A 228,238-nucleotide genomic window follows, 5' to 3' on the forward strand; every position below is an offset into this window, starting at 1 on the left:
TCCGCGATGTCCAGGAGGTCTCATGCCCCGTTCGAACGGCGACGTACAAGCATTCGAAACCCACGCGACCGACGCCGAACTCGACGATCTGCGTGCGCGATTGGCCGTGGCGCGGCTGCCGGAGGCGGAGACGGTCGCCGGCGCCGCCAGCGATCGATGGGCGCAGGGCGTTCCGCGCGCCGACCTCGTCGAGGTGGTGAATTACTGGCGCACCGATTACGACTGGCGGTCGTTCGAACAGCGCCTCCACCGAATCGGCCAGTTCCGCACGACCATCGATGATCTGGGAATCCACTTTCTGCACCGCCGATCCGCGCGTGCCGAAGCCACTCCGCTGATCTTGACGCACGGCTGGCCGGGCAGCATCGCCGAGTTCATCGACGTCATCGACGAGTTGGCCGATCCGGAAGACGCGGGCGCGCCGGCGTTCCACGTCGTGGTCCCCTCGCTGCCCGGTTTCGGTTACAGCGACAAGCCGTCCAGCACCGGGTGGGGAACCGAAAAGATCGCGGCCGCATGGGTGGAACTGATGGGCCGGCTCGGCTACCGCCAGTTCTTGGCGCACGGCGGCGACTGGGGCGGCAATATCACCACCGTTCTCGCCGGCCGGTTCCCACAGCACGTGCTCGGCATCCACACCCTGTTCGCCGAGGCGCCGCCCGGCTCGACAACGGACGGGCTGACGGCGGCCGAGCGGCAATGGACCGAGGAAACCCGCGATTTCTGGCGCCACCGCGCGGCATACGCGAAGCAGCAGGCGACCCGGCCGCAGACCATCGGCTACTCGCTCGTCGATTCCCCGGTCGGGCTGCTGGCCTGGATCCTCGACAAGTTCGCCGAGTGGAGCGATACCGAAGACAGCCCGTTCGAACGGATTTCCAGAGATCGAATCCTCGACGACGTCACCCTGTATTGGCTGACCCGGACCGGCGCGTCCGCGGCCCGCATCTACTACGAAAGCCACAACTCGCTCGACCCGGAACTTCGCGTCGACGTCCCGTCGGCGATCACCATGTATCCCCGCGACATCGAGAAATCGCCGCGCCCCTGGGCCGAGCAGCGCTATCGGCAGATCGTCCGGTGGAACGCGCCCGAAATCGGCGGACATTTCCCGTCGTTGGAGGTTCCCGAGTACTTCGTCGAGGACTTGCGAGCGGGCCTCGCCGCGGTGCTGGCCGCGACTCGGTGACGCTGGTCGCGGGCGTCTACCCGAGGGCCGGCACGGTGATGTCGGCGGGATCGCGGTCGGTGCGCAGCCCGCGCCAGCTCGGCTGTTGCAGGCCTTCGCCGGTGAATTCGCGATACTCGACGTCGGCGACCAGGAGCGGGTGCACCCAGTTCACGACACCCACCGGCGGGAGCTCGAACAGCATTGCCGACGTAGCGATTTCGTTGAGATGGGCGCGGATGCCCCGCCGTGCGGCGAGGGTGAAACCGGTGCCGACGTTGCCGATGTAGACCAGCTGCCCGTCGGGGGCGTAGGCGCCGAGCACGAGGGAGCCGAATGTCTTCGCCATCATGCCCGCGCCGGGGGTCCAACCGGCCACGATGGCTTCGGTGGTCTTGGGGGCCGGGGTGTTGACCCACGAGGGCGACCGGCGGCCCGAGTGATAGGTGGACTCGAGCTCTTTGGACACGATGCCCTCGAGGTGGCGCTCGGCGGCGGTGGCCAGCATCTTCTCGGCCTCCACGCCGCGCCAGTAGGGCGGGACGCTGACCATTCCGCCGCCCAGGTCCAGTGCTTCGAGCCGAGCGCGGCGCGCCAGGTAGGTGAGTGCGGTGGTGTTGTCGCTGCCGATGGCCAGCACGTCGAAGGCGTAGAGCTGCACCGGGACCTCGGCGATCAGCTGGGCGGTGGGCTGCGGGACCTGCGCGCGTCGTTGTAGCAAACCGAAGGAAGGTGTGCCCGAGGACGTCTGGACGACGATCTCGCCGTCGAGGATCAGCTTCCGCCCGCTGGCTGCCACGGCGATCGCGGCGGCGAGCTCGGGATAGAAATCGGTGATCTCGCTGCGATTCCTGCTGTATAACCGGCATTCCTGACCGTCGCACATGACAAGTGCCCGGGCGCCGTCCCATTTCATCTCGATCGCCCAGGCGGCGGTGTCCGGTGGCCGTCCAGAGATGGCCAGCATCGGCGCCGGTACCAGAACCATGCGAGCAGCATACTTCTAGCTAACTCAATTGGCGGTTGCTGGTGACCGCCTGTTGCCGCAGGTGATCGGTTTGCCGCGGAGCATGCGGACGAGGAGGGCGGCGAAGCGCAAGTGACCCAGCGCTTCTCGTTTGGTGCAGGCGATCGACCAGATGGTTTTCGTGACGCTGGGCGGCAGGGGTTTGCGGTCGAAGCGGTCCGCGAGCCAGTTCATGGTGGCCGGAGTGCCGAGGTAGAGCAGGGCGAGATGGAGGCTGAGACGGTCGCGGAGGTAGTGGACGTGGGCGCCGGCCTGGCGGTAGCGATCGACGTGGCGGTCGACGTCGGCTACCGCGATCAGTTCGTCGTTGACGCCTTGCAGGACCAGCAGCGGCATCGCGGGGGCCTGCACGCCGGGACGGATGTCGTCGAGGACGTGGCGCATCTCGGTGCCGTCGAGCAGTTCGGCGAAGCTGGATTCGCTGTAGCGATCGAGGTTCTTGCCCGCGAAGCGGGGAACCAGGGACAGCGTCGTGCGGGTCGACGCATCGGCGAGCAGGGCGTGGAATTCGGGCTTCCCGTGGGCGTGGATAACCCGGTTCAGCTCGGGATAGGCGCGTTGCAGCGCCGCGACGCACACCGTGGAGAAGCCGGACAGCAGAGACCCGTTGAGCCGGAGGAACGCGGCGCGCGGATCGCCTACCGGCGAGCCCGCGACCGCGCCGACGATGTTCAGTTCGGGCGCGTAGCCGGCGGCGAGTTCGGCGGCCCAGGCGGTGGCCAGACCGCCGCCGGAGTAACCCCACAGGCCGATGTCGGCGCCGCGGTGCAGACCGAGCGGCGCGAAGGCGAGGGCGGCGCGCAGCGCGTCCAGGGCGCGGTAGCCGGGTTCCCGGGCGACGCCGAAATGGCCGCGCATGCCGCCGTGGTCGGGGATGGAGACGGCCCAGCCGCGGGACAGGGCTTCGGCGATGACCGGGAGTTCCAGCTGCGGGATCGCGCCGAGGGCGCGGGCGCCGCGGCGCAGTGCGTAGGAGGGAAAGCAGTTGGAGCTGACGCCGTCGATCGCGCATTGGAACGAGATCAACGGCCGGGCGACGGGATCGGCTCCGGCGGGCAACAGGACCGTCGTCACGGCGACATCGGGGACGCCGTGCAGATCGTTGGTGCGGTAGAGCAGCTGCCAGGCGGGAATTCGCTGGGAGATTACCCCGAAAAACGCGATTTCCGCGGTGCGGGTGCGTAATACGGTGCCCGGCGCATACTGTGCGAAATCTTCCGGCGGGTGGTAGAAGTCGTCGTCTTCCGGCCGGAGCGGGCCGTGAGCAGGGGGATACTGAACTACATCTGGCATGGAAACCGAATCTTGGTGCAGGCTCATCCTGGTATTCCTTCGGAAATTCGGCCGGATGTGTTGCGCTGGTTCAATTTATCAAGATCCAGCGGCGAAAATAATTGTCTCGGAAGACAATTCACCGCGCTACAAACTGCCTCCGCCGCCTATCAGCCACGGATTGAACGTGCAGACCGGGGCCGGCGCGGTGGCCGGATCGAGCGCGGCCAGCGTGATACTCGCCGAGCGCGGTGAGTACATCAGGGTGAGATGGTCGGACAGATCCTGCTCACAGCCGTCCTGCAAGGTGATGTTGTGGACCGTGGCGCCGGGCCCCGCGCGCAGGAACGTCCAGTCGTAGGGGTTGGTGACCTCGTCGTAGCGGGACCCGACCGCCGTGTACTCCACACCAGGCACGGTGTCCCCGTTCGCGTTGAGCACCGCGTAGAACGGCGAGCCGACGGCCTGCTGGATATTCGACAGTCCGACAAGCGGTTCGGAGAACCCCATGATGTTCACGCCGAGATTGTTGACCGCCCGCGCCAGCGACGCGATGCCCATCAGCGAGGTGCCGTGGTGGGTGGCCCCGAAGGTCACGAGTTTGTCGACCTGCTCCGCGCCGCCGCCGAACTTCAAATAGTGGTTGGCCACGGTGCCGCCCTGCGAGTGGCCGACGATGTCGACCTGGTCCGCACCGGTCGCCGCGCGCACCCGCGTCACGAATTCCGCTACCTGGAGCGAGGATTCCTCCATCGGGCCGACACCGAAGCGGCCCGGCAGCACGGCCCCGAGCCCGCCGCCCTCCAGGAGCCCGGACCGGCCGTAGTTGAGCGCGAAGACACAGTATCCGGCGCGAGCCAGCCGCGGCGAAAGGTAGGAGAAGGTGTCGTAGGCATTGAGCCAGGTGCCGTGCAGCAGCACCACCGGACGCGGATGTTCGGGGCTGGGCCGGCAGTCCCACCGGTTGGCTCCGGGCGGCGCGCTGTTCGGATTGAACAGTCCGTAGGCGAACGCCGCCAGCGACGCGCTCAGCTCCGGTCCCTCGCCGACCGCGGCCGCCGCGGTGCTGCGTCCCCAGGAGCTGCTGCCGGTATCGACGATCGCCTGCGGCTGCCTGCCGTCCGCGGCGGGCGCGAGGCCCGCGGACACGGTGGCGGCGAAAGCGTGCAGGTCGTCTTCCGGTGTGGCGCTCGCGGACCCGACCCCGACGCTCTGCGCGAAACCCAGACCGGCGACCAGGGCGGCGCAGGCGATGATCCGGCGTAGCTGTTGCTTCTTCGCAAACATTTCCGTAGTTCCCATCCACTCATCGCCGCAGTCGCTCCGGACTGCCTATGGCGCAGAGCACAATTCGATGGAAATGTGATGCAGGACGCTGCGCCGTTGCGATACAGCGAGTCTGTACGCGGTGAACGACGCCGTCACTGCACTGACGAACGAACTACTACGGGCCGATGTTGTCGCGCGGGACAAACTATTCGCGGACCGGTTCGCGGTGTTGTCCTTGTTCTCTGTGCTCGGCCACAATTCGTCTATGCCCGCTGCTCTGCCTTCGTTCACCGCGGATGCCCCCTTGCTCAACCGGCTGCTGACGCGGTGGCCGCAGATAGCCGAACGAATGCTGGCGGACGGTCTCGGCGCCACACCCGCCGCCGCGGACCTGCCCGACGGCCACTTCCGTCCCGAGGTGCTGCCCGCCATCTACGCCTGCGGCCGCGCCGTCCTGCACGCCATCGGCGAGGATCGCACGCTGACCCGGGCCGAGGTCGCCGCCTTCGTGGCGCCGGTCGCCGAACGTCATGCCGAAGACCGGTTTCCGCTGCCGATCCTGATGGAGGCCATTCACGGCTCCGCGCAGTCGGTGCTCGCCGAGGCGGCCGCGCTCGCCGAGCCCGCGGAAACCGAACAGCTGGTGCTGGTCGGGTCCCGCCTGCTCGACCTGCTCATGAACATCAACATCACCGTGATGGAGACCTACACCGAGGTCGGCCAATCCATTCACAACGCCGAACGCGAGGCCCGCCGCGAATTGTGTTCGGCGCTGCTTCGGGGCCGCCCGGTCGAAGCGCTCTCCGCGCGGGCGGACACCCCGCTGGCCGACTGCTACACCGTGGTCGCGATCCAGATCAGACCCGAGGAGTCTCCGAACGGTGCGGCAGATCTCCTGGCCCGCAGGAGAATTCGAATTCTGCACCGAACCCTGGACGCGTTCACGAACGGCACGGCGCTGGTCTCCTTCGATGGGTCGACCGGAATCGCGCTGATACCCGTGCATGCCGACCCCGGCCCACGCACCGCCAACCTGGCCGGCGAACTCGCCGAGAAACTGGGCGCGGCAACCTATCTCGCGGAGTCCGTAGCGGCCCCCCGTGCTGATCTACCCCGAGCCGCCGGCGAGGTCGCCGAACTCGCCACGCTCGCACGGGTATTGGGTCACCCACCGGGTCTGTATCGGCTCGACGATCTCCTGCTCGAGTACCAGCTCACCCGCCCCGGCGCCGCCCGTGATCGTCTGGCCGCACGCATCGGCCCGCTGCTCGGCGCCCCGCACCTGCTGGAAGCGCTGGAAGCGCATCTGCGGTTCGGCCCTGATCGGAAGACCGCGTCGGCGCACCTGCACGTGCACCCCAACACCCTCAGCTATCGACTCCGCCGGGTCGGTGAACTCACCGGCATCGATCCCATGGAACCGAACAACTCCCGGATCCTGGCGGCCGCCGTGACGATCCACCGGCTCTATCCGCCTGCGGCCGTGCCGGATTGACCAGGGTCGAGCGGCGGACGGCCGCCCGCTAGGACCCGCGCCATCGTCGCCTCCAGCCCGGCGACGGTGTATGTGATCTGCCAGTCCACCAGTTCGGGTGTGCTGATATCCAGGGTGGCGGCGGCGCGTGTCGCTTCGACGGCCGCTCCCCAGATCATCGACGCGAGCAACTGCCCTAGCGGACCAGGATCGCGGCCCTCCCGGCGCAGCGTCTCCTCCACGACGCCGGCGATCGCGTCGATCAGTGTCCGCAGCAGTTCGCGGCCCAGGCTGGGATCCGGTCCGCCGCCGTTGACCGCCCGGCCGACCACCCGCGCGCCGTGCGGGTGCTCCACGCCGTACCGCACCGCCGCGCCGAGCGCGACCTGCACCATCTCCAGGACGGGCCGGCCGGGCAGGGTGGCGTACACCGGCAGCAGCGCCGCTCGCATGATGTCGGCTTCGCGGTGGAACAGCCTGCGGAACAGTTCCTCCTTCGATCCGAAGTGCGCGTACAGCGTCGGCTTGGTCGAGTTCGCTTGCCGGGCAACAGCATCCATGCTGGTCCCGCGGTAGCCGAGTTCCGCGAAGGCCACGCAGGCGGCGTCGAGTAGCTCGTCGTCGGTCGGTCTGCGTCGTGTGGGTGGCATCGGCACCAGAATCTCACGATGGCCCGGCCGGTCGGTCTGCCGGGTGGGGCCGAGCTGCCGATTCATCAAGCTTTACTTTGAAGTAAAGCTGTGTCACCGTTGGGCGGCGCACACCGCGAGATCGCTGTGACGCAGTGAGACAGAGCAGTCTTGAACGCACTACGGAGGGCCTGTGCCTAATCCTCTGAACGCCGCAACGCGGTTTCTCGGAATTCTCGTCGCGACAGCGGCCGTGGCCGCGGGTGCGGTGACCGGCGCACCGCTCGCGCACGCCGACCGATCCGAGGCCGACATCTACCGACTACCCGCTGGTTACGAGCAGACTCGGCCGGGAACGATTCTGGCCGGCAAGTCCGTCGAGGTGCCGGCACTGCGGACGCTGCCGGTAGCGGCGCGAGCATGGCAGCTGCTGTATCGGACCACCGCCGCCGACGGATCGCCCTACGCCGCGGTGACCACGGTGCTCGTTCCGGACGGGCCGAGTCAGTCGCGGCCGCTGCTGTCGTTCCAGATGGCCTACGACTCCGTCGATCCGGCGTGCGCGCCGTCGCGGACCCTGACCAGCGATGTCGCGTCCGGCGTTGCCGCGGGCACGTTGTCGCTCGATATCGCCTCGGCCGCCGCCGCACTGGCACGGGGCTGGGCGGTGAGCCTGCCGGATCCAGGTGGCGTCGACGCCCATTTCTTCACGCCCCGCGAAATGGGTTACGCGACGCTGGACGGCATCCGGGCGGCGGCGAATTTCGCGCCGGCCGGGCTGGCGGGCGCGAAAACCAAAGTGGCGATGTGGGGTTACTCCGGCGGCGGCATCGCTAGTAGCTGGGCGGCCGAACTCCAGCCGCAGTATGCGCCGGAGCTGCATGTGGCAGGTGCGGCTATCGGCGCGCCGGTCGCGGACATGTTCGGGGCGCTGCATGCGGCGAGCGGCCGGGCGACAGCGGGATTGGTGCCGATCGGAATGGCTTCGATCGCCAAGGACGACCCCGAATTCGCCGCAAGGCTGCAGGACTACCTCACGCCGCTCGGGCGCCAGGTGATCGCGGAAACCGCCGAGCAGTGCGCGCGTCCGGTCGTCAGCAAGAACGCCTTCCGGCCGGTCGGCGAATACCTGAGCAAGCCGGTAGCGGAGGTCCTGTCCGATCCCGTGATCGCCGCCGCCATGACCGCTCGCGGCCGCGGCTGGCACGCACCGGTCATTCCGGTCTATGTCTACAACGGCGTCCACGACGAAGTCAGCGTGATCGGCGGAACCGACCGGATGGTGAATTCCTACTGCGCCGAAGGCGCTTCGGTGACCTACGTCCGCGACGACCTGCCCGACCTGGTCAGTAACCACGGCATCGTCGCGATCACGGGGATCGGCGGGGCGTTCGAATGGATCACCCGCGCGCTGTCGAGCGATCAGCCGGTGCAGCCCTCCGGCTGCGACATCCGCACGGTCGCCACCACGGCTACCGACCTCGCGAATGTTCGCGTGCTGCCTGGGTTTTTGCAGTCCATGGCACAGACACTGCTGGCCGCCAGGCTGAGCGCCGGTCGCTGAAGCCCGGCGATGGCCCCCGGCAGCACGGCCGGGGGCCATCGGCGTCAGCAGCCGATCAGAGGATGATGAAGCCGAGGATGCCGCCCATCGCGGCGCCGAGGATGCCGCCGATCAGGGCGCCGGGGATCGCGCCCACGACGAAGTACATGGTGCCGATCGCCCCGAAGATGGCCGCGCCGATCGCCGCGCCGATGGCGCCACCGGCCAGCGCGCCCAGCATGCCGATCTCCTTGGCCCGCGGGTATTCCTGTGCCTGCGGCACCGTGATGTCGCGGAACGCGGTGTTGAACGCGACCGGGTCGGCCACCGAGCGCGCCGGCGAGCGCAGTGTCAGCGCGGAGCCGTCCGCGGTGATCTCCGGAATCAGGTTGATTTGGTGATCGGCGATCTGGAATGCCATCGGGAACTGCGCGACGAGCGTGCCGTCGGGCGCGGTAACGGTGACTGCCGTTGCCTCCGGGGTCAATTCGAATTTGCCGGAGGTCAGCTTGGTGTAAATACCGGTACCGTCCGCGGACAGGCTGGTGGCGTAGTTGACGCCGTGATCGGTGCCATTGATCAGAACGGGATCGCTGTCCACCGGCTTGGCGTTGGTGGCGCCCGCGGTAATGCTGGTGGCCGCGATAGCCAGGAGAGCAGTCACCATCCATTTGCCAAACTTCATGTACTTGCCTTTCGTTGCGGGAGTAGGAAGTTAAAGCCTTGATGGATACCTGATTACGCGTCCATATCTTGAGCTATTCGGCTGTAGCTATAGATTAACCAAAGGGTGTGTCGCGAAAATGTTCTCGCCCAAGGACCTTAGGGTTAGCGGCATGCGGGCGATCGCGAACTATGAATTCGGGGGACCGGAGGTACTGCGGGTCGTCGACGTTCCGGTGCCTGAGCCGGTGGAAGACGAGATCCGGGTCGCGGTGCGCGCGGCCGCGGTCAACCCGTCGGATTGGAAGATTCGGTCCGGCGCATTGGTTTTCGGGGGCGATCGATTCCCGCAGTTTCCCGGCTGGGAAATCGCCGGGGTCGTCGACGCGCTCGGTCCCGACGCGCACGGGCACGCGATCGGTGATCCGGTCTTCGGGTGGACGCGCAGCGGCGGCTACGCGCAATACGCCGTGAGCCGGGCGCTGGCGCGTAAACCGGTAGGGCTGGACTGGGCCGACGCGGTAGCGCTGCCGATCGCGGTGAGCACCGCCGCCAAGGTGCTGGATATGTTGCGGTTGCGCGCGGGCGAGACGTTGCTGATCAACGGCGCCTCGGGGGCGGTGGGGTCGATGGCGGCGCAGTTCGCGATTGCCCAGGGCGTCACCGTGATCGGGACCGCCTCGGAGCGGAATCAGGATGTCGTGGGTGCACTCGGCGCGCTGCCGACGACCTACGGACCAGGTCTGGCCGACCGGGTCTGGGCGATCGCTCCGTGCGGGGTCGACGCGGTGCTGGATACCGCGCAACACGGCGGGTTACCCGCCGCGATCGAACTGCGCGGCGGCGCCGACCGGATCATCGCCATCGCCGACTTCTCCGCGGCGCAGCTCGGCGTGACCTCCGCCGCGCCGCACGGCGTCGACGCGGTCTTCGACGCGGGTCCGCCCGACACGATCGAAGAGCGGGGCACGACCCACCGGATCATCGACTATTCCGCGGCGTGGCTCAGCGTTCCCTCGACCGGCGGAACACCCGGCCCGCGCTCGGTCGAGCGGGCCGCCGAGGTCGCAAAACGGGTGGTAGCAGGTGATATTCGGCTGCCCGGCCCGGCCCGCACCTTCGCGCTGGAGCACGCGGCGCTCGCGCAGCACGAGATGGAGCACGGCCGCGGGCCGGGCAAAGTCGTCCTCATCGTCGACTGATGTGGGTCAGCTACCCGGGAAACCCGGCGGCAGCGGGGCGAAAGCCGCCATGAACTTCGGGCCCGGCGGGAGGCCGCGCAGCAGCGCGCTGGTCCACGCCACCGCGGGCGGCCAGCCGGTCACCGCGTTGACCACGTGCTCGGGGACCGGCACGGTGTAGAAACGAAGGTCCGCGCCACGGTCCCAATAACTTTGGACGGTGGGGAGCACGACCTTGGCGGGCGGGATCAGTTCGTCCCAGATACCGTGCCACCACAGGACCGGAGTGTCCGGAATGTATTTGCCCAGGCTGTTGTCCTCCAGCGCCCGCATCACCGACGGCGTGCCCTCCAAGGACTTGCCGGGCTGGAAGTAGTCACTGATCGGGCGGTACATGCCGGTGGCGGCGATCGTCGCGTAGCAGCGGCTCTGGAAATCGGCGAGGATCTGCTGGCCCTCCGGCGTCAGCAATTCCCGCGCGTTGAACGCCTCCGGATATTCGCGCGACAGCGAGGCGAAACCGAGCCACATGGTGAAGTTGCTGATTCCGGTGAGTCCCGGCTGCTGTTCGGTGGCGAATTGCGCCTGTGCCACCAGGTTGCCGGGTGTCCCGCCGATAGTGGTGCCGAGCAGCCGCACATCCGGCGCGTAGGACTGCCGCAATTCGGCGGCGCGAATGGAACCGGAACCGCCGCCGGAATAGCCGTAGAGGGCGATACCGGAATCGGTGAGACCCAGGCCCGGCTCGCTCTTCATGGCGCGCAGGCTGTCCAGCACCATCTTGCCCTCGGCATAGGTATTGAAAGTGTTGAACTTGCCGTCGAAGTCGGGGACGTTGATGGCGAAGCCCTGCATCAGCCAATACACCGCCAGCGCGGCTTCTTTCATGGTGCCGGTCTGCAAGGTGTAGGACGGGTTGCAGGTCGAACTGGTGGAGTCGATGGCCTCCTGGAATGACACCACCGGTCGCGCGCTGCCCTGCCACGGAATACCGGGCACGATCACCGTCGTCGCGGTCACGATCGGATTGTCGTGCACATCGTTGGAGCGGAACAGCAATTGCTTGGTGTACACCGGGAACGGAATTCCCAGCAGCCGCGTCTGGACCTCGCGCGAACGCACGATCTGGCCCGGCGCGTAGGCAGCCAGATCCGCGGGATCGGCGTACCACGGATCCTCGGCGGGCGTCGGAATCGGCAGCAGGTCGTAGAGCTGCGGCTCCGCCGGCAATTGCGGCAACTGATTCTGATCCGGCGGAAAAGCCGGAAGCCCCGGTTGCGCGGACGCGACGCCCGCGCCACTCGCCACCACACACACCGACGCCAGCGCCAGCGCGAGTCGTCGGAGATTTTTCCTGGCCATTTCGCAGTAACCTCTTTGTTCCTGTGTGGCCGGACACAGATGTCCAGCTCGTATGGTCCAGCACACAGGATGTCAGAGCAGAGTGCTATCGGCATACGGCCGACGCTGGGCGACGGCGCTTGTGCATGTGCACGGTTCAGGGTCGGGCCTTGGTTTCCAGCCGCCGGGCCACTCGGGCGGCCATCAGGGTGGCGATGCCTTCGGGCTGCTGAGGATCGTGGCCGGTCAGATCGGCGATCCGGGTCAGCCGGTAGTTCACCGTATTGCGGTGGATGAACATGGTCCGCGCCACCGCGTTGTGGTTGAACTGCTGCTCGATGAACGCGTCCAGGGTGAGCGCCAGCGCGGGCTGGCCGTCCAGCGGATCGAGCACCGCGGCCAGGCCGGGCCGGGCCGGGCCCGAGGTGGCGATGGCGTACTCGAAGACCATGAAGGCCCGTTCGCACACGATCTCGGACCGGCGCAGCGAGCGGGCCACCTCGGCCACGATCTGCGCTTCGGCGTACGCGGCCGGAATGTCGGCACGGGCCGGGGCGGCGGCGACGCCGATCCACAGTTCCGGATGTGGTTGCGTCGCCGGGAAACCCAGCCGCGCGAGCAGGCTCGCCGCCGGTGCGGCGGCATCGCCGGGCCGCATCGGCAGCAGCGCCGTCCAGCCGCCGCTGTCGCGATGCAGCAGGGTGCCGGGCACGGTGTTGATGCGCCCGCGCAACCCGGTCAGCGTCCCGGGGGTGGGCTCGCCCAGCCGCACCACCGCCACCAGGAACTCCAGGCCCACCGGCGTCTCTGGATCCTGCGCCCAGACTGCCGGTTCGCGCCCGGTCAACAGCGCGTCGACCACCTCGCGCTGCCGCTCCAGCAGATCCCAGCGCGGCTGGCGCGCCTCGTCCACCAGTGCGACGGTGATGCGGGACATGATCAGCCCCAGGTAGTCGGTCACCCGGAGCGCGATATCCGACACCGCCGTGGCGTCGCCGATGACCGGAACCAGTTGCGAGAACAGGAATTCGATCCCGACGCGGTAGTTGTTCAGCACCACGGTCAGCGGCATGCCGTCGTGCACCAGGTTCACCGCGCGCAGCACCAGCGGTGCGGTGTCCTCCTCGGTCGGCGGCGTTTCCTCGATCAGATAGCGGAAGAACAGCGAGACGTTCAGTGTCGCGCTGGGCACGAAATCCGCGTCCATGAGCGAGGACGGAAGTTCGTTGTAGGGCGGGGCGTCCGCGCTGAACGCACCCACCAGCGCCACGGCCTGATCCCGCAGCCGCTCCAGGTCGGCCCGCCGTGCGGCGGCTTCGGCACTGCCAGTCCGATCGGACTCGGTCATGACACATCCTTGTGGCTATCGCCCGGCGAATTGTGCCAACGATAACCGCGATGATCAGGACCGCGCGAGAGCCTCCGGCCTGGGGAACACCGCCGATTGACATCGCGCGCCATCCGAAATACCGTGGGTATTCGAATACTGGCGGTATCCAACGAGGAGGTTGGGCATGATGAGGTGTCGGTCGGCGTGTGCGCGGGAGGGCCTGCGATGACCGCACCTCGGGAGCCGCGCATTGTGATCATCGGGGCGGGTGTGTCCGGAATCGCCAGTGCTATCACCTTGCAGCGCAATGGTTTGCACGACTTCGTGATCCTGGAGAAGGGGTCCGACGTGGGCGGGGTCTGGCATTGGAACCATTACCCCGGCCTGACCTGCGATGTGCCCTCGCAGCTGTACCAGTTCGGTTTCGCCCCGAATCCGAAGTGGTCGCAGGTCTTCGCGCCCGGGCCGGAGATTCAGCGCTACCTGGCCGACGTCGTCGATCAGTTCGGGCTGCGCGAGCACGTGCGAGTGAACTCGGAGGTGGTGGCCGCGCGGTTCACCGGATCCGGGTGGCGGGTGCAGACCGGCGACGGGACCGTGCACGAGGCCGACTTCGTCATTGCGGCCACGGGTGTGCTGCATCATCCGGCCATGCCGGATCTACCCGGCCTGGACGACTTCACCGGCGAGGTGCTGCACACCGCCCGCTGGGATGACGCGACGCCGACCGCGGGCCGCCGGATCGCGGTCATCGGCACCGGATCCACCGGCGTGCAGGTGGTTTCGGCGTTGCAGCCGCACGCGGCGCAGCTCACGCATTTCGTGCGCAGCCCGCAGTGGGTGATCTGGGCGCCGATGTGGCTGCCGCAACCGGGCATCGTCGGCGCGGTGCTGGATCGGCTGCCCGAGGTCAACAAGAAGCTGTACCAGGCCGGGATGGCCGGGGCGAAGCTGTTCACCGATGTGGTCACCCGGCCCAGCTGGCGGCGGCGCGCGGTCCAGGAGTACGCCCGGCTGAGCCTGCGCGCCCAGGTGCGCGACCCGGAGCTGCGCACCCGGCTCACTCCCGACTATGAGCCGCTCTGCAAGCGACAGGTGTTGTCCGGCAGCTACTACCGCGCGCTGCGCGCTCGCAACGCGGAACTGGTCTCGGCGGCCATCGACCGGGTGACCCCGACCGGGATCCGCACCGCCGACGGCCGCGAGCACACCTTCGACCTGATCGTGTTCGCCACCGGCTTCCAGGCCCATAACTACATGCGGCCGATGAATCTGGTGGGCCGCGACGGGATCTCGATCGACGACGCCTGGGCAAAGGGCCCGCGGGCCTACCGGATGACCGCCCTGCCCGGTTTCCCGAACTTGTTCACAGTGCTCGGCCCCAACTCGCCGACCGGTTCGATCCCGCTGCACCACGCCGCGGAAGTCACCGCCCGCTATATCACCGCCTGGATACAGCGCTGGCGCGCGGGCGAATTCGATACCGTCGAGGTCACCGAAGCCGCCACCGATCGCTTCGACGCCGATGTCACCGACGCGCTGGGCCCGACTGTCTGGAATACCGGCTGCAATTCCTGGTACTTCACCGAGGGCGGCAGCATCGACCTGCTGCCCTTCGACCGCGCCACCATGGAAAGAATGCTCGCCGCTCCCGACGACGCGGATTTCCACCTGCGGAAACTGTGAACCGATAAACGCGACCGAGCGGCGGGTATTACCGCGCGGCCAGGCGGACGACCGGGTATTCGCGGTCGGACTTGCTCTGGTATTTCCCGATGCGGGGCTGGGCGCTGGTGATGATCTTGAAGGCTTGCTCGCGCTCGGCGCCCTGGAGCCGCTGCGGGAACACCGCGACCGGGCCGCCGCTGTCGGGCAGTTCGATGGTGGCCTGGTCGGGATGGGCCATCAGGTTGGTGTACCAGGCCGGATTCTGGCTGCCACCGCCCGAGGCGATCAGCAGCCGGCCTCCGGCGCCGTCGTCGAACCAGGCCACCGGCGTCTCGCGCGGCTCGCCGCTGCGCGAACCGATGGTGTTCAGCACCAGGACCTCCATGCCCGCGAAGCCGCCCTTGCCCTTGCGGACCTTGCGATTCATCCGGGCGTTCATCTTCTTCTGCATCCAGGTCGAGAATGCTCCGGGAGTGCCGGCCTTGCGCTGCTTATCGGACATTGTCTTCCTCCGTCACAAAGAGAGCCGAATTCCAGCTCTTTCAGCGTTTGTGCTGTTGCAATCAACGTTAGGTGCGAGGCACCTTCTAGAGCTTCTCGATTCCTGACCGGTCCCGCTGGTGATGAACAGCACTGTTGCGTAACAGTTCGGCCGCGGCGAGAGACTTAGATGCAGTGAAGCTTTCTGCCCTACGCAACACCGCCGCGGTCGCGCTAGCCGCCGCCCTCACGACGACGCTGCTCGGTGGCACCGCTTCGGCGGCCCCGGAAAAGTCCTCGGCCGTCACCTCGATCGTCAAAGAGGGACGCAACTGGCATTTGAAGGTCTACTCGGCCGCGATGAACACCGAAATCCCGGTCGACGTGCAGCGCCCGGCCGACGAGTCGACGCCGGCGCCGAACATCTGGCTGCTGAGCGGCCTCGACGGCGGTGAAGGCAGCGCGAGCTGGCAGGCCCGCACCGACGCGCTGCAGTTCCTGTCCAGCAAGCCGGTGAACGTGATCCTCCCGATCGGCGGGCGCGGCAGCTACTACACCGACTGGCAGCGGGCCGACCCCGAGCTCGGCCTCAACAAGTGGAAGACCTTCTTCACCGAAGAGCTGCCCCCGCTGCTGGACAAGACCCTGAACTCCACCGGCCTGAACTCGCTGGCCGGCCTGTCCACCTCGGGCACCTCGGTGCTGCAACTGGCCGAAGCCAAGCCCGGCCTGTGGAAGTCGGTCGCCGCGTACAGCGGTTGCGCGCAGATCGCCGACCCGATCGGCAAGCAGGCCGTGAAGTTCTCCGTCGAGACCTGGGCCGGCGGCGACACCAAGAACATGTACGGGCCGGACGACAGCCCGCTGTGGGTGGAGAACGACCCGGTCATCAACGCCGAGAAGCTGCGCGGCACCAAGCTCTACCTGGCCAGCGGCAGCGGCATCCCGGTCGCCGCGGACGTCTTGTACTACCTGAACCAGGCGCCCGGCCCGATGGGCGCGGTGAACCTCAGCCTCGGCATGATCATCGAGGGCGCCACCAACGCCTGCACCATGAACCTGAAGAACCGGCTGGATTCGCTGTCGATCCCCGCGACCTACCAGTTCAACCCGGTCGGTACGCACTACTGGCCGTACTGGGAAGAGGCCCTGCACAAGTCCTGGCCGCTGCTGGCCGAGGGCATGGGTATCGCGCCCTAACCCGTTTCCACAGTGACTGCCCGTCGGCGTACCCATCCGCCCGGCGGGCATTCCTGTATGACCACTCCGAATGTCATGTGGGTTGCGCCACAGTCGAGCTGACCAGGCGCGACGCGGGCCGTCTTACCCGGGCACGTTTCGCTCCCGTGGGACGGGTATGCCGAGAGTGTCAGCCGTTGCCTGATATTTGGAGGTAGTTGTGCCCGAACATACGAGTGGTCCCCGTGAAGGAATCGAAGGCGTCGTCGAGGACGTGAAGGGTAAGGCCAAGGAGGCCGCCGGCATCGTCACCGGTAACGAGGGCCTCAAGGACGAGGGCCGCGCCCAGCAGGACAAGGCCGAATCCCAGCGTGAGGCCGCGAAGAAGGAAGCCGCCGCCGAAAAGGCGCGGGCGGAAGCCGACATCGACGAGGCCCGCCAGGCCGGTCACCAGAACCGCTGACGGGAACTGATGCGGGTGGTGGTCGCGATCGCGACCACCACCCGCATCGTCGTTTCCGGGGTCAGCGTTCGGCGGGGACCACGTGCACGAAGGTGCCGTCGAGGGTGGTCGCGTAGTAGCCGCCGTCGTTGTACTCGTCGGCGAGATAGAACCGGAGCGTGGGCTTGTCGTCGTTGAACGACCAGTTGTCGATGATGATGTAGCGGCTGGTCGGATTCGCCAGGCCGATCTGCTCCTCGGCGGTGCGGAACAGCTCGGGAATGAGGTCCCAGTTGATCGAGCCGAGTGGGATCGTGGGTTCGGTGAGGGTTCCGCCGGGTCCGGTGTTCGTGGCCGCCGATTTGGTGCGGTCGTACCGGTACGAGTCGTACACGGTGGGGCGGTTCGACGGCGGCGCGCCGGTGATGATGTAGTCCGGGTAGATCACCGTCTCGGTGAATTCAGTGCTACCGGAAGCCTTTTCGAGCGCCGCGATGGCTTGGCGGATGGCGTCCGGGGTGTGCAGGCTCGGGCTGGCGGCGGGGGCGGGGGTGTCGGTCTTCGTGGGGACATTCGGGCCCGGCGCCACGCTGGGCTCCGTTCCCGGTTCGGTCGGTTGCGCCGCCGGAGTGTCCGTCGAGGACGTCCACAACGTGATCGGCACGGTCGCCGAGGCGATCAGCAGGGCGGCGATTCCGCCGATGACGAGGGCTCGCCGACGGCGTTCGGTCAGCCGGGGCGTATGCCGAAGTTGTTGTGCGGCAGCAGGTCTCGCCCCTCGATCGGAAGGCGGGAACTCCCGCGGCGTGGGTGCGTAGTCGGCCGCGTGCGGCATCGAAGGCGAGCCGGATAGGTACTGGCCCCCGGGCGCCGAGTATTGATCGGAGTGTTGCGGTCGGCCGGGTGTCGAGTGCGGACCGGAATTGTGTGGCTGGCCCGGTGCCGGTGTGGGGGAACGGTATTCGCCGGGGGGAGTGACCGAGGTGCGGGTCGTCGATTCCTGGCCCGGGAACGGCTGTGGCATCGCGACGAGCGGCATGGACGGTACCGAGGTGGCGGCGATCGCTTGTGCGAGAAGCTGATCCAGCTGGTCGATCGACGGACGATGCTCCGGACCGGGCACCAGTAGGGCATCCAGCGCGGGCGTCAGGGGCCCGGCGCGCCGTGGCGGCGGAACCTCGCCCGCGAGTACCGCGGCCAGCACCGCGACGGTGGTCTCCCGCCGCATCGGGTGAAACCCCTCCACCGCGACGTAGAGCACCAATCCCAGCGACCACAGGTCCGAGGCGGGGTAGCCCTCTTTCCCGCCTAGTCGTTCCGGCGCGACGTACTCCAGCGATCCGACCAGGTGCCCGGTGGAGGTCAGCCCGTTCAATCCGTCGATCGCGGCGATCCCGAAATCGGTGAGCACCGGCGAACCATCCTCGCGCAGCATCACATTCGCGGGCTTGATGTCGCGATGCAGCACGCCCACCGCGTGTGCGGCGCGCAGCCCGGCGAGGATCCCCCGGCCCAGCCGTGCCGCCACGCCCACCGGCAGCGGCCCCGCGGCCAGCCGATCGGCCAGGCTCTGCCCGCGCACCAGCTCCATCACGATCCACGGATGCGCCTCGGCCTCGGAATTCACGATGTGATGCAGCGCCACCACATTCGGATGCCCGATCCGCGCCAGCGCCCGCGCCTCGCGTAACACCCGCTCGCGCTGCACCGCCGGCGAACTGGCCCCGGGCGACACATCCGGGCGCACCTCCTTCAGCGCCACCTCCCGATGCAGCATCACGTCCATCGCGCGCCACACCGTCCCCATGCCGCCACTGCCGAGCGGCTCGATCAACTCGAAACGCCCGTCGACCACTGTCCGCCCGGAAATCACGGCGTCAGCCTATGGCGTCCACCGCGCCCGCGCGATACCCCGCCCGGCGTGGCAGTTGCTATCTTCTTGACAGAGACTGTCATATGTGGAGATACTGCCACCTATGGCGAGTGGAGCGGTCTCCCTGCGGGAGCGGCAGCGGCGGCAAGTCCGCGCGGAGATTCAGCGCGCGGCGTTCGAGCTGTTCGCGCGCAAGGGGTTCGACGCGGTGACGACCGAGCAGATCGCGGCTGCCGCGGAGATCTCGCCGAGCACCTATTTCCGGCATGTGCGCAGTAAGGAAGACCTGCTGCTGGACCCGGTCCGGGAGGGCGGCGCCGGACTCGCCGCCCTGCTCGAGGAGCGGCCGGAACGGGAAGCCGCGGATGTCGCGCTGGCGCAAGCGATCTTGACGCGGTCCACCGCGCTGGCGGCGGCCGAGCTGGAACAGTGGCGCGCCGCGTTCCGGAGCGCGCCGCAGCTGCTGGATCGGGTGGCGCTGGTGCCGCCGGAACACCGGGCCAGGTTGATCGAGCTGGTAGCTCAGCGAATGTCCAGCGATCCAGCGGTGGACAGCAAGCCCGGGCTGCTGGTGCATCTGATGCTGGCGGCCGCCGAGTTCGGCTACCTGCAATGGCTGCGCAGCCCCGACAACGCGGCGGCGTCGCTGCCGGTGTGCATCGAGGGTGCGCTCGACGCCGTGCTCGACAAGCGCTGGACCACAGGCTGAACCGCCGGCACCGGCGGGATCGACAACAGAACAGAGATGAGGACCGAAGATGCAGGACACCGACAAGGTCGACCTGGTCGTGGTCGGCTCAGGAGCCGCCGGAATGGCCGCGGCCCTGACCGCCGCACACCACGGCCTGAGCGTGATCGTCATCGAGAAGGCGCAGCACTGGGGTGGTTCCTCGGCGCGCTCCGGGGGCGGCTTGTGGATTCCCGGCAATTCCGCACTGCGCAGCCAGGCCCCGGCCGACGACGTCGAGGCGGCCCGCACCTATCTGAAAGACATCATCGGCGCACACGGGAACGCGGCGCGAATCGACGCCTATATCGATCGCGGTCCGGAGGTCTTCGACTTCCTGGCACGGCATTCGCCGTTGGAAATGCGCTGGGTACCGGGCTATTCCGACTACTACCCGGAGGCGCCCGGCGGGCGCGCGCACGGCCGATCGGTGGAGCCGAAACCGTTCGACGCCCGGCGACTCGGGGCCGAACTGGCCACGCTGGAACCGGACTACGCGGCCGGACCCAGGAACTTCGTCCTTACCCAAGCCGACTTCCGCCAACTGCATCTAGGTCTGCGCAATCCGCGTTTCCTGTTCCGCGCGATCGCGATCGGCGCGCGCTGGGCGACCGGCCAGCTGTTGCGCCGGCATCTGCTCACCCGCGGCCAAGCGCTGATGGCGATGCTGCGCGCCGGGCTCTTGGACGCGAACGTCCCGCTGTGGCTGGACACCCCGCTCGTCGCGCTGCGCGAGACCGACGGTCGCGTCACCGGAGTGCTGGTCCGCCGCGACGGTGTCGAGCAACTCATCGAAGCCCGCCGCGGTGTCGTGATCGCGGCCGGCGGCTTCGAACACAACGCGGAGATGCGCCAGCGGTATCAGCGCGAGCCGATCGGCACCGACTGGACCGTCGGCGCGAAGGCGAACACCGGCGACGGTATTCGCGCGGGCCAATCGATCGGCGCGGCCGTCGAATTCATGGCCGATGCCTGGTGGGGGCCGTCGATCCCGCTGCCCCGGGTGCCCTGGTTCTGCCTGGCCGAACGCAACCTGCCGGGCAGCATCATCGTCAACGAGCGCGGCGAGCGGTTCATGAACGAGTCGCTGCCCTATGTCGAGGCGACGCACCGGATGTACGGCGGCGAGTACGGCCAGGGCGCGGGCCCCGGCGAAAACCTGCCCGCCTGGCTGATTTTCGATCAGCGCTACCGCAACCGGTATTCGTTCGCGGGCTTGACCCCGCGCCAGGCGATTCCGCGTCGCTGGCTGGAATGCGGCGCGGTGACGCGCGCGGATTCGCTCGCCGAGCTGGCGGACCGGATCGGCGTCCCCGCCGCGAAACTCGAAGCCTCGGTCGCACGGTTCAACGGCTTCGCGCAGCAGGGCAAGGACGAGGATTTCGGCCGTGGCGAAAGCGCGTACGACCGCTACTACGGCGATCCGCGGCAGCGTCCGAACCCGAATCTCGGCGCCCTGGACAGCGGCCCGTTCTACGCCGCGAAGATGGTGCCCGGCGATCTCGGAACCAAAGGCGGCCTGGTCACCGACGCGGTGGGCCGGGTGCTGCGCGCCGACGGCAGCGCCATCGACGGTCTGTACGCCGCGGGCAATGCCAGCGCTCCGGTGATGGGGCACACCTACGCGGGCCCGGGCGCGACCATCGGTCCCGCGCTGGTCTTCGCCTACCTCGCGGTACTCGACGCGGCCGGACATCCGGCTGCGACACCGGCTCTTTAGACACACGCACGCCCGCTGTGCGATCCACAGCGGGCGTGCGATTGGGCCGGTCGGCTTACGACGGGCCGGTGGTGAGCAATTGGTTGAAGAACGCGCGGTAGCCGCGGAGGGCGTGGCGCAGGTCTTCGGTATCGGCTTTATCGGTCCAGCGGTGTTCCAAGGTTTCCTTGCGCTCGGCGAAGGTGGCGGTGAGGTGATCGATGGTTTCCGAGACCAGTTCCTGGGCGCGGCTCACAGCGTCGTGCGGATTGTCGACGAAATTGCCCTGTAGCTCGCGCCATTCGACGCGTAGGCGCTCGACCTCGTCCTCGGCGAACAACGGACTGCTGGCATCGCCATCGGTCTGGGTCGACACCGGCTGCTGTGCTTGGGGTTCGGCGGCTACCACCGGCTCGTGCGTTTCGGCGGCGGCTACTGGCTCGTGCGTCTCGGTTTCGGCTACAGGGTCCTGCGCCTCGGCCTCGGTGGACGTCCCATAACCGGGATCCGGCTCGACAACCGGGGATTCCTCGGTCTCGGCCTCGTGCCGGTACTGCGCCCGATCCGGGTCCGCGCGCAATTCCGATTCGGTGTCCGGCTCGGCGCTGGTCGGCGCTGTCTCGGCCGATCCCGATTCGGTGGCCTGGTCGGCGCGGTGTGTTGCGGACCAGCTGTCGGGGTCGTCGCCCGGCATCGGCTGATCCTCTTCGGCGTCATGGGGCTTGGGGTAGGCCGACTCGTCCGCCGGGTCGGAATCCGCGGGCTGAATGCCATGGACGTGCTTGGTGCTCATTACTTCATGTCCTTACTGTGCTGGGAGTGGCCGTTCATCAGGTCCTGGAAGAGTTCGCGATAGTGCACGATCGCGGTCCGCATTTCCTCGGTGGAGGCGCCGTTCTCCTCGGGCCGGGACGCGATCTCGTGCGCGGTCCGGTAATGGCCCAGGGTGGCGGCGTGCTCCACCGACAGATCCGCCACCTGCTGGTCGTAACCCTCGGTGGGGTAACCGCGTTCGGCCATGATGGTGGTGACCAGCCGGTCGGCGGCGACCACGGCCTCGGCCGGATGATCGACGAACTGTTCCTGTACTCCGGCCCACTCCGTCAGGTACTGCTCTTTGCGTTCCTGCGGGAGTTCCCGCAGGTCGAGTTCGGAGTGCCGACGTTCGCGTTGCGCCAGTTCGCGTTCGGCGGTCTTGCGATCCTCGGCTTCCTGAAGGGTCCGGTCGTACTCGGGCCCGAATTTCTCCCGCAGTCGCCGCCTGCGCAGCATCGGCCAGAGCAAGAGGCCTAACAGCGCGAGGACGACTATCACCGCGATAATCACCACTGCCAACATTCCGGAAGACACCGCATTCTCCTTCGACGAGCGTCTGTTGTTCCGGTAGTGCCTCGCAATCGCCCGCTCAAACGTCGGTTTTCCCGCGGCAGCACACAGCAAAATGGGGCCCCGTCGCCGACGGGGCCCCCAGTTGTCGGTCAGTTACCGGCTGGCGAGCCGCCGGATGCGTTCCCGCACCCGCGCCTCGTCGACGCCCAGCCGCGCGCAGGCGCGCGCCAGGTCGACGGCCGGAAATGCCTGCGGCGCACGGTCGCACGCGTCGATGACGGCGACCGGACGGCCTTCGCTGGTCAGGATGACGCGCTGCTGCTTGCTCGCGTCGACGAGCCAGTCGACCCCTTTCAGGGAAGCGGTGGAGACCGGAATTCGTAATGGGCCCATGGTGTTCAGTGAACCCGACTCGTGCGCAAAGCACACCTCGAACCCCTGAATAGGTACTGGTGGGGCCACAGGTGCGGGAGTCAATCCGGCTGGGGCACTGAGTGACTCAGTGCCAGGTATTGGTCCAGCGCTGCTTGGCCCAGCGCCGGAGCCGCCGGCTGACGAGCAGCCCGGGTAACAGCAGGACACCGGCCAGCAACATGCCGACCAGGATCAGGCCCGCGAGGAGTTCGCCGAGAGCTTGCACGGCGGCGGGGATTACGCAGGCCGCGGCCACTATCGCGAGCACGACGGCGGCGGTGGCGTGGCCGGAGTCGGCGAGGATGGCCGCCGAGGTGCCCAAGCCCGCCCCGATCACCAGCCCTAGGACACCGAGGAGGTAATTGTCCCAGGAAAGCCAGGTAGAGGGTTCTGTGCTGCGGTGCTGTCCCACCGTCCCCAACCTAGTGGGATCGGCTACGGACACAACGGGTTCGTGTCGATTGTCCGCATCGATGTCCTCCCCTAGGGCCGGGGCCAGGGGTTGTTCTCCTTCGCCTCGATCGAGGCGTTGAACCGTGCGACGAGTTTGCTCAGCTGTTCGACATCGGCGTCGTCCCAGTCGGCGACGACCGAGCCGATGCCGTCGCGGCTCTGCGCGCGGTCGTGCGCGAGCAGCTCCAAACCCTGGGCGCTGGCCCGGATCTTGCGCGCGATGCCGCCCTCGGGGTCCGGAACTCGTTCCACCAGACCTTGTTTCAGCATCGAGCCCACTTGACGGTTGATGGTGGAGACATCGAGCTGGAAGGCCTCGGACAGTTCGCGCAGGCTCAGCGGCTCGTCGAGTTCGAGCCGGATCAGCAGCAGGTAGGCGGAGCGGTCGAGCCGGAAGCCGGGCCGGCGTAGCACCGAGGTGGGGAAGTGCCGGGAGAGCAGGGTCATTTCGTAGACCAGGCGCGGCAGCGCCGCAAGCTCGTCGGACATGGCACCACTATGTCGGCCGCATCACGCCGAGAGCAAATTGTGCACAATACATAGGATGTGTACCGTACACATGCATGACCATCGCCGAATCCAGCGCGGAAACCACCGACGCGAGTCCAGCGACTCGACGCCCCGCGCCTGCCGTGCTGATCGCGACCCTGGGCATGGTCGGCGTCGTCGTCTCGCTGATGCAGACCCTGGTCATCCCCATCATTCCCTCGCTGCCCACGCTGCTGAGCACCTCGGCCTCCAACGCGTCCTGGGTGATCACCGCGACCCTGCTCGCGGGCGCGGTATTCACCCCGATCAGCGGCCGGCTCGGCGATATGTTCGGCAAGCGGCGGGTGCTGTTCGTGAACCTGCTGTTCCTGATCGCCGGTTCGGTGGTGTGCGCGAGCTTCTCCTCGCTGCTGCCCGAGATCATCGGTCGCTCGCTGCAAGGCGCGGCGGTCGGCGCCATCCCGCTGGGCATCAGCATCATGCGCGATGAACTGCCCGCCGAGAAGGTGGGTTCGGCGATGGCGATCATGAGCGCCACCCTGGGCGTGGGCGGTGCGATCGGCTTGCCGGTCGCCGCCGCGATCGCACAGAACGCCGACTGGCACATGCTGTTCTGGACCGCGGCCGGCATGGGCGTGCTCTGCGCGGCGCTGGTGTTCTTCTTCGTCCCGGAGTCCCCGGTGCGGACGCCCGCGCGGTTCGATTTCGGTGGCGCCGTCGGCCTTTCGATCGCCTTGCTGGCCTTGCTGATCGCGATCACCAAGGGCGCGGACTGGGGCTGGGCCAGCGGTTCGATCCTGACGCTGTTCGCGATCGCGCTGGTGATGTTCCTCGCCTGGGGCTACTACGAACTGCGCCAGGCCGCCCCGCTGGTCGATATCCGGGTGTCGGCGCGCCCCCGGGTGCTGTTCACCAACATCGCCTCGATCGCGGTCGGCTTCGCGCTCTACGGCATGTCGCTGACCTTCCCGCAGTTGCTGATGGCGCCGGAGCAGACCGGCTACGGCTTCGGGCTCTCGATGGTGAACGCCGGACTCGTGATGGCGCCGACCGGACTGGTGATGATGCTGCTCTCGCCGGTGTCGGCGCGGCTGTCGGCGGCGCGCGGCCCCAAGGTGACGCTGATGCTCGGCTCGGCCGTCATCGCCGTCGGCTACCTGCTGGCCGTGTTGTTGATGGACAGCGTCTGGCAGATCATGCTGGCCTCGATCATCTGCGCCGGCGGCGTCGGCCTGGCCTACGCCGCGATGCCCGCGCTGATCATGGGCGCGGTGCCGATCACCGAAACCGCTGCCGCCAACGGACTCAACTCCTTGATGCGCTCGATCGGCACCTCGACCTCCTCGGCGGTGATGAGCGTGGTGCTGGCGCACATGACTATCCAGCTCGGCGCGCACGTGCTGCCCTCGCGGGAGGGTTTCCACACCACCTTCTTCATCGCGATGGCGGCCGCTGTCGTGGCGATCGCGCTGACCGCGTGCATCCCGATGGGAAAAAGGACGTAATTCGTCTACTTTGACAGGGGGATGACGAAGGACCGGGGGAGCATGAACAAGCAGAAGGCCGGGCGCTGGGCCGGGTTGGGCGTGGTGCTGGTGGCGCTCGTCGTCGCCGCGGTGCTGGGGGTGCGCCTGTGGCAACAGCATTCGGGTGAATCCGCCGTCATCGGCGAGAACCTCACCAAGTTCCCGGCCCTCGACAAATCGGCCCTGAGCGCCGACCAGTCCCGGCTGATCGCGGTGCTGCAACGCGAGTTCAAGGATCCCGGCGCGGGCACCAAATACGCCGAGGGCCAAGTAGAACCGTGGTGCGCCGACTTCGTCAGCTGGACCATGCGCGAAGCCGGGCTGCCGCTGGCCAACCCGAACTCCGGATCCTGGCGCATTCCCGGCGTCTACACGCTGCAGGAGTACTACCAGAGCGCCGGTCGCTTCACCCGGCTCGCCGGCTATCAGCCGCGCACCGGTGACGTGCTGCTCTACAGCGATGCCAGCCCGTTCACCCAGCACACCCATATCGTCCTGGCTTACGACCGAGGCGAGGTCACCACCATCGGTGGCAACGAATTCGACGATGTACGAATCAGTCGATTTGTACTCGCGGACGTACCCGGGGTGGTGGGAATTGGCAAGTTGCGCGGTTGATCAATCGGCGAGTCTTCGCCCGCGCCTTACCATGGAGTAGGCAGCGCCCGGCAGCGCTGTCGACTAGGGGCCCTGTCCTGCTACCCCCTCATCAGCAGGACAGGGATCCCGCCTTGTACAGGGCGGCGCAAGCCGCCCGACACCTAGTTCGCGTAGCGTGTCCGGTGTCCGTCTTCAGGTAAGGGTTCCGGAACATTGCAGCCGATCGAAGCCATGAGCGCCGTGAGCGCTGATCCGATCTGGATCGACTACGCAGAATTCGGAGAGCGCTTCGTCGCGCAGGCGGTGACCCAGGAGCGGATCGTCGCGGCGGTGGCCGGAATGGCCGGTCGTGGCGTGTCCATCGGCCCGTACTCCCTGGGGCCCGCCGGTCTGGCCGGATTCGTCGCCGAGGGCAAAGTCGGCGAACCCGTCGTGCTGCGGCAGGACCCGCACGTCATCTACCAGGTCACCGTGCCGCTCTCGCTGTCGGTAAAGGTGTTGCTCGGCGGGCAGAAGCTGCGGCTGTCGGCGGTCGTCGACATCGATCTGGCCCTGCACGCGCGCACCGCCGACCCGGTGCTCATCGTCATCGATATTCCGCCGATCACCGCGCGCGACGTCAGTTTCGTGCTGCGCGCCCAGGCGATCGCCGCCTCCTGGGAATGGCTGCTCGGGCCGCTGGCCGGGGTGGTGCAGAACGAGGTGGCCAAGCGGGTGAACGCGATCCTGGCCGAACCGCAGGCGCGGCGCGGGCGGGTTTTCGATGTGGCGGCCATCGTCGGCGGGACGAAATCTCCGCATCGCGACCGGACCGAGTTCGACTGGATCGACTACGGCGAGTTCGGGCACCGCTTCTACGAGCGCATCGTCACCCGGGACCGGGTGTTCGACGTGGTGCGCCGGATGGCCGGCCGTCCGATCGAGGTCGGACCGCTGCGCACCGGGCCCGGCAAGAAGGCCACGGTGCATGTGCAGGGCTCGATCCTGGAACCGGAGCTGACCGACCGCAAGGCCGAGGAAGTTTCCTTCGATCTGTTGCTGCCGGTAAGCCTGGACATCACCGTCGACGTCCTGAAGTCCAACCGGTACCGCGCGGATGTCCGTGTCCCGCTGGTTTTGACCGCGCGCGCCGCCGACCCGCTGGCGATCGTCATCGATGTCGACCCGTTCACGAGCGCGGACATTCAGCTCGAATACAAGGCCGAAGGCATGCGCGCGGCTACGCTCGGCGCGCTGGCGGGCATCAAGAAACAAGTTGTCGCCCAGGTCGCGAGCGTTATTCGCAAGGAATTGGCCGATGCCTCGGGCCGCACCATCGACGTCGCGGCGCGAATCGGCGGGGCCACCACTCGCTAGTGACCGGTGGGACTCGTGTGATGAGTGAGTCCGATGGGTCTGGCGGTTCCCCTGTGAATGTGGTGAAATGAGTTTACGTTCGAGGCTCCCGGCGCGCGGCTGCAGGAATGTAGCCACCTTGGGGAAGGTGCGCCGGGCACGCTGCCCATAAAGGTGCGCAATTTCTTCCCGCGCACCCCTGCGGTTTGTGCGAAGGAGTCTGCGTAATGGAGTTGTCCCGCCGTTCTCTTTTCACCTGTGCCGCCGCGGTCGCCGCCGTCGGGTTGACCGCGCCGCGCGTTTCCGCCGAACCGTTCGGCACCCTCCTCGACTACGCGGGCGGCGTGCCGTCCGTCGACGCGATCATGCAGGCCGGGCATCTCGGCGCCATCCGGTATGTCTCCGACCGGCGCCCGGGCGCGGAATGGATGGCGGGCAAACCGCTGCTGGCCGGCGAAGCCGAGGCGCTGCGCGCCGCCGGGCTCCAGGTGGTCTCCTGCTACCAATTCGGCAAGGGGCCCACCGCGGACTGGCGCGGCGGTTTCGAAGCGGGTCAGCGGCACGCGGAGCGCGGCCTGGAATTGCACCTGGCAGCGGGCGGCCCGCCCGATCGCCCGATCTATACCTCGATCGACGACAATCCCAGCGCCGAGGAATTCGACGCCATGATCCGGCCGTATCTCGAAGGCTGGGAATCGGTGGCCGGGCACCAGAACACCGGCGTGTACGGCAACGCACCCACCATCGACTGGTCCATCGCCGCAGGGCTCGGTTCCTATTACTGGCAACACAATTGGGGCACGCCGCAGGGTTATGTGCACCCCGCCGCGCACCTGCATCAGTTCGAAATCGACAAGCGGGTGGTCGACGGCATCGGCGTCGACCTCAATCACATCCTGGCCGAGTCCTACGGACAGTGGTGAACGCCTGACGCGCGAGATGGAATGCTGTGGGCATGGTCGTGCGGCGGGTCGAGGCTTCCGGGGGGCGTTGGGGTGAGCACAACGCCGAGCGGCGCCGCGCCATCATGGACGCCCTGGTCGAGCTGATCGAGGAATCCGAGCCGGGTACCGAAATCCCCTTGCAGGACATCGCGGACCGAGCCGGGTTGAAACGCTCGGTGATCTACCGGCATTTCGCCGATCGCAAGGACCTGGACGCCAAGACGCGCGAATATCTGGTCGAGTCGTATATCGGCACGGTCATGCCGACGCTCGATCCCGGCGATACGCTGCGGGAGACTGTTTTTCGCGCGGTGCACACCTACGTCACCCTGGTGGCCGCGCATCCTCGGCTGCACCGGTGGGTGGAGCACGGGCCCGGTAGTCACGACCCCTCCGGCGTCATCGTGGTCGCGGGCACCAAAGAAGCCGTCGCCCAACGCATCTCGGCACTGTTCATGCCCGCCGCCGCACTGTTCGGGCAGGCCGATCCGGCGATCGACCTGGCGGCCTACGCGGTGGTATCGATGGTCGACGGGACCGTGACGCGCTGGCTGCGGACCGGACCCGCGGAATGGGACGCCGGCTCGGTCAGCCGCGCGCTGACCGATTCGATGCTGATGGTGCTGGCAGGGCAGGCGCAGCTGCGCGGGATCTCGGTCGACGTCGATGTACCGATCGCCGACCTGCTGGCCCAGGCTGCCGCCGACTACTGAAATCTCCCGTCTCCTTATGACCGCGACATCTTGTCGCGGTCAACCCTTGCCTGCGCCCAGTGCACGGTTGTACGCTGACTGCATTGACCGCGACACGGTGTCGCGATCAGCGTGAAGGAGGCGGTCGACCGTGTCCAACGGGACCAGCACCGAATACACCGAAACACTGGCGACCTTGTCCTACGGCTCGGTCCACAAGCGGTTCGATCCGTATGTCGATATCGCCTGGGACGACCCGGATTTCGAGGTCCGGGCCGACGACGAGCGCTGGATCATGCCGGCCGCCGACCCCTTCGGCGCGCATCCCTGGTATCAGGCGCTCCCCAGGGAACGGCAGATCCAGATCGGCATGTGGCGGCAAGCCAATATCGCGAAGGTCGGCCTGCAATTCGAGAACATCCTCATCCGCGGGCTCATGCAATACGTGTTCAGCCTGCCCAACGGTTCGCCCGAGTTCCGTTACTGCACACACGAATCCATCGAAGAGTGCAACCACACGATGATGTTCCAGGAGGTGGTCAACCGGATCGGCATGGACGTGCCGGGAATGCGCCCCTGGGTGAAGGTGGTGGGCCCGCTGGTGCCGTTCCTGGCCAATCTCTTCCCGGAATGGTTCTTCGTCATGGTGCTGGCCGGTGAGGAGCCGATCGACCACGGGCAGAAGACCTTGCTGCGCTCGGGTGCCTCCACCCATCCGATGATCGAGCGGGTGATGGCGATTCACGTCGCCGAGGAGGCCCGGCACATCAGCTTCGCGCACAGCTACCTCGAGCACGCGGTACCGCGCATGGGCCGGTTCAGGAAGTTCGTGCTGTCGCTGGTTTTCGCTCCGACCATGCGCATCATCTGCGATCTCATCGCGGTGCCCACCCGTGAGTTCCGGCGGGACTGCGACGTGCCGCGCTCGGTGGTCAAGGAGGTCTTCTGGCGTAGTCCGGAATCACGAAAGCTGTTGCGCGACTTCTTCGCCGATGTGCGGATGCTCGCCACCGACCTCGGCCTGATCAACCCGATCTCGCGCGTGCTGTGGAAGATCTGCCGCATCGACGGCACGGCTTCGCGCTACCGCAGCGAGCCCGCCCGCGCCGGGCACCCGGGGCGGTAAGCGGTGCTCGAACTGAGTTGGATCTTGCTGCCGGTCGGGATCGTCGTGGCCCTGCGTACCGCCGCCTCGCTGGGTGGCGGCACGGATATGGACTATCGGCGCTACGAGGAACGGGCGGCTTACCTGGAACAGGTCAGGTGTCGCGGGGAAACAGGCCCTGAGTGAGGTGGGTGATCGTCTCTTCGAGGAGTTCCTCGGCGGCCTCGGGGGTCACCAGCCCGGAGCTGACGAAACTCGCCAGGCCCTGTAGTGACACCGCGACCGACATGCCGATGCGCAGCGGGTCGCCCGCGACGATCTCACCGCGTTCCTGCGCCTGCGCGGTCAGCAGCGCCGGCACCGTGAAGGCCTGCTGCACCGCGGCGGCCATTTCGGCGCCGGCGGTCGGGCTGTGCTTGCGCGCGAACATCAGGGTCAGCAGGGCCGGATTGGCCACGGCGAAGCTCAGATACGTCCGGGCGAGCCTGCGGAACCGGTCGGCGAACGGGCCGTCGACGTCGGTGGCGCGAAAGTCCGCGCCCAGCCGCTCGAAACCCGACTGCGCCAGCGCGTCCAGCAGGGCCTGCTTGTCCCGGAAGTGGCGGCTGGGGGCGTTGTGCGTGACGCCGACGTCCCGGGCGAGCTGGCGCAGCGAGAGCCGGTCGACGCCGGACTCGCGCAGCGTGAGCTCGGCGCGCTGCAGCAATTGCTCGCGGAGGTCGCCGTGGTGGTACGAGCGCTTCAAGGTCATGATGGGCGCAGCCTATCAATGTGGTCATTGACCACTTTGTGGACAGTGTCTACATTGAGGGTATGACGAATACACGATGGACCGCACAGGATCTACCGCGCATGGATGGCCGGACAGTGGTCGTGACCGGGGCGAATAGCGGCCTCGGGCTGGTGACGAGCCGGGAGCTGGCCCGGGTCGGCGCGCGAGTCGTGCTGGCCGTACGCGATACCGAGCGCGGCGCGGCGGCCGCGCGCGAGCTCGGCGGCGCGGCCGAGGTGCGCCGGCTCGACCTGGCCGATCTGACCTCGATCCGGGAATTCGCCGACGGCTGGTCGGGACCGATCGACGTGCTGATCAACAACGCCGGGATCATGATGGTGCCCGAGGGACGCACCGCCGACGGCTTCGAACGCCAGCTCGGCACCAACCACCTGGGCCACTTCGCGCTCACCACGCGGCTGCTCCCGCAGATCACCGATCGAGTGGTGACGGTGTCCTCCCAAGCGCACCGCCGGGGCCGCATCGACCTCGCCGACCTGAACTGGAATACCCGGGCGTACAACACAACCGGTGCGTACGGTCAGTCGAAGCTCGCCAATCTGCTGTTCACCCTGGAACTCCAGCGGCGGCTCACCGCCGCCGGATCCCCGGTGCGCGCCCTGGCGGCACACCCGGGCTGGGCGGCGACGAATCTACAGAGCCACACCGAGAATCGAGCCGCCGACCTCGTCATGGCGGTCGGCAACAAGCTGATCGCCCAGGATGCCCGCGCCGGCGCCCTACCCACCCTGTTCGCCGCCACCCAGGACATCCCGCCGGCGTCCTACGTCGGCCCCGACGGCTTCTACGAAACCCGCGGCTACCCCACCCTCGTCGGCCGCTCCCGCGCCGCCGCCAACCCCGAACTCGCCCAGCAACTCTGGGAAGCCTCGGAGAAACTGACCGGCGTCACCCTCCCCGCCGTTGGGTAAGCGGCCCTCGCCGGTAGTGATATTGCTGTCAACACGCCGGTCAGGTCGGCAATATCACTACGGAGGTACGGATCTGGCCATCGCTGGTACGAGGTGCGTGCCGACTGCTTGGCACGCGACATTCGGCGGAAGGCCCCGATCGGTTGTTGACCAGTAGCCTGCGGTCAGTCCGTCAGGAACGCCAGGAGGTCTTGGCGTAGTTCGGGGTTGGGTTCGCGCTCGGCTGCCGCGGTGATCCAGGCGTGAGTCTCCGCCGGGCGATGCTCCGGTGGCCAGGCCTGCAATATTCCGAAAGCTACACGGCGGCAGCGGGTTACGCGGCTGGTCAGTGCGACAGCGAGTAGTGGGCTGCCGACGCCGGGGAATTTGTCGAGGTGCCGCACGACGGTCTCGAGCGCGCGGTCGGCAGCGAAACCTGGGCCGAAACCGAGGGACTCGGCCGGTCCCGATGCTGAATCATCCAGGTGGAGAAGGGTTTCCGCGAGCATGGTGATTTGCTCGATAGTCGTCTCGTCGGCCCGGCGGAGCACCCACTGCCAGATGTAGGCGTTGTGGGGGTCGGTGCGCAAGCGGGAGAGTGCTTGGGGAAAGAGGTCCATTCCGAGCTGTCCGCCGCACGACAGCGCGACGTTGAAGGTATAGGGGCCTTCAGGTGTTTCGGTGACCAGTTCTCGCAGCACCAGGTCGCGCCATCGTTGCTGTTCGAGCAGCGTCTCGTAGCGGGCTTGTAGTCGTTCCGGTTCGCCCTTGGGCCACTCGAAACCCTGACGGTGGCAGAGGCTTTCGATCGACAGCGCGGCGTCGAGCCGCGTGAGGGTCGGGGCGGCATCGGCGATGAGTGCGGCGAAGCGGTGCATTACGGGCAGGGCATCGTCGTAGTCGCTCATGTCCTCGGTGGGGCCGCCGTTCGCGAGAGCTTGCAGGATATCGGCCGCACCGTCCAGCAGCGCGTCGTCGACTTCATCCTCGAGTAGCGCCTCGTAGAGTCCGCCGGTGGTCGCGGCGAGATGGGCGAGGTACTCGTTCATCACCCCGTTGCGGAAGCCTGAACGCAGCAGCCACGCTTTGATATCGGGATCGGAGCAGCCCTTCAGGCGTTCGACGGCGTGAATCCGGCCCCACCCGTCCAGCCGTTGCGCCAACTCGAAGACGGCGCGTTGCCGGTCGGGCTGGGTGTTCATCAGGGCGACGACCGCGAAGAGCGCGAATTCGTCCAGGGTGCCCAGCAATTGGAGCAGCTCGGCGTCGCGCTGGTCGCCGCTGACGCCGAGCATGACGATGCCGAGTTTGGCGGGTTCCCGGTGGGTGGCGTTTTCGGCGACGAATCGCGCCGCGGTGCGCAGCTTTTCGCGGGGCACGGAGCGGGCGCGCAATTCGCCGACCAGATCGTCGGCGACGGCGACTGCCTTCAGTCCGGCGAAGAGGTCGAGCAGTTGGTCCGGAGCATCCAAATGGATGAGGATCTGGTCGGCCAATTCGGCGGCCGACTGGTTTTCGGCCCGGAAGTGGTGTGTGCGCACACCATCGAAAACCACGCTGGGAAGTACTTTTTCACCAGGAGTTTCATCCGGAAGCGGATATCCGTCACGGGGCCAGGGGCCGGGACCGTGCAGGGCCGCGAGAGACAGTGCGTGGGCCACGAACGTGGCCTGGGGGCTCAACAGCCCGGGCGCAGGACGCCCTTTCCATCAGTGCTGATCATGGAAACGAGGATGACACCCCGGTCGCCGGAGCGCAACCGCTAGGTCTGGCTGTGGCTCAGCGGGGCGACCCGCAGATCCGGTTCGTCATCCGGCACCACGCGCAGGGTGGGCCGGGCGTCCGGGGCCTCGTGATCGCCGCGCCAGGAGAACATCGACCACCGGGACAGGCCGGAGAAGGCCGAGCCGAGGCTGCTGAAGGAGAACGAGGAGATCGCCGAGCCGAACGAGCCCACCGAACCGACGGACAGCACCGAGCCGACCGATCCTATGGACAGGATCGAATAGGCGGAACCGATGGAGAGAATGGATCCCTCGGACCGGATGGACAGGATGGAGCGATGTGATCGCCTGCTCCGGATGGAGTGGCCGGGGCGCAGTGGTTCGTCGACAGTCGCCATGAGCTCGGTTTACCACACCGCGGCGGGATCTACGCGCTATCGACGCGGTCCGGAGACGACGAAACCCGGCGGCCGCGAGACCACCGGGTTCCGGGCAAATATCAAGCGACGTTGAAGAAACCGAGCATCGGCAGGAAGGTGCACGTGCGCGGCTCGGCGTCGGCGGCCTGGGTGGTCAGCGAACCGCCCACGACGGCGACGACGCGGCCGGAACCGGTGTCGGCGATGGCCGACAGCGTGGCCGGGCCGTCCGGGTTGATCTTGGCCTCGTCGGTGAGCGGCTGCACGCCGGACTTGCCGGTGTTCAGGTTGATCCACTGCACGGTCATCGGCGGGTTCTGCACGGCGGTCGGCGACTTGGTGCCGAGCGCGGTGAACACGAAACCGGTCTGGCCGGCCTTCGGTCCGGGCGGGGGCAGCTGGGCCGGACCGGGCACCGCCAGGGCGGTACCGATCGAGTCGGCGGTGGCGCTGATGCAGCCCTTGCCGATGCTCGGGTACAGGAACTGCGCGATCACCGGGCCGTCCTGCGGGAGGGTCGGGCCACCGCCGCCGCTGCCGTCCAGGAAAGTGATGATGCGTTCCAGGGTGGCCTTGATCTGCGGGGGCAGATTCAGCGTGGCCAGCAGCGCGCGGGCCTGCGCCAGGATGGCCGCCTGCGGACCGTCGGCAATGTCCTTGGCTGGGCCGGTGATCGAGCCGACGATGGCCGGAGCCAGCGCGGCGAGCGCATCCACCGGGACGCCCTCGGGCACCATGGGGATGTCGTTCGAAACCGCGGTGGACGCGGGCGCCGGGGCCGCAATGGCGGTGGGCGCAGCGAGTGAAGCACTCGCGGCCAGGGCGAGAGCGGTCAATGCGATCCGCGATCCTCGGTTGCGAAGCACTGGTCTAGCCGTCCTTACCTTCGGGTACATCTGGAGCGATGGGGTGAAAACCCATCGTTTCGGGGTCACTCTAGGGACAAGGTCACCGAGTTGTACAGCTGCGGTGTCCTAGTAGTGCGCGTTGGACGAACAGTGTGATCAGAACCTAGCGCTATCTGGTGTTACTCGAGTGAAGTGTGATGCAGATGTTATCAGCAATTACGCGGCGCGGAGGTGTACGCAGACGATCACTATAGGGCCCTGATGAGTGGTCCTACCGGGGCGTCCGCCTTGTGGGCCTCCGCGCTGCGGTTAATGTAGTGCACCTCCCGCCCGCTCCGACTGGAAAGCTTGCGAAGTGACCTCAGAGAGCGTTCGGACGAACGAGCGTCCGGCCGCCGCCACCCGCCTGCGCTGGGCGGTACTGGCCCTCGGCTTATCCGTACTGGCGCGGTTGCTGTGGATGCTGCTGTCGGAAAACGGGATGAATCTGGTCGACTTGCACGTCTACGTCGACGGGTCGGCCTCGCTGCTCACCGACAAGCTCTACGACTACACCTACTCGGAGAAGACGCCGGACTTCCCGCTGCCGTTCACCTATCCGCCGTTCGCGGCGCTGGTGTTCTATCCGCTGCACTTCCTGCCGTTCAAGGTGATCGCGATCGGCTGGCTGCTGGCCACCGTGGCCGCGCTCTACGGCATCGTGCGGATCAGTCTGGAACTGCTGCTGGGTAAGCAGCGGATGCGGGAAACCGGTTGGCAGGCAGCGGCGGTCGCCTGGACCGCGGTCGGCGTCTGGATGGAGCCGGTGCGCACCACCATCGACTACGGACAGGTGAACGTCTTCCTGGTGCTGGGCGCCATGCTCGCCGCGCGCAGCTCGCGCTGGTGGGTCTCGGGCGGGCTGGTCGGCATCATCGCGGGCATCAAGCTGACTCCGGCGATCACCGGTCTGTATCTGGTCGCGCGCCGGCGCTGGGGCGCGGCGGTGTGGTCGGCGGTCGTCTTCGGGCTGACCGTCGGGATCAGCTTCCTGATCAACCGGCACGAGGCGGAGCGCTACTTCGGCACGCTGCTCGGCGACGCCGACCGGATCGGTCCGGTCGGCTCGGTGTGGAACCAGTCGATGCGCGGCGCGCTGAGCCGGATCATCGGCTACGACGTGCAGACCGGTCCCTGGTATCTGGCCGGTGTGCTGGTCATCGCGGCGCTGGGTTTCTGCGCCTGGCGCACGCTGGGGCCCGACGACCGGCTGGGCACGCTGATCATCGTCCAGCTGTTCGGCCTGATGATCTCGCCGATCTCCTGGTCGCATCATTTCGTCTGGCTGCTGCCGACCGTGCTGTGGCTGGTGCACGGCCCGCTGCGGCAGGCCCCGGGCGCGCGGATCCTGGCCGGATTCTGGTTGCTGACCACGCTGATCGGCGTGCCGTGGGTGCTGTCGTTCGCGCAGCCCTCGATCTGGGACGTGTCCCGGCCCGGCTGGCTGGCCTGGCTGGGCGCGGTGGACCTGTTCGGTGTGCTGGTGCTGTTCGTCTGGGTGATTTGGGTCAGTCGGTCGAACCGGCTTTCGCGGCCAGCCGATCGATCTCCTGAGCCAGCGCGGTATCCAGGCCGGTGAGACCGCCCGCGTCGTGGGTGGACAGCACGAAGGTGAGCTTGCGCCAGCGGATGTCGATATCGGGGTGGTGGTTCATCGTCTCGGCGACCTCGGCGACCTGACGAACCAGCTCGATCCCGTCCAGGAACGACGGCGCCTGGAGGGTGCGCGTGAGGGTGTCGCCGGAGCGGGTCCAGCCCGTCAGGCCGGCGAGCGCTTCGGTGAGTTCGGCGTCGGAAAGCAGTGGATTGCTCATGACCCGGTTCTACCCAATCCGCTACGCGGCGCGCGCCAGTTTCAAGGCTTTCTTGAGGTCTTTGCCACAGCAACCGGCCGCTTCGGCCTTCTTCATCCGCATGATGACAACAGGGCATTTGATGCAGCGCGTCTTCTTACGGCAGCATTTCTTCTTCGGTTTCAGCTTGGAAACCTTCTTGGCTTTCACCTTGCCCACATTGGTTAGCGTACCCTAAGTCGGGATGCGGACGCGGAGGGGACACCGGATTGCCGGTAAGCTATCACCTGGCCGCGAGCCCGGGGTGAGTTTCTTCGCCACCTGTTTGCAGGGCCGGCCGACCTACACCAACAGCAGGAGGATTCAGCGTGTCGTCTGCGCGCGATTTTCGCAACGTCGCCATCGTGGCCCACGTCGACCACGGCAAGACGACGCTGGTCGACGCCATGCTGCGGCAGTCCGGCGCGTTCGCCGAACGGGCCGAGCTGGTCGACCGGGTCATGGACTCGGGCGACCTGGAACGCGAGAAGGGCATCACCATTCTCGCCAAGAACACCGCGGTGCACCGGCACCACCCGGATGGTTCCGTCACCGTCATCAATGTGATCGATACCCCAGGCCACGCCGACTTCGGTGGTGAGGTCGAGCGTGGCCTGTCCATGGTCGACGGTGTCGTGCTGCTGGTCGACGCGTCCGAGGGCCCGCTGCCCCAGACCCGCTTCGTGCTGCGCAAGGCATTGTCGGCGAAGCTTCCGGTCATTCTGGTCGTCAACAAGACCGACCGCCCGGACGCGCGTATCGCGGAGGTCGTCGAGGAGAGCCACGACCTGCTCCTGGATCTCGCTTCCGACCTGGACGACGAGGCTGCCGAAGCCGCCGAGCTGGCCCTGGACCTGCCAGTCCTCTACGCCTCCGGCCGCGAGGGCAAGGCCTCCAAGGAGCGCCCGGAGAACGGCGAAGCCCCGAACGCCGAGAACCTGGACGCCCTGTTCCAGGTGCTGATGGAGAACATCCCGGCGCCCAAGGGCGATCCGACCGCACCGCTGCAGGCGCACGTCACCAACCTCGACGCCTCCAACTTCCTGGGCCGCCTCGGCCTGGTCCGCATCCACGCCGGTGAACTGCGCAAGGGTCAGAACGTGGCCTGGATGCACGCCGACGGCGTCAAGACCGTCAAGATCACCGAGTTGCTGCAGACCATCGGCGTCGAGCGTCAGCCCGGCGAGGTCGCCGTGGCCGGTGACATCGTCGCCATCGCGGGCATCCCGGACATCATGATCGGCGACACCCTCGCCGATCCGGAGAACCCGGTGGCGCTGCCCCGCATCGCCGTCGACGAGCCCGCGATCTCGGTCGTCATCGGCACCAACACCTCGCCGATGGTGGGCCGGGTGAAGGGCCACAAGCTGACCGCGCGCATGGTCAAGGACCGCCTCGACAAGGAACTGATCGGCAACGTGTCGCTGCGCGTGCTCGACATCGGCCGCCCGGACGCCTGGGAGGTGCAGGGCCGCGGCGAGCTGGCGCTGGCCATCCTGGTCGAGCAGATGCGCCGCGAGGGCTTCGAGCTGACCGTCGGCAAGCCGCAGGTGGTCACCAAGAACGTCGACGGCAAGGTGCACGAGCCGTTCGAAGAGCTGACCATCGACTGCCCCGAGGAGTACCTGGGCGCGATCACCCAGCTGCTGGCCGCCCGCAAGGGCAAGATGGTGCAGATGAACAACCACGCCGCCGGCTGGGTGCGCATGGAGTTCATCGTCCCCTCCCGTGGCCTGATCGGTTTCCGCACCGACTTCCTCACCGAGACCCGCGGCACCGGCATCGCCAACGCCGTCTCGCACGGGTACGCCCCGTGGGCCGGCGAGATCCGCGCCCGCCACACCGGCGCGCTGGTCTCCGACCGCGCCGGAACCGTCACCCCGTTCGCCATGATCCAGCTCGCCGACCGCGGCCAGTTCTTCGTGGAGCCGGGCGCGGACACCTACGAGGGCCACGTCGTCGGCATCAACCCGCGCGCCGAGGATCTCGATATCAACGTCACCCGCGAGAAGAAGCTGACCAACATGCGCAGCGCCACCGCGGACACGTTCGAGACCATGGCCAAGCCGTTGCAGCTCGAGCTCGAAGGCGCGCTGGAGTTCTGCGCCGACGACGAGTGCGTCGAGGTGACCCCGGAGATCGTGCGTGTGCGCAAGCTGATCCTCGGCGCCACCGAACGCGGCCGGGAACTGTCGCGCCGCAAGGCCCGCGACCGCGCTGCCGTCCAGTAGTTAGGGTTTCTCCCAATCCGTGAGGGTGCCCGTCCGCGCGACCGTGTGGGCGGGCACGCTCGTATCGATGGCTGCGACGGCGAGCGAGGTAGAGTGCGGCGTGTGAGCACGGGGGTCAGGCGCGCCGGGGTGCGCGCGATGGCGGTCTTGGTGGCGGCATCGGTGTCGCTGCTCGCTGGATGCACCGCGAATCCGCCACCGCCCATCGAGAGCACCGACAGCCCCAAGACGACGCCGGCCAAGCCGGGCAAGAACACCGTCGTGGTGGCCATCGACGACATCGGGATCGGGTTCAACCCGCATCTGCGCTCGGATCAGTCGCCGGCCACCGCCGCGGTGAGTTCGATGGTGCTGCCCAGCCCGTTCCGTCCGGTGCCGAGCGGTACGGTGCCCGGCGCCACCGACTGGGTGGCCGACACCGCGCTGGTGACCTCGGCCGAGGTCACCGCGCAGGAGCCCTTCACCATCACCTACACACTGCGCAATCAGGCCAACTGGTCCGACGGCGCGCCGATCGCGGCCGAGGACTTCCGGTTCCTGTGGCAGCAGATGATCACCCAGCCCGGCGTGGTGGATCCGGCCGGCTACCGGTTGATCTCGGATGTCGATTCCTCCGATGGCGGCAAGACCGTCAAAGTCACCATGACCCAGGCGTATCCGGCCTGGCGGGAACTGTTCGCGAATCTGCTGCCCTCGCATCTGCTCAAGGACTCGCCGGGCGGTTTCATCAACGGCCTGGTCGAGCGAATTCAGGTGTCGGGCGGCAACTTCCGCATCAAGTCGGTGGACCGCGGCCGCGACGAGATCCTGCTCGAGCGCAACGACCGCTACTGGGGGACGCCGGCTGCCCCGGACCAGATCCTGTTGCGCCGCGGCGGAACTCCCGCGCAGCTGGCCGATTCGCTGCGCACGGGGGACGCGCAGATGACCCTGGTGCACGGCGGTGTCGCGACCCAGGCGCAGCTGGCGGCGATCCCGTCGGTGCGGACCGCGATCATGGCGCAGTCCCGGCAGTTGCAGCTCGTGCTGAACGGGCGCGGCGCCGGGGATCTGAGCGACAACCGGGTCCGCCGTGGGATTTTCGCGCTGCTCGATCCGGCGCTGCTGGCCACGGTCGGCGCGCAGACCGGCGGCTGGGTGGATCCGGTGCGGGCCCAGATTCTGAGCCCCTCCGATCCCGGGTACGCCCCGACCGCGCCGCCGCGGCTGTCCGCGGACGAGGCCTTCGGCTTGCTCGGCGAGGCCGGGTACACGCGGGCGCCGGAAACGCCCGCCGCGACCTCGCCCACCTCGCCCGCGCCGCAGCCCCGTCAGCTCACCAAAAACGGTAAGGCCCTGGCCATCCGGATCGGCGCGGTGACCGGCGACGCGACCACGCTCGCGGTCGCCAACACCGCCGCCGACCAATTGCGCAGCGCCGGAATCGATGCCACCGTGCGCAGCCTGGCCGCGGACGCGCTCTACGGCAAGGAACTGGTCGAGGGCGGCGTGGACGCGATCGTCGGCTGGGCGGTGGCCGGGTCCGATCCGGCGACGGTGCTCGCCTCCCGCTACGGGTGCCTGCCGGCGGCGGACGCCGCCGTCGACGGCACCGCCGCGACGACGTTGGAGTCGATGCGCCGGGCGCCGAGCAACCTGTCCGGGGTGTGCGATCCCGCGCTACAGCCCGCCATCGATGCCGCGTTGCGCGGAATGGACGTACCGCAGACGCTCGCCGAAGCCGAACCGGCACTGTGGAATCTGTCCACCGTGCTGCCGATCGTGCAGGACAATGTGGTCGCCGCCGCAGGCCCGCGGGTCGACGGCGCGTCGCTGAGCGGAGCCATCCAGGTCGGCATCTTCGGTGACGCGGCGATGTGGCGGAGGATTCCGTGAGCGAGCCCAGCACCGGCGAGGCGACGTCGTGACGGGTGGGCTGTTGCTGGTGCACGCGCACCCGGACGACGAATCCATCACCACCGGCGGCACTATCGCGCACTACCGGCGCCGCGGCGTGCCGGTGACCGTGGTGACCTGCACCCTCGGTGAGGAGGGCGAGGTGATCGGGGACGAGTGGGCGCAACTCACCGTCGACCACGCCGATCAACTCGGTGGCTATCGGGTGCTCGAATTGTCAAGGGCGCTGGCGGCTTTGGATGCCGGTCCGGCGCGCTTCCTCGGCGGCGCCGGGCGCTGGCGGGATTCCGGGATGGCGGGCACGCCGTCCGCCGAGAACCCCAGGGCCTTCGTCAATTCCGGGCCGGCGGCGGTGGACGCGCTCACCGAGATCGTGCTGGAGCTGCGGCCCGATGTGATCGTCGGCTACGACCCCAAGGGCGGCTACGGGCATCCGGATCACATTCGCGCCCACGAGATCACCACGGCGGCGGTGCACGCGGCGGCTGAAAAGGGCTGGGACACACCGAAGTTCTATTGGACCGTGACCGACGCCGACACCCTGCACCTGCACACCGCCGCGCTGGCCCGGCGCACCGTCGAGGGGTTGCCCGGCGCGCTGCCCGCCGGCTGGCGGCTGCCCACCGCGGACGAACTCGCCTGTGTGCCGAGCCGGACCGTCACTACGACCATCGACTGCTCCGACGCGCTGGCCGCGAAGCGGGCCGCCTTGCGCGCGCACGCGACCCAGGTGACCGTCGCGCCCACCGGCCGCGATTTCGCGCTCTCGAACAACGTCGCCCAGCCGGTGCTGCCCGAGGAGCACTACGTCCTGGTGCGCGGCGCGCGCGGCCCGGCCGGCGCCGACGGGCGCGAGCACGACCTGTTTGCCGGGATTGCCCGAATTGTGGCCCACGGCCGCTAGATACCGGTAGCTGGGCGTCTGCTGAGTTACTCTTAGCGCGGGGTAAGGTTCGTTCGTTCATTGACGTTCGACGCGGAGGAATGCACGTTTCATGACGGCAGTCAGCGACAACGAGACGAACCACCTCAGCGTCGAGGATCACGGCTATCACAAGAGCCTCAAGCCGCGACAGCTGCAGATGATCGCCATCGGCGGCGCCATCGGCACGGGCCTGTTCCTGGGTGCGGGCGGGCGACTCGCCAGCGCGGGGCCCGGCCTGTTCCTGGTCTACGCGGTGTGCGGCGTGTTCGCCTTCCTGATCCTGCGGGCCCTGGGCGAACTGGTGCTGCACCGGCCGTCCTCCGGATCGTTCGTCTCCTACGCGCGGGAGTTCTTCGGCGAGAGGGCCGCGTTCGTGGCCGGCTGGATGTACTTCCTGAACTGGTCCATGACCGGCATCGCCGACACCACCGCCATCGCGCAGTACTTCCACTACTGGGCCGGTTTCTCCAGCATCCCGCAGTGGGTGCTGGCGTTGATCGCGCTCGTCATCGTGCTCGGCATCAACCTGATGTCGGTGAAGTGGTTCGGCGAGATGGAGTTCTGGGCCGCGCTGGTGAAGGTGTTCGCGCTGAGCGCGTTCCTCATCATCGGCACGATCTTCCTGCTCGGGCGCTTCACCGTGCAGGGGCATCCGACCGGCATGTCGGTGGTCACCGACAACGGCGGACTGTTCCCGACCGGGCTGCTGCCGCTGGTCGTGGTCACCTCCGGCGTCGTGTTCGCCTATGCGGCCGTCGAACTCGTCGGCACCGCGGCGGGCGAGACGGAGAATCCCGAGAAGATCATGCCGCGCGCCATCAACTCGGTCATCCTGCGGATCGCGATCTTCTATGTGGGCTCCGTGGTGCTGCTCGGGCTGCTGCTGCCCTACACCGCCTACAAGTCCAGCGAGAGCCCGTTCGTCACCTTCTTCGCCGCGCTCGGCGTCCCCGGCATCGGCAGCGTGATGAACCTCGTCGTGCTCACCGCCGCGTTCTCCAGTCTCAACGCCGGCCTGTACTCCACCGGCCGGATCCTGCGGTCGATGTCGATGAACGGCAGCGCGCCGAAGTTCACCGGTGTGATGGGCAAGAACGGCGTGCCCTACGGCGGCATCCTGCTCACCAGCTTGGTCGCGCTGTTCGGCATCGCGTTGAACGGCATCGTGCCGGACCAGGCGTTCAATATCGTGCTGAACCTCGCCTCGCTCGGCATCGTCTCCTCCTGGGCCACCATCGTGCTGTGCCAGCTGCAGTTCTACCGATGGTCCAAGCAGGGCAAGGTGCAGCGGCCGTCGTTCCGGATGATGGGCGCGCCCTACACAGGCGTGATCACCCTGGTCTTCTTGTTCTTCGTGGTCGTCCTGATGGCCTTCGACCACCCGATCGGCAGCTGGACCGTCGGCGCCCTGGTGGTCATCATCCCGGCCCTCGTCATCGGCTGGTTCGCCGCCCGCAAACGCGTCCTCGCCATCGCCGAACAGCGCGAAGGCCACACCGGCCAGTTCCCGGTCGTCGCCAATCTCCCCATGGACGGCGAGCCGCGCTAGTCAGTCTGTTAGCCGTAGACTCGCCATTGTGTACAACTGGGATCTGCAGAACGCCATCGCGGCTTTCGTGGACAGCCTGCGGCCCTACGGCCCGGCGCAACACGAGCTGTACATGCACGCCCTGTACACCTTCGTGGACATGCAGAGTCACCTGCTGACCCTCCTCGGCTTCCCCCCGGTCCCGTGACTGCCACCGTGGACCAGCGCGCCGAGCCCGACGCCGACCCCGCCGAACGGACACCCCGGGGTGTCCTGATGACCTTGCTCGTCCTGAGCGGTCTGTTCACCCTCGCGGTGGAAGTGCTGTACCTGCCCTTCTATCTCGGCCGTTCCGGCATCCCCGCCTCGGAACCCGTCGTGGTCGCGGCGGACGTCGCCGTCGCCGGCACCGGCGGCGCCACCCCCTTCCCAGTCACCGCACTCCTCGCAGCAGTACTGAACGTCCTGCTGGTAGCGGCAATGGGCACCCTGACCTCCCGCCTGCGCATCATGCTGCTGCCCTTACTCGCCTGGGCCTTCGGCTTCTTCCTCTGCACGATCCCAGGCCCCGGCGGCGACATCATGCTCCTGAGCGACTGGCCAACCCTCATCCTGCTGCTCTGCGGCGCGATCCCGCCCCTGCTCTACGCCGTCTTCCAATGGAACCCGGCGCGCTCACCCGCTCGGTGAACTGGGCTACCCAGATCGGGATCTGATCAGTCGATCCGGACGGCCATGGTGGCGACGACGGCGTCGGTGCGGGCGCGCAGGGCGGTGGCCAGGACGGGGCCGCGGGGGTTGTGGAAGATGCGGTGGCGCCAGCGTTTTGGTTCCATCTGGGCCAGCAGGACGGTGACGTGGCGGCGGTCGGCGGTTTGCTTGCGGACGTAGCCGGTGAGGGTGGCTACCAGGTTGCGGTGGGGGCAGGGGAGGACGACGAGGGGGATGCCGGGGTTCCATTCGGTCCAGCGGGCGCTGAGGGCCTTGGTTTTCGCCGGGTCGATTTCGGCTGCGACGGCGATGATTTCGCCGCGCATCCGGAGCGCGGCTTCGAGGGCGTGGACGGTGACGTCGCTCATCGTGACGACGGGGACGATGACCAGTGGGTCGTTGTCGGGGGTGCAGGTCAGCGGCGGCGGGATCTGGCCGAGGTGCATCTTCTCCGCTATCGCGCGGTAATAGTTCTCGGTGCGGGCGAACAGGATTATCAAGGCGGGCACGATGATCAGGAGCAGCCACGCGCCCTCGTGGAACTTCTCGGCCAGCAGCACGATGCCCGCGACGCAGGTGAGGACGGCGCCGAAACCGTTGAGCAGCATGCGGGAGCGCCAGCCGCGGCCCCGCTCCTGGAACCAGTGCCGCACCAAACCTGTTTGGCTGATCGTGAATCCGATGAAAACCCCGATCGCGTAGAGCGGGAGCAGCCGGTGGGTGTCGGCGTCGACGACGAGCAGGATGAGCCCGGCGGTCAGGGCGAGGGCGAGCACGCCGTAGCGGAAAACCGGGCGCTCCGAACGCATCGCGAACAGCGAGGGCAGCCGCCGGTCCTTGGCCAGCAGCGACAGCAGGACCGGCAGGCCGCCGAAGCTGGTGTTGGCGGCCAGCACCAGCACCACGGTGACGGCGAGGTTGGTGAGGTAGAACAGCCAGCCGGTGCCGAACGCGGCCGCCGCCAGCTGGGCCAGGATGGTCACCCCGCCGCGCGGGACCACCTCGTGCTGCCGGATCAGCCAGGACAACCCGAGCAACATGACACCGAGCAGCACGCCGAGCGCGACCTCGGTGTGCTGGGCGCGCCGCGCGGCCGGGCTGCGGAAGGCGGGCACCGCGTTGGCGATCGCCTCGACGCCCGTGAGCGCCGAACAACCGGCCGCGAAGGCTTTGAGCAGCAACAGGATTCCGACCGCTTCGAGCACCGGGAACGGCGCCTCGTCCGTCCCGATGACGGCGACCGGTTCCGATCGCACCAGTCCGGTCACGATCACCGCGACCATCAGCGTTATGAACAGGAACGCCGGCGCCATCAGGACTTTCGCCGATTCCGCGACGCCGATCAGGTTGAGCACCGTCAGCAGCGCGAGCCCGGCCAGCGTGAGCGTCAGCAGGTGATCGCCGAGCGCCGGGAACGCGCTCGCCAGGCTGGCCGCGCCCGCCGCGAGACTGACCGCGACGGTGAGCACGTAGTCCACCACCAGGCTCGCCGCCGCCAGCAGCGCCGCGAACCGGCCCAGGCGCTTCTTCGCGACCGCGTAGGACCCGCCGCCGTCCGGATGCACCGCGATCACTTGCCGATACGACAGCACGAGCACGAGCAACAGTGCGGCGATCGCACCGGCCACGGGCAGCGTCCACGACACCGCCGCCGACCCGGCCACGACGAGCACCAGCACGATCGCCTCGGGACCGTAGGCCACGCTCGACAGCGCATCCAGCGACAAGGCCGCCAGACCGCCGACGGTGGTCAGCCGATATTTGTCGCCTTTCTGCATCCGCCGCACCCGCGGGTCGGCGATCGGCAACTCGTCAGTCCGCGGTTCCGCAATGTCGACCACGGCTTGTATTCAACGCGGCGGGACCTCAGCTATTCGGCAGCGACACCCGCCGCGCCCCGATCGCCGAGGCGGCCGGGTGTCACCGCTTCGATCAGCGGCCACGCCTCGTCGAGGGGGATGTCGATCACGAGGTAGCGCTTCCGGCCGGCCGCGGTCGCCGCGATGACGGTGGCGACTCCGGAGCGCCGCTGCCAGAACGATTGCCGCACCGTCCAGCCGATGACGCCGGGCGCTTCCAGGCAGTCGCGGGCGCGGTCCAGTGAGCCGGACCGGGTGATCAGCCAGGCGGGGGAGGTGCTGGTCGCCGGGATCACGGTGTGCCCGAGTCCGCGATAGCGGTCCTCGGCGAGGGCCGCACCGAGCAGCGCGACGCCGAGCGGCAGCAGCAGCCACCAGAGCGAAAGCTCCGTCCCGCCGAGGTGTATCAGGTACAGCGCCAGCGTGATCAGTACCGCGGGGGTGAGCGCCCGGGTGTGCCTGCGCCGGCGGGCGACCGGCCCGTGCGGGGTCAGCGGCGCGCTCCCCTGGACGGTGCTGCCCGAGTCGGCGGCGCCTTGGCGCGGGCCGAGCAATTCGGCGAGCGTGCGTTCCACGGCGGCGCGCGGGGCTTGGGGGAGCAGCGTCAGCTTGGGTTTCTCGCCGACCATGATCGCTTCGAGTTCGGCCGCGCCGGCGAGCCGCAGCAGCAGCGGCTCCTTCACCGTGGCGCCGCGGAATCGGGCCAGGTCCATGGTGATCTGGCGGGTGGTGAACAGGCCGTGCCGCAGGTGCAGGGTGCGTCCGTCGTCGAGCACCTTCAGGTCGTGATAGGTGGCCAGATACCGGGTGCAGGCGGCGAGGCTGACCACGAGCACGATCGCGGCGACCAGGGCGAGCGCCGCCAGCACGATGACCGCGACGCTGCCGTTCTCGATGTTCTGTGCCGCACGGGATTCGAACAGCACCCCGCCCAGACCGTATTGGAACGCGAAGCCGACCAGCGGCGCGACCACGGCGAACCCCGTCAGCGACAGCGGCGCGTAGCGCGCCCAAATCGGTTGCCAGTGGCCGATCTCCCGCTCGGGGCGAGCCGGCTTCGCCGTGATCTCCTCCGAAATAGACTGCGCCGCAGCACTTTCCGCGGTGTGTGCGAGCAGTTCGGCGCGGAGGCCCGGCACCACCCGGGCATCGAGCGCGTCCAGCTTGAACTTGTCCTCCCGGTCCGCGGTCTTGCCGGTGCCAATAACCACCACCGCCAGCCCGAGCGCCCGCCGCAGCAGGTCGGCTTCGATATCGACCGATCGGATCCGGGAGCGCGGCACCGACAGTTTGTTGCGCTGGATCAACCCGGTGCGCAACTCCACATGCGTCGGCCCGACGCGATAACTCGTGGTGAACCAGCGGGTGAGCGCGAACAGCACGATCAGCGCCAGCGGGATCAGACTCCACAGATGATTGCCGCTACTTGTGCCCAGCAGCACGGTGCCGATCAGCACCGGAATGAACTTCACCAGCTCGGTCACCGGATGCACCAGCAGCATCCGCTTGTCCAGGCGCAGCCACGGCGCGCCGGTTAGGGGTGGATCGGCGGCCTCGGTCACGTGGCGTCCCCGCGATGCTGCGCGGCGATCTCGGTGAGCCGCTGCACGGTCTGTTCGGCGACGGCCAGATCCAGCGCGGAGATGTGCACCGCGCCGGCGGACGAGGCGGTCGTGACGGTCACCGTGGCCAGCCCGAGCATTCGCTCCAGCGGACCGCGCTGGGTGTCGACGGTCTGGATCCGGGAGATCGGCGCGACCCGGCTCTCCTGGGTCAGCCAGCCGACCCGGGTGTAGACCGCCTCCGCGGTGACCTCCCACCGGTGCACCGAATACCGCCACAGCGGAACGACCACGGTGGTGATCGCCGCCAGCACCAGCGCGATGCCCAGCGACAGCAACGCCGACCCGCGGCGGCCGGCATCGACCGCTGCCCAGACCAGCAACGCGAGCACCGGCACCAGCCATCCCGCAGCCGTCTGCGCGGCCCAGAGCAGCCGGGCTTTCGGGCTCGGGCGCCAGGCGGGATCGGCCATGATCGTGCGCGGCAGCGACATCATGTCATCTTGCCCGAACTTCGGAATCTCGAGGGAATAACGACGCGCCCCGGCGCGGTTGTCCCGCTCATGACCGGGGTTCGGGCCCTGGTCCGGGTGACTCATAGCGGTCGAGGGAGACAGTCCGGGATGTGTAGCGCATGATCGAAGACGTGACGGAGCTAGCGACACCGAGTGTTCCACCCGCACCGCCTACGCCTTCGGCGATGCGGCGGGCGTTGCGGCGCGCCCGTGACGGCGTGACGTTGAACGTGGACGAGGCGGCCGTGCTGCTGCACGCGCGCGGGGAGGACCTGGCCGACCTGTGCCGCAGCGCCGCGCGGGTGCGGGACGCGGGGCTGGAGTCGGTCGGCCGGCCCAGGACGATCAGCTATTCGCGCAATGTGTTCATCCCGTTGACCCGGTTGTGCCGGGACAAGTGTCACTACTGCACGTTCGTGACGGTGCCCGGCAAACTGCGCGCCGAGGGCAAGGGCATGTTCCTGGAGCCCGACGAGGTGCTGGAGATCGCGCGCCGCGGCGCCGAACTGGGTTGCAAGGAGGCGCTGTTCACCCTCGGCGACCGGCCCGAGGACCGCTGGCCGGAGGCCGCGCAGTGGCTCGACGAACGCGGCTACGACTCGACCCTGGACTATCTGCGCGCCGTGTCGATCATGGTGCTGGAGGAGACCGGTCTGCTGCCGCACCTGAATCCGGGCGTGATGAGCTGGGAGGAGATCTCGCGGCTCAAGCCGGTCGCCCAGTCCATGGGCATGATGCTGGAGACCACCGCGGCCCGGCTGTTCACCGAGAAGGGCAACTGCCACTACGGCAGTCCCGACAAGGATCCGGCGGTCCGGCTGCGCGCCATCACCGACGCGGGCCGGCTGTCGGTGCCCTACACCACCGGCATCCTGGTCGGCATCGGCGAGACGCTGACCGAGCGCGCCGAGTCGATCATGGCGATCCGCAAGCAGCACAAGGCTTTCGGGCATATTCAGGAAGTCATCATCCAGAACTTCCGGGCCAAGGACGACACCGCGATGCGCGATGTCCCCGACGCGGGGATGGACGAGTTCCGCGCCACCATCGCGGTCACCAGGCTGCTGCTGGGCCCGGATGTCCCGGTGCAGGCGCCGCCGAACCTGGTGTCGCACGAGGAATGCCGCGCGCTGATCGACGCGGGTATCGACGACTGGGGCGGCGTCTCGCCGGTGACCCCGGATCACGTCAACCCGGAACGCCCCTGGCCGAACCTGGACACTCTGCGCGAGATCACCGAGGCGGCGGGCTACCAGCTGGTCGAAAGGACTTCCGCGCACCCGAAATACGTGCGCGCGGGCAACCCGTGGATCGATCCGCGGATCGGCGCGCACGTCGCCGCGCTCACCGATCCGGAGACCGGGCTGGCGAACCCGGACGCCACGCCGCGGGGTCTGCCGTGGCAGGAGCCGGACGAGTCCTGGGAGTCGGCCGGCCGCGTCGATCTCAATACTTCGATCGACACCACCGGCCGGAACACCGAGTCCCGCAGCGATTCCGGGCTCGGCGAGGACATCGTCGGCGCGTTCGGCGACTGGGACACCATCCGCGAGCAGGCGCGCGACCTGGCCGTCACCGCGCCCGAACGCCTGGACTCCGACGTTCTCGCCGCGTTGCGCGCCGCGGAGCGCGATCCCGCCGGGCTCACCGACGACGAGTATCTCGCGCTGGCCACCGCCGACGGCGCGAACCTGGAAGCCGTTGCGGCACTGGCCGATCAGCTGCGCCGCGACGTTGTCGGCGACGATGTCACCTACGTGGTGAACCGGAACATCAACTTCACCAACATCTGCTATACCGGCTGCCGGTTCTGCGCTTTCGCGCAACGCAAGGGCGACGCCGACGCCTTCACTCTGAGCACCGACGAGGTCGCCGACCGCGCCTGGGAGGCGCACGTCGACGGCGCCACCGAGGTCTGCATGCAGGGCGGCATCGACCCCGAACTGCCGGTCACCGGCTACGCCGATCTGGTGCGCGCGGTGAAGAAGCGGGTGCCGTCGATGCACGTGCACGCGTTCAGCCCGATGGAGATCGTGAACGGCGCCTCGCGCGGCGGCCAGAGCATCCGCGACTGGCTGGTCGCGCTGAAAGAGGCCGGGCTGGACACGATTCCGGGCACGGCCGCGGAAATCCTGGACGACGAGGTGCGCTGGGTCCTGACCAAGGGCAAGCTGCCCGCCTCGGCCTGGATCGAGGTGATCAGCACCGCGCACGAGATCGGCCTGCGCTCCAGCTCGACCATGATGTACGGCCACGTCGACAATCCCAAGCACTGGGTCGGGCATCTACGGGTGCTGAGCGGGATCCAGGACAAGACCGGCGGCTTCACCGAGTTCGTGCTGCTGCCCTTCGTGCATCAGAGCTCGCCGCTGTACCTGGCGGGCGCGTCCCGGCCGGGCCCGACGATCCGGGACAACCGCGCCGCGCACGCGCTGGCCCGCATCATGCTGCACGGCCGCATCGACAACATCCAGACCAGCTGGGTGAAGCTCGGCACGGCGGGCACCCGCATGATGCTCAACGGCGGCGCCAACGACCTCGGCGGCACGCTGATGGAGGAGACCATCTCCCGGATGGCCGGCTCTCAGCACGGCTCGGCCAAGACCGTGGCCGAGCTCACCGAGATCGCCACCGGGATCGGCCGGGCGGTGCGCGAACGCACCACCGTCTACGGCAAGGTCGACCGCGCCGGCGTCCCGCTGCCGCTGTCGGTCGGCTAGCCGAATCCCCACATGCGGGACGGGAGGCGGCGGATCGGCTCCGGCGGCACTAGGATCGAAGGCGCTGGACGTCGATGCCGACGGGGCGGTTAGGGCAGACTTACCGGTAGTAACGTGGGGTGTCCCCGATAGGGTTTCGCAGGCGGACCATCCCCGCAGGTGAGGACAGACTAGGAGAACGGCAGTGCCGTACATCATCGCTGAACCGTGCGTTGACGTGAAGGACAAGGCATGCATCGAGGAATGCCCCGTGGACTGCATCTACGAGGGTGGTCGCATGCTGTACATCCAACCCGACGAGTGCGTGGACTGTGGTGCATGTGAACCGGTGTGCCCGGTGGAGGCCATCTTCTACGAAGACGACACCCCGGATCAGTGGAGCGGCTACGTGAACGCGAACGTCGACTTCTTCCACGAGCTGGGTTCGCCGGGCGGAGCGACGAAGGTCGGCGCGGTCGATTACGACCCGCCGTTCATCAAAGAACTACCTCCGATGGCGGAATGAGCCCACGACTACGGGTCAGCAGTCTGCTGCCCGATTTTCCCTGGGACACCATCGCCGCGGTCAAAGCGCGCGCGGCGGCGCACCCCGGCGGCCTGGTCGACCTCTCGGTCGGCACGCCCGTCGATCCGGTGGCGCCGCTGATCCGCGCTGCCTTGAACTCGGTGGCCGAGATCCCCGGTTACCCGACCACGCACGGCACTCCCGAGCTGCGGGCCGCCGCCGTGGAGGCGATGAAGCGCCGCTTCGGCATCACCGGCGTCGAGCAGGCCGCGGTGCTGCCGGTGATCGGCACCAAGGAACTGATCGCGGGGCTGCCCCGGCTGCTCGGTCTGGGCGCGGGTGACCTGGTCGTCATCCCCGAGGTCGCCTACCCCACCTACGAGGTGGGCGCGCTGCTCGCGGGTGCGCAGGTGTTGCGCGCCGACGGGCTGACCAAGTCGGGTCCGCAGACCCCGGCGCTGATCTACGTGAACTCGCCCTCGAACCCGACCGGCCGCGTGCTCCCTGTCGACCACCTGCGCAAGGTGGTCGCCTTCGCGCGCGAGCGCGGCGCGATCGTGGCGTCCGACGAGTGCTACCTGGGTCTGACCTGGGAGGGCCGCGCGGTCTCGATCCTGGACCCCGAGGTATGCGACGGCGACCACACGAATCTGCTCGCCATCCACTCGCTGTCGAAGACCTCGAACCTGGCCAGCTACCGCGCCGGCTTCGTGGCGGGCGATCCGGAATTGGTGGCCGAACTGCTGGAGGTGCGCAAGCACTCCGGGATGATGCTGCCGCTGCCCATCCAGGCCGCGATGACGGCCGCGCTGAGCGACGACGCGCACGAGGCGCAGCAGCGGGAACGCTACCGCGCCCGCCGCGAGATTCTCCGGAATGCGTTGCAGGCGGCCGGTTTCCGCGTCGATCACTCCGAGGCGGGCCTGTATCTGTGGTCCACTCGCGGCGAGAACTGCCGTGCCACCCTGGACTGGCTGGCCGAACGCGGCATCCTGGCGGCCCCGGGCGACTTCTACGGCCCGAACAGCCACGAGCATGTACGCATCGCGCTGACGGCCAGCGACGAGCGCATTACCGCTGCCGCCCAACGTCTTTCGGCGAACTGATCCAGCTGGATTACCCGGAAGCGGCCGGGGTTTCTTCCGGTCCGGTATCGGACCGGCGGGGCGAGACCCGGATCACTCCCGCGTCCATATCCAGTTCGACTCGGGGGCGATCGGTCTCCCCATTGCTGTCTCCGCTGCCCTCGTCGGCCAGCTTCTGGCCGGGGAACAGCTCACCCATAATGCCCATGGCACCACCCTAGCGGCGCTCAGCGAAGTGCCGGGTCGCTGACCTTGTCGCTGCTACCGTCGGACACGCGCCGATCTCGGGCCGCATCCGCCGCCTGTGGCGTCCTCGCAGGGCTAACCTGAGTTATGGACGCTGTCACGGTTGTCCCTACTCCCGCGAACGAACCGGTGCACACCTACGCACCGGGTAGCCGGGAGCGTGCGTTGCTGGTCGCGAAGCTCGCCGAGATCTCTGCCGAAACCGTCGATGTGCCACTGGTGATCGGTGGCAAGCATCGGCCGGGGACCGGGCAGGGGCACGATCTCGTCGCGCCGCACCGGCATCGCCATGTCCTGGGGACCTATACCGATACCACTCATTCCGAAGCGCGGGCGGCCATCGATGCGGCGGTGGCCGCCGCGCCCGCCTGGCGGGCGATGCCGTTCGACGAGCGCGCCGCCGTGCTGTTGCGGGCCGCGGATCTCCTGGCCGGGCCGTGGCGCGAGACCATCGCCGCCGCAACCATGCTCGGGCAGTCGAAGACGGCGCAGCAGGCCGAGATCGACGCACCCTGCGAGCTGGTCGACTTCTGGCGGTTCAACGTGGCCTTCGCGCGCGACATCCTGGCGCAGCAGCCGCAGTCCAGCCCGGGTGTGTGGAACCGGATGGACTATCGGCCGCTGGAAGGGTTCGTCTACGCGATCACGCCGTTCAATTTCACCGCGATCGCGGGCAACCTGCCGACCGCGCCCGCGCTGATGGGCAACACCGTGGTGTGGAAACCCTCACCCACGCAGACGCTTTCGGCGTTCTACACGATGCGGTTGCTGGAGGCGGCGGGGCTGCCGCCCGGCGTGATCAACATGGTGACCGGCGACGGGGTGGAGCTCTCGGAGATCGCGCTGGCCGACCCCCGACTGGCCGGTATCCACTTCACCGGGTCTACCAAGACCTTCCAGTACCTGTGGCAGCAGGTCGGCGCGAACATCGGCCGCTACCACGGCTATCCGCGGCTGGTCGGGGAGACGGGCGGCAAGGATTTCATCGTCGCGCACCCGTCCGCCGAACCGGACTCGTTGCGCACCGCGCTGATTCGCGGCGCCTACGAGTATCAAGGCCAGAAATGCTCGGCCGCTTCGCGCGCGTATATTCCGCGCTCGCTGTGGCGGCGGATGGGCGACGACTTCCTGGCCGAAGCCGCCGAGCTGACCTACGGCGAGGTCACGGATCTGTCGAATTTCGGTGGGGCGGTGATCGATCGGCGGTCCTACGACAAGAACGTCGCCGCCATCGAACGCGCCCGCGCCGCCGGGCTCGCCATTCCGGCGGGTGGTACCTACGACGATGCCGAAGGCTGGTTCATCCGCCCGACGGTGCTGCTCGCCGACGACCCGCGCGACGAGTCCTTCGCCACCGAGTACTTCGGGCCCATCCTGTCGGTGTACGTCTACGACGACGCCGAACCGGGCGCCTACGCGGCGATCCTCGACGAGGTCGAGTCCGCCGCGCCCTACGCGCTCACCGGCGCGGTCTTCGCCCAGGACCGCCAGGCGGTCGAACAGGCCGGAGCCGCACTGCGTTTCGCGGCGGGCAACTTCTACATCAACGACAAGCCGACCGGTGCGGTGGTCGGGCAGCAGCCGTTCGGCGGCGCCCGCGCCTCCGGCACCGACGACAAGGCCGGCTCGCCGCTGAACCTGCTGCGCTGGATCGCGCCGCGCACCCTCAAGGAAACCTTCGACCCGCCCTCCGATTACCGGTATCCGCATATGCAGGCGGAGGGATGACCCCTCCCGTTTCCCGGAGTGCGGCATGGGGATGAACCCGCTGCGCCCGGTGATTCTCGCGGCGGCCGATTCGCCGCGGATGAAGCGCGCCATCACCGGCACCAAGATCACCGCCGATATCGTGCGGCGCTTCGTGGCGGGCGAGGATCGCGGTGCACTGCTGCCCGTGGTCGGCGACCTGCTGGCGAGCCGCCGGCTGATCAGTGTGGACTTCCTCGGGGAGAACACCACCGATCGCGCGCAGGCGGATGCCATGGTGGCGGAATATCTTTCGCTGATCGACGCGCTGGCGGCGGCCCCGCGGCCCGGCCTGGCGGGCATCGGGGCGGCGCCGGTCGAGGTGTCGGTGAAGCTGTCGGCGCTCGGTCAGGCGCTGCCCGGCGACGGGCCCGCCATCGCCACCGAGAACCTGCGCAGCCTGTGCGGCAAGGCCGACGAGGCCGGGGTGTGGGTGACTGTGGATGCCGAAGACCACACCACCACCGACGCCACCCTGTCCACCGTGCGTGAGCTGCGCACCGAATTCCCTTGGCTGGGCGCGGTATTGCAGGCGTATCTGCATCGCACCGAGTCCGACTGTGCGGAGCTGGCGGGGCACGGTTCGCGAATCCGGTTGTGCAAGGGCGCCTATCGGGAGCCGCGCGAGGTGGCGTTCCAGCGCGCGAGCGAGGTCACCGACTCCTATCTGCGCTGCCTGGAGCTCCTGATGCGCGGCGACGGCTACCCGATGGTCGCCACCCACGATCCGGTGCTGATCCTCGCCGCCGAGCAGCTGGTCGCCGAAACCGGCCGCGACATCGGCAATTTCGAGCATCAGATGCTGTACGGCATCCGCGACGCCGAGCAGCTGCGGCTGGCCGGCGCCGGGATCGCGATGCGCGTCTATGTGCCCTACGGCAGCCAGTGGTACGGGTATCTCACCCGCCGGTTGGCCGAACGGCCGGCCAACCTGAGCTTCTTCCTGCGGGCGCTGGTCAGCAAGAGCTGATCAGACCAGCGGCTTGCCGAGGCGGCGGCGGACGCGCATGTCGAGCAGGTAGGCGTTCATCGGAAACATCCGCGCCTGCTTGGGCAGCCGGGTGTGCACCGCCGAGATCGCGCGCAGGATGCGTCCGAAGCGGGCCTCGTCGCGGTCGGTCCACTCCATGTGCATCTCGTCGCGCAGATGCTGGGGCAGCAGTCCGGTGACGATGAAGCGCTGCAGCCGGGCGAAGGTGAACTGGATCGGCCGCGGCATCATCTTCAGGTCGATCATGTTGTTGAAGTAGCGGCGCAGTTCGGGCTCGATGGACTTGGTGGCCAGGTTCTCGTCCCAGTAGCGCAGGAAGGCGGCGCGGTCGGCCGGCCACATCTCCTGGCGCATCTGCAGCGTGGTGCCCAGCCGGGCACAGTACTGGTAGAAGGCTTCGGCCTTGGTTCGGTCCATCGGGCCGTGCATGCGGGTGTGTAGATCATCGATGCCCCAGTACAGGCAGGCCGCGACCCACAACTGCAGCTTCGGATCGAACGCGTTGTACTTGACCGGGCTGGCCGCCGTGGACCGCACCGGCCGGTGCGACTCGTTGACCGCGTCGCGGTAGGCGGCGCGCTCGTCGTCGGTGCCCATCAGCGCGACCGCGAGGTAGGTGAGCGTGGTCCGCAGCCGCTTGATCGGGTGCAGCGTGACCTTGCCGCTGTCGACCGTGCTCTCCAGGACACCGCGCCCCACCGGGCGCAGGCTGAGCTGCATGATGACGTTGGCCGCGCCGCCGAGGAACGCGGCCACACCGTCCAGGTGCTGTTGCACGGTCTCCGGCGTGAACTGGATGTAGGCGATCGGTGCGTCGTCGGCACGGAATGCGGTTGTCATGGGCTCTCCATTGAGCTGTGAGACGATTTATATGAAACCTTCTCATCCTCTCGGTATTGTGTCAATGATCATTGAAGGACGTCATCGCCTCACGGCATCTCGCACCTAGCTAGGGTGGACAACATGGCGAGGCTGACCAAGTTGCTGTCGCTGGTGCGCAGCACCGGCCCCGAGGATCGCAATCAAGCGCGCGTGCTCGACGCGGCGCTGATGGCGTTCCTCGATTTCGGCATCAAACGCACCAGCATGGTCGAGGTCGCCCGGCGCTGCGGGCTGTCGCTCGCGACGCTGTACCGGCGCTTCGCCAGCAAATCCGATCTGATCCAGGCCGTCGCGCTACGGCAGACCCGCGAGTTCATCGACGAAGTGGACGCGGTGCTCCAACGCCAGGTCGACCGGGACGCCAGCGCCGAGGACCAGATCGTCGAACTGTTCGCCGCCTTTCTCAACGGCCTGCGCGAAAACAAGCTGGTGCACCGATTGCTGGCCACCGAACCGGAATTCGTGCTGCCGTTCCTCACCACGCAGGGTGCGCCGATCATCGAACTGGGCCGGGACTATCTCGCCGAGTTCGTGGCCCGGTTGCAGGCGGAAGGCAAACTGCCGGAATACGATCCGGCTCCGCTCGCCGAAATGATCGCCCGCACGGCAGTTTCGCTGGCGCTCACGCCGCAGACGGTGATTCCGCTCGGCGATGACGCCGCGATCCGGCGGTTCGCCCGCGACCACGTGGTGGTGTCGTTCCGGGTGCCGAGCTAGACCAGGGGTAATCCCAGCCGCCGCCGCAGCCGGAAGTCGGCCAGGTAGGCGTTGACCGGAAACATCCGGACCGCCTTGGGCATTCGGCCCGACACCGCGCCGAGGCCGTGCAGCAGCGCGCCGAGCAGCTGATCGTCGAAGGCGCTCCAGCGCATGCCCATCTGCTCGCGCAGGTGTGGCGGCAACATTCCGGCGACCACCCAGCGATGGAATCCGGCGAACGGCAAACGGACGGGCAGCGGCAGCATCTTCAGATCGATCAGGTCGTCGAAGTAGGCGCGGACCGTCGGGTCGATCCGCGTGCGCGCCAGATTCTCGGTCCAGTACGCGTCGAACGCCGCGCGGTCTGCGGGCCACATTTCGGGGCGCATCTGCAAGGTGGTGCCGAGCCGGGCGCCGAAATAGTAGAAGGCGTCGGCGGACTGCTCGTCCATCGGGCCGTGCAGGCGTTCGTACATGTCGCGAGCGCCCCAGTACAGGCAGGCGGCTACCCACAGCTGGAGCTTCGGGTCGAAAGCGTTGTACTTCACCGGACTTGCCGCGGTGGAGCGGACCGCCCGGTGCGAGCGATTCACCGCCTCGCGGTAGGCCGCGCGCTCGTCCTCGTCGCCGAGCATCGCCACCGACAGGTAGGTGACCGTGGTGCGCAGCCGCTTGATCGGATGCAGCATGACTTTGCCGCTGTCGACGGTGCTCTCCACCACGCCGTACCCGACCGGCGGCTCGGCGAGCTGCATGATCACGTTCGCCGCGGCCCCGAAGAACGCGGTGGCGCCGTCGAGATAGTGCGTGATGTCGAATTCCGCACCGGGGGAATCGCTGGGCGGCGCCGAATTGCGCGCCGCGCGAAGCGGACTGGTCATGGTCGACCTCGTTCTCGTCGCTGAGAAGGTTATGCAATAACGTTCTCACTACCTCGGTGGAGTGTCAACGGTCACACTCGATTCCCCGGCCTCGGGAGCTGGGCCGGCACGGGCCGCAGTAGCGTGGGCGGGTGTCTTATGGTCCGCCGCTGCTGCTTCGTTCGCTGAACCCGCTCGCCGTGGCCGCCGGGGCGGATATCCCCGACGCGGTCACCGTCGACGGCGTCACCCTCTCGCGCAGTGACCTACTCGGCGCGGCGACTTCGGTGGCCGAGCGGATCGCGCGCGCGGATCGGGTCGCGGTGCTGGCCGAGCCGACCGCGGCGACGGTGCTCGCGGTGGTCGGCTGCCTGATCGCGGGCGTGACCGTGGTGCCGGTGCCACCGGACTCCGGCAGCGCCGAACTCGCCCACATACTCGCCGATTCCGGCGCGCAGGCCTGGCTGGGCGCGGCGCCGGCCGGCACGGATCTGCCGGTGGTGCCGGTGCGCCTGCACGCCCGCTCCTGGCACACCTATCCCGAACCCGACCCGGCGACAACGGCTTTCGTGCTCTACACCTCCGGGACGACCGGTCCGCCGAAGGGCGTGGTGCTCAACCGCGGCGCGATCGCCGCCGGCTTGGACGCGCTCGCCGACGCGTGGTCCTGGACGCCGAGTGATGTTCTCGTGCACGGACTTCCGCTGTTCCACGTGCACGGACTGATTCTCGGGCTGCTCGGGCCGCTGCGGGTGGGCAGCCCGCTGATCCACACCGGCAAACCCACCCCCCAGGCCTATGCAGCGGCCCGCGGCACCCTGTACTTCGGCGTGCCCACCGTGTGGTCGCGCATCGTCGAAGACCCGGACGCCGCAAAACAATTGGCGTCCGCGCGGCTGCTGGTCTCCGGCAGTGCGCCGCTGCCGGTGCCGGTCTTCGAGAAGCTGCGCGACCTCACCGGCCAGGCCCCGGTCGAGCGCTACGGCATGAGCGAAACCATGATCACCCTGTCCACCCGCGCCGACGGCGAACGCCGCCCCGGCTGGGTCGGCACCCCCGTCGCCGGGGTCCGGACCCGGCTGCGCGACGAAGCGGGCAACGACGTCCCACACGACGGCGAAAGCATCGGCGGCCTCCAAGTTTCGGGTCCCATGCTCTTCGACGGCTACCTGAACCGCCCCGACGCCACCGCCGAGAGCTGGACCTCCGACGGCTGGTTCGCGACCGGCGACGTCGCCGCTATCGACCCCGCCGGCTTCCATCGCATCGTCGGCCGCGAATCCGTCGATCTCATCAAATCCGGCGGTTACCGCGTCGGTGCGGGCGAAATCGAAACCGCCCTCCTCGGCCACCCCGCGGTCGCCGAAGCCGCGGTCGTCGGCCTCCCCGACCCCGATCTCGGCCAGCGCATCGTCGCCTTCGTCGTCCTGCGCGCCGCCGCCACCGACCAGCAGCTGATCACCCATGTGGCCGAACAGCTTTCGGCCCACAAACGCCCGCGCGAGATCCGCTTCGTAGCTGCCCTGCCCCGCAACGCCATGGGGAAAGTACAAAAGAAGCTGCTCGGGGATTGACCTCGAGTTAGAACGCCGATCTCGGGACAACGCCTTCGTCATCGTCGAACCCACGAACTCACCCACGACACCTCGCCGGACCGGATCGCCCTGGACGTCACCATCTGGACGGCGGAAACCGCGCGGTGGCACGAGTACCGGCGAGCGGGCGGAGTGCGGGGGTAGAGCGGCGTCAGTCGTTGGCGTGCAGGGCGGCGTTGAGTTCGATGCCGGTGCCCTTGCGGGGGACTACCTCGACGGCGCCGGTCTGGGAGTTGCGGCGGAACAAGAGGTTGTTCTGGCCGCTCAGGGTGGCTGCCTTGACGACGGTGCCGTCGGGGGTGCTGACCTTGGTGCCGGCGGTGAGGTAGAGGCCGGCCTCGAGGACGCAGTCGTCGCCGAGCACGATGTTGAGGCCGGAGTTGGCGCCGAGCAGGGAACGTTCGCCGATGGAGATGACGGTGGAGTTGCCGCCGGAGAGGGTGCCCATGGTGGAGGCGCCGCCGCCGATGTCGGAGCCTTCGCCGACCACGACGCCGGCCGAGATGCGGCCCTCGACCATGGAGTTGCCGAGGGTGCCGGCGTTGAAGTTCACGAAGCCCTCGTGCATGACGGTGGTGCCGGAGGCGAGGTGCGCGCCGAGGCGGACGCGGTCGGCGTCGCCGATGCGCACGCCGGAGGGGACGACGTAGTCGACCATGCGCGGGAACTTGTCGATGCTGTACACGGTGACCGGGCCGCGGGCGCGCAACTTGGCGCGCACGGTCTCGAAACCGTCGACGGCGGCCGGGCCGTGGTTGGTCCACACCACATTGCTGAGCAGGCCGAACTGGCCGTCCAGGCTGATCTCGTGCGGCTTGACCAGGCGATGCGAGAGCAGGTGCAGGCGCAGGTAGACGTCGTGCGCGTCGACCGGGGCGGCGGACAGATCCGCGATGGTGGTGCGCACCGCGATGACATCGACGCCGCGGGCGTCGTCGACACCGAGCAGCGCCGCGAACTCCGCGGGCGCCTCCTCCAGGCGCTTGGTACCGGTCTCGGCGAACTCGCCGAGTTCCGGGCTCGGGTACCAGGTGTCCAGGACGGTTCCGTCCGCGGTCACGTTGGCGATACCGATTGCTGCTGCTCCCTGAATGCTCACGTCAGAAGAGGTTACCCACTGTTCCTGAGCAATGGTCAGCTACCTCCGGCCCGCGCCTAGCCAAATTTGGCTACTCGAGCTACGCTCGTTCGAGTAACCAAATTTGGCTAGATAGGAGTTCGAATGTCCTCTGTAACCCCCTATTTGATGGTCGACGACGCCACGGTCTTCCGGGCGTTCCTCGAGCAGGTCTTCGAAGCCGAGATCAAGGAGGTCGTCCCGCTGGCCCAGGACCCGATGCGGACCATCCACGCCGAAGCCCGGATCGGTGACAGCGCAGTGTTCTTCGCCGATTCCGGTCCCACCGGCGGTCGCTGCTTGAGCTCGCCCACCGAGCCGGTGCATGTCCAGATGTGGAGTGCGGTGCCGGATCCCGCAGCCGCCTACGAGCGTGCGATCACCGCGGGCGCGCATCCGGCCGCGCCGGTGGCGGTACAGGAAGACGGCAGCCGCATGGGCGCTTTCGTCGACCCGTTCGGCACACTGTGGTGGGTCACCGCACCGGCCTGACCACTCGACCTGGAGGTACTACGTGACGGCGGTTCGACTGCTCGTCCTCGGCGCGGTCCGGCGCCGCGGCCGCGCGCACGGCTACCAGGTGCGCGCCGATCTGGAGTCCTGGGGCGCACACGAATGGGCAAGAGCCACTTCGGGTTCGGTGTATCACGCGCTGAAGTCCCTGACCAAGGACGAGTTGCTGCGAGCGCACGACACCAGCCCGAGCGAAGCGGGCGGGCCGCCGCGCACGGAATACGAGGTGACCAGCGCGGGCGAGCAGGCTTACCAACAGCTGCTGCGCTCCGCGCTGGCCCGCCGCGACCCCCGCCTCGACCTGCTCGCGGCGGCGGTCGGCTTCATCGACGACCTACCGCGCGCCGACGCTGTCGCACTGCTGCGGGAACGGGCCCGAGAGCTGAGCGAGTGGCGCGCGAGCATCACCACAACCCTGCCCCCCGACACCGACCTGGACACCTGGGGTCCGGTCGGCGAGGTCCTCGGCCTGTGGCTGAACACCGCCGACAGCCGCGCCGCCTGGACCAACCGCTTGATCGCCCGGCTGGAGAGCGGCGCGTTCACCATGGCCGACGACTAGCCGATCGGTAGCCATCCTCTGGCGGTGTTGTGATGGTGCATTCCAACTCTGAGCGACAATGTCTGCCGAGCGACGCGGTTGTCGCTCAGAGTTGGAATCGCCTCAGTCATGTCCCTAGGTGTTCCGCTACTTCGGAGCGAAGTAGCGGAAGGCGAGGTCGTAGGCTGGCCGGGTGAACCTCGACCTGTCTGCCGACCCCATCGCGCTCACCGCCGCCCTCGTCGATATCCCCAGTGTGTCGCTGGACGAGCAGGCGATCGCCGACCTCGTCGAGCGGGCGCTGCGGGAGCAGACGACGGGGTTCGAAGTGCTGCGGCACGGGAATGTGGTGCTGGCGCGAACGAATCGGGGGCTGCCGACGCGGGTGATCCTGGCCGGGCACCTGGACACCGTGCCGATCGCCGACAACGTGCCGAGCCGATTCGAACAGGACGCGGCGGGGGAGCAGGTGCTGTACGGCTGCGGCACCGTCGACATGAAGTCGGGGGACGCGGTGTTCCTGCATCTGGCCGCCACCATCGCGGACCCGGTGCACGACCTGACCCTGATCTTTTATGACGGCGAGGAGATCGCCGCGAAGTACAACGGCCTCGGACACATCGAGCGGGACCTGCCGGAATGGCTGGCGGGTGATCTGGCGGTCCTCGGCGAACCCTCCGGCGGCTGGATCGAGGCCGGTTGCCAGGGCACCTTGCGCGCGCGATTGAGCACCACCGGCGTGCGGGCCCATTCGGCGCGAGCGTGGAAGGGCGACAACGCGATCCACCGGCTGGCCCCGATCCTGGCGCGACTCGCCGAATACCAGGCCCGGGAGGTCGACATCGACGGATGCGTCTACCGGGAGGGCCTGTCCGCGGTGGGCGTCTCGGGTGGCGTAGCCGGCAATGTGATTCCGGACGCCGCCGAGGTGGTCGTGAATTTCCGCTTTGCCCCGGACCGTTCGGTCGAGCAGGCCATCGAGCACGTGCGCGAGGTCTTCGACGGCCTGGAGCTGGACTTCGAAGTCACCGACTCCGCCCCGGGCGCGCTGCCCGGCCTCACCGCCCCCGCCGCCAAGGGCCTGATCGACTCGGTCAACAGCCACGGCGGCGGTGGTATCCGCGCCAAATACGGCTGGACCGATGTCTCCCGCTTCGCCGCCCGCGGCATCCCGGCCGTCAATTTCGGCCCGGGCGACCCCAACCTCGCGCACAAGCGCGACGAACATTGCCCGACCGCGCAGATCACCGCCGTCACCGCCATGCTGCGGACCTACCTGACCGGATCCTGACGCACCACCGTCCGGCGGTAGCGTGGAGCGCATGTCCAGCGACGCTGCCGAACCCGAGGTTGTCAGTCCGCCGGTAGTCGGTACCCCGGCCACCGATCCACCCGCTCAGCCAATGCTCGGCACCCCGGTCGAGAGCGCACCAGTCACCAGCGGCCCGGTACCGGGCCTGCCGAAATCCACACCGAAGATGCGAGGACCGATCATGTTCCGGCGGGATCGGAAACCCGGGCTGCGGACCGCGGACCAGAATCTGCTCGACGGCTATGGGCCCAGCGACTGGGTGCACACCGATCCATGGCGGGTGCTGCGGATCCAGTCCGAGTTCGTCGAGGGCTTCGGCGCGCTGGCCGAGGTGCCGCCGGCGGTCGCCGTTTTCGGTTCCGCCCGCACACCCGTCGACACTCCGGAATACCAGGCCGGCATGGCGATCGGCGCCGCGCTGGCCAGAGCCCGGTTCGCGGTCATCACCGGCGGCGGCCCGGGCGCGATGGAGGCGGTCAATCGCGGCGCCTCGGAGGCCGGCGGCTATTCGATCGGTCTCGGCATCGAGCTACCGTTCGAGCAGAGCCTCAACGAGTGGGTCGACCTCGGCATCAACTTCCGGTACTTCTTCGCGCGCAAGACCATGTTCGTCAAGTACTCGCAGGCCTTCGTCTGTCTCCCCGGCGGTTTCGGCACCCTCGACGAATTGTTCGAGGCGCTCACCCTGGTGCAGACGCGCAAGATCACCCGGTTCCCGATCATCCTGTTCGGCACCAAATACTGGGCCGGCCTGGTGGATTGGCTGCGGGATTCGCTCGCCGCCTCCGGCAAGGTCGGGCCCGGCGACCTCGACCTGCTGCACGTCACCGACAGTGTCGAGGACGTGGTGGCGATCATCACCAGCAATGCCGCGGCCGGTGGCGCCGCCGATGCGATCGGTACGGAGGATCTGTGGTGAGTGAGCCTGTGCTGCGGCCCTATTCGGTGTGCGTGTACTGCTCGGCGAGTACCGCCGATACCGACTACCTGACGCTCGCCGCCCAGGTCGGCACCGAAATCGCCAGCCGCGGCTGGCAATTGGTGTCCGGCGGCGGTCACGTGTCGATGATGGGCGCGGTGGCCACCGCGGCCCGCGCCGGCGGCGCGAACACCGTCGGCGTCATCCCGAAACACTTGGTGCACAAGGAAGTCGCCGACACCGACGCCGACGAACTGGTCGTCACCGACACCATGCGCCAGCGTAAGCAGATCATGGAGGACCGCGCCGACGCCTTCCTCACCCTGCCCGGCGGCATCGGCACCCTCGAGGAATTCTTCGAAACCTGGACCGGCGGCTACCTGGGTCAGCACGAGAAGCCGGTGGTGCTGCTGGATCCGAACGGCTTCTACCGCGGCCTGTTCGACTGGATCGACGAGCTGTACCACCGGAAGTTCGTGCCGCAGCCGGCTTTGGATCGGATCACAGTGGCTAACACTCTGGAAGAGGCCTTCGCGGCCTTGGATCCCAGAGGAGAGCTGTAGTGAGCGAGACCCGGACCACGGTAAGTCTGTTCGACTTGGCGAAGTCGTTGCCCCGCATGGCTTTCGACGTACCGTCGATGCTGCGCGGCGCCCGGGGCATGCTGGTCGGCGGCGGCGACAAGGCTTCGGTCGGCCTGTACTTCCAGCGCAACGCGCACCGGCATCCGGACCGGCTGTTCCTGCGGTTCCAAGGGCAGAAGTTCACCTACCGCGCGGCGAACAGCGCGGTGAACCGGTACGCGCACGTGCTCGCCGAGCGCGGGGTGCGCCGGGGTGATGTCGTCGGCGTCCTGATGACCAACCGGCCCGAAACCCTGTTCGTGGCGCTGGCCGTGGTCAAGCTCGGCGCCACCGTCGGCCTGCTCAACCACAACCAGCGCGACGAGGTGCTCGCGCACAGTTTCGGCTTGCTCGAGAGCGTGCTCGACGTGATCGGCGAGGAATGCCAGGAGGCGTTCGACTCGCTCGCGCAGGCGCCGTCGAACGTGTTGTTCAGCAATGATCTTCGCGATGCCGCCCGCTCCGCCGACGATTCCGATCCCGCGCTGTGCGCGCAGGTCACCGCCCGCGAACGCGCTTTCCTGATCTTCACCTCCGGCACCACCGGCCTGCCCAAGGCCAGTGTGATGACGCACCGGCGCTGGACGCAGTCCATGGCCGGCCTCGGCGGCCTCGGCGTACGCCTGCACGGCGACGACGCCCTCTACTGCTGCCTGCCGCTGTACCACAACAACGCGCTCACGGTCGCGCTGTCGGCAGTGCTCGCGGGCCAGGCCACCTACGTGCTCGGCGACAAGTTCTCCGCCTCCGGATTCTGGGACGAGATCATCCGCGAGGACGCGACCGCCTTCATCTATATCGGCGAGCTGTGCCGGTATCTGCTGAACCAGCCGGCCAAACCGGCCGACCGGCAGCACCGGGTCCGGCTCGCCGTCGGCAACGGCCTGCGCCCGGAACTGTGGGACGAGTTCAAGAGCCGGTTCGGGATCAACCGGATCGTCGAGTTCTACGGCGCCAGCGAGGCGCCGGTCGCCTTCGTCAACGCCCTCGGTGTCGACCGCACCGCCGGAATGACGCTGCTGCCATTCAGCATCGTGGAATACGACGAGGAGAGTGGGGCCGCCAAGCGCGACGCGCACGGCCGGCTGCGCCGGGTCGGCGCGGGCGGGATCGGGCTGCTGCTGGCCAAGGTCACCAGCCGTCAGCCCTTCGACGGCTACACCGACGCGGACGCGACCGAGTCCAAGCTGGTGCGCGACGCCTTCAAAGACGGCGACGCCTGGTTCGACACCGGCGACCTGGTCCGCAACCAGGGCTGGTGGCACATCGCCTTCGTGGACCGGCTCGGCGACACCTTCCGCTGGAAGGGCGAGAATGTCGCCACCACCCAGGTGGAGGGCGCGTTGACCAAGCACGACGGCATCGACGCGGCGGTGGTGTACGGCGTCGAGGTCCCCGGCGCGGACGGCAAGGCGGGCATGGCCGCGATCACCCTGCGTGAGGACGCGACCTTCGACGGCAAAGCTCTCGCCGAACTGGCCTATGGCCAGCTGCCCGGCTACGCGGTGCCGCTGTTCGTGCGCGTCGTGTCCGAATTGGAACAGACCTCCACGTTCAAGAGCCGGAAGGTCGACTTACGCCGGCAAGGCTACGAATCGGACTCCGGCACTGAGCTTTACGTGCTGTCGGGACGTTCCGAAGGCTACGTGCCGTTCTATGCCAGCTATCCCGAGGACGTCGCGGCACGCCGTGCTCCCAAGTAGTCCCACCCATTGGGGCACATAGCTTTCCGCTATTGCCCGGTACCGTCTGTCGGCATGACCGAAACGCGCAGCAAACTCACAGTCATCCGATCCTCCGCGATTCTCGCGAGCCTCCTCGCGCTGTTCGCCGCCGCGCTCGTCGCGGTCGGTGGCGGCCTCGCACAGGCCGTTCCGAGCTTCGACATTCCCACTGGCAGTAGTTCTGTCGGCCAGCAGGGTGGCCAGGGCAATAGCCGGGAAGGCGTCGAGAAGGGCGATTCCGCCAAGCGGGGCTCCAGCAAGAGCGACTCCAGCAAGAGTGACTCCGCCAAGGGTGACTCCGCCACGAGTGACTCCGCCAAGAGTGACTCCCTCAGGAGCGACTCCAGCAAGAGCGACTCGAGCAAGAGCGACGCCGGCAAGAGCCAGAGCGCTGACCAGTCGAAGCGGTCCACCGAAGACACCACGAGCGCACGCGAAGGCGACGACGCCGACGACGACGAATAAGACCGTCTGAATCTCTGGTCCATCGACCCCAGCCCCGGGCGCGCACGCGCGCCCGGGGCTCGTTCGTACCGTAGATCTTGGTGCGCCGCCCGCTGGGTACAGTCAAGGTCATGTTCAGCCCCGCCGTGACGCCGCTTCCGACGCTCTGCGGCAGACCGGTACAGACCGATCGGGCACTGGTGATGGCGATCGTGAATCGCACCCCCGATTCCTTCTATGACCGGGGCGCCACCTTCAGCGACGCCGCCGCGATGGACGCCGTCGCCCGCGCGGTGGACGAAGGCGCCGATCTGGTCGACATCGGCGGGGTCAAGGCGGGTCCGGGCAATCTGGTGGACGCCGAAGAGGAAGCCCGCCGGGTCGTGCCGTTCGTCGCGGCCATCCGTGGCAAATACCCCCAGTTACTGATCAGCATCGATACCTGGCGGGCCGAGGTGGCGCGGGCGGCGGTCGCGGCGGGCGCGGACCTGATCAACGACACCTGGGCCGGCGCGGACCCCGATCTGGTGCGGGTAGCGGCGGAAACGGGCACGGGAATCGTGTGCAGCCACACCGGCGGCGCGATCCCGCGGACCCGCCCGCATCGCGTCCGGTACGACGATGTGGTCACCGAAGTGACCCGGACCGTGGTCGATGCCGCCGAGCAGGCGCTCGCGGCGGGGGTGCGGCGGGATTCGATCCTGATCGATCCGACCCACGATTTCGGGAAGAACACTTATCACGGGCTCGAGTTGTTGCGGGCAGTAGACGTTCTCGTAAATACCGGATGGCCAGTCTTGATGGCGCTGAGCAACAAGGATTTCATCGGGGAGACTCTAGGTGTCGGGCTATCCGAACGATTGGAGGGCACATTGGCAGCAACCGCCTGGTCGGCCGCTGCGGGCGCCCGCGTCTTCCGCGTCCACGAAGTCGCCGCGACCCGCCGCGTAGTCGACATGATCGCCGCTATTCAGGGCATCCGGCCGCCCGCGCACACCCTGCGAGGTCTGGTATGACGATCAATACCTGGGACAACCCGGAGTGGCCGGTCGACGAACTGGTCGCCGCCAAGGACGGCCGCACCGTCTCGGTGGTGCTGCCCGCCTTGAACGAGGAAGCCACCGTCGCCGACGTGGTCGCCAGTATCCGCCCGCTGCTGGGCACCCTGGTCGATGAGCTGATCGTGCTCGACTCCGGCTCCACCGACGCCACCGCCGAACGCGCCCGCGCGGCCGGCGCGGAGGTCGTCACCCGCGAACAAGCCGTCCCCGAGCTGGAGCCGGTGCCCGGCAAGGGCGAGGTGCTGTGGCGCTCGCTGGCCGTCGCGAGCGGCGACCTCATCGCCTTCGTCGATTCCGATCTGATCGACCCGGACCCGGCCTTCGTCCCGAAACTGCTGGGCCCCTTGCTGACCGTCGACGACATGCAACTGGTCAAGGCCTACTACCGCCGCCCGCTGCGGCAGGGCGGCGAGGTCGAGGCGCACGGCGGCGGGCGCGTCACCGAACTCGTGGCCCGCCCGCTGCTGGCCGCGCTGCGTCCCGAACTATCCCAGGTGCTGCAACCCCTGGGCGGCGAGTACGCGGGCAGCCGGGAACTTCTCACGTCGGTCCCCTTCGCCCCGGGCTACGGCGTCGAGATCGGCCTGCTCCTGGACACTTACGACCGCCTCGGCCTGGAAGCCATCGGACAGGTCAACCTGGGCGTCCGCACCCACCGCAACCGGCCCTTGGCCGACCTGGGCGTGATGTCGCGCCAGATTCTCGGCACGGTCCTCGGCCGCAGCGGCGTCGAGGACTCCGGCGCCGCCCTCACGCAATTCCCGATGATCGGCGACGCGTTCACCCCGCAGAGCACCGAGGTCTCGCTCACCGACCGCCCCCCGATGAACACGCTCCGCCCGACGCGCGTCGCCGCCTAGCGGCGGGTGCGCGGGGCCATGACGCGTGAGTCGGACGGATCGTGCCGGTAGACCGGCGTGAGCAGATCGGCGTCGACCGGCTCGCCGGTGCCGCGGTCGTAGCGCACCGCGATCAGGACCGAGAACAGATGATTGGCGGCTCGCTCGTGCAGGGTGGCCAGGCGCGTGGCCAGCAGCCGGATGGCGCCCAGGGATCCGGGCGGGTGCAGGCCGTCGATGATCAGGCAGGTGCCGCGGCCGTCCGGGCGGGGCAGGCGGGCCAGATACGCGATGTCGTGCGGCTCGGGACCGCCGGGACGATAGACCCGCCGGGCGGCCCGATCCTCGATGCCGCGGCGGGCGTCACCGGCGCGGGCGACGGCGCGGCGCAGGCGCGGGTCGGCCGCGATGAGCTGGCGCAGGCTGGGGGAGAGCTCGGGACCGCCGACGATGATCAGTCCATCGCGGTTCAGATCGATCGGGCGGCCGGGCAGGAAATGTTCGACGGTCGCGCTGAACCCGAGCTCGTGCAGCAGCTCGGCCAGGCGTCCCGCCGCGGTGGCGTCGGGCGCGCCCAGCACGCGCCCGGCCCGCACTTCGGGTGCGATCACCGTGATCGGGCCGTGCCCGAAGAACAACCCTTCCGGCGCCGGACCCTGCGTGCTCACCTGATGGATGCGGGCGCGGGAAAGACCCGCGGCCGCACCGATTCTGGCGAAGGTCCAGCCCTCGGCATGTAGTTCCCTGATCACAGCTCTGCGGATGCGGGTCAGTTCGTTGATGGTCTGCTGGGCCGCCGCTACCCCGTCGGTCGCCGCTTTGAGCCGCTCGACCTTGTCCTCGATAGCGAAGACCCGTGCCACGTCATCGGCCGACATGTGCGAAGTCTAGACAGCTGGACAGCGTCAGGTGTCTAGATCGCTTGACGCCGGTGACCTTGCTGCGGCTATGTCGCGTCGCTGTCGATCGGCGGATTCTCGTTGCGCTCCAGCGGTTTCTGCGGCTTCGGCATGGGGTAATCCGGCATCTTCGTGCTGTCCCGAAGATCTCCGACGGCGCCGTCGATGTCCTTGAACACCGAATCATCGCCGCCCAGCAGATGTTTGGTGACCACCGCGCGCGGCGTCATGCCGCGCAGCTCGTTCAGCTCGGCCAGCGGCTTGCGCAGATCGTCGAACTCCGGCCCCAGCTCCTGCTTGAGCTGGGTGGTCGCACCGCTGGCGTAATCACGCACCTGACGCAGGCTGCGCGTGGTCCAGCGAACCGCGCCGGGCAGACGCTCCGGGCCGAGGATCACGAGGGCTGCGACAAGCAAGATGACCATCTCGCTCCAGCCGATGTTGCTGAACACGGATCCAACGATACCTGGAGCTCAGGCCGCTTCTCAGTCCGACTCGAGGGTGACCGGCACGTCCACCTGCCTGCCATCGCGGATCAACTGCACGTTCACCCGCTCGCCGATCTTGTGCTGCTGCACCGCGACCGTCAGTTCCTCGGGCCCGGTGACCTCCCGGTCCCCGACCTTGACGATCACGTCGCCCTCGACGATCCCGGCCTTGGCGGCGGGACCGCCCGGCTCGACATCGGCGACCGCGGCGCCGCTCATCACCTCGTTGGCGACCGTCTTGGTGCGCGCGGACAGGCCGATCTTCGCGTGGTGCATCTGCCCGTCGCGGATCAGCGTCTGCGCCACCGTGGTCACCACGTCGGCCGGAATGGCGAAGCCGAGGCCGACCGAACCGCCGGACTCACTGCGGATCGCGGTGTTGATGCCGATCAGCCGGCCCTGCATGTCGACCAGCGCGCCGCCGGAGTTACCCGGATTGATCGAGGCGTCGGTCTGCACGGCGTCGATGACCGCGTTGGTGTCGCTGCCCTCACCGGCCAGCTTCACCGGCCGATGCAGCGCGCTGACGATGCCGGAGGTGACGGTCTTGCTCAGGCCCAGCGGCGAACCCACGGCCAGCACGTCGTCACCGACCTGCACGTCGGCCGACTTGCCGATCTCCGCGACTGTGAGGTTCTTCACATCGACCTTCAGGACCGCCAGGTCGGTCTTCTGATCCCGGCCGACCAGCTGCGCGGGCACCCGGCTGCCGTCGGAGAAGGTCACCTGGATGACGGCGCGATTGCTCTTGTCCTGTGCGGCCATCGAGATCACGTGGTTGTTGGTGACCACGTAGCCGGCGCCGTCGATCACCACGCCGGAACCGGTGGCGCCGTTGTCGCCGACCGTGACCCGGATCGAAACCACCGACGGCAGCACGGCATTGGCGACCTTGGAGATCTGGCCGTGCGGCTGCTCCTGTGAAGCGCCCTGTTCCAGGGTGACCTTGCGGGAGGTCAGGGTCTGACCGGTCTCGGCGGTCAGGCGGCCCACCAGGCCACCGACCAGGCCGATGCCGAGCGCGACCACGGCGAGCAGCGCCAACGCCTTGGGCGCGACCCGGGAGCCGAACAGCACCTCGCGGGCACCGAGTTTGCGGGACTGCGGCAGCGCTTCCGGCTCCGGCGTCTCGACCGCGGGCGCGCCGAGCCGAGCCGGCGCGTTCGGATCGCGCCACGGATCGGCCGGACCGGCGACCGCGGTATTCGCGTCGTCGGCGTCGGGATCGCGCTGCAACAGTTCATCGGAGCCCTCGGGCCGGCCGAAAGCCTCGGCGAGGACCGAATCCGGCGGCCGGTTCTGCAATTCCGGGCCGAGCTGCGGCGTGGAATTCGCGGCGCCGCGGGGTGAATTCGCGGCGAAGGAACCGGCCAGGCCGGCAGGCCTGCGGAATGTCGACGCGGTGTGCGTATCGACATGCGGGCGATAAACCGGTCTTGGGCCCAATACGGGCGCATCTGACGGCCTCAGGTTCCCCCTGTTGGCCGCCGAATCGTTGGTGTCGGCCGATCCGGTGTTCTGCGATTCGGTGGTCACGCGTGAAACTCTACTTGCGCCACCACTGTGCCCACCGGGTCGCGGTGAACGAATCCGGAAGAAAACCGAAAACTGCCTCGCCACGGGCATTTCCTGGCGCGGAATGTGTCGGCTGATCGGCGGCGGGACCGGATGCCGGTCCGGCGCCGGGCAATTCGCCGAGCGGGATCCGGCTCAGGCTGTCGTGCAGGCGGTGGGGAATCTGGATCGGGCCGGACTGGCGCAATGCGACGCGCGCCTGCTGCTGCGCGTCCACCTCGGCCGCGCACTCGGGGCACTGGGCCAGATGCTGGGCGGCGCGCAGATAAGCGTTCATCCGCAGCTCGCCATCGACATAGGCGGCGATCGCCTCGCTCGCCAAATGCTCGGTGGGGCGGAAACGCGGCCTAGCTTCGCCACTCATTCGGTGCTCACCCTTCCGACCGACGACATCCATGTGCTGGCGGTGCTGCCGGCCGCCGAAGCCGACTGTCGGTTCGGTGCCCGGTTCACCCAAGGCTCGTGGCGGCGGTGACCCGCTGCCCAGCTCCATTATGCGCAAGGTGGTCGCGCAATGCCTGACGGCCGCGGTGGATCCGGCTGCGCACGGTGCCCAGCTTGACCCCCAGGGTCGCGCCGATCTCCTCGTAGGACAGGCCCTCGATGTCGCAGAGCACGACCGCGGCGCGGAACTCCGGGGCCAGCGCGTCCAGGGCGGACTGCAGCTCGGGATCCAGGCGGGCGTCGTGGTAGGCGTCTTCGGGGGTGGGGCCGTCGGCGGGCACCCGGTCGTAGTCCTCGGGCAGCGCCTCCATGCGGATGCGGTTGCGCCGGCGGACCATGTCCAGGAACAGGTTGGTGGTGATGCGGTGCAGCCAGCCCTCGAAGGTGCCCGGCTGGTAGTTCGACAGGGAGCGGAAGACGCGGATGAAGGTTTCCTGGGTCAGATCCTCGGCGTCCTGGGCATCGCCGGACAGGCGGTAGGCCAGCCGGTAGACGCGGTCGGCGTGTTCCCGGACCAATTCGTCCCAGGAGGGCATGACCGAGCGATCTCCGGTGGCGTCGAAGGCGGCGGTGCCGCTCAGCTCTTCCTCGGGGATCTCCACCGCGTCCGAATCGAGCGAAATTACCTGCTCAGGCAGGGTGGACTGTTCGGGAACGTCGATGGAGTGCCCCGACAGCGCCGCAAACGAACCTTTGACCATGTGGATGGGGCTACCTCCTACTCGGGACCGTAAACACTGGACGGTCATGGATTAACAACCGACAACCTGTATGTCGTTGTTCCCGCATCCGGTGTTAAAAGCGGTCGTCTGGTCTTGCGTTGCCCCTACTCTTTACTGCCCTTGTATGCCGCGGGTATGGAGATCCTGAGGGTCAGCTGAGAAACTAGGCGGGGTGAAAACCGTGTTGTCACAACGCCGATAACGCGGTGTCCGCACTAGCCTCTTAGGCGTGGCATCGAATCTGGAGCAAAATCTCGCCTACGTGGAGGAATCCGTGGTGGAGGACGAGATACTCGTCAGCGCGCGGGAACGGGCCACCGAGCTGGGCGCGGCGCCGGTACCGCCGTCGGTAGGGGCATTGCTGAGCATGTATTCCCAGCTGCTCGGGGCCCGCGCGGTCGTCGAGGTGGGGACCGGGGCGGGGATCAGCGGGCTGTGGCTGCTCGACGGCATGCGCGAGGACGGCACGCTCACCACGATCGATTCCGAGCCCGAGCACCAGCGCGCCGCCAAGGAGGCTTTCCGCACCGCCGACATTCCGCCCGCGCGGACCCGGCTGATCAACGGCCGCGCCCTGGACGTGCTGCCCCGGCTCGCCGACGGCGCCTACGACCTGGTCTTCATCGATGCCGCGCCGCTGGAGCATCCGCAGTATGTCGAGCAGGCGGTGCGGCTGCTGCGCCAGGGCGGTGCGATCATCCTGCACAACGCGCTGCTCGGCGGGCGGGTTCCCGATGTGGCACAACGGGATCCGGCGACGCAGGCGGTGCGGGCGGCGACCCGCGCCATCGCCGAGGACCCGGAATTGACCAGTGTGCTGATTCCGGTCGGCGACGGGTTGCTCTGCGCGTCACGCGGCTGATTCCCCGGCTCGGCAGGGGGTATCCGGCAACCACATATCGAGGTTGCAGAGGTTTCAGCATGACGTGGCAGCGCGGGTCCGAATTCGTCGAAGGTGTGCACGTAGGGCAGATCGCCACCGAGAAAACGATCCCTTATTGGTTGATGATGGTTTTGGCCGTAGTCGGTTTCATGGTCGTGCTGGCGGTGATTGTGCTTGTGTTGGTCAGCAACGCCGATTTCGACACCGGACCGACGAAAGCGCCGCCGCCGCCGGGAACCTGCGCACCGTTCTGCACCGAACCCGCCGGACCCCCGCCTGGGTGACGCCACAGGGAGAAAGCCAGTGATATGTGGGAGGGCTGGGAAGAAGAGCAGCAGGCCCGCAGGCGCCGCTATTACGAGCAGCAACAGCCGCCGCCCGAGCCGGTCTACGACCCCGGATACGACGACGGCAATCGCGGCGGCGACCGTCAGACCGACTGGGCGGGCGCGACGATCGTGTTCCTCCTGCTGCTGCTCGCCGCGATCGTGCTGCTGGTGCTGGTGGTCACCGCCGACTTCGGCGACAGCTCCAAGACCACGGTGCCGCGCACGCCCGGGCCCTGCGCTCCGTTCTGCACCGGCCAGCCGCCGCCTCCCTAGACCCAGACGCCCTTGCCGACGGTGACGACGCCGCCGTTGCTGATGGCGAACCGCTCCCGGTCCCGCTCCAGATCCACGCCGATGATCTCGCCCTCGCCGACGACGACGTTCTTGTCCAGGATCGCCCGGCGCACCACCGCGCCGCGCCCGATCCGCACGCCCGGCATCAGCACGCTGCCCTCGACGGTCGCGCCGTCGTCGACCATGACATTGGCGGAGAGCACCGAATTGCGCACGGTGGCCGCGGACAGAATGCTGCCCGCGCCGACGATCGACTCCTGCGCCAGCCCGCCCTGCGCGAACTTGGCCGGCGGCAGGTTCTCGGCGGCGCCGCGGATCGGCCAGTGCCGGTTGTAGAGGTTGAACACCGGGTGCACCGACACCAAGTCCATGTGCGCCTCGTAGAAGGCGTCGATGGTGCCGACATCACGCCAGTAGCCGCGGTCGCGGTCGGTGGCGCCGGGCACCTCGTTGTCGGCGAAGTCGTAGACCGCGGCCGCGCCCGCGGCGACCAGCGCCGGGATGATGTCGCCGCCCATGTCGTGGTCGGAATCGTTGTCCTCGGCATCGGCGCGGATCGAGTCCACCAGCACCTTGGTGGTGAACACGTAGTTGCCCATGGACGCGAAGGTGACGTTCGGATCGTCTGGCGTGCCGGGCGGGTGCGCGGGTTTCTCCAGGAACTGGGTGATCCGGCCGGTCTCGTCGGAATCGATGCAGCCGAACGCGCCGGCCTCGCTGCGCGGCACCCGGATACCCGCGACCGTCACGCCCGCCCCGGACTTGATGTGGTGCGAGACCATCTGCTCCGGATCCATCCGGTACACATGGTCGGCGCCGAAGACCACGATGTACTCCGGGTCCTCGTCCTGGATCAGATTCAGCGACTGCATGATCGCGTCGGCGCTGCCGGTGTACCAGCGCGGCCCCAGCCGCTGCTGGGCGGGCACCGGCGTGATGTATTCGCCCCCGAACCCGGACAGCCGCCAGGTCTGGGAGATGTGCCGGTCCAGCGAGTGCGATTTGTACTGGGTGAGCACGCACAGCCGCAGATAGCCGGCGTTGACCAGATTGCTGAGTACGAAGTCGATGAGGCGGTAGGCGCCGCCGAAGGGGACGGCCGGTTTGGCGCGGTCCGCGGTGAGGGGGAACAGTCGCTTGCCCTCGCCACCGGCGAGCACGATCCCGAGTACGTGCGGCTGGCTCCTCACACCTGCCAAACTACCGTGAAGTACCGGTGCAAGTGGCCCGAGCTGAACCGAGCGTCTAGTTTGAACTGGGTGAGTTTCGGCACGGATGGGGGAGTCTTCGCGGCGGGCCAGGACGGGCTCCGGGTCGCGATGCTGACTCGTGAATACCCGCCGGAGATCTACGGCGGGGCCGGCGTGCACGTCACCGAGCTGACCGCCCGACTACGGGCGCTGTGCGATGTCACCGTGCACTGCATGGGTGTCGCACGGACGGATGCCGTTGTGCATCAACCCGATCCATTGCTCCAGGAATCCAATCCGGCGTTGCGGATGATGTCGGCGCAGCTGCGCATGGCCGACGCCGCCGGGCACGTGGACGTGGTGCACTCGCACACCTGGTACACCGGCCTGGCCGGGCATCTCGCCGCCACCCTCTACGGCATTCCGCACGTGCTGACCGCGCATTCGCTGGAGCCGCGCCGGCCCTGGAAAGCCGAACAGCTGGGCGGCGGCTACCGGCTCTCGTCCTGGTCCGAACGCAACGCGGTGGAACAGGCCGACGCCATCATCGCGGTCAGCGACGGCATGCGCGGCGACGTCCTCGACGCCTATCCGGCCGTCGATCCGGATCGCGTGCACGTCGTCCGCAACGGCATCGACGCCACGCTGTGGCGGCCCGGCCCCCCGGCGCCCGGGGTCCGGCCGATCCTGACCGAACTGGGGGTGCGCACTGACCGGCCGATCGTGGCCTTCGTCGGGCGGATCACCCGGCAGAAAGGCGTCGGGCATCTGCTCGCCGCCGCCCGCGATTTCGACCCGGATATTCAACTGGTGCTGTGCGCGGGCGCGCCAGACACCCGGGAACTCGAAGTGGAAACCGCGGCCGCGGTCGACGAACTACAGCGCGTCCGGGGCAATGTGTACTGGGTCCGGGAAATGCTGCCCACCGAGCAGATCCGGCAAATTCTCTCGGCGGCAACCGTTTTCGTGTGTCCGTCGGTTTACGAGCCGCTGGGCATCGTGAATCTGGAGGCGATGGCGTGCGCGACCGCGGTCGTCGCCTCCGATGTCGGGGGAATTCCGGAGGTGGTCGCCGACGGCGGCACCGGGCGGTTGGTGCGTTACGACCCGCGGGAGCCCGAAGCCTACGAGCGCGGCCTGGCCGCGGCGGTCAACGAGGTCGCGGGCGACCCGGCGCTGGCCGCCCGGTTCGGGGCGGCCGGACGCGCGCGGGCGATCGCGGAATTCGACTGGGCCCGGATCGCGGAGCACACCGTCGCGGTCTACGACCTGGTGCGCAAGATCTAGGCGTGCCCGTAGGACGAGACGGTCACCGAGGCCGTCACCTCGAGCGACGCCGGCAGCGCCGAGTGATCGCGCCCTTCGTCATGGAATGCGGAGGGGCCCATTCCGACGACATTCGCGATATCGGCGCGGTCGAGTTTCATCGGATAGTCGACCACGACGCGGTCCAGGAGTTCGAAATGTCCGGCCATCGACTCGCTGAGCCTGCGGTCCTTGTCCGGATCGACGGTGACCAAGCCCAGCGGTCCGACCAGTTCGGCCAGATGGCGGGGGGTCGGCGTGGCCACGACGAAACGGCCGTCGGCGCGCAGCACGCGCGCGACCTCGGCGGGATTGCGCGGGGCGAACACCGAGAGGACCCGGTGCACACTCTCGTCGCGCAGCGGTAAACCGCGCCAGGCGTCCGCCAGGACCGCCGCGGCCCGGGGGTGGGCGCGCGCCGAACGCCGGACCGCGGCTTTGGCCACATCCAATGCCAGGCCCCGCGCCTCGGGAGCGGTGTCCAGCGTGCGGGCCAGGTAGTACCCGGTGCCCGCGCCGATTTCCAGGACGACGGCGGCCGGCTCGGTGGCCGGTGCTGAAGCGGCGCCGGCCACCGCGTCGGCGATGGCCGCGAAGTGTCCGCCGCCCTGGAAGGCGGCGCGGGCGTCCAGCATGGCTGCGGTGTCGCCGGTCATTTTGGTCGAAGCGCCGGTCAACAGGCTGACATAGCCCTGCTTGGCGAGGTCGAAGCTATGGCCCTGCCCGCAGCGCAGTGCTTCGATCCGCCCCGGCGGCGGGGCCGCCTTCGACCCCGATGTCCTGTCCCGCGGCTCCAGTGCGAGTCCGCATTCCGGGCAGGCCAGCAGGCCCGCCAGCTCAGCGAGAACCGGCCTAGCTGGTGACACTCTTCAATTCGTCACCGAGCGCTGCCGCCTCATCGGGCGTGAGTTCGACGACCAGACGTCCGCCACCCTCGAGTGGAACCCGCATCACGATTCCACGTCCTTCTTTGGTTGCCTCGAGGGGACCGTCCCCGGTGCGGGGCTTCATGGCCGCCATCCTCTGCTCCCTCCAGATCTGCGCGGTATTCCTGCGCACTTTCTTGGAACTCCAGTTGTCACCAACTAGCGAGCCCGCCGGCATTTGGCGAGCTACACCGCACCTATTCTTCCCTATCGCCGTTGTGGACGGATACCTGAGTTCGAAATGTGACCACGGGACCACTGTCGGGCACGTCACGTTTCACCCAGCAATCGCCGAGATGGTCGTCCACCATTCCGGTCGCCTGCATCAGTGCGTAGGCTGTGGTGGGCCCCACGAAACGGAATCCCCGGCGCTTCAATTCTTTTGCCAGAGCGACGGATTCGGCTGTGGTGGCGGGCACATCGGCGACGCTGCGTGGCCGCGGTCGCGGGGCCGGCGCGAAGGACCAGAGCAGCTCGTCCAAGCCGATGTCTAGATCGCCGGCAACCCGGGCGTTGGCGATCACCGCCTCGATCTTGAGCCGGTTCCGGACGATGCCCGCGTCGGCCATCAACCGGGCATAGTCGGTAGCGCCGAATCGGGCCACCCGTTCGATCTCGAAGCCCGCGAACGCGGCCCGGAAAGCGGGCCGTTTGCGCAGAATCGTGATCCAGGAAAGCCCCGACTGGAACGCCTCCAGGGACATCCGCTCGAACAGGGCGTCGTCGCCGTGCACCGGCTTACCCCACTCGTGATCGTGGTACTCGCGGTAGAGCTCGGAGCCCTCCGACCACGGGCAGCGGATCCGGCCGTCGGCGGCGAGTCCGGCGCTCACTGCTGATCGCGCGGCGGCGGGGCCGCCGGGTAGCCGTCGGTGTGGCGCTCGGGCGCCGGCCCGGACGGCGACGTCGGCGGACCTTCGAACACGGGCGCGCCGCGGCTCTTCTCGAGCCGCGGTCGCGCCTCGGGCTGGTGGTTGTTGGTGGCGGTGTGGTGCGGGGACGCGTAGCCGCGGGCGCGCGCCAACTCCACCTGTAACTCGTCGATGCGGGCGGCGAGGCGGGTCAGCGCCCAGTCCACCTCGCCGGCTTTGTAGCCGCGCACCACCTGCTGGAACCGCAGCGACCGCACATCCGCCCCGGTGATGCCCTCGGCGGGCAGCACCGTCGCGGTGGTGCCCTCCGGCAGCGGACCGAGTTCCTCCCCGCGCCCGAACACCGCGCTCGCCAGCAGGAACAGTACGGCGGCCACCAGGCCGACGATCAGCACGTAGAGAAGCAGCGTGAGCATGCGTTCGAGCTTATTGGCATGGGCCGACAACCGGTACGGGTCACCCCGGCGGAAATCGGTCCTGGCGCTCGCTGTTACAGGTGGCGGGTGGTGTCGATGCCGAGCGACATGCCCGCGAGGCCGCGGCGGCGGACGGCGAGTTTGTCGGCGACTTCGAGCAGGGCCTTGGCGGCCGGGCTCTCCGGATTGCGCAGCACGATGGGCGTGCCGTCGTCGCCGGCCTCGCGCAGTTCCTGCTCGATCGGGATCTGGCCGAGCAGCGGCACCGAGGCGCCCACCGCGCGGGTGAGGTTGTCGGCGACGATCTGTCCGCCGCCGGCGCCGTAGAGCTCCATGCGCGAGCCGTCGGGCAGATCCATCCAGGACATGTTCTCCACGACGCCCGCGATGCGCTGCCGGGTTTGCAGAGCGATCGAGCCGGCCCGCTCGGCGACCTCAGCGGCCGCTGGCTGTGGCGTGGTGACGACCAGGATCTCCGCGTTCGGAATGAGCTGGGCGATGGAGATGGCGACGTCGCCGGTGCCCGGCGGCAGGTCCAGCAGCAGGATGTCCAGGTCGCCCCAGAAGACGTCGGCCAGGAACTGCTGCAGCGCGCGGTGCAGCATCGGGCCGCGCCACACCACCGGGGTGTTGCCCTGGGTGAACATGGCGATCGAGATGACCTTCACGTCATGGGAGATCGGCGGCATGATCATGCGCTCGACCTGGGTGGGCCGGGCGTCGGTGCCGAGCATGCGGGGCACCGAGTGACCGTAGATGTCGGCGTCGAGGACGCCGACGGACAGTCCGCGCGCCGCCATGGCGGCGGCGAGGTTGACGGTGACGCTGGATTTTCCGACGCCGCCCTTACCCGAGGCGACCGCGTAGACGCGGGTCAGCGAGCCGGGCTGGGCGAAGGGAATGACCGGGTCGGCGGAATCGCCGCGCAACTGCTTGCGCAGGTTGGTCCGCTGCTCGTCGTCCATGACGTCGAGCTCCACGGTGACCGTGCCGACGCCGGGTACGTCCGCGACCGCCTTGCTCACCCGCTGGATGATCTCGGTCCGCAAGGGGCAGCCCGCGGTGGTCAGGTAGACCTCGATATGGACATTGCTGTCGGCATCGATCGCGATGCTTTTCACCATGCCCAGTTCGGTGATCGGTTTGCGGATCTCCGGGTCGTCGACCTTTGCGAGGGCGCCCCGCACGTCCGCTTCCGTAAACACTGGCATAGCAGTGAATTTTAGGCGGGTCAGATTTTCGGCAGGTCGGCAGGCTTCGGGGCGACCCCGGTGTTGTAGGAGTTGGCCCACGCCATGACGTTGGCGACGTAGGCCATGGAGTTGTTGTAGCGCAGGATGGCGCGGGTCTGCTGGCCCAGATCGCGCATGTTCAGACCGCCGTGGCAGAGGTACTTGCCGGCGGTCAGCGCGGCGTCGTAGAGGTTCTGCGGGTCGGCGATACCGTCGTTGTTGCCGTCGGCGGCGAAGCGCTTCCAGGTTTCGGGCAGGAACTGCATCGGGCCGATGGCACGGTCGTAGCCGCCGAGGCCGTCGAGCTCGCCGGCGTCGCTGTCGTGGATGACATTGTTGCCGTAGAGGCTGCCGTCGAGCACCGGCCCGTAGACGGGGCTGAGCGGATTGCCGGCGTTGTCGGCCTTGCCGCCGAACGCGTGCGTGGACTCCACCCGCCCGATGCCGGCCAGCATGGACCAGGACATGTTGCAGGTCGGATTCTCCGCGTGCAGCACCTGCTCGGCGTTCTGGTAGGCCGCGATGGCGACGCCCGGGATGCCGGCCTGGGCCGGCAGCGTGGACTTTTCCCGATCATTGGGCAGTGCAACGGTTTTGACCACCGGCGGCGTGCGATGGCCCTGCTTGGCCACGGCGTGCATCTGCTCGGCGGGGTCGGGCTCCGCGGGCTTGGCGGCCAGCGGGTCCAGCTCGCCCTCGGAGAACTGCTGAATGGCTGCGATTTCCCCGGTGTCCAGATCGGAGGTTGCTCCTACGGCCATGAGGCCGGCGGGAACCAAGCCGGTTAGTGCGAGAACGGAGCTGCGCCTGACGGTCGCAGGCGATTTCTTACTGTGACGCCCCACTTGCGGTGATCCTCCTGCAGCGACGAGCTGTTGTGGACCACACGAGGTTACCGCATTCGAGACCTTTTTGTTACTCCTTCGTGACCTGTGTTTATGTTTGGAATCAGCCCGCGGGCAAAGGGATAACAATATTGAACGGAAGCGTTATCGCGGGCGGTGCGACCGGCGCGGGCTCGGCGGGAGCGGGCGCGGGCGGCTCCGCCAGCGCCGGCTCGGGCACCGGTGCGGCCTCCGGTTGCGCGGGTGCGGGCGGCGGTGCGGGCGCGGCGGGCGTAGCCTGTTCGGCGGGCTGCGCCGGCGTGCACACGGGCTGCTTCGGCTCGGCTGGACCGGGCTCGGTCTTGCCGAGTTCGGTCGCGCCGTAGGTCTGCGGCGTATTCGGGTTCGCCTGCTCGATCGGGCGCGCCATCGGCGCCGGAACCGACTCGGCCACACACTGATCGGCCGGCGGCGGTACGGGCGCCGGGCAGAAGATCCCGCACGGGATCGGCGGTAGGCCAGGCAGATAGATCATCACCTCGGTCGGCGTCGGCGCCGCCGGGGTCACGGCCGGCGTCTCCGCCGGCTGCTCGGGGGTGGCCGGCGGTTTGGTGTTGGCGGCCACCATGTCCGGGCCCGCCTGGATCGGCGAGGTTCCGGGCGGGATCAGCCCGGGCGAGATCGGGACCTGGCTCGGGCTGCCGCCGGTGCGGTAGGCCGTCGACCAGCTCAGCACGTTGGCGGCGTAGGACATCGAGTTGTTGTAGCGCAGCACCGCGCGCAATTCCTGTTGCGGGTCGCGCAGATTCATCCCGCCCGAGCACAGGTACTTGCCCGCGGCCAGCGCCGCGTCGAAGACATTGTGCGGATCGGACACGCCGTCGCCGTTGCCGTCGGCGGCGTAGAGGCTCCAGGTGCCGGGCAGGAACTGCATCGGGCCGAGCGCGCGCACGTAACCGCCGTCGGCGGCCTTGATGATCTCGTTGCCCGGCAGTGTCCCGTCCAGGGCGGGGCCGAAGATCGGGGTGACGGTGGTGCCGGCGGCGTCGGTGCGGCCGCTGCTGGCGTGCCCGGACTCGATGCGGCCGATGCCGGCCAGCAGGTTCCAGGAGACGCCGCAGCCCGGCGCCGAAGATTCCAGCGCCAGTTCGGCATTGCGGTAGGCGGCGAGCACGATCTCCGGAATGCCCAGGGCGCCGCCGGTGGCCGGCAGGGCGATGTCGCGCAGCGGGATCAAGCCGGCGAACGGCGCGACGCCGTCGGTGGGCGGTGTCATTGCTGTCAGTTTGCGAGGAGTTTCCGGAGCGACCGGAAGAAGACCGACTGTCCGGGACAGTTGTGCCTCACTGTCGGTGGCTGCGGTGTTGCCCAAGCCTTTCGAGGTGGCGAGCAACGCCTCCGGCGCGGTGGGCGGCGCGGTATCGGTAGTGGAATGAGTAGTCGATCCGGTAGCGACGAGACCCGCGACGACCAGGGCCGACACGGTTATTGGGGCAGATCTGCGCATTCGGCCACACCAATCCTCTACGTCGTGGGAGCGAGGCCGGGCCATCCCCTGCCCGCCCGCCCCTCGGGACAACGGTGTCTAGGTTACCCATCAGTCAGGTGATTCAGTGCACATTTCCGGTCAATCGTCAGCAACTGGAGGCGAAATCGGTCCCTGCGCCTGCTTTCTCCCGGAGGTTTTCTTGCGGCGTGTCTTCGGCTGTGCCGGGTGCACCGTGCCGGCGGCGGCCTCGATCCGATCCAGCACCTCGCGCATTTCCTCGAGTTCCCGGCGCAGGTAGTCGCGGGTGGCGACGTCACCGACCGCGATCCGCAGGGCCGCGAGTTCGCGCGCCAGGAACTCCGTGTCGGCCTTCGTCTGGGCCGCGCGAGTCCGGTCCTCCTCCAAGGAGACCCGGTCCCGGTTGTCCTGCCGGTTCTGGGCCAGCAGGATCAGCGGCGCGGCGTAGGCGGCCTGGGTGGAGAACGCGAGGTTCAGCAGGATGAACGGGTACGGGTCCCAGCGCAACGACACGGCGAAGACGTTGAGCAGGATCCAGATGATGACCACGATGGTCTGAATCGCCAAATAGCGTCCGGTGCCCAGGAATCGGGCCACCCGCTCACTGCTGCGCGCCAAAGCCTCGGCATCCCAGTCCAATCGGAACCGGGACTCCAAGGGGGTTTCCAAACGCTGCCTGGCCGAAGTCTTCTCGCTGATCCGCTTCTCACTCATGGATGCGAACCTCCCCGAGCGCCTGCTCCTGCTCGCGCCAGTCCTCGGGCAGCAGGTGATCGAGCACGTCGTCGACGCTGACCGCGCCGAGCAGATGGTTCTCCGCGTCCACCACCGGACCGCAGACCAGGTTGTAGGTCGCGAAGTAGCGGGTCACCGCGGCCAAGGGCACTTCCGGCCGCAACGGGGTCAGATCCGAGTCCAGAATGCCGCCGACCAGATGCGCTGGAGGTTCGCGCAGCAGCTGCTGGATATGCACACAGCCGAGATAGCGGCCCGTCGGCGTGGCGGTGGGCGGCCGCACCACGAACACCATGGAAGCCAGGGCCGGGGTCAGATCCGGATTGCGCACGCGGGCCAGCGCTTCGGCGACTGTGGTGGCGGGGGTCAGGATGACCGGCTTCGGCGTCATCAAGCCGCCCGCGGTGTCGGGGGAGTGCTCGAGCAGCCGGCGGACCGGTTCGGACTCCTCCGGATCCATCAGCGCGAGCAGCGATTCGCGTTCGCCGGTGGACAGTTCGCCCAGCAGGTCGGCGGCGTCGTCGGGGTCCATCGCCTCGAGCACGTCGGCGGCGCGGCCGACTTCGAGGTGACCGAGCAGGTCGACCTGATCGTCGTCGGGAAGCTCCTGCACCACATCGGCGAGTCGTTCGTCGTCGAGGGCCTCGGCGACTTCGATGCGGCGCTTCTCGGGTAGCTCGCGCAGCAGGTGCGCGACGTCGGGGGCGCGCATGCCCTCGAACTGGGCGAGCAGCTGGGTGACGTCCTGTCCGGGCCGGCCCACCTCGTAGGGGGTGAGTCCGCTGACGCGCGACCAGTCGACCACGTGCACGGTGCGGCGGCGGCCGATGCGCCGGTGCCCGCGTACCGCGACCCGCGCCACCAGCCAGTCCCGGGTTCTCGACTGTTCGATGGCGAGATCGACGACGAAGACGTCGACCCCGGCGAGGTCCGGCAGGTCGGGATCGTCGACGCGCACCGCCGAGTCCACGATCTGGGCCAGGGCGAGCAGTTCGCCCGCCCGTTGCGCGAAGCGGCGCAGGCTGACCGTGCCGGTGTTGAGGGTCACCACGCCGGGTTCGATGCCGGTCACCCGCAGCATGGGCACGAAAATCCGGCGGCGGGTGGGCAATTCGACGACCAGGCCGTGCACGCGGGGCTGTTGCCGGTCATAGCGAATCGCCACTACGACGTCGCGGATCCGGCCGATAGACTCCCCGTCCGGTCCCAGCACCACCAGGCCGGCCAGCCTGGCGACGTACACCCTGGTTGCTGCCATGCTAGCCAGGCTAAGGGTTCGCGGCGCTCTCTCGTACCACGCCACGAGCCCTGGAAGGAGATCTATGAAGCCGCGCCGTTCCGTGCTCGCCGTACCGGGCAGCAACCCGAAGATGATCGAGAAAGCCAAGGGGCTGCCGGTCGACGAGGTGTTCCTCGACCTGGAGGACGCGGTGGCGCCGGTGGCCAAGGCGCAGGCCCGCGCCAATATCGTGGCCGCGCTCAATGATTCGGGCTGGGGCTCGCAGTTGAAGGTGGTGCGGGTCAACGACTGGAGCACGCAGTGGACCTATGCCGACGTGATCACCGTGGTCGAGGGCGCGGGCGCGTCGATCGACGCGATCCTGCTGCCGAAGGTGACCGACGCGGGTCAGGTGCGCGCGCTGGATCTGCTGCTCACCCAGCTGGAGCTGGCCCAGGAGCTCGAGGTAGGCCGCATCGGCATCGAGCCGCAGCTGGAGAACGCGCTGGGGTTGCGCAATATCGATGCCATCGCGACCGCGAGCCCGCGGGTGCAGGCGCTGGTCTTCGGCCCGGCGGACTTCATGGCCAGCATCAACATGCGCACGCTGGTGGTCGGGGAGCAGCCCGAGGGCTACGACACCGGTGACGCTTATCACCACATTCTGATGACGATTCTGCTCACCGCTCGCGCCCACGGCCTGCAGGCCATCGACGGCCCGTATCTGCAGATCCGCGACGTCGACGGTTTCCGGCGGGCCGCCGCGCGCACCGCCGCCCTCGGATTCGACGGCAAATGGGTGCTGCACCCCGGTCAGGTCGACGCCTGCAATGAGATCTTCAGCCCGCGCCAGGCCGATTACGACCGGGCCGAGGAGATATTGGCGGCCTACGCCTTCCACACCTCCGCCGCGGGCGGCGCTCGCGGCGCGGTCATGCTCGGCGACGAGATGATCGATGAGGCGAGCGCGAAAATGGCGCAGGTGATCGCGGAAAAGGGGCGGGTCGCCGGTATGACGCGTTCCACGTGAAGAGAGCCGCGTTTCACATCACCGCAGCACCGGTCGGAATAGCAGAATAGAGATATGACGAATCCCTTGGGGAACGCGAATCGCCGTGGTCAAGGCCTCCCGACGCCGCCGTCGGGCTGGCCGGTCGGCTCCTACCCGACCTATGCCGAGGCGCAGAAGTCCGTGGACTATTTGGCCGACAACAACTTCTCGGTGCAGGACGTGACGATCGTCGGTGTCGACCTGATGCAGGTCGAGCGGGTGCTGTACCGGTTGACCTGGGGCAAGGTCATCGGCGGCGGTATCGCCTCGGGCGCCTGGCTCGGCCTGTTCATCGGCCTGCTGCTGAGCCTGTTCAGCCCGAACGGCTCGATGGCGCCGCTGGCGGTCGGTCTCATCGGCGGCATCATCTTCGGCTTGATCACCACGGCCATCCCGTACGCCGCGACGAAGGGCCAGCGCGACTTCGCCTCCAGCATGCAGTTGGTGGCGGGCCGCTACGACGTGCTGTGCGATCCGAAGTCGGCCGAGCAGGCCCGCGACATGCTGGCGCGGCTGGCCATCTGAGCATGGATGTGGTGCAGAAGGTCCGGACCGGGGTGCTGGAACACTTCGGTGTGGACGCGGCCGGAGTCGATTCCGCCTCGGTGACGTTCCTCGGCCTGGAGCCGATCGAGATCCTGCGGATCGTGGACGGCGACCTGGTCCATTACGCGACGCTCGGCGGATCCCGCACGCCCATGGGCGATCCCGGTGACGTGCTGGCCGACCCGGTGCGGGGGCCGCGCGCCGAGCTGGTGCTCACGATGCGGGCGGGGACCGGCGCGGCGTCCGGCCTGGCCCGCTCGCTGGGCGTGCTGGCTGCCACGCCCGCGGTGGAAGGCGTTGTGCTGCAAGCGGACGCGCTGCTCGATCTGGGCGAGTCGCTGTGGGTGAACGCGCCGTTCACCGCGGTTCTGCTGGGCGACAGCGAGATTCCCGAGGTCGTGCTGCCCGATCCGGCCGAGCCGGTGCGCTATCTGACGGTCACGCCGGTCACCGCGACCGAAGCGGCCTGGGTGCGGGTGCGTGGCGCGCAAGCCCTGCGCGACGCCTGGGCCGAGGCCGGCATCGATGTCCACGATCCGGCGAGAGGCGCTGCGTCGCTGTAGGTTTCACAACCACTTGCGGCGGCGGAAGTTGATGTAGAGCACGGTGCAGCCGCCGACGATGACGGTCCAGACCACCGGATAGCCCCACGGCTGACGCAGTTCGGGCATGAAGTCGAAATTCATGCCGTAGATGCCCGCGACCATGGTGGGCCAGGCCGCCATCGCCACCCACGCCGAGATCTTGCGCATGTCGGTGTTCTGCTGCACGCCGATCTTCGCCAGGGCCGCGGAGACCAGTTCGCTCAGCGACTCGTCGTAGTCGGCGATGCGATCGTTGACGGCGGTGTGATGGTCGGCCACGTCGCGCATGTAGCGGCGAATCTCCTTGGGCAGCGGGGTATCCGGGCTCTGGCTGAGCACCTGCAACGGAATCTGCAAGGGCGCCACCGCGCGCCGCAGCTCCACCACCTCGCGCTTGAGCTGATAGATCGCCTCGATGGTGACCAGGTTGTTCGGGGTGAACACCTGCTCTTCCATCTCGTCGATATCGTTCTCGACAGCTTCGGAGACCTCGATATAGGAATCGACGATGTGGTCGGCCACGGCGTGCAGCACCGAACCGGGACCGAGCCTGAGCAGCTCCGGCTGGGCCTCCAAAGTGCTCCGGACGCCGCGCAATTCGCCGTGGTCGCCGTGGCGGACGGTGACCACGAAGTCGGCTCCGGTGAACACCATGATCTCGCCGGTCTCCACGATCTCGCTGACCGAGTTCATCTCGTGCGGCACGTAGCGCACGGTGCGCATCACCAGGAACAGGGTGTCGTCGTAGCGTTCCAGCTTCGGTCGCTGCCGGGCGTGCACCGCGTCCTCGACGGCCAGGGGATGCAGGTCGAAGGTCTCCGCGATGTCGGCCATCTGCACCTCGTCCGGCTTGTGCAGGCCGATCCAGACGAAACCCGTGCCCCGGGAGCGCACTTCGGCGATGGCCTGCTTGTGGCTGTAGTGGCCGGGCAGGCGTTCGCCGTCGACGTAGACCCCGCAGTCGACCACCGCACGCGCGGTCGGCACCGGGATGCGCGGTAGCGGCACACCCGTGCGCGGCTGGCTCCGGAACGACGGTAGCGGGGGAATGGACGGCACGAATCAGATGCTACGTCGGTAACAGCCGCATACCGGTGATCACGGAAACAACCAGCACACGGGCCCACCCGCCGCCCGACCACCGCCCCCCACCGAATCGCTTTGCGATGCTGTAACTATTGATGAGTGCGCATCGATCTCCACACCCACTCGAACGCCTCCGACGGCACCGACACTCCGGCCGAACTCGTGCGCAATGCCGCCGCGGCCGGCCTCGACGTCGTCGCGCTCACCGACCACGACACCACCTCCGGGTGGGCCGAGGCGGTCGAGGCGCTCCCCGCGGGCCTGACGCTGGTGCGGGGCATGGAGATGTCGTGCGTCGGCCTCGGCGAGGACGGCTGGCCGGTGCCGGTGCATCTGCTGGCCTATCTCTTCGATCCCGCCGACGGCAGTTTCGCCGAGGAACGCGAACGGTTACGGGCCGAGCGGGTGGATCGGTTGCGCGCCATGGCCGAGCGGATGGCCGCCGACGGCCTGCCCATCGATCCGGACGCCGTGCTGGCCTCGGCCGGCGCCTCGGCCGGGCGCCCGCACCTGGCCCGAGCCCTGGTCACCGCGGGCGTCGTGCCGACGGTGGACGCCGCGTTCACCGACCTGCTCGCCCCGCACGGCCGCTACTACGCGGAGAAGGCCGATACGCCGCTGCGCCGCGCGGTGGAGATGATCGCCGCGGCGGGCGGGGTCAGCGTGCTCGCGCATGCCCGGGCGCGCAAGCGCGGCCGCATGCTGGCCCTGGACGACATCCGCGATCTGGCCACCCGCGGTCTGGGCGGGCTGGAGATCGATCATCCCGATCACAGCGCCGCCGACCGGGCGATCCTGAGCGAGCTGGCCGCCGAACTGGGTCTGCTCAGCACCGGCTCGTCGGATTATCACGGCGCGAACAAAACCATCCGCCTCGGTGCGCACACCACCGATCCGGTGCAATTCGAGCTTCTCGTCGGCAAGGCAAGCGGGGTGCCGGTGGTATCCCGATGAAGGTGCTGCGGGGTACCAGCGGCGTGGTCGCCGCGGGCACTTTCGTGCTGACGCTGGTGGTGGTCGCGACCGCTTTCATCGGCGCGCGGCGGGGATTCCCCGGTCCGGGCGGGGAATCCGTCGCCTGGCATGTGGGGACTTCGATCGTCGTTATTTCCGCACAAGTTTTTGCCGACCGGCGTCGTGGTTTGGCCGCGTTTTCCGGATCGATGGTTGTTTTCGTGGCGTCCGGATTATTGCTGTGGACTCAGTGGTGGAGCTGATAAAAGCGCAATAGTTATCAGCTCCGGTTGCGGCCGGATGAATTGTGGCCGAATATTTCATCTGTGAGTGCGATCGAGACGGACGTACTGGTTCTCGGCGGAGGCCCCGCCGGAGCTTGGGCCGCCGTCTCGGCCGCCGCGCGCGGCGCTCGCGTGGTGCTGGTCGACAAGGGGCGCTGCGGGGCCAGCGGGCCGACCGCCGCCGGGGTGGGCATCCTGTGGAACCTGCCGCCCGGCCCCGCTCGCGAGGAGGCGGTCCGCCAAGCCTTCGAGCAGGGCGGCGAGCTGGGTGATCCGGACTGGACGCACCGGGTACTCGAGGAGGCCCACAGGCGCGTCGATCAGTTGGCGCGCTGGGGTCAGCGCTTTCCCGCCGAACTCGGCGGCGCCCGGGTTCGCCTGGACGGCGCGAGTTATCTACGCCGGCTGCGGCGCCGGTTGCGGGAAGCCGGGGTGTGCGTCCTGGACCAGCATCCGGCGCTGCAACTGCTGGTGGACCGCGACGGTGTCGTAGCCGGCGCGACCGGTCTGCGACAGCACTTCCACAGCTGGACCGTGCACGCCGGCGCGGTAGTGGTGGCGACCGGCGGCTGTGCGTTCCTCTCCGGCGGCGCGGGCACCGAGGGGAACACCGGCGACGGGCTGCTGCTGGCCGCCGAAGCCGGTGCGCACCTCTCGGGCATGGAATTCTCCAGCGCCTATGGTTTGGCGCCGGTTTCGGTCGCACCGGCGCATCCGCTGCCTTCCGAGAAGCTCTACGACGGGAGCGGTGCGGTGCTCAGCGACGACTCGGCGGCGTTCGCCGAGATCGGGCAGGGCCGGCGCGTGTACGCCGCGCTCGACGACTTACCCACACACACGCGCAGCTGGTTGGCGCGGTCGGGCGCGGTGGATCCGGCGGGGCGGGTGCCGTTGCGCCCGGTGCTGGGCGGCACGGTCGGCGGCGCCGGCGGGCTCATGCTGACCACGCCGGAGTGCGCCACCACGGTTGCCGGGCTCTATGCCGCGGGCGCTGCCGCCACCCGGGAACCGATCATCGGCGCGGCCAGTGCTTTCGGCGGGCCAGGGGGGTCCTGGGCCATCGCCTCCGGTGTCTGGGCGGGTGCGGGTGCGGCCCGATTCGCCCTGGACCGGGGCATACCCGCGTCGCCGCGGCCGGTGCCGGGCGCGGGCCTGAGCACCCGGGCGCGCATCGATCCGCGGGCCGTGGTCGGCTTGGTGCAGGAGCACATGCTGCCGCTGCGCCGCAGCTACTGGCGCAGTGCGGGCAGCCTGCGCGACAGCATCGCCGAACTCGACGCGATGTGGCCCGGCGCGCAATTCGATCTCGGCGGCAGCGGCGCCGATCGACTGGCGGCGCGGCAGGCCGCGGCGCTGCTGGCGGTCGCGCGGTGGACGAAGTACAGCGCGCTGGCGCGGACCGAGAGCCGCGGCATGCACCTGCGCACCGATCACCCCGAGGCCGCCGCGGCTTGGCGGGCGCGGCTGGCCTCGGGCGGACTGGACCGGGTCTGGGTGCACGCCGACGCCGCGCCGCCCGGCGCGCCGGTGGCCGTCGTGCCCGCCGCCGCGGCGCGGGTGCCGCTGGGCCGCAGGCTGGACGGGTGGGCGCGCGAGGAGAGCGTCGAGCTCGATCCCGGCGTCCGGCGGTCCTCGGGCCAGGAGACCGTGTTGGCCGGCGCGCGGGCTGACGGCGCGGAACCGGCTGAGATCGCGGGGTTCCGGCGTAGTCCGGGGCAGGAGTCGGCTGCGGTCGCCGGGTTCCGGCGCAGTGCGGGGCAGGAGTCGGCGCTGGCCGGTTCGAGCGAGGCGGAGGCAGTGGCCAGCGACGAGCCCGCGGAGCCCACGACCGCGGTGGCGAGCTGAGGTCGTTCCGCACAGGCCGGACCGGACCGGCCGTCGGGTCTCTCACATCCGGACCCACCCGGACTGCGAGTTTCCCCTTACGTAGGGGTAATTCCCGGGTCTTACGCTCGGTGGATGGCGCGGCACCGGAGTTTCCCGACACCGGTTTGGCATGTCATCGGACCGGCTGGCAGAATGTTGCGGATTCCCCGCTCCGCCACCGCCGGGTACGGGAACCAAGGTGATCTCCGCCGCGCGACGCACCGTCGCACCCCGAGAGTCACGGGAGGCGGCAGCCTGCGTAACCACGCCGGCCGCCGCGGACACCGCCGAGAGTCAGCAGCGCCACAACATATTTCGATACCGCCGGGTAATAAGCAAGAATCCCTGAGGAATCGAAACATAGCGGTGCGCGCACTCGATGAGCGGTATGCAGCACCCTAATACCAATTACCCGGCGGTAACCGTCCCCCCGGATTGCCCGACCCGAGCAGGAGTGAAATCGTGTCACCTGTGACTGACGCACCGAATGCCACTGCGGCCCTTTCCGAAATCACCCAGGAAGAGATTTTCGCAGGCCATCTCGGCGGCAAACTCTCGGTCGAACTCGCGGCGCCGCTGGAAACCCAGCGCGACCTTTCGATCGCCTACACCCCCGGTGTCGCCCAGGTGAGCCGCGCCATCGCGCAGGACGCGGCGATGGCCAAGCAGTACACCTGGACCGACCGCTTGGTGGTCGTGGTCAGCGACGGCACCGCGGTGCTCGGTCTCGGTGACATCGGCCCGCGCGCCTCGCTGCCCGTGATGGAGGGCAAGGCGGCGCTGTTCAAGAAGTTCGCCGACCTGAACTCGATCCCGATCGTGCTCGACACCAAGGATGTCGACGAGATCGTGGAGACCATCATCCGGCTGCGCCCCAGCTTCGGCGCGGTCAACCTGGAGGACATCTCCGCCCCCCGCTGCTTCGAGGTCGAGCAGCGGCTGATCGAGGCCCTGGATTGCCCGGTCTTCCATGACGATCAGCACGGCACCGCCATCGTGGTGCTCGCCGCGCTCAACAACGCCGCCAAGGTGCAGGGCCGCGGTATCGACGGACTGAAGGTCGTGGTCTCCGGCGCCGGCGCGGCCGGTGTCGCGTGCACCAACATCCTGCTGGCCGCGGGCGTCAAGGACGTCACCGTGCTCGACTCCAAGGGCATCGTCAGCCGGGACCGCACCGATCTCAACGGTGTGAAAGCCGAACTGGCGCAGCGCACCAACCCGCGCGGCCTGAACGGCGGCGCGGCCGAGGCGCTGGCCGGCGCCGATGTGTTCCTGGGTCTGTCCGCCGGTCTGATCGCCGAGGAGCTCATCGCCTCGATGGCTCCCGAGGCGATCGTCTTCGCCATGTCCAACCCGGACCCGGAGATCCACCCCGACCTGGCCCGCAAGTACGCCTCGATCGTCGCCACCGGTCGCAGCGACTTCCCGAACCAGATCAACAACGTGCTCGCCTTCCCGGGCGTCTTCAAGGGCGCCCTGGACGCCGGCGCCCGCCGGATCACCGAGGGCATGAAGATCGCCGCCGCCAACGCCATCGCCGCCGTCGTCGCCGACGAACTGGGCCCGGAGAAGATCGTCCCCAGCCCGCTGGATCCGCGCGTCGCCCCGGCCGTCGCCGAAGCCGTCGCCGCCGCCGCGCGCGCCGAGGGTGTTGCCTGACAGCCACGTTCGCTGAACGAAGGGCCCCGTTCCATCAGGAACGGGGCCCTTGTCGTCGGTCACTTCGCTGGTCGGTCCAGCCTGGATCGCGTCCCGGCATAACCACTCGCGAAGGTGCGGCGGCGCAGGCGGCCGGTGCCGGGGGCGCTGGCCCAGACCGCGGCGGCGAGCAGTCCGTCGAGGGTCATGGCGAGGATGGCGACCAGGAGGGCGCCGACGAGGACGCGGTCGTAGCGGTAGAGGCCGATGCCGTCGAAGATGTAGCGGCCCAGGCCGCCGAGGTTGACGTAGGCGGCGATGGTGGCGGTGGCGACGACCTGGAGGCTGGCGCCGCGCAGGCCGGTCAGGATGATCGGCAGGGCGTTGGGTACTTCGACGCGGAACAGGATCTGGCGTTCGGTCATCCCCATGGCGCGGGAGGCGTCGACCACGTCGGCGGGGACGTTGGCGATGCCGGCGTAGGCGCCCGCGAGCAGCGGCGGGATGCCGACGGTGACCAGGGCGAGCAGCGGCGGGATCAGGCCGAGGCCGAGCAGCAGCACCAGGAAGGTGAGCAGGCCCAGGGTGGGCAGCGCGCGCATGGCGTTGGCGAAGCCGACCAGCAGGGCCGAGCCGCGGCGGGTGTGGCCGATGACCAGGCCGAGCGGCACGGCGACCAGCGCGGAGGCGGCGACGGCGAGGAAGCTGTACCAGAGGTGTTCCAGGATGCGCTGGGTGATCCCGGTGGGGCCGGACCAGTTGGCGCCGTCGGTGAGGTATTGCCAAGCGTCGACGAAAAGGTTCATACCCCCGCGCCTTTCGCGGTCCGGACCCACGGCGTGCCCCAGCGGCCGAGGGCGAACAGCACGCGGTCCACGAGCAGGGCGAGCGCCAGGGTGACGATGATGCCCGCGACGATCTCGTCGGTGTAATTGCGCTGATATCCCTGGGTGAACAGCACGCCGAGCCCGCCGCTGCCGATCAGCGCACCCACCGACACCATGGCGATATTGGTGACCGCGATGACCCGCAGACTGGACAGGAACACCGGAATGGCCAGCGGCATATCGACGGTCAGCGTGCGGCGCAGCGGGCTGAAGCCGACCGCGTCGGCCGCGTCGAGCACGGTGGCGGGCACCGAATCCAGGGCCGCGGGCACCGCGATCAACAGCAGCGCCGTCGAATACAGCGCGAGCGCGATGATCACATTGAGCGGATCGATGGTCGAAATCCCCACCAGCGGCGGAATGATCACGAACAGGGCCAGCGACGGAATGGTGTAGGCCAGGCTGGAAACCGCCGTCGTGATTTTCCGCACCAGCGGCGCCCGCCGGATCAGCGCGCCCGCCGGAATCGCGATCACCACACCGATCAGCAGCGGCACCAGCGCCAATTTCACATGGGTTGCCGTCAGATTCATGATGTCGGCGAAATTGTCGATCAGATACTTCACGCCGAATCCTCGGTCAGCCCGTGTTCGTAGGCGCGGCGATTGCGTTCGGCGTCCTCGGCGGCGCGCTGGTCGGCGAGCAGCTGGAGCACCTCGGTGGCCAGCACGCCGCCCCGCACCGCGCCCGAATCATCGACTGCCACACCGATTCCGGATGGTGAGGAGATCGCCGCGTCCATAGCCTGGCGCAGATCGCCGCTGGGCGTGAACAGCGAGCCGCCCGCCGACATGCTCTGCGCCAGTTCGCGACCGCCGCGCAACGACTCCACGCCGGTCACGTCGACCCAGCCGACCGGCCGGCCGGCCGCATCGACCACCAGCACCCAGTCGCCGAGCTCCAGCCGGAGCTCCTTGACCTCGCCCGCGGTGGCGGTCCGGATCTCGTGCAGCGGAACACCTTGCGCGGTCCGGAACGACAGCCCTCGATAGCCGCGATCGTGCCCGACGAAGTCGGCCACGAAATCCGTTGCGGGCTGGGCCAATACCTCTCGCGGTGTGTCGTACTGCTGGAGCACGCCGCCCCGGGCGAACACCGCGACCTTGTCGCCGAGGGTGATCGCCTCGTCGATATCGTGCGTGACGAACACGATCGTCTTGTGCAATTCCGCTTGCAGCCTTTGCATTTCGGCCTGCAACTCCCCGCGCACCACCGGGTCGACCGCGCTGAACGGCTCGTCCATCAGCAGGATCGGCGGGTCGGCGGCCAAGGCCCGGGCCACCCCGACCCGCTGCTGCTGCCCGCCGGAGAGTTGCGCCGGATACCGTTTCGCGAGCGCGCGATCCAGTCCGACGCGGTCGAGCACCTCCAGCGCGGCGGCCCTGGCGGCCTTGCGCGAATCGCCGCGCAGCACCGGCACGGTCGCGACATTGTCGAGCACCGTGCGATGCGGCAGCAGGCCGCCGCTCTGGATGACATATCCGATACCGAGCCGCAATTTCACCGGGTCGACCGTCGAAATATCTTGCCCGTCAATGGTGATCGTGCCGCTGGAGGGCTGGATCATCCGATTGATCATCCGCATCGAGGTGGTCTTGCCACACCCGGACGGCCCGACGAACACGGTGAAAGACCCCGAGGGGATCAGCAGATCCAGGTCGGTGACAGCGTGCGTCCCGTCCGGATAGATCTTGCCGATCCCGCGGAATTCGATATCGGACACCGGGAACTCCTAACTGACGGGCTTGTCGAGTCCCTGGGTGCGAATCCACTCCAGCGCGGCGGCCTTGGGCTCGGTCTTGGTCTTACCCGAAACCGCCTCGTTGAGTTTCAGCAAGCCCTCGGTGGTGAGCTTGGCCGACACGGCGTCGAGCACCTTGGCCGCCTTGTCGGTCTTCTTCTTCGCGTTGAACAGCGGCACCACGTTCTGCGCGGGGAAGTTGTGCTTCGGATCCGCGAGCACCACCAGGTTGTTCTCCAGAATGGCCTGGGAGGTGGTGAAGATATCGGCGGCGGTGACCTGGCCTTCGACCAGCGCGCGCACCGTGGCGGGGCCGCCGCCGTCGGCGATCGGCACGAAATTGGCGCTCGCGATATCCAGGCCGTAGTTCTTCTTCAGGCCGGGCAGGCCGCCGACGCGTTCGGCGAATTCCGCGGGGGCGCCGAACTTCACCTCGGCCGAATGCGGAGCCAGGTCGGCGATGGAGGTCAGATTCCATTTCTCGGCGGTGGCCTTGGTGACGACGACCGCGTCGGAATCCTGCGCCTGGGCCGGTTTCGCGATGGCGAGCTCGGTGCCGAGCGCACCCACCAGCGCCTTGTCGACCTCCTCGGAGGTGGCGGCGGTGGCGTTCTTGTCCAGATATTGCAGGAGGTTGCCGGTGTATTCGGGGATCACCGAGATCGCGCAGCTGCGCAGCGCGGGAATGTAGGCTTCCCGGCTGCCGATCCGGAATCGGGTGTCCACCTGGAAACCGTTGATTCGCAATACCTCGGCGTAGATGGTGGCCACGGTTTCCGATTCTTGGAAATCGGCCGAGCCGACGACGAGTCCGTCGCCTTCGCAACTTCCTTTGCTGCCCAGGGGATCCGAATTGCCGCAGGCGGACAGCACCATGGCGACAGCGAGCGCCATGGCGGCGGCGACAAGTCTGGCGGCGCGTAGCGCCAGGCTCGGCGCCGGGCGCCGAGGGGCGGGAGTGGTCGTGGTTTTCACGGGAGTCCTTCCGGGCAAGGCGTGCTCGAGCGTATGGCCCGCGGCGAAGAACGGGGCCACCGGTACATTCTGGATGTCCATACTGCCCGTTGCATGATGTTCCTGTTCACTACGGAGAGTTGGGGTCATCGAATGGTGCTGGCCGTGTCGAGACGGATGCTGAGCCGGGTTCTTGTCGTAGCGGTCGCCACCATGGCGGTGGCCTGCGGCGATGAGTCCGTGCCCGCGCCGGATTTCGTGGTCGGAGCGGGGGATTCGGTGGAATCCGGACTGCTCGCCGAAATCTACGCGGGCGCGCTGGCGCGGACCGGTCTGCCGGTGACGGTGAAGAATCAGCTGGGGGACCGCGCCGGCTATCTCGCCGCCCTGGACGCGGGCGCGGTGGCACTGGTCGGCGAGCACAATGGCGAGCTGCTCGAATTCCTGGACAGTGGAGCCACCGCGCGCACGCCGAAGGATGTGACGGAGGCCCTGAACAAATCGCTGCCGGAGGGTCTGGTGGTCGCCGATCCCGCCGACGGCACGGATATGCGCCCGCGCGTGCTGATTCCGGCCGCGGTGGCCGAGCTGGACCAGGTGCGCTCGATCTCCGCGCTGGGGGCGCGCTGCGCGGAAATGCCGGCGGGCGTGGCACCGGTTCCCGCTGTGCTGCGCGCACCGGAGCAGCCGATCCGGGTGGCCGGGTGCGGGTTCCCGGCGACGGTCACCCTGCTCGATGCCGCGGACCTGCGAGAAGCGTTGCTGGACGGGCGGGTACAGGCCGGTCTGCTCACCGGGCCGCCCGCCTTGACGCCGGACGCGTTGGCCGGGCTGACGGTGCTCGCCGACGACGACTACGCGGTGCGCGCGCAGAACGTGCTGCCGGTGCTGCGCAAGGGCAGCCTCGACGAAGTCCGGCTGACGAAACTGAACTACGTCGCGGGCGAGCTGACTACCGACGAACTCGTCGACATGATCCGCAAGATCCGCGATGGCAGCACGACTCCGGGCGAGGCGGCCCGGACCTGGCTCGACGCGCACGCGCTCTAGCCGAATTGAGCGACGGCGACCGCGCTGTAGCGGGTGGTGGGCTCGGGCGGGGTGTCGAAGCGGGCATTCGGCAGGTACAGGCGGCCGCCGAAGGCCGCGATGGTGGCCGGAACGTCGAAGCGCGGGTCGGTGATTCGCCGTTGGACGGTGCCGGTGGTGCCTGCCGGATCCAGCGCGATCACGGCGATCGTGTTGCGCCGGTTCTCCACGGCATACAGTGTGCTGCCGTCCAAGTGCAGTCCGTCACCGTTGGGCAGACTCTCGGCGCCCAGATCGATCCGCCGGGTCACGCCGGTCGCCGGGTCGACCCGGAACAGGCTGCCCGTCACCGACTGCACGAGGATCAGGCCCGTGCCGTCGGGCGTGCGCACGATGCCGTTGGCGTTGAACGCTCCTGGCACATAGGCGATGTCGCCGGTGAGCGGGACGCGGACCACCGCCTCGGGCGCGGGTAGCGCTCCGTCTTGGCCGAAGGGCAGGTGGTAGAGCACCGCCGAACGTGAATCGGTGAACCATGCCCCCGCGGGCGTGAGCACCACGTCGTTGACGAAGGTGTCCGGCGGCGCGGCGACTTGGTAGCGCGCGAGCACCGCGCCGGTCCACGCGTCGAGCACTCGGATGTCACCGCCGGTTCCGCCCGCGACGAAAAGCCGGCCACGGTCGTCGAGCCGGAGACCGAGGGCCTGGGTGCCCGGGCCGGGGCTGAAGAGCCCGCCCTGGCCGGTCAGCAGGTCGGCGCGATAGATGGAGCCGTCCGCCATGGAGCCGAAGTAGGCGAAAGGCAGTGCGCCGATGGCGATTCCCTCCGGACGGAAGCCGGTGGGCAGGGTGATCGTGGTCGGGAAGAGCGGGCTGTCGGCGGCCGCCTGGTGCGCCGGCGTCAAGACCGCCGCGCAGGCGACCGCCGCCGAGACCAACAGAAAGCGCCGAGTGGCGCGGGAAACCAACTGTGCTGGTGTGTTTTTCACGCTCACAATCTCACCGCGCCCGGATTGATGAGTCCAACACATGTTTGTCACCGCATCGATCGTCATTCACGATTGATCCGTGGAGCTCCAGCAAATGCGCTATGTCCTCGCCGTCGCCGAAACGAACAGTTTCACCCGGGCCGCCGAACGATGCCGGGTGGTGCAGTCCGCACTCAGTCACCAAATCGCCCGTCTGGAACGGGAATTGGGGGCGCGGCTCTTCGAGCGCACCAGCCGCCGGGTCCGGCTGACACCGGCCGGAGCGGCGTTCCTCCCCGCGGCGCGGCAGTGCCTGGAAGCCGCCGACCGGGCGGCCGCCGAGGTGTCGGCGGCGGTCGGCGAAGTTCGCGGGCGCTTGTCCGTGGGCCTGGTTCCGACCGTGGCCGCGGTCGATATTCCCGGCGCGCTGGGTGAATTCCGCCAGCGGTACCCGCACGTGCGCATCGGCCTGTGTGTGAACGCGGGCGAGAACCTCGTCGAGAAGATCCGGCACGGAGCTTTGGACGTGGCTTTCCTCGGCTTGCCCGCCACCGTGCGACCCGAGGGCGTCGCCGCCCGGGAACTCGCCCGCGACCGCCTCGTCGCGATCGTCGCGCCGGGCCATCCGCTCGCCGGCGCGTCCTCGGTCGACCTGCACCGGCTGTCGTCCGAAGTGTTCGTGGACCTGCCGGCCGGGACCGCCGCCCGCAGCCAAACCGATCAGGCCTTCGCGGCCGCCGGACTGGTCCGCGAGGTCGCCTTCGAGGTGACCGCCGCGGACTACATCACCCGCCTCGTCGAGCAGAACCTCTGCGTGGCGATGCTGCCCGCCGCCTACGTCCCGCAGCTCACCGGCATCGCCACCCTCGAGGTCGAGGACGCACCGGGCCGCGTCGAATACGTCGTCTGGAACACCAGTAGCCGCACACCCGCGGCGAGCGCCTTCCTAGCGCTGCTCGCGGCGGATTCGCCGCAGGCGACCGAGCCGGCAGGCCGAGCTGTCGGCTAGCGCACACTTGTGATCATGATGTTCCGCGCCGTATATTCCATCTGGAGTATTCGGAGTGGAACATGTGACGTCGACCGGAGGTGAACCAGATGGAGCGCAAGGCGCGCGCCTCGGTGACGGCATTGGCGATCAGCGTGCTGGCGCTGCTCGAGGAGCGGCCCATGCATCCCTACGAGATGTATCAACTACTTCTTGCCCGCGGTGAGGACGTGCTGGTCAAGGTTCGCCCGGGCTCGCTTTATCACACGGTGGCGCGGCTGGCCGAGCAGGAACTGGTACGGGCCGAAGGGGTGGATCGGACGGGTAACCGGCCCGAGCGCACCACCTACCGGATCACCGAGGCTGGCCGGAAAGCCATGCGCGCCAGGATCTCCGAGATCATCCGGACTCCCGGATCGGAGTATCCGATGTTCCCGGTCGCCATCGCCGAAGCACACAATCTGCCGAGCTCCTGCGTCGTCACCCTGCTGCGGGAGCGGCTGGAGCACCTCAACGGCGACCTCGAGGATCTGACGATGATGCACGAGTGGGCGCAATCGCACGAGGTGCCGCGCCGGTATTGGCTTGTGCTGCAATACCTGCAGACCACTCTCAGCGCCGAAGTCGCGTGGATCGACGCCCTCGTCGCAGACCTGGAGAGCGGCGCGCTGGAGTGGGAGGAATTCGATCCCGCCACCGGGGTCCGGCGCGCCGAACCCGAAGGCTCCTGGCCCGGTAGTGGTTTGCCTGAGGACCAACTGCCGCCTAGGCCGCGTCGGTCGGCCGGGTCGGCCCGGCGACCGCAACTGTCCTAGCGTTATTGCTGATTGGAACGAAAACGATGCCAACTCAACGTAATCCGTGGCTGGCGCTCGGCGCGCTGGTCGTCGGCTTCTTCATGATCCTGCTGGACATGACGATCGTCGCGGTCGCCAATCCGGCGATCATGCGGGGTCTGCATGCCGATGTCTCCCAGGTGATCTGGGTGACCAGCGCCTATCTGCTCACCTATGCGGTGCCGCTGCTGGTGACCGGCCGCCTGGGAGATCGCTTCGGCCCCAAGAACATCTACCTCATCGGTCTGGTCGTCTTCACGGCCGCGTCACTCGGTTGCGGCCTGTCGGGCACGATCGCCCAGCTGATCGTGTGGCGCGCGGTGCAGGGTCTGGGCGCGGCGTTGATGACGCCGCAGACGATGGCGGTCATCACCCGCACCTTCGCCCCCGACAAGCGCGGCGCGGCCATGGGTCTGTGGGGCGGCGTGGCCGGCCTCGCGACCCTGGTCGGCCCGATTCTCGGTGGCATGCTGATCGATTCGCTCGGCTGGGAGTGGATCTTCTTCGTCAACGTGCCGGTCGGCATCATCGCGTTCGGCCTGGTCGTGTGGCTGGTGCCGGCGCTGGAGACGAGCGAGCACAAATACGACCTGCCGGGCATCGCGCTCAGCGGCGTGGGCCTGTTCCTGCTGGTCTTCGGGCTCCAGGAGGGCAACACCTACGACTGGTCGCCGCGCATCTGGCTGCTGATCGGCGGCGGGCTGCTCGTCTTGGCGCTGTTCGTGGTGAACCAGGCGCGCAATACCGACGAACCGCTGATGCCGCTGGCACTGTTCCGGGACCGCAACTTCGCGCTGTCCTCGCTGGCCATCGCGACCATGGGCGCGGCGGTCACGGCGCTGATGGTGCCGGCCTACTTCTATCTGCAGGCGGTGCGCGACATGTCGCCGACCAAGTCGGCGCTGGTCTTCGCGCCGATGGCGATCGTGACCGGACTGCTGGCGCCGTTCGTCGGCAAATTCTCCGACAACGTGGCGCCGCGGATCATTCCGACGATCGGCTTCGGCATGTTCGCGGTCGCGGTGTTCTGGTGGGCGGTGCTGATGGCGCCGGACTCCTCGATCGGGTGGTTCCTGGTCGCGGCGGCGCTGGCGGGTCTGGCCAACGCGTTCATCTGGGGGCCGCTGGCCTCCACCGCCACCCACAATCTGCCGGTGCATCAGGCCGGTGCGGGCGCGGGCATCTACAACACCAGTCGGCAGGTGGGTTCGGTGCTCGGCAGTGCCGCGATCAGCGCGCTCATCGCGGCGCGGATGTCGGCGAACGGACTGGGCGGCGGCGCGCCGGCCGGAGAGGGCGGTGCCGGTCAGTCGGCTGTTCCGGCGCAGATCCGGGACGAATTCAGTGCCGCGCTCGGTGAATCCATGTTCCTGCCGGCGGGCATCCTGGTCCTGGGCCTGATCGCGACCGCGCTGTTCGTCAGCCACAGCCGCGGGGCGAAGCCGCCGGTGGACAAGCTGGTGCGGCCGGAGCCGGTAGCGAGCTGAGCAAACCCGCTGTGTGTGCCCCGCGGACCGGCCGGTTCGCGGGGCACACGGCTGTTGCGGGTCCGCTGACCTAGGCTGAGCAACGTTCTGGTTAACCGATGCTCGGTCGAAAGGAACGCGCCATGTCCGTGGCTGCCGATACCGAACGCAATCCGTGGCTCGCGCTGTTCGCGCTGGTCGTCGGGTTCTTCATGATCCTGCTGGACATGACGATCGTCGCGGTCGCCAACCCGGCGATCCTGGCGGCCTTCGACGCCGACATCTCCCAGGTGATCTGGGTGACCAGCGCGTACCTGCTCACCTACGCGGTGCCGCTGCTGGTGACCGGCCGGCTCGGCGATCGTTTCGGTCCGAAGAACGTCTACCTGGTCGGCTTGTTCGTTTTCACCGCCGCGTCGCTGGGGTGCGGGTTGTCCGGGACCATCGCGCACCTGATCCTGTGGCGCGCGGTGCAGGGCGTCGGCGCGGCCCTGATGACGCCGCAGACGATGGCGGTCATCACCCGCACCTTCCCGCCGGACCGGCGCGGCGCGGCGATGGGTTTCTGGGGAGGTATCGCGGGCCTGGCCACCCTGGTCGGGCCGATTCTCGGTGGCGTGCTGGTGGATTGGCGCGGCTGGGAGTGGATCTTCTTCGTCAACGTGCCCGTCGGCATCATCGCCTTCGGTCTGGCGCTGTGGCTGGTGCCCGCCCTGCCGACGCACAAGCACAAGTACGACGTTCCAGGCATCCTGCTCAGTGGCGCCGGCATGTTCCTGCTGGTCTTCGGTATTCAGGAGGGCAACAATTTCGACTGGTCCAGCCGCATCTGGTTGATGATCGGAGCGGGTCTGGCGCTGCTCGCGGTGTTCGTGTGGAACCAAAGCCGCAATACCGGCGAACCGCTGCTGCCGCTCAGTCTGTTCCGCGACCGCAACTTCGGTCTGTCGAACCTCGCCATCGCCGCGATGGGCGCGGCCGTCACCGCCATGATGGTGCCGTCCTATTTCTATCTCCAAGCGGTCCGCGAACTGTCACCCACCAAGTCCGCGCTGGTCTTCGCCCCGATGGCGATCATCACCGGCATCTGCGCACCCCTCATCGGCAAGTTCTCCGACAAACTGCACCCGCGCATCATTCCGGCCTTCGGCTTCACCCTGTTCACCCTGGCGATCCTGGCCTTCTCGGCATTGATGAAGCCGGACACCGCACTCGTCTGGTATCTCGTCGCCGCCGGTTTCGCGGGCCTGGCCAACGCCTGCATCTGGGCCCCGCTCGCCGCCACCGCCACGCACAACCTCCCGGTGCAGCTGGCCGGTGCGGGCGCGGGCGTCTACAACACCACCCGGCAGGTCGGCGCGGTCCTCGGCAGCGCGGCCATCAGCGCGCTGATCTCCGCCCGCGTCGCCGCCCACGGCCTGGGCAGCGGCAAAATCGCGGAAGGCGGTGCGGGCCAAGGCCCCATCCCCGAACCGGTGAAGGATTCCTTCAGCACCGCCCTCGCCCAATCCATGCTGCTCCCGGCAGGCATCCTCTTGCTCGGCATCCTCGCCGCCGCCCTGTTCGTCAGCCACGGCCGTTCCGCACCCAGCGACCACACCGGCGCACTCGCCACCGATTCCTTTCCAGCCTGACGCGCCCCTCGAATAGAGTTGTGCGAGAAGATGGTTGCGTGCACGAGCCAACCCGTCGGACCGCCATTCTCGTCGCCGTTCCCGAACTCGCCGCATTCACCGACCGCTGGCGTTCGGTGTCGTACTGGTCCGAACGCCCCGGGATCCCGCTGACCGAAATCGTCCCGCCGCACATCAGTGTTCTGGTGCCATGGGTGCCTATGCCGAAACCAGAAGACCTGCACCGTCTCCGGGCTGCGATCGCCGATTTCGAACCGTTCGATGTCGGCTTTCCCGCCGCGGGCCAGTTCGCGAACGGCACGGTCTGGCTCCGCCCCGAACCGTTCGACCAGGTGTCGGACCTGCTGCGCGCGGTGTACACCGCGTTCCCCGAATGCCCGCCCTACGGCGGCGAATTCCCCGATCCGCACCCGCACCTGACCATCGCTACCCCGGGCCCGCACGCCGCCACCGTCCTCGCCGCTGCCGAAGCCGCCTTGGCCGCGGCACCACCCCCGGAATTTCGCCTCGACGCCGTCACTCTGTGGCGCGAAAGCCCCGGCGGAACCTGGCAGCTGACCGGTTCGCTGCCACTGCCTGTCAGCTGACCTGGACGTTCACCGAGGGATACCCGGTTGCGCCGTCCGGGATGACGTCCTGGAATTCGGCGGTCTGCGGTTGGCCGGTGTTGTCGAAGGCGCGGGCGCGCAGGGTGTGCGGGCCGGGGGTGGCGTCCCAGTCGTAGACCCATTGGCGCCAGGTGTCGATGGATTGTTCGGCGGAGAGGCGGGCGGGTTGCCAAGGGCCGCTGTCGATTTGCACCTCGACGGCGGTGATGCCGCGGTGCTGGGCCCAGGCGACCCCGGCGATGGGGATGCGGCCGGCGGTGAGGCGGGCGCGGTTGCGCGGGGTGTCGATGCGGGAGGCGGTTTTGATGGGGCCCTGGGCGGACCAGCCGCGCCGCGTCCAGTAGGCGGTGGCGCGGTCGAAGCGGGTGACTTCGAGTTCGGTGACCCATTTGGTGGCGGAGACGTAGCCGTAGAGGCCGGGGACGACCAGGCGGGCGGGGTAGCCATGCGAGACCGGGAGCGGTTCGCCGTTCATGCCGACGGCCAGCAGGGAGTCGCGGCCGTCGGTAAGGGCCGAGAGCGGAGTACCACAGGTCCAGCCGTCCTTGGAGGTGGAAAGCACCATGTCGGCGTCGGGGTGCGGACCAGCTTCGGCGAGGAGCTCGTCGAGGCGATAGCCGCGCCAGAGGGCGTTGCCGATGAGGTCGCCGCCGATCGGGTTGGAGACGCAGGCCAGGGTGATCAGGCGTTCCACTGCGGTCCGGTTCGCGAGATCGGCCCAGCTGAGCGTGATTTCGCGATCGACCATGCCGTGGATGCGCAGTGACCAGTCCTCGATCGACACCTGCGGGACGGTCAGCGCGGTGTCGATCCGGTAGAACGACGAGTTCGGGGTCAGATAGGGAGCCAGGCCAGGGATTCGTAGATCCGCTTCCGGTGCAAGGGAAATGGGCGGCCCGCTGGGTTGCGGGAGTTGCACGGCCGCGCGCTCCGCCGACACGTCCGCGCGCTGTAGCCCGAGCAACCGTCCACCCACACCGGCCGCCACCGCCAGCCCCCCGGTGATCAGGATGCCGCGCAGTAACGCCCGCCGCTCCGGCAGCGCGACCTGGGGTGCGACCGGCACCGGCCCTGCGCGTTTCTCGGATCGTGTCGGGGCGGAAGCGGTCTCGACCGAGTCGATGTGAGAATCGTCGGATCGCGTTGGCGTGGCGGCGGCCTCGACCGAGTCGGTGTCAGAGACGCCCGATTGTGCTGGCGTGACCGCGTTTTCCGCGTCGTCGATTATCGCGGTCAGCACCCGCAGCGCGTAGATCCCCGCCGCGACACCGAGCCCCGTTGGCAGCGCACCCGATACCCCGGTGCGTCCCACCGCGACCACGGCGACCAGTACCCCGAACACGGCCAGCAGGATCGACCCCGCCGCTCGCTCGGTACGTTCGATCGCCCCGGTGATTCCGGCGAAGACCGCGGCGACAACTCCCATGCAGAGATACAGCACCGCTTTGTCCTTGGTGCCGAACGTCTGGATCGCCCACTCCCGCAACCCATCGGGCGTGTGATCGATGACGGTCGACCCGAGCACGACCAGCGGTGCGCTGTCCGCCCCGATGAACGCGGCAACCAGCTCGGCCACACCGAGAGCCAACCCGGCAGCCAGAATTCCCGCAACCACCCGAAAACGCAGTTCGGCCATGGCCAGAGCCTACTGCCGCCAGCACGGAATCCGTGCGGCCCGCGGCGGTCGTGGGCCGCGAGATGCCTGGCCGACGCCATACGCGAAAGGCGCTGCTTGCGAATCGACTTCGCGAACAGCGCCTTCGGCGTCAGCTACTTCAGTTGTAGATCGAGTCCACGTCGGCGGCGTACTGCTTCATCACCACGTTGCGCTTGAGCGACATCTTCGGGGTGAGCTCGCCGGTCTCCTGGGTCCAGTCGACCGGGAGGATGCGGATCTTCTTGATGGCCTCGGCCTTGGAGACCTTGTGGTTGGTCTCCGCGACGGCGGCGTCGACCTCGGCGACCAGCGCCGCGTTCTCGATCAGCTGCTCGATCGGGGTGTCGGCGGCGACGCCGTTGCGTTCCTTCCAGCCCGGCAGGGCTTCCGGATCGAGGGTGATCAGGGCGCCGATGAAGGGCTGGCCGTCACCGACCACCATGACCTGGCTGATCAGCGGGTGCGCGCGCAGGGAATCCTCGAGCACGGCGGGGGAGACGTTCTTGCCGCCCGCGGTGACGATGATTTCCTTCTTGCGGCCGGTGATGGTGACGTAGCCTTCGCCGTCGATGGCGCCGAGGTCGCCGGTCTTGAACCAGCCGTCGGCGAACGATTCGGCGGTGGCTTCGTCGTTCTGCCAGTACCCGCCGAACACCGAGAAGCCCTTGAGCAGCAGCTCGCCGTCCTCGGCGATCTTGACCGCGTGACCTTCCGTGGGCTTGCCGACCGAGCCGACCCGAATATTGTCGGGAGTGTTCACGGTGACCGCGGCCGTGGTCTCGGTCAGGCCGTAGCCCTCGTAGATGGTGACGCCGACGCCGCGGAAGAAGTGGCCCAGGCGCGCGCCGAGCGGGCCGCCGCCGGAGACCGAGGCCTCGCACTGGCCGCCGAGCGCGGTGCGCAGCTTGCTGTAGACGAGCTTGTCGAACAGCGTGTGCTTGAGCTTGAGCACCAGGCCCGCGCCGCCGTTGTCGAGCGCCTCGCTGTAGGCGATGGCGGTGTCGGCGGCCGCGTCGAAGATCTTGCCCTTGCCGCCGTCGTGCGCCTTCTGCTTGGCGCTGTTGAACACCTTCTCGAACACGCGCGGCACGGCCAGGATGTAGTGCGGGCGGTAGGCGCCGAACTGGTCGACCAGGGTGGTCCAGTCGGCGGTGAACCGGATCGTCACCCGAGCGTCGAAGGAGGCCAGGGTCAGCGCACGCGCGAACACGTGGGCCATCGGCAGGAACATCAGGGTCTTCTTGCCGGGGCCCATGAACTTGTCGGCCGCGATGCGGTCGGACCGGGACTGGCCGTACAGGTTCGCGTGGGTCAGCGCGACGCCCTTGGGGCGGCCGGTGGTGCCGGAGGTGTAGATCAGGGTGGCGGGCGATTCCGCGCCGACCTGCTTGCGGCGCTCGTGCACCACGCTGTCGTCGAGGTCCGCGCCCCGCGCGACGAGCTGGTCGACCGCGCCGCCGTCGATCTGCAGCGTCTCGGCCAAGCCCGGCAGCGCGCCGTCCTCGATCTCCGCGATGGTGGCCTGGTGCTTGGCGTTCTCCAGGATCAGCAGCTTGGTGGCGGAGTCCTGCAGGATCCACTTGGCCTGCTCGGCGGCCGAGCTGTCGTAGATCGCGACGGTGCAGCCGCCGGCGGCCCAGATGGCGAAGTCGATCAACGCCCACTCGTAGCGGGTCGCGGCCATGATGGCGACGCGATCGCCGACCTCGATGCCGGAGGCGACAATGCCCTTCGCGACGCCGGTGACGGCCTTCGCGAATTCCGCCGCGGTGACGTCGGTGAAGCCACCCTTGCCGTCCGGCACGTTGAACAGGATCGCGTCCGGCGACTGTTCGGCGTGCCGGAAGACGTTATCGGAATTATTCGCGTCCGCCGGGATTGTGTAAGAAGCCGGAACTTCGAACTCGCGCATCAGTGCCCTTCCACGTGGTCTACTCGCCAGTAATCTACGACACCTATGAGGCGGTCGTCATATCGACCACCGGAAACGTGTTCGACCCGCGGTCGACGCCCGGTGGGAGTGGGGATCGGTGTCATCCTAGGTCGCGCATCGACACCGGTTGGACCCCTTCTTTCAAGAATTCGGCCAGTTCGGTCACCGCCGCCGCGGCAGGCGCCACGAAGGCCGCCTGCGCTTGCGCGACATGCCACAGTCCCTGGCTTTCGGTGAACCGGACATGCACACCCGCGGCGCGCAGTGCGCCGGCCAACTCTACGCACTGGCTGTGCAGCAGTTCACTCACATCGACCTGCACATAGGTGGGCGGCAGGCCGTTCAGGTCGCCGCGCAGCGGCGCGTAGCCGGTGTCCTGGCTGTCGCCTTCGCCCAGGTAGGCGGCGGCGCAGGCGCGCGACCAGGGCCGGTTGATGACCAGGTCGCGTTCGCGCTCGGGCACCACGTTCGGGTCGGTCCACGGCGCGATCAACCCGAGCGCGGCCGGGGTCAGGCCGTGCCGGGCGATGAGGCGCTGCGCGGTGGCCAGGCTCAGTCCGCCACCGGCCGAGTCGCCCGCGATGGCGATCTGGTCGGCCCGCAGGCCCGCGTTCTCGACCAGCTCCAGGAACGCCGCGGTGGCGTCCTCGAGCCCGGCCGGGAACGGGTGTTCCGGCGCCAGCCGGTAATCGAGCAGATAGACCGCGCACCCGGTCTCGTGCGCCAGCCGCCCGGCCAGCGAACGGTGGGTCGCCAGCGAGCCGACCGCGTAGCCGCCACCGTGCAGGTACAGCACCGCGCCCTCGGTGGATTTGCCTCGGGCGGTGAGCTTTTCGGCGGGGCGGCCCGCCAGCCGGAGCCGATGCACGACGGTGTTGTCGGGCAGCCATTGCAGCGCCGAACCCAGATCCATCAGCTTGCGCTGGAGCGGGAACGACAGCCGGGCGTTGAGCATGGCCGGAAACATCCGCCCCAGTACGGCTTTGGTGATCGGCAGCGGAATGTTGATGTCGCGCATCAGGTGACCTCAGGGCTGAACGGCCCGGTTGACCACGGCGGAAATCCGTTGGTAGCCGGAGGCGGTGATTCGGACGAACGCGTCGAGCAGCTTGGCTTCCCAGCCGATCAGCACGCGGCCGTGGCGCTTGCGCACGCCCTCGGTGATGACCTGCGCGGCCATCTCGGGGGTGTGGATGGCCAGCTTCGCGTCGAACATGGCGGCGGCCTTCTTGCCGTCGATGCCCTCGGCGAAGGTGGAGTTGCGCGCGACCGCGGTCTTGATGCCGCCGGGGTGCACGCAGGTCACCTCTACCGGGTGCTTGCCGAGGATCATCTCCTGGCGCAGCGACTCGGTGAAGCCGCGGACCGCGAATTTCGCCGAGTTGTAGGCACTTTGGCTGGGCACGGCGATCAGGCCGAACAGGCTGGAGATGTTGACGACATGGCCCGCCCCGGATTCCATGAGCATCGGCAGGAACGCCTTGGTGCCGTTGACGACACCCCAGAAGTCCACGTCCATGATCCGCTCGATGTCCTTGAACTCCGACTTGATCACATCACCGTGGTAGGCGATACCCGCGTTGTTGTAGATCTGGTGCACCACGCCGAAATGCGCCTTGACGGCGTCGGCGTAGAGCAGCACCGCTTCCCGCTCGGCGACATTGAGCCGATCCGATTTCACCTGCGCGCCAAGGGCTTCGCAGCGGCGCACGGTTTCGGCCAGGCCCTCGGTGTCGATATCGGAGAGCGCCAGCTTCGCGCCGCGCTTGGCCAGATTCTCCGCGAGGGCACGACCGATGCCGGAGCCGGCGCCGGTGATCACACAGACTTTGCCCTTGAAGTAAGCATCGTTGCCCACTGTTATGCCACCACTTTCTTCGCGCCCGTAGACGACGTCGTTTCGTATGCCGATACGTCGAACTTTTTGGTCAGCCTACGGAATTCGAAGGTGAAGTCCGGCCAGAGCGTCGTATTGTTTCCGTGCTTGTCGAGGTACCAGCTGGCGCAGCCGCCGTTGTTCCAGACGCTCTTGGACAGCTTCTGCTGCAGACCCTGGTTGTAGGTGTCCTGCACGTCGCGGCGCACTTCGACCGTTCGCAGGCCGAGCCGGTCCACGGTGGCCAGCGCGTCGGCGATGTAGTTGATCTGCGATTCGATCATGAACACCATCGAGGTGTGGCCCAGGCCGACGTTCGGGCCGAGCAGGAAGAACATGTTCGGGAAGTTGGCGATGGCCGAACCCTTGTAGCCCTGCTGGCCGATCTCGTCGAAGACCTCGGACAGCGTGCGGCCGTCCTTGCCCGCGATGGTGTTGTAGGTCGGGGAGTCGGTGACGTGGAAGCCGGTCGCCACGATCAGGGCGTCGATCTCGCGCTCGGTGCCGTCCTTGGTGACGATCGAGTTGGCGCGGACCTCCTTGATGCCGTCGGTGACCACGTCGACGTTGTCGCGGCTCAGTGCCGGGTAGTACTCGTTGGAGATCAGCATGCGCTTGCAGCCGATCCGGAAGTTCGGGGTGACCTTCTTGCGCAGCTCCGGGTCGCGAACCTCGAACTGCAACTTGGCCTTGGCCAGCAGTTCGAAGCCCTGCATGATGGCCGGCAGCTTGGCCAGGCCGACGACCTGGGTCTCGCGGGCGGCGTAGATGGCGGCCCGGGACAGGCGCTGCACGCCGGGAATGTGCTTGAACGCGAAGCGTTCCGGGGCCAGGTACGGGCGGTCCATCCGGGGCAGCAGCCACGGCGCGGTGCGCTGGTAGACGTCGAGGTGACCGACCTTCGCCGCGATGGCGGGCACGATCTGGATGGCGGAGGCGCCGGTGCCGATGATGGCGACGCGCTTGCCGGTCAGGTCGGCGTCGTGGTTCCAGCGGGCCGAGTGGAAGACCTCGCCCTCGAACTCGTTGATGCCCTTGATGTCCGGGAGCGCCGGCTCGCACAGCGCGCCGACCGCGGAGACCACGGTGTCGGCGGTGAAGCTGCCCTGGCTGGACTCGATCTCCCACAGCGAGGTCTCGGTGTTCCAGCGGGCGCTGGTGACATCGCAGTTGAACAGGTGCTTGTCCAGCACGTTGTACCGCTCCGCCACACTGCGAATGTACTGCTGGATCTCGCCCTGCTTGGAGAACGAGCGCGTCCAGTTCGGATTGAGCGCGAAAGAGTAGGAGTACAGGTGCGACGGCACATCGCAGGCCGCGCCCGGGTAGGTGTTGTCCCGCCAGGTGCCGCCGACATCGCTGCCGCGCTCCAGGACGAGATAATCGGTGCGGCCCTGCTGGCTCAGCCGGATAGCCAGCCCGAGGCCCGCGAATCCACTGCCGATGATGATCGTCTTGGCGTGGCGGGTGGGGCGGTTGCCGACAGCTTTGTCTGTAACCTTGCGACTCATGTAACCGAGAGTACGGTCTTATTGAGCACGAGTCAACAGTATTGAATATCGTTCAGTAAGGTGGTCTTCGTGGGTAGTAAAGCGAACGGGGAAACCAAGCGGGTCCGGCTCAGCCCGGACGAGCGCCGTCTGCAGCTGATCACCCTGGGGGTCAAGATGCTCGGCGAGCGGCCCCTGGAAGAGATCTCCGTCAGCGATATCGCCGAACAGGCCGGCATTTCCCGCGGCTTGCTGTTCCACTACTTCCCGACCATGCAGGACTTCCAGCTCGCCGTGGTCGCCCACGCCAACACCGAACTGCTGCAACGCGTCCGGCCGGACAGCTCGCTCGACATCTTCGAGAAGCTGCGCGATTCGATCGAACGCTATATCGACTACGTCAGCGAGAACCGTCAGTCCTACTTGGCGCTGCTGCGCGGCCCCGCCAGCGCCAGCCCCGACCTGATGTCGCTGGTCGACCAGACCCGCCTGTCGATCGTCGAGATGATCTTGGCCGAGCTGCCCCTCGCGGTGCCGCAGGATGACCGTCCGCGCCTGGTGCTGGCGGTGCGGGGCTGGATCGCGTTCGTCGAGGAGATCACGCTGAGCTGGCTGCGGTCGGAGACCATCACGCGCGAGCAACTGGTGGATCTGCTGGTCGAATCGCTGATGACGCTGTCACTGGCCCTCGATCCCGCGCTCGCCGCCGCCCTGCGCGGCTGACGCCAGCGGCGTCTCGGGCGCGGCGTCCGGGTCCGCGCAGATCGCGGCGAGGGTGGTGGTCAGGCTGGTGGCCAGGGCTTGGATGGTTTCCGGGTCCCATAGTTTCGCGGCGTAGCGGAATTCGGCGCGAATGCCGCCGGGCCGGCCGCCCGCTTCGATGCGTTCGCGGGCCTGGAGCAGGATCTCGAATTCGGCCCGCTGTGCGGGCAGGTCGCGCAGGCCGACTTCCAGGTCGCCGACGGCGGCCGGGGCGGCGACCTGACGGAAGAATGTGGTGACGATCTGCGGGACCGCCGTCGCGCCCGCCGGGATCAGGCGTTCGTAGGGGTACTCGCGGTGTTCGTAGGCGTCGAGGACGCGGTCGCGAACCTGACGGATCAGGTCGCGGTAGGTGGGTGTCGCGGTGCGGTCGGTGCGGATCAGGACGATGTCGACGGCGCAGCCGAGCATGGTGTCGAGCTCGGCGCGGTCCCGGCCGCTCAGTGCGGTGCCGATGACGAGGTCCGGCCCGGCGCCGTGCCGGGCGAGGGCGCAGACCAAAGCGGTGTGCAGCACCGAGTAGGTGGTGGCGCCGCAGTGGCGGGCGGCGGTGAGCAGGCGGGTGTGGGTGTCGGCGTCGATGTCCAAGGCCAGGGCGGTTGCCGGGCTCGCGCCCGCTCGTGGATGGTCGACCGGCAGTGGGGGTTCCGGTGTGATTCCCGCCAGGGTGGCGCGCCAGTAACCGGTCTGCTTGGCGAAGCGGGCGCCGGGATCGGTGTTCGTGCCGCGCGGCGTGAGCGTGTAATCGGCGTATTGGTATGCGGGTGTGGGCCATTGGGGCGGCTGATCGGCGGCGCGGGCGTGGTAGGCGTATTGGAGTTCGCTCAGCAGGGTGCCCAGCGATTCGGCGTCTCCGGCGCAGTGATGCACCACCACGAGTAAAACGTGATGGTTCTCGTCGACGGCGAAAAGTCTTACTCGCCAGGGTGGTTCGTTCATCAGCCGGAAACCGCGCGCGGTCTCCCGGGCGAGCAGCTGGTCCAGATCGTCGAGTTCCGCCGGGATCTCGAGGTAGTCGACGTCCTCGGGGCGGAAATCGAGAATCTCCTGCACCGGCCCGGTGGTCTTGAAAGGCAGGATGGTGCGCAGGATTTCGTGCCTGCGCACGAGATCGTGCACCGCCGCGCGGATCGCCGTGGTGTCGAGCGGGCCATGCAGGTCGAGCGCGGCGGGCATGAGGTAGTCGGCGGTGCCCTCGCCCAGATAGTTGACGGTCCAGAGCCGGTGCTGGACCGGGCTGAGCGGAATCGCCGCAGGGCGGCGAATGGTGTCCGGCACCGGCTGGTGGCCGCCGGGGCGATCGGCAAGCAGACGGTCCAGCCCGGCCACCGTGGGTGCGTCGAGCAGGTCGCGCATGGTCACCGTGAGATTCAGCGCACGACTCGCGGCGCTCGCCAAACGTATTGCGGCCAGCGAATTTCCGCCGATTTGGAAGAAGTCGTCATCGAGACCGGCCTGGGGCGTGCCGACGGCCTCGGCGAACAGTCCGGCCAGGATGCGCTGGCGCGGTGTGCGGGGGGCGCGGGCCGCCGCGGCTTCGGGCAGGGTCAGGGCTTCGCGGTCGACCTTGCCGTTGGCGGTGAGCGGCAGTGCGGGGATCTGCACGATGACGGCGGGCAGCAGATAGCTCGGCAGTCGAGTGCCCAGCTGGTCGCGCAGGGCCGCGGTATCGACGTCGTGCTCGGCCACGATGTGCGCGATCAACGTCTTTCCCGCCGGCATCCGGTGCGCGGTGACGACGGCGGCCGTGACGCCGCGTTCAGAGCGCAACGCCTGCTCGATTTCGCCGGGCTCCACCCGGATCCCGTTCACCTTGACCTGCCGATCGGTGCGGCCGAGAAACCGCAGCTCACCGTCAGCACCCCAGCTGCCCTGATCCCCGGTGCGATACATCCGCGATCCAGGTGCGCCGAACGGATTCGCGGTGAACCAGCTCGCGGTACGGCCGGGCATCCCGAGGTAACCCTGCGCCAAACCCGCACCGGTCAAATAGATTCCGCCGACCACGCCGGGCTGGACGGGTCGCAGCTGGGTGTCCAGGACGAACGCCTCGGTGTGATCGACGGCCCGGCCGACCGGGAACGGCTCGCCGCCGATCGGGCCCGGCGGAACGGTGTAGGCGGTCGCATAGGCCGTGGCCTCGACCGGACCGTAGATATTGACGACCTCGAAATCCGGAGCCACCGCCCGCAGCGCGCGCACGGTCTCCGGAGCGAGGACGTCGCCCGCGCTGGAGATGGTGCGCAGCGCGCCGAGACTTTCCGGGATGTCGGCCACCAGCACTTGGAACAGCCCGGCCGGGCACAGCATGGCGGTGACCGCACCCGCGTGCAGCACGTGGCGGAAGTCGTCAGCACCCAAGCGAGCCGGCGCGGCGATCACCGCGGTATGACCTTGCAGCAGCGGCATCCACAGCTCCCACACGACCATGTCCCAGGTGTAGGGCGAATGCACCAGCATGCGTGCGTATTCCGGCCCGGACGCGATGCGGTCGACGGCACGCGCGACGATCGCCCGATTGGTGACCTGGACCCCTTTGGGCTCGCCGGTCGATCCGGAAGTGAACATCAGCCACGCCACCGCCTCGGCGGGCACCTCCGTAACGACCTGCCCGGCACGACTTTGCCTGGGACCGGCGATCATTCGAATAGCGTCGATATCGTCGAGTACTACTCGGGTTGCCGTGTGCCGCAGCATCCATTCGACTCGCGCGGGCGGATCTTGTTCGTGCAGTGGTACGCAGGTCGCGCCGAGCTTCATCAAGGCGAGTAGCGCTACGACCAGTTCTGGCGAACGGGGTAGGCGGACGGCGACGGGGGTGCCGAGGTGCACGGCATGGTTTTCGGCCAGGTGCTGTGCGAAAGCGTCTGCCCGATGGTCGAGTTCGGCGTAGGTCAGGTGTTCGCCCTCGTGCCAGAGGGCGGCGCGGTCCGGGAACGAGTGGGCGATGTCGGCGAACGCCGCGGCGATGCTGCGGTCGGTGCGGTGGTTGGAGGGGGCCATCACAGTCCGTTCCGGTTCGAGAGTTCGTCGAGGAGTTCGGTGAGGTGCGCGATGATGCGGTGGATGCGCAGGTAGCCGACCAGGTCTCGGTGCCAGTTCAGGGCGATCCGTAGTTCTTCCCGCGGCCACACCGTGGCGGTGAGCGGGGACAAGGTGATCTCCCGGGACTCCACGCCGGTCAGGGTGAGGTCGCCGAGGGGGAGCTCTGCCGCCGAGGTGTCCACCGGGTAGGACTCGAAAACCAGTAGGGTGTCGAACAATTCGCGTATCGGGAGTGCGGTGGCCGACTCGATTTCGGCGAGGCCGAGATAGGTGTGGTCCACGACCGCCGCTTGCGCGTCCTGCACCGCGCGCAGTTGTGCCTCGAGCCCGGTATCCGGTTGGCGGCGCACCCGCACCGGGACCGTGTTGATGAAGGAACCGACCATCGCGTCGACGCCTGGAATGCCTGCTGGTCGGCCGGAAACCACTGTGCCGAAGAGGATGTCGTCGCGGTCGGTGGCCGCGCCCAGCACCTGGGCCCAGATGTACTGGAAGACGGTGTTGAGGGTGACCCCGGCCGCTGTGGCGAGCTTGGTCAGGTTGCCGGTCTGGTCCGCCGTCAATGTCAGCACGTGTTCGGCGGCCGAGCGGCCAGGGGCGGGTGGTGTCGCACGGGGTTTGGCGACCAGGGTGGGGCCGTTGAGGTCGTGGAGTGCGGCGCGCCAGGCCGACCCGGCCGACGTGCGATCCTGCGCCTGCCGCCAGCGCAGGAAACTACCGAAGCCGTCGTCGATGTCGACCGGCTCGCTGGGCACGCCGAGGGTGTAGGTCGTCAGCAATTCGCGCAGCAGGATGGCCGCGGACCAGCCGTCGAGCAGCAGGTGGTGACTGGTCACGGCAAGCGTCCACGCTTCGGCGCCGGTCTGGATCAGCAGGAAGCGGAGCAGTGGTGGTGCGGTGAGGTCGAAGGGGCGCAATTGTTCCTCGGCGAGCAGGTCGTCCAGACCGGCCGGGTGCGCGCGCAGATCGGTTTCTCGCACGGAGATCGGCGCGTCCGCCGTGACGATCTGATACCAGCGGGTGTGCTCCGCGTCGCGCAGGTAGGCGGTGCGCAGCGCGGCGTGCCGACGCACGACGTGCTGGGCGGCGGCGCGCAGGCGGGCCCGATCGGGGGTGCCGGTGCAGGTGAGCAGCACCTGCACCGTGTGCACGTCGACCGCGTCCGGCTCCTGGGGTGCGAGCGCGGCGAAGGTCTCCTGGATCGGGGTGAGCGCCCAGATGTCGTGCAGCCCTGGGTATCGACGTTCCCAGGCCTCGATGTCGGATTGCCGCACTGGCACGGCGAAATCCGAGGGGGTGCGCCCGCCCGCTCCCGGCGTCTCGGCATGGCGCGCCAGCGCGGTCAGGGCCTCGAGCCACAGGTCGGCGAGATCGCGCACCTGGTCGCGATTCAGCAGCGTCCGCGGGAACGCGAAACCGGCGGTGAGCTTGCCGTCGGTCACCACCGCGTCGATGGCGACGGCGGCGCTCGCGGGCAGGCCGGAATCATGAGTGTGCTCGGTGGTTTCCGCGGATTCCGGATCCGGAGCGGGCAGCCAGGGGCCGCGCATCGCCGAACCGCTGGAGATCGCACCCAGATAGGTGAAGGCCAGCTGTGTGGTCTCGGCGGGCAGCTGGTGGGCGGTCTCCGAGTTGAGGTAGCGCAACAGTCCGTACCCGATGCCGGAGCCGGGCACCGAAAGCAACTGCTCCTTTACGATTTTCACGGCCGCGCCCAGCTCGGTCCCGCTCGCCATCGCGGCGTCGATGTCGATGCCTCGCAGGTCCAGCCGGCACGGATAGGCGGCGGTGAACCAGCCTACGGTCCGTGAAAGATCCGCCGCGGCACCGAGATCGGGTTCCCGGCCGTGTCCTTCCAGCCGAATCGCGGTGCCCGCGTCATCCAGTCCACGGCGTCGCCGCCACGCCGACACCGCCAGCGTGAGCGCGGTCAGCAGAACCGTGTTGGCGTCGGTGCGGTACAGCGCGGGCAGCGTCGTCAGCGCCGAGGTGGTCAGCGCCTCGTCCAGGCCGACCGGAATCCGCAGCACCGTCGCGGCAGTGTCGATCCGCGGATCGAGCGGCCGATCCGTGAACAGCGAATCCGGACCCGAAAGGCTCTGCCACCGAGTGACTTCGGTGCGCCGTTCCGGCCGGTGCGCCTCCTCGCGCAGGCTGTGCGCCCAGCGCCGCATCGAGGTTCCGGCACTGGGAAGGGTCGGCCGCGCACCTGCCCGCACCTGCGCCCACGCGGCCAGGAAATCCGGAATCAGGATGCGCCAGGAGACGCCATCGATGGCGATGTGGTGCACGACGACGATCAACTGCCCGGTGCCATCGGCCTGGCGGAGCCATACGCATTGCGTTACAACGCCATTGGCGGGATCCAGTCGCCCGATCGCGGCGTCGGTCACGCCGGAGCCGCGCGGTGTGCCCGCATCGGCATCGATGCGGGTGAGGATCTTGTCGAGGTCCAGCGAGTCGGCGGGGTCGGCGAACATGCGCCAGCGGCCGCTGGCGTCGCGGTAGAGGCGGGCGCGGAGCATGTCGTGCCGTGCGATGACCGCGCTGAGCACCGTGCGCAGCTGCGCCTCGGTGATCCCGGCGGGGAGGTCGAGGACCATGTGCTGGGCGTAGCGGTCGAAGGAGACGCCGCCGGATTCGGCGTGCGCAATCAGCGCGAGAACCGCTGGGGTGGGCGGCAATTCACCGATGCCGCCGCCGGGAAGTTCGGTGTGGACGTCCTGACCTTGCGGGCCGCTCGTCGCGATGGTGGCCAGGCCCGCGACCGTGCGGTGTTCGAAGACGTCCTGGGCCGTGAAGCGCAGGCCCCGGGACTTCGCGCGGGAGACGAGCAGGATCGACATCACGCTGTCGCCGCCGAGGGTGAAGAAGGATTCGTCGACGCTGATCGGGTCGCGGCCCAGCACTTGAGTGAAGATCTCGGCGAGCATCGCTTCGGTCTCGGTGCGCGGAGCGCGGAAGGGAGCCTGGCGCGGTGCCGGGGCGGGCAGTGCCGCACGGTCCAGCTTGCCCGCCGCGTTCCGGGGGAAAGTGTCCAGAAGGAGGATTTCGTCGGGCACCATAGCCGAGGGCAGCAGCTGTGAAAGCTGCTTGCGCAGTCGTTCTTCGGTGCAGTCGGCGCCGGATATCGGGATCACATAGGCGAGCAGCCGGCCTTCGGGGCGGAGGATCGCGGCGGCTTGGGCGACCGGCGGCAGAGCGGAGAGCGCGGCTTCGATTTCGCCGAGTTCGATGCGGACGCCGTGGCGCTTCACCTGGAGATCGGCGCGGCCCTGGTAGTCGAGCAAGCCGGTGGCGCTGTTCCAGCGGACGACGTCGCCGGTGCGGTAGAGCCTGCCGCCGGGTTCGAAGGGATTGGCGACGAAGCGGTCCGCGGTGCGGCCCGGATCACCGAAGTAACAGCGCGCCAGCTGGACTCCGGAGAGGTAAAGCTCGCCTTGGGCGTCGTCGGGAACCGGGCGTAGGCAGGAATCCAAGACGTAGGCGCCGGTGTTGTGCGCGGGTGCGCCGATCGGGATCGGGCCCGAATCCTGGGTGCTGACGTGGTATCCGGTGACCGCGCCGGTCGCCTCGGTGGGGCCGTACAAATTGTGCAGGCGCGCCGGGGTGGCGGCGGCGAAGCGCTGCGCCAGTGCCGGAGTGAGTGTTTCGCCGATCATCAGGACCCGGCGGAGACCGGCCGGGAACTCGGGGGCGACCGCGAGCTGGCTGGTCAAGGTGGAGGGCACGAACTGGACCGTGGTCACGGCGTGCGTGGCGAGCAGGTGTGCGAGTTCGGCGGGATCATTGTCGGCCGCGGGTGGCGCGATGACCAGGCGGGCGCCGATGTGCAAGGGCCACAGCAGTTCCCAGATCGAGACGTCGAAGGTCACCGGCGTCTTCTGCACCACGGTGTCGGAGTCGTCCAGGCCCAGGTGGTCGGTCATCCAGTGCAGGTGGTTCACCACGGCGGCGTGGGTTACCGCCACACCCTTGGGGGTTCCGGTCGAGCCGGACGTGAACATCACGTAGGCAAGGTGATCCGGATGCGGCCCGGAACGGTTCAGGGGAGTACTCGGCGTGGAGACGTGCTCGCCGATCGGCAGATCTTCCAGGTAGTTGACGGCTGTTGCCACGCAGTCGAATCCGGAGCTGCGCGTGCTGAGCACCACCAGAGGTGCGGCTACTTTCAGGATGCGCTCGAGTCGCTCGGCTGGATGCCCGGGATCCAGCGGTAGAAAGGCGCCGCCGGCCCGCAGGACCGCGTAGACCGCGACTATGGCGTCGATCGAGCGCGGCACCGCGACGGCGACCACGGTATCCGGACGCACTCCTCGACGGATCAGCCAGTGCGAGAGCCGGTTTACGCGAGCATCGAGTTCGCTGTAGGTGATCGATGCCGTGCCGTAGACCAGGGCGGTGGCTTCGGGCGTGCGGCGCACAGCATCCGCGAAACCGCTCAGCGTGGTTTCGGTCGAGCCGAATGACCGGGCCGGGCCGTTACGGCTCAGGATCGACTCGCGCTCGTCCGCCGCGGTCAGATCGAACCGGCCTACCGGCGTGTTCGGCGCGGCCACGAGCGCCGCGAAAAGTCTCGAGAAGGAAGCGAGTTCGGTGTCGGGGAGCCCGATCTGCCAGCCGTCGCCGTGCTGCGTCGCCGTCGGTGAGTCCGATAGCGGCGTGCCCGCGTGGGCACGGCGCAGACCTGCGCCCACCTGTGCGGCGAGGGCCCGGAATTCCTGATCCGGCCGCACCTCGACCTCGAGCTCGGTGACCAGCGCACCGATGCGCTGTCCCACCGTGACTTTGGAGGTACCGGATCGGCGATGCAGGTACACCGCCAACCCGGCGAGCACGACCGCGCCCGCGCCGCCGCTGCGCCTGGCCAAGCGGCCGAGCCCGGCGGTGTCCTCGAGCAGCACGTTCGTCTCACGGATACGCATGGAAACCCCTGCCCGTCTTGCGCCCCAAATGCCCGGCCGCCACCAGCTCCGCCAAGGCCCGCGGGACCCGGTAGCGCCCGTCGCCGGTCGTTTCCCGCAGCACCACCAGGGTGTCGGCGACGTTGTCGAGGCCGATCAGGTCGGCAGTGCGCAGCGGGCCCATACGGTGTCCGAGGCAGCCTTCGAAGAGCTCGTCGATAGTGGCGGCGTCGGTGCCGGTCTCGGTGATGGCGGCGGCCTCTGCGATGCCCAGCATCAGCACCCGGTTGATCACGAAGCCGGGCCCGTCGCCGACGACGATGCCCTTCTTTCCGAGCGCGCCGAGCAGGGCCAGGGCCCGGCGCAACGCGTCGGGGGCGGTCCGGTCGGTAGTGACTACCTCGACCGTTTCGGTGAGCGGCGCGGGGTTCATGAAGTGCAACCCGAGGATTCGCTCTGGCCGGCTGGTCACGGCGGCCAGCTCGGCGATCGGGATGGCCGAGGTGCCAGAGGCGAAAACCGCCGACGGCGGGCAATGCCGGTCCAGCTCGGCGAAGAGCGAACGCTTGAGTTCGATGCGCTCGGTGACGGATTCGATGACGAAGGTGCTGTCGCCGAGATCTTCCAGGCGGTCGGTCCAAGTAATGCGTGCGGTGATGTCCGGGATGTCGGCCGCCTTCGGCCCACGCCCCAGCAACACGCTCAACCGCAGTGTGGACTTCAGCTCCTGGCGGGCGCGTTCGATGGCCGCGGCATCGTTCTCGACGACGGTCACCGATATCCCGGCCTGCGCGACACACTGGGCGATACCCGCGCCCATCACGCCGGCGCCGACGACACCGACCCGATGTTCGACAGTCATGGGTGTACCTCCGTTTCATACTCGAAACCCGCGCTCGCGGTGACGAAGACGCACTCGTCCGGCCTGGTCCGCGCGGCTTCCAGCAGCCGGACCAGATCGACGAGCAAGTCCTCGGCCGAAGCGCGATCGAAAAGCTCTGTTGCGTAATTCAGATGCAGCGCAGGGGATTGCGGCGTCCAGGACAGCTCCAGCTCGGCACTGGGAGCGCCCGGTGAACCACTGCCGGTGGCCATGCCGAGGTACCGAACCGGCGAGTCGCCGCTCTCGCCGACAACGGTCCCGCGGTCCCGCAGTGTGCGCCAGGTCGCGTCCTGAGGGATCTCAGCGGTCGCGTAACGCGGCTGTCCCGCAGGCGAATCCGGCAGCCGGATGGGCACCCGGCTCTGTCCGGAATACCAAGCCAGCAGGACCGAGTAGGCGTCGTAGAGAGCGGCGTCGAATGCTGCCTGGGGCAAGGGATCCGCTGGATGCGTCTCGAATTCGAGCGGGTGGGAAGCGTGAGCGTGGTGGAAAGTGCGGTGGGCGGTGCGGGGGCGGTCGGTGGGGATGCGCAGGGGTGGTTCGGTGGGGGTGGGGGGTGTGATGAGGGCGTTGATGGGTGGGGGTGTGGGGGCGGTCATGGCGGTGAGGATTTGCAGGAGGTCCGTCGCGATGGCGGTGATTGTTCGGCGGGTGAAGAGTTCGGTGCTGAACTCCAGGCAGGCGCTGATGTCACGGGCCGTGCCGGGGTATTCGAAGGTGACGAGCGTGAGGTCGAATTTGGCTGTGCCGGTGGGTAGTCCGCCGAATTCGTTGCCGGATGAGTGGTCGACGTCGAACAGTTCGCCGGCGGATTCGTCGACGTTGTCGGCGCGGGAGATGACCTGGTGGATGTAGAGGACGTCGAAGAGCGGGGTGCGGGAGAGGTCACGGTGGTCGACTACGGCGTTCACGACGCGGTCGAACGGGATTTCCTGGTGTTCGAGGGCGTCCAGGACCTTGGAGCGGACGCGGGTCAGCAGGTCGGGGAGGGATCGGTCGGCGCTGAAATCGGTGCGCAAGGCGACCGTGCTGTTGAAATAGCCGATCAGATCCTGGAATTCGCGGCGGCCGCGGCCGGTGGTCGGGGTGCCGATGACGATGTCGCGTTGTCCGCTGCGGCGGGCCAGGGTCAGGTAGAGGGCGCTGAGCAAGACCACGAAGAGTGAGACCGACTCGCGGTGCGCCACCGCGCGCAACGCGGTGATCAGGTCCGCGGGAATCGTGAACGGGTGCAGATCGCCGACGAACGTCTTGCGTGCCGGGCGGGGGAAGTCGGTGGGCAGGGCCAGAATCGGTGCGCCGGTCAGTTCGGCACGCCAGTAGTCGAGTTCGTGGTCGAGGGCCGAGCTGCGCAGCAGGGCGCGGTGCCAGGCCGCGTAGTCGCGGTAGCGGATCGGCAGGGGGCCCAAGCGATGCGGGCGGCCCGCCTCGCGGGCGGCATACAGCTCGGGTAACTCCCGGGACAGGATCATCGGTGTCGCGCCGTCGGTCACCGCGTGATGGCAGACCAGTTGCAGCACATGGGCTTCCGGTTCCAGGGTGACCACAAGCACCCGCAGCAGCGGATCTTCGCCGAGGTCGAACGGCGCTTGCGCGGCGGCCTGCGCCAGGGCGCGCGCGGCGGCCGTGGGATCGGGTGCGGCCGAGACGTCGACGACACGGAAGTAGTCCGTGAGACGATCGCGGATTCGCAGCACGGGCAGCCCGTCCACCTCGGCGAAGTTGTAGCGCAACACTTCGTGGCGTTCGATCAGATCGTCGAAAGTGCCCTGCAAGGCGTCGATATCGAGCGGGCCGCGGAGCAGCTGTACGACCGGATAGTTGTACATCGTGGTGTCGGGATCGAACTGGTGGTGAAACCACATCCGCTCCTGGCCGGACGACATCACCGGTTCGTCATGCGCCACCAGAGCCGGAATCGGCGCGCGCTGTGGTGTTTTCGCCTCCACTGCCCTGAGGAGATCGGCGAAGTCGGCCAGAAGCGGCCGTTCATAGATGTCGAGCAATTTCGGCCGGAAGCCGAAGGACTCCTCGATCCGATCCACCAGTTGCACGGCGATGAGCGAATTGCCGCCGAGCGCGAAGTAGTTCGCGTCCTCGTCCAGGTCCGTGCCGGTACCGAGCAACTCGGCGAGAGTTTCCCGAAGCCAACGCCCCGGGTCGGCGATCTCGCGCACCGCCGGGGACTCCTTACCGGAAGACAGGAAGTTCTGGAAGCGCGGCAGCTCGACCCAGCAGCGTTCTTCCGTCATCGGATGACCCGGCAGGCGCACACGATGCGCGTCGGTGGGCACCAGTGCGTCCCAATCGATCTCGACGCCGTACTCGTACAGTTTGCCGATCAGCACTTCGAGAGCCTCGGAATCGTGAGCAGCGGAGACGATCTCGGCCTCTGGGGCCAAATCCGCAATGCGGTTCCCGAGCAGTCCGCCGGGGCTCGGCTCGACGAACACCATCGGTCCCTCGTCGAGCAGCGCCCGCACGGCGACGAGCAGTCGATCGGTGTCGACCGTCGGTGCGGCGGCAGCGAGTTCACCAGCCTCGACCGGCTCGCGGGAACCGAGCAGATAACGCGAGGCATACCGCGAAGATCCGGCACTGAGCAGAGCGGCGAACTCGATACCGCACTCACGAAGCCGCTCATGCACCGCGATCTGCCCAGCCAGCACCTGCGCGGTGTCGCCGACCGCCGGAAGCTGGGGAGGCAGAGCGGCATCCGCCGTAGAACAAGCCGGCGACGCATCGGGAGAAAGCAACAACACGACCCGCGGCTTACTGGGTATCGGCCGAGTCGTAACCGCGGCTGTCTCCAGCGCATCGGCAAGTTCCCTTGTGTCCGAAGCTGTTACGGCAATCCGGTATTCGTAATGCGTCCGGCCGATCCCGAGCGTCGTGGCGACTTCGTCGAGCGTGACGGGTACGCGGTGGACAGCGGCGAGTGCGTCTCCGGATGTCGCGTGTGTGCCGGGAGCGGTGCTGGATGTATCTCGAGGCCCGGTGGACGGATCGCGCAACGCGGCTGCGAGTTGAACGCACAGTTCGTCGAGTGCCTGCGGGCTGCGCGCGGAGACTCCGATCAGTCGCAGCTCGGGCGACGGCACGGTGGGCGGAGGTGGCGGGGCTTGCGCTATGACGCAATGCGCGATGCTTCCGCCCAAGCTGAAGGAGCTGACGCCGGCGAGGCGTGGCGCGTCGCCGGTCCAGGAGCGTGAGGTGGTGAGTACTTCGAGACCAGCCTGCGCCAAATCGAATCCGCCGGTGGGGCGGGTGAAGTGGAGCGACGGATACAGCTCGGCTTCGGACACGCTCAGGACTGCTTTGACCAGGCCGGCGATCGCCGAAGCGTGGTCGAGGTGGCCGATGTTCGTTTTCACCGAACCGATCGGGAGCACCTGACCGGTCGCACCGAACACCGTGCTGAGGCCTTCCAGCTCCACCGCGTCGCCCAGCCGGGTGCCCGACCCGTGCGTCTCCAGGTAACCGGCCGCGCTGGGATCGATTCCCGCGTTAGCCCAAGCCTTTTCGATCACCGCAGCTTGTCCGGTGGCACTCGGGGTACTGATCGTCGCGGCTGCTGCTCCGTTGTGCCGCGTCGCACTCCCGCGGATCACCGCATAGATCGGCGCCCGATCAGCCTGTGCCCGCGCCACAGTGGTCAGCAGTAGCACCGCACCGCCCTCACCGTTCACGGTCCCGTCGGCGTCGGCGTCGAATGCCCGGCACACTCCGCTGGGCGACATGATCTCGCTGAAACCGCCGCCACCCCACGACGGTGACCCGTGCACCCGCACCGCGACACCGCCGGCCAGCGCGTAATCCGCATCGCCGGAAGATAATTCGCGGCACGCCTGATGTACGGCCAGCAGTGCGCTGTTGCAGCCGCTGTCCACTCCGAAGCACGCCCCGGTGAACCCGAACCGATGTGCGATCCGCGCGGGTCCAGCGAACGCGGCGTTCCCGAGCAGACTCAACGGTCCTGGGTCCACCGCCACGGCGTGATAACTCGACTGCCCCGCACTCAACGCCACCGCGGTGACCGCCCGCGCCAACCAGCCCGTCGCGTACCCCGCATCCTCGATCGCCCGATGCGCCAGCACCAGCGCCAGCCGCTGCTGCGGATCCATCACCGCCGCCTCCCGTGGCGACAGGTCGAAGAACCGCCAGTCGAACTGCTCGATATCGCTCAGATGCCCCATCGGCAGATACGTCACCGCCGGATCCAACCCGGTCGCCGCGATCCGCCCAGCCGGCATCGGCCCCACCGAGTCCCGCCCCGCCGCCAGATTGCTCCGGAACTCCGCAAGATCGGCCGCCTGCGGAAATCGGGCCCCGATTCCGACGATCGCGATATCGGTCGGACGGGTGTCACTGTCAGACAAGTCGTGCTCCTGCGTACTCACAGTTCGAAGGCCATGGTTGGGGTGGTGGGTGCCGCGTCCGGGGTGGGCGCTGCGGTCAGCGCGTTTTCCAGGGCCTGGACGTGGGCGCTGATCGTTCGCAGGTCGAAGAGCTGGCCGACTCGGAGTGCGCCTGGCCAGCGTTGTTCCATGTGCAGGTGGAGGAGGACCACGCGGTGGGAGTTGCCGCCTACTTCGAAGAACGAGTCGTCGCGGTCGAAGTCGTGGTGTTCGAGTGCGGTCGACCAGAGTTCGGCGATTTCGAGTTCGCGTTCCGTCCAGCCATGTCGGGTCGGGCCGGGGGGTGCGGCGTCGGAGGCGGCCGTGCGCAGGGCGGACTCGTCGAGTTTGCCCGCGGCGGCGATCGGAATGGCGTCGATGTGGAGGAAGCGGCTGGGGATCTCCATCGGCTGGAGTCTTTCCAGGCAGTAACGGGTGAGGGTGCGGCGTTCCGGTGGCGTGGCGGGGTCGGCAGGGACGAGGAAGGCCACCAATTCGGCTACCGTGTCCGGGTTTTCGAGAACGAGGGTCACGGCGTGCGCGACGCCGGGATGACTTTCCAGGACTGCTTCGACCGCATGCCGTTCCACTCGCGCGCCACGGACCTGCACCTGGCCGTCGCCGCGGCCGAGGAACTCGATCGCACCGGAGTTGTTGCGGCGGGATAGATCTCCGGTCCGGTACATCCGGGCGCCGGCGTCGACGGCGTAGGGGTCGGCGACGAACCTGGTCGCGGTGAGTCCCGGGCGGCCCGCGTAGCCGAGGGTGATTTGATCGCCGCCGAGGTATAGTTCACCGGTTTCGCCGCTGGTCGCAGGCTGGAGATCGGGACCGAGCACGGTCGCCGAATTGCCCGGCATCGCAGTGCCGATGGGAATGATCGCCGCGGCCGAATCAGGGTCGACGGTATGCCACACGCAGGTCACGGTCGCTTCGGTGGGGCCGTATTCGTTGAGCAGCAGGGTATTCGGGAGCAGTTGGTGATGCCGAGCGGCCAAGGCGGACGGCACCTGCTCCCCGGCCAGGGCAACGACCTGCGGTGCGCGCTCGGCCAGCGCGTCCAGCACGAGCCGGTAGTAAGACGGCGTCGCGATCAGGTGGCTGACGCCGGTCCGACGAGCGAGGGCGGCGACGGCTGCCGCGTCGGGGAGTTCCTGGTGGGTGGGGACGACCACCGTGCCGCCGACGGTGAATGCCCACGGCGCGAACAGCAATGACGCGTCGGCGGTGAGCGGGCAGGTCGACAGCGTGACCAGGTCGCCGTCGGTGTACGGGTAGGAGCGGCCCGCGATCATCGCGGCCAGGTTCGCGCGAGTGACCACTACGGCCTTGGGGATGCCTGTTGATCCCGACGTGGTAATCACATATGCGGGGGCGCTTGCTGGTGGCGGATCGGGGAGGGGGCCGATGGCCGACCGATCTCCGATCGACAACAGTGCGACAGGGCGTCGCGACGAGGCGAAGAGCGATGCCACATCGTCGTCCTCGGAGCTCCGACAGAGCACAGCAGTGCAATTGATCTGGGAGAGCAGGGCTTCGATTTGTGCGGCCGGGCGGTCAGGGTCCACCAGGCACCAGGCTGCCCCGGCACGCAGCGCGGCGAGCATGGCGATCATCGAATCGGCGCTCTGCGGCAGATAGCACAGCACCACATCACCCGGCCTGACACCAGCTCCGACCAGCCGACCCGCGAGTTCGGCAGTGCGAGAGCCGATTTCGGCATAGGTGAGGCGCTGCTCGCCCGAGATCAGAGCGACACGGTCGGGAACTCGCGCGACTTGACGCAGTAGACCGGTCACCAGATCCCCCGGCGGCACCGGAGCATCGGGCGCGCGCAGAAGTACATGCCCGGTGTTCGGCACGGCGGTGGTTCCGTCGTGCCCGAGCAGCACCCGCTCCGCGTCCTGCTCGAGCACCGCGAACCCGGCGAACCGCAAGGTCACCAGCATCACCCGATTGACCGGCGTGGGCACGAATTCCGCCACCGCGCGCTGTCCCCGGGCAGCGGCGCGATCGATCAGGTGCGCCAGCAGCGCACCGCCGACCCCGCGCGACATCACCCGGCACGACATGAGCAACAGCAGCACCGCCGACTCGTCCCCGCGAAACTCGCTGACCGACAACCCGATTGCCCCGTACTCACCGAATCGGTCGCCGAGCGTGGCGATCAGCACCTCGTGGCGCGGCGACCCGCTCAGCTCCCGCAGCTCGTCGAGGTCGAAGGTGCGCCCGGTGGTGTTGAGCTGATTGGTGCGCACCGTGAGTTCGTGTGCCCGGGCCAGATCCGCTTCGGCAGCCCGGCGCACCGTCATCACCAGGCCGAGACCGGCGAGGAACTCGGCGTCCGAGCCGTCGAAGGACGAAGCGCTCTCACGCCGAATCTGTTCGGCCCGATAGCGTTTCCTGCGATCCCGGGCATCGGCGGTGATCACCTCGGGGTTGAACTCGGGCAACTCGGGCAGGCGCGCCAGATCCGCGGCGGCATAGCAGCGGACCTGGGGGAGCGCGGCCGCGACCTCGGCGCGTTCGACCGGATCGTTGTCCACGAACGCGATGGCGTCCAGTCCGATGTTCAGGTGTTCGGCGATCTGGCGCACCGCCGCGGATTTGGCGCCCCAGCCGATCTGCAGCGAGCAGAACATCTCCGACAGCCCGTGCGCGTCGAGATGCGCGGTGGCGAGGGCGGGTTCGGAGCGGCTGGCGACCGCGTGCAGGATGCCGCGTTCGTCGAGCCGCCGCAGCACCCGCCAGGCTTCCGGATGTGGTGCGGCGGCGTCGCTTTCCAGCACCACACCGTCCCACAGCGTGTCGTCGAGATCCCAGACCAGGCATTTCACGACGCCGCTCACAGTTCGATCCCTTCGTATTCCCGGTCCGGCAGCCGCCGCAGCAGGGTGGAACTCCAGGCCGCGACGGGGCTGCTGTTGAGCAGCAGGGTGTAGTCGCCCGGCGTGCGATGCGCGGCCGCCGCCTCCAGATTGACCAGCACGTCCAGCGATCCGAGATGCCCGTAGGCGGCGAGGTTGTGCCGGCAGGCCGGGTCGATACGCGTCTGGAGCGCCTCCGCCCAGAACGAGAACGCCCCGGCGGACAGGTTCTGCATCAGCACCGGACCCACGTCATGGAGCCGTAAACCGTTGCGGTCCAGCAGTTCCGAGTTCATCGAGGACAGGCGTTTGCGGCTTTCCACGGCCAGCCGGAAGCTATAGGTCGCCTCGTCGGCGCACTCCTCCCGCCAATCCCGATGCGGCAGATCGCGATAGTCGATCCGGAACAGGTCGGAGTATTTGCCGTCGCTGCGCACCAGGTGGTCGACCAGCTGGTAGCGCCCGGTTTTCGCGGTGCTCAGCAGCACGGCTCCGGCCCCGTCGCCCAGGACCGTCATCGGCGCGCGATACCGGAACCGCGTCGGTGCGGCGGCCGCCGCCACGATCAGCACCGTGCCGCAGTGCGCGTCGCCGCGCAGCAGCCCCGCCGCCAGGGTGAAGGCCGCGGAGATGGACGCGCAACCGAGCTCGCCGACCCCCGCGACGAAGGCCCGCTCCGCGCCCAGGCGATGTTGCAGCCGGGTGGCTTCGGAGGCCATCAGATAACGCGGTGCGCGGCCGCCTACCAGCAGCAACGCGTCGAGTTGGTCCGCGGCGAGGCCCGCACGCCGCAGCGCCTGTTCGGCGGCGGCGACGGTCAGCTCCTCGCCGGCACCTTCCGCACATCGCACGGTGTCGACACCCAGCGCCAGCGCGTGGGCACGCCGCTCCGCCGGCAACTCCGCCAATTCCGTGAGTTCGGGTACCGCGCAGGAGGTTTCAGGAAAGACCGACGACACCGGCCCGAGCGTGATCATCGTCCGGCCACCGCCGTCCGGAGCACGAACTCCCCGAGATCCTGCTCGGCCACCTCCCGCGCCCCCTCGATGATCTGCATGATCTTCGCGTCCCGGAAGAACCGCCCCGCCCGGCTGTCCGGCGCGCACCCCGCGGCCCCGAGAATCTGTACCGCGCGCTCGCTCACCGCGGCCGCGGCGGCCGCGGCCGTGTACTTCGCGGCGATGGCCCCCATCAGCGCGCCGGGATCCCGGTCGGCCCGCTGCTCGGCCGCCCGCACGCACAGCGCCCGCGCGCTTTCGACGTCCACCCAGCTGCGCCCGAGCATCGAGCGCACGGCCTGGTGATCGCCCAGCCGCGCATCGCCCTGCCGCCGGTCGCGCGCATGCCCGGCGGCGTCGGCCAGACAGGCCTGCGCCATGCCGAGACAGCCCCAGGCGATGGTGTACCGGCCATGATCCAGCGCGGTGCCGAGCACATGCGAAACCCCGAATCCGGGCCGCGCCAGCACATTTCCGGCGGGCACCCGGGCCGCGTCGAAACTCACGTGCGCGATCCGCGTGCCACGCAGCCCCAGCTGATCGCGGACCGGTTCGACGACCACGCCCGGCTGATCGGTCGCCACCAACGCCGCCACCGGCCCGCTCTCGGACTGACCCGCGACCAGCAGCACATCCGCCAGCGCCCCGAACGTGACCCACAGCTTGCGCCCGGTCAACGACAACTCCGACGACCCGCTGAACCGCGCCTGGATCCCCGACAGATCGCTCCCGGCCCCCGCCTCCGTCGCCGCGAGCCCGGCGAGCACCGCACCAGAAGTCAACTCCGGCAACCACTTCGAGCGCTGCGCCGGGGTGCCCCACCGGTCGACGGTGGCCGCCACCATCCCCTGCACCGTGAACAGCGACCGCAGCGAGGTGCACACCGCACCCAATTCGCTGGCCACCAGCCCGATCTCGTGCGCGTCGGCCCCGCGTCCGCCGTACTGCTCGGACCGATCCATTCCCAGCAGCGCGGCGCGCGCCAGTGCCAGCGCGGCGGTCCGGGGCAGCCCGCTGCGATCCCAGCCGGCCGCCGCCACCGCGGCGTCGGCGAGCACCGTTTCCAGGTCGCTCACCCGGCGGCGCCCGTCCACGCGACACCGCGCTTGCGGGTGACGAAATCGGCGGCGCGGTGCACGGTCCGGAAGTTGTCCAGGTCGAGATCGTCGATCTCCACCTCGAAGCCGAAGGTGCGCTCCAAATACGCCACCAACTCCAGCGCCCGCAGCGAATTCACCAGACCCAGCGCGAAGTAGTCGTCATCGGGCCCGAACTGGGCTCCGGTGATCACGCTGAAGTCCCGCAGCAACTGCCGCACCAACTCTGGCCGTACTGTCCCCGCGTCGCTCATCTGTCGAAAATTACCGGGCGGGGAGCGGCCGCGAATGCCCCCAATTCGTGTGCCCCCAAAAAGGGTTCAGACCAGGAATTGCGCCAGCTGGGGCACCGCCTCGACCGGGTGCTTGGCGGGCAGGTTCACGCCGATTTCCTGGTACACCCAGCCCTGTGCGGTGCGGACCAGCTTGCCCATCACGAAACCTGTTGCGCCCCGGCCGCCGTCGAGCTCGTAGCGGGCGAATTCGTAGTCGGCGATGCCGTCCACCAGCCGGCAGAACGCGTTGTCGATCTGCCCGAACGGCTGCCCCGAGTAGGAGGTGACGATGAAGAAGATGGTCGTCAGATGGTCGGGCAGCCGCGTCAGGTCGACGGTGATGACCTCGAGGTCGCCCTCGCCCTCACCGGTGGTGTTGTCGCCCAGCAGCCGCACCGACCCGTCCTGCGACATCAGCTGCTCGTGATAGACCACATCGGCGATCGCGTCCCCGGCGAACATCATGGCGGCGGCGTTCAGATCGATGTCGGGCCGTCCCCCGTCGATCCACCGCCCGCGCGCCGGATCCCAACCCAGCGCCATGGTGACGAAACTGAGTCCCTGGCTGGTTTCCGCTGTGGACACTTGGGGCACCTCTTTCGAACCGGGACGGCGCAACCGGGCTCGCGCCGTCTCCTTCACCCTAGGTGCTAACCAGATTCGGCAACTCGAAACGGCCGTGGGCACCTGCGCAAACACGAACGCCGGGTGCGAGCCCCGCTCCAGTTCAAGAGCGAATTCGCACCCGGCGTCCGGGGTTTCAGCTAACGGCTAGCTGGTCGGCTCGAAGGCCTCGGCGATGATCTCCGCCTGCTCCACCGCGTGCACCTTGGACGAACCCGAGGACGGGGCCGACATGGCGCGGCGCGAGATGCGGCGCAGCTTGCCCAGGCGATCGGGCAGGATCTCCGGCAGGTTCAGGCCGAAGAACGGCCACGCGCCCTGGTTGGCCGGCTCCTCCTGGACCCAGGCGATATCGGTCGCGTTCGGGTACCCGTCGAGCGCCTCGTTGAGCCGGAACTTGGGCAGCGGGTAGAGCTGCTCGATCCGCACGATGGCGACATCGTCGCGCTTGTTCTTGGCCTTCTCCGCGGCCAGCTCGTAGTAGAGCTTGCCGGAGGTCATCAGCACCCGCTTGACCTTGGCGCGGTCGCCGACGCCCTGCTCGTAGGTCGGCTCGTCGAACACCGAGTGGAACTTCGATTCGGTGAAGTCCTTCAGATCCGAGACCACGGCCTTGTTGCGCAGCATCGACTTCGGGGTGAAGACGATCAGCGGACGGCGGATGCCGTCCAGCGAATGCCGGCGCAGCAGGTGGAAGTAGTTCGCCGGGGTGGACGGCACCGCGACCGTCATCGAGCCCTCCGCGCAGAGCTGCAGGAAGCGCTCGATCCGGCCCGAGGTGTGGTCCGGGCCCTGACCCTCGTGGCCGTGCGGCAGCAGCAGCACGACATCGGAGAGCTGGCCCCACTTGGCCTCACCGGAGGAGATGAACTCGTCGATGATGGTCTGCGCGCCGTTGACGAAGTCACCGAACTGCGCTTCCCACAACACGAGTGCGTCCGGGTTGCCCAGCGAGTAGCCGTATTCGAAGCCGACCGCGGCATACTCCGACAGCATCGAGTCGTGCACCGCGAACCAGCCGGGGCTCTCGCTGCCGATGTTGTGCAGCGGGGTGTACTCGGCGCCGGTCTTGCGATCGATGATCACCGCGTGCCGCTGGGTGAAGGTGCCGCGCCGCGAATCCTGACCGGTCAGGCGCACCGCGGTGCCCTCGTCGATCAGCGTGCCGAAGGCCATCAGCTCGGCGAAGGCCCAGTCGACCTTGCCCTCGTAGGCCATCTCGCGGCGCTTGTCCAGCACCGGCTTGACGCGCGGGTGCACGTTGAAGCCGTCGGGGACATTGAGGAAGGCGTCGCCGATGCGCTGCAGCACCGACTTGTCGACCGCCGTCTGCACGGTGGTCGGCACCTTCTGCTCGTCCTCGACCGACTCCGAGGGCTCCGGCGGGTACTTCTCCAGTTCGCGGACCTCGTTGAACACGCGCTCCAGCTGGCCCTGGTAGTCGCGCAGCGCGTCCTCGGCCTCCTTCATGGAGATGTCGCCACGGCCGATCAGCGATTCGGTGTAGGCCTTGCGGACCGAACGCTTGGTGTCGATGACGTCGTACATGTACGGCTGGGTCATCGACGGGTCGTCGCCCTCGTTGTGGCCACGGCGGCGGTAGCAGATCATGTCGATGACGACGTCCTTGCGGAACTTCTGCCGGAAGTCGACCGCGATCCGGGCCACCCAGTCGCAGGCCTCCGGGTCGTCGCCGTTGACATGGAAGATCGGCGAACCGATGAACTTCGCGATGTCGGTGGAGTATTCGGTGGAGCGGCTGTTCTCCGGCGCGGTGGTGAAGCCGATCTGGTTGTTCACCACGATGTGGATGGTGCCGCCGACCCGGTAACCGCGCAGCTCGGACAGGTTCAGCGTCTCCGCGACCACACCCTGACCCGCGAACGCGGCGTCACCGTGCAGCATCAGCGGCACGACGGAGAAGCCCTCCGGGCCGTCGCCCTTGTCCAGCAGGTCCTGCTTGGCGCGGGCCAGACCCTCGAGCACCGGGTCGACCGCCTCCAGGTGCGAGGGGTTGGCGGTCAGCGAGACCTCGATCTCGTTGTCGCCGAACATCTGCAGGTAGGTGCCGCGCGCGCCGAGGTGGTACTTCACGTCGCCGGAGCCGTGCGTGGCCGCCGGGTTCATGTTGCCCTCGAACTCGGTGAAGATCCGCGAGTACGGCTTGCCGACGATATTGGCCAGCACGTTCAGCCGGCCGCGGTGCGGCATGCCGATGATGACCTCGTCGAGGCTGTACTCGGCGCACTGGTCGATCACGGCGTCCATCATCGGGATGACGGTCTCCGCGCCTTCCAGCGAGAAGCGCTTCTGGCCGACGTACTTGGTCTGCAGGAAGGTCTCGAAGGCCTCCGCCGCGTTCAGCCGGTTCAGAATGTACTTCTGCTGGGCGACAGTCGCTTTGACGTGCTTCTGCTCGACCCGCTCCTGGATCCACTGGCGCTGCTCGGGATCGAGGATGTGGGTGTACTCGACGCCGATGTGACGGCAGTAGGCATCGCGCAGGATGGACAGCACGTCGCGCAGCTTCATGCGCTCCTGGCCGTGGAAGCCCGCGACGCTGAACTCGCGGTCCAGGTCCCACAGGGTCAGGCCGTGCTGGGTGACATCGAGATCCGGGTGGCTGCGGAACTTGTCCTTGACCAGGCGCAGCGGATCGGTGTCGGCCATCAGGTGCCCGCGGTCGCGGTAGGCCTGGATCAGCTCCATCACGCGCGCGCTCTTGTCGACGCCGCGTTCGCGCATGTCCTTGCGCCAGCGCACCGGCTCGTACGGCACGCCCAGGCCGTGGAAGATCTCGTCGTAGAAATCGTCGGAGATCAGCAGGGTGTGGATGGTCCGCAGGAAATCGCCGGACTCCGCGCCCTGAATGATGCGGTGGTCGTAGGTGGAGGTGAGCGTCATCAGCTTGCCGACGCCGATGTCGGCGATGCGCTCGTCGCTCATGCCCTGGAACTCGGCTGGGTACTCCATGGCGCCCGCGCCGATGATCGCGCCCTGGCCCGGCATCAGGCGCGGCACCGAGTGCACCGTGCCGATGGTGCCGGGGTTGGTGAGCGAGATGGTGACGCCGCTGAAATCATCCGCGGTGAGCTTGCCGTCCCGGGCGCGGCGCACGATGTCCTCGTACGCGGTGTGGAACTGCCCGAAGGTGAAGGCCTCACAGCCCTTGATGGCGGCGACGACCAGCGAACGACTGCCGTCCTTGCCCGCCAGGTCGATGGCCAGACCCAGGTTGGTGTGCGCGGGGGTGACCGAGTGCGGCTTGCCGTCGATCTCGGCGAAGTGCCGGTTCAGGTTCGGGAACTTCTTGACCGCCTGCACGATGGCGTAGCCGAGCAGGTGGGTGAAGGAGATCTTGCCACCGCGGGTCCGGGCCAGGTGATTGTTGATGACGAGGCGATTGTCGATCATCAGCTTGGCCGGGATGGCGCGCACGCTGGTGGCGGTGGGGATGCTCAGCGAGGCGTTCATGTTCTTGGCGACCGCGGCCGCGGCGCCACGCAGCACCTTGGACTCTTCCTTGGCCTCGGCCACGGGAGCGCCGGAGGTGGGCGCGGCGTTGGAGGCCGGGGCCGGGGTGGTCTGCGGCTTGCGCGCGGCCGACGCCGGAGCGGGCGCGGCGGCCTTGGGCTGCGCGGCGGGCTTGGTCTCGGCGGGCTTGGGCTGCGCGGCCGACTTGGTCTCGGCGGGCTTGGCGGCGGCAGGCTTGGCCGGCTCGGCCTTCGGCGCGGCGGCCGGAGCCGGGGTGGCGGACTCCTGCTCGGGCTGGCCGTCGGCGGTGGCCTCCGGGTTGTAGTCGGCGAGGAACTCGTGCCAACTCTCATCGACCGAGGACGGATCCTGTTTGTACTTCTGGTACATCTCGTCGACTAGCCACTGGTTCTGGCCGAACTGGGAAGTTGAGCTGCTCACAGCAGGTGTTCGCCTCATTTCGTTCTTCGCGCTGCGACGTTTGTGACGTGCCCGGCACGGGGATCGGCTGTGGTGCTCCGATACGCCCTAATTGAGGATATGCCCAGCAGCAAATCGGCGGTGCTACCCACCACCGGACAGACCCAAACTCGACTGTCGAACTCGTCTGATACCGACTTTATGCCTCTCCGTTATCGCAGCGCCGCCCAGCGTCGGGTTTACCCGCCAGTTGACACCGCGACCTGGGGCGGGATGCCGGATATTTGCCACATCTTGATAAAGCTGACGGGGCCGGAACCGGCGAGGTGAGCTCCGCGGAGTCAGAGCTCGCGGGTCCGCACCGCCCACCACCCGGCGCCCGCGACGCCTGCCGTCCACAGCACGAGCACGATCATCGCCGCGGGTGTCGGGGCCAGGAAGTCGCTGTCCGGGAAGGACCCGGCGGCGACCGTGGCGATGGTGGCCGAACCGGGCAGCAGGGTGACGAACCCCTTCAGGCCGAGGCCGCCCGCGACCAGCCAGACCAGCGGTTCGGCCAGCGCCAGCCAGCCGAGCACGATCGCGATCGCCAGTGCCGACTGACGCAGCAGCACGGCGAGCCCGGCCGCGATCAGCGACCAGCACACGACAGCGAGCAGGCCGCCGCCGAGCACAGTCACCAGCCGCAGCCCGAATTCGGTCTTGCCGCGGCCGAACCCGAACAGCGCGGCCAGGCCGACCAGTTCCACCACGACCGCCGCCGCCAGCGCGAAGGCTCCGATGACCAGGAACTTCGCGGCGACCAGGCGATCGCGGTCGGTGCTGAACAGGGCCGTGACCGGCATGGACTGATAGCGATATTCCGATCCAGCGGCCGTGGCGCCGAAGTACGCGGCACCCAGGATCGCGGCGACGACGCCCAGGTACAGCCCGACCGACGCGCCGCCGGTCACCGGGTTGGCCTTGGGATTCGCGGGCCCGGCCAGCAGCGCGGTGACCGTGGTCGCTACCAGCGTGATGGCGGGTAGCACGATCGCGAGCACCAGATTCGGGCGCAGCGAGTAGGCCTTGCGGACCTCGGAGTTCAGCGGCGGAACGAGCTCGGCGGGCAGGACGGTGATCATCGTGGAATCCCGGGATGCTGGTGGGGCGCCGGCAGGCCGCCGGGCGCGGGTGGTTGCACGCGGTTCGGCGGGGGCACGTACATGGTCGAGGAGACGGGGCGGACCGGGCGGGTCAGCGAGGCGAGGACCCGGTCGGGGTGGATCAGGTCGGCGGCGATGCCGTCGATGCGCACTTTCGCGGCCTGCGCCGCGTCCCGGATCTCGGCTTCGGTCGTCTCCGCCACCGCGAGTCTGCCGTCGGGGCGCATCACGGCGTCGATGTGCCCGCGCGCGGCCAGCACGGTCGCCAGCGCGACCGGCGTCGACGCGGCCACCACCAGACGGTCGGGATGGCTGCGCCGCAGTTTCGCGGGGGTGCCCTGATAGACGACGACGCCTTGGTTCAGCACGATCACGCTGTCGGCCATGGACACCACGGCGGCCAGGCTGCGGCTGGAGAGCAGCACGGTGCCGCCCCGTTTGGTGTGCCGCTTCAGGAAATCCTGTAGCCAGCCGCGTTCGGCGGGATCGAGACCCGCCACCGGATCGTCGAGGATCAGCAGCGGCGGATCGGCGAGCAGCGCGGTCGCCAGCGCCAGCCGGGTCTGCTGGCCCGGGCTCAGCAGGCCCGCCCGGGTGCCCGCGAAATCGGCGAGGCCGACCGTGCCGAGCACTTCGTCGGCGCGTTCATCGGGGACGCCGGCGGCGGCCGCGTACACCCGCAGGTGGTCGCGGGCGGTGCGCGCCGGGTGCAGTCCGCGGGGGACGAGCACGCCGCCGACCGGCGCGCCGCCGCCGAGCCCGGCCACCTGGCCGGGGGCGCCGAGCGACGCGGTGCCGGAGGTCGGGGGCACCAGGCCGAGCAGGATCCGCAGAATCGTCGACTTGCCCGCACCCTCGGGGCCGACCAGCGCCGCGGTGGTCCCGGCGGGGACGGTGAAGCTGACGTGCTCGACCGCGCCGAGTTCGCCCGCCGCACCCGGATTGAAACGCTTGCTCAGCCCGCGGACCGCGAAAGCGGGTGTGGTTGTGGTCATTCCGGCTTCGCGGTGGTCTTGCGCGCGTCCAGCGCGGTCAGCGGATCGGCGTCGACGATCACGTGCCGGTCCGGCGGCCAGGTGGCCGGCGCGGCGCCGAAGGCCTGGTGCGCGTTCTTGATGGTGGTCTTGCCCAGCGTCCGGTTGCCGAAGCCGCCGATGGCCGCGCCGATGCCCATCGGCAGGATCTTGCCCGCCATCAGCGCCATCCGCTTGGTCAGGAATCGGATGATGAAGCGCTTCATCAGTGAGTCGTTCATCGCGGACAGGCCCGGAATCTTGTTGGCCAGCAGCGTGCCCCAGTTCTTGGCGGAGTGCCCGACCGTGCGCTCCACGATGTCCATGCCCTCGCCGCCGAGCACCACGGCCAGCACCAGCGCGCGGCGCTGCTCCTTGGCTTCGGGCGCGACGCCGTGCACCGCGGCGATGGCCAGCGCGTAGAGCGCGGAGGCTTCCAGGAAGAACGCGGTCTCCGCGGTGATGGTCGCCATCGAGGCGATGGTGCCGACGCCGGGCACCGCCGCGGTCGCGCCGGCCGCGGTGCCGCTGCCGGTGACCGCGAGCAGATACTGCTTCTCCAGCCGCGCGATCACCTGCGCGGGCGTCTCGCCGGGATGTGAGCGGCGGATCCGGTCGACGTATTTGGCCACCGCGGGCGCCTGCAGCTTGGACCCGTTTTCGAGTAGGGACACCACGGTCTTCTCGAACGCGCCATGCTTCATGGCAACACCCCTTAGTAATCGGCCAGTCGCAGCTATCCGCTGGCAGAACTCTATGGCACCGGCCCGACGCCGGCCCAACACAGCAACGAACCGCACTGTTCGAACGGTTCCCCGTGCCGGATCGGTATACCCGTCTCTACGCGCCTTATCGCTAGTCGATCTCGGGCACCCGTTCCCGCTGGTGCGGCGGTGGTGGCGGAGCGCCCTCGCCGAACGGTGTGCCACCCAGCGCTTCCCGGCCGTGCGGGCTCAGCCAGTTCGACAGCTCCGGGCCTTTCGGCACGACCTTGGTCGGATTGATGTCGGTGTGCACGACGTAGTAGTGGGTCTTGATCTGCCCGAAGTCGACGGTGTCGCCGAAGCCGGGAGTTTGGAACAGATCTCGCGCATAGGCCCACAGCACCGGCATTTCGGTGAGCTTGCTCCGATTGGTCTTGAAATGGCCGTGATAGACCGGATCGAAGCGGACCAGCGTGGTGAACAGCCGCACGTCCGCCTCGGTGATGGTGTCGCCGACCAGGAAGCGTTGCCGGGCAAGGCGTTCGGAGAGCCAGTCCAGCCGGGCGAAGAGCCGGTCGTAGGCGGCCTCGTAGGCGTCCTGGCTGCCCGCGAAGCCGCAGCGGTAGACGCCGTTGTTGACGTCCTTGAACACCGCGAGGTTGACCTCGTCGATCTCGGCGCGCAGATCCTTCGGATACAGCTGCGGCGCGCCCGCACGGTGGTAGGCGGTCCACTCGGTGGAGAAATCCAGGGTCATCTGCGCGTAGTCGTTGGTGACGACCTGGCCGGTCGGCACGTCCACCAGCGCGGGCACGGTGATGCCGCGCGGATAGTCCGGGAACCGGGCCAGGTAGGCGTCGCGCAGCCGGGGGATCCGCAGTACCGGGTCGAGGCCGTCGGGGTCGAGGTCGAAGGTCCAGCTCAGCTTGTCGTGGGTGGGCCCGCACAAGCCGAGCGAGAGGACGTTCTCCAGACCGAGCAGGCGGCGCACGATGAGTGTGCGGTTGGCCCAGGGGCAGGCACGGGCGGCGATCAGGCGGTAGCGGCCCGGCGTCACCGGATAGCCGTCGTGGCCGTCGGCGGTGACGCGGGTGGTGATGTAGTTCGTATCCCGTTTGAACTCGCCGGGTTCTACATAGGAACCGCTTTCGGAAGCTGTCTCGGTCACCTGGCCAGTCTTCCAGACGAAGGCTCTAGTCTGGCCGAATGAGTGATTTGAAGGCCACCCGGCTAGAGCGCGAAACCACCGACGGCGGGGCGGAGATCGCCGTGCTCACGCTGGCCAATCCGCCGCTGAACCTCTTCGACCAGGCAATGCTGGACGCGCTGGTCGCCGATCTGGCCGAGCTGACCGCCGACCCGCCGCGTGCGCTCCTGATCCGCGCCGAGGGCAAGCTCGTTTCCGGCGGCGTGGACGTGCACGTCTTCGACGGGCTCAGCGTCGAGCAGGGGGCCGAGCTGTGGCGCACCCTGTTCGCCCAGATCATCCATCCACTGGAGGCGCTGCCGTGCCCGGTGGTGTTCGCCGCGCACGGGCTCACCCTGACCGCCGCCTTCGAGATGGCGGTGGCCTGCGACATCATCCTGGCCGCGCCGAAGGCGAAGTTCGGTCTGGTGGAGACGGTGGTCGGCCTGACCCCGTCGATGGGCGGGCCGCAGCGGCTGGCCGAGCGCGCCGGTTCCGGCCGGGCCCGGGAGTTCGTCATGACCGGCGATCTGTATGACGCTGCGACCATGGCGGATTGGGGTGTGGTCAACGCCGTGCACGACGACGTCGAAACCGCCGCAAGGCAACTCGTGCACCGGTTGGCCCAGGGCCCGACCAAGGCGCACGCGGCGACCAAGGCGATTATCGAGGCCTGGCGTTCCGGCGGTGTGGCGCACGCGGATTCGGTGACACCCGAGGTCTCGGGTGCGCTGTTCGCGACCGAGGACCTGAAGGGCGCGGTGCGCAGTTTCCTGGAAGTCGGGCCGGGTAAGGCGACCTACACCGGTCGCTGACCGCAAATCCCCCCACAGTTGTGAGCGAAGTCATATAGTCGCAGTGCCTGCTGAACCGAGGCACCGCGGAGGACTACATGTCGCAGCAGTTGTTGATCGAGTACCCACTGAAACCGCCTGCTGCCAGTGCCAACCCGCTAGCGCGCGGCGCCGACGGCGTGCTGCGCTACGGGAACCTCACGCCCGCCCTGACCGAACTGCTGGACCTGCAAGTCCACGCCTTCTCCCAGCGGGAGGCGGTGGTCGAGATCGGCGGGCCCCGCCTCACCTACCGGGAACTGTGGCATTCCGCGTCCCGGGTGGCGGGTGGCTTGCAGGAGCACGGCATCGGTTACGGCGATCGCGTCGCGATCCAGCTGCCCGCGGGCGCCCGCTGGGTGCAGGCGTTCCTGGGCGCGTTGCTCAGCGGCGCGGTCCCGGTGCTGGTCCCGGACGGGCTGCCGCCGGCCGCGGCGCAGCGGGTGATCGACGACAGTTGCGCGGACTTCGTGCTCGGCGACGACCTGCCGGACGGTGCGGCGTTCATCGATGACGGTGCGGCGCTGAGCGATCTGGCGCTGCTGTGCTACACCTCCGGCACCGCCCATCCCCGGGGTGTCGAGCTGACCAACGAAAACCTGCTGTCGGCAATACGTTCGGTGGTCGGCGCGCTGGACCTGCCCACCGACGGCCTGCGCAATCTGGTGCTGCTGCCGCTCGCGCACGCCAGCGGTTGCGTCGACCAGGTGTTGCCGACCTTCGCCGTCGGCGGCACCGTGGTGCTGGTCCCCGATACCGCCCGGCTCGCGGAAACCGTTGCCGCCGAACGGATCGACATGGTCTCGGCGACGCCCCGGATCTTCGCGCGACTGCTGCCGGCATGGGCCCGGCAGCCCGAGAAGCTGCGCGGCGGCGGGGTTTCCCGGGTCTGTAACGCGGGCCACCGCGCCGAGCGGGCGGCGGCCGCCCCCACCGACGTGGCCGACGCGCTGCGCGAGATGTTCCCGGCCGCCCGCCAATGGTCGGTCTGGGGCGCGACCGAGACCAGCGGCATCGGCCTGGCCGTCGACGCCGAGACCGCGGATCCGCGCAGTGTGCTCGGATTCCCGTTCGGCGGAACCGAATTGGCGCTCTACGGCCCGCGGGCGGGCAGCGGCCACGGTGAGTTGCTGTGCCGCGGCCCCAATGTCACCCGCCGCTATTGGCGGGACCCGAACGCGACGGCCGCCCGGTTCACCGGCACCTGGTTCCACACCGGGGACCAGGTCACCATCGATCCGGACGGCCTGGTGCGCCGGGGCTAGTCACTCGAGCATGCGACGGTGCAGCTGCGCGCGCAGAGCGGGGGTGATGCCGATCTGACCGAGGTAGTTGTCGAGGCCGCCGTGCCGGGTCTCGACCGATTCCAGCGCGGCGGCCAGGTACTCCGCCCGCACGCCCAGCAGGTCGTCGGAAAGCTCTTCGCCCGCGGCGAGTTTCGGGGCCAGCATGGCGCGCAGCATGGGCACGGCCGTATTGCTGAGCAGGTAGTCGGACAGGATGTCGGCCTCGGTCACCTGCACCGCTCCCAGCAGTGCCGCGACGGCCCAGCCGGTGCGGTCCTTGCCCGCCGCGCAGTGCACCAGCGCCGCGCCTTCATCCCGCAGGATGGACTCGGCGAGGGTGCGAATCGCGAGGCCGGCCTCGGGGAGCGAGGGGAATTCCCGGTAGACGTCGAGCATGTGCTCGAAGGCCGAGGAGGTCTGGGCGTCATGCGGGGGCGCCTCGCCCATCCGGGAGTCGAACGGGGTGACGTGCAGCCGCACCCCTTCGGGCAGGTTGTCGTGGCCCATGTGCTCGATTTCGCGCAGGCCGCGCAGGTCGTGCACGGCGCCGACGCCGAGCTGGCGCAGGCCGGCGTGGCCCTCGGCGTCGAGGCGGCTGAGCTGGGCCGAGCGCAGCAGGACGCCGGGGCGGACCTTGGCGCCGTCCACGGTGCGCAGGCCGGCGACGTCGCGGAAGTTGAAGGTGCCGGGTATGAGGAACTGATCAGCGGGCGGGGATGTCACCGACTCAGGCTAGCGGGCGACAGGGCCTGGCGCGGCACAGCGATGTGGCATCGGTCACAGCGATGGGCGGGCGTTTCGGTGGGTTCTAAAGTGTCAGATGGTGCGTTTAGCGCCCTGGATTAGGGCAGCACGCAGCGTTCTAAATAGATACCAACTGGTCGCAACCCCGTCCCATTTAGGTAACAAAACATTCTTCCGGTACGTAATTACCCATTGAACCCATTCTTAAAACCGGAAAAGCCTTTACCATTGATGCATGTTGGACCGGGCAGCCCGGGGATCGCATCGTGGAGATCCAGCGCGGATGGCCCGCCAAGTTCAGCGAGTCGCGCCGACGAGGGTGCGCGAGATCTTTCGCCGAGGGAGCCGTCGTTGAGCGCACGTGGAGAACTAGCGGAGAGCCGGGTCCGCCCGACGATCTGCGAGGCCGTCGAGAAGGCGGCCGCTTCGCTCGATTTCACCGGTGTGCGCGCCCTGCGGGTGCTGCTGCACGCGGGGGTGAGCGCCTACTGGCCGTTGGTAAAAGCCGCGCCGGGCAAGCAGATTCGAGCCTATGAGTCGACGGTGCAGACCCTGCGCGAGCGCTGGGATGTGCAGACCGATTGCATTCCGGACCCCACCACCTCCGCCCGGTTCCAGGAGATGGACTCCGAGGTCGCCATGTTCCTGGAGCTGTGCGCGCAGCGGTCGGGCACGCAGTGGCTGGAACCGGTCGAGTCGATCGCCTGCTATGTGGTGTCGGTCCTGCACGGGACGGTGCTGCGCTGGCTGGCCGACTGCAACGACGAGACCACCCTTGTAGTACTGGATGACCTGGTCAGCGGCCTGACCACGCGCGCCGTCGACGCCTGAAACCCGCGCGTCGCCGGCCCGCCGCGCGCCGGGCTGGACGCATGACCAGTTTGGTGGTTGCATGGGTGATGTGACTTCGCCTGTAGCTGGATTGCACGCCGCGACCGCCGAGCTCGATCCGCCGCTGGCCGCCCTCGACTTGACCGTGCTGCGGGCCAATGCCGCAGACCTCGTGCACCGGGCCAACGGCGTCCCGGTCCGCGTGGCCAGCAAGTCCGTGCGCTGTCGCGCGATCCTCGAAGAAGTGCTCGGCGCCGGCCTGACCGCCGACGGCGGTTTCGCGGGCATCATGGGCTACTCGCTGCGCGAAGCCCTGTGGCTGGCCCGCCTCGGCTCCCGCGACATCCTGCTCGGCTACCCGACCGTGGACCGCGCCGCGCTCGCCGAACTGGCCGCCGATGACACGCTGCTCGAGTCGATCACCCTGATGGTCGACGACCTCGCCCAGCTCGACCTGATCCGTGCCGCCGTCGGCAGCGACAAGGTGCACCCGCGGGTGTGCATCGATGTCGACGCCTCCTTGCGCGTCGGCCCGATCCATCTGGGCGTGCGCCGTTCTCCGATCCGCACGCCGGAACAGGCTGCGGCACTTGCCCGGCAGGCGCTGGAGCGCGGGTTCCGGGTGGTCGGCGTGATGACCTATGAAGCCCAGATCGCGGGTCTGCCCGACTCGAATATCACTGTGCGCCTGGTGAAGCGGGCCTCGGCGGCCGAAATCACCAAGCGGCGCAAGCAGGTTCTGGACGCGGTCCGCTCGGTGGTCGGCAAGCTGGAGATCGTCAACAGCGGCGGCACCGGCTCGATCGAGGTCAGCATCACCGACCCCGACGTCACCGAGGTCACGGCGGGTTCGGGGCTCTACGTCCCGACCCTGTTCGACAACTACCGCGCCTTCACCCCGCGCCCCGCGCTGTATTTCGCGACGCCGGTCCTGCGCAAGCCCACGGCGTCGATCGCGACGGTCTTCGCGGGCGGTTACATCGCGTCCGGGCCCACCGGGCCGACCCGGGTCCCGAAGCCGGTGTGGCCCAGCGGGTTACGCCTGATCGGCACCGAGGGCGCCGGCGAGGTGCAGACGCCGCTGCAGGCCGCCGCCGGACTGGAGATCGGCGACCGCGTCTGGTTCCGGCACGCCAAGGCGGGCGAACTGTGCGAGCGCTTCGATCAGATCCATCTCGTCGACGGCGACACCCGCCGTACGGTCCCGACCTATCGTGGCGAAGGAAACTGCTTCGGCTGAACCGGATTCCGGCTCCGCCGCCCACAGCATCGTGGTGGCCGCGCCCAGTAGTGCGCTGGGGCCGAGGCCGGTCATCTCCCGGCACACCCGGTTGGCGTGCGCCAGGTCGGTGAATCCGGCCGCGTGCGCGCCGTCGGTGAGCGAACGGCCGTTCAGCACCGCGCCGGCCCAGTAGAGCAGCCGGGTCCAGCGCACCACCGCCGGGAAGGTGCCGCCGGTCTGGGCGCGAAACAATTTGCCCAGGCGGCCGGGTGAGAGGAACACCGCCGCCGCCAGGTCCGGCAATCGCACCTGGGCGGGCAGCCGGGCGCTGAGCAGGCTCATGGCGTCCCGCAGCTGCGGGTGCGCGGGATCGGGAAGGCCGGCGCCGCACAATGATTCGACGATGGCATCGGCGCGCGCCCGCAGCGGCCGATCGTCCCCGGTGAGCGTTTTCTGGATGCCGGTGGCGGCCGCCACCCAGGTCGCGGGGCCGTCGTCGAGCCGGTGCCGTGCGGTGATCGCGCGGCCCACCCGGCTGCCGGGGAACAGGTGAATGGACAGCACCCGGGTGCCCGTGCCGCCGCGCGCCGTGTGCTGCGCGCCGGGCGGGATCACCGCGGCCCGGCAGCGCAGCCACGCTCCGCTGCCGTCGTCGACTTCGAATTCGCCGTGCGTGGCCACGGTGATCTGAAGAATGGGATGCGCATGCGGTTGTGCGCAGACACCGCCGAATTCCGCGTCGAATACCAGCCGGTCCGGCTGAATGCTCCAGTCGTACACCTGCAACCATCCGTGCATGTTCTAAGGCTAGCCTTATTTCGCCTGCGTGGGTGGAATGCGACCGATCTATACAAGCTGCCCGCCCCCCGCTCTGCCGATACTTCAGTCAGGCGCCGAACTTCGATCGAGCGCTGGGATGGGAGGGCGAGCATGAGTGCGGTCATCGAGGCCGAAGCAGTGGTCAAGAGCTATGGGAAGGTGCATGCCCTGCGGGGATTGGACCTCGAGGTGCGTGCGGGGGAGGTGCACGGCTTTCTCGGACCCAACGGCGCGGGGAAGACCACCACGATCCGGATCCTGCTCGGCCTGCTGCGAATTCGTGGCGGGCGCGTCACGGTATTCGGCCAGGATCCCTATCGCGAGGCGATGGACATCCACGGCCGGTTGTCCTACGTGCCAGGTGATGTCAATCTGTGGCCGTCGCTGACCGGCGGCGAGGTGATCGACATCCTCACCGACCTGCGCGGTGGCGCCGATCCGAGCCGGCGGGCCGAGTTGCTCGAACGATTCGAATTGGATCCGTCGCGCAAATGCGGCACCTACTCGAAGGGCAACCGGCAGAAGGTCGCGCTGATCGCGGCCTTCGCCGCCGACGTCGAACTGTTCATCCTGGACGAGCCGACCAGCGGCCTGGACCCGCTGATGGAGCGTCAGTTCACCCACTGCGTCGAAGAGGTACGGGCGCGGGGATGCACGGTGCTGCTGTCCAGTCACATCCTCAGTGAGGTCGAAAAGCTGTGCGACCGTGCGACTATCGTGCGGCAGGGCATGGCGGTACGGACTCTCGGCATGGACGAGTTGCGGGCTCCGGCGGGGGAGCAGGCGCAGGAGTTCGAGGAGCTCTTCCTGAGCCACTACGCGACGGGGGCGGGGTCGCGATGACGGAGGCGCAAGTTGTGGTCGGCCGCCGCGGCGGACCGGCTGCCCCGGCGGCGCGACCGAGGCCGGGGGCCGGTGCGGTCAGGTTGTCGAATCTAGCAGTGGCGCTGCGCCTTTCGATCAGCACGAATTGGCGGGGGTTGGCTGCCGCGGTCCTCGGGGTGACCGCTTGCCTGTATCTCGGCACGCTCGGCGTCGATGGGCTGTATCCGGCGGGTCTGGAACGGATGACCTACGCCTCGATCGCCGGTCAGCTCACTGCGCAGGCCGCACTGCAGGGCCCGCCCGACGCGCTCACCACCCTCGGTGGGATCGCGGTCTTCGAGCTGGGCTGGTATCTGACGCTCGCGGTCGCGCTGGTCAATATCGTCGTCGTCATCCGGAATACCCGGGCGCAGGAGGCCTTCGGCCGGCTGGAGCTGCTGCGCGCGGGCCGGTTCGGTGTGCACGCGAACTCGGTCGCGGTGCTGCTGATGGCGGCCGGCACGAACGCGGTGCTCGGGGCGGGAGCCGCCGCCGCGCTGGCACTCGCTGGGACCGGAGCCGGGGGCGCGCTGGTCTTCGGCATCGCAATGGGCTGCACCGGCATGGTTTTCGCCGCCATCGCGGTGCTCGCCGCGCAGATCACCGCGCAACCGCGCGGCGCCTACGGCATCGCGTGCGCCGTCTTCGGCGCGGCATATCTGTTGCGCGCCATGGGCGACAGCGCCGACAGCACCGCACTGCGACTGGCCTCGCCGCTGGGCTGGGCGCAGCAGATGCACCCGTTCGGCAGCGTCCAGTGGTGGCCGGTCGGGCTCTGCGCGGCAGGCGTGGCGGTGCTGACCGGGCTGGCGCTGCGGCTGGAGTCGGTGCGTGATCACGGTGCGGGTCTGGCCGCGCCGCGTCCGGGCGCCGCCACCGCCGGGGCGTTCACGAAAACGCCGCTGGGACTGACCGTCCGAATTCATCGCGGTGCGCTGGCCGGGTGGGCCGGGGCGCTGCTGATCCTGGGTGCCGGCTTCGGGGCGGCCGGGGCCGACGTCACCCAGATTTCCGCGGGCACCCAGGGCATGCTGAAGCTGCTGGCCGGTTTCAACGTCAACGTGGTCGATGGCTTCCTGGCGATGGTGACGCTGTTGTTCGCGATGGCGGCGGCGGGCGCGGGGATCTCCACGGTGCTGCGGATCCGGCAGGAGGAACTCGCCGGTCGCGCCGATCTGCTGCTCGCCGGGCGGCTGCCGAGGTGGCGGCTGGCCGTCACCCACATCGTCACCGCGATCGCCGCTTCGGTTGTGCTGCTGGGGCTCATCGGCTTCGCGATCGGCCTGGTGCACGGGGTGCGGACCGGTGATCTCGCGCAGGCCGGACGGGTCGGGGTCGCGGCTCTCGCGCAGCTGCCGGCGATTCTGTTCCTGCTCGGCGCCGCTGTCCTGGCGATCGGCCTGCGCCCGGCGCTGACCTGGCTGGTGTGGGTGGTGCTGGCCGAGTCGGCGGTGGTCTCGATCCTCGGCCCGTCCATGCGGCTGCCCACGCCGATCATGAATCTCTCGCTGTTCCACCATGTGCCGCACTTGCCGGGCGTCGCGGTGAACCCGGTGCCGCTGACGGTGTTGACCCTGGCGGGGATCGCCGCAACGGGTGTGGGCGTTCTCGCCTTCACCCGCCGCGACCTCGCCTGACCGGGCCTCACTCCGCGTTGTCGCGCACCGGATCGGTCCACACCTCGAAACCTGGTGTGATCTCGCCGTTCTGGTGCCGGCGCGTCCGCTCCCGGTGCGCGGCCAGAAAGGCGGGATCGTTCATCCGCAGATCAGATCCTTTGATCAATAGGCTGACCGCCTCCGCGCGATCCTTGCCGCACACCGACCAATCCTCACCGGGGTAGTACGCGTGCACCGAGCCGTCGGACAGCGGGACGAACTGTGGCCGCTGCACCACATGTGCGCTGATGTCCTGAGTCGACCGCGGGCGCTGGGACATCCAAGACCTCCCTTCCTCGACCGAGTACGCGCCGTGACCGCACCAATCTTTGCGCGCGGGCAGGGGGCTGGACAATCCCCGGCACGCGGAGGTCCGGAAGTGTCCGCCCCCTAGTCGAGCAGTGCGGTGACCTCGTCGTCGGCGAGCTGATGGAAGTCCTGATAGGCGGTGCCGACGCCGCCGAGCGACTCCGGCACCGACGGGCAGACCAGCTCGTCGCACTCGAGGGCGACGCGGTCCATGGCCTCACTGGACGACACCGGGACGGCGACCACGATCCGGGCCGGCTCGCGCATCCGGGCCACCCGGCAGGCAACGACAACCGTTGCGCCGGTAGCCATTCCGTCGTCGACGATCAGCACGGTGCGGCCGGTCAGCGGGATCGGGGCGCGATCGCCGCGCCAGACCGCGCGCCGCCGCTCCAATTCCCCGCGTTCGGCGTGCTCGATGTCGGCGAACTCGGCGGGCGCCACCGAGATGTGCCCCAGCACGTCCCGATTCAGCACCCGCGTGCCGTCCTCGCCGATCGCGCCCATCGCCAGCTCCGGCTGCCACGGCACACCGAGCTTGCGAACCAGCAGGATGTCGAGATCGCCGCCGATGATTTCCCGGACGCCCGCCGCGACCGGAACGCCGCCGCGCGGCAGGCCGAGCACCAACGGGTCCGACGCGCGCAGGTGTCCCAGCTCGGCACCCAGCGCGCGACCGGCAGCTGCCCGATCGGTGTAGATCATCGAGGTAAAACGCTACCCCGCGGCTCGTGGGGTGATAGCGAATCGGCGCAATGCCAGGCTCGGGTTGGTGGTTCGCACCGCGCCGAGGTGGGCCAGGTTGACTTCGGCGGTGAGGACACCGGGCTCGTCGCCGAGCTCGGCCAAGACTTTCCCGGTCGGATCGATGATCATCGACGCGCCCGCGCCGCGCGTCCCGCACTGATCGGCGCCCAGTACATAGACGGTGTTCTCGATGGCTCGCGCCCGGAGCAGCGTCGTCCACTGATCGACCTTGCCGGGGCCGGGGATCCACTGCGCGGGGAGCACCAGCACCTGCGCGCCCGCCGCGGCGATCCGGCGGAACCCCTCTGGGAAGCGCAGATCGAAACAGGTCTGCAAACCGAAGCTCACCCCGTCGACGGTGAAGAGCGCGGGCTCCTCGATCGCCCCCGCGTGCACCACGTCCGACTCCAGGTGCCCGAACGCGTCGTAGAGGTGCACTTTCCGATAGTGGGCGACCAGCCCGCCCGCCGGATCCAGCACCACCAGGGTGTTCCGGATCCGTCCCGGATCCGCCGCGTCGGCCTCGACCATGCCGGCCACCAGATGTACGCCGAACTCGCGGGCCACGGCGCCGAGCCCGGTGACGAACTTCCCGGTCAGCGGCTCCGCGACGGCGACAATCCGTTCGTCCAGCCGGGAGACGGCGAACATCGAGTATTCGGGCGCCACGACCACCCGTGCGCCACGCCCGGCAGCGGTCTCGACATGGTCACGCAGCGCCGCCAGATTGGCGGCCGGATCGGTGCCCGGCGCGAACTGGATCACCGCGACCGCCACGGGGGCGTCGGCCGCGGCCGGGTCCTGATGTGCGGGCGAAGCATTCGGAGCCATAGGTCACACCGTATTGGGCCGGTGGCCGGGACATCTACCCGAAGGCAGTAAACTCCTGGTCAATGAGCACCAATGAGGTCGACAGCGTTCTGGATGATGGTCCTGGCGACAACGACAGGAACAGCAACAACGACGGTCCGACCTTCGCCGACCTCGGAATCGATGACCGCCTGCTCGCGGCCATCGCCGATGTCGGCTACGAGTCGCCGTCGCCCATCCAGGCCGCGACGATCCCGCCGCTGCTCACCGGCGCCGATGTCGTCGGTCTCGCCCAGACCGGCACCGGCAAGACCGCCGCCTTCGCGATCCCGATCCTGATGGGTCTGGAGATCACCGGCAAGTCCCCGAAGGCGCTGGTCCTCGCGCCCACCCGGGAACTCGCGATCCAGGTCGCCGAGGCGTTCGGGCGCTACGCCGCGCACATCCCCGGCTTGAACGTGCTGCCCATCTACGGCGGTCAGGCCTACGGCGTGCAGCTGTCCGGGCTGCGCCGCGGCGCGCACGTCGTGGTCGGCACGCCGGGCCGCGTCATCGACCACCTGGAGAAGGGCACGCTCGACCTGTCCGAGCTGCAGTACCTGGTGCTCGACGAGGCCGACGAGATGCTCAAGATGGGCTTCCAGGAAGACGTGGAGCGCATCCTCGCCGACACCCCGCGCACCAAGCAGGTGGCGCTGTTCTCGGCGACCATGCCCTCGGCGATCCGCAAGATCTCCAAGCAGTACCTCAACGATCCGGTCGAGATCACCGTCAAGACCAAGACCTCGACCAACGTCAATATCAACCAGCGCTGGGTGCAGGTCTCGCATCAGCGCAAGCTGGACGCCCTGACCCGCATCCTCGAGGTCGAGACGTTCGAAGCGATGATCATCTTCGTGCGCACCAAGCAGGGCACCGAGGAGCTCGCCGAGAAGCTGCGCGCCCGCGGTTTCTCCGCCGCCGCGATCAACGGCGACATCGCGCAGAACCAGCGTGAGCGCACCATCGGGCACCTGAAGTCCGGTGCGCTGGACATCCTGGTCGCCACCGACGTGGCCGCCCGCGGTCTGGACGTGGACCGCATCTCGCACGTGGTCAACTACGACATCCCGCACGACACCGAGTCCTACGTGCACCGCATCGGCCGGACCGGCCGCGCGGGCCGCAGCGGCGAGGCGCTGCTGTTCGTCGCGCCGCGTGAGCGGCACCTGCTCAAGGCGATCGAGCGCGCCACCCGGCATCCGCTGGCCGAGATGCAGCTGCCCAGCGTCGACGACGTGAACGCGCAGCGGGTCGCCAAGTTCGGCGACGCCATCACCGAGAACCTGTCCTCGGACAATGTGGCGCTGTTCCGCCGCCTGATCGAGGATTACGAGAGCGAGCACAACACCCCGCTGGTCGATATCGCGGCGGCCCTCGCGGTCGGCGCCTACGACGGCAAGACGTTCCTGATGGAGCCGGAACCGGAGCCGATCGAGCGGCCGCGCCGCGAGCCGCGCGGTGACCGTCCGGAGCGTCGTTTCGAGGGTGAGCGCTCCTCGGGCCCCAGCTTCTCCCGCACGACCGGCGCCGAGCTGGCGACCTACCGGATCAGCGTCGGCAAGCGGCATCGCGTGGTGCCCGGCGCCATCGTCGGCGCCATCGCCAACGAGGGTGGCTTGCGCCGCAGCGACTTCGGGCACATCAGCATCCGCCCGGACCACAGCCTGGTGGAACTGCCCGCCAATCTGCCCGCGGAGACCCTGGAGGCGTTGCGCCGCACCCGGATCAGCGGTCAGCTGATCCAGCTGCAGCTGGACGACGGTGGCCCGCAGCAGCGTTCGTACAGCCGCGGTCCGCGTCCGGATCGGGCGCCGGCCAAGCGCACCGAACGGCGCAAACCGCGCTTCTGATCAGGGTGCGATCAAGCGAGGTCACGGGGGCTGGCTAAGGTGTTGCGGTCCGTGTCCAATCGCGGCGCTCTCCAGGCCCTGCGTGGTTACGCTGCGCTACCGCCTCCGGGCCTGAGATCGCGCCGCGCGTCCGGCGAAGACACAGGAGGCCGCGTTTGTTCGTGTTCGGTGATCGTGTCGTTTGCACCGCCGTGGATCTGGTACGCGCGGCGCGCTGTGAGTTCGAGCTGCTGCGCCGGCTCGACGCCCAGCTCGGCTACCTGAGCGGTTCGGCGACAGCGGATTCCGAACCGGCGACGCTGGGAGGCGTCGCCGCCGATTTCGACGCCGCCGCGCTGCTGCGGCTCGCTGATTTCCGGGATCGGTTCGGGGCGGCCATGGTCGAAGTGCCCTCGGCGCGCACCGAGCCGGCCCGGTCGAGCGACCCGCAAGCAGTCGCTCCGGCGCCGGACCCCGCGCTCCGCGTCGCCGCGCTGCGGGCCGCGCACTCGGAAACCGTTGCGGCGCTGCGGTCGGGCGTGCACGTCATCGCGGGCGCGACTTTCTTCGACGGTTCGTTCGCCTGCTCCTGCGATTTCCTGGTGCGGGCCGGCCACCGGGTGCGCTACACCGTGCAGGGGACGGCGCCCGGCCAAGCCGAGATGGTCGGCGCCGCACTCGAACTCGCCGCCTGCGCCGACGCGCTGGACGGCAGCGGCGCACTGACCGCACCCACCATCCGGCTGTATCTCGACACGGCGGCAACAGATTTCCCACTGACCGACCTGGTGCCCGTCTACCAGGCGCGGCGCCGCAGACTCGCCCGAATCCTGGACGAGAAGCTGAGCGAATTGCTCCCAGTACAGTGGGGCGATCCGCGCTATCTCGCCTGCGGCCATTGCGCTACCTGCACCACCGCCCTCACCGCCGCCCGCGACCTGATGCTGGTGGCAGGCATGCCGAGCCCGGCGCGAGCCCGCCTGCGCGAAGCCGGCGTCGCCACCATCGACCGCCTGGCCGGCCTGGACACCACCGTCCCCGGGCTCCCCCCACGAACCTTCGCGATGCTGCGCCGCCAGGCCCGAACCCAGTTGCAGCCAGCGGATTCCGGACGCCCCGCCCACACCTTGCTCGACGCCCTCGCCCTCGGCGCGCTACCACCGGCCGCACCCGGCGACCTGGCGCTGACGCTCGAGGAGACGCCCGGGCAGTCATTGCGCATCGAGGTCGCCGGAATAGCTGCGACGCGCCGGCCCGTCGAGGTGCCGGTCGGCTCGGATGCGGAGGAGATGCCGGGGCGATGGGCGTCACGGGCCGAGGTTGCCGGAGTGGATGCGGCGCGGTCGTCCTTCGAGGTGCCGGTCGGCTCGGATGCGGAGGAGATGCCTGGGCGGTGGGCGTCACGGGCCGAGGCCGCCGGAATAACTGCGACGCGGTCGTCTTTCGAGGTGCCGGTCGGTTCGGACGTGGAGAAGGGTTCAGGGCGGCGGGTTTCGCGCGCTGGGGTTGGCGGTGCGGTGCTGCTGTCCTTCGAGGTGCCGCCGGGGCCGGACGCGGTGGCCGAGCGTCGGCGAGCATTGACCGAGGTGGTCGAGTATCTCGTGCGGCGGCGGCAGCAGTATCCGGCGATGCGGGTCTATCACTATCGCCGGGAGGTGCGCGACGCGCTGGTGCGGTGTGCCGGAAGTCTGGGCGCGGGTGAGGAACTCGTCGAGGAGCTGTTGACCGCGGGTGTGCTCGTCGACCTGTATCCGATCGTGCGTAGTGCCGTGGTCGTCGGGACGCAGTCGTATCGGATCGACGCCCTGCGGCAATTGCTGGACGGGGTCGAGGCGGACGAGCGGGACTGCGTAACCGTGCTGCGCCTGCGGGATTGGCTGCTGGAACGCGCCGCCGACGTCCGGCCGGACAATCCGGCGCCGCCGGTGGACCGGGCGGGCGGGCGCCCGTCCTCGCTGGAGGCGGCGCTCACGGAATTCGCGGCGACGCATCGGGAGTTGCGGCCGACCGTGCGCGGGGAGCGCAGAGACGATCGGGCGACACCGCATCCGGCGGCGCTCATGGCGGCGGTGCTGGGATATCACCGGCGCGAACGGCAGCCGCTGCGCTTGGCGCACGCCGACCGGCTCGACCACCCGGTGGACGAATGGGCCGAGGACCCAGGGGTTCTCGTCGCCGAATGGGGCACGGTCGACACGAAGTGGCATCACAGCCTCAACCGGCCGACCATGCGCCGCTACCTGACCCTCACCGGTCGCATCGGCACCGGCTGGGCGCACGGGGTCGCGCTGACGCCGGGCACCACGGTCTACACGCTCTACGACCAGCCGATGGCCGCGGGTGTGGTGACGGGGGTCGGGAAGCGCGCCACCGCGACCGCCACCGTGCTCGGCTGCTCGGTGGACGCGAATTTCGACGACACGGTCCGGCTGGAGGAACTGCTGCCCGAGGGCTGCGAACCCTACGACGACCTGCCCACCGCGATCGCACCCGGCCTGCCCGCCTGGGACGCGAACATCGAGCGCACAGTCGAACTCGCCGCGCAGCAGCTGCTGGTGACGTTGCCCGAGATCCCCTGCGAGGCGGTGTTCGACATTCTGGCCCGGCGCGCGCCGCGACTGCGCGGCGGCGGCGGACTGCCGGAGGTGCACGGCGATCACGCGGCCGCGATCACCACCGCCATGCGCTATCTGGACCACTCCTACATCGCGGTGCAGGGACCGTCCGGCACCGGCATGACCTCCACCGCCGCCCGCGTCATCGAACGCCTGGTGACCCGGCAGAAATGGCGCATCGGCGTTGTCGCGCAAGCGCATTCGACCGTGGAGAACATGCTCGACGCGGTCGTGGAGATCGGGGTGCTGCCCGAGCTGGTCGGCAAGAAGGACGTCGAGGCGGTGAAACCGGAGTGGGCCGTGATCGACGCGGGCAAGTACCGCCGGTTCCTCGACAACGCCGTCAACGGCTGCGTAATCGGCGGGACCCCGGCCGATTTCGCCGACGAGAACCTGATCCCGCACGACGCACTCGACCTGCTGGTGATCGCCGACGCGGGCGGTTTCGCGCTGGCCGACACCGTCGCGGTCGGTTCCAGCGCCCGAAACCTGTTGCTGCTGGGCGATCCCGTACCCACCGCCACCCGCGGCGCGCACCCGGAACCGGTCGGGGAATCGGTGCTCGGCTGGCTCGCCGAGGGCCGCGCCGTGCTCCCCGCCGAGCGCGGCTACTTCTTGGACCGGACCTGGCGTTTGCCTCCGCGAGTGTGCGAACCGATCTCGCGGGTCTGCTACGACAACCGCCTGCGCTCCAATGAAACAGTCACGCTGGCAAGGCAACTCGACGGCGTGCCGCCAGGCGTCGAAACAGTCCTGGTCGAGCACTACGGCAACACCACCGAATCGGTCGCCGAGGCAAAGGAAGTGGTCCGCCGGATCCGTGTACTCCTCGGTGCGTCATGGACCGTCGGAGCGGTAACCCGGCGTCTGCACCCCCACGACATCTTCGTCGTCGCCCCCTACAGCGCCCAGGTCGGCCGCATTCGAACCCTCCTGGCCCGCGCCAAGATCGAAGACGTCCTCGTCGGCACCCCCGACCGCTTCCGCGGCCGCGAAGCGGCCGTGGTCCTCCTCTCGATGACCACCTCCACCCCCGCCGACGCGCCCTTCGGCATGCCTTTCCTCATCTCCCGCCGCCTGATCCACTCAGCCCTGTGCCGAGCCATGTGGAAAGCCGAAATAATCCGCTCCCCGCTCCTCACCGAATACCTCCCTACCACCCCCACCGACCTTCCCGCCCTCGCCGGGTTCCTCCGCCTCAGCTGACCCCACACCTCATTGGGGGCGGTGGGATGTGCGGTAGGTGGAGGGGGATTGGCCGAAGTGGGTGGTGAAGGCTTGGCGGAGGGTTTCGGGGGAGGTATAGCCGCAGCGGGTGGCGATTTCTTCGAGGCGTAGGCCGGTGGAGGTCAGGAGGCGGGCGGCGGTTTCGGCGCGGGTGCGGCGGATGTATTTGCCTGGGGTTTGGCCGGTTTCCTGGAGGAACAGGCGGGTGAGGTGGCGTTCGCTGGTGCCGGCTAGGGCGCTGAGGGTGGGAGTGGTGAGGGGGGCGTCGAGGTGGGCGGCGATGTGCTCGACCACTCGGCGGATGAGCGGGTGTTCGGGTGGGGGGCTGGCGACGAAAGTGCTGACCTGGGATTGGCTTCCGGGGCGGCGCAGGTAGGTGACCAGCCCCATCGCGACTCGGCGCGCGACCTCCGCGCCGTGGTCCTCCTCGATGAACGCGAGGGTCAGGTCGAGGGCGCTGGTGACGCCGCCGGAGGTGGCCACGTTCCCATCGCGCACGAAGATCGGGTTCGGGTCGACCTGCGCTTTCGGGTAGCTCTTGGCCAGCTGGTCGGCGTAGAACCAGTGCGTGGTCACGCTTTTCCCGTCCAGCAGCCCGGTGGCGGCGAGCACCGTGGCGCCGGTGCAGATCGAGGCGACCCGGCGGGACTGGCGGGCGAGGCGGCGGACATGGCCGACGATCTTCGCGTCGGCCGCCGCGTCGCAGTGCCCGAGGCCGCCGGAAACGATGAGGGTGTCGATGGATTCGTTGACCTGCTCGAGCGCTTCCTGGCCCGGCAGGCTGAGCCCGGAATTGCATTCCACCGGCGCACCGCCCGGCGTCGCGACCAGCATGCGGTAGCGCGGCGTCGCGCCCATCCGGTTGGCCATGTCCAGACTCGAGGTCACGCACGCGATGTCGAGCAGTTCGACGCCGTGGTAGCCGACCACCACGACGAGCGCATCGTTCACCATGCCAATCCTAGTCGCGCGGACACGAATCCCAGGATTACCGACATCTCTGTCCCTCCCGCTGGAGCCATGCGGGTCGCGAACCGGACCGTTGACCCATGACAACTCTCACCCGCCACTGGGCTCCCGCCCGCCGCTGGCCCACCCTCGCCGGCATCGCCTTCGCCGCGATCACCGCCTACGACCTGGCCACCGGCGTCGACCTCGCACAGATCATCGCGGCCTCGGCCTTGATCTATCTCGGCGCGGCCGCCTTGGGCCGCCAATCCACCGCCTGGCCACTGTTTCTCGGCACCTTCGTCGTCATCACCATCGCGAAGATCGCCGGGCTGGACAGCACGGTAGTGCTGCTCGCGCTCGCCGTCCCGCTGGTGGCCTACGCCGTGATCGAGCACCGCGACATCACCGTGCAGGGCTTGGCCGTGCTGGCGTTCGGCGCGGTCGCGCTGACCGCGCTGGTCGTGAACGAGCAACTAGGCGCCTACCTGGTCGCGGCCGGACTGCTCGGCCACACCGCCTGGGACTTCTATCATTTCCGCGCCGATCGGGTGGTGGCCCGATCCCTCGCCGAGTTCTGCATGGTGCTCGACACGCTGCTGGCCCTCGCCATCGTCCTCGCCGAACTCACCTGAGCGCGGCCGGTTTTCTCGATCAGGTAGCAGTTATTGCCAGATACGGTCGAAGAGATCAGCACCACAGAGGGGACTCGACCGTATGAGCGGATTCGTCAAAGGCGCGGACTGGAACACGTCCGCGCCGCTGGGCCCGGAATCGTTGACGTGGAAGCACTTCGGTGACATCCGGTCCATGCTCATCCTCGGCCGCGCCGGGACCTTGCAGAACATGCACCCGGTGCTGGACCTGGCGTTGCGCGAGCACTCGAACTTCTTCGCCGACCCGATGAATCGCTTCGAACGCTCCATCGCCCCGATCCACGCCATGATCTACGACTCCCGCCCGGACGAGAAAGCCGCGATCGTCCGCGACTTCCACCGGCCGATCAAGGGCGCCGACGAGCACGGAAACCGTTATCACGCACTGGATCCCGACGTGTACTGGTGGACCCACGTCACCTTCTACGAGTCGATCATCGCCACCCAGGAGTTCTTCGGCACGCCGCTGACCGAGGACGAGAAACGCCAGCTCGTCGCCGAGGGCCTGACCTGGTGGCGGCTCTACGGGATGAGCGAACGCCCCGCCTTCGGCGATTATGAGACCTACCAGCGCTATTGGCGGCATATGCTTCGAGAAGCCTTGGGCAGCAACTACACCACCGGCTTCGCCGCCGCCATCCATCGCAAGCGCGTGCCGCCGCCGCCCGGCATCCCGGAGTTCCTCTGGCAGGTCCTGCGCTATCCGGTGCTGGGCGTGGGCGTCTGGATCTCCAACGCCACCATGCCGCCCGAAGCCCGCGCAACCCTCGGCTGGACTTGGACGCGCCTGGACCAGGCCGCGTTCGAGGTGTTCCGGCACACCGTGCGCACCGCCTGGACGATCGCACCGCGCCGGTTGCGCTACCTCCCGCAATCCTGGGCGGGTATGCGCCGCAATGGTTTCAGCGCAGGGTGAACTGGGTTTCGGAGTCGACGTGGGTCAGCTTCTCCGGGTTGCGGACGAAGTAGAGACCGGTGATGCGGCCTTCTTCGACGCGCAGGGTCATGATGCCGTCGAACTCGTCGTCCAGATGGATCGCGAGGGCCGGCTGGCCGTTGACCACGGTGTCGACGAAGAGGTACCGGCCCGCGACCTTGCCGAGGCCGCCGGCCAGGTAGCGGGCCACCTTGTCCGAGCCGAGGATCGGACGCGCGGTGGCGCGCTTGATGCCGCCGCCGTCGGCGAGCAGGACGACATCCGGGGCGAGGATGTCGAGCAGGTTCTGCGGGTCGCCGGTTTCCAGGGCGCGCTGAAAGGATTCCAGCGCCGCCTTGGTCTGGCTCCGGGTCACTGTCGAGCGGGGGCGGCGGGCGTCGACGTGCTGGCGCGCGCGGTGCGCGATCTGGCGCACCGCCGCCGGAGTCTTGTCGACCGAGGCCGCGATCTCGTCGTAACTCACGTCGAAGACCTCGCGCAGCACGAACACGGCCCGCTCCGTTGGGGAGAGCGTCTCCAGGACGAGCATCAGCGCGGTCGAGAGACTTTCGGCGAGCTCGATGTCCTCGGCCACGTCCGGTGCGGTGAGCAGCGGTTCGGGCAGCCAGGGGCCCACATAGGACTCCTTGCGCCGATTCAGGCTGCGTAATCGGTTGAGCGCCTGGCGGGAGGTGATGCGTACCAGGTAGGCGCGCTCGTCGAGGACCGTGCTCAGGTCGACCTCGGCCCAGCGCAGCCAGGTCTCCTGCAACACGTCTTCCGCGTCGGCGGCCGATCCGAGCATCTCGTAGGCGACGGTGAAGAGCAGGTTGCGGTGCGCGAGGAAACTGTCGGTCGCCGGGGTGGTGGCGTTGTCGCTCATCTATCGATCCTTTTCCGTCGCGTCCGGCACTGGTTGCCGCGGCCCCTATGGTCGCAGCCGCCGATCAGGCGAATGGTTCCAGGACGAATCGTCCCCAGGCGATGAAGGCCGCGAGCACGATGTAGGCCGCGTTCGCCGCCGCGAATTTGGCGCCGCCCTCGTACCGGAGGTGGGCGATCATCGCGCCGATCATCAGCAGGATCCAGCAGACCGCGGTCACCGGAACCAGGATCGGCGCGATATCGAGCACGGCGGGCAGGATCAGGCCGATCGCGGCCAGGACCTCGAGGACGCCGAGGGTCTTGACGAAGGCGTCGCTGGAGTCGGCGGCCCAGTCACCGCCGGGATTGCCGCTCAGTTTCGCCTTGGGCAGCACCAGCTTGGAGCCGCCCGCCGCCAGCGCCGCGACGGCGAGCAGTCCGGCGGCGATCCACAGTGCGATGTTCATGATGTTCTCCTCTGTTTTCCAGGTTCGACATCAAGACACCGCGGTCGTCAGTGCTGTGACACCACGTGATCCAGGTCACGCCGCGGGCATCACCAGGTCTGCGCGTAGGCGGTGGTCTTCTTCTCCGCCGCCGTGAGCATGGGCCGCAACGCATCCCGGAAACCCTCCGCGTCCACGGGCGTGACGTCGACGTCGGCGCCGGTGCGCACGGTGTAGCGGCCGTCGGCGCGGACATCGATCCAGCACAGGACGCCGAAGGGGCGCAGATCACCGCCCGGGCGGCGGAGCGAGACCACGATCTGGCCGATCCCGTCCCGCGGATGGTTGAGGAGCTTGCGAATCCGGGCCGGGGTGGTGGGGCCCGCGACCTGCATGGTGACCATGTCGCGGCTGTCCTCGGTGACCTTCGCCAGCGGGGCCGTCAAGCGGGCCAGGGCGCCGGGGGATTCCTTGGGCAGCATCGAGACCACCCGCGACGCAAGGCTTTTCGGGGTGGTGACGAACAGCCGGATATCGCCGCCGTGGTCCGGCACGGCGCCGGGCCGCTGGGCGGCCACTACCGCGATATTGCCGGAGATGGCGCCGAGAATCCTTATCGGGCGGACGGATTCGCCCTCGAATTCGCCGGGTCCGGCATCGGGAACGGGCGGGCCGACCGTGCCGGGTAGCGCCTCCTGGGGTGCCTGCCGCGCCGGGACGGCGGGGTCACCGGCCCGGCGCTCGCCGTAAACCTCCACGCGCACAGCGGGATCGGCCAGCGCCCGCAAAGCCGCCGCCAGCTCGGCGTCGAGGACCTGATCGCACCACTCGTGCAGGGCGGGCAGCTGGGCCGCGCGCTCGGTGGTGTCGCGGGCCGAGAGCCGGACCGCGAGGGGGTAGGGGATGCGGTCACCGTCGGTGCGGGACCAGGCCAGAGCGAACTGGTCGGGAGTCAAAGTCCAGTTCATGGCCGAACTCGCGGGTGGCACAGGGGTGTTCACTCCAGTTCGGTCCATTCGCCGACCACCGGGGGCGTGGTCGGGTCCATCGAACCGATCAGTTCCCGGGGTTCATCGGCGGGTTCGAGGAAAGTGAGTTCGTCGTCGGTCCAATGCAGTTCGTCGTCTTCGTCCTCGTCGTCGTGCGACGAAGCCGCGGCCGGGCGAGGTCCGGGGCCGCCGCCGGAGCGGGGTGTGTCGCCGCCCGCCGCGAGCGCGCCGCCCATCAGGCCGCCCATCGCGCCGACACCCGCTCCGGTGACCGCGTCGGTGCTGGTGTCGCGTTTGCGTTCCTCGCGTTTGCGCTCGTCGTCGGCGCCGGCGGTGGTGGTGGCGAAGCCGCTGGGCACGGTGGGCGCGGCGGCCGCCGGGGCGACCGGCGCACCGGCCGGCGCGGGAGCCACGCGTTCCGGCGTGGCCGCCGCGACCGGAGTGGTGGGCGCGGTGGCGGCGGTGGCCGGAACGGTGGACGCCGCCGCGGGCGTGGTGTCGCCCGGCAGCGCGGTGCCCAGCAGGCTGGTCACCGGCAGTACCGAGGCGGGCGTCGTCGCGCCGGGTTCGGGCTCGGCGGCCGCGGGCTCGGGTGCCTGCGCCGGGGGCTGAGTGGTTCCTGGAACGGTCGAAACCGGCTGCGTCGCAGGACTTCCCGGATCGAGCACCGGAGCCTGCGCGGTCAGCACCGGGGAACTCGGGTTCGCGGCCGGGGCCGGGGCGTCGACCACGGTCGCGTCGGGGAACGCGGGCACGCCCGCGCCGCTCTGGATGAACGCGTTGGTGTAGATGCTCTCCATCGCCGCCACCACATCCTGGCGGTCGTTCTCAACCGCCTTCTGAGTGGCCGCGTTCCCGGTGGCCTGATTCGGATCCAGCAGCGCCGCCGACAGATCCGGCTGCTCGCCGGACGGGATGCCGACCGCCGAGCGCAAGCTCTCGGCGGCGTCCCCGGCCTGGCCGAGCCGCTGCGCCACCGTCGACATGACGTCGGCCAGCTGACTGCCCTGCTGTTCGAACGCCCGCACCGCGTCGGCGGCGGTCTGTGCTGCCCCGCCGCGCCAGCCGTCGGCGATGGTGGCGCGAATCTCGGTGTGCGCCAGCGTCACCGCGTCGGCCAGGCCGGTCGCGGTCTGCTGCCAGGCCTGCTGGCCGGCGCTGAGCACGGTCGGGTCCATCAGCTGGACCTTGTCGTGGATCTCCTTGTGCGTGATGTTGTCGAAGATCTCCACGCTGGGCACGTAATCCGGGTCGGTGCGGGTGTGCGGCCAGCGTTCGGTGGTGACTTGGATTTCACGCATTGGCCGCTCCCATGTCTTCCAACCGGTTCAGCGCGACCGTGAGATCCTCGTCGCCACGCTGATAGGCCGCGGCGGCGGCGCGGAAGGTGCGCGCCAGTTCCCGGGCGGCGGTGGCGTAGTTCTGCAGTTCGGTCAGCGCCTCGGTGGCCTTGCTCTCGAAACCGCCGCGCAGCGCCGCGCCGGAGTCGAACCCGCCGAAGCCGGGCAGCGTGGTCGCCGCGCGCAGCACCTCGATCTGGGCTTCGACCTGTTCGGCGAGCAGTTCGTAGCGTTGCGCGCACTTCTCGTGCGCGCCGTCGGCGACCAGCACGCCGTCGATCCAGAGCTGGCCCTCCTGGACGGCCCTGTTCAAGGTTGTCGTATTCGGCTGCACCACATCCCCCTTACGTTGTCACCTCATCGCCGCGCGAGCCGGGCCACACCCGCCGGCCGCACGACCTCACGCATCCACTCCGCGATGTCGGCGGCGACCCGCGCGTGCACCGGTTCGTGCAGCAGATCGTGTCCGGCATCGTCGTACTCGACCAAACTTACCCAGTTGTGGCGGTCAGTCCAGTCCCGCACCGCATCGATCGGCGCCCGGCGGTCCTCCACACCGTGCACCGCGAGGATCGGCAGACCGCGCGGCAGCGGCGTACCCAGCGCGCCCGGGGCACCGCCGCCGAGGGCGCGCTTGGGCACTCCGGAGAGCACCAGACCGGCCAGCGCGGTCGGTTCCACGCTCGGGACCAGCGGGCAATTCGCCTCGACCGCGCCCAGATCCGCGGCCGACGCGGTGTCGGGCACCGCCGCCCCGAGCAGGCCGAGCGCGGTGACCGCGCCTAGCGAATGGCCCATAATCAGCAGCGGCGCCCGGGGTAGCTCGGTGCGGGCCACTTCGATCAGGCGCAGTGCGTCGGCGACCAGTTCTGCCAGCGTGCCGGGGTTTTCCGGGTCGCCCTCGCTGAGTCCGTGGCCCGCGGTGTCCAGCGCCCACATCTCGATTCCGGCGGCCCGCACCGACTTGGCGAAGCGGTGATAGTGGCCGGTGTGCTGACCGATACCGGGCAGTAGCACCAGCATGGCGCTGTGATTCTCCACGGGCCAGCGCCGATAGTGCATCCGGCCACGCGCGCCGTCGAAGAAAGGCATGCGTCGATAGTGCCAAATCTGCTGCCTCACAGGTGAGGTCCCCAGAAATTCCCCATCGGTCTAGAATCCGGCGAGATCGCGGTGCTAGGAGGATCCGAATGTCTGTGCGCAGGCTCGTTGCTGTCGCCGCCCTGAGCTGCGCGGCGGCCGTCTCGGCCGGGCCCACGGCCGCCGCCGATCCGCTCACCTCGTGCGGGCGCGCCCGCGTCAGCACCGCGCTGCCCGCGGGCACGCCGATGCTGGACTGGGCGGAGAACCTCGGATACGACCGCCGCGGGAACCTGTGGGTCGCGCGGCTCTACCGCAACGAGGTGCAGCGCTACGACAACACCGGCAAACTGACCGCCACGGTCTCGGTGGCGTTCCCCGGTGCGATCCGGCTCGGGCCCGACGGCCTGCTGTACGTGGTCTATGGCGACGCGCCGAGCAGCGCGGTGATCCCGGGCGGCGTGGTTCGCTTCGACCCGGAGGCCGCCGATCCGCGTCCGGAGGTGTTCGCCTCCGGCTTCACCATGCCCAACGGCGCGGCCTTCGACAGTGCGGGCAATCTCTATGTGGCGGCCACCGGGTCCGGTGTCATCCGGATCGGCCGGGACGGCGTGGTGGACAAGGACTGGACCGCGCGGGCCACGGGGACCGGGGCCAACGGCATCGTGGTGCGCGGCGAGACGATCTATCTGACCTCGAACGGGAATCCGCTGGGCCGGGTGTCGAGCTTCTCGATCGCCACACCGGAGCACCGGAGTGTGCTCGCGGATCTGTCCACGTCCCTGGGCATTCCGGACTTCGCCGACGACCTGTACGCCGACGGCGCGGGGGTGCTGTATGTCACCACCGTGTCGGGTCAGCTGGTGCGGATCGACCCCGCCACCGGCGGGGTGTGCTCGGTGCTCAGCACGGAGCCGATGACGGCGGCGGTCGCGGTGCCAGGCCGGACCGATGAGTTGCTGGCGAGCACCGAGGCCGGCGGGCTGCTGCGAATTCGCTTGGCCAGTTGATCATTCGTCCAACTGACTGAGACGCATTTGTTGATCTTGTGCCAGGTCGCTGTGTAGTTTTCTGACTCGAATTGCCCTTGATAGCATGCTATTTCGGCTAATTCGCCATCGTGTAGCTGGCCGATTTTCGCGGCGGCACTCCTTTTGTGCACCCGCACACCCCGGTTGGTGGATTCTGTCCCAGACGATCTATTGACAGACTGGCGCGCCAGTCGCTTAAATCGACTGTGGCGTGAGACACACCGGGTAGGCACGGGGGATCAATGATCGGACTGCAAGAGCGCACGCTACGACGACTACCGGAACCGGCGGCCCGTTTCGCGCGCTGGGGGATCGAAACCACCAGCAGCGGCCTGCGCACCTTCGGCCGCGCGCTCGTCTTGGCCGAAGAGGCTTTCCGCTGGCTGGTCCGGGACATCATCACGCTGCGGCATCCCTGGCGCGACAGCGTCCTGCAATCCTGGTTCATCGTCAGCGTCACCGCGATTCCCGCGGTGCTGGTGGCGATTCCGTTCGGCGTCATCGTCGCGGTGCAGGTCGGCACGCTCACCCAGGAGGTCGGCGCCACCTCGGTCACCGGCGCGGCGGGCGGGCTCGGCGTGATCCGGCAAGGGGCACCGATGGTTTCGGCGCTGCTGCTCGGCGGCGCGGCCGGCGCGGCGATCGCCTCCGACCTCGGCGCGCGCACCATCCGCGACGAGATCGACGCGTTGCGCACCATGGGCATCGATCCGGTCCGTCGGCTGGTGGTCCCGCGGCTGGCGGCCATGATGCTGGTCGCGCCGCTGCTGTGCATCCTGATCATCTTCATGGGCATCGGTACCGGCTACGTCATCAATGTCGGCTTCCAGAGCGGTACCGCGGGCAGCTACATGTCCTCGCTGAGCGCCTTCGCCTCGCTCGCCGATCTCGTGGTGGCGCTGCTGAAATCGGTGGTCTTCGGGATCATCGTGCTGGTGGTCGCCTGCCAGCGCGGCCTGGAAACCGAACTCGGGCCCAAAGGCGTTGCCAACGCCGTGAATTCGGCGGTGGTGATCGGCGTCGTCGCGACCTTCTGCGTCAATCTGGTGATCACCCAGCTGCTCACGATGTTCCTGCCGCAGAGGATCGGCTGATGGCGATATCGACGCAGTACCGCCCGCCGCTGGTGCGGGCCTGGCGGCAGCTGAACGCGCCGGGCCGGATGCTGCTGGACGCGCTCGAGCACGCCGGTCACCAGCTGACCTTCTGTTTTCTTGTGCTGCGGGCGATTCCGCACACGATGCGGGTGTATCGCCGCCAGACCATGCTGATCCTGACCGACATCACCTGGGGCAGCGGAAAACTCATCGTCGGCGGCGGCACCGTGATGGTGCTGGTCTTCCTGGGCATCGCGGTCGGCGGTTCGATCGGGGTGGAGGGCTTCTCCGCGCTGAACATGGTCGGCATGGGCCCGCTCACCGGGTTCGTCTCCGCCTACGCCAACACTCGCGAGATGGCGCCGATGGTGGCCGCCATCGGCTTCGCCGCCCAGGCCGGCTGCCGGATGACGGCGGAGATCGGCGCGATGCGCATCTCGGAGGAGATCGACGCACTGGAAGCCACAGCGGTGGAACCGATTCCGTTCGTCGTGACGACGCGGGTGATCGCGGGAGTCATCACCGTCATCCCGCTGTATCTGCTGACGCTGATCCTCAGCTACCTGTCCTGCGCGGTGGTGGTGAACGTGCTGCACGGGCAGGCCTCGGGTACCTACTACCACTACTTCGGGGTGTTCGTGCAGCCCGCCGACGTGCTCGCCTCGGTGCTCAAAGCGACCATCTTCGTGGTGCTGATCGTGCTCATCCACGGTTACCAGGGCTTCTACGCCAGCGGCGGACCGGAGGGGGTCGGCCGGGCCAGCGGGCGCGCGATCCGCGCCAGCCTGGTCGCGGTCGTGGTGGCCGATATGGTGCTGACCATCGCGTTCTGGGGCTTGGACTCCGGCGTACGGATATCGGGGTAGCGCGGCCATGACGGTATTCAAGGATCATTCGGGGCGTTCGGTGGGCCGGCTCGGGCTGCGGCTCCGCGGCGCGGCGGTCGCCGTCGTCGCAGTGGTGGCCACGGTGGCGATATCCCAGTACGCGCAAGGCGGTTTCGAGGACAGTTTCGAGCTGACCATCGACGCCGCGACCATCGGCGAGGGCCTGGCGCCCGGCGCGCAGGTGAAGTTCCGGGGCCTGGAAATCGGTTCGGTGTCCGGTGTGGAGATCGGAGCGCCGGGTCGGCAGCGCATCGATCTGCGGTTGGACCCGGCCCAGGCGCGAGTGCTCACCGACAATGTCTCCGCCCGCTTCGCCTCGTCGAATGTGTTCGGCTCCACCGCGATCGAGCTCGTGACCGAGGGCGCGGGCAATCCGCTGCGCTCCGGCAGCACCCTGACGATCGGGGCCGACAGCGCCAACGCGACTGTCACCGGCGTCCTGCGCCGGGCCGGTCAGCTGCTCGCGCTGGTGGATTCCGAACAGCTGGAACGCATTTCGGAGTTCCTCGCCGACAGCTCGGACTCCATCGGCCCGGTCACCGCGCAACTGCTGGAATTCGCGCGCATGCTGGCGGACCGGCAGCGCAGCCCGATCAGCCGCTACCTGCACATCGGCGCCGAGAACTCCGACGGGCTGCGGCAATCCGCGCCGGCGCTGGTCACCCTGCTCGGCGACATCTTCGACAACAGCACCTATTACGCCGATCCGCTCAACCGGGCACAGTCCCGCGAGGCCATCGGCGGCCTGCAGCACGTGGTCGTGGAAGGGGTGACCGACATTCTGGGCAAGCACAATCCGAACTTGGCCATCGTGATCGACGGAGTCCTGGACCTGCTCATCCCGCTGGCCGCCTCGATCGGCAGCATCGCGCCCGCCTACAACCGGATCGATGAGCTGATCGTCAATATCGGCAGCGCGTTCCCGGTCGTCGACGGAAAGCCGCAACTGCAAGTCGAATTGAGCGGCGGAGGACCGAGATGACCAGCGTGCGTGGCGCACTGGTGCGCCTGGCGATCTTCGGAGTGATCATCGCCGTTTTCGGCTCCATCATCGTGGCGGCGCTGCGGCCGACGGTGCCCGGCGACAAGCTCGCTTACACGGCGGTTTTCACCGATGTCTCCGGGCTCTACGCCGGTGACGACGTGCGAATGGCGGGCGTCGCGGTTGGCACGGTGCTGTCGGTGGATCTGGACAACGGTGCGGCCGAGGTGCGCTTCGCGGTCCTCGGGGATCGGCCGATCTTCGGTGACACCATCGCGGCCGTGCGCTACCAGAACCTGCTCGGACAGCGGTATGTCGAACTGGAGCAGCAGAATTCGGCCGGGTCCCGGCTCCCGGCGGGTGCGGTGATCCCGCTGGAACGAACCATCGCCAGCTTCGACGTCTCGGATCTGTTCAACGGATTCCAGCCCATGTTCCAGACTTTGGACGCGGACGCGCTCAACCGGCTCGGCGAGAACATGCTGCGGGTGCTGAACGGCGACGGTGCGGGCATCGGACCGGTGCTCGCCGATCTCGATACCCTCACCCGCTACGCCCGCAACCGGGAATCGGTGATCATCCTGCTGATCCACAACCTCGGTCAGATCTCCGATCAGATCGGCGGGAAATCCGCGCAGGTCGGCGAACTGGTCAAGCAGCTGACGGCACTGGTCGCCCAATTCAGCGGCAAGGCAGACCAACTGGTGGATACGGCGATCACGACGAACAAGACGCTGCGTCCATTGGTCGCGCTGCTGGAACAGGGCCAGGCGGCGTATGACGACAGTTACCTGCCGCTGGACGCGATGCTGCGCAGGCTGACGCCGCACACCGACCAGTTGACCGACATCCTGGCGCTGATGCCGGGATTGCTCACCGGGCTCAACAACGCGCTGCCCGGTCAGCAGCGCGCCTACGACTGTTCGCGCGGGCAGGCCGAGATTCCGGGGATCGGCGCCGTCGTGCTCGGGAACCAAGGATTGGTGATCTGCCGATGAAGCGGAAACTCTTCCCCGGGGTCAGCCGGGACGCGAAGATCGGTATCGCGGGGGCGGCGTGCACCGTGCTCGCGCTCTTGGCCTCCGCGGTGGTGTATCTCGTGCCGTTCGGCGAACAGACCTACGTCGCGGAGTTCCGTCACACCGGCGGCGCGCGCAGCGGCGACGAGGTGCGCATCGCGGGTATCAAGGTCGGCAAGGTGCAGACGGTCGATCTGGTGGGCGATCACGTCGAGGTGGTGTTCGGCGTCGATCGCGGCGTGCGGCTGGGTGACCTGACCACCGCCGAGGTGAAGCTGCTGACTCCCATCGGCGGGCACTATCTGGCACTGGAATCCAGGGGCCGGAATGACTTGGGCGACAAGCACATTCCGCCCGAGCGCACGCGTACGCCGTTCGAGTTGACCGACATCTTCGAGGCGGTCACGCCGGGCCTGCAGCAGGCCAACGGAAAGACGCTGCGCGACACCATGATCGAGATCGATCGAGGCTTGGCCGGTCAGCCCGAGGCGGTGCGCCAGATCCTCGGCGCCGTCAACGATCTCGCGGGCGTACTGGCACAGCGGTCCGGGCAGCTGGACAAGGCGGTCCAGGTGTCGGGTGAATACGTCGGCGCCACCGCTCAGGACAAGGCGGTGCTCGCCGAGTTCGTGCGCCAACTCGGCCTGATCGCCGACAAACTCGACCGCAACCAAGGGGAGCTGGTGGCCGCGTTCGACCTGCTGACCCGGGCCGTCGCGGTGCTGCACCGGCCGATCGTCGCCTACGGCGACGGCCTCGAACCCACGGTTACCCAGCTGGAGGAGGCTTTCCGGAAGGTGTGGGCCGATCCGAACCAACTGCGCACGGTGATCGACACGCTGCGCGGATTCATCACCACCGTCACCCCGATGCTCGGTCTCGCGAATTCGCAACCCGCGCAGCCGGACCCGGGACTGTGCGTGCCGACACCGATCCGGGGGTGCTGATGCTCAGGCGAATCCTGATGAGCGGCACGGTAATCGTGGCCACGGCCGCCGTGAGCGGCTGCGCGCTGATCACCGACGTGACCGAACGCGTGGTGCCGCATCGCATGACCGCGCTGTGCGCCGAATTCACCGATACCGCTGGCCTGTACCCGGGCAATCACGTGAGCCTGCTCGGCGTCGACATCGGGGAGATCGAGGCGATCGAACCGCGGGGTGACCGGATGCTGGTGCGGATGGAGGTCCGCGCCGACATCCCGCTGCCCGCCGACGTCGGCGCCGCCACCATGTCGAGCTCGATCGTGACCGATCGACGGGTGGAACTCAGCAAGGCCTACGCGGGCGGGCCGAAATTCAGTGGTTCCGAGTGCATTCCGTTGTCTCGGACCCGCACGCCGCTGGGCGTGAGCGCCGCCTTCGACGCGATCGGGGCGCTGTCCAACGACATTCTCGCGGGCAGCGAGAGCGATCAGGGACTGGCGAACCTGGTCACGCACGCGGACCAGGCGCTGGCGGGCACCGGGCCGCAGTTCAACCAGCTGCTGCAACGGATGTCGACCGTGCTCGCCGATCCGGTCGGTAAGGACGCCCAGGTCCGCGACCTGATCGACAACCTGGACGCGCTCACCACCATGTTCGTCACCAACTGGCCGGACATGGCCGTCGTGCTCGACCACCTGCGCGGCGGTCTGCTGGCGCTGGCCGGAATGGCCGAGGGCTTGGCGAATTCGGTGGACCTGGCCCGGGCACTGCTGCCGGTCCTGGTGCGCAATGTCGCCAAGTACGACGAGCAGGCCTACCGGTTCCTCGACGAACAGTTCGTGCCGTTCAGTCACCACACGCTGCCGCCGCTGGCCGGCGGCATCGGCGAACTGCTGGCGGCGCTGCCGCCGCTGGCGGGGACGCTGAACGGCCAGGAGGCGCCGCGATGAGACGACTGCGCATCATCTTGCTGGGCCTGGCGCTGGTTCTCGCGGGCTGCGGCTTCGACCCCACCGACATTCCGATCCGCGGTACTTACGTCGACGGCGCGAAGTATTCCATCCGAATCGAATTCGCCAGCGTTCTGAACCTGCCCGCGAAAGCCAAGGTGGTCGCCGACGGCATCGACGTCGGCGTGCTCACCGACGTCGCGCTGCACGGCGACCTCGCTATCGCGACCGTCGACCTGAAAGCCGGTGTGCGGCTGCCGAAATCGACGACCGCCGAACTGCGGCAGAGCACCATCCTGGGTGACATCTTCGTCGCGCTGCAGCCGCCGCGCGGATCCGCCGGCCCGTACCTGGCCGGGGGCGACACCATTCCGGTCGACCAGACCTTGCCGGCGACCAATGTCGAGGCGCTGGTCCGCGGGCTGTCCACCGTGGTCACCGGCGGCACCATCACCGATGTCGCCGAGCTGGTGAACAAGGTGAACGCGGCCTTCCCGGAGGATCCGGCCGAGATCGAGCGCATCACCCGGGCCGGGCGGCTGGCCCTGGACGATCTGGCGGCCAATACCGCCGACCTGGATCGCATTCTGGCCGCGGCGGCCGAGGTGTCGATCGTGCTGGAGTCGCGCAAGAACGACGTCGACCGGGTGCTGACCGACGGGCCCGCCCGGCTGGCCGGTCTCGGGGAGCTGGTGTTCAGCGTCGTCGCGCTGATCCTGACCATCAAGCCGTTCTCGGTGCGGGTGGGGGAGCTGCTGTTCCCGGTCGAGGAGGACGTGCGCGGCATCATCTCGGTGATCACGCCCAGTCTGCTCACCATCGCCGAGTCCGATACCTCCGTCCCGGCCAACCTGGACGCCTTGCACAAGCTGTTGCGCGACAAGCTCGTTCCGTTCTTCAGCGCGCCGCCGAATGTCCGGGTGGTCGACGGCGGGACCCCGGAGACGCGGGCCGACGAGCTGGTCACCGTGCTGCGATCGATCGGACTGGTGCCATGAGGATTCCCGCTTCAGTCTCGCTGGCCATGCTGCTGGTGATGACCCTGGTCGGCGCTGCCTACCTCACTTTCGGTGTGCTGGATATGGATCCGCGCCGGCAGACCTATGTGGTCCGAGTCGAGGTCGCCACCTCGGGGGGATTGATGAAGACTTCGCAGGCGAATCTGCGGGGGATGCCCATCGGACGGGTGCGCGGTATCGACACCACCGCGACCGGGCTCGCGATCCGGGTGGAACTCGATGCGCGGTATCAGGTTCCGGCGCACAGTGAGGTGCGGATCGCGAACCTGTCCGCCGCGGGCGAGCAGTACCTCGATTTCCGGCCCGCGGACAATGTCGGTCCGTATCTGCGCGACGGCAGCGTGATTCCGGAACGTCAGGTCTGGGTCAGCGAATCCGTCGGCGAGGCGCTCGGCAAGATGAACGGGATTGTGGCCCAGCTGGATCCGGTGCGGCTGGCGTCGATCCAGAACACCCTGGAGCAAGGGTGGACCGGGCGTGACGACGAGGTCCGGAATATGTGGCGTGCGCTGGAGCTGATGGCGAACACGTTGCGGGACAAGGGGGCCGCCCTCGGCCGGCTCTACGACAACACTCAGATCCTGGGTGACAACTTCGAGGGCAGGGGCGGACAGCTCGGCGGCTTGGAAACGGCGCTGAACAGCGCCGACCCGGCGGTGATCCACCTGCTGCACAGCATCGCCGCCATCTCCCCTGAGGCGTACGACATCTGGGACGAGCCGCTGGGGCCGCTGGTCCAGCACGTCGACCACTACTTCACCGAACTGCTCCCGGACTTCGCGCTGCTGGCGACGGTCCTGAAACCCGCCACCGCGCAGGTGCGCCCGCTCCGGGTGGACGCCGGATCGATCGTGGACCTGCTGTCGGCGGCCTTTCCCGAGGGCGGCGCGGCCCGGGTGAGCGTTGTGCCGCCGCGTTGACACGACTACCGAGAGTGAGGAATCAGCCGTGAAAAGCCAAGAAGTGCAGTCGGACTCCGACGCTGCTGTGGAACCGGACGACAGCAAGACCGCTGCGGAACTGGGCGACAGCAAGACCGTCGCGGAACCGTCGCGCGCGTTCGCCCTCGACGCGGTGCGCGCCGATGCCGGCCGGCGCACCTCGATCCTGGTCGCCGTCGCCGCGATCTTGGCGGTGGCGGCGGTGGTCTGCGGTGTCCAATGGCATTCCGCCGCAACAGAAACCGCTGATCTGCGGGCGGCCGCGGCTGACGAGCAGCGCGCCACCGAGATCGCGCGGGACTATGTGAAGCGTTCGCTGACTTACGATTACCGCAATCTCGACGCCTTCTTCGCCGCGGTCACCGACGGTACCGGTGACACCTTGCGTGATCGGTACAAGCAGGTCCGCGAGACGCTCGGCAAGATCATGAGCGAATCCCAGGTGGTGGCCAGCGGCAGCGCCGTCTCCGCCGCGGTCGACTCGGTGACCGGCGATCAGTATCGGGTAACGGTTTTCGCGATCCAGCGCACCCAGAACGTGCAGCAGAAGGACCCCGCCTCGGTGCCGAACCTGCTGACGGTCACCGTCGTGAAGAACGGCGGCGCCTGGCAGGTCACCGATTACGGTCCGCAGAAGGTCGCGCCCTAGCCCATGGCACCCGGTCGAGGCCGGCCGCCGCAGCCCGGTATCGCGCAGGCCCGGCGCGCCCAGATCACCGAAGCGGCCTACGCGATCTTCGCCGCACAGGGCTACGAGGACACCACGATCGAGGAGATCGCGCGGGCGGCCGGGCTCGGGCACGGCACCGTCTACCGGTACTTCAACGCCAAAGCCGAGATCCTGCACAGTGTCTTCGACTATTCGATCGAGCGGCTGATGACCGCGATCGAGCTCGAACCGCTGTGCGCGCCCGCCGAATCGCTGGACGATCTGCTCGATCGAGTACAGCGGATGTGTAAGGACCTACCCGAATTCCTGACGCGGGAACCGGAATTGGTGAAACTCATCATGGTGGAGTCCACCGCCGCCGACGACGAGCTGCTGCTGCGGTTGCGCGGGCTGGCCGACCTGATGGTCTCGACGCTGGCGCGGGCGCTGGCCGACGGACAAGCGGCGGGGTGGGTGCGCGCATCGATCGACCCGCAGGTCTACGCGCACACGCTGATGTCGCTGAGCGTGCCGGGTCTGGTGCACGTACTGCATGAAAGACAGACCCGCCCAGCGGAATTGACCAGGTTCCTGGCTGTCGGCGCGGCCCTGGCCCGTAGCGCGCTCGAGGTGCGGCCCGCGGAAAAGCAGCTATGACGGCGCATGCCGCCGAGGGCGGTCAGGCTGCCGCGGGTGGTCATGCTGCCGCAGGCGGACGAGTTGCCGCAGGTGGTCGGGCTACTGCGGGTGGTCAGGTTGCCGCAGGTGGTCGGGCTGCCGCGGGTGGACAGGTTGCCGCAGGTGGTCGGGCTGCCGCGGGTGGACAGGTTGCCGCAGGTGGTCGGGCTGCTGCGGACGGTCGGGCTGCTGGGGACGGTCGGGCTGCTGGGGACGGACGGGTTGCCGCAGGCGGACGAGTTGCCACAGGTGGTCGGGCTGCCGCAGGTGGTCGGGCTGCTGCGGACGGGCGGGCTGCTGCGGACGGTCGGGCTGCTGCGGACGGGCGGGCTGCTGCGGACGGACGGGCTGCTGCGGACGAGCGGGCTGCTGGGGACGGACGGGTTGCCGCAGGCGGACGGGTTGCCGCTGGTGGGCGGGTTGCCGCTGGTGGGCGGGTTGCTGCGGGTGGTCATGCTGCTGCGGGTGGTCGGGTTGCGGGCGATCAGGTTGCAGGTGGTCATGCTGCCGCGGGTGGTCGGGCTGCCGCGGTGCAAGCCGCGCGCCGAGCATCCCTGGTCGCGTCGGCGCGCACGCTGATTCTGGCGCGCGGCTATCACGGCGCGTCGGCGGCCGACATCGCCGAGCACGCGGGGCTCAGTCATGGGTCCTTCTACACCTATTTCGGCTGCCGCCGCGAGATTCTGGACGTGGTTTTCGACGACTGGTTCCGCGGTTTTCGCGACTACGTCCTCGCGGGTGTCGGCACCGATCCCGCGCTCCATCTCGACGCTGCCGTCGAGGTGGTCGCGCAGGTGGTCCGCCGGTTCCTCGAGTTCGCGCGCACCGATTCCGAGCTGGTGCTGTTCCTCGCGTTCAAGGCCGCGGCCATCGACGCCGAGGTCGCGCAGCGGCTGTTCGACAACTACACCCGGTCGGTCGGGCACGCCGAGTTGTTCCTCCGGTCCGGCATCGCGCACGGCTATTTTCGCGACGACTTGGACCTGTCCACGGCTGCCGAACTGCTGGCGTCGATCGTGCTGTCCACGGTCCTCGGTCAGCTCCAAGCGTTGTATCCGCCCGGCACCGACCCGGTCGGTGCGGTCTGCGATTTCATCCGGCACGCGTTCGCGGCAGAGGTGTGACGCACGTCTCAATTCGAGGCGAGAATCCCGCTCTGACCGGGGCGCTGGGTGTATGCACCTGTTTGTTCACCGGTTGTTAAGTTTATGTTTACCTTCCGCGACCAGTCTGTGACCTTCCAAACCAGACCGCGCGCCCTGTTATAGCCGCGGATTCTGAACTCGAATCAGCCAGGAATGCCGCCTCATGACATTGCGCAAACTGTTCCCCCTCGCGGTCATCGTCACCCTCTCGGCCGTCCCCGTCTACGCGTCCGCCGAGATCCCCGGCGTTCCCGAGCAATTGCAGCAGCCCGCTCAGCAACTCCAGGAGCAGGCGCAACAGGCCCAGCAGGGTCTGCCGCAGGACCAGCAGAACCAGGTCCAGGGTCTGGTCCAGCAACTCCCGGCCCCGCTGGCCGGCATGCTTCCGCCCCCGGAACCGCTGTTCTCCGACGATCTCGATGGCTGGATCAAGAACGCCCTCTACGTCCTGTCCAAGCACAACATCCCCGGCAGCTACGAGGGCATCCACCGCAACATCATCCGCGAGTCCGGCGGCGACCCCCGCGCCATCAACCTCTGGGACTCCAACGCCGCCGCCGGCATCCCCTCCAAGGGCCTGCTCCAGGTCATCGACCCCACCTTCGAGCGCTACCACGTCGAAGGCACCTCCTGGGACATCTACGACCCGATCGCCAACATCGCCGCCGCCTGCAACTACGCCGCCGCCCGCTACGGCTCCATCGACAACGTCTTCGGCGCCTACTGACCCGCCGCTCCGGAAAGCGCTTGCCCCCCAAGGGTTCCGGCCGCCTAGTGTGAGGCGGTGGCGATGTTCGTGCATGCAACCCCGGAAAAGTATGTCCGTCGTATCCGCCGGGCGGGTATTCGCGCCGACAGCGGCTACGGTGCGCGCACCGGCGTCTACTGCATGCCGATGCTCCCCTCGTATACCCTCGCGCACCAATGGGTCCGCGAGCTGCGACGCGGCGGGCAGCGCCTTTTCGTGGCCGTCGATTTCCGGGTCCCGGACGACGAACCCGTTGTCGTAGGCCATTACTCGAAGCGCGGCGCGGAAACCACCGCGGCCGAAGCATCGGCCTTGATCGCCGGAACCGACGACCCCCGCGGCTACGAAGTGTTCATTCCGCGCGCGATCCCAGCCGCCGAGATCCACCGGATCCGTCATCTACGACAGGTCACCGGCTGGCGCTACGCCCCCGACCAGCACGGCCGCCCACCCTGCGCCTGCCCGGTCTGCCTGCCCCGCGGCGCCTTCAAAGCAGCCGACATCCGCAGCCGCTTCGGCGAGCCACCGCCGCTCACCAAACCCGCCCTGCTGCACCAACTCCGCACGGCGACCGACGACGAAGCCATCCTGGACGCCTTATGGGGCCTCCGCGCCAAGAGCCGCGGCGACGCCACCGTCCTCGCCTACCTCGTCGACCACCCGGACCCCGGCGTCCGCGAGGCGCTCGCCGGCACCCTGCACAAATTTCGAGGCCAGGCCGCCCGCGATCTCCTGGCCCGCCTAGCCCGCGACCCCCACCCGGACGTCCGAACCGCCGCCCTCGCTTGAACCCGTGAGCAGCCCCACGATCTGAGCCCGTTCCAGGGGAAACCAGTGTGTCGCAAATGGTCTGGGCGTAGTTTGCCTGGGCATGGCTGACCAGCCCGGACCAGAAGCCAAGGAGGTCATCGTGACAACAGCCGAACGACTCCGCGCCGAGGGCAAAGACGAGGGCAGGGTTGAGGGGAAAGCCGAGGGTAAAGCCGAGGGGCGTGCCGAGGCGCTCCTCGAATTACTTCAGCAGAAATTTGGGCCGGTGCCAGATGCGGTCGGTGCGAGTGTTCGCTCGGCGGACGTGGCCCAGCTGCAACGTTGGACCTCCCGGGTGCTCGAGGCTCGCGACTTGGATGGCGTCTTCCACGGCTGACGTTGCGGAGGCTCTGCTGAGCGGTTTATGAGGGCTGACGGGGGATGGCGTTGGCGATGCGGGATGAGATCGCTCGGAGGCAGTCGATCAGTTCTGGGGGTTCGTGGACTTCGAAGTCGACGCCGAGGGTGATCAGGCGGTGGGCCAGCCATTCTGGGGAGTCGTCTCGGGTGGCTTCGAGGCGGCAGGAGTGGTTGGTGAGGGGGGTGAGGTCGCCGGGGGTGTCGCCGAGGCGGCCGGAAATCTTGTCCGCGGGGGCCTGGAGGGTGACGGCGACGTGGAATTGGGGTGTGCCCCAGTTGGTTCGGTGGCCGGTTACGTAGGCGGCGGGGTTGGCGGCCGGGAGCGGGCGGGGGGTGAAGCGGGCGGCGGTGGGGTGGGGGTTGGTGATCCGGTCGACGCGGAAGACGCGCCAGTCGGTGCGGTCGAGGTCGTAGCCGACGAGGTACCAGCGGCGGCGGGAGCTGACGACGCCGAGGGGCTCGAGGTGGCGGTGTGACGCGGTGGCGGTGGTGTAGGTGAAACGGACACGCTCCCTGTTGGTGACGGCGGCGGCGAGGATGGTGAGGATTTCGGGGTCGGCTGCGGGGCCGTCGCCGGTGGGGAGGGCCACCGCCGTGCCGAGGACCTGGACGCGGCGGCGGAGTTTCGCGGGGAGGACCTGGTCGAGTTTGGTCAGGGCGCGGACCGAGGCTTCCTCGATGCCGGTGAGGGCGGAGGACGCGGCGGCGCGCAGGCCGATGGCGATCGCGACGGCTTCCTCGTCGTCGAGAAGCAGTGGCGGCATGGCTTTTCCGGCGACGAGGCGGTAGCCGCCGGCCGCGCCGAGGGTGGCTTCGACGGGGTAGCCGAGGTCGCGGAGACGGTCGATGTCGCGGCGAACGGTGCGATCGGTGACGCCGAGGCGCTCGGCCAGTTCGCTGCCCGGCCATTCGCGTGGCGTTTGCAGCAGGGACAGCAGGCGCAGGAGGCGGGCGGGGGTGTCGGTCATGGTTTTCAGGATTCTAGCGATCTAGGACCTGATCAGTCCTAGATGACTTCTAACTTGGGACTATGACCTCGATCAAAGACTTTCGCATCGACATTCCGCAGGCCGATCTGGATGACCTGCACGACCGCCTCGCCCGCACCCGGTGGGCGGCGCAGCTGCCGGGGCAGCCGTCCGATCGGGGCGTGCCGGTCGCGTATCTGCGCGAGCTCGCCGACTACTGGCGGACCGAATTCGATTGGCGGGCACAGGAAGCGGCGTTGAACGAGTTGCCGCAGTTCGTCACCGAGATCGACGGGCTGGATGTGCATTTCGTGCACGTGCGGTCGCCGGAACCGGACGCGCTGCCGTTGATCCTGACCCACGGTTGGCCGAACACGTTCGTGGAGTTCACGAAAACGGTGGGTCTGCTGACGGATCCGCGGGCGCACGGACTGGACCCGGCGCAGGCGTTCCACGTGGTGATTCCGTCGGTGCCGGGTTTCGCGTTCTCGGCGGCGCCGCACGAGGAGATGTCCGTGCGCCGGGTGGCCCGGATGTGGGTCGAGCTGATGGACCGGCTCGGATACGAACGCTACGGCGCGCAGGGCGGCGACCTGGGCGCGTACGTGGCGCCGGAGATCGCCCTCGCGGCCCCGGATCGGGTGGTGGGCGTGCATCTGGACGGCGGCATCGGCATGCCGACCGAGGCTGATGTCCCGACCATGTCCGCGTCCGAGCGGGCGGAGTGGGACATGATGCAGCAGTGGATGACCGGCGGCATCAACCATCACGAGATTTTGCGGGCCGCGCCGCAGACCTTCGCGCACGGGTGGACCGACTCCCCGGTGGGCCTGCTGGCGTGGCTCACGCAGAAATTCGACGAGTTCACGCCGCTGGCAGACAAGGCCGAGGACGTGATCGACCGCGATCACCTGCTGACGAACATCAGCCTGTACTGGTTCACCAACACCGTCGCCTCCTCGTCCTGGCCGATGTACGAAGGGCTGGGCAAGGACGGCGGCTTCGCGTGGCCGACCGGACAGAAGCTGGTACCGACGGGCACCTACGGCGGCGGTTCAGCGCTGATGCGCCGGCTCGCCGAGCAGGACAACGACATCGTGCACTGGCCGGAGGGCAACACCGGTAACCACTTCGTGGCCATGGAGATGCCGGAGATGCACGCGGCGGATATCCGCGCGTTCTTCGCGAAAGTGCGCTAGCTGCTCGGCTTTTGCAGGTCCCCGCTGATGGCGGGGGCCTGCGGGGCCGGGATCTGCTCGCCGGACCCGCTGTTCGGAGCGGGTTCCGCGGGCGCGGCCGGGTCGGCGGGCGGTGGCGGCAGGTCCGGCACCGAGAACAGCCCGACGGTCGGCGTCATCACACAGTTCGCGAACGGGTAGTTGATGACGCCCCACATGGACGCGATCACGGTGCCCGGGCCGGAATTCACCGTCTTGGTGAGCGAGGGCAGACCGGTTTCGGTGCGATCGTCGAGCATGTCGATGCCGCTGGCCCCGTTGTTGACGTTGACCCAGGCGACGACCAGCCCGGAGTTCAGCGGAATGCCGGTGTGCGCGGGGGAGGCGCTGAACCGCAACGAGCCCGGGCTCGGGTTCGGAGCGTCGGCGAGCCGGGGGCCCAGCGCGTTGGCGGCGGCGATGATCGTGGTGATCGGCCCGTTGCTGCCGCAGCCGAAGGTCGGCGCGGCATAGGCGAAGGGTGTCCAGCCGGGAGTGATGTCGCGCAGCTCGGCGACATCGACGAGATTCGTGAACTGCGTCAGCGCGCCGACACCGGCCTGGCCGGGCGCGTCCGCGCCGACTTTCTCGGTGAGCTGGGTGAGCGCGCCCTGGATATCGGGGGTGTTCGGCTCGGCCGAGGCCGGACCCGCCATGGTCAGAACCGCGCTGATGCCGAGAGATGTCGCTGCCGCCGTCGCCCGCGCGATGGTTCTGCCGTTCACTCAAATACTCCTCGAAATAAACCAGCGGGTCCCCATACCCCGTCGCCAGCAACGTACCAGTTCGCACCTCTGCGTGTTGTCCCGGATGTGATCCCCCTGACAGCGCACGATTACCAGAGGGTAAGTTCGGCTCGGACGTACGAGACATGGACGGAGTCCTGTATGAAAATATCCCTGTCCCCCGACGAGATCGCCTTCCGCGACGAACTGCGAAAGTTCTATCGGACCGAGATCCCCGCTGAGATCCGCGACCGCGTCCGCTACGGCCGCGAGTTGTCCAAAGAGCAGATCGTCGCCGCGCACAAGATCCTCAACGACCACGGACTCGCCGTGCCGAACTGGCCGGTGGAGTGGGGCGGCAAGGATTGGACCCCGATGCAGCGCCACATCTGGCAGGACGAGATGCAGCTGGCCTCGGTGCCCGAGCCGCTGACGTTCAACGCCCAGATGGTCGGCCCGGTGATCGCGCAGTTCGGCAACCAGGAGATCAAGGAGCGCTTCCTGCCGCCGACCGCGGCGCTGGATATCTGGTGGTGCCAAGGCTTCTCCGAGCCCGACGCCGGTTCCGATCTGGCCTCGCTGCGCACCACCGCGGTGCGCGACGGCGATTCCTACATCGTCAACGGCCAGAAGATCTGGACCACGCTGGGCCAGTACGCCGACTGGATCTTCTGCCTCGTGCGCACCGATCCGAACGCCCCGAAGAAGCAGGCCGGCATCTCCTTCCTGCTCTTCGACGTCAAGAGCCCCGGCGTCACCATGCGCCCGATCAAACTGATCGACGGCGGCTACGAGGTCAACGAGGTCTTCTTCGAGAACGTCCGGGTGCCCGCCGACCAGCTGGTCGGCGAGGAGAACATGGGCTGGACCTACGCGAAGTACCTGCTCGGCAACGAGCGCACCGGCATCACCGGCGTCGGCCGCACCAAGGTCAAGATCGGCGTCGCGAAAGAGTACGCCCGCCAGACCAAGTCCGGCGCGGGCACGCTGCTGGAGGATCCGCTGTTCGCGGCGCGCGTCGCCGAGCTGGAGAACGAGCTGCTCGCGCTGGAGCTCACCCAGCTCCGCGTGGTCTCCAATTCCGAAGAGGGCAAGCCGAATCCGGCCTCCTCGGTGCTGAAGCTGCGCGGTTCGGAATTGCAGCAGGCGGCCACCGAGCTGCTGCTCGATATCGCCGGCCCGGACGCCCTCCCGGTGGACGCCGAGGACATCGCCTCCCCGGAGTGGGCCCAGCACAGCGGCCCCGGTTACCTGAATTACCGCAAGACGACCATCTACGGAGGTTCGAGCGAAGTGCAGCGCTCCATCATTTCCTCCACGATCCTGGGATTGTGAGGCGACACCATGGACTTCGAACTCACCGACGAACAGGTCATGCTGCGGGACACCGTCCGTGACCTGCTGGCCCGCAACTACGACCCCGAGTCCCGGCTCAAGGTCACCGACACCGAACTCGGCTGGAGCCGCGAGGTCTGGCGGCAGCTCGCCGAACTGGGCGTGCTGGGCCTGAGTTTCAGCGAGGAAGACGGCGGCATGGACGCCGGGCCGGTGGAGACCATGGTGGTGCTGGAGGAGTTCGGTCGCCGGCTCGCGCCCGAACCGCTCCTGGACGCCGTCCTGGTGCCCGGCGGTCTGGTGGCCGCGGTCGGTTCGGCCGAGCAGCGGCAGCGGATCCTGCCCGCGGTCGCCGCGGGCGAGAAGCTGCTGGCCTTCGCGCACGGCGAGCCCGGCACCCGCTGGCCGTCGGCCGAGCTGTCCACCAAGGCGGTGGCGCAGGGTGATTCGTACGCCCTGACCGGCACCAAGAACCCGGTCGGGCACGGCGACTGCGCCGACGAGCTGGTGGTCAGCGCGACGCTGCCGGACGGCGGCCTCGGCCTGTTCCTGGTCGCCGCCGACGCCAGCGGCGTCAGCCGCAAGTCCTACCGCACGGTGGACGGCCAGCGCGGCGCGCAGATCGAATTCGACTCGGCCCCGGCCGAACTGCTCGGCGAAGCCGCCGCGGCGGTGCAGACCGCGATCGTGCACGCCCAGGCCCAGCTCTGCGCCGAATCCATCGGCGCGATGGAAGAGGCGCTGCGGCTGACCACCGACTACCTGAAGGCGCGCAAGCAGTTCGGCGTCACGCTGTCGAAGTTCCAGACGCTGACCCAGCGGGCCGCCAACATGTACGTCTCGCTGGAACTGGCGCGCAGCATGAGCCTGTACGCGAACGCGGCGCTGGCCGACGGCAAGGCCGACCCGGTGATCGCCTCGCGGGCTCGGTTGCAGGTCAGCCGTGCCGCCCGGCACGTCGGGCAGGAAGCGATCCAGATGCACGGCGGTATCGGCGTCACCGCGGAGTACCCGGTGAGCCACTACGTCGCGCGGCTGACCGCGATCGAGCGGACGCTCGGTGGCGCATTGGCGCATCTGCGGGTGCTCAGCGCCGCGGTCGGCTCCTACGACCAGCCGGAGCTGTAGGTCTCGAACGAGAGAAAGGCCGTCCTGCCGAGCAGGGCGGCCTTTGTCGTGCGGTCTACTCGGTGGGCGGCGCCGTGGTCGAAGTCGGCACGGGGACCGAGGTTTCCGTCGGTGCGTCGACGGGCGCCGGGACCGGCATGGGGCTTTCGATCGGGGTGACGACTTCCACGGGCGCGGCTTCCGGGGTCGTCTCCTCGACCGGCGGCGGGGCGGCCGCGGTCGTGGTGGGCACCGGTGGCCGGCGGGTCGTGGTCGGTTCCTCGCGTTCGGTGGTGCGCGGCCTGGTCCGGGTGGTCGTCGGTTCCTCGGGGTCGGTGCTGCGCGTCGGCGGCGTGCTGCGCGGGCGCGTGGTGGTCTCGGTCTCGCCCGGGATGTCGATTTCGCTGTCGGGCGGTGTGGTCATAGGCGTGTACCCCGCGGGTCGGCGCGGCGGACCGGCCGGCGCCACTTGCCACGTGGGGGACGGCGGGATGACGACTTTCTGTGCCGTCACCGAAGTTCCGTTCTGTACGGCCATCGCTGCCGACGGTCCGGATTTCAGCGGTGGGGGCGGCACGTAGGTGTCGTTCTTGCCTACTCCGCAGGCGCCGATGAGGACGAGCCCGACGGAAACCGCCCCCGCTGCGATCGCCGGACCGGTGATCTTGGCCCTGTTGCTCACCATCGGGACACTCCTGCTGGGTAATCGAGTGGGGCTCACCTTAATCGAGGCCCGGCATCGCGGCTACTGCGGCACGGGCGTTTCGCCAGCTCATACTTCGATCTAAAATACTCGTAATTCAGATATCGAAATGATGACTATTGCGTGTCGTGGGCACGTGTCGCGCTCGAACCCACCGGTGTGGTCGTAGCGTGTGTGAGCAAAGTTACGTGTGCGACGCCTGTACCCAGATGAGAGATCCGCCGAGGGCTCGAGAACCCTATTGCGACAACAACTCTGATCGAAGTCGGGTTAGAGGGAGTGGATGATGGGAGCTTACTCGACAACTCCGCTGCGAGCCGAGTCCGAAGCCGCCGATCCGGCAGCTACCGCACCATCGCAGCCCCAGGGGTCGAAACCGCCACGCAGCCTGTTCACGATCCTCTCGCGGACCTTCGCCTGGCTGTTCTTCATCGGTGGCGTCGTGGGCGCCGCGCTCGGTATCGCCGGGTTGCACGTCGAAATAGCGGTAGCCGGCCTGATACTCGCCTGCACCGCCGGGCTGGTGCTACTGAAGTTGCGACACGACCGTGGAGTTCGCGCCGAAACCGACTGAGCCACAATCGATCCCGGAGTTGGTTGCCGAAGCCGCTACTGCCGTGCAGGATTGGCTGATGGCTGGACGGGATCGTAGGCAGACGGCGATCACCAGTGATGTCACCGAATTCCTGGCACGCGCCGAGCCGTTCCTGCGGCAGAATCCGCTGCGCAACACGGTGATCGCGACCGCCGTCGGCAACCTGCTCGCGGCGAAGCACACGCCGGGTGAGCAGTCCTGGTTCGTGTCGGTACTCGACGACGCCGGCGAAGTCGTGGGCGTCGCGGCGCGCTCGGGCCGCAACGACATCTATCTCGGTGATCTCCCGGTGGACAGCGTCGGCGCGGTGGCCGAGGCATTCGCCGGCGCGATCGCGCAAGCCGGCGGCGTCGAGGGCCCTTCGGAAGTGGTGTGGCCCTTCGCCGAACGCTGGTGCGCGCTACGGCGAGTCGGCTACAAACAGGACTACGCCGTGCGGCTCTACCGGCTCGGAACGCTGCACATACCCCAGGTCCTCGGCGCGCCGCGGCGGGCGACGGAATCCGATGTGGCGCTGTGCCTGGCCTGGGCCGAGGCGATGCAGTCCGAGATCGGGCTGCATGGCGCGGGCCTGCCCGTCGAGGCGCTGCGCCGCCGGATCGCGGCGGGCTGGTGGTGGCTGTGGGAACGCGACGGCCGTCCGGTCTGCCTGGTCGCGCATCAGGTGCCGGCCTATGGCTGGTCCCGGATCGGGCCGGTCTACACCCCGCCCGCGGATCGCGGCCGCGGTTACGCCGCCGCGCTGTCCGCGCACGTGTCCCGGCTGCTGCGGTCCCAGGGACTCGACATCTGCCTGTTCGCCGACACCGACAATCCCACCTCCAACAAGATCTACCGGGGTATCGGGTTCGAGCCGGTGCGGGAGTACGTGCACTACCAATTCGGCTAGCGCGCCACCCATTCGAAGGCCGCGGCCTTCGAGCGCGCGCCCTCGGCGGTGCGCGAGCGGTTGGGTTCGCCGAGTTCGGCGAGCAGGTCCTCGGTCAGGCCGACCATGGCGGCCAGCGACGCGGGCGTGAACCAGTCCGGGCGGGTGGCGAAGAGGATGTCCTCGGACGCGGTATTGCCGCTGGCGCCCGGGGCGAAGGGGCAGCCGCCGAGGCCGCCGAGCGAGCCGTCGACCATGCCGGCGCCGGCCGCGATGGCCGCGAGGGTGTTGGCGACGCCCATGCCCCAGGTGTCGTGCCCATGGAAGACGATGCGGCGCTGGGGAGTTTGCTCGCGGACCGCGGTGACCAGAGCGCTGACCTGGGCCGGGTGCGCCTGGCCCAGGGTGTCGGCGAGAACGATGTCGGTGGCCCCCGCGGTGCGCGGGTCGGCGGCGATCGCGAGGACACGCGCCGGGTCGACCGGGCCGTCGAACGGACAGGTGAAGCTGGTGGCCAGGCAGAGCTGAATCGAACCGCCGGCTTCCTGCGCGAGCCGGATCGCCGCCGGCATGGCGGCCACGCTGGCTTCGGCGGTGCGGCCGATATTGGCCGTGTTGTGGGCGTCGGAGACCGACAGGCAGTACTGGAAGTTGCGCACGCCCGCCGCCAAGGCTTTCTCGACATGACGCGGGGTCGCGACCCAGAGCCAGCAGTGCTGGAGCTCCGCGGGGGTCAGGGCGGCGACGAGATCCAGGGTGTTCGCCATCGGCGGCACCAGATCCGGCCGCGCCATCGAGCCGATTTCCAGCTCCGGGACCCCGAGCGCCAGCAGGTGGCGCACGATCTCGGCCTTGCGGCCGGTGGGGAGCACCTTGCCGGTGAGCTGCAAGCCGTCACGCAAGGTCACATCCCGCAGGACGGCTGTCACTTCTCTTCCCGTGACCGTGCGGGTACGCACATCACGCCTGCCCAGGATCTCCGATTGGTGCCCGCCGGATTCGGATGCACTGTCGGCCTGCTCGGCGCCGGGGAACGGAGCTCACCTCTGCTGCGTCCATCCGGGCGTCTGCGTCCACGCCGCCTACTCATGCCCGGCACCCTATCGGCGTCGGCCGCATTGCGCGAGCACCGGCCCCCGCGTCGGCCCGATGATCTTGCCGCGCCGACGGCGGCGCGATCACGCGTCTCCGGCGTTCAGCGCGTCGATCTCGGCGTCGCTCAGTCCGAGCAGGCCCGAGAGCACCTCGCGGGTGTGTTCCCCGAGATCGGGGCCCACATTCCGGATCGGCAGCGACTGCCCGCCGAGGACGGGAACGATGCCGGTGAAGCCGACGTCCTTCGGCTCGGGCGCACCGACGTCGACCGGGAAGGACTGAATCATATTGCGCGACTTCAGCTGCTCATCGGCGACCAGATCGGCGGCGGTGTAGATCGGGCCGCAGGGGATGGCGGCGTCCTCGAGGATCTTCAGGGCCTCGGCGCGGGTGTGCTGGATGGTCCACTCGGCGATCGAGGCGTCCAGGCGTTCCCGGTTGGTCCAGCGTCCCCAGTTGTCCTGGAGTTCGGGATCGGCGGCCAGATCGGGGCGGTCGATGACCTGCATGTAGCGCTGGAAGATGGCATCGCCGTTACCGCCGATGATGATGCTGAGGCCGTCGCTGCACGGGTAGGCGTTGCTCGGGGCGATGCCCTCCATCCGGCCGCCGACGCGTTCGCGGGTGATGCCGTAGGCCAGGTAGTCGGGGACCAGCGATTCCATGACCGAGAGGATGGATTCGTTCAGGGCGACATCGATGATGCGCTGTTCCAAGGGAACTCGCTCGACCCGCTCGCGCTGGAACAGGGCCATCACGGTGCCGAACGCGGCGTAGATCCCCGCGATGGAGTCACCGATGGAGACGCCCACCCGGACCGGGGGACGGTCCGGGTCACCCACCAATTCGCGCAGGCCGCCGACCGCTTCGGCGACCGCCGCGAAGCCGGGGCGCTGCGCGAGCGGGCCGGTCTGGCCGTAGGCGGAGATGCGGGTGATCACCAGATTCGGGTTGGCCTCGGAGAGCGCCTCGGGGCTCAGACCCCACTTCTCCAGGATCCCGGGCCGGAAGTTCTCCAGCAGCACATCGCACTGCTTGACGAGGTCGAGCACGATCCGCCGCCCCGCCTCGGTCCGCAGATCCAGGGTGATGGACTTCTTGTTGCGGTTGACGGTCCGGTAGAGCATCGAGGTGCTGCCGCCGTAGAGCCGCCAATTACGCAGTTCGTCACCGGTTTTCGGGCGTTCCACCTTGATCACCTCGGCGCCGAAGTCACCGAGGATGCGCCCGGCCGTCGGTGCGGCCACATAGTTGCCCAGTTCCAGAACCCGCACCCCGTCGAGCGGCCGAATCTCCATCTTGGCTTCCTTCTGGCCCCGAAAGGACCGGTATTCCTACGCGGGAACGCGAACGTTCGCCGTTCGGTGGGTTCTTGCTTCACAGGCAACTGCTCCGGCAAGCCGAAGTCTCACATTGCCTCCACAAGCATTTAGCGACTCCGCAAGCCCTGCGGCGTCGAGAATATTCACTGCAGCGTTGTAATCGCGATCCAGCCTCACGCCACATGCGCACTCCCACACCCGTACCCCGAGAGGTTTGGGCTCGGACACCACTCCACATAACGAGCAGGTGCGGGTCGAGGGGAACCAGCGATCGATCTTGATGACGGTGCGGCCGTTTCGGATTGCCTTCTCCTGTAGCAGCCGAATCAGTGTCGCCCACCCAGCGTCGTGTACCGACTTCGCCAGCCGCGTACGAGCCAACCCTCTCACCGCGAGATCTTCCACAGCGACCGTTTGATTCTCGCGGATCAGCCGGGAAGCGAGCTTGTGGTGATGGTCGAGCCTGGTGTTTCGCACCTTTCGGTGCAGCACCGCGACTCGCATGCGAGCCTTGTTCCGGTTGTTCGACCCTTTCTGCCGACGCGACAATATCTTTTGAGCCTTGGCGAGTCGTTTCTCGTTGGCCCGCAAATGACGGGGGTTATAGACCTTCTCTCTTGTCCCGTCCGAGTAGGTAACAGCCGCCAGATCGATGAGCCCAACGTCCACGCCCGCTACTCGCGGTGAAGCTGGCAACGGTTTTGCGGAGATCTCGACCACGAACGACACGTAGTACTGGTCATCCGCTTCGCGAATGACCGTCACGCTCGACGGTTCCGCTGGCAACTCGCGTGACCACACGAGTTTCACTTGACCAATCTTCGCCAGCCGCACGCCATGTCTGGTGACAGTGAATCCGTTGCGAGTGAACCGGATTGATTGTCGGTGGTCCTTCCTTGATCGAAATCGGGGAGCACCAACTTTGCGACCTTCACGTTTCCCTGCGATGGAGTCGAAGAAGTTGCGGTACGCGCGGCGTGCGTCCTGACACGCTTGTACCAGCACCACGCTCGACACTTCCGCCAGCCATGCCCGTTCTGGTGTTTGTTTGGCCTGGGTCACCACCCGGCGCTGAACCTCGCTGTCCGACAGGCTCTCTCCTGCCGCACGTGCCTTCCGCCGCGCCCAGATTGCATCGTTGTACACCGTCCGCGCACACCCGAACGACCGGGCAAGCATCTTCGCCTGCCCTCCGTCGGGGTAGGCCCGGAACCGGTATCGAACGAGCATTCGAAAATACTATCTGATTTCGGTCAGCGCGCAGGGATTCAGAGCGAATTGACATGGCCGCTGACGCAATGCGGGGGTGTTGAAAGCCGTTACCCGAGTTGGTGTCCTGCGGATTGGTACCCCAATCTGTGTGTCGTGAGAGGAATTCGGGTTGACCGGATCGACGGAGCCGCACGCCCACGAAATGCGTGCCGCCCACCGGCAGGTGGTGGCGACGGGCGCGCCGCCACCACCGGGAAACGGGTGCGGTAGTTACGAACCGCACACAGCTGACTTCTCAGGCGGCCGTGGCTGCGATATCTTCGACGATCGAGTAGTGCTCGGCGTTGCCCGCGATGATGGTGCTGGTTTCACCGTTCACGCCGACCGGGATGTCGCCCGCCAGGGTGATGCGGGTCAGGCGGCGGGCCTGGCCGTCGTAGTCGTCCACGGCGTAGTGCTGGGTGGCGCGGTTGTCCCAGATGGCGACATCGCCGAGCTGCCAGTTCCAGCGGGTCGTGTTCTCCAACTTGATGACCCGGTTCTGGAGCAGCTGGAACAGCGCTTGCGATTCGGCGGCGCTGAGGCCGACGAAGTTCTTCACGAAATGCCCGAGCAGCAACGCGCGTTCGCCGGTGACCGGGTGCACGCGCACCACCGGGTGCTCGGTCTCGTAGTAGGTCGACTCGAATTCCGCGCGGTAGGCCTTGTCCTGCTCGCCGGTCGCGGGCCGGTCCCCGCGGTCGGCCGCGTAGTCGTAGGCGTTGGTGTGCCGGGCGCGCAGGTTCGCCACCAGGGCCTTGAGCGAATCGGGCAGCGATTCGTAGGCGGCGACGGTGGAGGCCCAGGTGGTGGAGCCGCCGTACTCGGGCAGGTGCACCGCGCGCAGGATCGACGCCTTCGGGATGCGGTCCACGAAGGTGACATCGGTGTGCCAGCTGTTGGCGCGGCCGTACTCGGAATCGATCGGCAGCGACTTCACGCCCTTGGAGGTGACAGTCGGGTGCGGGGTGGTGGGGGCGCCCAGCAGCTCCGCGAACTCGTACTGGCCGTCCTCGCTGAGATGGTCCTGACCGCGGAAGAAGATCACCTTGTGCTCGTGCAGCGCGTCCTGGATCAGCGCGACCGTCGCGGCGTCCAGATCACCGCCCAATCGGACGCCATCGATGCGTGCGCCGATCCGGCTGCCGAGTTTCACCACTGTTGCGGAATCGACGGTCATTGGTGTGCCTTTCGCTCGAACGTTTGCTGTGTTCGAGCACACCAGCGCGGCCGCCGGCCGAACAGGTTTACCCTCAGCCGGATCGTAAGCCGTTACCCCACCTGCTCCCGCAGGTAAGCGATGTCGTCGGCGACGCCGTCGGCCGGGGTCTCCAGGATGACCGGGGCGCCCGCGGTGCGGCACACCTCGGCGAGCAGCTCCGGATCGATGGTGCCCTCGGACAGGTTGGCGTGCCGGTCGGCGCCGGAATTGAACTCGTCGCGCGAGGAGTTCAGGTGCACCAGATCGATGCGGCCCGTGATGGCCTTGATCCGGTCCACCACGCCGACCAGTTCCTCGCCGCCGGCCCAGGCGTGGCAGGTGTCCAGGCAGAATCCGGCGCCGAAATCGCCGACCGCGTCCCACAGCCGCGCGATGGAATCGAAATGCCGCGCCATGGCGTGATTGCCGCCCGCGGTGTTCTCGATCAGGATCGGCACCGCGAAGCCGCCCTTGTCCTGCTGGCGTTCGAACAGCTTGCGCCAGTTGATGATCCCGGCTTCGATCTCGGCGTCGGACCGGACATGGCCGCCGTGCACGACCAGGCCGAAGGCGCCCAGCTCGGCCGCCGCGGCGGCTTGCAGGGCGACGGCCTGGCGGGAGGGCATGCGCAGCCGGTTGTTCGTGCTCGCCACGTTGATCTGGTACGAGGAGTGGATCACGACGTCGATCTCGCTGGCCTTGATTTGCTCGGCCAGGGGATGTGGTTTCGGTTTGTCCCAACTCTGCGGATCCACGACGAAGAACTGGATGACCTCGGCGCCGAGCTTCTCGCCGAGACCGATCGGGTCGCTGTCTTCGCGGACGTGGGCTCCCAGTTTCATGCACCAGAGCTTAGGCCGGGCCACCGACAAACCGGCGCGGGCGGGCGATAATCGAGTTGTTGCAGGATCGCGGGCCGACGAGATACACCTCTAGGATCTGCGTGCTCGGCCCGACGAGGGGGTGTCCACACTGTGTTGCATGCTGGCGAGGTCTTTGCCGGTTACGTCGTCAAACGCGTGCTCGGCCAGGGCGGTATGGGCACCGTCTACCTGGCGCAGCATCCGCGGTTGCCGCGCCTGACGGCGCTGAAGCTGCTGGACCGGGAGCTCTACAGCGACGACGAGATCCGCCAGCGATTCGAGCGCGAGGCCGATCTGGTCGCCCAGCTGGATCACCCCAACATCGTCACCGTCTACGACCGCGGCGCCGAGGGCGACCAGCTGTGGATCTCCATGCAGTTCGTGGCCGGTTCGGATGCCGCCAGCGCCGACGTCGACGCCATGGCTCCCGCGCGGGCGGTGCACATCATCTCCGACACCGCCGCCGCCCTGGACTTCGCGCACGCCAACGGCGTGCTGCACCGGGATGTGAAACCGGCGAACATCCTGCTGGCCAAGGCGCCGATCGGGCAGCCGGAACGGGTGCTGCTCACCGACTTCGGGATCGCGGCCATGCGCAACGCCGACAACACGCTGTCGTCGCTGGGGCAGATCACCGCCACCCTCGCCTACGCCGCGCCGGAACAGCTCAGCGGCACGCCGATGGATCACCGGGCCGATCAGTATTCGCTGGCGTGCACGCTGTTCTGGATGCTGACCGGGGCGCCGCCGTTCGCCGGGGGCAATCCGGCGGTGGTGATGAACGGTCACCTGTTCGGGCCGGTGCCTTCGCTGCGGCAAGCGCGGCCGGGCTTGCCGCCCGCGCTGGACGGGGTACTGGCGCGGGCACTGGCCAAGCGGCCCGACGATCGGTTCGCCTGCTGCACCGACTTCGCCGCGGCGGCCCGGCAGGCGCTGGCTTCCAGTGGGTCGCACCAGCATCCGCGGCCGCAGCAGCCTGGGTCACAGCAGCCGGGGCCGCACCCGGGGTATCCGGGTGCGTGGCCGCAGACCGGGTACACACCGCCGGCCTATCCCGGGTACGGCTCACCGCCGACCGGGGCGTACCAGGGACATCCGCCGCAGCCGAGTCATCCGCACACGGGCTACCGCCCACCGGGCCGGCCACCGATGTACCCGAATCCGCCTGGGCCGCCGGTGTATCCACCCGCGGCTACCGGATATACCTCGGGCGGCCCCCCGATACCGGGCGTGCCGCCCAGGACGGGTGTGCCTCCGGCGAACGGCGCGCCGCTGAATTTGTATCGCCCGCCGGGGCCAGGAAGACCGGCTACGCCCGGCGTGCCGCCGATTTCGGGTGGGCAGCCGATCTCGGGCGGGCCGCCGACGTCCGGCCCGGTGCCGCCGCCCTCCGGGCGAAACCCCGTGCCGCCCAGCGGAACCGATCCACCACGTCCAGTCGATCCACCGCGGTCCGATCCGCCTCGCCAGGTCGAATCGCCGCGGACCGATCCGCCCTCGTCCTCGGGAAACGCTGCGCCGCAACGCCCGCGGTCGGGTACTCGTAGAACTGTGCGCCCCATCACGATCGCGTTGCCCGACGCTCCCATACGCCGAGGTCGGCCGCCCGCCGGTGAACAAGACCATCCTCCATAGAAATTGGCTATGAGCTGATAATGGAACGCCCGGGCGGCCAACCGCGATACCCGTTCGTCGGGCATTAGGGGTGTGTGACAACTGCTAGGGTTTTCCGTATTCCGTGGTCGGGCGACGCCCTGATCACGTTCTCGTGCTGTACGCCTGGCATCGGTGGGTCCCGGTGCGGGCGAGAAGTGGAGCAAGACATGCTGGCCAGCGGTGATGTTTTCGCCGGCTATGTCATCGAGCGGCAGCTGGGCCGCGGTGGCATGGGTTCGGTCTACCTGGCGAAACATCCGCGGCTGCCGCGGATGACAGCGCTGAAGCTGTTGAACCGGGAGATGTTTCACGATGAGGAGGTGCGGGCGCGGTTCGAACGGGAGGCGGATCTGGTCGCCCGGCTCGACCACCCCAACATCGTCACCGTCTACGACCGCGGGCTCGAGGACGAGCAGCTGTGGATCTCCATGCAGTTCATCGACGGGATCGATGCCGCCTCGGTGGAGCCGCAGTCGCTGCCGCCGGCGCGCGCCGTGCAGATCATCAAGGAAACCGCCGAGGCGCTCGACTACGCGCACGGCATGGGCGTGCTGCACCGGGATGTGAAACCGGCCAATATCCTGCTGGCCCGGTCCGGCAGCGGGCGCGGCGAGCGGGTCTACCTGACCGACTTCGGCATCGCCCGGTTGCGCGACGACACCGGCCATCTCACGCAGACCGGCACCTTCACCGCGACCCTCGCCTACGCCTCGCCGGAGCAGCTGACCGGTTCGCCGCTGGATCACCGCTCGGATCAGTATTCGCTGGCCTGCACACTGTTCTGGCTGTTCACCGGCAGCGGCCCGTTCGCGTCGACGAACCCGGCGCAGGTGATCCAGGGTCACCTGCAGACCGCGCCGCCCGCGCTCAGCAGTGCGCGGCCCGGGCTGCCGTACGCGCTGGACGGGGTGCTGGCCAAGGCGATGGCCAAGCGACCCGACGACCGGTACAACTCGTGCTCGGAATTCGCCGCGGCCGCGCAGCAGGCGCTCACCGATCGCAGTCAACCGGCGATTCCGCTGGCCGGGGGGCCGCATCCGGTAACCGGCCCGCAGTTCCAGACCACGCACACCTCGGCGCCGCAGTTGCCGACGGCGGGCGGGCAGCATCCGTCCATTCCGCAGGCGCCGACCTATCCGGTGGGGCAGGCCAGCGGCCCGCACTCGCTGTCGGGTGCGCCGACGGCGATCACGCCCGCGCCGCGGCCGGCCCAGCACACCATGCCGGTGGGATCGACCGCGCAGCAGACGAATTCGGGCGCGCCCTTCGCACAGCAGCCGGCCTACAGCCCGCAGGGCGGATACAACGCGCCGCCGCGCCCGCCGATGGGCCAGCGCCCGCCGCCGCGCAAGTCCAACGCGGGCGTGATTGTCGGCGTGGTGCTGGGCGCGGTGGTGCTGGTGGTCGCGATGCTGGCCGTCATCGGCGTCGTCGTCGGCGATGATCCGAGCCCGACTCCGACCCGCACCCCGACCGCGTCGGTGACCGCGACGGCCACCTCGACCAGCGCCACGCCGGGCACGGCCGCGAGCATCGAGGCGATCAGTCGCGAGTTCAGCAGCCTGGTGCCGGGCGAACCCGACGGCAGCGCCGGGTACAACGGCTCCACCTGTAGCTCACACACCGCCAGCTCGCCGCCGAATCCGACCGACGGCACACCGGATTTCGGTAAGTGGGGCTTCGCGTGGGACTGCTACGGCGGCGGCGACAACGAGGACCCGTTCTACACGATCTACATGTACAACTCCGCCGCCGAGGCCCAGGCCGCGGTGAACAACCTGCCCAAGGACGCCAAGAAGGAATCCGACAGCAACGGCGGAAAGTCCTACACCAACTACAAGTTCACCAATAGCGGCCCGAAGATGGTGACCGTGTTCACCGGCTCCCGCGGTCAGTATCTGATGTACACCGACGGCATCGTGGACACCCACGATGAGGTGCTGCGCTGGTGGCGCTCGGCCCCACTGTGAGCGTCAGAGCACCGATTCCACCGCGTCGCGCAGGGCGGCGTCGGCGGGGGTGACGGTCGGCCGGAACCGTCCGGCCACCTTGCCCTCGCGGTCGATCAGGAACTTCTCGAAGTTCCACTGGATATCGCCGGCGGCGCCCTCGGCGTCGGCGGTGGTCACCAGATCGGCGTAGAGCGGATGCCGGTTTTCGCCGTTGACCTCGGACTTCTCCAGCAATGGGAAGTCCACGCCGTAGGTGGTCGCACAGAACTGCGCGATCTCCTCCGCGCTGCCCGGCTCCTGTCCCATGAACTGGTTGCACGGCACGCCGATCACGGTGAAGCCCTTCGGCCCGTAGGTCTGCTGCAATTCGACCAGGCCCGAATACTGCGGCGTCAGACCGCATTTGGACGCTACGTTGACCAGCAGCACCGCCTTGTCCCCGGCCAGCTCGGCCAAGGTGGTCGGCTCGCCGTCCAGGGTGCGCAGTGCGATATCACGAATGCTCATTCGGCCACGCTACCTCGTAGGTAGTCAGGGGAAATCCGGATGGCGCGGGGGGAGATCGCCCGACAGACTGGAGGGCATGACTTCGCACGCTGTGGGTACCGACACCGCCGAAAAGGCGGCTCCGACCGATGTCGCGGCCCGTGCCATCGATGTGTCCAAGGTTTATGGTTCGGGAGATACGCAGGTCAAGGCCTTGGACGGGGTGTCGGCCGAGTTCGCGAAGGGGGAGTTCACGGCGATCATGGGCCCGTCCGGGTCCGGCAAGTCGACCCTGATGCACTGCCTGGCGGGCCTGGACAGCGCGTCCTCCGGCCTGGTCGAGATCGGCGACACCGAGCTCACCAACCTCTCGGACAAGCAGATGACGGCGCTGCGGCGCGACCGGATCGGCTTCGTGTTCCAGGCGTTCAACCTGGTGCCGACGCTCACCGCGCTGGAGAACATCACCTTGCCGCTGGACATCGCGGGGCGCCGGCCGGATCAGGAATGGCTGGACACCGTGCTGAAGCGGCTCGGGCTGACCGACCGGCTCACGCACCGGCCCAGCGAGCTGTCCGGCGGCCAGCAGCAGCGCGTGGCGTGCGCGCGGGCGCTGGCCGGCAAGCCGGAGATCATCTTCGGCGACGAGCCGACCGGCAACCTGGATTCCCGTTCCTCCGGCGAGGTGCTCTCGATCCTGCGGGCCGCGGTGGACGAGTTCGGGCAGACGGTCGTGATCGTCACCCACGAACCGCACGCCGCCGCCTACGCCGACCGGGTGGTGTTCCTGGCCGACGGCCGCATCGTCGACGAACTGCGCGACCCCACCGCCGAATCCGTGCTGGACAAGATGAAGGCGCTGGAGACTCTCTGATGTCGGGTAACCCCATGCGCAAGGTCGCCTTGCGCAATCTCGCCGCCCACAAGGTGCGGCTGGCCCTGACCGTGCTGTCGGTCATTCTCGGCACGGCGTTCATCGCCGGATCCTTCGTTTTCACCGATACCCTGCAGCGCACCTTCGACGGCATCTTCGAAGGCCAGGCCAAGGGCGTCGACGTGCGGGTCAGCCCGGAATCGCAGCAGTCCTTCGGCGTCCCGCAGGGCGCGGTCGACAAGGTGACCAAGATCGAGGGCGTGCGGGCGGTCGCGCCCGGCGTGAACGGTCCGCTGGTGCTGCTGAATTCGGCGGGCAAGCCGGTGCAGACCGGCGGCGCGCCGAGCTGGGGGCAGTCCTTCCTGCCGCCGGAGCAGGCGGTGGAGGAGCCGCAGAAGTTCGTGCAGGGCGTGCCGCCGAGCAAGCCGGGCGAGATCGCGATCAACTCCGGGGGCGCCGAACGCTCCGGGTTGAAGGTCGGCGATCGCGCCAAGGTGATCATCCCGGCCCGCAGCACCCAGGAGCGCCCCGCGCTCGAGGTCACGGTCACCGGCATCTACGACGTCCCGTCCGACACCGGCGGTTTCATCGGACTGCTCTTCGAGGACAAGCAGGCGCGGCAGCTGTTCACCGACGGCTCGCACGTGGCTTACATCGATATCGCCGCCCAGCCCGGCGTCGCCGCCGACGACCTGCGCGACCGCATCGCCGCCGAGGTCAAGGGTTTCAAGGTCCAGAACGGCGACCAGGTGCGCGAGGACATGAAAGCGCAGCTGGGGGAGGCGCTGAAGTTCATCAACTACTTCCTGCTCGCCTTCGGCGCGATCGCGCTGATCGTGGGCACCTTCATCATCTACAACACCTTCTCCATGATCGTGGCGCAGCGGCTGCGGGAATTGGCGTTGCTGCGCGCGGTCGGCGCGAGCCGGCAACAGGTGGGCCGGACGGTGGTCTCCGAGGCGCTGGTAATCGGAAGCATCGGCAGCGTCATCGGTTTGGCGGCGGGCGTGGCGCTGGCCTACGGGCTGTCCGCCGTGCTGAACGCCTTCGATCTGGGCTTGCCGACGGGCGCGATGGCGGTGCTGCCCCGCACCATCATCGTCGGGCTGATCGTCGGCATCGGAGTGACGGTGATCAGTGCCTACGCGCCCGCGCGCCGGGCGGCGAAGATCCCGCCGGTCGAGGCCATGCGCGAGGAATACAAGTCCAGCGATGAACCGCTGCTGCTGGGCACGAAGCTCGGTGCGGCCCTCGGCGTTCCCGGTGTGGCACGGTTCGTGGCCGGCAGTTCGCTGCGGGTGCGCACGAGCGTCGGGTCGGTGCTCGGCGTCGCCGGTGTCGTGGCGGTCGTGATCGGCGCGCAAGGCACCGGAGGGCGCGCGGCGAGCATCGTCGGCGGCGGCGCGCTGGCGTTGATTCTGGCGGTCCTGCTGGTGCTGCCGGCGCTGTCCCGCCCGGTCGTCGGTGCGCTCGGCGTGCTGATCCGGCCGTTCGGGCCGATCGGCCACATGGCCCGCAACAACGCGGTCCGCAATCCGCGCCGCACCGCGGCGACGGCTTTCGCCCTGACCCTCGGTTTGATGCTGGTCTCCGCCATCGGCATGCTCGGGGCCTCGGCCAAGGCCAGCGTGAGTGTGCTTGTCGACAAGGGCATTACGGCCGATTACACCCTCGCCGGTCCGCAGAACTCGATGATCGGGCTGTCGCTCGGGGTGCCCGACGCGGTGCGCAAGGGCGTGCCGGAGGCGGCCGACGTGGTCGGCTTCCGGGGCGCGGCTTTCCGGGTCGACACCGATCAGATGCGCGGTGTGTCACCGGACGCGCCGATGGACAACGTGTTCCACACCGAGATCCTGCAAGGCTCCCGCACGCTGGGCGAGCGCACCGTGCTGGTCTCCGACAGCGAAGTCGCCGAGCACGGGTGGAAGGTCGGACAGCAGATCGAGCTGACCACCCTGGACAAGAACCAGAAGGTGCCCGCCACCGTCGGCGGTGTGTTCCGGGACAATCCGTTGCTCGGCGACATGGTGCTCGCGCCGCAGCTGTTCGACAAGGTCATGCCGCCGTCCTTCCAGAACAACTTCTTCGTTCTGGTCAGCGCGAAACCGGGCGCCGATCTCACGGCCATGCGCACCCAGTTGGAGAAGGCCACCGATGCCTTCGCGGTCGTTCAGGTCCAGGACCGCGAGCAGGTCAAGGGCGCGCAGGGTCAGCAGATCAACACGATGCTCGCCATCCTCTACGGTCTGCTCGCCCTGGCGGTGGTGATCGCCATCCTCGGCATCATCAACACCCTCGCGCTCTCGGTGGTGGAGCGGCGCCGCGAAATCGGCATGCTCCGGGCGGTGGGCACCCAGCGCGCCCAGGTGCGCCGGACCATCTATCTGGAGTCCATGCTGATCGCCGTCTTCGGCGCCATCGTGGGTGTGATCATGGGTCTCGGGCTGGGCGTCGGGTTCCTGCGCACCCTGGCGGATCTGGGTATCGACCAGATCGCGATTCCGTGGGGCCAGCTCGTCGTGGTGCTGGTCAGCTCCGCGGTGGTCGGTGTGCTCGCCGCGCTGTGGCCCGGCATCCGGGCCGCCCGGACGCCGCCGCTGGCGGCCATCGCGGATCTCTGAGACAGATACGGGCGGTGCGGAATTCGATTCCGCACCGCCCGTTGTCAACTATCCGCTGTAGCGATTGCGCCAATCCGTGCTCGGTTCGCCGTAATCGTTGCTGGGTGGGTTCGGGCCGAACTCGAGGCAGTAGTCGGCGGCCAGTTCCTCGATGACCGCACTGGTTTCGACCGCGCGCCAGTCGGGCGGAAGCGCTGTGACGCCGTAGCAGGCGCCGAGCACACTGCCGCAAATCGCACCGGTGGCGTCGCTGTCGCCGGAGTGGTTCACCGCCAGCAGGATGCCGTTGCGGACGATCTGCTCGGCCGTGCCGCCGACGGCTTGCGCGGCCAGCGCCGCGTAGACGGCGATGGCCAGGGCTTCCGGGCCGATCCAGCCGGGGCCCAGTGACTCGGTGTCCTCGAGTCGGGGCATCCGCGGGCCGACCCGGTCGGCGAGCCGGACCGCGGCCTCCAGGGCGTTCGAAGTTTCCTCGTGGCGTTCGTATTTGCGCAGCTCGGTGCGGGCACGGTGGACGGCGGCGCGCAGCTCGGCGCCGCGCACCAGGTCGTAGACGATGACGGCGAGGGCGCCCGCGGGCAGCCAGCCGCTCGGGTTGCCGTGCGTGAGCGCGGCGGCGTCACAGCCCAATTCGAAGACGATCTCGGCGGCCAGGCCGGTGCGGTCGAGCAGATAGCCGAAACCGCACGGCGCGGAGCGGGCCAGGGCGGCACATCCCTTGGAGTCGTTGACCGGGTTGGTGCGGGTTCCCAACGGCTGGAAAGGTTTTCCGCGCGCGCCCGCCTTCTGCAGAGCCGAGAGCACGGCCAGGCCGTTGCCGCGCGGCTCGACCAGCGCCGGGTGCGCCGCGAGCCGACTGTGCAGCTTGCTCTCCTGCTCGGGGATCTCGATGCCCTGGCCCTGCAACCACACTAGAAACCCCTGCTGCATCATCCCCAGCGTGGCACCGCTGAGGCCTTTCGCGCGCGCCCGCACCGAGCCCTTGATCAGCGCTTCCGCCGTGAACAGCGCCAGCTGGGTTTCCTCGGAGATCTTGTCCTCGAACGGGTCTCCGGTGACGCCGTCGGGCCCGTAGCGCTGGCGGATGTCGACCAGCAGCAGGTTCTCCACCGGAGCGCCCAGCGCATCGCCGGCCGCGCCGCCGAGCAGGCAACCGTGCACCCGATCGGCCACCGCGCGCAGCGAACTCGGCCGGATGGGCTGTGGAGAACTCGCCCGGACGGGCTGCGGGGAACTCGACAGGGCGGGCTGCGGAAAATTCGACGGGACGGGCTGCTCGGAGCTCGACTGGACGGAGCGCGGCGAACCCGGCGGGGCGGGCTGCGGGGAACCTGACGGAACAGGCTGCTCGGTCGGCGGGGTGGGTGGTGCGGGCGGCCGATGGTGCGCTGGGCGGTCCGGTTGAGGTGGGCGGTGCATTGTTCGCGGTGGTTCCGGTTTGCGCCAGGCCTCCAGCGCCGCTTCGGCGAATTCGCAGCAGGTGCGGAAGCGGCGGTCCGGGTCCTTGGCCATCGCCTTCGCGAGCACCAGGTCCAAACCCGCGGGCAGGTCCGGGCGGGCGGCGCGCAGCGACGGCGGCGGCGACTGCACGTGACCCCACATGATCGCCGCGATATTCGGACCGTCATAGGGGCCGTAGCCCGTCAGCATCCGGAACAGGGTGCAGGCCAGCGAGTATTGGTCGGCGCGATAGTCGACCGGCGCGGCGATCAACTGCTCGGGGGCCGCGTAGGCGAGGGTGGCCACCAGGGTGCCCGTGCGGGTGAGCCGGCCGGAGTCGGCGAGCAGTTTCGCGATCCCGAAGTCGGTGAGCAGCACCCGTTCGGTGAAGCCGGGACCGGCGCCGGCCGAGCGGGACAGCAGGATATTGGCGGGCTTCACGTCCCGGTGCAGCACGCCCTGAGCGTGCGCGTAGTCGAGCGCGCCCGCGGTCTGTTGCAGGATCTGCATGGCCCGGGCGACCGGCATGGCGTTGACCGGGATCGCCGCGGTGTCCACGCCGTCGACGTACTGCATCGAGATCCACAGGTGGTTGTCCTCGATGCCGCGGTCGAACACGGTGATGATGTTGGGGTGGTCCAGCTGGGCGACCAGGTCGGCTTCGCGTTCGAATCGGCCGCGGGTCTCCTTGTCGCCGAACAACTCCCGGTGCAGCAGTTTCAGCGCCAGCAGTTTCGGCAGCCGGGGATGGCGGGCCGCGTAGACCGCGCCCATGCCGCCGCGGCCCAGCTCGCGTTCGATCACGAAGCCGGCGAATACATCACCACGGCGCAACATCCGTGCCCCCCACATCCAGCGAGCTCAATCGTTAGCAGCCTAGCCAACTACCGGGCCGCCAATCCCGGGTCGGAGCGGTTCCCGCACCTACCATCAGTTTGCTGAATGTTAGCCATCCTCTAGGTAAGGAGCATTGATCATGGCAATTCTGGAGACCGTTCTCACCCTCGTCACCTCCATGCTCGACCTGGCCAGCCAGCTGTCGGCCTTCGGATCCTGACGGAATCCGCCCGGTCCGCGGTGGGCGTCCTGGTCTGAGCGCCCGCGTGTTCCCGAGGTCCCCCGGGCGTCCATCCCTTGGGGGACCTCGCCGCTGGTGCTACCGCCGTCCACCCTGCTCCCGCGCCGCGGCCCAGGCGTGCACGTCACCGCGATCGATCGCGACGGCGAGCAGATCAGGGAAAGCGTCCGGGGTACAGGCGAAGGCGGGGACCCCGAGTGCGGCGAGCGCCGCGGCGTTGTCGTGGTCGTAGGCGGGCGCGCCGTCGTCGGAGAGGGCGAGCAGCACCAGCACCTGCACCCCGGATTCGCGCATGGCGTTGACCCGGCGCAGCATCTCCGCGCGGATGCCGCCCTCGTACAGGTCCGAGATCAAGACGAACAGCGTGCCGACCGGGCGGGTGATCAGCGACTGGCAGTAGGCCAGCGCCTGATTGATATCGGTGCCGCCGCCGAGCTGGGTTCCGAACAGCACGTCGACCGGGTCGGCGAGCCGGTCCGTCAGGTCCGCGACCTCGGTATCGAACACCACCAGCGAGGTCCGCAGCGCGCGCATCGAGGCCAGCACCGCGCCGAATACCGACGCGTAGACCACGCTGGCCGCCATCGATCCGGACTGATCGATGGCCAGCACCACATCGCGCCGCACCGCCTGCGCGGTCCGCCTGTATCCGATCAGCCGCTCCGGCACCACGGTCCGCTGCTCGGGCAGGTAGTGCGCGAGATTCTTCCGAATAGTCTTGTCCCAGTCGATATCCCGGGGTTTCGGTCGCGTCGTCCGGGCGGCCCGGTTCAACGCCCCAGTCACCGCCGCCCGAGTGTGCGCGGCGATCCGCTCCTCGATCTCCCGCACCACTTGCCGCACCACGACACGCGCTGTCGCCCTGGTGGTTTCCGGCAGCACCGAGTTCAGCCCGAGCAGCGTGCCCACCAGATGCACGTCGGGCTGTACGGCCTCGAGCAGCTCCGGCTCCAGCAGCAACTGCGTCAGCTCGAGCCGATCCACCGCATCGCGCTGCAACACCTCGACCACCGAAGCCGGGAAGTAGCGCCGAATATCCCCGAGCCACCGCGCGACTCGTGGCGCGGACCCGCCGAGCCCACCCGTCCGCTTCCCGCCCGCCTCCTCCGCATCGCCACCGTTGTACAGGCTCCCCAGCGCCTGATCCATCGCGAGGTCATCGGCATCTCCGAGACCTCCGGCCTCCCCCTCGGCCGCCGCCCCCAGCACCAGCCGCCACCGCCGCCCCCGCTCCTCATCCACGCTCACCGAACACCTCCACTTCCGCCGACCTCAGCAGCCCCTTCGAGCACTCCATCTGGAACCGAGCGGCCCCGATATCGGCGCACGGTTTGATCGTGCCGACGATGGCGCGGGTTCCGACCTCTTGAGCAACGGTGGTTGTTGTGGGGATTCCGCGCCCCGGCGCACGGATCGAACGCGGGGCGGTCATTCGGCGGCTCTGAGGATTTCGGCAGCGGTGGTCGTCGCGAGGATTCCGCGTCCTGCCTCCGCGCGTGGATTCCACGTGCCGGTCATCGGGTGGCTCCGAGGATGGGAGGTGGTGGTCATTGTGGGGATTTCGTGCCCTGAGTCGGCGTGCGGATTTGGACGTGGCGGTTGTTCGGGTGGATCCGAGGATTTCGGCAGCGGTGGTCGTCGTGGGGATTTCGCGTGCTGCCTCCGCACGTGGGTTGGACGTGCCGGTCATCGGGCGGTTCCGAGGATGGGAGGCGGTGGTCATTGTGGGATTTCTTGTCGGCGTGTGGATTCGGACGTGCCGGTCATCGGGTGGCTCCGAGGATGTGGGCAACGGTGGTCATCGGGGGGATTCCTCGTGCGGGGTCCAGGGTGAGGGTGGCGGCGGTGGGTTCGGGGGTGCGGAGGGCGTTGGCGATGGCGCGGCGTTCGGCGGGTTCGAAGGTGGCGAAGGTGCGGCGGAGGAGGGGGAGGGTGGTGATGAATTGGTCTTCGGGGAGGGTGTGCAGCCAGGTGTCGATGAGGTGGAGGAGTTGGCGGTCGTGGACGAGGAGTAGGCCGCGGCTGCCGAGGAAGCCGTCGATCCAGGCGGCTTTGGCGGCGGGGGTGGGGCCGATCGAGAGTGCGGCGGACAGCCTGCGGGCGGAGTCGGATCGGTCGATGCGGCCGGCGTCGGAGAGGAGCCGGACGGCGCGGCCGACGAGGGCGCCGTGGACGTCCGCACGGTCGGCGATGCGGTGCAGGGCCGCCAGCCATTCGGTGGTGGCCCAAGGGTTGTCGCGGGTGTGGATCGCGGTGTGGGCGGCGTCGAGTTGGGTGCGGAGGTGCTCGGCGGCGGTGGTGTCCAGGGCGGTGACCGCGCTCGGGAGGCCGGCGCAGATGCGGACCAGCAGGCTATCGGCGACATGGGCCAGGGCCGCGGTGTCGGTGCCGCGGACGTCGCCGTAGCGCAGGGTGCCGACCAGGCTGGGGAGTGCGGCGAGCAGGTGGGTGACGTCGTGATCCAGGGCCGCAACGGTTTCCAAGCGGGCCACCAGGCTTGCGGTGGCGGGGCCGAGGTCGGCGAGCAGCGCGGATTCCAGGGCGGCGGTGAGATCGGCGAGGCCGTTCTCGGGGCGCGCGGCGGCGTCGAGCACCTTGGCGGCGGCCGCGGCGGCGAGGGTGGTGCCCCAGCGGGAGGCCTCGATGACCGCGACCGCGAACTCCGGCCGCCAGCGCAGCGACCAGCTCTCCCGGAAGGTGCCGGTGCCCCGGATATCACTGGATACCTCGGTCCCCCAGGGGATACCGAGCAGCCGCAGCTGATGCAGGAGATGCGACCGCTGCCGCTCGCGGTCCTTGCGCAGATCCAGGTCGAGCGCTTTCGCCTGCGGTTCCTGCTTCATCCGTAGCGTCCGGATCCGCGCCCGCAGGTCCGCGTCCAGCGGAACCGCGGGCGCGCCCGCGGGCACCGATCCGAGCGCCTCGCCGACCACGAGCTCGGCGTTGACCACCCGCACCAGGGTTTCCTCGCCGCCGCACAGCACCGCCCGCACGGCTTCGGTGACCTCCGGCAAGCCCGCCAGCGGTCGTCCCCGCAGCACCGCCAAAGTCTCTGCCAGCCGCACCGATTCGATGACATGCGCACTCGACACCGGTAGATCCTGCGCCCGCAGCACCCCCGCCGCCTTGGTCAGCCAGCGTGCCACCGGCTGCTCGGTCTCGCTGAACAGATGGTGATACCAGCCGGGCGAATCGATGCCCGCCCCGTACCCCGACGCGGTCGCCAACCGCGAATGCGTCCACGGCACCCACGTCACCGTCGCCTTCACCTTCGGCAGCCCCTTGAGCAATCGCGCATCCGGAGCCGCGGGCCCGAGCGGCCCGGCCAGCGCCGGCGCATGCCACGCCCCGCACACCACTGCCACCCGCTGTGCGCCACCCTTGATCGCCTTGCGCAGCACCTGACGCATATACGCCTCACGCCGTAACGTGTGCGCATCCACGCGGGCACTACCAGCTCGACTCCGGTTGTCGGGCAGGGGCGCGTCGAGCTCGGCACTCGGATGCGAGCGCCCCTCAGCCCCAGCGGTATTCAGGTCACCCCCCGCCTCTTCGGGCGACGGCGGTTTCGAGCTGGAACTGGTGGCGGCATCGGTCGACGGCGGTTTCGAGCCGGAACCGGTGGCAGCATCGGTCGCCTGCGGTTTCGAGCTGGAACTGGTGGCGGCATCGGCCGACGGCGGGTTTGAGCCGGGACTGGTGGCAGCATCGGCTGCCGGCGGTTTCGAGCCGGGACTGGTGGCGGCATCGGTCGAGGGAGGTCCGCCTGATCCTGATTCTGCGGGTGACCCGTTCGCTGCCGCGGGAGCATCGAGGCGCAGCGCGGCCATGGCTTCGATGATCGCGTCGAAAGCGTCCAGGTGCGGGGTGGATTCGAGGACCGTGTCCCACCAGCGTTCGGTGTCCTCGTGCCCGGCGGCGGCCGCGAGCTCGGCGACCGGGTCGATGCTGTCGCCGGGTTCGTCGCGGCCGGCCAAAACGGCGGTGGCGGGCAGGTCGCAGAACCGCACGGGCACAGTGTGTTCTGCCGCGTAGCGCATCGCCTGCCATTCGGGGGAGAAGACGGCGAAGGGCCAGAAGGCGGCGCGGGCAGGTTGATCCGGGACATAGGCCAGCAAGGCGACCGGTGGTGACATGCCCTCGGCGGCAACGAATCCGACCAGGGGATCCGCGTCCGCGGGGCCTTCGATCAGGATCATGTCCGGACGGAAGTCCGCGAGTGCCACGAGCAAAGAGCGTGCCGATCCCGGCCCGTGGTGCCGTATCCCGAACACACGGGTGACCGCCTCGCCGTGCTGCGGGGCAACCGCCGACGCCTGGACCATTATCCGCTGATCTCGCGGCAGGCCCGGTAGAAGTCGGACCACTCCGGGCGTTCGCGGACCACGGCTTCCAGGTACTCGGTCCAGATGGCGGCATCGGAGACCGGGTCCTTGATGATCGCGCCGAGCACGGAACCCGCGATGTCCGCCGGGCGCAGCGTGCCGTCCCCGAAGTGCGCGGACAGGGCGATCCCGTTGGTGATGACGGAGATGGCCTCGGCGGTGGAGAGGGTGCCCGAGGGCGACTTGAGCGCGGTGCGGCCGTCGGCGGTACTGCCGGAGCGCAATTCGCGGAACACCCGGACCACGCGGCGGACCTCGTCGGCGGCGGGGATGGCGGGGAGTTCCAGTGCGGCCCCGAGCTGTTCGACGCGGCGGGTGACGATCGCGACCTCGTCGTCCTCGCTGGCGGGCAGCGGCAGCACGACGGTATTGAAGCGGCGGCGCAGGGCCGAGGAGAGGTCGTTGACGCCGCGGTCGCGGTCGTTGGCCGTGGCGATGATGTTGAAGCCCTTGGCGGCCTGCACCTGGATGCCGAGTTCCGGGACCGGCAGGGTCTTCTCGGACAGGATGGTGATCAGCGCGTCCTGCACGTCGGAGGGGATGCGGGTGAGCTCTTCGATGCGGGCGATCGCGCCGGTGCGCATCGCGGTCATGACCGGCGAGGCGACCAGCGCGCCATCGCTCGGGCCCTCGGCGAGCAGCCGCGCGTAATTCCAGCCGTAGCGGATCGATTCCTCGGCGGTGCCGGAGGTGCCCTGCACCAGCAGCGTCGACGCGCCGCTGACGGCCGCCGAAAGATGCTCCGACACCCAGGTTTTAGCGGTGCCCGGAACGCCGAGCAGCAGCAGCGCGCGGTCGGTGGCCAGGGTGGCGACCGCGACCTCGATGAGCCGGCGCGGGCCGACATACTTCGGACTGATCACGGTGCCGTCCTCGAGCACCCCGCCGAGCAGATAGGTCACCACCGCCCACGGCGAGAGCCGCCAGCCCGGCGGCCGCGGGCGCTCGTCGGTGGCGGCGAGCGCCGCGAGTTCGGCGGCGTAGGCCTGTTCGGCGTGCGGCCGCAGCAGCTCCGGCACGAGATCGGTAGTGGTCACGTCAGCTCCTCGAGCATCATCGAGCGGTGGGTGAGATCGCGGGCGAGGCGATCGAATGCTTGCTGCCAGCCAGGGTCTTCGCATCGCCGGGCTACCACGGCGGCCATCCCGGCCGACTCGACCGGCAGGTGCGCGGCGGCGGCCACCAGCAGTGAGCGATGGGCCGCCGGCCCGGATCCGTGCGCCCCGGACCGTTGCGCCGCGATCCGCGACCGTTCGAACAACAACAGAATCAGGTGCTGGGCCAGCGGTTCCGGCCACGGATGGCCCATCGCGGGCAGCAGCGCTTCGATCTCGGAGAACCAGGCCCCGTCCAGGCGCAGCAGATGCCGCACCCGATCGTCCTCCGGCAGGAGCGCGAACAGTTCGCGCCGCCGCAGCAAGGCTACGTCGGAGGGGACCCCGGCTTCGAACAACGCCTTCGCCCAATCCGAATCATGCTGGGCCAGTGCGGCATCCACCCACCCGTCGAACAGGGGTTGCCGGAAGCGCTCCTCGATCCCGAACCGCAGCACTTCCACTGGCGTGCCGGATGCGCTGATCAATCGCTGCCAGTGCGGTAGCGGTGTGGCGGCGACCAGTTGGCGCAGTCGACCGGCGGTGGGATCGGGTGTTCCGTTCCAGCGGTAGGTGAATTCGACCGGGCGGTCGAAGATTCCGTCGCGGCGGGCCTCGGCGTCGAGCGGGTCGGGCAGATCGAGGACGAAACGGGAATCGCCGAGCTCGACGCCGACCCAGGCGTCGGCGCGCGCGGTCATGCGCTGGGCGAACGCCGAATCCGGAAGCAGCGCCAAGAGACCCGAGGCGGTACGCCGGACATCGGCGCGGCGGTCGTCCAGGGCGGATTCGAGCAGCGACTCGTCCTTTACGGACAGGTTTTCCGAGAGCGCCGCCAGCAGCTCGGCTTTCACCGCCCCGGATTCCTTCGGCCAAGCCCGCGCGAGTGTTTCGCGGGCCGTGTCCGGATCCTGTTGGCGCAGCCGGATGAACCACGCCAGACGCTCGGTGGGCTTATCGGATTGCCAGATCGCCGGGATATCGCCGGAGCCGTCCTCGGTGTCGTTCGGCCATTCCAATTTTCGCCATTCCGGATGCCGCGCCGCCAGCCATCGCCCGCGTTGCCCCGCCAACCGCAACAGCAGCGGACGCAGTCCCGCGTGGGCACTGGCCTGCTCGAGCAGCAGAGCGCAGAGCGCGTCCGGAGCCCGGAAATCGTGTGGCGCTGCGGCATCGAACCACTCCGGCAGAAACACCGAGCGTTCACGCAGCATCGCGGCCAACCGTCGCGCGGCGGCGGCGGGCAGCTGTCGCCTCGGGTCATCAGGTGCGGGTTCCGGTACGTCGGTGTGGGTCGGCAGAACACCGCCGCGCGCGAAAGCGTCTTGCAGCGAGACAGATTCGAGCAGCAGCATCGCGGGCTCGGCCGTCAGCCGCCCCGCCACCGCACTGACCTGCTCGCCGAGTTGCGCGAGGTCCACAGCACGCCGCGCAGTACCCAGCAAGGCGACCGAGGTCAGGTGCTCACTGCTAGCCGGCACTGCGGAACCACCCGCACCGGACCCGCGCTCGCTCTGCACATCGACCACGGCACCCAAGTCGAACACCGAAATCGGAACCAGCCCTCCGGCAGTCCACTCACCAACGACCGTCACCGGATGTCCGCCAGAAATCCCCAACAGCTGCCATGGCGCCTCAGCCGCCACCAACGGCAGCGCCAGTCCACCGGATTCCGCTACCTGCCAGCCGGTTTCGCCGACAACGGGCACAACATCTGTGAGCACTACCGGCCACGCCCGCAACCACGGATCAGCCGCCAGCGCCTCCGCCTGCGCCGCCAACGCGAGTGCGACCGGCCCGGCGAACCCCGGATCCCGGCCACGAGCATGCCGAGATGATGACGGAGCGGCGACATGCTGGTCGGGCGACGCAACGACGTCTCGCAGCTGCGAGGCACCGGCGTATTGGGGTGGCGGGGTGTGTTGGGATGACGGGGAGGTGATGTGCGGCGATGGCGGCGTGCCGGATTCGGGAGGGCTGGGCAGCGTGGTGAAAGGCTCGCCGTCGGCGTAGCGGTCGCCCCACAGGGCGCGGAGCGGCGCCGCACCCGGGTAGAAGTGCACGTCGGCGTCGGCCATCACGCCCAGAGGCGGGACGTCTTTCGAAAACTCCGGTGTTCCGAAACTGTGCTCGACCAGGAGCGCCCAGCGTCGAGTTCGGCGGCCGAGCAACCAGGTTCGGCGGGTGTGGAGTCGTTCCTCTTCGGTGGTCCGGACGCCGAGCGCCATCCAGTGGTCGCGGAGCGGTGGTTCTTCGCGGACGGTCGCGGTGCGGGTCGGGTAGCCGACGTGGGTGCGGATGCTGGCCTGTAAAGGGGGTGGGAGTTCTTCGAGGCGGCGGTGGGCGGTGATGAGCAGGTGCAGCCGGGCGTATTCGCGCAGGAGGAGGCCGGGCCAGTCGGGGCGGGCGGCGACGAGTTCGGGGAGGCGGCGCAGGACGGCGGCGATCGCGGGGGCTTGGGCGTCGACCATGCGGGCCGCCATCGCGGCGAACACTTTTCGTGATCGGTCGGTCTGGGCGAGTCCGGTGCGGACCTGGTCGCCGAGCCAGATGTCGAGCTCTTCGAGCCCAGCGCCGACCCGCACCTCGCGCTGGCGCGCGGCAGGTCTGCTGACCTGCGCTCCGGTGTCGTTCATCGCCGCCTCATTCTCGTCTACTGCCCGAATTCCTACCCCACGGCACCGACAGGTGGGCGTCGTGCGCGCCAACCAGATTGTGCACCTGCCGGATTCGGCCGGTTGGACGCCCTTGCGCGGAATGTCCGATATCTGGCATCCTGTTCTGTTCGGCTCCGTCCGAGCCACCCATTCCGGGTGCCACACTTCGAGCTGCCCGCGTGGGTTGGCGAGGGGTGGACATCGAGTGTGGGGGGCTCATTCGATGGCCATACCATCCCCCGCGGGCAGATTCGGATCTCTCCCAAGAGTCCCCCGCCGCCGGTGGGCGATTTCCCCGCTGTCGGGTAGCGTTTCGCTCGAATTTGCCGATCGGGGTGGAGGGTTTGTCGTATGGCCGATGCGGCCACCGAGGCAGTACCGCGCCTGACCGAGGTGGTGGCTCGCCGCCTCGCCGATGATCCCGCGGTCACCCCGGATGTCGCGCATGCCGTGCTGCGCGCGCTGGGTGGCGCCGAATCCACGGACCGGACAATCGGTTTCGAGGATACGGGCATTTTCTTGAAGGCGATCCGGGTGCGCGGTTTCCGTGGCATCGGCCAGGAGACGACGCTGGAGCTGCCGCCCGGCCCGGGCCTGACCCTGGTGGTGGGCCGCAACGGCAGCGGCAAGTCGAGTTTCGCCGAGGCCGCCGAGCTGGCGCTGACGGGCGGTAATCGCCGCTGGGACGGGCGATCCGCGGCCTGGCGCGAAGGCTGGCGCAACCTGCACACCGACGATTCGACCCGCATCGAATTGGAATTACTGACCGCCGGAAGCGATCCCGCGATCACCATCGTCAAGGAGTGGGAGCCCGAAGCGCAGCTGGCCGAGGCACACTGGACCGAAAACCGGGCGGCGCAGCGAAATTCGCGGTTCGATCCGACCCGCTGGGCCCCGGTCCTGGACCTCTACCGCCCGTTCCTGTCCTACAGCGAGCTCGGCGCACTGGTCGACGGCAAGCCGAGTGATCTGTTCGACGCGCTGCACCAGCTGCTCGGCCTGGACGAGCTGACGGTCGCGCAGGAGCGGATCCGTTCCCGCCGTCTGTCTTTGGAACGCGCCGCCCGGGATTCCCGGGTGGAGCGCGTGGCCCTGGTCGATGCCCTGGACGCGCTCGCCGACGACCGCGCCACCCGCATGGCCAAGCTGCTGCGCCCGGCCCAGCCGGACCTGACCGCGGTGAGCCGGCACATGTCCGGCCGCGCCGACGACGCCGGCGGCCCCGACGGCCTGCGCGCCATCGTCCGTCTCGCGTTGCCGACCAGCGAGCAGGTGGACGAGATCGCCGAGCGTCTCGCCGCCTGCGGCGCGACCCTGGCACGCGACGCCACCGCCGACGCCGAAGCGGACCTGCGCGTGCTGGAGCTGTTGCGGCGCGCCCGAATTCACGCCGACGCCAGTGGCGACTGCCCCTGCCCGGTCTGCGGCCGCGGCACCCTGGATACCGAGTGGGCGCACGCCGCCGACGCCGAGATCGCGCAGCTCTCGGCCCGGGTGGACGCGCTGACCACCGCGAAGACCCGGCTGCGCGAGGCCACCCGCGCCGCCCGCGCGCTGCCGGATCACGTGCCGCCCGAACTGGATTTCGACCCGCGCAACCCGCCGACCGTCGACACCACCGCGGTGCACCGCGCCTGGTCGGACTGGGCCGCCCTGACCGCCGCCGAATACACCCCCGACCTCCCGGATCGCCTGCGCGGCGCGCACTCTCGCCTCGTCGACGAGCTCGCGCTGCTGCAACAGGGCACCCGCAAGGAACTCGACCGCCTCGACGAAGTGTGGGCCCCGCTGGTCCCGCGCATCGCGAGCTGGCTGGACAGCGCCCGCCAGGTCGCCTTGCGCGCCGGGGAATTGCGCACCGTCAAACGCGCCGAGGACTGGCTCAAGTCGGCCACCTCCGGCCTGCGGGACGAGCGGATGTCCCCGCTGGAGACCACCGCCCGCTGGGTCTGGCGCACGCTGCGCCAGCAGAGCAATGTCGAACTCGGCGGAATCCGCCTGCAGGGCAACGCCGGAACCGCCCGCCGGGTCCTGCTGGACGTCACCGTCGACGAGGTGGAGAGCGCCGCCCTCGGCGTGATGAGCCAGGGCGAACTGCACGCGCTGGGCCTGTCGCTGTTCCTGCCGCGCGCCACCGTCGAGGACAGCCCGTTCCGTTTCGTCATGATCGATGATCCGGTGCAGGCCATGGACCCGGCGAAGGTGGACGGGCTGGCCCGGGTACTGGCCGAGGTCGCAGGCACCCGGCAGGTCATCGTGTTCACCCACGACGAGCGCCTGGCCGAAGCGGTGCGCCGGATGCAGCTGGCGGCCCGGGTGGTGGAGGTGCAGCGGCGCGAACGGTCGGTGGTGGAGGTGCGGGTCTCCAGCGACCCGGTGCGCCGCTATCTCGACGACGCGCGCTCGCTGGTCCGCACCCCGCAGCTGCCGCCCGCCATCGCCGACGAACTGGTCGCCACCTGCTGTCGGTCCGCGGTCGAGGCGGCCAGCCAGGCCCGGGCGCGGCGCAACCTGCTGGACGAGGGCATGCACCACCGCGAGGTGGAGCGGCACCTGGAATCGGCGCACACCACCCGGGCCATGGTGGCGCTGGCGGTGATGGGCGTGACCTACAACGTCGACGACCTGAACGCCCACCTCGCGACGGAAGCGAAATGGCTGGTCCCGGCGTTGCGCGATGTGACCGCCGCCGCGCACGTGCCGATCGATCGCACGATGCGCGAGTTGATCGCGAGCACGGAGCGGCTGATCGCGTGGCTGACCAGATGAACGGCCCGCACCGCAACGGTGCGCCGAATGCCCCACGGCGCCGCTCGAAGTCGCGCCGCCCCAGGCGCCGGCCGCCGCGCCCGACGGTGGCCGAACGCTTCGAAGCCGTCGATCGACTATTGGACGGCGAGGTGACCGACGCGGGCGGCGTCTGGTCGCGCGCGACCGCCTGGATTCTGCGTTTGACCCTGGAACAGTCGGTGGATCAGCTGTGGCTGCGCACCACACCGGAGTTGGCGCGCTGCCCGATGCGCGCGCAACTGCTGGCCCTGCGGGTCTACGCCGGTCCGGAAACGGCCGCACAGGTGGCGACGGTATGGGCGGCGCTCTCCCGCGCCGCCCACCATCATGATTACGAACTCGCGCCGAGCGTCACCGAATTGCGCCGCTGGCGCGAGCAGACCGCCGCCGTCGCCGCGGTGCTGGCCCGGATCGAATAGCTCAGAACGGCCACAGTCCCGCGAACATCGTGTCCAGCCACCGCAATAGGCCGGAACCGAATCCCGACAGCGTGCTCAACGGACCGAATGGCCCCATCACCAACTCCCTCGTTCGTAGCGAAAAGGCACCCGCGATGGTTATTCGGTGTGCTCGGGCCTGCGGACCGGTCTGCGACAATCACCGCCATGGCCCCCTCGCAGATGTGCCCGTGCCGGCGCGGAGAACCGTTCGCCGAATGCTGCGGTCCGGTGCTCGCCGGGGAGCGGCCCGCGCCGACGGCCGAGGCGCTGATGCGTTCGCGCTACACCGCTTTCGCGGTCGGCGACGCCGACTATCTGCAACGGTCCTGGCACAGCAGCCGGCGGCCCGCCGAGCTCGAGCTCGACCCGGCGCAACGCTGGCTGTTCCTGGAGATCGTCCGGACCGAGCGCGGCGGGCCCTTCGACGACACCGGCCTCGTCGAGTTCCTCGCGCACTACCGCGCCGACGGTGCGCGCGGGCAGCTGCACGAGGTCAGCCGGTTTGCCCGCGAGAATGGCGCCTGGGTCTATCTGGACGGTGTGATCGAACCCTGACCCGCGCGTAGGGTGATGAGTGTCACCGGATCGATGGGGGTTGGAAGATGAAGCCACAGTACTGGTTTCGCTGGTTGTCGATGCAGGGAGTCCTGCGTGCGGCGGTGCGCAAACAGGCGCGTGCGGGTGATCCGCTGGCGCGGTATCTGGGCGGCGCGGGCCGTCCCGCCGATTCCTTCGCGCTCATCGACGAGCTGCGCAGCCGCGGCCGGGTCACCCGGGTTCCGCTGGCCACGTTCACCGCCGACCACGAATTGTCCCGGATCATGCTGCGCGACAATCGCTTCGGCAAGATCCCGCCCGGCACCGCGTACACCAACTTCACCGCGGTATCGAACTGGCTGATCCGCACCATCCCGCTGCCGGCGAACCCGATCGAGCCGCCGTCCATGCTGGTGCTGGACCCGCCGCAGCACACCAAGTTGCGCCGCCCGGTCACCTCCGCCTTCACCCCACGGGCCATCGCACGCTTGCGCGAGCGCGTGGAATCGGTGACCGACGAGCTGCTCGACGCGTTCCCCGGCAACGGTTCCGCCGACCTCGTCGCCTCCTACGCCGCACAGGTGCCCAGCGCGATCATCACCGACCTGCTCGGTTTCCCGCAGCGGGACCGCGCGATGTTCCTGGAGTGGGGCGACCGGATCGCGCCGCTGCTCGACATCGGCGTGGACTGGCGCCGCTTCCGGCGCGCCTTCGCCGCGCAGGACCGGATGGACGCCTACCTCGGCGCGCACCTGGACCGTTTGCGGCAAGATCCCGGCGAGGACGTGCTCTCCAGCCTGGTCAGCTCCGGCGAACTCGACGATCGCGAACTGAAGGCCACCGTCGGGCTGCTCATGGCGGCGGGCTTCGAAACCACGGTCAACCTGATCGGCAACTGCGTCGTCCGGCTACTGGAGCACCCGGATCAGCTGGCCCGGTTGCGCGCCGAACCCGGCCTGTGGCCCAACGCGATCGAGGAATCCCTGCGCCTGGACGCCCCGGTGCAGATCACCGCCCGCATCGCCCTCGAACCGCTCGAGCTCGGCGAGGTCGCGCTGCGCACCGGCACCCTGGTGGTGTCCTCGCTGGCCGGTGCGAACCGCGACCCCGCCGTGTTCGCCGACCCGCACCGCTTCGACGTCGGCCGCGAAAACGCCAAGGACCACCTGTCTTTCGGCAGCGGCATCCACGTCTGCCTCGGCGCGAGCCTGGCGCGGATGGAAGCCGTGCACGCGATCCGCGCGCTGTTCGAACGCTTCCCCGACCTGCGGCTGGAAGGCGAACCGAAGCGGCGCGACACCTTCACGCTGCACGGCTACCAACGGCTCCCGGTCCGGCTGGGCCGGGCGGCCGAAACCGCGGTCAGCTGAAGCCGACGGCCTGATCGCCCCAGGCGGCGTGCAAGTCGCGATCGGGGTTGTCCACCACGCGGTCGATGGCGTCGATGACCAGGGTGGTGCGGGTCGCCGGCTGGTAGGGCGGCCAGTGTTTGGAACCGTCGAGGGCCGCGGGCACCCCGTGTGCGGCGAAGGCCAGCCAGCGCCGCATCATCCGTCCCGAGACCTCGGTCGCCACCTTGCGCCCGCCGAGCCAGAACGTCGGGTCGTGGTTGAGCGTGCCGAAATTGCCGAAGACATAAGGCAATTCGGTGGCATGCCCGGCGCCGACCCGGGCCGCGCGCAGCATCGGGGTGGCGTGGTCGAACCGGTAGGTCCAGGTGGGCGAGTGGCGGGCATGCGCGTCGGCCACCCAGTGCGCGGGCATCCGGAACGCGGCATCGGTCGACATCGCCAGGGCGCCACGGGTTTTCGCGAGGTCCGGGTAGGCGGAGGTGATCTCGGCGATGCGTTCGGCCGACATGTCCGGGTGATTGGCGGCCACATCGTTGAGCATCACGTTCACCGCGTCCGGGGTGACCGGCATGATCGGAGACCGGAACAGCCGGAACAGCGAGGCCTCGTCCTTGTTCGTGCCGATCATCAGCGGCATCCGATGCGAGCGGCCGAGCTGGAAGCGGTGAATCGGGTACTCCGGCAACAGCTCACCGTCCACCACCGGCGCCGCCGCCAACCGGCCCGGCTCCTTCATCGGCACCTCGTCCATGAGCACCCCGGCGGCCTGGATCAGCCGGTCGACGGGCAGATCGATCAGATCCATGGTCTGCGCCGGCGTGAGCTCCAGCAGTTCCAGATAGCGCTGGGCGATGCCCGCGGCTCGCTCCTGACTCAGCACCGTCGTCGCGGGCGGGCTCTGCGCGATCGCCTTGTGGAACAGGCCGCTGGTGCGCGGCGAGGTCAGCAGCGCGGTGACGCAGCCCGCGCCGGAGGATTCGCCGAACAGCGTCACATTGCCGGGGTCCCCGCCGAAGCCGGCGATGTTGTCGCGCACCCACTCCAGGGCCGCGATCTGATCGTGCAGCCCCAGATTCGGGGTGAACCCGTGGAACAGCGAGGACAGATCGAGGAAACCGAGCGCGCCGATCCGGTAGTTGACCCCGACCACCACCACGTCACCGGTTTCGGCGAGCTTGCGCCCGTCGTAGATGGCCTGAGCGGCGGTGCCCAGACAGTAGGCGCCGCCGTGCAGCCACACCATGACCGGGCGCGGATCGCCGGAGGCCTGCTCGCCCACACTGTTCGGCGGTGACCACACGTTCACCCACAGACAGTCCTCGCCCATGGTCAGCACCGAATCGACCGGCACCATATTGCCCATGGTCTGCGGGGCGATCTCGCCGAACAGCGCGCAGTCCCGGATGCCGTCCCAGCGTTGCGGGGGTGTCGGCGGGCGGAAGCGTTTCGCGCCGCTGACCGGGGCCGCGTAGGGGATGGAGCGCCAGACCGCGACCGGACCGTCCCAGTGGCCGCGCACCCGGCCCGAGGTGGTCGGTACGACGGGGCCGGCATCGCCCAGATCGGCGTCGGGTTCGGTCTCGAACTGCGTCGTCATGGTCCGTACCTCCTCATTCGAGAGTACTTCCAGACCGTGAGCGTGCCGGTACACCGCACCGAGCGCCGGTCAGGCGATACGCTGACGCCATGCCGAGCTACAACTTCCGTTGCCGGACCTGCGGTGACACCTTCGAGGTCACCCGGCCGATGGCCGAATCCTCGAATCCCGCGGACTGCCCGAGCGGCCACGACGACACCGTCAAGCTGCTGACCACCTTCGCGACGGTGCAGCGCGGCGGCGGTATGCCCGCACCGGCCGCGGCACCCCGACCGGCCGGTGGCGGTTGCTGTGGTGGCGGCTGCTGCGGCTAGCGCGGCTTGCCGAATTCCTCGATCAGCACGGGATACTGCTCGCCGCCGTGCCCGGCGGCGATCGAGCGGTCCGCCATCGCCTTGATCAGCTGCGGCAGTTCGGCATTGACGCCCAGCGCCTCGGCCTCCTCGATCAGGTGCGCCATCGCGCGCACGTCGGTCGCCAGCGCCGACACCTCGGCCGGGTAGGCGCCGCGATCGATCTGCTCGGCGTATCCGGGCAGCCAGTCGGCCACCCCGGCAGCGATGGTGCGCGCGAACGGCGCGAAGGTCGCAGCGTCGACACCGGCGGTCCGGAGCATGGCGGTGCCTTGCAGCCAGGCGTTGAGCACACTCCACATCATGGTCAGCCCCGCGACGTCGTACAGCGCCGCCAGTCCGTGGTCGGCGCCGAGATAGGTGAGGGTGCCGAGCGCCTCGAGGACCGGCGCGCAGGCGTCGAAGTCGGCCTGAGGGCCGCTGTGCAGAAGCACCGCCTCGGCGGTGCCGATGGCCGGCGGGGCCGCCATGATCGCACCGTCCAGGTAGCGAGCGCCGCGTTCGGTTGCCCAGTGCGCGGCGTCGCGAGCCTGACCGGAGGAGCCCGAGGTCAGATTGAGCAGCGTCGTACCCGTCAACGCGCTGCCGTCCAGCAGCTCATACACGGCCTGGTAGTCGGTGAGGCAGATGATCGTCAGAGTGCTGGCCCGCAGCGCGTCGCCGACCGTCGGTGCGAGCCGCGCACCCAGTCCGACCAGCTCGTCGGCCTTGCCTGCCGTCCGGTTCCAGACCGTGGTGGTGTGCCCGGCTTTCAGGAACGCCCCGGCCAGCGCCCGGCCCATCAATCCGAGTCCGATTACGGTCACCGAAGCAGTGGTTTCGTTGTTCATGGCACCATCGTCAACGTTGATACCGGTGTGAAGGTCAAGTGAGGTTTTCGATGCGTATCGGGGAACTGAGTCGCCGGACGGGCGTCAACACCCATCAATTGCGCTACTACGAGGCTCAGGGCCTGCTCGACGCCGAGCGCGCGGGCAACGGATATCGCGAGTACGACGAGGACGCCGTGCTGCGGGTGCAGCAGATCCGGCATCTGCTCGCGGCCGGGCTGTCCTCTGAGGACATCGCCTACCTGCTGCCCTGCGCGGTCGGCGCGACCCCCGAGCTGGTCGGGTGCCCCGAGTTGCTGACCGCGATGCGGTCCCGGCTGCGCCGTCTGGAGGATCAGATGGACCAGCTCGCGCGCTCCCGCGCCGCGCTCACCGAGTACATCGCGGCCGCCGAGCGCACCGGCAGCGAGAATTACCCGCCCTTCGACGAGCTGGCCGCGATACCGGCCTAGGCCCGCCCGGGCAGTCGGCCACCTTGGGGAGTCGCTGCGTCAGCGATCGACGTGGCCGAGGTCGCGCTCCGGTGCGACCCGGTCACGCACCCGCTGCTTGAGCACCGCGATCTCGGGAAAACCGCCATCGGCCTTGCGTTCCCACACCTGCTCGCCGTCGACCGTGATGCGGAAGACCCCGCCTTCGCCGGGGATCAGCGCGACCTCACCGAGTTCGGTGCCGAAGGTGCTCAGCAGCTCCTGCGCCATCCAGCTCGCGCGCAGCAGCCAGCGGCATTGGGTGCAGTACTCGATCGCGACGCGTGCCATGGCGTCAACGCTAGATCAGACCGCCGCGGTGGCCGGGGTGTGGGCGCGGGTTCCGAGCCGGACCGGCAGTTGTTCGTAACCGTGCAAGGTGAACAGCTCGCGGCGGCGCGGCGGGCCCGCGAGTCGCAGGTCGGGGAAGCGGTCGAACAGGGCGCGCAGCGCGTAGGTGGCTTCCATCCGCGCCAGGCTGGCGCCCAGGCAGACGTGCACGCCACTGCTGAACGTCAGGTGATCCTTGGCGTTTTCGCGCCCCACGTCGAACCGGGCCGGGTCCTCGAACACTCCCGGGTCGCGGTTCGCGCCGGCCAGCGACACCACTACGGTGTTGCCCTTGCGCAGCCGGATGCCCGCGATCTCGACGTCCTCGAGGGCCGAGCGGGCGGTGGTCTGCACGGGGGCGTCGATGCGCAGCACCTCCTCCACGGCGTTGGGCCACAGCTCCGGTTCGGCGCGCAGCCGGGCCAGCTGTTCGGGATGCGAAAGCAGTTGGACGACACCATTTCCGATGAGGTTGACGGTGGTCTCGAACCCAGCGCCCATGAGCAGGCTGGCGGTGGCCTTGAGCCCGTAGGTGTCGAGTTCACCGGCGGTGACGAGGCTGGAGAGAATGTCCTCGCCCGGCTCGCGGCGCAGGCGTTCGATGTGCCCGTCGAGGTAGTCGTTCATCACCTCCATGGCATCGAGCGCCGTGCGGTGCGCTTTACGGGAGATGCCGATGTCCAGCAGCGGGGTCGCGGCATCGCCCCAGGCCAGGAACATCTCTTTGTCCTTGCGCGGGAAGCCGAGCATCTCGGAGATGATCGCGATCGGCACCTGCGCGGCGAAGGCGGAGATGAGATCGGCGGAGCCGCCGGAGGGCAGTTCCGCCAGCAGTTCCTCGGTCACCGTCTCCACGCGCTCGCGCAACCGGCGGATCGCGCGCGGGGTGAACGCCGCCGCGACCGGACGGCGCATCTTCGTATGGTCGGGCGGGTCGATCACCAGCATCGAGGGTGGCTCGACGGGATTGGGCGGCAACGGGTATCGCTCGACGAACCGCTGCAGCGGCGCCGGGAGATCGAAACTCTGATTCGCCCGCACCCCGAACCGGGGGTCCCGCAGGATCGCGCGGATCAGCTCGTGGTCGGCGGAGGCCCAGGCGATCGGCGTCTTCACCAGCCGCCCCTGCCCGCGCAACTGCTCGATCAGCGGATACGGATCGGTGAAACCCTGTGGGCCGCCCATCAATTGGGCGAACGGCTGCCCGCGCCTGGCTTGCGTGCGCAGGACCAGCCGGGGCAGACCCTGTACCGAAAACCACCGGAACCAATACTGGGGTTTCATCTCTCACCAACCTCGTCGTCGCGGATAGTTCCACCGTACGGATCGCTGCTGGAGCGGAGAACGTTCTCCGGTTGGACGAACGACCTATACCGGGGTAGGAGCCTTGACCCGAGGCCGGACTATCGCTGCGCGGTAACCCGTTCCGAGGCGATCCGCCGATCCCGCGCGGCCGGATCCGGGTTGACCACCTGCACCAGCGACGCGCCCGCCGCCAGCACCGCGACGAAACCGTCGATCAGTTCCGCCGGGGTCTCCCACGGCGTGCTGGACAGCACCCGGTCGCCTTCGCCGAAATCCTGGCGCATCGCGGACCGTTTGGCCTCGGCCAGCACCTCGGCGACCGGCATGCCCTCCAGCGCGACACCCGCGCCGCGGGGCAGGAACTGATCCCCGTGCACGCGCACGTGGGTGGCGAAATCGGTGACGCCCAAGGGCAGATCGCGCACCGGCGCGCCCAGCGGATCCAGCGAGAGCGCCGCGACTTCACCGATGTCGCCGGCTTCGTCGAGGCGGGCGGCGGTCACCAGCGCGAGTTCGGCGTCCGGGTCCGGCCGTAGCACCACTTCCGCGCCGGCCCACCAGCAACCCAGCAGCACCGCGGCGGTCTGCCAGTGCGCGGGCAGCAGCACCGCCACCCGGGCGCCCGGCGTCAGGCCGAATTCGTCGCGAATCAGATTGGCGGTCTTGGCCGCCCAGTTCGCCAGTGTCAGCCCGGACAGTTCGATCCGGGCGCCGGTGGCGTCGTCGTAGTAGGTCACACGGGGCGCGGCGGGTTCGCGCGCGAGGATCGGGTCCAGCACCAACTCGGTCAGTGTCGTGTGCTCACGCATTGTTCAGTTCACGCATTTCGGTCCGTTCTGGCCTGCGGAGATCGGTGGGGCGGGCGGCACCGGCGTCGCCGACGTCGAGGACGAACCGGTGAAGTCGAACATGGAACTCGCGGCCGAGCCCGGACCAGAATAGTCGCTTGCCAGCACGACGCTGACCGCTTCCGCCGACATCTGCGGATCCGCCACCACCGTGAGCCCGCCCAGCATCCGCGCCACCTCTTTGGCCTTGGGGTTCGACGTGCTCGCGGCCAAAACCCGCGTGCTCATCACGCTGCCGCCGTTGTAGTTGCCGACCTGGCCGGTCTGGAAGCCCTTGGCGGCAAGCGCCTGTGACACCTTCGAGGCCAGGCCGCCGACACCGCTGGCGTTGAGCACGTTCACCGTGACCGTAGCCGGATCGAAGCTGGGCTCCTCGGATTCGTCGGTCTTGCCCTCCACCAGCGCCGAGACGAACGCCTTCACCATGCGCGGCTCCACCCGGACCACGGATTCGCCGTCGTTGGTCATGCCGTTGAGGTCGGCCACGGGGATGGTCTCGAACTTCACATGCCCGCCGGAGAGTTCCTTCAGCTGCTTGAGGAACGCGATCACATCCCAGCTGCCGTCCAGCACCACCGTGCGCCCGACCGCCTCGCTGAGCTCCTGTAATCGGATCGGGTTGCCGAGGGTTTTCGCGCTCAGCATCTGATTGGTCAGCTGCGCCAGGAAGACCTGCTGGCGCACGATCCGGTCGATGTCGCCGCGCGGCAGATCGTGCCGCTGGCGCACGAAGCTCAGCGCCTGCGCGCCATTGAGCCGCTGGCGTCCGGCGGGGAAGTCCGCGCCCGACATCCACTCGTCCACCGGCGCGTTCAGGCACACCTCCACGCCGCCGACGGCGTCGGTGAGCAGCACGAAACCCAGGAAACTGATCTCGGCGTAGTGATCGACGGTGAGACCGGTGAGTGTCCCGACCGATTTGATCAGCGCCTGCCGCCCGGCTTGCACGGACTGGGTCTCGGCCGAGGACTCCGAGACGCCCTGGGCCAGCAGCTTCTCCTTCAGGGTCAGCTTGGTGGCGCCGTAGGCCGAGTTGATCTTGCTGGGCCCGATGCCGGGCACCTCGACGTAGCTGTCACGGGGGATGGAGATGGCGGTCGCGGACCGGCCGTCGTTCGGGACCCGCACCAGCATGATGGTGTCGGTGTTCATCCCGACCTCGTCGCCGGCGTGCAACATCGCGCGCTCGTCCGCGCTGAGCGGGTTGCCGTGCGCGTCGGTGCGGCTGTCCACGCCGACCAGCAGGATGTCGGTGGCGCCGTCGCGCTGGCCGCCCAGGCCCAGATCGCTGATCCGCTCGATGCCCGAGACCAGCGAATCGATGCTGCGCCAGGCGAATCCGGTGAACACCAGCACCAGCGCGGCGGCAGCCGCGACCACGATGCGGCCCACCGATCTGTCTCCAGTCACTTCCAGCGTCCTTCCACCTGACCCGATGCCCGCCTTCCGCTACCCGCAACCATCCCGAATGCCTGAACCCCGGACCAGTTGGCGCTCAAGGCTAACCGGCGGTTACCGCACCGGCGCGCACCCGCAGGCTGCACGGCGTGCCAGACTGCACACCGTGACCGGATCGTTTGCCCACCTCGTCGTGACCGGCGCGCGCGGCCAAGTCGGGCGCGAGCTGCTGCGCCTGGCGCCCGGCGCGCGCGCCTACGCCCGCGAGGACCTCGACATCACCGACCCCGGCGCCGTGGCCGCCGTGTGCGCCCCGGGAACCGTGGTGCTCAACTGCGCGGCCTACACCGCCGTGGATCAGGCCGAAACCGACCCGGAAGCCGCTTTCGCGGCCAATGCGACCGGACCCGCCGTCCTCGCCGCCGCCTGCGCGCGGGCCGATGCCCGGCTCATTCACCTCTCGACCGACTATGTCTTCGGTGGTACCCACAATCGGCCTTATGACACGGGCGATACGACGGAACCTGCCACGGTGTACGGCCGCAGCAAGCTGGCGGGGGAGCAGGCGCTCCTGGACTCCGGCGCGCCGGCCCATATCGTGCGCACCGCATGGGTATACGCGGGCGGCGCAGGCGATTTCGTCGGCACCATGCGGCGGCTGGAGGGGGAACGAGACTCCATCGACGTGGTTGACGATCAGCTCGGCTCGCCCACCTACGCCGCCGACCTGGCCGCGGGGCTGCTCGAGCTCGCCGAGCGCCCGGACGCGCCGCGGTTGCTGCACGCCACCAACGCGGGCCAGGCGACCTGGTTCGACCTCGCCCGCGCGGTCTTCGAGGAACTCGGCGCGGACCCCGCACGGGTCCGGCCCTGCGACTCCACCGCATTCCCGAGACCCGCACCACGCCCGGCCTTTTCGGTCCTGTCGAACCGAGCCTGGATCGAGGCGGGCCTGACCCCGCTACGGCCTTGGCGCGCGGCCCTGCACGCCGCCCTGCACTGAGTCGGGCGGCCGCCTGTTTTCTGGTCATTCAGCTGGGACCTGTTGTCGTGCGCAAACTTCCGGCATCACACCGGACCCGGCCGGCGGCCTCGGGGACGCGCGGCCGAGCCGGTCCGACTAGGCTTCGGTGCCGTGAGCTCTGAACAACTGGCCCCAGGTGGCCTGGCAGTCGTCACGGTGACCTACTCACCCGGCGAGCACCTCGAGCACTTCATCGCCACCCTGGCCACCGCCACCAGTGAGAAACCGCAGGTGATCCTGGCCGACAACGGCTCGACCGACGGCACGCCGGAACTGGCCGCCGAGGCCAACGCGCACGTGCGCCTGCTGCGCACCGGCGGCAATATCGGCTACGGCGGCGCGATCAACCGCGCGGTCGCCGAGATCGACCCGAGCATCGAGTTCATCGTCATCGCCAACCCGGACATCCGCTGGAGCACCGACTCCATCGACCAGCTGCTCACCGCCGCGCAGCGCTGGCCGCGCGCGGGCGCCCTCGGCCCGCTGGTGCGCGAACCCGACGGCAGCGTCTACCCGTCCGCCCGTTCGGTGCCCGGCCTGCTGGACGGGGCCGGCCACGCCATTCTCGGCTCGGTCTGGCCCGGCAACCCGTGGACCCAGCGTTACCGCCGCGACAACGAGCAGATCGCCGAACGCACCGTCGGCTGGCTGTCCGGCTCCTGCCTGCTGGTGCGCCGCTCGGCTTTCGACTCGATCGAGGGCTTCGACTCCCGCTACTTCATGTACATGGAGGACGTGGACTTCGGCGATCGCATGGGCAAGGCCGGCTGGCACAACGTGTTCGTGCCGACCGCCGAGGTCACCCATGCCAAAGGTCATGCCGCCGGCAAGCATCCGGAACTGATGCTGCCCGCGCACCACGCCAGCGCCTACCGCTTCCAGGCCGACCGGCATCCGCACTGGTGGCAGGCCCCCCTGCGGCTGGCGCTGCGGGGCGGACTTGCGATTCGCGAGCGGATTGCGGTTCGATCGGCGCTGCGCGCGCAGGCGCGCGAAGCAGCTCAGTAGCCGCACAGCAAGCTAGCCTGGATCAGGCTTGTGCCCTGGCGGAAATGATCCAGAAGTGAACGGGGAACGTTGATGGGCAGTGACCCTGCGAAGAACGCGGGCAGCACGGACGCGGTGATCCTGGTCGGCGGCCAGGGCACCCGGCTGCGTCCGCTCACCCTCTCGGCGCCCAAGCCGATGCTGCCGACGGCCGGGCTGCCGTTCCTCACCCACCTGCTGGCGCGCATCGCCGAGGCCGGGATCACCCACGTCGTGCTCGGCACCTCGTTCAAGGCCGAGGTGTTCGAGGAACACTTCGGCGACGGCGCCGAGCTGGGCCTGGAGCTGGAGTACGTCACCGAGACCGAACCGCTGGGCACCGGCGGCGGCATCCGCAACGTGCTGTCCAAGCTGCGCGCCGACAACGTGATGGTCTTCAACGGTGACGTGCTCGGCGGCACCGACCTCGGCGCCATTCTCGACACCCACGAGAGCACCCAGGCCGACGTCACGCTGCACCTGGTCCGGGTCAGCGACCCGCGGGCCTTCGGCTGTGTGCCCACCGACGAGACCGGCCGCGTCACCGCCTTCCTGGAGAAGACCCAGGATCCGCCGACCGACCAGATCAACGCGGGCTGCTATGTCTTCCGCCGCGAGTACATCGAGAAGATCCCGCCCGGCCGCCCGGTCTCGGTGGAGCGCGAGGTCTTTCCCGCGCTGCTCGCCGAGGGCGCGAAGGTCCAGGGCCACGTCGACTCCTCGTACTGGCGTGACATGGGCACCCCCGAGGACTTCGTCCGCGGCTCCGCCGACCTGGTCCGCGGCATCGCCCCGTCCCCGGCCCTGCCCGGCCAGCGCGGCGAATCCCTGGTGCACCCGGGCGCGGGCGTCGCGCCCGGCGCCCTGCTCATCGGCGGCACGGTCGTCGGCCGCGGCGCGGAAATCGGCGCGGGCGCGCGCCTGGACGGTGCGGTCGTCTTCGACGGCGCGGTCATCGAGGCGGGCGCCACGGTGGAACGCTCCATCATCGGCTTCGGCGCCCGCATCGGCCCCCGCGCCCTGGTCCGCGACGGCGTCATCGGCGACGGCGCGAACGTCGGCGCCCGCTGTGAGCTGCTGCGCGGCGCGAGAATCTGGCCGGGCGTCGAAATCCCCGACGGCGGCATCCGCTTCTCCACCGACGTCTAGCGGTTAGCTCTTCCAGAGGTAGCGCGTCTTCGGACGCCCCGCCCGCCCGTAGTCGGACCGGCGCAACACCAGTCCGTCGTCGGCGAGCTTCTCCAGGTACCGCCATGCCGTAATCCGCGAAACCCCGATCGAGGTGGCGGTGTCGGCGGCGGTCATGCCGTCGGCGGCGTCCCGGACGACGCGCGAGATCTCCTCCAGCGTCTGCGGCGCAACGCCTTTCGGCGCGCTGGCCCGCTGATCGGTGGTGCGCAGCGCGGACAGCGCCCGATCCACGTCGTTCTGGGTGATCGCGGATTCGCCCGCGGGCAAGGCGGTCCGGAATTCGCGGTAGCGCTCGAGCTTCTCCCGGAAGGCGGCGAAGGTGAACGGCTTGAGCAAGTAGAGGACCACGCCGTGCGAGACCGCCGTGCGCACCATGGCGAGGTCGCGCGCCGAGGTGATGGCGATGACATCGGGACGCGGGGCCAGGCCGGAGAGGGCGGCCGCGACCTCCAGGCCGCTGGTGTCGGGGAGCCCGATGTCCATCAGCACCAGGTCGATCGGCGTCCCCTCGGCGGCGGCTTCGGCGGCGGCGCGCATGGCGTCCCGCCCGGTGTGCGCGATGCCGACGGGGGTGAACCCCTCGATGCGGGCCACGTAGGCGCGGTGCGCCTCGGCGATCAGAGGTTCGTCTTCGACGATGAGCACGCGGATCACGACTGTTCCTGTCTAACTTCGATATTCGCGGTCTCCCGTGGGATTGCCACGGTCACCGCACTTTCCGGGTCACGCTCGGTGCCGATGACACCGCCGTGGCGGCCGACCAGCCGATGGACCAGTGCCAGCCCCAGACCTTGGTGGTCGGATTTGGTGGTGTAGCCGCGTTCCGCGGCGCGGGTGAAGATCTCCGGCGACATGCCGGGACCGCTGTCGGCGACCCGCACCAAGAGCGCTGAGTCCTCTTGCCGAACAGTCACCTCCACCCAGCCGCCAGCGCGATCAGCGGCGGCATCGATGGCATTGTCGATCAGATTGCCGACCAGGGTGACCGCCTCGTGGGCGGACAGCGGCGCGGTCGAATCCAGCGCGGTGTCCTCGGAGATGGTGAGTTCGACACCGCGCTCGGCGGCCTGATTCACCTTGCCCAGCAGCAGCGCCGCCAGCGCCGGATCGCCGACGGCGGCGAGCAGGCGGTCGATCAGGTTCTGCGAGAGTTCGAGTTCGGCGGTGGCGAACTGCACGGCTTCCTCGTGTTTGCCGAGTTCCACCATGGTGACCACGGTGTGCAGCCGGTTCGCGGCCTCGTGGGCCTGCGCGCGCAGCGATTCGGCGAAACCCCGCACCGAATCGAGTTCGCCCATGACCGTGCGCAATTCGGTGTGATCGCGGATCGTCATGACGGTGCCGAGCGGTCTGCGCCCGGACTGCACGATGTCCTGGTTGACGAGCAGGATCCGGTCGCCGGTGACATGCATCTCGTCGCGCACCACGCCCCAGCTCATGCGTTGCATCGACACCGGCAAGTCGGCGCGGCGCACCGCCCCGTCGGGCAGGTCGAGGAGCCGGCGCGCCTCGTCGTTGACCACCTCGGCGGCTTCGTTCGCGCCGAATACGACCAGGCCTTCGTGGATGGAGTGCAGGACCGCGTCGTGCTGTTCGTACATCACGCGGAGTTCGTCGGGCGCCAGACCATGGGTCTGGCGGCGTAGTCGGCGGCTCAGCAGGAACGACCCCGCGGCGGCCACCAACAGGCCGGCCAGGGCCACGCTCAGGATCTTCGGCAGCTGGTTGCCGATCTCCTCGCTGATCCGCGCCCGGGTCACCCCCGCGGACACCAGCGCGATGATCCGCCCGGACGCGTCGCGCACCGGGGCGACCGCGCGGATGGAGGGCCCGAGGGTGCCGGTGAAGGTCTCGGTGAAGGTCTCCCCGGCCAGCGCGCGATCGATGTTGCCGCTGAACGGGTGACCGATCTGGGCCGGGTTGGTGTGGGTGTAGCGGGTTCGGTCCGGCGCCATCACCACGATGAAGTCCATGCCGGTCTGCACCCGGATCGCCTCGGTCACCGGTTGCAGCAGGGCAGTGGGATCGGGGGACCGGACCGCGTCGGCGGTGGACGGCGCCTTCGCCACGGTCACCGCGACGTCGATGGTCTCCTGCTCGGTGGTCCGGTCGCTGGTGTGCCGGGCGTCGAAAACCGCCAGCACAGCGCCGATCCCGATCACCAGGGCGATAACGATCAACTGCAGCACGAAGGCCTGTGCGGCGAGGGTTAGTCGGCCTCGTCTCACCAGTCGGCCTCCCAACGCACGAGCTGAACGTAATGCAATAAACCGTGACCCAGGTCACGCGTGTCGTCATCATTTTGCACAGGGGTCCACAGGCCCGTTCACGCCGGTACCTTCGGAAGGCAATCTTCGCCATGAGCGACACAACTACACAGGTGACGAGCGCGCCTAAGCGCGACCGCACCCACTGGCTATATCTGGGCGTTCTGGCGGCGGTTGTCGCGGGCGTCATCGTCGGCAAAGTGGCCCCGGACTTCGCGGTCTCACTGGAACCGCTGGGCAAGATCTTCGTCAATCTGATCAAGATGATGATCGCGCCCGTCATCTTCTGCACCATCGTGCTCGGTATCGGCTCGGTCCGCGCCGCGGCCACCGTCGGCAAGGTCGGCGGTCTGGCCTTCGCCTACTTCCTGGTCATGTCGACCGCCGCACTGGGCATCGGCCTGGTGGTCGGCAACCTGCTCGAGCCCGGCACGGGCATGAACATCAGCAAGGCCGCCGCCAGCCAGGGCGCCAAGTACGCCGATCAGGCGCACGCCGCGGGCGGCACCTGGGAGTTCATCCAGAACATCGTCCCGACGACGCTGGTCTCCTCGCTCACCTCGGGCAGCGTGCTACAGGCGCTGTTCGTCGCGCTGCTGGTCGGTTTCGCGTTGCAGGCCATGGGCAAGACTGGTGAGCCGATCCTGCGCGGCATCGCGTCCATGCAGAAGCTGGTGTTCCGGATCCTGGTGATGATCCTGTGGCTGGCCCCGATCGGCGCGTTCGGCGCGATCGCGACCGTCGTCGGCAAGACCGGCTGGTCCGCGGTGGTGCAGCTGGCCACGCTGATGCTCGCCTTCTACCTGACCTGCCTGGTGTTCGTCTTCGGCGTGCTCGGCGTGCTGATCCGGGTGGTCTCGAAGGTCTCGATCTTCAAGCTGGTGCGCTACCTGGCCCGCGAGTACATGCTGATCGTGGGCACCTCGTCCTCGGAGTCGGCGCTGCCGCGCCTGATCGCGAAGATGGAACACCTCGGCGTGGAGAAGACCACGGTGGGTGTCGTTGTGCCGACCGGGTATTCGTTCAATCTCGACGGCACCGCCATCTACCTGACCATGGCCTCGATCTTCATCGCCGACGCGATGGGCAAACCGCTGACCATCGGTGAGCAGGTCGGCCTGCTGGTGTTCATGATCGTCGCGTCCAAGGGCGCGGCGGGCGTCACCGGCGCGGGTCTGGCCACGCTGGCGGGCGGCTTGCAGAGCCATCGGCCGGAACTGCTCGACGGCGTCGGCTTGATCGTCGGCATCGACCGGTTCATGTCCGAGGCCCGCGCGGTCACCAACTTCTCCGGCAACGCGGTCGCCACCGTGCTCATCGGCACCTGGACCAAGACCATCGACCCGGAACGCGTGCGCGCGGTCCTCAACAAGGAGATCCCGTTCGACGAGCAGACCATGGTCGACGACCACGGTCCGGTCGAGGACGCCCCAGCCCCCAAGCCGGGAGAACCCGAAAAATCCCTCCAACCGGCTTGATCCGGCCCTGGCGTCCCGGCCATAAGCGGGGACGCCAGGGCGGCGCCGGCGGCCGGCCGCTCTACCGGCCCTCTGCGCACAAACCACGAAGGGCCCGCGCATCCGCGGGCCCTTCGTGGTGTCCGAATGTGGTTCAGGAAGCCCACTTCTCGGGGTTCAGGTAATGCTGGGTGAGGGCGGTGGCGTGGCCGTGCCCGAACCCGTGCTCGGTCTTGAGCCAGCCGACGAGCTCCTTGAAGGAGCTCAGTCCGGTCTCCCGCATGGCCGCCTTCCACTCGTCGATGGTGCGGCCGTACTTCGCCTCGATGGACGGGAAGTAGGAAGCGGGTCCGTGCGGCTTGGTGGCGGCCATGGTGTTCTCCTGGTTCGTAGTCGCGTTACCCCTATTGACGGAGGCGCCTCCGGAAATTCATCGGTGCCGGCGTTCAGGCCGCGACGGGAACCGGAGCGATCCGGCGCTCCCAGATCAGCAGCGCGCCGGTGAGGGCGACGAAGACGGCGGTCAGGCCGTGCACGCTGAGGGCAGTCGCGGTGGACCCGTCCCAGCGCAGGATGGTGAGCATGTCGCCGAACGGGATCAGCGCCATCGCCAGGGTGGTGATCCCCAGCGCGTAGCGCTGCTTGGCGGCGAGCAGCGCCAGGATGATCACGCCGGTCCCGATATCGCGCACGCCCTTGACGTTCAGGAAGCCCGCGGCATCGCCCTGGGGCCAGGCCGGGAGACCGAACCCACTGGCCGTGGTCTCGGGGAGGAACAGGTAGCTCACCCCGACGTAGATGATGAAGAGCCCGCCGATGACGGAGAAGACGGTGGCGATGCGCGAGACGTTCATGATGACTCCTGTTGTGCGGCACCGGTTCTCCCGGTGCTCTTTTTTCTAGCGGCGCTAGGTTCGAGAGCAACTGTAAACGAGCTTCGTTAGTTTGTCTAGCGCTGCTAGAATTTCTTCCATGAGCCCGCAAACCCGCAAGGAACGCGAACGCGCCGAACGACACCAGCGCATCATCGACACCGCCCGCGAACTCGCCGAATCCGACGGCTGGGAGGCGGTGACGGTACGCAAACTCGCCGAACGCATCGAGTACAGCCAGCCGGTGCTGTATAGCCACTTCGCCGGAAAGTCGGCCATCGTCTCCGCCGTCGCGCTCGAGGGAATCATCGACCTCACCAAGGCGATGCGTGCCGCGCGCGAATCCGCCGGCTCCCCGGAGGACGCGCTCGGCAAGGTGGCCCGCGCCTACCTGGCCTTCGCCGCGGACAACGCGGCGCGCTACGACGCGATGTTCGTCCAGCAGACCGACCTCGCCTTCGGTCCGGAAGCCCCGCAACCTTTGCGCGACGCCTTCGGCGAGATCATGGCACTCTTCGTGCCTTTCACCGACGAAGCCGATCTCGCGGCCCGGACCGAAGTCGCCTGGAGCTCGATGCACGGCATCGCCACCTTGGATCGCTCCGGCCGCCTGGTCGACGATCTGCGCGAGCAGCGTCTGACCATCCTGGTCGACGAATGGCTCGCGGCGGTCAAGGCCCGGAAGTCCTAGGGGCTCCGCGACATTCAGCGTGGCCGGTGGATCCGCCACGGTGCCGGAGGCCCGGGGCGCCGCGGCGGCGGTGCTGTGCGTTGAATTACGGCCGGTAGTCGCGACGCCTTTCAGCGGTAGCGTGGAGTCATGGCTGATGTCGCAGTGGTCGGATCCGGACCCAATGGACTCGCCGCGGCGGTGATCCTGGCGCGGGCGGGCCTCTCGGTGGAGGTCTTCGAGGCCCAGCCCACCGCCGGCGGCGGCTGCCGCACCGACGAGCTCACGCTGCCCGGATATCACCACGATGTCTGCGCCGGTGCGCATCCCATGGCGCTGGCCTCCCCGTTCTTCCGGGCGTTCGATCTGCCGGCGCACGGCGTCGACCTGCTCGCGCCCGAGGTGTCCTACGCGCATCCGCTCGACGGCGGCCGCGCGGGTTTGGCCTGGCGTGATCTCGATCGAACCGTGGCGGGGCTCGGCCGCGACGGTGCGGCGTGGCGCGGCCTGTTCGAGCCGCTGGTGCGGGATTGGCAGGCCGTCGTCGATCTCGCGATGTCCGATCTGCGCCGCCCGCCCCGCGATCTCGGTACCGCGGTGCGCTTCGGCTTGCGGCTGCTGGAACAGGGGTCGCCGTTGTGGAACAAGCGTTTTCAGGATGACGTCGCGCCCGCGTTGCTGAGCGGCGTTGCCACGCACGCGATTACGCAGCCGCGCGCACTGCCCGCGGTGGGCGCGGGTCTGCTGCTCGGAACCCTCGCGTACGCGGGCGGCTGGGTGCTGCCGCGCGGCGGCAGCCAGGCCATCCCGAACGCGCTCATCGCCGAGCTCGAACGGCTCGGCGGCAAGGTCTACACCGGTCAGCGGGTCGACTCGCTCGCCGAATTCGGCTCCACCCGAGCGGTAGTCCTGGACACCTCGCCCGCGGAGCTGCTGCGCATCGGCGGGGACCGGCTGCCGCGGCGGTACGCGAATCAGCTCGGCCGGGTGCGTTACGGCGGCGCGGCGTGCAAAGTCGATTTCGCGCTCTCGGGTCCGGTGCCGTGGCGGGCCGCGGGGTGTGAGCTCGCGGGTACCTTGCACCTCGGCGGTACACGCGAGGAGATGATGGCCGCCGAACGCACCGTAGCCGCGGGCCGGCACGCCGAACGCCCGTATGTGCTGGCCATTCAGCCCAGCGTCGTCGACGACACCCGCGCTCCGGCGGGCGGGCACACCTTCTACACCTACGCGCACGTCCCGAACGGTTCCACCCGCGACATCAGCGATCAGGTCGTCGCGCAGGTGGAACGCTTCGCCCCCGGATTCTCGGACCTGATCGTGGCCAAGCATGTGTGGACCGCCGCCGAGCTACCGGCGCACAACGCCAACTACTTCGGCGGCGATATCTCGGCGGGGGCGATGAGCGTGCGGCAGACGGCCTTCCGGCCGGTCGCCCGCTGGAATCCCTACGCCACAGCGATTCCCGGCGTGTACCTGTGCTCGGCGTCGACGCCGCCCGGGCCGGGTGTGCACGGGATGAACGGGCTGCACGCGGCGAAGCATGTGCTGCGGCGGGAATTCGGTATTCGCACCGATCCGCTGGAGCTGCTGGATCCCGGCCGGCCGGTGCGCTAGACCAGCGGTTTCGGCCGATAGATCTCCGGTTCCAGATACATCACGTCGACGTTCGGCACCGCCATCCGCACCCGCGCCTCGGCGTCGTTGATCGCGTCCGCCACCTCGGTGACATCCAGGAACGGCGTCATCCGGATCTTCGCGGCCACCATGAGCTGGTCCGGCGCCAGGTATTCGGTCCGCAGCCGCATTACCTGATCGATGCGATGGCCGTCGACCAGGTGCGCCCGGATCGCCGAATCCTCCGCCGGGGTCGCGCCCTCGCCGATGAGCAGGCT

Annotated in this window: 206 protein-coding genes and 2 pseudogenes (1 of these 208 cut by a window edge); 104 read left to right on the forward strand and 104 right to left on the reverse strand. The window is 68.6% G+C overall.

Features of this window, described 5'->3' with window-relative positions; genetic code table 11:
* Window positions 1-22: 22 nt before the first annotated feature.
* A complete protein-coding gene (locus AB0M14_RS22990) occupies window positions 23-1,189 on the forward strand; it encodes an epoxide hydrolase family protein (protein WP_364998106.1) in 1,167 nt (388 codons plus the stop codon).
* Between the two features lie 16 nt (window positions 1,190-1,205).
* Here AB0M14_RS22990 and AB0M14_RS22995 read toward each other — a convergent pair whose 3' ends face one another.
* The 3 genes from AB0M14_RS22995 to AB0M14_RS23005 form a co-directional block, all read right to left on the reverse strand.
* Window positions 1,206-2,156: an RNA ligase family protein gene (locus tag AB0M14_RS22995; protein WP_364998108.1), complete on the reverse strand. Its 951-nt coding sequence runs from the start codon at window positions 2,154-2,156 to the stop codon at window positions 1,206-1,208.
* Window positions 2,157-2,180: 24 nt separating this feature from the next.
* On the reverse strand, window positions 2,181-3,488 hold the full coding sequence (locus AB0M14_RS23000) for a lipase family protein (RefSeq protein ID WP_364998110.1): 1,308 nt from the start codon (window positions 3,486-3,488) through the stop codon (window positions 2,181-2,183).
* Between the two features lie 126 nt (window positions 3,489-3,614).
* Window positions 3,615-4,754, reverse strand: coding sequence for an alpha/beta fold hydrolase (locus AB0M14_RS23005; RefSeq protein WP_364998112.1), 1,140 nt, complete (start codon window positions 4,752-4,754; stop codon window positions 3,615-3,617).
* Between the two features lie 247 nt (window positions 4,755-5,001).
* Between AB0M14_RS23005 and AB0M14_RS23010 the strand changes: the two genes are divergently transcribed.
* Window positions 5,002-6,231: a helix-turn-helix domain-containing protein gene (locus AB0M14_RS23010; RefSeq protein WP_364998114.1), complete on the forward strand. Its 1,230-nt coding sequence runs from the start codon at window positions 5,002-5,004 to the stop codon at window positions 6,229-6,231.
* On the opposite strand, the gene AB0M14_RS23015 is transcribed toward AB0M14_RS23010, so the two are convergent.
* Window positions 6,204-6,860, reverse strand: coding sequence for a TetR/AcrR family transcriptional regulator (locus AB0M14_RS23015; protein ID WP_364998116.1), 657 nt, complete (start codon window positions 6,858-6,860; stop codon window positions 6,204-6,206). The genes AB0M14_RS23010 and AB0M14_RS23015 overlap by 28 nt on opposite strands.
* A gap of 172 nt (window positions 6,861-7,032) precedes the next feature.
* Between AB0M14_RS23015 and AB0M14_RS23020 the strand changes: the two genes are divergently transcribed.
* The gene (locus AB0M14_RS23020; protein ID WP_364998119.1) at window positions 7,033-8,403 is read left to right on the forward strand and encodes a lipase family protein; all 1,371 of its coding nucleotides are present in this window, start codon (window positions 7,033-7,035) and stop codon (window positions 8,401-8,403) included.
* A gap of 55 nt (window positions 8,404-8,458) precedes the next feature.
* Here AB0M14_RS23020 and AB0M14_RS23025 read toward each other — a convergent pair whose 3' ends face one another.
* Window positions 8,459-9,067 (reverse strand): hypothetical protein, encoded by a 609-nt coding sequence (locus AB0M14_RS23025; protein WP_364998121.1) that lies wholly within the window; start codon window positions 9,065-9,067, stop codon window positions 8,459-8,461.
* A gap of 151 nt (window positions 9,068-9,218) precedes the next feature.
* Between AB0M14_RS23025 and AB0M14_RS23030 the strand changes: the two genes are divergently transcribed.
* Window positions 9,219-10,247: an NADP-dependent oxidoreductase gene (locus AB0M14_RS23030; protein ID WP_364998123.1), complete on the forward strand. Its 1,029-nt coding sequence runs from the start codon at window positions 9,219-9,221 to the stop codon at window positions 10,245-10,247.
* A 6-nt stretch (window positions 10,248-10,253) separates the two neighbouring features.
* Here AB0M14_RS23030 and AB0M14_RS23035 read toward each other — a convergent pair whose 3' ends face one another.
* On the reverse strand, window positions 10,254-11,588 hold the full coding sequence (locus AB0M14_RS23035; RefSeq protein ID WP_364998125.1) for a lipase family protein: 1,335 nt from the start codon (window positions 11,586-11,588) through the stop codon (window positions 10,254-10,256).
* Between the two features lie 136 nt (window positions 11,589-11,724).
* A complete protein-coding gene (locus AB0M14_RS23040; protein ID WP_364998127.1) occupies window positions 11,725-12,915 on the reverse strand; it encodes a helix-turn-helix domain-containing protein in 1,191 nt (396 codons plus the stop codon).
* A 207-nt stretch (window positions 12,916-13,122) separates the two neighbouring features.
* Here AB0M14_RS23040 and AB0M14_RS23045 point away from each other — a divergent pair, with 207 nt between their 5' ends.
* Window positions 13,123-14,583, forward strand: coding sequence for an NAD(P)/FAD-dependent oxidoreductase (locus tag AB0M14_RS23045; RefSeq protein ID WP_364998129.1), 1,461 nt, complete (start codon window positions 13,123-13,125; stop codon window positions 14,581-14,583).
* Window positions 14,584-14,611: 28 nt separating this feature from the next.
* Here AB0M14_RS23045 and AB0M14_RS23050 read toward each other — a convergent pair whose 3' ends face one another.
* Entirely contained in the window at window positions 14,612-15,067 is a 456-nt protein-coding gene (locus tag AB0M14_RS23050; RefSeq protein ID WP_364998131.1) for a nitroreductase family deazaflavin-dependent oxidoreductase, read from the reverse strand.
* 173 nt (window positions 15,068-15,240) lie between these two features.
* Between AB0M14_RS23050 and AB0M14_RS23055 the strand changes: the two genes are divergently transcribed.
* Window positions 15,241-16,245 (forward strand): alpha/beta hydrolase family protein, encoded by a 1,005-nt coding sequence (locus AB0M14_RS23055; protein WP_364998133.1) that lies wholly within the window; start codon window positions 15,241-15,243, stop codon window positions 16,243-16,245.
* 199 nt (window positions 16,246-16,444) lie between these two features.
* Entirely contained in the window at window positions 16,445-16,687 is a 243-nt protein-coding gene (locus AB0M14_RS23060; protein WP_364998135.1) for a CsbD family protein, read from the forward strand.
* A 61-nt stretch (window positions 16,688-16,748) separates the two neighbouring features.
* Here the strand turns inward: AB0M14_RS23060 and AB0M14_RS23065 are convergent, their stop codons facing one another.
* Window positions 16,749-18,539 carry a protein kinase gene (locus tag AB0M14_RS23065; protein ID WP_364998137.1) on the reverse strand — a complete coding sequence of 597 codons (1,791 nt, stop codon included), beginning with the start codon at window positions 18,537-18,539 and terminating at the stop codon, window positions 16,749-16,751.
* A 103-nt stretch (window positions 18,540-18,642) separates the two neighbouring features.
* On the opposite strand from AB0M14_RS23065, the gene AB0M14_RS23070 reads away from it, so the two are divergent.
* Complete coding sequence (locus tag AB0M14_RS23070; protein ID WP_364998139.1) at window positions 18,643-19,248, forward strand: helix-turn-helix domain-containing protein; 606 nt, start codon at window positions 18,643-18,645, stop codon at window positions 19,246-19,248.
* A gap of 49 nt (window positions 19,249-19,297) precedes the next feature.
* Window positions 19,298-20,986 (forward strand): 3-oxosteroid 1-dehydrogenase, encoded by a 1,689-nt coding sequence (kstD, locus tag AB0M14_RS23075; protein WP_364998142.1) that lies wholly within the window; start codon window positions 19,298-19,300, stop codon window positions 20,984-20,986.
* Window positions 20,987-21,041: 55 nt separating this feature from the next.
* Here kstD and AB0M14_RS23080 read toward each other — a convergent pair whose 3' ends face one another.
* The 5 genes from AB0M14_RS23080 to AB0M14_RS23100 all read right to left on the reverse strand — a co-directional run bounded on the left by AB0M14_RS23080 (window position 21,042) and on the right by AB0M14_RS23100 (window position 23,650).
* Window positions 21,042-21,758 (reverse strand): hypothetical protein, encoded by a 717-nt coding sequence (locus AB0M14_RS23080; protein ID WP_364998144.1) that lies wholly within the window; start codon window positions 21,756-21,758, stop codon window positions 21,042-21,044.
* The gene (locus tag AB0M14_RS23085; RefSeq protein ID WP_364998146.1) at window positions 21,758-22,315 is read right to left on the reverse strand and encodes a hypothetical protein; all 558 of its coding nucleotides are present in this window, start codon (window positions 22,313-22,315) and stop codon (window positions 21,758-21,760) included. Before AB0M14_RS23085 ends, AB0M14_RS23080 begins: the two co-directional genes overlap by 1 nt.
* A gap of 132 nt (window positions 22,316-22,447) precedes the next feature.
* Window positions 22,448-22,687: a hypothetical protein gene (locus AB0M14_RS23090; protein WP_364998148.1), complete on the reverse strand. Its 240-nt coding sequence runs from the start codon at window positions 22,685-22,687 to the stop codon at window positions 22,448-22,450.
* Window positions 22,688-22,793: 106 nt separating this feature from the next.
* Window positions 22,794-23,120, reverse strand: a complete 327-nt coding sequence (locus AB0M14_RS23095) for a hypothetical protein (RefSeq protein ID WP_364998150.1) — start codon at window positions 23,118-23,120, stop codon at window positions 22,794-22,796.
* Between the two features lie 71 nt (window positions 23,121-23,191).
* On the reverse strand, window positions 23,192-23,650 hold the full coding sequence (locus AB0M14_RS23100) for a MarR family winged helix-turn-helix transcriptional regulator (RefSeq protein WP_364998152.1): 459 nt from the start codon (window positions 23,648-23,650) through the stop codon (window positions 23,192-23,194).
* 164 nt (window positions 23,651-23,814) lie between these two features.
* Between AB0M14_RS23100 and AB0M14_RS23105 the strand changes: the two genes are divergently transcribed.
* From AB0M14_RS23105 to AB0M14_RS23130, 6 genes are all read left to right on the forward strand, one after another.
* The gene (locus AB0M14_RS23105) at window positions 23,815-25,155 is read left to right on the forward strand and encodes an MFS transporter (RefSeq protein WP_364999024.1); all 1,341 of its coding nucleotides are present in this window, start codon (window positions 23,815-23,817) and stop codon (window positions 25,153-25,155) included.
* Between the two features lie 42 nt (window positions 25,156-25,197).
* The gene (locus AB0M14_RS23110; RefSeq protein WP_364998154.1) at window positions 25,198-25,794 is read left to right on the forward strand and encodes a CHAP domain-containing protein; all 597 of its coding nucleotides are present in this window, start codon (window positions 25,198-25,200) and stop codon (window positions 25,792-25,794) included.
* Window positions 25,795-26,007: 213 nt separating this feature from the next.
* Window positions 26,008-27,132, forward strand: coding sequence for a hypothetical protein (locus tag AB0M14_RS23115; protein WP_364998156.1), 1,125 nt, complete (start codon window positions 26,008-26,010; stop codon window positions 27,130-27,132).
* 206 nt (window positions 27,133-27,338) lie between these two features.
* The gene (locus tag AB0M14_RS23120) at window positions 27,339-28,034 is read left to right on the forward strand and encodes a DUF1906 domain-containing protein (RefSeq protein ID WP_364998158.1); all 696 of its coding nucleotides are present in this window, start codon (window positions 27,339-27,341) and stop codon (window positions 28,032-28,034) included.
* A gap of 32 nt (window positions 28,035-28,066) precedes the next feature.
* A complete protein-coding gene (locus tag AB0M14_RS23125; protein ID WP_364998160.1) occupies window positions 28,067-28,768 on the forward strand; it encodes a TetR/AcrR family transcriptional regulator in 702 nt (233 codons plus the stop codon).
* Window positions 28,769-28,898: 130 nt separating this feature from the next.
* Window positions 28,899-29,873 carry a diiron oxygenase gene (locus tag AB0M14_RS23130; RefSeq protein WP_364998162.1) on the forward strand — a complete coding sequence of 325 codons (975 nt, stop codon included), beginning with the start codon at window positions 28,899-28,901 and terminating at the stop codon, window positions 29,871-29,873.
* A gap of 133 nt (window positions 29,874-30,006) precedes the next feature.
* Here the strand turns inward: AB0M14_RS23130 and AB0M14_RS23135 are convergent, their stop codons facing one another.
* Window positions 30,007-30,603, reverse strand: a complete 597-nt coding sequence (locus tag AB0M14_RS23135) for a TetR/AcrR family transcriptional regulator (protein WP_364998164.1) — start codon at window positions 30,601-30,603, stop codon at window positions 30,007-30,009.
* A 62-nt stretch (window positions 30,604-30,665) separates the two neighbouring features.
* Here AB0M14_RS23135 and AB0M14_RS23140 point away from each other — a divergent pair, with 62 nt between their 5' ends.
* Window positions 30,666-31,556: an oxidoreductase gene (locus AB0M14_RS23140; RefSeq protein WP_364998166.1), complete on the forward strand. Its 891-nt coding sequence runs from the start codon at window positions 30,666-30,668 to the stop codon at window positions 31,554-31,556.
* A gap of 164 nt (window positions 31,557-31,720) precedes the next feature.
* Here the strand turns inward: AB0M14_RS23140 and AB0M14_RS23145 are convergent, their stop codons facing one another.
* The 3 genes from AB0M14_RS23145 to AB0M14_RS23155 all read right to left on the reverse strand — a co-directional run bounded on the left by AB0M14_RS23145 (window position 31,721) and on the right by AB0M14_RS23155 (window position 34,544).
* Window positions 31,721-33,091, reverse strand: coding sequence for a hypothetical protein (locus tag AB0M14_RS23145; protein WP_364998168.1), 1,371 nt, complete (start codon window positions 33,089-33,091; stop codon window positions 31,721-31,723).
* Between the two features lie 206 nt (window positions 33,092-33,297).
* Window positions 33,298-33,657: a hypothetical protein gene (locus AB0M14_RS23150; RefSeq protein WP_364998170.1), complete on the reverse strand. Its 360-nt coding sequence runs from the start codon at window positions 33,655-33,657 to the stop codon at window positions 33,298-33,300.
* Window positions 33,658-33,758: 101 nt separating this feature from the next.
* On the reverse strand, window positions 33,759-34,544 hold the full coding sequence (locus tag AB0M14_RS23155) for a hypothetical protein (protein ID WP_364998172.1): 786 nt from the start codon (window positions 34,542-34,544) through the stop codon (window positions 33,759-33,761).
* Between the two features lie 337 nt (window positions 34,545-34,881).
* Here AB0M14_RS23155 and AB0M14_RS23160 point away from each other — a divergent pair, with 337 nt between their 5' ends.
* Window positions 34,882-36,144 carry a mannosyltransferase gene (locus tag AB0M14_RS23160; RefSeq protein ID WP_364998174.1) on the forward strand — a complete coding sequence of 421 codons (1,263 nt, stop codon included), beginning with the start codon at window positions 34,882-34,884 and terminating at the stop codon, window positions 36,142-36,144.
* Here the strand turns inward: AB0M14_RS23160 and AB0M14_RS23165 are convergent.
* Window positions 36,074-36,379 (reverse strand): 4a-hydroxytetrahydrobiopterin dehydratase, encoded by a 306-nt coding sequence (locus tag AB0M14_RS23165; RefSeq protein ID WP_364998176.1) that lies wholly within the window; start codon window positions 36,377-36,379, stop codon window positions 36,074-36,076. The two genes, AB0M14_RS23160 and AB0M14_RS23165, sit on opposite strands and share 71 nt — an antisense overlap.
* A 21-nt stretch (window positions 36,380-36,400) precedes the next feature.
* Window positions 36,401-36,577: a hypothetical protein gene (locus AB0M14_RS23170; protein WP_194815335.1), complete on the reverse strand. Its 177-nt coding sequence runs from the start codon at window positions 36,575-36,577 to the stop codon at window positions 36,401-36,403.
* Between the two features lie 149 nt (window positions 36,578-36,726).
* On the opposite strand from AB0M14_RS23170, the gene typA reads away from it, so the two are divergent.
* The 6 genes from typA to AB0M14_RS23200 all read left to right on the forward strand — a co-directional run bounded on the left by typA (window position 36,727) and on the right by AB0M14_RS23200 (window position 43,667).
* Window positions 36,727-38,628: a translational GTPase TypA gene (gene typA, locus AB0M14_RS23175; RefSeq protein WP_364998179.1), complete on the forward strand. Its 1,902-nt coding sequence runs from the start codon at window positions 36,727-36,729 to the stop codon at window positions 38,626-38,628.
* Between the two features lie 138 nt (window positions 38,629-38,766).
* On the forward strand, window positions 38,767-40,503 hold the full coding sequence (locus AB0M14_RS23180; RefSeq protein ID WP_364999026.1) for an ABC transporter family substrate-binding protein: 1,737 nt from the start codon (window positions 38,767-38,769) through the stop codon (window positions 40,501-40,503).
* 28 nt (window positions 40,504-40,531) lie between these two features.
* Window positions 40,532-41,428 carry an N-acetyl-1-D-myo-inositol-2-amino-2-deoxy-alpha-D-glucopyranoside deacetylase gene (mshB, locus tag AB0M14_RS23185; RefSeq protein WP_364998181.1) on the forward strand — a complete coding sequence of 299 codons (897 nt, stop codon included), beginning with the start codon at window positions 40,532-40,534 and terminating at the stop codon, window positions 41,426-41,428.
* Between the two features lie 91 nt (window positions 41,429-41,519).
* Window positions 41,520-42,998 carry an amino acid permease gene (locus tag AB0M14_RS23190; RefSeq protein ID WP_364998183.1) on the forward strand — a complete coding sequence of 493 codons (1,479 nt, stop codon included), beginning with the start codon at window positions 41,520-41,522 and terminating at the stop codon, window positions 42,996-42,998.
* 28 nt (window positions 42,999-43,026) lie between these two features.
* The gene (locus AB0M14_RS23195; protein WP_364998185.1) at window positions 43,027-43,185 is read left to right on the forward strand and encodes a hypothetical protein; all 159 of its coding nucleotides are present in this window, start codon (window positions 43,027-43,029) and stop codon (window positions 43,183-43,185) included.
* Window positions 43,182-43,667, forward strand: a complete 486-nt coding sequence (locus AB0M14_RS23200; protein ID WP_364998187.1) for a hypothetical protein — start codon at window positions 43,182-43,184, stop codon at window positions 43,665-43,667. The genes AB0M14_RS23195 and AB0M14_RS23200 overlap by 4 nt, the downstream gene beginning before the upstream one ends.
* Before the next feature lie 26 nt (window positions 43,668-43,693).
* Here AB0M14_RS23200 and AB0M14_RS23205 read toward each other — a convergent pair whose 3' ends face one another.
* The 3 genes from AB0M14_RS23205 to AB0M14_RS23215 all read right to left on the reverse strand — a co-directional run bounded on the left by AB0M14_RS23205 (window position 43,694) and on the right by AB0M14_RS23215 (window position 47,603).
* The gene (locus tag AB0M14_RS23205) at window positions 43,694-45,466 is read right to left on the reverse strand and encodes an APC family permease (RefSeq protein WP_364999028.1); all 1,773 of its coding nucleotides are present in this window, start codon (window positions 45,464-45,466) and stop codon (window positions 43,694-43,696) included.
* A gap of 92 nt (window positions 45,467-45,558) precedes the next feature.
* Window positions 45,559-47,109 (reverse strand): PH domain-containing protein, encoded by a 1,551-nt coding sequence (locus tag AB0M14_RS23210; RefSeq protein ID WP_364998189.1) that lies wholly within the window; start codon window positions 47,107-47,109, stop codon window positions 45,559-45,561.
* On the reverse strand, window positions 47,106-47,603 hold the full coding sequence (locus AB0M14_RS23215; RefSeq protein WP_364999029.1) for a PH domain-containing protein: 498 nt from the start codon (window positions 47,601-47,603) through the stop codon (window positions 47,106-47,108). The genes AB0M14_RS23210 and AB0M14_RS23215 overlap by 4 nt, the downstream gene beginning before the upstream one ends.
* A gap of 140 nt (window positions 47,604-47,743) precedes the next feature.
* Between AB0M14_RS23215 and AB0M14_RS23220 the strand changes: the two genes are divergently transcribed.
* From AB0M14_RS23220 to dapC, 3 genes are all read left to right on the forward strand, one after another.
* Window positions 47,744-50,344 carry a bifunctional FO biosynthesis protein CofGH gene (locus AB0M14_RS23220; RefSeq protein WP_364998191.1) on the forward strand — a complete coding sequence of 867 codons (2,601 nt, stop codon included), beginning with the start codon at window positions 47,744-47,746 and terminating at the stop codon, window positions 50,342-50,344.
* A gap of 184 nt (window positions 50,345-50,528) precedes the next feature.
* The gene (gene fdxA / locus AB0M14_RS23225; RefSeq protein WP_194815326.1) at window positions 50,529-50,849 is read left to right on the forward strand and encodes a ferredoxin; all 321 of its coding nucleotides are present in this window, start codon (window positions 50,529-50,531) and stop codon (window positions 50,847-50,849) included.
* The gene (gene dapC / locus AB0M14_RS23230; protein WP_364998194.1) at window positions 50,846-51,955 is read left to right on the forward strand and encodes a succinyldiaminopimelate transaminase; all 1,110 of its coding nucleotides are present in this window, start codon (window positions 50,846-50,848) and stop codon (window positions 51,953-51,955) included. Before fdxA ends, dapC begins: the two co-directional genes overlap by 4 nt.
* A gap of 10 nt (window positions 51,956-51,965) precedes the next feature.
* Here dapC and AB0M14_RS23235 read toward each other — a convergent pair whose 3' ends face one another.
* Window positions 51,966-52,142, reverse strand: coding sequence for a hypothetical protein (locus AB0M14_RS23235; protein ID WP_364998196.1), 177 nt, complete (start codon window positions 52,140-52,142; stop codon window positions 51,966-51,968).
* Between the two features lie 125 nt (window positions 52,143-52,267).
* Between AB0M14_RS23235 and pruA the strand changes: the two genes are divergently transcribed.
* On the forward strand, window positions 52,268-53,908 hold the full coding sequence (pruA, locus tag AB0M14_RS23240) for an L-glutamate gamma-semialdehyde dehydrogenase (protein ID WP_364998198.1): 1,641 nt from the start codon (window positions 52,268-52,270) through the stop codon (window positions 53,906-53,908).
* Window positions 53,909-53,939: 31 nt separating this feature from the next.
* Window positions 53,940-54,896, forward strand: coding sequence for a proline dehydrogenase family protein (locus tag AB0M14_RS23245; RefSeq protein WP_364999031.1), 957 nt, complete (start codon window positions 53,940-53,942; stop codon window positions 54,894-54,896).
* On the opposite strand, the gene AB0M14_RS23250 is transcribed toward AB0M14_RS23245, so the two are convergent.
* Window positions 54,897-55,757 carry an oxygenase MpaB family protein gene (locus AB0M14_RS23250; protein ID WP_364998200.1) on the reverse strand — a complete coding sequence of 287 codons (861 nt, stop codon included), beginning with the start codon at window positions 55,755-55,757 and terminating at the stop codon, window positions 54,897-54,899. It abuts the gene before it with no gap.
* Between the two features lie 123 nt (window positions 55,758-55,880).
* Here AB0M14_RS23250 and AB0M14_RS23255 point away from each other — a divergent pair, with 123 nt between their 5' ends.
* Window positions 55,881-56,516: a TetR/AcrR family transcriptional regulator gene (locus tag AB0M14_RS23255; RefSeq protein ID WP_364998202.1), complete on the forward strand. Its 636-nt coding sequence runs from the start codon at window positions 55,881-55,883 to the stop codon at window positions 56,514-56,516.
* Here AB0M14_RS23255 and AB0M14_RS23260 read toward each other — a convergent pair.
* Window positions 56,513-57,379 (reverse strand): oxygenase MpaB family protein, encoded by an 867-nt coding sequence (locus AB0M14_RS23260; RefSeq protein WP_364998204.1) that lies wholly within the window; start codon window positions 57,377-57,379, stop codon window positions 56,513-56,515. The genes AB0M14_RS23255 and AB0M14_RS23260 overlap by 4 nt on opposite strands.
* A gap of 149 nt (window positions 57,380-57,528) precedes the next feature.
* Between AB0M14_RS23260 and AB0M14_RS23265 the strand changes: the two genes are divergently transcribed.
* Window positions 57,529-58,932 (forward strand): acyl-CoA synthetase, encoded by a 1,404-nt coding sequence (locus tag AB0M14_RS23265; protein WP_364999033.1) that lies wholly within the window; start codon window positions 57,529-57,531, stop codon window positions 58,930-58,932.
* 172 nt (window positions 58,933-59,104) lie between these two features.
* On the opposite strand, the gene dapD is transcribed toward AB0M14_RS23265, so the two are convergent.
* Entirely contained in the window at window positions 59,105-60,052 is a 948-nt protein-coding gene (gene dapD, locus AB0M14_RS23270; RefSeq protein WP_364998207.1) for a 2,3,4,5-tetrahydropyridine-2,6-dicarboxylate N-succinyltransferase, read from the reverse strand.
* 123 nt (window positions 60,053-60,175) lie between these two features.
* Between dapD and AB0M14_RS23275 the strand changes: the two genes are divergently transcribed.
* From AB0M14_RS23275 to AB0M14_RS23315, 9 genes are all read left to right on the forward strand, one after another.
* Entirely contained in the window at window positions 60,176-60,562 is a 387-nt protein-coding gene (locus tag AB0M14_RS23275; RefSeq protein ID WP_364998209.1) for a VOC family protein, read from the forward strand.
* Window positions 60,563-60,584: 22 nt separating this feature from the next.
* Window positions 60,585-61,145 carry a helix-turn-helix transcriptional regulator gene (locus AB0M14_RS23280; protein WP_364998211.1) on the forward strand — a complete coding sequence of 187 codons (561 nt, stop codon included), beginning with the start codon at window positions 60,585-60,587 and terminating at the stop codon, window positions 61,143-61,145.
* A 172-nt stretch (window positions 61,146-61,317) separates the two neighbouring features.
* Window positions 61,318-62,415, forward strand: a complete 1,098-nt coding sequence (dapE, locus tag AB0M14_RS23285) for a succinyl-diaminopimelate desuccinylase (protein ID WP_364998213.1) — start codon at window positions 61,318-61,320, stop codon at window positions 62,413-62,415.
* Between the two features lie 202 nt (window positions 62,416-62,617).
* Window positions 62,618-63,355, forward strand: coding sequence for a TIGR00730 family Rossman fold protein (locus AB0M14_RS23290; protein ID WP_364999035.1), 738 nt, complete (start codon window positions 62,618-62,620; stop codon window positions 63,353-63,355).
* A complete protein-coding gene (locus AB0M14_RS23295; protein ID WP_364998215.1) occupies window positions 63,349-63,918 on the forward strand; it encodes a TIGR00730 family Rossman fold protein in 570 nt (189 codons plus the stop codon). Before AB0M14_RS23290 ends, AB0M14_RS23295 begins: the two co-directional genes overlap by 7 nt.
* Entirely contained in the window at window positions 63,918-65,681 is a 1,764-nt protein-coding gene (locus AB0M14_RS23300; RefSeq protein WP_364998217.1) for a long-chain-acyl-CoA synthetase, read from the forward strand. Before AB0M14_RS23295 ends, AB0M14_RS23300 begins: the two co-directional genes overlap by 1 nt.
* Before the next feature lie 54 nt (window positions 65,682-65,735).
* Window positions 65,736-66,167 carry a hypothetical protein gene (locus tag AB0M14_RS23305; protein WP_364998219.1) on the forward strand — a complete coding sequence of 144 codons (432 nt, stop codon included), beginning with the start codon at window positions 65,736-65,738 and terminating at the stop codon, window positions 66,165-66,167.
* 110 nt (window positions 66,168-66,277) lie between these two features.
* A complete protein-coding gene (folP, locus tag AB0M14_RS23310; protein WP_364998221.1) occupies window positions 66,278-67,162 on the forward strand; it encodes a dihydropteroate synthase in 885 nt (294 codons plus the stop codon).
* Window positions 67,159-68,067 (forward strand): glucosyl-3-phosphoglycerate synthase, encoded by a 909-nt coding sequence (locus AB0M14_RS23315; protein ID WP_364998223.1) that lies wholly within the window; start codon window positions 67,159-67,161, stop codon window positions 68,065-68,067. Before folP ends, AB0M14_RS23315 begins: the two co-directional genes overlap by 4 nt.
* On the opposite strand, the gene AB0M14_RS23320 is transcribed toward AB0M14_RS23315, so the two are convergent.
* The 5 genes from AB0M14_RS23320 to sigE all read right to left on the reverse strand — a co-directional run bounded on the left by AB0M14_RS23320 (window position 68,064) and on the right by sigE (window position 72,129).
* A complete protein-coding gene (locus AB0M14_RS23320) occupies window positions 68,064-68,924 on the reverse strand; it encodes a hypothetical protein (protein WP_194815309.1) in 861 nt (286 codons plus the stop codon). The two genes, AB0M14_RS23315 and AB0M14_RS23320, sit on opposite strands and share 4 nt — an antisense overlap.
* 68 nt (window positions 68,925-68,992) lie before the next feature.
* On the reverse strand, window positions 68,993-69,397 hold the full coding sequence (gene tatB, locus AB0M14_RS23325; protein ID WP_364998226.1) for a Sec-independent protein translocase protein TatB: 405 nt from the start codon (window positions 69,395-69,397) through the stop codon (window positions 68,993-68,995).
* A gap of 33 nt (window positions 69,398-69,430) precedes the next feature.
* Window positions 69,431-70,969 carry a trypsin-like peptidase domain-containing protein gene (locus AB0M14_RS23330; RefSeq protein ID WP_364998228.1) on the reverse strand — a complete coding sequence of 513 codons (1,539 nt, stop codon included), beginning with the start codon at window positions 70,967-70,969 and terminating at the stop codon, window positions 69,431-69,433.
* 10 nt (window positions 70,970-70,979) lie between these two features.
* Window positions 70,980-71,372 (reverse strand): zf-HC2 domain-containing protein, encoded by a 393-nt coding sequence (locus tag AB0M14_RS23335; RefSeq protein ID WP_364998230.1) that lies wholly within the window; start codon window positions 71,370-71,372, stop codon window positions 70,980-70,982.
* An 85-nt stretch (window positions 71,373-71,457) separates the two neighbouring features.
* Window positions 71,458-72,129 carry an RNA polymerase sigma factor SigE gene (sigE, locus tag AB0M14_RS23340; protein ID WP_364999037.1) on the reverse strand — a complete coding sequence of 224 codons (672 nt, stop codon included), beginning with the start codon at window positions 72,127-72,129 and terminating at the stop codon, window positions 71,458-71,460.
* A gap of 274 nt (window positions 72,130-72,403) precedes the next feature.
* On the opposite strand from sigE, the gene AB0M14_RS23345 reads away from it, so the two are divergent.
* Genes AB0M14_RS23345 through AB0M14_RS23355 form a run of 3 tightly spaced genes read left to right on the forward strand, consistent with a single transcriptional unit; the run spans window position 72,404 to window position 73,659 of the window.
* Window positions 72,404-73,036 carry an O-methyltransferase gene (locus tag AB0M14_RS23345; protein WP_364998232.1) on the forward strand — a complete coding sequence of 211 codons (633 nt, stop codon included), beginning with the start codon at window positions 72,404-72,406 and terminating at the stop codon, window positions 73,034-73,036.
* 59 nt (window positions 73,037-73,095) lie between these two features.
* A complete protein-coding gene (locus AB0M14_RS23350; RefSeq protein WP_364998234.1) occupies window positions 73,096-73,341 on the forward strand; it encodes a hypothetical protein in 246 nt (81 codons plus the stop codon).
* A 24-nt stretch (window positions 73,342-73,365) separates the two neighbouring features.
* Window positions 73,366-73,659 (forward strand): hypothetical protein, encoded by a 294-nt coding sequence (locus AB0M14_RS23355; protein ID WP_364998236.1) that lies wholly within the window; start codon window positions 73,366-73,368, stop codon window positions 73,657-73,659.
* Here the strand turns inward: AB0M14_RS23355 and glgC are convergent.
* The gene (gene glgC / locus AB0M14_RS23360) at window positions 73,656-74,870 is read right to left on the reverse strand and encodes a glucose-1-phosphate adenylyltransferase (protein ID WP_364998238.1); all 1,215 of its coding nucleotides are present in this window, start codon (window positions 74,868-74,870) and stop codon (window positions 73,656-73,658) included. The two genes, AB0M14_RS23355 and glgC, sit on opposite strands and share 4 nt — an antisense overlap.
* A gap of 129 nt (window positions 74,871-74,999) precedes the next feature.
* Between glgC and glgA the strand changes: the two genes are divergently transcribed.
* Window positions 75,000-76,157, forward strand: coding sequence for a glycogen synthase (gene glgA, locus AB0M14_RS23365; RefSeq protein WP_364999039.1), 1,158 nt, complete (start codon window positions 75,000-75,002; stop codon window positions 76,155-76,157).
* Here the strand turns inward: glgA and AB0M14_RS23370 are convergent.
* The 9 genes from AB0M14_RS23370 to AB0M14_RS23410 all read right to left on the reverse strand — a co-directional run bounded on the left by AB0M14_RS23370 (window position 76,154) and on the right by AB0M14_RS23410 (window position 83,945).
* Window positions 76,154-77,041, reverse strand: coding sequence for a methyltransferase domain-containing protein (locus AB0M14_RS23370; RefSeq protein WP_364998240.1), 888 nt, complete (start codon window positions 77,039-77,041; stop codon window positions 76,154-76,156). The genes glgA and AB0M14_RS23370 overlap by 4 nt on opposite strands.
* Window positions 77,028-77,195: a DUF3117 domain-containing protein gene (locus tag AB0M14_RS23375; protein WP_011211259.1), complete on the reverse strand. Its 168-nt coding sequence runs from the start codon at window positions 77,193-77,195 to the stop codon at window positions 77,028-77,030. Before AB0M14_RS23375 ends, AB0M14_RS23370 begins: the two co-directional genes overlap by 14 nt.
* A gap of 103 nt (window positions 77,196-77,298) precedes the next feature.
* On the reverse strand, window positions 77,299-77,934 hold the full coding sequence (locus tag AB0M14_RS23380) for a DNA-3-methyladenine glycosylase I (RefSeq protein ID WP_364998242.1): 636 nt from the start codon (window positions 77,932-77,934) through the stop codon (window positions 77,299-77,301).
* Window positions 77,931-78,389 carry a DivIVA domain-containing protein gene (locus tag AB0M14_RS23385; RefSeq protein WP_364998244.1) on the reverse strand — a complete coding sequence of 153 codons (459 nt, stop codon included), beginning with the start codon at window positions 78,387-78,389 and terminating at the stop codon, window positions 77,931-77,933. Before AB0M14_RS23385 ends, AB0M14_RS23380 begins: the two co-directional genes overlap by 4 nt.
* Before the next feature lie 74 nt (window positions 78,390-78,463).
* Window positions 78,464-79,600: an Mrp/NBP35 family ATP-binding protein gene (locus AB0M14_RS23390; RefSeq protein WP_364998246.1), complete on the reverse strand. Its 1,137-nt coding sequence runs from the start codon at window positions 79,598-79,600 to the stop codon at window positions 78,464-78,466.
* 20 nt (window positions 79,601-79,620) lie between these two features.
* Window positions 79,621-80,466 (reverse strand): lytic murein transglycosylase, encoded by an 846-nt coding sequence (locus AB0M14_RS23395; protein ID WP_364998248.1) that lies wholly within the window; start codon window positions 80,464-80,466, stop codon window positions 79,621-79,623.
* Window positions 80,467-80,569: 103 nt separating this feature from the next.
* Window positions 80,570-81,721, reverse strand: a complete 1,152-nt coding sequence (locus tag AB0M14_RS23400; protein ID WP_364998250.1) for a lytic murein transglycosylase — start codon at window positions 81,719-81,721, stop codon at window positions 80,570-80,572.
* 351 nt (window positions 81,722-82,072) lie between these two features.
* The gene (locus AB0M14_RS23405; protein ID WP_364998252.1) at window positions 82,073-82,666 is read right to left on the reverse strand and encodes a DUF1003 domain-containing protein; all 594 of its coding nucleotides are present in this window, start codon (window positions 82,664-82,666) and stop codon (window positions 82,073-82,075) included.
* Window positions 82,659-83,945 (reverse strand): CBS domain-containing protein, encoded by a 1,287-nt coding sequence (locus AB0M14_RS23410; RefSeq protein ID WP_364998254.1) that lies wholly within the window; start codon window positions 83,943-83,945, stop codon window positions 82,659-82,661. The genes AB0M14_RS23405 and AB0M14_RS23410 overlap by 8 nt, the downstream gene beginning before the upstream one ends.
* A 64-nt stretch (window positions 83,946-84,009) precedes the next feature.
* Here AB0M14_RS23410 and AB0M14_RS23415 point away from each other — a divergent pair, with 64 nt between their 5' ends.
* The 3 genes from AB0M14_RS23415 to AB0M14_RS23425 are packed head-to-tail and all read left to right on the forward strand — an operon-like array spanning window position 84,010 to window position 86,066.
* The gene (locus tag AB0M14_RS23415; protein WP_364998256.1) at window positions 84,010-84,936 is read left to right on the forward strand and encodes a CoA ester lyase; all 927 of its coding nucleotides are present in this window, start codon (window positions 84,010-84,012) and stop codon (window positions 84,934-84,936) included.
* Window positions 84,937-84,990: 54 nt separating this feature from the next.
* Window positions 84,991-85,482, forward strand: a complete 492-nt coding sequence (locus AB0M14_RS23420; protein WP_364998258.1) for a general stress protein — start codon at window positions 84,991-84,993, stop codon at window positions 85,480-85,482.
* A gap of 2 nt (window positions 85,483-85,484) precedes the next feature.
* Complete coding sequence (locus AB0M14_RS23425) at window positions 85,485-86,066, forward strand: suppressor of fused domain protein (protein ID WP_364998259.1); 582 nt, start codon at window positions 85,485-85,487, stop codon at window positions 86,064-86,066.
* A gap of 3 nt (window positions 86,067-86,069) precedes the next feature.
* Here AB0M14_RS23425 and AB0M14_RS23430 read toward each other — a convergent pair whose 3' ends face one another.
* Window positions 86,070-87,146, reverse strand: a complete 1,077-nt coding sequence (locus AB0M14_RS23430) for a magnesium and cobalt transport protein CorA (protein ID WP_364998260.1) — start codon at window positions 87,144-87,146, stop codon at window positions 86,070-86,072.
* A 126-nt stretch (window positions 87,147-87,272) separates the two neighbouring features.
* On the opposite strand from AB0M14_RS23430, the gene AB0M14_RS23435 reads away from it, so the two are divergent.
* The 4 genes from AB0M14_RS23435 (at window position 87,273) to AB0M14_RS23450 (ending at window position 91,936) form a co-directional block, all read left to right on the forward strand.
* The gene (locus AB0M14_RS23435; RefSeq protein WP_364998262.1) at window positions 87,273-88,127 is read left to right on the forward strand and encodes a PHP domain-containing protein; all 855 of its coding nucleotides are present in this window, start codon (window positions 87,273-87,275) and stop codon (window positions 88,125-88,127) included.
* Window positions 88,124-88,390 (forward strand): hypothetical protein, encoded by a 267-nt coding sequence (locus AB0M14_RS23440; RefSeq protein WP_364998264.1) that lies wholly within the window; start codon window positions 88,124-88,126, stop codon window positions 88,388-88,390. Before AB0M14_RS23435 ends, AB0M14_RS23440 begins: the two co-directional genes overlap by 4 nt.
* Window positions 88,391-88,453: 63 nt before the next feature.
* Window positions 88,454-90,256 (forward strand): FAD-binding protein, encoded by a 1,803-nt coding sequence (locus tag AB0M14_RS23445; RefSeq protein ID WP_364998266.1) that lies wholly within the window; start codon window positions 88,454-88,456, stop codon window positions 90,254-90,256.
* A 483-nt stretch (window positions 90,257-90,739) separates the two neighbouring features.
* Window positions 90,740-91,936, forward strand: coding sequence for an NADP-dependent malic enzyme (locus tag AB0M14_RS23450; protein ID WP_364998268.1), 1,197 nt, complete (start codon window positions 90,740-90,742; stop codon window positions 91,934-91,936).
* 59 nt (window positions 91,937-91,995) lie between these two features.
* On the opposite strand, the gene AB0M14_RS23455 is transcribed toward AB0M14_RS23450, so the two are convergent.
* From AB0M14_RS23455 to AB0M14_RS23470, 4 genes are read right to left on the reverse strand one after another with little or no spacing between them, the layout of a single operon-like run.
* Entirely contained in the window at window positions 91,996-92,721 is a 726-nt protein-coding gene (locus AB0M14_RS23455) for an ABC transporter permease (RefSeq protein WP_364998270.1), read from the reverse strand.
* A complete protein-coding gene (locus tag AB0M14_RS23460) occupies window positions 92,718-93,368 on the reverse strand; it encodes an ABC transporter permease (RefSeq protein WP_364998272.1) in 651 nt (216 codons plus the stop codon). The genes AB0M14_RS23455 and AB0M14_RS23460 overlap by 4 nt, the downstream gene beginning before the upstream one ends.
* Window positions 93,365-94,525: an ABC transporter ATP-binding protein gene (locus AB0M14_RS23465; protein WP_364998274.1), complete on the reverse strand. Its 1,161-nt coding sequence runs from the start codon at window positions 94,523-94,525 to the stop codon at window positions 93,365-93,367. The genes AB0M14_RS23460 and AB0M14_RS23465 overlap by 4 nt, the downstream gene beginning before the upstream one ends.
* Before the next feature lie 9 nt (window positions 94,526-94,534).
* Window positions 94,535-95,437, reverse strand: coding sequence for an ABC transporter substrate-binding protein (locus tag AB0M14_RS23470; RefSeq protein ID WP_364999040.1), 903 nt, complete (start codon window positions 95,435-95,437; stop codon window positions 94,535-94,537).
* 225 nt (window positions 95,438-95,662) lie between these two features.
* Here AB0M14_RS23470 and AB0M14_RS23475 point away from each other — a divergent pair, with 225 nt between their 5' ends.
* Window positions 95,663-96,547 (forward strand): glycine betaine ABC transporter substrate-binding protein, encoded by an 885-nt coding sequence (locus tag AB0M14_RS23475; protein ID WP_364998276.1) that lies wholly within the window; start codon window positions 95,663-95,665, stop codon window positions 96,545-96,547.
* Here AB0M14_RS23475 and AB0M14_RS23480 read toward each other — a convergent pair.
* Window positions 96,544-97,515 (reverse strand): superoxide dismutase, encoded by a 972-nt coding sequence (locus tag AB0M14_RS23480; protein ID WP_364998278.1) that lies wholly within the window; start codon window positions 97,513-97,515, stop codon window positions 96,544-96,546. The two genes, AB0M14_RS23475 and AB0M14_RS23480, sit on opposite strands and share 4 nt — an antisense overlap.
* 79 nt (window positions 97,516-97,594) lie before the next feature.
* Between AB0M14_RS23480 and AB0M14_RS23485 the strand changes: the two genes are divergently transcribed.
* From AB0M14_RS23485 to AB0M14_RS23505, 5 genes are all read left to right on the forward strand, one after another.
* Window positions 97,595-98,503: a LysR family transcriptional regulator gene (locus AB0M14_RS23485; protein WP_364998280.1), complete on the forward strand. Its 909-nt coding sequence runs from the start codon at window positions 97,595-97,597 to the stop codon at window positions 98,501-98,503.
* 89 nt (window positions 98,504-98,592) lie between these two features.
* A complete protein-coding gene (locus tag AB0M14_RS23490; protein ID WP_364998282.1) occupies window positions 98,593-99,297 on the forward strand; it encodes a PadR family transcriptional regulator in 705 nt (234 codons plus the stop codon).
* Between the two features lie 26 nt (window positions 99,298-99,323).
* A complete protein-coding gene (locus AB0M14_RS23495; RefSeq protein WP_364998284.1) occupies window positions 99,324-100,805 on the forward strand; it encodes a DHA2 family efflux MFS transporter permease subunit in 1,482 nt (493 codons plus the stop codon).
* Window positions 100,806-100,927: 122 nt separating this feature from the next.
* The gene (locus tag AB0M14_RS23500) at window positions 100,928-102,418 is read left to right on the forward strand and encodes a DHA2 family efflux MFS transporter permease subunit (RefSeq protein ID WP_364998286.1); all 1,491 of its coding nucleotides are present in this window, start codon (window positions 100,928-100,930) and stop codon (window positions 102,416-102,418) included.
* Between the two features lie 38 nt (window positions 102,419-102,456).
* A complete protein-coding gene (locus AB0M14_RS23505; protein ID WP_364998288.1) occupies window positions 102,457-103,005 on the forward strand; it encodes a 2'-5' RNA ligase family protein in 549 nt (182 codons plus the stop codon).
* Here the strand turns inward: AB0M14_RS23505 and AB0M14_RS23510 are convergent.
* From AB0M14_RS23510 to AB0M14_RS23530, 5 genes are all read right to left on the reverse strand, one after another.
* Window positions 102,998-104,662 carry a molybdopterin-dependent oxidoreductase gene (locus tag AB0M14_RS23510; RefSeq protein WP_364998290.1) on the reverse strand — a complete coding sequence of 555 codons (1,665 nt, stop codon included), beginning with the start codon at window positions 104,660-104,662 and terminating at the stop codon, window positions 102,998-103,000. The genes AB0M14_RS23505 and AB0M14_RS23510 overlap by 8 nt on opposite strands.
* A 139-nt stretch (window positions 104,663-104,801) precedes the next feature.
* A complete protein-coding gene (locus AB0M14_RS23515; protein WP_364998292.1) occupies window positions 104,802-106,595 on the reverse strand; it encodes a long-chain fatty acid--CoA ligase in 1,794 nt (597 codons plus the stop codon).
* A 121-nt stretch (window positions 106,596-106,716) separates the two neighbouring features.
* Window positions 106,717-107,634 carry an alpha/beta hydrolase gene (locus AB0M14_RS23520; RefSeq protein ID WP_364998294.1) on the reverse strand — a complete coding sequence of 306 codons (918 nt, stop codon included), beginning with the start codon at window positions 107,632-107,634 and terminating at the stop codon, window positions 106,717-106,719.
* A gap of 9 nt (window positions 107,635-107,643) precedes the next feature.
* Window positions 107,644-108,474, reverse strand: a complete 831-nt coding sequence (locus tag AB0M14_RS23525) for an SDR family NAD(P)-dependent oxidoreductase (protein WP_364998296.1) — start codon at window positions 108,472-108,474, stop codon at window positions 107,644-107,646.
* Between the two features lie 2 nt (window positions 108,475-108,476).
* A complete protein-coding gene (locus tag AB0M14_RS23530) occupies window positions 108,477-110,003 on the reverse strand; it encodes an NAD(P)/FAD-dependent oxidoreductase (RefSeq protein ID WP_364998298.1) in 1,527 nt (508 codons plus the stop codon).
* Window positions 110,004-110,072: 69 nt separating this feature from the next.
* Between AB0M14_RS23530 and AB0M14_RS23535 the strand changes: the two genes are divergently transcribed.
* Window positions 110,073-110,705 carry a TetR/AcrR family transcriptional regulator gene (locus AB0M14_RS23535; RefSeq protein WP_364998300.1) on the forward strand — a complete coding sequence of 211 codons (633 nt, stop codon included), beginning with the start codon at window positions 110,073-110,075 and terminating at the stop codon, window positions 110,703-110,705.
* Here AB0M14_RS23535 and AB0M14_RS23540 read toward each other — a convergent pair.
* From AB0M14_RS23540 to AB0M14_RS23605, 14 genes are all read right to left on the reverse strand, one after another.
* The gene (locus tag AB0M14_RS23540) at window positions 110,661-113,747 is read right to left on the reverse strand and encodes an amino acid adenylation domain-containing protein (RefSeq protein WP_364998302.1); all 3,087 of its coding nucleotides are present in this window, start codon (window positions 113,745-113,747) and stop codon (window positions 110,661-110,663) included. The genes AB0M14_RS23535 and AB0M14_RS23540 overlap by 45 nt on opposite strands.
* Window positions 113,747-118,714 carry an amino acid adenylation domain-containing protein gene (locus tag AB0M14_RS23545; protein WP_364998304.1) on the reverse strand — a complete coding sequence of 1,656 codons (4,968 nt, stop codon included), beginning with the start codon at window positions 118,712-118,714 and terminating at the stop codon, window positions 113,747-113,749. The genes AB0M14_RS23540 and AB0M14_RS23545 overlap by 1 nt, the downstream gene beginning before the upstream one ends.
* Entirely contained in the window at window positions 118,701-119,555 is an 855-nt protein-coding gene (locus AB0M14_RS23550) for a 3-hydroxyacyl-CoA dehydrogenase family protein (RefSeq protein WP_364998306.1), read from the reverse strand. Before AB0M14_RS23550 ends, AB0M14_RS23545 begins: the two co-directional genes overlap by 14 nt.
* Window positions 119,552-123,955, reverse strand: a complete 4,404-nt coding sequence (locus AB0M14_RS23555) for a condensation domain-containing protein (RefSeq protein WP_364998308.1) — start codon at window positions 123,953-123,955, stop codon at window positions 119,552-119,554. Before AB0M14_RS23555 ends, AB0M14_RS23550 begins: the two co-directional genes overlap by 4 nt.
* Window positions 123,956-123,972: 17 nt before the next feature.
* Window positions 123,973-126,822: an amino acid adenylation domain-containing protein gene (locus AB0M14_RS23560; RefSeq protein WP_364998311.1), complete on the reverse strand. Its 2,850-nt coding sequence runs from the start codon at window positions 126,820-126,822 to the stop codon at window positions 123,973-123,975.
* Window positions 126,819-127,817, reverse strand: a complete 999-nt coding sequence (locus AB0M14_RS23565; RefSeq protein ID WP_364998313.1) for a 3-oxoacyl-ACP synthase — start codon at window positions 127,815-127,817, stop codon at window positions 126,819-126,821. Before AB0M14_RS23565 ends, AB0M14_RS23560 begins: the two co-directional genes overlap by 4 nt.
* Window positions 127,814-128,914: an acyl-CoA dehydrogenase family protein gene (locus AB0M14_RS23570; RefSeq protein WP_364998315.1), complete on the reverse strand. Its 1,101-nt coding sequence runs from the start codon at window positions 128,912-128,914 to the stop codon at window positions 127,814-127,816. The genes AB0M14_RS23565 and AB0M14_RS23570 overlap by 4 nt, the downstream gene beginning before the upstream one ends.
* Window positions 128,911-129,189, reverse strand: a complete 279-nt coding sequence (locus AB0M14_RS23575; protein ID WP_364998317.1) for an acyl carrier protein — start codon at window positions 129,187-129,189, stop codon at window positions 128,911-128,913. Before AB0M14_RS23575 ends, AB0M14_RS23570 begins: the two co-directional genes overlap by 4 nt.
* Window positions 129,190-129,255: 66 nt before the next feature.
* Window positions 129,256-129,795, reverse strand: coding sequence for a TerD family protein (locus AB0M14_RS23580; RefSeq protein WP_364998319.1), 540 nt, complete (start codon window positions 129,793-129,795; stop codon window positions 129,256-129,258).
* A gap of 186 nt (window positions 129,796-129,981) precedes the next feature.
* The gene (locus AB0M14_RS23585; protein WP_364998321.1) at window positions 129,982-133,767 is read right to left on the reverse strand and encodes a multifunctional oxoglutarate decarboxylase/oxoglutarate dehydrogenase thiamine pyrophosphate-binding subunit/dihydrolipoyllysine-residue succinyltransferase subunit; all 3,786 of its coding nucleotides are present in this window, start codon (window positions 133,765-133,767) and stop codon (window positions 129,982-129,984) included.
* Window positions 133,768-134,069: 302 nt separating this feature from the next.
* The gene (locus AB0M14_RS23590; protein ID WP_364998323.1) at window positions 134,070-134,852 is read right to left on the reverse strand and encodes an ABC transporter permease; all 783 of its coding nucleotides are present in this window, start codon (window positions 134,850-134,852) and stop codon (window positions 134,070-134,072) included.
* On the reverse strand, window positions 134,849-135,868 hold the full coding sequence (locus AB0M14_RS23595) for an ATP-binding cassette domain-containing protein (protein ID WP_364998325.1): 1,020 nt from the start codon (window positions 135,866-135,868) through the stop codon (window positions 134,849-134,851). The genes AB0M14_RS23590 and AB0M14_RS23595 overlap by 4 nt, the downstream gene beginning before the upstream one ends.
* Window positions 135,865-136,590: a hypothetical protein gene (locus AB0M14_RS23600; RefSeq protein ID WP_364998327.1), complete on the reverse strand. Its 726-nt coding sequence runs from the start codon at window positions 136,588-136,590 to the stop codon at window positions 135,865-135,867. The genes AB0M14_RS23595 and AB0M14_RS23600 overlap by 4 nt, the downstream gene beginning before the upstream one ends.
* 151 nt (window positions 136,591-136,741) lie before the next feature.
* The gene (locus tag AB0M14_RS23605; protein ID WP_364998329.1) at window positions 136,742-137,758 is read right to left on the reverse strand and encodes a glutathione S-transferase C-terminal domain-containing protein; all 1,017 of its coding nucleotides are present in this window, start codon (window positions 137,756-137,758) and stop codon (window positions 136,742-136,744) included.
* A gap of 38 nt (window positions 137,759-137,796) precedes the next feature.
* Here AB0M14_RS23605 and AB0M14_RS23610 point away from each other — a divergent pair, with 38 nt between their 5' ends.
* Window positions 137,797-138,591: an enoyl-CoA hydratase/isomerase family protein gene (locus tag AB0M14_RS23610; protein ID WP_364998331.1), complete on the forward strand. Its 795-nt coding sequence runs from the start codon at window positions 137,797-137,799 to the stop codon at window positions 138,589-138,591.
* Between the two features lie 77 nt (window positions 138,592-138,668).
* Window positions 138,669-139,874 carry a long-chain fatty acid--CoA ligase gene (locus tag AB0M14_RS23615; RefSeq protein ID WP_364998333.1) on the forward strand — a complete coding sequence of 402 codons (1,206 nt, stop codon included), beginning with the start codon at window positions 138,669-138,671 and terminating at the stop codon, window positions 139,872-139,874.
* Here AB0M14_RS23615 and AB0M14_RS23620 read toward each other — a convergent pair whose 3' ends face one another.
* Window positions 139,875-140,618 (reverse strand): tyrosine-protein phosphatase, encoded by a 744-nt coding sequence (locus AB0M14_RS23620; RefSeq protein WP_364998335.1) that lies wholly within the window; start codon window positions 140,616-140,618, stop codon window positions 139,875-139,877.
* Between the two features lie 372 nt (window positions 140,619-140,990).
* Here AB0M14_RS23620 and AB0M14_RS23625 point away from each other — a divergent pair, with 372 nt between their 5' ends.
* Together AB0M14_RS23625 and AB0M14_RS23630 are read left to right on the forward strand one after the other, a co-directional pair.
* A complete protein-coding gene (locus AB0M14_RS23625; RefSeq protein ID WP_364998337.1) occupies window positions 140,991-141,470 on the forward strand; it encodes a TetR family transcriptional regulator in 480 nt (159 codons plus the stop codon).
* 61 nt (window positions 141,471-141,531) lie between these two features.
* Window positions 141,532-142,710: an alanine racemase gene (locus AB0M14_RS23630; RefSeq protein ID WP_364998339.1), complete on the forward strand. Its 1,179-nt coding sequence runs from the start codon at window positions 141,532-141,534 to the stop codon at window positions 142,708-142,710.
* Between the two features lie 60 nt (window positions 142,711-142,770).
* Here the strand turns inward: AB0M14_RS23630 and AB0M14_RS23635 are convergent.
* Window positions 142,771-143,490, reverse strand: a pseudogene (locus tag AB0M14_RS23635) (AraC family transcriptional regulator); the annotation flags it as partial.
* A gap of 132 nt (window positions 143,491-143,622) precedes the next feature.
* On the opposite strand from AB0M14_RS23635, the pseudogene AB0M14_RS23640 reads away from it, so the two are divergent.
* Window positions 143,623-144,276: pseudogene (locus AB0M14_RS23640) on the forward strand (ABC transporter ATP-binding protein); the annotation flags it as partial.
* A gap of 176 nt (window positions 144,277-144,452) precedes the next feature.
* Entirely contained in the window at window positions 144,453-146,012 is a 1,560-nt protein-coding gene (locus AB0M14_RS23645) for a hypothetical protein (RefSeq protein WP_364998341.1), read from the forward strand.
* 7 nt (window positions 146,013-146,019) lie between these two features.
* Here the strand turns inward: AB0M14_RS23645 and AB0M14_RS23650 are convergent, their stop codons facing one another.
* From AB0M14_RS23650 to AB0M14_RS23660, 3 genes are all read right to left on the reverse strand, one after another.
* Window positions 146,020-146,313 carry a hypothetical protein gene (locus tag AB0M14_RS23650; protein WP_364998343.1) on the reverse strand — a complete coding sequence of 98 codons (294 nt, stop codon included), beginning with the start codon at window positions 146,311-146,313 and terminating at the stop codon, window positions 146,020-146,022.
* Window positions 146,314-146,423: 110 nt separating this feature from the next.
* Window positions 146,424-147,047: a phosphoribosyltransferase family protein gene (locus AB0M14_RS23655; protein ID WP_364998345.1), complete on the reverse strand. Its 624-nt coding sequence runs from the start codon at window positions 147,045-147,047 to the stop codon at window positions 146,424-146,426.
* A gap of 12 nt (window positions 147,048-147,059) precedes the next feature.
* Complete coding sequence (locus AB0M14_RS23660; RefSeq protein ID WP_364998347.1) at window positions 147,060-147,920, reverse strand: carbon-nitrogen hydrolase family protein; 861 nt, start codon at window positions 147,918-147,920, stop codon at window positions 147,060-147,062.
* Window positions 147,921-147,982: 62 nt separating this feature from the next.
* On the opposite strand from AB0M14_RS23660, the gene AB0M14_RS23665 reads away from it, so the two are divergent.
* Both AB0M14_RS23665 and AB0M14_RS23670 read left to right on the forward strand, forming a co-directional pair.
* On the forward strand, window positions 147,983-149,791 hold the full coding sequence (locus AB0M14_RS23665; RefSeq protein ID WP_364998349.1) for a DEAD/DEAH box helicase: 1,809 nt from the start codon (window positions 147,983-147,985) through the stop codon (window positions 149,789-149,791).
* Between the two features lie 161 nt (window positions 149,792-149,952).
* The gene (locus AB0M14_RS23670) at window positions 149,953-153,591 is read left to right on the forward strand and encodes an AAA domain-containing protein (RefSeq protein ID WP_364998351.1); all 3,639 of its coding nucleotides are present in this window, start codon (window positions 149,953-149,955) and stop codon (window positions 153,589-153,591) included.
* Window positions 153,592-153,600: 9 nt separating this feature from the next.
* Here the strand turns inward: AB0M14_RS23670 and AB0M14_RS23675 are convergent, their stop codons facing one another.
* Window positions 153,601-154,566, reverse strand: a complete 966-nt coding sequence (locus AB0M14_RS23675; RefSeq protein WP_364998353.1) for a GlxA family transcriptional regulator — start codon at window positions 154,564-154,566, stop codon at window positions 153,601-153,603.
* A 95-nt stretch (window positions 154,567-154,661) separates the two neighbouring features.
* On the opposite strand from AB0M14_RS23675, the gene AB0M14_RS23680 reads away from it, so the two are divergent.
* Both AB0M14_RS23680 and AB0M14_RS23685 read left to right on the forward strand, forming a co-directional pair.
* Complete coding sequence (locus tag AB0M14_RS23680) at window positions 154,662-155,195, forward strand: hypothetical protein (protein WP_364998355.1); 534 nt, start codon at window positions 154,662-154,664, stop codon at window positions 155,193-155,195.
* 82 nt (window positions 155,196-155,277) lie between these two features.
* Window positions 155,278-156,132, forward strand: coding sequence for an oxygenase MpaB family protein (locus AB0M14_RS23685; RefSeq protein WP_364998357.1), 855 nt, complete (start codon window positions 155,278-155,280; stop codon window positions 156,130-156,132).
* Here the strand turns inward: AB0M14_RS23685 and AB0M14_RS23690 are convergent.
* From AB0M14_RS23690 to AB0M14_RS23715, 6 genes are all read right to left on the reverse strand, one after another.
* Complete coding sequence (locus AB0M14_RS23690; RefSeq protein ID WP_364998359.1) at window positions 156,119-157,015, reverse strand: RNA polymerase sigma-70 factor; 897 nt, start codon at window positions 157,013-157,015, stop codon at window positions 156,119-156,121. The two genes, AB0M14_RS23685 and AB0M14_RS23690, sit on opposite strands and share 14 nt — an antisense overlap.
* A gap of 64 nt (window positions 157,016-157,079) precedes the next feature.
* Window positions 157,080-157,463 (reverse strand): DoxX family protein, encoded by a 384-nt coding sequence (locus AB0M14_RS23695; protein WP_364998361.1) that lies wholly within the window; start codon window positions 157,461-157,463, stop codon window positions 157,080-157,082.
* A gap of 89 nt (window positions 157,464-157,552) precedes the next feature.
* Entirely contained in the window at window positions 157,553-158,410 is an 858-nt protein-coding gene (locus AB0M14_RS23700) for an ESX secretion-associated protein EspG (protein ID WP_364998363.1), read from the reverse strand.
* A 29-nt stretch (window positions 158,411-158,439) separates the two neighbouring features.
* Entirely contained in the window at window positions 158,440-159,732 is a 1,293-nt protein-coding gene (locus AB0M14_RS23705) for a hypothetical protein (protein WP_364998365.1), read from the reverse strand.
* On the reverse strand, window positions 159,725-160,084 hold the full coding sequence (locus AB0M14_RS23710) for a hypothetical protein (RefSeq protein ID WP_364998367.1): 360 nt from the start codon (window positions 160,082-160,084) through the stop codon (window positions 159,725-159,727). The genes AB0M14_RS23705 and AB0M14_RS23710 overlap by 8 nt, the downstream gene beginning before the upstream one ends.
* Before the next feature lie 44 nt (window positions 160,085-160,128).
* Window positions 160,129-160,863 carry an alpha/beta fold hydrolase gene (locus AB0M14_RS23715; protein ID WP_364998369.1) on the reverse strand — a complete coding sequence of 245 codons (735 nt, stop codon included), beginning with the start codon at window positions 160,861-160,863 and terminating at the stop codon, window positions 160,129-160,131.
* A gap of 98 nt (window positions 160,864-160,961) precedes the next feature.
* On the opposite strand from AB0M14_RS23715, the gene AB0M14_RS23720 reads away from it, so the two are divergent.
* The 16 genes from AB0M14_RS23720 (at window position 160,962) to AB0M14_RS23795 (ending at window position 174,070) form a co-directional block, all read left to right on the forward strand.
* The gene (locus tag AB0M14_RS23720; protein ID WP_364998371.1) at window positions 160,962-161,861 is read left to right on the forward strand and encodes a hypothetical protein; all 900 of its coding nucleotides are present in this window, start codon (window positions 160,962-160,964) and stop codon (window positions 161,859-161,861) included.
* Between the two features lie 263 nt (window positions 161,862-162,124).
* A complete protein-coding gene (locus tag AB0M14_RS23725) occupies window positions 162,125-162,976 on the forward strand; it encodes an ABC transporter permease (RefSeq protein WP_364998373.1) in 852 nt (283 codons plus the stop codon).
* A gap of 68 nt (window positions 162,977-163,044) precedes the next feature.
* Window positions 163,045-163,845 (forward strand): ABC transporter permease, encoded by an 801-nt coding sequence (locus tag AB0M14_RS23730; RefSeq protein WP_364999042.1) that lies wholly within the window; start codon window positions 163,045-163,047, stop codon window positions 163,843-163,845.
* 7 nt (window positions 163,846-163,852) lie between these two features.
* On the forward strand, window positions 163,853-164,848 hold the full coding sequence (locus tag AB0M14_RS23735) for an MlaD family protein (protein ID WP_364998376.1): 996 nt from the start codon (window positions 163,853-163,855) through the stop codon (window positions 164,846-164,848).
* Entirely contained in the window at window positions 164,845-165,846 is a 1,002-nt protein-coding gene (locus tag AB0M14_RS23740) for an MlaD family protein (RefSeq protein WP_364998378.1), read from the forward strand. Before AB0M14_RS23735 ends, AB0M14_RS23740 begins: the two co-directional genes overlap by 4 nt.
* Entirely contained in the window at window positions 165,843-166,814 is a 972-nt protein-coding gene (locus AB0M14_RS23745) for an MlaD family protein (RefSeq protein ID WP_364998380.1), read from the forward strand. Before AB0M14_RS23740 ends, AB0M14_RS23745 begins: the two co-directional genes overlap by 4 nt.
* A 17-nt stretch (window positions 166,815-166,831) precedes the next feature.
* On the forward strand, window positions 166,832-167,743 hold the full coding sequence (locus AB0M14_RS23750) for an MlaD family protein (protein ID WP_364998382.1): 912 nt from the start codon (window positions 166,832-166,834) through the stop codon (window positions 167,741-167,743).
* Window positions 167,740-168,741, forward strand: a complete 1,002-nt coding sequence (locus AB0M14_RS23755; protein ID WP_364998384.1) for an MlaD family protein — start codon at window positions 167,740-167,742, stop codon at window positions 168,739-168,741. The genes AB0M14_RS23750 and AB0M14_RS23755 overlap by 4 nt, the downstream gene beginning before the upstream one ends.
* Window positions 168,738-169,682 (forward strand): MlaD family protein, encoded by a 945-nt coding sequence (locus tag AB0M14_RS23760; protein WP_364998386.1) that lies wholly within the window; start codon window positions 168,738-168,740, stop codon window positions 169,680-169,682. The genes AB0M14_RS23755 and AB0M14_RS23760 overlap by 4 nt, the downstream gene beginning before the upstream one ends.
* Window positions 169,683-169,710: 28 nt before the next feature.
* Window positions 169,711-170,352 carry a hypothetical protein gene (locus AB0M14_RS23765; RefSeq protein ID WP_364998388.1) on the forward strand — a complete coding sequence of 214 codons (642 nt, stop codon included), beginning with the start codon at window positions 169,711-169,713 and terminating at the stop codon, window positions 170,350-170,352.
* A 3-nt stretch (window positions 170,353-170,355) separates the two neighbouring features.
* A complete protein-coding gene (locus tag AB0M14_RS23770; protein ID WP_364998390.1) occupies window positions 170,356-171,009 on the forward strand; it encodes a TetR/AcrR family transcriptional regulator in 654 nt (217 codons plus the stop codon).
* A 36-nt stretch (window positions 171,010-171,045) separates the two neighbouring features.
* On the forward strand, window positions 171,046-171,609 hold the full coding sequence (locus AB0M14_RS23775; protein ID WP_364998392.1) for a hypothetical protein: 564 nt from the start codon (window positions 171,046-171,048) through the stop codon (window positions 171,607-171,609).
* Window positions 171,561-172,154 carry a TetR/AcrR family transcriptional regulator gene (locus AB0M14_RS23780; protein WP_364998394.1) on the forward strand — a complete coding sequence of 198 codons (594 nt, stop codon included), beginning with the start codon at window positions 171,561-171,563 and terminating at the stop codon, window positions 172,152-172,154. Before AB0M14_RS23775 ends, AB0M14_RS23780 begins: the two co-directional genes overlap by 49 nt.
* A 184-nt stretch (window positions 172,155-172,338) precedes the next feature.
* Complete coding sequence (locus tag AB0M14_RS23785; RefSeq protein ID WP_364998396.1) at window positions 172,339-172,902, forward strand: transglycosylase SLT domain-containing protein; 564 nt, start codon at window positions 172,339-172,341, stop codon at window positions 172,900-172,902.
* 63 nt (window positions 172,903-172,965) lie between these two features.
* A complete protein-coding gene (locus tag AB0M14_RS23790) occupies window positions 172,966-173,712 on the forward strand; it encodes a HEAT repeat domain-containing protein (RefSeq protein ID WP_364998398.1) in 747 nt (248 codons plus the stop codon).
* An 82-nt stretch (window positions 173,713-173,794) separates the two neighbouring features.
* A complete protein-coding gene (locus AB0M14_RS23795) occupies window positions 173,795-174,070 on the forward strand; it encodes a hypothetical protein (protein ID WP_364998400.1) in 276 nt (91 codons plus the stop codon).
* Between the two features lie 25 nt (window positions 174,071-174,095).
* On the opposite strand, the gene AB0M14_RS23800 is transcribed toward AB0M14_RS23795, so the two are convergent.
* Window positions 174,096-175,061, reverse strand: a complete 966-nt coding sequence (locus AB0M14_RS23800; protein WP_364998402.1) for a YafY family protein — start codon at window positions 175,059-175,061, stop codon at window positions 174,096-174,098.
* A gap of 62 nt (window positions 175,062-175,123) precedes the next feature.
* Here AB0M14_RS23800 and AB0M14_RS23805 point away from each other — a divergent pair, with 62 nt between their 5' ends.
* Complete coding sequence (locus tag AB0M14_RS23805) at window positions 175,124-176,260, forward strand: epoxide hydrolase (protein ID WP_364998404.1); 1,137 nt, start codon at window positions 175,124-175,126, stop codon at window positions 176,258-176,260.
* Here the strand turns inward: AB0M14_RS23805 and AB0M14_RS23810 are convergent.
* Window positions 176,257-177,003, reverse strand: a complete 747-nt coding sequence (locus tag AB0M14_RS23810) for a hypothetical protein (RefSeq protein ID WP_364998406.1) — start codon at window positions 177,001-177,003, stop codon at window positions 176,257-176,259. The genes AB0M14_RS23805 and AB0M14_RS23810 overlap by 4 nt on opposite strands.
* Window positions 177,004-177,165: 162 nt before the next feature.
* Here AB0M14_RS23810 and AB0M14_RS23815 point away from each other — a divergent pair, with 162 nt between their 5' ends.
* Window positions 177,166-178,338, forward strand: coding sequence for an acyl-CoA dehydrogenase family protein (locus tag AB0M14_RS23815; RefSeq protein ID WP_364998408.1), 1,173 nt, complete (start codon window positions 177,166-177,168; stop codon window positions 178,336-178,338).
* 9 nt (window positions 178,339-178,347) lie between these two features.
* The gene (locus AB0M14_RS23820; protein ID WP_364998410.1) at window positions 178,348-179,466 is read left to right on the forward strand and encodes an acyl-CoA dehydrogenase family protein; all 1,119 of its coding nucleotides are present in this window, start codon (window positions 178,348-178,350) and stop codon (window positions 179,464-179,466) included.
* Window positions 179,467-179,521: 55 nt separating this feature from the next.
* Here AB0M14_RS23820 and AB0M14_RS23825 read toward each other — a convergent pair whose 3' ends face one another.
* Window positions 179,522-180,130, reverse strand: a complete 609-nt coding sequence (locus AB0M14_RS23825) for a hypothetical protein (protein ID WP_364998412.1) — start codon at window positions 180,128-180,130, stop codon at window positions 179,522-179,524.
* Window positions 180,131-180,434: 304 nt separating this feature from the next.
* On the opposite strand from AB0M14_RS23825, the gene AB0M14_RS23830 reads away from it, so the two are divergent.
* A complete protein-coding gene (locus AB0M14_RS23830) occupies window positions 180,435-180,722 on the forward strand; it encodes a hypothetical protein (RefSeq protein ID WP_364998414.1) in 288 nt (95 codons plus the stop codon).
* 58 nt (window positions 180,723-180,780) lie between these two features.
* Window positions 180,781-181,632, forward strand: coding sequence for a GNAT family N-acetyltransferase (locus AB0M14_RS23835; RefSeq protein ID WP_364998416.1), 852 nt, complete (start codon window positions 180,781-180,783; stop codon window positions 181,630-181,632).
* On the opposite strand, the gene AB0M14_RS23840 is transcribed toward AB0M14_RS23835, so the two are convergent.
* From AB0M14_RS23840 to AB0M14_RS23860, 5 genes are all read right to left on the reverse strand, one after another.
* Window positions 181,629-182,540: a hydroxymethylglutaryl-CoA lyase gene (locus AB0M14_RS23840; protein WP_364998418.1), complete on the reverse strand. Its 912-nt coding sequence runs from the start codon at window positions 182,538-182,540 to the stop codon at window positions 181,629-181,631. The genes AB0M14_RS23835 and AB0M14_RS23840 overlap by 4 nt on opposite strands.
* Before the next feature lie 249 nt (window positions 182,541-182,789).
* Complete coding sequence (locus AB0M14_RS23845; RefSeq protein WP_364998420.1) at window positions 182,790-184,004, reverse strand: CaiB/BaiF CoA-transferase family protein; 1,215 nt, start codon at window positions 184,002-184,004, stop codon at window positions 182,790-182,792.
* Between the two features lie 36 nt (window positions 184,005-184,040).
* Complete coding sequence (locus tag AB0M14_RS23850; protein WP_364998422.1) at window positions 184,041-185,258, reverse strand: transposase; 1,218 nt, start codon at window positions 185,256-185,258, stop codon at window positions 184,041-184,043.
* Between the two features lie 277 nt (window positions 185,259-185,535).
* The gene (locus AB0M14_RS23855; protein WP_364998424.1) at window positions 185,536-186,459 is read right to left on the reverse strand and encodes a TauD/TfdA family dioxygenase; all 924 of its coding nucleotides are present in this window, start codon (window positions 186,457-186,459) and stop codon (window positions 185,536-185,538) included.
* Window positions 186,460-186,551: 92 nt separating this feature from the next.
* Window positions 186,552-187,322: a deoxyribonuclease IV gene (locus AB0M14_RS23860; RefSeq protein ID WP_364998426.1), complete on the reverse strand. Its 771-nt coding sequence runs from the start codon at window positions 187,320-187,322 to the stop codon at window positions 186,552-186,554.
* Window positions 187,323-187,454: 132 nt separating this feature from the next.
* Between AB0M14_RS23860 and AB0M14_RS23865 the strand changes: the two genes are divergently transcribed.
* Together AB0M14_RS23865 and AB0M14_RS23870 are read left to right on the forward strand one after the other, a co-directional pair.
* Window positions 187,455-188,978 carry a protein kinase gene (locus AB0M14_RS23865; RefSeq protein ID WP_364998428.1) on the forward strand — a complete coding sequence of 508 codons (1,524 nt, stop codon included), beginning with the start codon at window positions 187,455-187,457 and terminating at the stop codon, window positions 188,976-188,978.
* A gap of 188 nt (window positions 188,979-189,166) precedes the next feature.
* Entirely contained in the window at window positions 189,167-190,969 is a 1,803-nt protein-coding gene (locus tag AB0M14_RS23870) for a protein kinase (protein WP_364998430.1), read from the forward strand.
* A 3-nt stretch (window positions 190,970-190,972) separates the two neighbouring features.
* Here the strand turns inward: AB0M14_RS23870 and AB0M14_RS23875 are convergent, their stop codons facing one another.
* On the reverse strand, window positions 190,973-191,458 hold the full coding sequence (locus tag AB0M14_RS23875; protein WP_364998432.1) for a glutathione peroxidase: 486 nt from the start codon (window positions 191,456-191,458) through the stop codon (window positions 190,973-190,975).
* Window positions 191,459-191,534: 76 nt separating this feature from the next.
* Here AB0M14_RS23875 and AB0M14_RS23880 point away from each other — a divergent pair, with 76 nt between their 5' ends.
* Both AB0M14_RS23880 and AB0M14_RS23885 read left to right on the forward strand, forming a co-directional pair.
* Window positions 191,535-192,311 (forward strand): ABC transporter ATP-binding protein, encoded by a 777-nt coding sequence (locus AB0M14_RS23880; protein ID WP_364998434.1) that lies wholly within the window; start codon window positions 191,535-191,537, stop codon window positions 192,309-192,311.
* On the forward strand, window positions 192,311-194,932 hold the full coding sequence (locus AB0M14_RS23885; RefSeq protein WP_364998436.1) for an FtsX-like permease family protein: 2,622 nt from the start codon (window positions 192,311-192,313) through the stop codon (window positions 194,930-194,932). Before AB0M14_RS23880 ends, AB0M14_RS23885 begins: the two co-directional genes overlap by 1 nt.
* A 48-nt stretch (window positions 194,933-194,980) precedes the next feature.
* Here the strand turns inward: AB0M14_RS23885 and AB0M14_RS23890 are convergent, their stop codons facing one another.
* From AB0M14_RS23890 to AB0M14_RS23910, 5 genes are all read right to left on the reverse strand, one after another.
* The gene (locus tag AB0M14_RS23890) at window positions 194,981-197,209 is read right to left on the reverse strand and encodes an ADP-ribosylglycohydrolase family protein (protein ID WP_364998438.1); all 2,229 of its coding nucleotides are present in this window, start codon (window positions 197,207-197,209) and stop codon (window positions 194,981-194,983) included.
* A gap of 319 nt (window positions 197,210-197,528) precedes the next feature.
* A complete protein-coding gene (locus AB0M14_RS23895) occupies window positions 197,529-198,698 on the reverse strand; it encodes a VWA domain-containing protein (protein WP_364998440.1) in 1,170 nt (389 codons plus the stop codon).
* 515 nt (window positions 198,699-199,213) lie between these two features.
* A complete protein-coding gene (locus AB0M14_RS23900) occupies window positions 199,214-201,775 on the reverse strand; it encodes a DUF5682 family protein (protein WP_364998442.1) in 2,562 nt (853 codons plus the stop codon).
* Window positions 201,775-202,872 (reverse strand): AAA family ATPase, encoded by a 1,098-nt coding sequence (locus AB0M14_RS23905; RefSeq protein WP_364998444.1) that lies wholly within the window; start codon window positions 202,870-202,872, stop codon window positions 201,775-201,777. The genes AB0M14_RS23900 and AB0M14_RS23905 overlap by 1 nt, the downstream gene beginning before the upstream one ends.
* Complete coding sequence (locus AB0M14_RS23910; RefSeq protein ID WP_364998446.1) at window positions 202,869-205,565, reverse strand: DUF5691 domain-containing protein; 2,697 nt, start codon at window positions 205,563-205,565, stop codon at window positions 202,869-202,871. Before AB0M14_RS23910 ends, AB0M14_RS23905 begins: the two co-directional genes overlap by 4 nt.
* Window positions 205,566-205,937: 372 nt before the next feature.
* On the opposite strand from AB0M14_RS23910, the gene AB0M14_RS23915 reads away from it, so the two are divergent.
* The 4 genes from AB0M14_RS23915 (at window position 205,938) to AB0M14_RS23930 (ending at window position 210,723) form a co-directional block, all read left to right on the forward strand.
* A complete protein-coding gene (locus tag AB0M14_RS23915; RefSeq protein WP_364998448.1) occupies window positions 205,938-208,355 on the forward strand; it encodes an AAA family ATPase in 2,418 nt (805 codons plus the stop codon).
* A complete protein-coding gene (locus AB0M14_RS23920; protein WP_364998450.1) occupies window positions 208,340-208,795 on the forward strand; it encodes a hypothetical protein in 456 nt (151 codons plus the stop codon). The genes AB0M14_RS23915 and AB0M14_RS23920 overlap by 16 nt, the downstream gene beginning before the upstream one ends.
* A gap of 186 nt (window positions 208,796-208,981) precedes the next feature.
* Complete coding sequence (locus tag AB0M14_RS23925; protein WP_364998452.1) at window positions 208,982-209,371, forward strand: YchJ family metal-binding protein; 390 nt, start codon at window positions 208,982-208,984, stop codon at window positions 209,369-209,371.
* A 47-nt stretch (window positions 209,372-209,418) separates the two neighbouring features.
* Window positions 209,419-210,723 (forward strand): cytochrome P450, encoded by a 1,305-nt coding sequence (locus AB0M14_RS23930; RefSeq protein WP_364998454.1) that lies wholly within the window; start codon window positions 209,419-209,421, stop codon window positions 210,721-210,723.
* Here the strand turns inward: AB0M14_RS23930 and AB0M14_RS23935 are convergent.
* Complete coding sequence (locus AB0M14_RS23935) at window positions 210,716-212,302, reverse strand: carboxylesterase/lipase family protein (RefSeq protein WP_364998457.1); 1,587 nt, start codon at window positions 212,300-212,302, stop codon at window positions 210,716-210,718. The genes AB0M14_RS23930 and AB0M14_RS23935 overlap by 8 nt on opposite strands.
* A gap of 89 nt (window positions 212,303-212,391) precedes the next feature.
* Between AB0M14_RS23935 and AB0M14_RS23940 the strand changes: the two genes are divergently transcribed.
* Complete coding sequence (locus AB0M14_RS23940; RefSeq protein WP_364998459.1) at window positions 212,392-212,616, forward strand: zinc ribbon domain-containing protein; 225 nt, start codon at window positions 212,392-212,394, stop codon at window positions 212,614-212,616.
* Here the strand turns inward: AB0M14_RS23940 and AB0M14_RS23945 are convergent.
* Window positions 212,613-213,485, reverse strand: a complete 873-nt coding sequence (locus AB0M14_RS23945; protein WP_364998461.1) for an NAD(P)-binding domain-containing protein — start codon at window positions 213,483-213,485, stop codon at window positions 212,613-212,615. The two genes, AB0M14_RS23940 and AB0M14_RS23945, sit on opposite strands and share 4 nt — an antisense overlap.
* Window positions 213,486-213,535: 50 nt before the next feature.
* Between AB0M14_RS23945 and AB0M14_RS23950 the strand changes: the two genes are divergently transcribed.
* On the forward strand, window positions 213,536-213,937 hold the full coding sequence (locus AB0M14_RS23950) for a MerR family transcriptional regulator (RefSeq protein ID WP_364998463.1): 402 nt from the start codon (window positions 213,536-213,538) through the stop codon (window positions 213,935-213,937).
* 39 nt (window positions 213,938-213,976) lie between these two features.
* On the opposite strand, the gene AB0M14_RS23955 is transcribed toward AB0M14_RS23950, so the two are convergent.
* From AB0M14_RS23955 to AB0M14_RS23970, 4 genes are all read right to left on the reverse strand, one after another.
* Window positions 213,977-214,246: a SelT/SelW/SelH family protein gene (locus AB0M14_RS23955; RefSeq protein WP_364998465.1), complete on the reverse strand. Its 270-nt coding sequence runs from the start codon at window positions 214,244-214,246 to the stop codon at window positions 213,977-213,979.
* 15 nt (window positions 214,247-214,261) lie between these two features.
* Entirely contained in the window at window positions 214,262-215,569 is a 1,308-nt protein-coding gene (locus tag AB0M14_RS23960; protein ID WP_364998467.1) for a cytochrome P450, read from the reverse strand.
* A 119-nt stretch (window positions 215,570-215,688) separates the two neighbouring features.
* Window positions 215,689-216,399 (reverse strand): TIGR03089 family protein, encoded by a 711-nt coding sequence (locus tag AB0M14_RS23965; protein WP_364998469.1) that lies wholly within the window; start codon window positions 216,397-216,399, stop codon window positions 215,689-215,691.
* Window positions 216,400-216,402: 3 nt separating this feature from the next.
* Window positions 216,403-217,848: an LCP family protein gene (locus AB0M14_RS23970; protein ID WP_364998471.1), complete on the reverse strand. Its 1,446-nt coding sequence runs from the start codon at window positions 217,846-217,848 to the stop codon at window positions 216,403-216,405.
* Between the two features lie 154 nt (window positions 217,849-218,002).
* On the opposite strand from AB0M14_RS23970, the gene rfbD reads away from it, so the two are divergent.
* The 3 genes from rfbD to AB0M14_RS23985 all read left to right on the forward strand — a co-directional run bounded on the left by rfbD (window position 218,003) and on the right by AB0M14_RS23985 (window position 221,035).
* Window positions 218,003-218,839 carry a dTDP-4-dehydrorhamnose reductase gene (gene rfbD, locus AB0M14_RS23975; protein WP_364998473.1) on the forward strand — a complete coding sequence of 279 codons (837 nt, stop codon included), beginning with the start codon at window positions 218,003-218,005 and terminating at the stop codon, window positions 218,837-218,839.
* A 147-nt stretch (window positions 218,840-218,986) separates the two neighbouring features.
* Window positions 218,987-219,868, forward strand: a complete 882-nt coding sequence (locus AB0M14_RS23980) for a glycosyltransferase family 2 protein (RefSeq protein WP_364999044.1) — start codon at window positions 218,987-218,989, stop codon at window positions 219,866-219,868.
* Window positions 219,869-219,940: 72 nt separating this feature from the next.
* Window positions 219,941-221,035, forward strand: a complete 1,095-nt coding sequence (locus AB0M14_RS23985; protein ID WP_364998475.1) for an NDP-sugar synthase — start codon at window positions 219,941-219,943, stop codon at window positions 221,033-221,035.
* 3 nt (window positions 221,036-221,038) lie between these two features.
* Here the strand turns inward: AB0M14_RS23985 and AB0M14_RS23990 are convergent, their stop codons facing one another.
* Both AB0M14_RS23990 and AB0M14_RS23995 read right to left on the reverse strand, forming a co-directional pair.
* The gene (locus AB0M14_RS23990; protein ID WP_364998477.1) at window positions 221,039-221,731 is read right to left on the reverse strand and encodes a response regulator; all 693 of its coding nucleotides are present in this window, start codon (window positions 221,729-221,731) and stop codon (window positions 221,039-221,041) included.
* Window positions 221,728-223,305 (reverse strand): sensor histidine kinase, encoded by a 1,578-nt coding sequence (locus tag AB0M14_RS23995; protein ID WP_364998479.1) that lies wholly within the window; start codon window positions 223,303-223,305, stop codon window positions 221,728-221,730. The genes AB0M14_RS23990 and AB0M14_RS23995 overlap by 4 nt, the downstream gene beginning before the upstream one ends.
* A gap of 131 nt (window positions 223,306-223,436) precedes the next feature.
* Between AB0M14_RS23995 and AB0M14_RS24000 the strand changes: the two genes are divergently transcribed.
* A complete protein-coding gene (locus tag AB0M14_RS24000; RefSeq protein WP_364998481.1) occupies window positions 223,437-224,822 on the forward strand; it encodes a cation:dicarboxylase symporter family transporter in 1,386 nt (461 codons plus the stop codon).
* Between the two features lie 133 nt (window positions 224,823-224,955).
* Here AB0M14_RS24000 and AB0M14_RS24005 read toward each other — a convergent pair whose 3' ends face one another.
* On the reverse strand, window positions 224,956-225,174 hold the full coding sequence (locus tag AB0M14_RS24005) for a DUF4287 domain-containing protein (RefSeq protein WP_364998483.1): 219 nt from the start codon (window positions 225,172-225,174) through the stop codon (window positions 224,956-224,958).
* A 73-nt stretch (window positions 225,175-225,247) separates the two neighbouring features.
* Window positions 225,248-225,655 (reverse strand): DUF4267 domain-containing protein, encoded by a 408-nt coding sequence (locus AB0M14_RS24010; RefSeq protein WP_364998485.1) that lies wholly within the window; start codon window positions 225,653-225,655, stop codon window positions 225,248-225,250.
* A gap of 118 nt (window positions 225,656-225,773) precedes the next feature.
* Here AB0M14_RS24010 and AB0M14_RS24015 point away from each other — a divergent pair, with 118 nt between their 5' ends.
* Both AB0M14_RS24015 and AB0M14_RS24020 read left to right on the forward strand, forming a co-directional pair.
* Window positions 225,774-226,364, forward strand: coding sequence for a TetR/AcrR family transcriptional regulator (locus AB0M14_RS24015; protein WP_364998487.1), 591 nt, complete (start codon window positions 225,774-225,776; stop codon window positions 226,362-226,364).
* Between the two features lie 129 nt (window positions 226,365-226,493).
* On the forward strand, window positions 226,494-227,960 hold the full coding sequence (locus tag AB0M14_RS24020; RefSeq protein ID WP_364998489.1) for an NAD(P)/FAD-dependent oxidoreductase: 1,467 nt from the start codon (window positions 226,494-226,496) through the stop codon (window positions 227,958-227,960).
* On the opposite strand, the gene AB0M14_RS24025 is transcribed toward AB0M14_RS24020, so the two are convergent.
* A protein-coding gene (locus AB0M14_RS24025) for a cation diffusion facilitator family transporter (RefSeq protein WP_364998491.1) crosses the window boundary here: on the reverse strand, window positions 227,957-228,238 show its final stretch. Its footprint extends 639 nt past the window's final position; the window shows 282 of its 921 coding nt (coding positions 640-921); its start codon lies off the right edge, out of view; the stop codon is at window positions 227,957-227,959. The two genes, AB0M14_RS24020 and AB0M14_RS24025, sit on opposite strands and share 4 nt — an antisense overlap.

Origin of the sequence: Nocardia sp. NPDC051832, from assembly GCF_040681285.1 — a bacterium.
In the GTDB taxonomy this organism is placed as follows: domain Bacteria; phylum Actinomycetota; class Actinomycetes; order Mycobacteriales; family Mycobacteriaceae; genus Nocardia.

Bases quoted from the DNA above. Each gene is read 5' to 3' on its own strand.
- AB0M14_RS23735 (WP_364998376.1), top strand. From the start codon at position 163,853: ATGACGGTATTCAAGGATCATTCGGGGCGTTCGGTGGGCCGGCTCGGG.
- AB0M14_RS23870 (WP_364998430.1), top strand. From the start codon at position 189,167: ATGCTGGCCAGCGGTGATGTTTTCGCCGGCTATGTCATCGAGCGGCAG.
- AB0M14_RS23915 (WP_364998448.1), top strand. From the start codon at position 205,938: ATGGCCGATGCGGCCACCGAGGCAGTACCGCGCCTGACCGAGGTGGTG.
- AB0M14_RS23405 (WP_364998252.1), bottom strand. From the start codon at position 82,666: ATGAGTGAGAAGCGGATCAGCGAGAAGACTTCGGCCAGGCAGCGTTTG.
- AB0M14_RS23500 (WP_364998286.1), top strand. From the start codon at position 100,928: ATGTCCGTGGCTGCCGATACCGAACGCAATCCGTGGCTCGCGCTGTTC.
- AB0M14_RS23040 (WP_364998127.1), bottom strand. From the start codon at position 12,915: ATGACCGAGTCCGATCGGACTGGCAGTGCCGAAGCCGCCGCACGGCGG.
- AB0M14_RS23545 (WP_364998304.1), bottom strand. From the start codon at position 118,714: ATGCGTATCCGTGAGACGAACGTGCTGCTCGAGGACACCGCCGGGCTC.
- AB0M14_RS23290 (WP_364999035.1), top strand. From the start codon at position 62,618: ATGTTCCGGCGGGATCGGAAACCCGGGCTGCGGACCGCGGACCAGAAT.
- AB0M14_RS23015 (WP_364998116.1), bottom strand. From the start codon at position 6,860: ATGCCACCCACACGACGCAGACCGACCGACGACGAGCTACTCGACGCC.
- AB0M14_RS23410 (WP_364998254.1), bottom strand. From the start codon at position 83,945: ATGGCAGCAACCAGGGTGTACGTCGCCAGGCTGGCCGGCCTGGTGGTG.
- AB0M14_RS23125 (WP_364998160.1), top strand. From the start codon at position 28,067: ATGGTCGTGCGGCGGGTCGAGGCTTCCGGGGGGCGTTGGGGTGAGCAC.
- AB0M14_RS23585 (WP_364998321.1), bottom strand. From the start codon at position 133,767: ATGAGGCGAACACCTGCTGTGAGCAGCTCAACTTCCCAGTTCGGCCAG.
- AB0M14_RS23070 (WP_364998139.1), top strand. From the start codon at position 18,643: ATGGCGAGTGGAGCGGTCTCCCTGCGGGAGCGGCAGCGGCGGCAAGTC.
- AB0M14_RS23595 (WP_364998325.1), bottom strand. From the start codon at position 135,868: ATGACCACAACCACACCCGCTTTCGCGGTCCGCGGGCTGAGCAAGCGT.
- AB0M14_RS23530 (WP_364998298.1), bottom strand. From the start codon at position 110,003: ATGAGTCGCAAGGTTACAGACAAAGCTGTCGGCAACCGCCCCACCCGC.
- AB0M14_RS23575 (WP_364998317.1), bottom strand. From the start codon at position 129,189: ATGAGCGACGCGGGGACAGTACGGCCAGAGTTGGTGCGGCAGTTGCTG.
- AB0M14_RS23690 (WP_364998359.1), bottom strand. From the start codon at position 157,015: ATGAGCGACAACGCCACCACCCCGGCGACCGACAGTTTCCTCGCGCAC.
- AB0M14_RS23955 (WP_364998465.1), bottom strand. From the start codon at position 214,246: ATGGCACGCGTCGCGATCGAGTACTGCACCCAATGCCGCTGGCTGCTG.
- AB0M14_RS23090 (WP_364998148.1), bottom strand. From the start codon at position 22,687: ATGGGCCCATTACGAATTCCGGTCTCCACCGCTTCCCTGAAAGGGGTC.
- AB0M14_RS23320 (WP_194815309.1), bottom strand. From the start codon at position 68,924: ATGTCGGCCGATGACGTGGCACGGGTCTTCGCTATCGAGGACAAGGTC.
- AB0M14_RS23790 (WP_364998398.1), top strand. From the start codon at position 172,966: ATGTTCGTGCATGCAACCCCGGAAAAGTATGTCCGTCGTATCCGCCGG.
- AB0M14_RS24000 (WP_364998481.1), top strand. From the start codon at position 223,437: ATGAGCGACACAACTACACAGGTGACGAGCGCGCCTAAGCGCGACCGC.
- AB0M14_RS23835 (WP_364998416.1), top strand. From the start codon at position 180,781: ATGGCTGGACGGGATCGTAGGCAGACGGCGATCACCAGTGATGTCACC.
- AB0M14_RS23190 (WP_364998183.1), top strand. From the start codon at position 41,520: ATGACGGCAGTCAGCGACAACGAGACGAACCACCTCAGCGTCGAGGAT.
- AB0M14_RS23910 (WP_364998446.1), bottom strand. From the start codon at position 205,565: ATGAACGACACCGGAGCGCAGGTCAGCAGACCTGCCGCGCGCCAGCGC.
- AB0M14_RS23845 (WP_364998420.1), bottom strand. From the start codon at position 184,004: ATGGAGATTCGGCCGCTCGACGGGGTGCGGGTTCTGGAACTGGGCAAC.
- AB0M14_RS23235 (WP_364998196.1), bottom strand. From the start codon at position 52,142: ATGGGCATTATGGGTGAGCTGTTCCCCGGCCAGAAGCTGGCCGACGAG.
- AB0M14_RS23135 (WP_364998164.1), bottom strand. From the start codon at position 30,603: ATGACCTTGAAGCGCTCGTACCACCACGGCGACCTCCGCGAGCAATTG.
- AB0M14_RS23260 (WP_364998204.1), bottom strand. From the start codon at position 57,379: ATGACCAGTCCGCTTCGCGCGGCGCGCAATTCGGCGCCGCCCAGCGAT.
- AB0M14_RS23885 (WP_364998436.1), top strand. From the start codon at position 192,311: ATGTCGGGTAACCCCATGCGCAAGGTCGCCTTGCGCAATCTCGCCGCC.
- AB0M14_RS23550 (WP_364998306.1), bottom strand. From the start codon at position 119,555: ATGACTGTCGAACATCGGGTCGGTGTCGTCGGCGCCGGCGTGATGGGC.
- AB0M14_RS23740 (WP_364998378.1), top strand. From the start codon at position 164,845: ATGACCAGCGTGCGTGGCGCACTGGTGCGCCTGGCGATCTTCGGAGTG.
- AB0M14_RS23680 (WP_364998355.1), top strand. From the start codon at position 154,662: ATGACAACTCTCACCCGCCACTGGGCTCCCGCCCGCCGCTGGCCCACC.
- AB0M14_RS23900 (WP_364998442.1), bottom strand. From the start codon at position 201,775: ATGGTCCAGGCGTCGGCGGTTGCCCCGCAGCACGGCGAGGCGGTCACC.
- AB0M14_RS24010 (WP_364998485.1), bottom strand. From the start codon at position 225,655: ATGAACGTCTCGCGCATCGCCACCGTCTTCTCCGTCATCGGCGGGCTC.
- AB0M14_RS24015 (WP_364998487.1), top strand. From the start codon at position 225,774: ATGAGCCCGCAAACCCGCAAGGAACGCGAACGCGCCGAACGACACCAG.
- AB0M14_RS22990 (WP_364998106.1), top strand. From the start codon at position 23: ATGCCCCGTTCGAACGGCGACGTACAAGCATTCGAAACCCACGCGACC.
- AB0M14_RS23925 (WP_364998452.1), top strand. From the start codon at position 208,982: ATGGCCCCCTCGCAGATGTGCCCGTGCCGGCGCGGAGAACCGTTCGCC.
- AB0M14_RS23820 (WP_364998410.1), top strand. From the start codon at position 178,348: ATGGACTTCGAACTCACCGACGAACAGGTCATGCTGCGGGACACCGTC.
- AB0M14_RS23695 (WP_364998361.1), bottom strand. From the start codon at position 157,463: ATGAACATCGCACTGTGGATCGCCGCCGGACTGCTCGCCGTCGCGGCG.
- AB0M14_RS23415 (WP_364998256.1), top strand. From the start codon at position 84,010: ATGAAGCCGCGCCGTTCCGTGCTCGCCGTACCGGGCAGCAACCCGAAG.
- AB0M14_RS23100 (WP_364998152.1), bottom strand. From the start codon at position 23,650: ATGTCCGACGAGCTTGCGGCGCTGCCGCGCCTGGTCTACGAAATGACC.
- AB0M14_RS23030 (WP_364998123.1), top strand. From the start codon at position 9,219: ATGCGGGCGATCGCGAACTATGAATTCGGGGGACCGGAGGTACTGCGG.
- AB0M14_RS23275 (WP_364998209.1), top strand. From the start codon at position 60,176: ATGTCCTCTGTAACCCCCTATTTGATGGTCGACGACGCCACGGTCTTC.
- AB0M14_RS23830 (WP_364998414.1), top strand. From the start codon at position 180,435: ATGGGAGCTTACTCGACAACTCCGCTGCGAGCCGAGTCCGAAGCCGCC.
- AB0M14_RS23110 (WP_364998154.1), top strand. From the start codon at position 25,198: ATGAACAAGCAGAAGGCCGGGCGCTGGGCCGGGTTGGGCGTGGTGCTG.
- AB0M14_RS23615 (WP_364998333.1), top strand. From the start codon at position 138,669: ATGTCGCAGCAGTTGTTGATCGAGTACCCACTGAAACCGCCTGCTGCC.
- AB0M14_RS23950 (WP_364998463.1), top strand. From the start codon at position 213,536: ATGCGTATCGGGGAACTGAGTCGCCGGACGGGCGTCAACACCCATCAA.
- AB0M14_RS23050 (WP_364998131.1), bottom strand. From the start codon at position 15,067: ATGTCCGATAAGCAGCGCAAGGCCGGCACTCCCGGAGCATTCTCGACC.
- AB0M14_RS23650 (WP_364998343.1), bottom strand. From the start codon at position 146,313: ATGTCCCAGCGCCCGCGGTCGACTCAGGACATCAGCGCACATGTGGTG.
- AB0M14_RS23180 (WP_364999026.1), top strand. From the start codon at position 38,767: ATGGCGGTCTTGGTGGCGGCATCGGTGTCGCTGCTCGCTGGATGCACC.
- AB0M14_RS23945 (WP_364998461.1), bottom strand. From the start codon at position 213,485: ATGAACAACGAAACCACTGCTTCGGTGACCGTAATCGGACTCGGATTG.
- AB0M14_RS23005 (WP_364998112.1), bottom strand. From the start codon at position 4,754: ATGTTTGCGAAGAAGCAACAGCTACGCCGGATCATCGCCTGCGCCGCC.
- AB0M14_RS23255 (WP_364998202.1), top strand. From the start codon at position 55,881: ATGGCGAGGCTGACCAAGTTGCTGTCGCTGGTGCGCAGCACCGGCCCC.
- AB0M14_RS23115 (WP_364998156.1), top strand. From the start codon at position 26,008: ATGAGCGCCGTGAGCGCTGATCCGATCTGGATCGACTACGCAGAATTC.
- AB0M14_RS23105 (WP_364999024.1), top strand. From the start codon at position 23,815: ATGGTCGGCGTCGTCGTCTCGCTGATGCAGACCCTGGTCATCCCCATC.
- AB0M14_RS23315 (WP_364998223.1), top strand. From the start codon at position 67,159: ATGACGATCAATACCTGGGACAACCCGGAGTGGCCGGTCGACGAACTG.
- AB0M14_RS23250 (WP_364998200.1), bottom strand. From the start codon at position 55,757: ATGACAACCGCATTCCGTGCCGACGACGCACCGATCGCCTACATCCAG.
- AB0M14_RS23000 (WP_364998110.1), bottom strand. From the start codon at position 3,488: ATGCCAGATGTAGTTCAGTATCCCCCTGCTCACGGCCCGCTCCGGCCG.
- AB0M14_RS23165 (WP_364998176.1), bottom strand. From the start codon at position 36,379: ATGAGCAATCCACTGCTTTCCGACGCCGAACTCACCGAAGCGCTCGCC.
- AB0M14_RS23150 (WP_364998170.1), bottom strand. From the start codon at position 33,657: ATGGCGACTGTCGACGAACCACTGCGCCCCGGCCACTCCATCCGGAGC.
- AB0M14_RS23045 (WP_364998129.1), top strand. From the start codon at position 13,123: ATGACCGCACCTCGGGAGCCGCGCATTGTGATCATCGGGGCGGGTGTG.
- AB0M14_RS23705 (WP_364998365.1), bottom strand. From the start codon at position 159,732: ATGCGTGAAATCCAAGTCACCACCGAACGCTGGCCGCACACCCGCACC.
- AB0M14_RS22995 (WP_364998108.1), bottom strand. From the start codon at position 2,156: ATGGTTCTGGTACCGGCGCCGATGCTGGCCATCTCTGGACGGCCACCG.
- AB0M14_RS23610 (WP_364998331.1), top strand. From the start codon at position 137,797: ATGAGTGATTTGAAGGCCACCCGGCTAGAGCGCGAAACCACCGACGGC.
- AB0M14_RS23805 (WP_364998404.1), top strand. From the start codon at position 175,124: ATGACCTCGATCAAAGACTTTCGCATCGACATTCCGCAGGCCGATCTG.
- kstD (WP_364998142.1), top strand. From the start codon at position 19,298: ATGCAGGACACCGACAAGGTCGACCTGGTCGTGGTCGGCTCAGGAGCC.
- AB0M14_RS23245 (WP_364999031.1), top strand. From the start codon at position 53,940: ATGAACCCGCTGCGCCCGGTGATTCTCGCGGCGGCCGATTCGCCGCGG.
- AB0M14_RS23540 (WP_364998302.1), bottom strand. From the start codon at position 113,747: ATGGCCCCCTCCAACCACCGCACCGACCGCAGCATCGCCGCGGCGTTC.
- AB0M14_RS23565 (WP_364998313.1), bottom strand. From the start codon at position 127,817: ATGATCACGCTCGGGCCGGTGTCGTCGGTCTTTCCTGAAACCTCCTGC.
- AB0M14_RS23720 (WP_364998371.1), top strand. From the start codon at position 160,962: ATGTCTGTGCGCAGGCTCGTTGCTGTCGCCGCCCTGAGCTGCGCGGCG.
- AB0M14_RS23385 (WP_364998244.1), bottom strand. From the start codon at position 78,389: ATGCTCACGCTGCTTCTCTACGTGCTGATCGTCGGCCTGGTGGCCGCC.
- AB0M14_RS23455 (WP_364998270.1), bottom strand. From the start codon at position 92,721: ATGAACCTTTTCGTCGACGCTTGGCAATACCTCACCGACGGCGCCAAC.
- AB0M14_RS23745 (WP_364998380.1), top strand. From the start codon at position 165,843: ATGAAGCGGAAACTCTTCCCCGGGGTCAGCCGGGACGCGAAGATCGGT.
- AB0M14_RS23375 (WP_011211259.1), bottom strand. From the start codon at position 77,195: ATGGCGGCCATGAAGCCCCGCACCGGGGACGGTCCCCTCGAGGCAACC.
- AB0M14_RS23985 (WP_364998475.1), top strand. From the start codon at position 219,941: ATGGGCAGTGACCCTGCGAAGAACGCGGGCAGCACGGACGCGGTGATC.
- AB0M14_RS23800 (WP_364998402.1), bottom strand. From the start codon at position 175,061: ATGACCGACACCCCCGCCCGCCTCCTGCGCCTGCTGTCCCTGCTGCAA.
- AB0M14_RS23120 (WP_364998158.1), top strand. From the start codon at position 27,339: ATGGAGTTGTCCCGCCGTTCTCTTTTCACCTGTGCCGCCGCGGTCGCC.
- AB0M14_RS23390 (WP_364998246.1), bottom strand. From the start codon at position 79,600: ATGCCAGTGTTTACGGAAGCGGACGTGCGGGGCGCCCTCGCAAAGGTC.
- AB0M14_RS23335 (WP_364998230.1), bottom strand. From the start codon at position 71,372: ATGAGTGGCGAAGCTAGGCCGCGTTTCCGCCCCACCGAGCATTTGGCG.
- AB0M14_RS23715 (WP_364998369.1), bottom strand. From the start codon at position 160,863: ATGCCTTTCTTCGACGGCGCGCGTGGCCGGATGCACTATCGGCGCTGG.
- AB0M14_RS23795 (WP_364998400.1), top strand. From the start codon at position 173,795: ATGGCTGACCAGCCCGGACCAGAAGCCAAGGAGGTCATCGTGACAACA.
- AB0M14_RS23470 (WP_364999040.1), bottom strand. From the start codon at position 95,437: ATGGCGCTCGCTGTCGCCATGGTGCTGTCCGCCTGCGGCAATTCGGAT.
- AB0M14_RS23875 (WP_364998432.1), bottom strand. From the start codon at position 191,458: ATGAGCATTCGTGATATCGCACTGCGCACCCTGGACGGCGAGCCGACC.
- AB0M14_RS23350 (WP_364998234.1), top strand. From the start codon at position 73,096: ATGACGTGGCAGCGCGGGTCCGAATTCGTCGAAGGTGTGCACGTAGGG.
- AB0M14_RS23515 (WP_364998292.1), bottom strand. From the start codon at position 106,595: ATGCGCGAGTTCGAAGTTCCGGCTTCTTACACAATCCCGGCGGACGCG.
- AB0M14_RS23630 (WP_364998339.1), top strand. From the start codon at position 141,532: ATGGGTGATGTGACTTCGCCTGTAGCTGGATTGCACGCCGCGACCGCC.
- AB0M14_RS23850 (WP_364998422.1), bottom strand. From the start codon at position 185,258: ATGCTCGTTCGATACCGGTTCCGGGCCTACCCCGACGGAGGGCAGGCG.
- AB0M14_RS23400 (WP_364998250.1), bottom strand. From the start codon at position 81,721: ATGACACCGCCCACCGACGGCGTCGCGCCGTTCGCCGGCTTGATCCCG.
- AB0M14_RS23425 (WP_364998259.1), top strand. From the start codon at position 85,485: ATGGATGTGGTGCAGAAGGTCCGGACCGGGGTGCTGGAACACTTCGGT.
- AB0M14_RS23935 (WP_364998457.1), bottom strand. From the start codon at position 212,302: ATGACGACGCAGTTCGAGACCGAACCCGACGCCGATCTGGGCGATGCC.
- AB0M14_RS24020 (WP_364998489.1), top strand. From the start codon at position 226,494: ATGGCTGATGTCGCAGTGGTCGGATCCGGACCCAATGGACTCGCCGCG.
- AB0M14_RS23880 (WP_364998434.1), top strand. From the start codon at position 191,535: ATGACTTCGCACGCTGTGGGTACCGACACCGCCGAAAAGGCGGCTCCG.
- AB0M14_RS23960 (WP_364998467.1), bottom strand. From the start codon at position 215,569: ATGAAACCCCAGTATTGGTTCCGGTGGTTTTCGGTACAGGGTCTGCCC.
- AB0M14_RS23025 (WP_364998121.1), bottom strand. From the start codon at position 9,067: ATGAAGTTTGGCAAATGGATGGTGACTGCTCTCCTGGCTATCGCGGCC.
- AB0M14_RS23305 (WP_364998219.1), top strand. From the start codon at position 65,736: ATGACCGAAACGCGCAGCAAACTCACAGTCATCCGATCCTCCGCGATT.
- AB0M14_RS23685 (WP_364998357.1), top strand. From the start codon at position 155,278: ATGAGCGGATTCGTCAAAGGCGCGGACTGGAACACGTCCGCGCCGCTG.
- pruA (WP_364998198.1), top strand. From the start codon at position 52,268: ATGGACGCTGTCACGGTTGTCCCTACTCCCGCGAACGAACCGGTGCAC.
- AB0M14_RS23755 (WP_364998384.1), top strand. From the start codon at position 167,740: ATGAGACGACTGCGCATCATCTTGCTGGGCCTGGCGCTGGTTCTCGCG.
- AB0M14_RS23205 (WP_364999028.1), bottom strand. From the start codon at position 45,466: ATGCAGAAAGGCGACAAATATCGGCTGACCACCGTCGGCGGTCTGGCG.
- AB0M14_RS23035 (WP_364998125.1), bottom strand. From the start codon at position 11,588: ATGGCCAGGAAAAATCTCCGACGACTCGCGCTGGCGCTGGCGTCGGTG.
- AB0M14_RS23420 (WP_364998258.1), top strand. From the start codon at position 84,991: ATGACGAATCCCTTGGGGAACGCGAATCGCCGTGGTCAAGGCCTCCCG.
- AB0M14_RS23655 (WP_364998345.1), bottom strand. From the start codon at position 147,047: ATGATCTACACCGATCGGGCAGCTGCCGGTCGCGCGCTGGGTGCCGAG.
- AB0M14_RS23220 (WP_364998191.1), top strand. From the start codon at position 47,744: ATGATCGAAGACGTGACGGAGCTAGCGACACCGAGTGTTCCACCCGCA.
- AB0M14_RS23825 (WP_364998412.1), bottom strand. From the start codon at position 180,130: ATGGTGAGCAACAGGGCCAAGATCACCGGTCCGGCGATCGCAGCGGGG.
- AB0M14_RS23785 (WP_364998396.1), top strand. From the start codon at position 172,339: ATGACATTGCGCAAACTGTTCCCCCTCGCGGTCATCGTCACCCTCTCG.
- AB0M14_RS23440 (WP_364998264.1), top strand. From the start codon at position 88,124: ATGAAGGTGCTGCGGGGTACCAGCGGCGTGGTCGCCGCGGGCACTTTC.
- glgA (WP_364999039.1), top strand. From the start codon at position 75,000: ATGCTGACTCGTGAATACCCGCCGGAGATCTACGGCGGGGCCGGCGTG.
- AB0M14_RS23010 (WP_364998114.1), top strand. From the start codon at position 5,002: ATGCCCGCTGCTCTGCCTTCGTTCACCGCGGATGCCCCCTTGCTCAAC.
- AB0M14_RS23600 (WP_364998327.1), bottom strand. From the start codon at position 136,590: ATGAAGCATGGCGCGTTCGAGAAGACCGTGGTGTCCCTACTCGAAAAC.
- AB0M14_RS23770 (WP_364998390.1), top strand. From the start codon at position 170,356: ATGGCACCCGGTCGAGGCCGGCCGCCGCAGCCCGGTATCGCGCAGGCC.
- AB0M14_RS23855 (WP_364998424.1), bottom strand. From the start codon at position 186,459: ATGACCGTCGATTCCGCAACAGTGGTGAAACTCGGCAGCCGGATCGGC.
- AB0M14_RS23675 (WP_364998353.1), bottom strand. From the start codon at position 154,566: ATGGTGAACGATGCGCTCGTCGTGGTGGTCGGCTACCACGGCGTCGAA.
- AB0M14_RS23665 (WP_364998349.1), top strand. From the start codon at position 147,983: ATGAGCACCAATGAGGTCGACAGCGTTCTGGATGATGGTCCTGGCGAC.
- folP (WP_364998221.1), top strand. From the start codon at position 66,278: ATGTTCAGCCCCGCCGTGACGCCGCTTCCGACGCTCTGCGGCAGACCG.
- AB0M14_RS23700 (WP_364998363.1), bottom strand. From the start codon at position 158,410: ATGAACTGGACTTTGACTCCCGACCAGTTCGCTCTGGCCTGGTCCCGC.
- AB0M14_RS23760 (WP_364998386.1), top strand. From the start codon at position 168,738: ATGAGGATTCCCGCTTCAGTCTCGCTGGCCATGCTGCTGGTGATGACC.
- AB0M14_RS23930 (WP_364998454.1), top strand. From the start codon at position 209,419: ATGAAGCCACAGTACTGGTTTCGCTGGTTGTCGATGCAGGGAGTCCTG.
- AB0M14_RS23815 (WP_364998408.1), top strand. From the start codon at position 177,166: ATGAAAATATCCCTGTCCCCCGACGAGATCGCCTTCCGCGACGAACTG.
- dapC (WP_364998194.1), top strand. From the start codon at position 50,846: ATGAGCCCACGACTACGGGTCAGCAGTCTGCTGCCCGATTTTCCCTGG.
- AB0M14_RS23510 (WP_364998290.1), bottom strand. From the start codon at position 104,662: ATGGCCGAACTGCGTTTTCGGGTGGTTGCGGGAATTCTGGCTGCCGGG.
- AB0M14_RS23890 (WP_364998438.1), bottom strand. From the start codon at position 197,209: ATGTTGCGCCGTGGTGATGTATTCGCCGGCTTCGTGATCGAACGCGAG.
- AB0M14_RS23940 (WP_364998459.1), top strand. From the start codon at position 212,392: ATGCCGAGCTACAACTTCCGTTGCCGGACCTGCGGTGACACCTTCGAG.
- AB0M14_RS23725 (WP_364998373.1), top strand. From the start codon at position 162,125: ATGATCGGACTGCAAGAGCGCACGCTACGACGACTACCGGAACCGGCG.
- AB0M14_RS23965 (WP_364998469.1), bottom strand. From the start codon at position 216,399: ATGCGTGAGCACACGACACTGACCGAGTTGGTGCTGGACCCGATCCTC.
- AB0M14_RS23520 (WP_364998294.1), bottom strand. From the start codon at position 107,634: ATGCGCGACATCAACATTCCGCTGCCGATCACCAAAGCCGTACTGGGG.
- AB0M14_RS23355 (WP_364998236.1), top strand. From the start codon at position 73,366: ATGTGGGAGGGCTGGGAAGAAGAGCAGCAGGCCCGCAGGCGCCGCTAT.
- AB0M14_RS23590 (WP_364998323.1), bottom strand. From the start codon at position 134,852: ATGATCACCGTCCTGCCCGCCGAGCTCGTTCCGCCGCTGAACTCCGAG.
- AB0M14_RS24005 (WP_364998483.1), bottom strand. From the start codon at position 225,174: ATGGCCGCCACCAAGCCGCACGGACCCGCTTCCTACTTCCCGTCCATC.
- AB0M14_RS23750 (WP_364998382.1), top strand. From the start codon at position 166,832: ATGAGCGGCACGGTAATCGTGGCCACGGCCGCCGTGAGCGGCTGCGCG.
- AB0M14_RS23730 (WP_364999042.1), top strand. From the start codon at position 163,045: ATGCTGCTGGACGCGCTCGAGCACGCCGGTCACCAGCTGACCTTCTGT.
- AB0M14_RS23215 (WP_364999029.1), bottom strand. From the start codon at position 47,603: ATGTCGCTGCCGCGCACGATCATGGCCGATCCCGCCTGGCGCCCGAGC.
- AB0M14_RS23080 (WP_364998144.1), bottom strand. From the start codon at position 21,758: ATGAGCACCAAGCACGTCCATGGCATTCAGCCCGCGGATTCCGACCCG.
- AB0M14_RS23495 (WP_364998284.1), top strand. From the start codon at position 99,324: ATGCCAACTCAACGTAATCCGTGGCTGGCGCTCGGCGCGCTGGTCGTC.
- AB0M14_RS23140 (WP_364998166.1), top strand. From the start codon at position 30,666: ATGACGAATACACGATGGACCGCACAGGATCTACCGCGCATGGATGGC.
- AB0M14_RS23860 (WP_364998426.1), bottom strand. From the start codon at position 187,322: ATGAAACTGGGAGCCCACGTCCGCGAAGACAGCGACCCGATCGGTCTC.
- AB0M14_RS23660 (WP_364998347.1), bottom strand. From the start codon at position 147,920: ATGGCTCCGAATGCTTCGCCCGCACATCAGGACCCGGCCGCGGCCGAC.
- AB0M14_RS23490 (WP_364998282.1), top strand. From the start codon at position 98,593: ATGGAGCGCAAGGCGCGCGCCTCGGTGACGGCATTGGCGATCAGCGTG.